Origin of the sequence: Litorivivens lipolytica (assembly GCF_014191715.1) — a bacterium.
Classification (GTDB): domain Bacteria; phylum Pseudomonadota; class Gammaproteobacteria; order Pseudomonadales; family Spongiibacteraceae; genus Litorivivens; species Litorivivens lipolytica.
Genome location: NZ_JACHWY010000001.1, coordinates 57,672 through 288,357, shown reverse-complemented (window position 1 = coordinate 288,357; position 230,686 = coordinate 57,672). Strand labels below are relative to the sequence as shown.

General features: G+C 55.2%; 211 protein-coding genes, 3 tRNA genes and 1 pseudogene (2 of these 215 only partly in view). 44 read left to right on the top strand and 171 right to left on the bottom strand.

Annotation, left to right across the window (positions count from 1 at the left end):
- A protein-coding gene (gene pyrG, locus FHR99_RS01300) for a CTP synthase (RefSeq protein WP_183408741.1) crosses the window boundary here: on the bottom strand, positions 1–1,317 show its 5' portion. The gene continues 315 nt to the left of window position 1, outside the view; 1,317 of the gene's 1,632 nt are visible here — the first part of the coding sequence; it begins with the start codon at positions 1,315–1,317; its stop codon lies off the left edge, out of view.
- A 234-nt stretch (positions 1,318–1,551) separates the two neighbouring features.
- Between pyrG and FHR99_RS01295 the strand changes: the two genes are divergently transcribed.
- On the top strand, positions 1,552–2,358 hold the full coding sequence (locus tag FHR99_RS01295) for an inositol monophosphatase family protein (protein WP_183408740.1): 807 nt from the start codon (positions 1,552–1,554) through the stop codon (positions 2,356–2,358).
- Here FHR99_RS01295 and FHR99_RS01290 read toward each other — a convergent pair.
- Positions 2,317–3,240, bottom strand: a complete 924-nt coding sequence (locus FHR99_RS01290; RefSeq protein ID WP_183408739.1) for a pyridoxal-phosphate dependent enzyme — start codon at positions 3,238–3,240, stop codon at positions 2,317–2,319. The two genes, FHR99_RS01295 and FHR99_RS01290, sit on opposite strands and share 42 nt — an antisense overlap.
- Before the next feature lie 38 nt (positions 3,241–3,278).
- Positions 3,279–4,670, bottom strand: coding sequence for a hypothetical protein (locus FHR99_RS01285; protein ID WP_183408738.1), 1,392 nt, complete (start codon positions 4,668–4,670; stop codon positions 3,279–3,281).
- A 262-nt stretch (positions 4,671–4,932) separates the two neighbouring features.
- Between FHR99_RS01285 and FHR99_RS01280 the strand changes: the two genes are divergently transcribed.
- Positions 4,933–6,387 (top strand): coniferyl aldehyde dehydrogenase, encoded by a 1,455-nt coding sequence (locus FHR99_RS01280; protein ID WP_183408737.1) that lies wholly within the window; start codon positions 4,933–4,935, stop codon positions 6,385–6,387.
- Between the two features lie 110 nt (positions 6,388–6,497).
- Here FHR99_RS01280 and FHR99_RS01275 read toward each other — a convergent pair.
- A tRNA-Asp gene (locus FHR99_RS01275) sits at positions 6,498–6,574 on the bottom strand.
- Between the two features lie 22 nt (positions 6,575–6,596).
- Positions 6,597–6,672, bottom strand: a tRNA-Val gene (locus FHR99_RS01270).
- A gap of 197 nt (positions 6,673–6,869) precedes the next feature.
- Here FHR99_RS01270 and queD point away from each other — a divergent pair.
- The 3 genes from queD (at position 6,870) to FHR99_RS01255 (ending at position 9,902) form a co-directional block, all read left to right on the top strand.
- Positions 6,870–7,223 carry a 6-carboxytetrahydropterin synthase QueD gene (gene queD / locus FHR99_RS01265; protein WP_183408736.1) on the top strand — a complete coding sequence of 118 codons (354 nt, stop codon included), beginning with the start codon at positions 6,870–6,872 and terminating at the stop codon, positions 7,221–7,223.
- Between the two features lie 575 nt (positions 7,224–7,798).
- Positions 7,799–9,013: an OprO/OprP family phosphate-selective porin gene (locus tag FHR99_RS01260; RefSeq protein ID WP_183408735.1), complete on the top strand. Its 1,215-nt coding sequence runs from the start codon at positions 7,799–7,801 to the stop codon at positions 9,011–9,013.
- Between the two features lie 100 nt (positions 9,014–9,113).
- Positions 9,114–9,902 (top strand): enoyl-CoA hydratase/isomerase family protein, encoded by a 789-nt coding sequence (locus tag FHR99_RS01255; RefSeq protein WP_183408734.1) that lies wholly within the window; start codon positions 9,114–9,116, stop codon positions 9,900–9,902.
- A gap of 53 nt (positions 9,903–9,955) precedes the next feature.
- Here the strand turns inward: FHR99_RS01255 and FHR99_RS01250 are convergent, their stop codons facing one another.
- The 4 genes from FHR99_RS01250 to tsaB are packed head-to-tail and all read right to left on the bottom strand — an operon-like array spanning position 9,956 to position 13,674.
- Complete coding sequence (locus FHR99_RS01250; protein WP_183408733.1) at positions 9,956–11,254, bottom strand: M18 family aminopeptidase; 1,299 nt, start codon at positions 11,252–11,254, stop codon at positions 9,956–9,958.
- Positions 11,254–12,159 carry an NAD(P)-dependent oxidoreductase gene (locus FHR99_RS01245; protein ID WP_183408732.1) on the bottom strand — a complete coding sequence of 302 codons (906 nt, stop codon included), beginning with the start codon at positions 12,157–12,159 and terminating at the stop codon, positions 11,254–11,256. Before FHR99_RS01245 ends, FHR99_RS01250 begins: the two co-directional genes overlap by 1 nt.
- 9 nt (positions 12,160–12,168) lie before the next feature.
- Complete coding sequence (locus FHR99_RS01240) at positions 12,169–12,972, bottom strand: undecaprenyl-diphosphate phosphatase (protein WP_183408731.1); 804 nt, start codon at positions 12,970–12,972, stop codon at positions 12,169–12,171.
- Positions 12,973–13,008: 36 nt separating this feature from the next.
- Positions 13,009–13,674 carry a tRNA (adenosine(37)-N6)-threonylcarbamoyltransferase complex dimerization subunit type 1 TsaB gene (tsaB, locus tag FHR99_RS01235; RefSeq protein WP_183408730.1) on the bottom strand — a complete coding sequence of 222 codons (666 nt, stop codon included), beginning with the start codon at positions 13,672–13,674 and terminating at the stop codon, positions 13,009–13,011.
- Positions 13,675–13,769: 95 nt separating this feature from the next.
- Between tsaB and mobA the strand changes: the two genes are divergently transcribed.
- Complete coding sequence (gene mobA, locus FHR99_RS01230; RefSeq protein WP_183408729.1) at positions 13,770–14,363, top strand: molybdenum cofactor guanylyltransferase MobA; 594 nt, start codon at positions 13,770–13,772, stop codon at positions 14,361–14,363.
- Positions 14,364–14,420: 57 nt separating this feature from the next.
- On the opposite strand, the gene FHR99_RS01225 is transcribed toward mobA, so the two are convergent.
- From FHR99_RS01225 to adk, 3 genes are all read right to left on the bottom strand, one after another.
- Positions 14,421–15,185, bottom strand: coding sequence for a hypothetical protein (locus tag FHR99_RS01225; RefSeq protein WP_183408728.1), 765 nt, complete (start codon positions 15,183–15,185; stop codon positions 14,421–14,423).
- A 171-nt stretch (positions 15,186–15,356) separates the two neighbouring features.
- Positions 15,357–16,325 carry a ferrochelatase gene (gene hemH / locus FHR99_RS01220; RefSeq protein ID WP_183408727.1) on the bottom strand — a complete coding sequence of 323 codons (969 nt, stop codon included), beginning with the start codon at positions 16,323–16,325 and terminating at the stop codon, positions 15,357–15,359.
- 104 nt (positions 16,326–16,429) lie between these two features.
- Positions 16,430–17,074 carry an adenylate kinase gene (gene adk, locus FHR99_RS01215; protein ID WP_183408726.1) on the bottom strand — a complete coding sequence of 215 codons (645 nt, stop codon included), beginning with the start codon at positions 17,072–17,074 and terminating at the stop codon, positions 16,430–16,432.
- A 247-nt stretch (positions 17,075–17,321) separates the two neighbouring features.
- Here adk and FHR99_RS01210 point away from each other — a divergent pair, with 247 nt between their 5' ends.
- Positions 17,322–17,654, top strand: a complete 333-nt coding sequence (locus tag FHR99_RS01210) for a type 1 pili tip component (protein ID WP_183408725.1) — start codon at positions 17,322–17,324, stop codon at positions 17,652–17,654.
- On the opposite strand, the gene mazG is transcribed toward FHR99_RS01210, so the two are convergent.
- The 3 genes from mazG to cysM are packed head-to-tail and all read right to left on the bottom strand — an operon-like array spanning position 17,651 to position 21,637.
- Complete coding sequence (gene mazG / locus FHR99_RS01205) at positions 17,651–18,454, bottom strand: nucleoside triphosphate pyrophosphohydrolase (protein ID WP_183408724.1); 804 nt, start codon at positions 18,452–18,454, stop codon at positions 17,651–17,653. The two genes, FHR99_RS01210 and mazG, sit on opposite strands and share 4 nt — an antisense overlap.
- On the bottom strand, positions 18,455–20,686 hold the full coding sequence (relA, locus tag FHR99_RS01200) for a GTP diphosphokinase (RefSeq protein WP_183408723.1): 2,232 nt from the start codon (positions 20,684–20,686) through the stop codon (positions 18,455–18,457).
- 39 nt (positions 20,687–20,725) lie between these two features.
- Positions 20,726–21,637 (bottom strand): cysteine synthase CysM, encoded by a 912-nt coding sequence (cysM, locus tag FHR99_RS01195; protein ID WP_183410071.1) that lies wholly within the window; start codon positions 21,635–21,637, stop codon positions 20,726–20,728.
- 129 nt (positions 21,638–21,766) lie between these two features.
- On the opposite strand from cysM, the gene FHR99_RS01190 reads away from it, so the two are divergent.
- Complete coding sequence (locus FHR99_RS01190) at positions 21,767–24,376, top strand: ATP-binding protein (RefSeq protein ID WP_183408722.1); 2,610 nt, start codon at positions 21,767–21,769, stop codon at positions 24,374–24,376.
- Positions 24,377–24,382: 6 nt separating this feature from the next.
- On the opposite strand, the gene acpS is transcribed toward FHR99_RS01190, so the two are convergent.
- The 11 genes from acpS to rpoE form a co-directional block, all read right to left on the bottom strand.
- Positions 24,383–24,760, bottom strand: a complete 378-nt coding sequence (acpS, locus tag FHR99_RS01185) for a holo-ACP synthase (RefSeq protein ID WP_183408721.1) — start codon at positions 24,758–24,760, stop codon at positions 24,383–24,385.
- Complete coding sequence (gene recO / locus FHR99_RS01180) at positions 24,757–25,482, bottom strand: DNA repair protein RecO (RefSeq protein WP_183408720.1); 726 nt, start codon at positions 25,480–25,482, stop codon at positions 24,757–24,759. Before recO ends, acpS begins: the two co-directional genes overlap by 4 nt.
- A gap of 1 nt (position 25,483) precedes the next feature.
- Positions 25,484–26,377, bottom strand: a complete 894-nt coding sequence (gene era / locus FHR99_RS01175) for a GTPase Era (RefSeq protein ID WP_183408719.1) — start codon at positions 26,375–26,377, stop codon at positions 25,484–25,486.
- The gene (gene rnc, locus FHR99_RS01170; RefSeq protein ID WP_183408718.1) at positions 26,374–27,051 is read right to left on the bottom strand and encodes a ribonuclease III; all 678 of its coding nucleotides are present in this window, start codon (positions 27,049–27,051) and stop codon (positions 26,374–26,376) included. Before rnc ends, era begins: the two co-directional genes overlap by 4 nt.
- A complete protein-coding gene (locus FHR99_RS01165; RefSeq protein ID WP_183408717.1) occupies positions 27,051–27,428 on the bottom strand; it encodes a DUF4845 domain-containing protein in 378 nt (125 codons plus the stop codon). Before FHR99_RS01165 ends, rnc begins: the two co-directional genes overlap by 1 nt.
- A 30-nt stretch (positions 27,429–27,458) precedes the next feature.
- Positions 27,459–28,514, bottom strand: a complete 1,056-nt coding sequence (gene lepB, locus FHR99_RS01160; protein WP_183408716.1) for a signal peptidase I — start codon at positions 28,512–28,514, stop codon at positions 27,459–27,461.
- A complete protein-coding gene (gene lepA, locus FHR99_RS01155) occupies positions 28,514–30,313 on the bottom strand; it encodes a translation elongation factor 4 (RefSeq protein WP_183408715.1) in 1,800 nt (599 codons plus the stop codon). The genes lepB and lepA overlap by 1 nt, the downstream gene beginning before the upstream one ends.
- A gap of 94 nt (positions 30,314–30,407) precedes the next feature.
- Positions 30,408–30,893: a SoxR reducing system RseC family protein gene (locus FHR99_RS01150; RefSeq protein ID WP_246386489.1), complete on the bottom strand. Its 486-nt coding sequence runs from the start codon at positions 30,891–30,893 to the stop codon at positions 30,408–30,410.
- A complete protein-coding gene (locus FHR99_RS01145; protein ID WP_183408713.1) occupies positions 30,893–31,801 on the bottom strand; it encodes a MucB/RseB C-terminal domain-containing protein in 909 nt (302 codons plus the stop codon). The genes FHR99_RS01150 and FHR99_RS01145 overlap by 1 nt, the downstream gene beginning before the upstream one ends.
- Positions 31,802–32,377 (bottom strand): sigma-E factor negative regulatory protein, encoded by a 576-nt coding sequence (locus FHR99_RS01140; protein WP_183408712.1) that lies wholly within the window; start codon positions 32,375–32,377, stop codon positions 31,802–31,804.
- The gene (gene rpoE / locus FHR99_RS01135; RefSeq protein ID WP_425488591.1) at positions 32,374–32,976 is read right to left on the bottom strand and encodes an RNA polymerase sigma factor RpoE; all 603 of its coding nucleotides are present in this window, start codon (positions 32,974–32,976) and stop codon (positions 32,374–32,376) included. Before rpoE ends, FHR99_RS01140 begins: the two co-directional genes overlap by 4 nt.
- 194 nt (positions 32,977–33,170) lie before the next feature.
- Between rpoE and nadB the strand changes: the two genes are divergently transcribed.
- Positions 33,171–34,748 carry an L-aspartate oxidase gene (gene nadB, locus FHR99_RS01130; RefSeq protein WP_183408711.1) on the top strand — a complete coding sequence of 526 codons (1,578 nt, stop codon included), beginning with the start codon at positions 33,171–33,173 and terminating at the stop codon, positions 34,746–34,748.
- On the opposite strand, the gene FHR99_RS01125 is transcribed toward nadB, so the two are convergent.
- Together FHR99_RS01125 and FHR99_RS01120 are read right to left on the bottom strand one after the other, a co-directional pair.
- A complete protein-coding gene (locus tag FHR99_RS01125) occupies positions 34,701–35,141 on the bottom strand; it encodes a protein YgfX (RefSeq protein ID WP_183408710.1) in 441 nt (146 codons plus the stop codon). The genes nadB and FHR99_RS01125 overlap by 48 nt on opposite strands.
- Positions 35,104–35,364 carry an FAD assembly factor SdhE gene (locus FHR99_RS01120; protein ID WP_183408709.1) on the bottom strand — a complete coding sequence of 87 codons (261 nt, stop codon included), beginning with the start codon at positions 35,362–35,364 and terminating at the stop codon, positions 35,104–35,106. The genes FHR99_RS01125 and FHR99_RS01120 overlap by 38 nt, the downstream gene beginning before the upstream one ends.
- A 139-nt stretch (positions 35,365–35,503) precedes the next feature.
- Between FHR99_RS01120 and ygfZ the strand changes: the two genes are divergently transcribed.
- Positions 35,504–36,511: a CAF17-like 4Fe-4S cluster assembly/insertion protein YgfZ gene (gene ygfZ, locus FHR99_RS01115; protein WP_183408708.1), complete on the top strand. Its 1,008-nt coding sequence runs from the start codon at positions 35,504–35,506 to the stop codon at positions 36,509–36,511.
- A 3-nt stretch (positions 36,512–36,514) separates the two neighbouring features.
- Here ygfZ and ung read toward each other — a convergent pair whose 3' ends face one another.
- The 8 genes from ung to FHR99_RS01075 all read right to left on the bottom strand — a co-directional run bounded on the left by ung (position 36,515) and on the right by FHR99_RS01075 (position 45,873).
- Positions 36,515–37,216: a uracil-DNA glycosylase gene (gene ung / locus FHR99_RS01110; RefSeq protein WP_183408707.1), complete on the bottom strand. Its 702-nt coding sequence runs from the start codon at positions 37,214–37,216 to the stop codon at positions 36,515–36,517.
- Between the two features lie 40 nt (positions 37,217–37,256).
- The gene (traF, locus tag FHR99_RS01105) at positions 37,257–38,312 is read right to left on the bottom strand and encodes a conjugal transfer protein TraF (RefSeq protein ID WP_183408706.1); all 1,056 of its coding nucleotides are present in this window, start codon (positions 38,310–38,312) and stop codon (positions 37,257–37,259) included.
- A 104-nt stretch (positions 38,313–38,416) separates the two neighbouring features.
- Positions 38,417–39,250 (bottom strand): SDR family NAD(P)-dependent oxidoreductase, encoded by an 834-nt coding sequence (locus tag FHR99_RS01100; protein ID WP_183408705.1) that lies wholly within the window; start codon positions 39,248–39,250, stop codon positions 38,417–38,419.
- A gap of 19 nt (positions 39,251–39,269) precedes the next feature.
- A complete protein-coding gene (locus FHR99_RS01095; RefSeq protein WP_183408704.1) occupies positions 39,270–40,808 on the bottom strand; it encodes a flavin-containing monooxygenase in 1,539 nt (512 codons plus the stop codon).
- On the bottom strand, positions 40,808–41,818 hold the full coding sequence (locus FHR99_RS01090; protein ID WP_183408703.1) for an alpha/beta fold hydrolase: 1,011 nt from the start codon (positions 41,816–41,818) through the stop codon (positions 40,808–40,810). The genes FHR99_RS01095 and FHR99_RS01090 overlap by 1 nt, the downstream gene beginning before the upstream one ends.
- Entirely contained in the window at positions 41,815–42,684 is an 870-nt protein-coding gene (locus FHR99_RS01085) for a metal-dependent hydrolase (RefSeq protein ID WP_183408702.1), read from the bottom strand. The genes FHR99_RS01090 and FHR99_RS01085 overlap by 4 nt, the downstream gene beginning before the upstream one ends.
- 38 nt (positions 42,685–42,722) lie before the next feature.
- Positions 42,723–43,385 (bottom strand): START domain-containing protein, encoded by a 663-nt coding sequence (locus FHR99_RS01080; protein ID WP_183408701.1) that lies wholly within the window; start codon positions 43,383–43,385, stop codon positions 42,723–42,725.
- 13 nt (positions 43,386–43,398) lie between these two features.
- On the bottom strand, positions 43,399–45,873 hold the full coding sequence (locus FHR99_RS01075; protein ID WP_183408700.1) for a TonB-dependent receptor: 2,475 nt from the start codon (positions 45,871–45,873) through the stop codon (positions 43,399–43,401).
- A 313-nt stretch (positions 45,874–46,186) separates the two neighbouring features.
- Between FHR99_RS01075 and FHR99_RS01070 the strand changes: the two genes are divergently transcribed.
- Positions 46,187–47,026, top strand: coding sequence for a MerR family transcriptional regulator (locus FHR99_RS01070; RefSeq protein ID WP_183408699.1), 840 nt, complete (start codon positions 46,187–46,189; stop codon positions 47,024–47,026).
- Positions 47,027–47,089: 63 nt separating this feature from the next.
- Here FHR99_RS01070 and FHR99_RS01065 read toward each other — a convergent pair whose 3' ends face one another.
- Complete coding sequence (locus tag FHR99_RS01065) at positions 47,090–47,866, bottom strand: SDR family oxidoreductase (RefSeq protein ID WP_183408698.1); 777 nt, start codon at positions 47,864–47,866, stop codon at positions 47,090–47,092.
- A 142-nt stretch (positions 47,867–48,008) separates the two neighbouring features.
- Here FHR99_RS01065 and FHR99_RS01060 point away from each other — a divergent pair, with 142 nt between their 5' ends.
- The 4 genes from FHR99_RS01060 (at position 48,009) to FHR99_RS16525 (ending at position 53,229) form a co-directional block, all read left to right on the top strand.
- Positions 48,009–48,722 (top strand): DUF1499 domain-containing protein, encoded by a 714-nt coding sequence (locus FHR99_RS01060; RefSeq protein ID WP_183408697.1) that lies wholly within the window; start codon positions 48,009–48,011, stop codon positions 48,720–48,722.
- 316 nt (positions 48,723–49,038) lie between these two features.
- Complete coding sequence (locus FHR99_RS01055; protein WP_183408696.1) at positions 49,039–49,272, top strand: hypothetical protein; 234 nt, start codon at positions 49,039–49,041, stop codon at positions 49,270–49,272.
- A gap of 47 nt (positions 49,273–49,319) precedes the next feature.
- Positions 49,320–50,417, top strand: coding sequence for a hypothetical protein (locus tag FHR99_RS01050; protein ID WP_183408695.1), 1,098 nt, complete (start codon positions 49,320–49,322; stop codon positions 50,415–50,417).
- 13 nt (positions 50,418–50,430) lie between these two features.
- Entirely contained in the window at positions 50,431–53,229 is a 2,799-nt protein-coding gene (locus tag FHR99_RS16525) for an EAL domain-containing protein (RefSeq protein ID WP_183408694.1), read from the top strand.
- A 2-nt stretch (positions 53,230–53,231) separates the two neighbouring features.
- Here FHR99_RS16525 and glpK read toward each other — a convergent pair whose 3' ends face one another.
- Together glpK and FHR99_RS01035 are read right to left on the bottom strand one after the other, a co-directional pair.
- Positions 53,232–54,719, bottom strand: coding sequence for a glycerol kinase GlpK (gene glpK / locus FHR99_RS01040; RefSeq protein ID WP_183408693.1), 1,488 nt, complete (start codon positions 54,717–54,719; stop codon positions 53,232–53,234).
- 197 nt (positions 54,720–54,916) lie between these two features.
- Positions 54,917–55,666 carry an SDR family NAD(P)-dependent oxidoreductase gene (locus FHR99_RS01035; protein WP_183408692.1) on the bottom strand — a complete coding sequence of 250 codons (750 nt, stop codon included), beginning with the start codon at positions 55,664–55,666 and terminating at the stop codon, positions 54,917–54,919.
- A gap of 190 nt (positions 55,667–55,856) precedes the next feature.
- On the opposite strand from FHR99_RS01035, the gene FHR99_RS01030 reads away from it, so the two are divergent.
- From FHR99_RS01030 to FHR99_RS01020, 3 genes are all read left to right on the top strand, one after another.
- Positions 55,857–56,420, top strand: a complete 564-nt coding sequence (locus FHR99_RS01030) for a hypothetical protein (protein WP_183408691.1) — start codon at positions 55,857–55,859, stop codon at positions 56,418–56,420.
- 212 nt (positions 56,421–56,632) lie between these two features.
- A complete protein-coding gene (locus FHR99_RS01025) occupies positions 56,633–57,820 on the top strand; it encodes an acyl-CoA dehydrogenase family protein (protein ID WP_183408690.1) in 1,188 nt (395 codons plus the stop codon).
- Positions 57,821–57,845: 25 nt separating this feature from the next.
- Positions 57,846–58,976 carry an acyl-CoA dehydrogenase family protein gene (locus FHR99_RS01020; RefSeq protein WP_183408689.1) on the top strand — a complete coding sequence of 377 codons (1,131 nt, stop codon included), beginning with the start codon at positions 57,846–57,848 and terminating at the stop codon, positions 58,974–58,976.
- Between the two features lie 19 nt (positions 58,977–58,995).
- On the opposite strand, the gene FHR99_RS01015 is transcribed toward FHR99_RS01020, so the two are convergent.
- The 50 genes from FHR99_RS01015 to rpsB form a co-directional block, all read right to left on the bottom strand.
- Positions 58,996–59,592 carry a SprT family zinc-dependent metalloprotease gene (locus tag FHR99_RS01015; protein WP_183408688.1) on the bottom strand — a complete coding sequence of 199 codons (597 nt, stop codon included), beginning with the start codon at positions 59,590–59,592 and terminating at the stop codon, positions 58,996–58,998.
- The gene (locus FHR99_RS01010; RefSeq protein ID WP_183408687.1) at positions 59,592–60,176 is read right to left on the bottom strand and encodes a phosphoribosyltransferase; all 585 of its coding nucleotides are present in this window, start codon (positions 60,174–60,176) and stop codon (positions 59,592–59,594) included. Before FHR99_RS01010 ends, FHR99_RS01015 begins: the two co-directional genes overlap by 1 nt.
- 1 nt (position 60,177) lies before the next feature.
- On the bottom strand, positions 60,178–60,951 hold the full coding sequence (locus tag FHR99_RS01005; protein WP_183408686.1) for an enoyl-CoA hydratase/isomerase family protein: 774 nt from the start codon (positions 60,949–60,951) through the stop codon (positions 60,178–60,180).
- Positions 60,952–60,963: 12 nt separating this feature from the next.
- Positions 60,964–61,668 carry a nitroreductase gene (locus tag FHR99_RS01000; RefSeq protein WP_183408685.1) on the bottom strand — a complete coding sequence of 235 codons (705 nt, stop codon included), beginning with the start codon at positions 61,666–61,668 and terminating at the stop codon, positions 60,964–60,966.
- Positions 61,661–62,800: a CaiB/BaiF CoA transferase family protein gene (locus tag FHR99_RS00995; protein ID WP_183408684.1), complete on the bottom strand. Its 1,140-nt coding sequence runs from the start codon at positions 62,798–62,800 to the stop codon at positions 61,661–61,663. The genes FHR99_RS01000 and FHR99_RS00995 overlap by 8 nt, the downstream gene beginning before the upstream one ends.
- Before the next feature lie 170 nt (positions 62,801–62,970).
- A complete protein-coding gene (locus FHR99_RS00990) occupies positions 62,971–63,789 on the bottom strand; it encodes a crotonase/enoyl-CoA hydratase family protein (RefSeq protein ID WP_183408683.1) in 819 nt (272 codons plus the stop codon).
- A 30-nt stretch (positions 63,790–63,819) separates the two neighbouring features.
- Positions 63,820–65,442: an acyl-CoA synthetase gene (locus tag FHR99_RS00985; protein ID WP_183408682.1), complete on the bottom strand. Its 1,623-nt coding sequence runs from the start codon at positions 65,440–65,442 to the stop codon at positions 63,820–63,822.
- Positions 65,443–65,504: 62 nt separating this feature from the next.
- Positions 65,505–66,668: a thiolase domain-containing protein gene (locus tag FHR99_RS00980; protein ID WP_183408681.1), complete on the bottom strand. Its 1,164-nt coding sequence runs from the start codon at positions 66,666–66,668 to the stop codon at positions 65,505–65,507.
- Positions 66,668–67,726: a thiolase domain-containing protein gene (locus tag FHR99_RS00975; protein WP_183408680.1), complete on the bottom strand. Its 1,059-nt coding sequence runs from the start codon at positions 67,724–67,726 to the stop codon at positions 66,668–66,670. The genes FHR99_RS00980 and FHR99_RS00975 overlap by 1 nt, the downstream gene beginning before the upstream one ends.
- Entirely contained in the window at positions 67,719–68,234 is a 516-nt protein-coding gene (locus tag FHR99_RS16255) for a Zn-ribbon domain-containing OB-fold protein (RefSeq protein WP_246386430.1), read from the bottom strand. Before FHR99_RS16255 ends, FHR99_RS00975 begins: the two co-directional genes overlap by 8 nt.
- 10 nt (positions 68,235–68,244) lie before the next feature.
- Positions 68,245–68,688, bottom strand: coding sequence for a Zn-ribbon domain-containing OB-fold protein (locus FHR99_RS16250; protein WP_246386429.1), 444 nt, complete (start codon positions 68,686–68,688; stop codon positions 68,245–68,247).
- A 261-nt stretch (positions 68,689–68,949) separates the two neighbouring features.
- Positions 68,950–69,342: a group III truncated hemoglobin gene (locus FHR99_RS00965; RefSeq protein WP_183408679.1), complete on the bottom strand. Its 393-nt coding sequence runs from the start codon at positions 69,340–69,342 to the stop codon at positions 68,950–68,952.
- Positions 69,343–69,374: 32 nt separating this feature from the next.
- A complete protein-coding gene (der, locus tag FHR99_RS00960; RefSeq protein ID WP_183410069.1) occupies positions 69,375–70,799 on the bottom strand; it encodes a ribosome biogenesis GTPase Der in 1,425 nt (474 codons plus the stop codon).
- 15 nt (positions 70,800–70,814) lie between these two features.
- The gene (bamB, locus tag FHR99_RS00955) at positions 70,815–72,002 is read right to left on the bottom strand and encodes an outer membrane protein assembly factor BamB (RefSeq protein ID WP_183408678.1); all 1,188 of its coding nucleotides are present in this window, start codon (positions 72,000–72,002) and stop codon (positions 70,815–70,817) included.
- Positions 71,999–72,673, bottom strand: a complete 675-nt coding sequence (locus FHR99_RS00950; RefSeq protein WP_183408677.1) for a tetratricopeptide repeat protein — start codon at positions 72,671–72,673, stop codon at positions 71,999–72,001. Before FHR99_RS00950 ends, bamB begins: the two co-directional genes overlap by 4 nt.
- 57 nt (positions 72,674–72,730) lie before the next feature.
- On the bottom strand, positions 72,731–74,014 hold the full coding sequence (gene hisS / locus FHR99_RS00945; protein WP_183408676.1) for a histidine--tRNA ligase: 1,284 nt from the start codon (positions 74,012–74,014) through the stop codon (positions 72,731–72,733).
- A gap of 27 nt (positions 74,015–74,041) precedes the next feature.
- A complete protein-coding gene (gene ispG / locus FHR99_RS00940; protein WP_183408674.1) occupies positions 74,042–75,157 on the bottom strand; it encodes a flavodoxin-dependent (E)-4-hydroxy-3-methylbut-2-enyl-diphosphate synthase in 1,116 nt (371 codons plus the stop codon).
- Positions 75,158–75,159: 2 nt separating this feature from the next.
- Positions 75,160–75,573, bottom strand: a complete 414-nt coding sequence (locus tag FHR99_RS00935) for a helix-turn-helix domain-containing protein (protein ID WP_183408672.1) — start codon at positions 75,571–75,573, stop codon at positions 75,160–75,162.
- Positions 75,574–75,592: 19 nt separating this feature from the next.
- A complete protein-coding gene (gene pilW, locus FHR99_RS00930) occupies positions 75,593–76,372 on the bottom strand; it encodes a type IV pilus biogenesis/stability protein PilW (protein WP_183408670.1) in 780 nt (259 codons plus the stop codon).
- Positions 76,369–77,535, bottom strand: coding sequence for a dual-specificity RNA methyltransferase RlmN (gene rlmN, locus FHR99_RS00925; protein WP_183408668.1), 1,167 nt, complete (start codon positions 77,533–77,535; stop codon positions 76,369–76,371). The genes pilW and rlmN overlap by 4 nt, the downstream gene beginning before the upstream one ends.
- 13 nt (positions 77,536–77,548) lie before the next feature.
- On the bottom strand, positions 77,549–77,977 hold the full coding sequence (gene ndk, locus FHR99_RS00920; protein ID WP_183408666.1) for a nucleoside-diphosphate kinase: 429 nt from the start codon (positions 77,975–77,977) through the stop codon (positions 77,549–77,551).
- A 149-nt stretch (positions 77,978–78,126) separates the two neighbouring features.
- Entirely contained in the window at positions 78,127–79,284 is a 1,158-nt protein-coding gene (locus FHR99_RS00915; protein WP_183408664.1) for an IscS subfamily cysteine desulfurase, read from the bottom strand.
- A 30-nt stretch (positions 79,285–79,314) separates the two neighbouring features.
- A complete protein-coding gene (iscR, locus tag FHR99_RS00910) occupies positions 79,315–79,785 on the bottom strand; it encodes a Fe-S cluster assembly transcriptional regulator IscR (RefSeq protein ID WP_183408661.1) in 471 nt (156 codons plus the stop codon).
- Between the two features lie 52 nt (positions 79,786–79,837).
- A complete protein-coding gene (trmJ, locus tag FHR99_RS00905) occupies positions 79,838–80,596 on the bottom strand; it encodes a tRNA (cytosine(32)/uridine(32)-2'-O)-methyltransferase TrmJ (protein WP_183408659.1) in 759 nt (252 codons plus the stop codon).
- On the bottom strand, positions 80,593–81,021 hold the full coding sequence (locus FHR99_RS00900; RefSeq protein ID WP_425488590.1) for a SufE family protein: 429 nt from the start codon (positions 81,019–81,021) through the stop codon (positions 80,593–80,595). The genes trmJ and FHR99_RS00900 overlap by 4 nt, the downstream gene beginning before the upstream one ends.
- Entirely contained in the window at positions 81,021–81,554 is a 534-nt protein-coding gene (gene sufT, locus FHR99_RS00895) for a putative Fe-S cluster assembly protein SufT (protein WP_183408657.1), read from the bottom strand. Before sufT ends, FHR99_RS00900 begins: the two co-directional genes overlap by 1 nt.
- A gap of 14 nt (positions 81,555–81,568) precedes the next feature.
- Positions 81,569–81,922 (bottom strand): HesB/IscA family protein, encoded by a 354-nt coding sequence (locus FHR99_RS00890; RefSeq protein WP_183408655.1) that lies wholly within the window; start codon positions 81,920–81,922, stop codon positions 81,569–81,571.
- A 23-nt stretch (positions 81,923–81,945) separates the two neighbouring features.
- Positions 81,946–83,190, bottom strand: a complete 1,245-nt coding sequence (locus FHR99_RS00885; RefSeq protein ID WP_246386427.1) for an aminotransferase class V-fold PLP-dependent enzyme — start codon at positions 83,188–83,190, stop codon at positions 81,946–81,948.
- Positions 83,187–84,494, bottom strand: coding sequence for a Fe-S cluster assembly protein SufD (gene sufD / locus FHR99_RS00880; RefSeq protein WP_183408654.1), 1,308 nt, complete (start codon positions 84,492–84,494; stop codon positions 83,187–83,189). Before sufD ends, FHR99_RS00885 begins: the two co-directional genes overlap by 4 nt.
- Entirely contained in the window at positions 84,494–85,243 is a 750-nt protein-coding gene (sufC, locus tag FHR99_RS00875; protein ID WP_183408653.1) for a Fe-S cluster assembly ATPase SufC, read from the bottom strand. Before sufC ends, sufD begins: the two co-directional genes overlap by 1 nt.
- Positions 85,244–85,303: 60 nt before the next feature.
- Entirely contained in the window at positions 85,304–86,752 is a 1,449-nt protein-coding gene (gene sufB / locus FHR99_RS00870; RefSeq protein WP_183408652.1) for a Fe-S cluster assembly protein SufB, read from the bottom strand.
- Positions 86,753–86,913: 161 nt separating this feature from the next.
- The gene (locus FHR99_RS00865) at positions 86,914–88,452 is read right to left on the bottom strand and encodes a cytochrome-c peroxidase (RefSeq protein WP_246386426.1); all 1,539 of its coding nucleotides are present in this window, start codon (positions 88,450–88,452) and stop codon (positions 86,914–86,916) included.
- Between the two features lie 192 nt (positions 88,453–88,644).
- Positions 88,645–89,907, bottom strand: a complete 1,263-nt coding sequence (gene tilS, locus FHR99_RS00860) for a tRNA lysidine(34) synthetase TilS (RefSeq protein WP_183408651.1) — start codon at positions 89,905–89,907, stop codon at positions 88,645–88,647.
- An 18-nt stretch (positions 89,908–89,925) separates the two neighbouring features.
- Positions 89,926–90,876 carry an acetyl-CoA carboxylase carboxyltransferase subunit alpha gene (locus FHR99_RS00855; protein WP_183408650.1) on the bottom strand — a complete coding sequence of 317 codons (951 nt, stop codon included), beginning with the start codon at positions 90,874–90,876 and terminating at the stop codon, positions 89,926–89,928.
- An 80-nt stretch (positions 90,877–90,956) separates the two neighbouring features.
- Positions 90,957–94,430 carry a DNA polymerase III subunit alpha gene (gene dnaE / locus FHR99_RS00850; RefSeq protein ID WP_183408649.1) on the bottom strand — a complete coding sequence of 1,158 codons (3,474 nt, stop codon included), beginning with the start codon at positions 94,428–94,430 and terminating at the stop codon, positions 90,957–90,959.
- Positions 94,427–95,029, bottom strand: a complete 603-nt coding sequence (gene rnhB / locus FHR99_RS00845) for a ribonuclease HII (RefSeq protein ID WP_183408648.1) — start codon at positions 95,027–95,029, stop codon at positions 94,427–94,429. Before rnhB ends, dnaE begins: the two co-directional genes overlap by 4 nt.
- Positions 95,022–96,185, bottom strand: a complete 1,164-nt coding sequence (gene lpxB / locus FHR99_RS00840) for a lipid-A-disaccharide synthase (RefSeq protein WP_183408647.1) — start codon at positions 96,183–96,185, stop codon at positions 95,022–95,024. The genes rnhB and lpxB overlap by 8 nt, the downstream gene beginning before the upstream one ends.
- A 90-nt stretch (positions 96,186–96,275) precedes the next feature.
- The gene (gene lpxA / locus FHR99_RS00835) at positions 96,276–97,046 is read right to left on the bottom strand and encodes an acyl-ACP--UDP-N-acetylglucosamine O-acyltransferase (RefSeq protein ID WP_183408646.1); all 771 of its coding nucleotides are present in this window, start codon (positions 97,044–97,046) and stop codon (positions 96,276–96,278) included.
- A gap of 1 nt (position 97,047) precedes the next feature.
- On the bottom strand, positions 97,048–97,485 hold the full coding sequence (fabZ, locus tag FHR99_RS00830) for a 3-hydroxyacyl-ACP dehydratase FabZ (protein WP_183410065.1): 438 nt from the start codon (positions 97,483–97,485) through the stop codon (positions 97,048–97,050).
- Between the two features lie 9 nt (positions 97,486–97,494).
- Entirely contained in the window at positions 97,495–98,535 is a 1,041-nt protein-coding gene (lpxD, locus tag FHR99_RS00825) for a UDP-3-O-(3-hydroxymyristoyl)glucosamine N-acyltransferase (RefSeq protein ID WP_183408645.1), read from the bottom strand.
- 8 nt (positions 98,536–98,543) lie between these two features.
- Positions 98,544–99,056, bottom strand: a complete 513-nt coding sequence (locus FHR99_RS00820; protein ID WP_183408644.1) for an OmpH family outer membrane protein — start codon at positions 99,054–99,056, stop codon at positions 98,544–98,546.
- A 37-nt stretch (positions 99,057–99,093) separates the two neighbouring features.
- On the bottom strand, positions 99,094–101,664 hold the full coding sequence (bamA, locus tag FHR99_RS00815) for an outer membrane protein assembly factor BamA (protein WP_425488610.1): 2,571 nt from the start codon (positions 101,662–101,664) through the stop codon (positions 99,094–99,096).
- An 80-nt stretch (positions 101,665–101,744) separates the two neighbouring features.
- Entirely contained in the window at positions 101,745–103,103 is a 1,359-nt protein-coding gene (gene rseP, locus FHR99_RS00810) for an RIP metalloprotease RseP (protein WP_183408643.1), read from the bottom strand.
- Positions 103,103–104,296 (bottom strand): 1-deoxy-D-xylulose-5-phosphate reductoisomerase, encoded by a 1,194-nt coding sequence (ispC, locus tag FHR99_RS00805; RefSeq protein ID WP_183408642.1) that lies wholly within the window; start codon positions 104,294–104,296, stop codon positions 103,103–103,105. The genes rseP and ispC overlap by 1 nt, the downstream gene beginning before the upstream one ends.
- A 27-nt stretch (positions 104,297–104,323) precedes the next feature.
- Positions 104,324–105,166 (bottom strand): phosphatidate cytidylyltransferase, encoded by an 843-nt coding sequence (locus tag FHR99_RS00800; protein WP_183408641.1) that lies wholly within the window; start codon positions 105,164–105,166, stop codon positions 104,324–104,326.
- A complete protein-coding gene (gene uppS / locus FHR99_RS00795) occupies positions 105,153–105,935 on the bottom strand; it encodes a polyprenyl diphosphate synthase (RefSeq protein ID WP_183408640.1) in 783 nt (260 codons plus the stop codon). Before uppS ends, FHR99_RS00800 begins: the two co-directional genes overlap by 14 nt.
- A gap of 8 nt (positions 105,936–105,943) precedes the next feature.
- Entirely contained in the window at positions 105,944–106,501 is a 558-nt protein-coding gene (gene frr / locus FHR99_RS00790; RefSeq protein WP_183408639.1) for a ribosome recycling factor, read from the bottom strand.
- A complete protein-coding gene (gene pyrH / locus FHR99_RS00785; RefSeq protein WP_183408638.1) occupies positions 106,498–107,244 on the bottom strand; it encodes a UMP kinase in 747 nt (248 codons plus the stop codon). Before pyrH ends, frr begins: the two co-directional genes overlap by 4 nt.
- Before the next feature lie 79 nt (positions 107,245–107,323).
- A complete protein-coding gene (gene tsf, locus FHR99_RS00780; protein ID WP_183408637.1) occupies positions 107,324–108,190 on the bottom strand; it encodes a translation elongation factor Ts in 867 nt (288 codons plus the stop codon).
- A gap of 110 nt (positions 108,191–108,300) precedes the next feature.
- Positions 108,301–109,047: a 30S ribosomal protein S2 gene (gene rpsB / locus FHR99_RS00775; protein WP_183408636.1), complete on the bottom strand. Its 747-nt coding sequence runs from the start codon at positions 109,045–109,047 to the stop codon at positions 108,301–108,303.
- A 200-nt stretch (positions 109,048–109,247) separates the two neighbouring features.
- Between rpsB and map the strand changes: the two genes are divergently transcribed.
- From map to dapD, 6 genes are all read left to right on the top strand, one after another.
- On the top strand, positions 109,248–110,147 hold the full coding sequence (gene map, locus FHR99_RS00770; protein WP_343067467.1) for a type I methionyl aminopeptidase: 900 nt from the start codon (positions 109,248–109,250) through the stop codon (positions 110,145–110,147).
- The gene (locus FHR99_RS00765; protein ID WP_343067311.1) at positions 110,147–112,810 is read left to right on the top strand and encodes a [protein-PII] uridylyltransferase; all 2,664 of its coding nucleotides are present in this window, start codon (positions 110,147–110,149) and stop codon (positions 112,808–112,810) included. The genes map and FHR99_RS00765 overlap by 1 nt, the downstream gene beginning before the upstream one ends.
- Positions 112,811–112,837: 27 nt before the next feature.
- On the top strand, positions 112,838–114,025 hold the full coding sequence (gene dapC, locus FHR99_RS00760) for a succinyldiaminopimelate transaminase (protein WP_183408635.1): 1,188 nt from the start codon (positions 112,838–112,840) through the stop codon (positions 114,023–114,025).
- Between the two features lie 12 nt (positions 114,026–114,037).
- The gene (nth, locus tag FHR99_RS00755) at positions 114,038–114,691 is read left to right on the top strand and encodes an endonuclease III (protein ID WP_183408634.1); all 654 of its coding nucleotides are present in this window, start codon (positions 114,038–114,040) and stop codon (positions 114,689–114,691) included.
- A gap of 68 nt (positions 114,692–114,759) precedes the next feature.
- Positions 114,760–115,098, top strand: coding sequence for an arsenate reductase (locus FHR99_RS00750; RefSeq protein ID WP_183408633.1), 339 nt, complete (start codon positions 114,760–114,762; stop codon positions 115,096–115,098).
- Between the two features lie 34 nt (positions 115,099–115,132).
- Positions 115,133–116,167 carry a 2,3,4,5-tetrahydropyridine-2,6-dicarboxylate N-succinyltransferase gene (gene dapD, locus FHR99_RS00745; RefSeq protein WP_183408632.1) on the top strand — a complete coding sequence of 345 codons (1,035 nt, stop codon included), beginning with the start codon at positions 115,133–115,135 and terminating at the stop codon, positions 116,165–116,167.
- A gap of 83 nt (positions 116,168–116,250) precedes the next feature.
- Here dapD and sat read toward each other — a convergent pair whose 3' ends face one another.
- Positions 116,251–117,447 (bottom strand): sulfate adenylyltransferase, encoded by a 1,197-nt coding sequence (sat, locus tag FHR99_RS00740; protein ID WP_183408631.1) that lies wholly within the window; start codon positions 117,445–117,447, stop codon positions 116,251–116,253.
- Positions 117,448–117,499: 52 nt separating this feature from the next.
- Positions 117,500–118,111, bottom strand: a complete 612-nt coding sequence (gene cysC / locus FHR99_RS00735; protein WP_183408630.1) for an adenylyl-sulfate kinase — start codon at positions 118,109–118,111, stop codon at positions 117,500–117,502.
- A gap of 238 nt (positions 118,112–118,349) precedes the next feature.
- On the opposite strand from cysC, the gene FHR99_RS00730 reads away from it, so the two are divergent.
- Complete coding sequence (locus tag FHR99_RS00730; RefSeq protein ID WP_183408629.1) at positions 118,350–119,240, top strand: LysR family transcriptional regulator; 891 nt, start codon at positions 118,350–118,352, stop codon at positions 119,238–119,240.
- An 8-nt stretch (positions 119,241–119,248) separates the two neighbouring features.
- Here FHR99_RS00730 and FHR99_RS00725 read toward each other — a convergent pair whose 3' ends face one another.
- From FHR99_RS00725 to chrA, 3 genes are all read right to left on the bottom strand, one after another.
- Positions 119,249–120,208, bottom strand: a complete 960-nt coding sequence (locus tag FHR99_RS00725; protein WP_183408628.1) for a hypothetical protein — start codon at positions 120,206–120,208, stop codon at positions 119,249–119,251.
- Positions 120,153–121,862 (bottom strand): ankyrin repeat domain-containing protein, encoded by a 1,710-nt coding sequence (locus tag FHR99_RS00720; RefSeq protein ID WP_183408627.1) that lies wholly within the window; start codon positions 121,860–121,862, stop codon positions 120,153–120,155. Before FHR99_RS00720 ends, FHR99_RS00725 begins: the two co-directional genes overlap by 56 nt.
- A gap of 117 nt (positions 121,863–121,979) precedes the next feature.
- Entirely contained in the window at positions 121,980–123,134 is a 1,155-nt protein-coding gene (gene chrA / locus FHR99_RS00715; protein ID WP_343067309.1) for a chromate efflux transporter, read from the bottom strand.
- A 160-nt stretch (positions 123,135–123,294) separates the two neighbouring features.
- On the opposite strand from chrA, the gene FHR99_RS00710 reads away from it, so the two are divergent.
- Positions 123,295–124,002 carry an SDR family NAD(P)-dependent oxidoreductase gene (locus tag FHR99_RS00710; protein WP_183408625.1) on the top strand — a complete coding sequence of 236 codons (708 nt, stop codon included), beginning with the start codon at positions 123,295–123,297 and terminating at the stop codon, positions 124,000–124,002.
- Between the two features lie 56 nt (positions 124,003–124,058).
- Here the strand turns inward: FHR99_RS00710 and FHR99_RS00705 are convergent, their stop codons facing one another.
- From FHR99_RS00705 to FHR99_RS00630, 17 genes are all read right to left on the bottom strand, one after another.
- Positions 124,059–124,487 (bottom strand): HIT family protein, encoded by a 429-nt coding sequence (locus FHR99_RS00705; RefSeq protein WP_183408624.1) that lies wholly within the window; start codon positions 124,485–124,487, stop codon positions 124,059–124,061.
- A gap of 28 nt (positions 124,488–124,515) precedes the next feature.
- Positions 124,516–124,923, bottom strand: a complete 408-nt coding sequence (locus tag FHR99_RS00700; protein WP_183408623.1) for a GFA family protein — start codon at positions 124,921–124,923, stop codon at positions 124,516–124,518.
- Between the two features lie 57 nt (positions 124,924–124,980).
- A complete protein-coding gene (locus FHR99_RS00695) occupies positions 124,981–125,385 on the bottom strand; it encodes an MAPEG family protein (RefSeq protein WP_183408622.1) in 405 nt (134 codons plus the stop codon).
- A 92-nt stretch (positions 125,386–125,477) separates the two neighbouring features.
- Positions 125,478–125,873 carry a hypothetical protein gene (locus tag FHR99_RS00690; RefSeq protein WP_183408621.1) on the bottom strand — a complete coding sequence of 132 codons (396 nt, stop codon included), beginning with the start codon at positions 125,871–125,873 and terminating at the stop codon, positions 125,478–125,480.
- Positions 125,870–126,214, bottom strand: a complete 345-nt coding sequence (locus FHR99_RS00685) for a hypothetical protein (RefSeq protein WP_183408620.1) — start codon at positions 126,212–126,214, stop codon at positions 125,870–125,872. Before FHR99_RS00685 ends, FHR99_RS00690 begins: the two co-directional genes overlap by 4 nt.
- 193 nt (positions 126,215–126,407) lie before the next feature.
- Entirely contained in the window at positions 126,408–126,962 is a 555-nt protein-coding gene (locus FHR99_RS16235; protein WP_221200375.1) for a GFA family protein, read from the bottom strand.
- Between the two features lie 147 nt (positions 126,963–127,109).
- Positions 127,110–127,826, bottom strand: a complete 717-nt coding sequence (locus tag FHR99_RS00680) for a restriction endonuclease (protein ID WP_183408619.1) — start codon at positions 127,824–127,826, stop codon at positions 127,110–127,112.
- Positions 127,827–128,010: 184 nt separating this feature from the next.
- Complete coding sequence (locus FHR99_RS00675; RefSeq protein ID WP_183408618.1) at positions 128,011–128,904, bottom strand: alpha/beta fold hydrolase; 894 nt, start codon at positions 128,902–128,904, stop codon at positions 128,011–128,013.
- A 512-nt stretch (positions 128,905–129,416) separates the two neighbouring features.
- Positions 129,417–129,800 (bottom strand): YkvA family protein, encoded by a 384-nt coding sequence (locus FHR99_RS00670; RefSeq protein ID WP_183408617.1) that lies wholly within the window; start codon positions 129,798–129,800, stop codon positions 129,417–129,419.
- 78 nt (positions 129,801–129,878) lie between these two features.
- Positions 129,879–130,454 (bottom strand): GIY-YIG nuclease family protein, encoded by a 576-nt coding sequence (locus tag FHR99_RS00665; RefSeq protein WP_183408616.1) that lies wholly within the window; start codon positions 130,452–130,454, stop codon positions 129,879–129,881.
- A 107-nt stretch (positions 130,455–130,561) separates the two neighbouring features.
- Positions 130,562–130,957, bottom strand: coding sequence for a hypothetical protein (locus FHR99_RS00660; protein ID WP_183408615.1), 396 nt, complete (start codon positions 130,955–130,957; stop codon positions 130,562–130,564).
- Between the two features lie 114 nt (positions 130,958–131,071).
- Positions 131,072–131,308, bottom strand: a complete 237-nt coding sequence (locus tag FHR99_RS00655) for a hypothetical protein (RefSeq protein ID WP_183408614.1) — start codon at positions 131,306–131,308, stop codon at positions 131,072–131,074.
- A gap of 493 nt (positions 131,309–131,801) precedes the next feature.
- The gene (locus tag FHR99_RS00650) at positions 131,802–132,164 is read right to left on the bottom strand and encodes a hypothetical protein (protein ID WP_183408613.1); all 363 of its coding nucleotides are present in this window, start codon (positions 132,162–132,164) and stop codon (positions 131,802–131,804) included.
- Between the two features lie 105 nt (positions 132,165–132,269).
- The gene (locus FHR99_RS00645) at positions 132,270–132,557 is read right to left on the bottom strand and encodes a hypothetical protein (protein WP_183408612.1); all 288 of its coding nucleotides are present in this window, start codon (positions 132,555–132,557) and stop codon (positions 132,270–132,272) included.
- A gap of 254 nt (positions 132,558–132,811) precedes the next feature.
- Complete coding sequence (locus FHR99_RS00640) at positions 132,812–133,222, bottom strand: DUF4279 domain-containing protein (RefSeq protein WP_183408611.1); 411 nt, start codon at positions 133,220–133,222, stop codon at positions 132,812–132,814.
- A gap of 108 nt (positions 133,223–133,330) precedes the next feature.
- On the bottom strand, positions 133,331–133,870 hold the full coding sequence (locus tag FHR99_RS00635) for a hypothetical protein (RefSeq protein WP_183408610.1): 540 nt from the start codon (positions 133,868–133,870) through the stop codon (positions 133,331–133,333).
- Between the two features lie 633 nt (positions 133,871–134,503).
- Positions 134,504–134,899 carry a hypothetical protein gene (locus tag FHR99_RS00630; RefSeq protein WP_183408609.1) on the bottom strand — a complete coding sequence of 132 codons (396 nt, stop codon included), beginning with the start codon at positions 134,897–134,899 and terminating at the stop codon, positions 134,504–134,506.
- A gap of 242 nt (positions 134,900–135,141) precedes the next feature.
- On the opposite strand from FHR99_RS00630, the gene FHR99_RS00625 reads away from it, so the two are divergent.
- On the top strand, positions 135,142–136,116 hold the full coding sequence (locus FHR99_RS00625; RefSeq protein WP_183408608.1) for an integron integrase: 975 nt from the start codon (positions 135,142–135,144) through the stop codon (positions 136,114–136,116).
- A 76-nt stretch (positions 136,117–136,192) separates the two neighbouring features.
- Here the strand turns inward: FHR99_RS00625 and FHR99_RS00620 are convergent, their stop codons facing one another.
- Positions 136,193–137,737, bottom strand: coding sequence for an aldehyde dehydrogenase family protein (locus FHR99_RS00620; protein WP_183408607.1), 1,545 nt, complete (start codon positions 137,735–137,737; stop codon positions 136,193–136,195).
- Between the two features lie 205 nt (positions 137,738–137,942).
- Here FHR99_RS00620 and FHR99_RS00615 point away from each other — a divergent pair, with 205 nt between their 5' ends.
- Positions 137,943–138,926, top strand: coding sequence for a hypothetical protein (locus FHR99_RS00615; protein ID WP_183408606.1), 984 nt, complete (start codon positions 137,943–137,945; stop codon positions 138,924–138,926).
- A gap of 2 nt (positions 138,927–138,928) precedes the next feature.
- Here FHR99_RS00615 and pepN read toward each other — a convergent pair whose 3' ends face one another.
- The 5 genes from pepN to FHR99_RS00590 form a co-directional block, all read right to left on the bottom strand.
- Complete coding sequence (gene pepN / locus FHR99_RS00610) at positions 138,929–141,592, bottom strand: aminopeptidase N (RefSeq protein ID WP_183408605.1); 2,664 nt, start codon at positions 141,590–141,592, stop codon at positions 138,929–138,931.
- Between the two features lie 74 nt (positions 141,593–141,666).
- Positions 141,667–142,497: a DUF2797 domain-containing protein gene (locus FHR99_RS00605; RefSeq protein WP_183408604.1), complete on the bottom strand. Its 831-nt coding sequence runs from the start codon at positions 142,495–142,497 to the stop codon at positions 141,667–141,669.
- Positions 142,497–142,763: a YeaC family protein gene (locus FHR99_RS00600; RefSeq protein ID WP_183408603.1), complete on the bottom strand. Its 267-nt coding sequence runs from the start codon at positions 142,761–142,763 to the stop codon at positions 142,497–142,499. The genes FHR99_RS00605 and FHR99_RS00600 overlap by 1 nt, the downstream gene beginning before the upstream one ends.
- A gap of 58 nt (positions 142,764–142,821) precedes the next feature.
- Complete coding sequence (locus FHR99_RS00595) at positions 142,822–143,658, bottom strand: rhomboid family intramembrane serine protease (protein ID WP_183408602.1); 837 nt, start codon at positions 143,656–143,658, stop codon at positions 142,822–142,824.
- A 9-nt stretch (positions 143,659–143,667) separates the two neighbouring features.
- The gene (locus FHR99_RS00590; RefSeq protein WP_183408601.1) at positions 143,668–144,546 is read right to left on the bottom strand and encodes an NAD(+) kinase; all 879 of its coding nucleotides are present in this window, start codon (positions 144,544–144,546) and stop codon (positions 143,668–143,670) included.
- Positions 144,547–144,583: 37 nt separating this feature from the next.
- Here FHR99_RS00590 and FHR99_RS00585 point away from each other — a divergent pair, with 37 nt between their 5' ends.
- Positions 144,584–145,465 (top strand): DUF1853 family protein, encoded by an 882-nt coding sequence (locus FHR99_RS00585; RefSeq protein WP_183408600.1) that lies wholly within the window; start codon positions 144,584–144,586, stop codon positions 145,463–145,465.
- 12 nt (positions 145,466–145,477) lie between these two features.
- Here the strand turns inward: FHR99_RS00585 and secF are convergent, their stop codons facing one another.
- The 3 genes from secF to purL form a co-directional block, all read right to left on the bottom strand.
- The gene (secF, locus tag FHR99_RS00580) at positions 145,478–146,395 is read right to left on the bottom strand and encodes a protein translocase subunit SecF (protein ID WP_183408599.1); all 918 of its coding nucleotides are present in this window, start codon (positions 146,393–146,395) and stop codon (positions 145,478–145,480) included.
- A complete protein-coding gene (secD, locus tag FHR99_RS00575; RefSeq protein WP_183408598.1) occupies positions 146,392–148,269 on the bottom strand; it encodes a protein translocase subunit SecD in 1,878 nt (625 codons plus the stop codon). The genes secF and secD overlap by 4 nt, the downstream gene beginning before the upstream one ends.
- Positions 148,270–148,426: 157 nt before the next feature.
- A complete protein-coding gene (purL, locus tag FHR99_RS00570) occupies positions 148,427–152,314 on the bottom strand; it encodes a phosphoribosylformylglycinamidine synthase (RefSeq protein WP_183408597.1) in 3,888 nt (1,295 codons plus the stop codon).
- 161 nt (positions 152,315–152,475) lie between these two features.
- Between purL and mltF the strand changes: the two genes are divergently transcribed.
- The gene (mltF, locus tag FHR99_RS00565) at positions 152,476–153,903 is read left to right on the top strand and encodes a membrane-bound lytic murein transglycosylase MltF (RefSeq protein ID WP_183408596.1); all 1,428 of its coding nucleotides are present in this window, start codon (positions 152,476–152,478) and stop codon (positions 153,901–153,903) included.
- Between the two features lie 211 nt (positions 153,904–154,114).
- Here mltF and tadA read toward each other — a convergent pair whose 3' ends face one another.
- The 5 genes from tadA to guaB all read right to left on the bottom strand — a co-directional run bounded on the left by tadA (position 154,115) and on the right by guaB (position 160,076).
- Entirely contained in the window at positions 154,115–154,570 is a 456-nt protein-coding gene (tadA, locus tag FHR99_RS00560) for a tRNA adenosine(34) deaminase TadA (protein WP_183408595.1), read from the bottom strand.
- 1 nt (position 154,571) lies between these two features.
- Positions 154,572–155,213 (bottom strand): OmpA family protein, encoded by a 642-nt coding sequence (locus FHR99_RS00555; RefSeq protein WP_183408594.1) that lies wholly within the window; start codon positions 155,211–155,213, stop codon positions 154,572–154,574.
- 118 nt (positions 155,214–155,331) lie between these two features.
- Positions 155,332–156,861, bottom strand: coding sequence for an EAL domain-containing protein (locus FHR99_RS00550; RefSeq protein ID WP_183410061.1), 1,530 nt, complete (start codon positions 156,859–156,861; stop codon positions 155,332–155,334).
- 102 nt (positions 156,862–156,963) lie between these two features.
- Entirely contained in the window at positions 156,964–158,535 is a 1,572-nt protein-coding gene (guaA, locus tag FHR99_RS00545) for a glutamine-hydrolyzing GMP synthase (RefSeq protein WP_183408593.1), read from the bottom strand.
- Between the two features lie 71 nt (positions 158,536–158,606).
- Complete coding sequence (gene guaB, locus FHR99_RS00540; protein ID WP_183408592.1) at positions 158,607–160,076, bottom strand: IMP dehydrogenase; 1,470 nt, start codon at positions 160,074–160,076, stop codon at positions 158,607–158,609.
- A gap of 142 nt (positions 160,077–160,218) precedes the next feature.
- Between guaB and xseA the strand changes: the two genes are divergently transcribed.
- Entirely contained in the window at positions 160,219–161,562 is a 1,344-nt protein-coding gene (xseA, locus tag FHR99_RS00535) for an exodeoxyribonuclease VII large subunit (protein ID WP_183408591.1), read from the top strand.
- Positions 161,563–161,672: 110 nt separating this feature from the next.
- Here xseA and FHR99_RS00530 read toward each other — a convergent pair whose 3' ends face one another.
- The 3 genes from FHR99_RS00530 to prfB all read right to left on the bottom strand — a co-directional run bounded on the left by FHR99_RS00530 (position 161,673) and on the right by prfB (position 165,039).
- On the bottom strand, positions 161,673–162,323 hold the full coding sequence (locus FHR99_RS00530; RefSeq protein ID WP_183408590.1) for a Crp/Fnr family transcriptional regulator: 651 nt from the start codon (positions 162,321–162,323) through the stop codon (positions 161,673–161,675).
- Between the two features lie 44 nt (positions 162,324–162,367).
- Entirely contained in the window at positions 162,368–163,897 is a 1,530-nt protein-coding gene (lysS, locus tag FHR99_RS00525; RefSeq protein WP_183408589.1) for a lysine--tRNA ligase, read from the bottom strand.
- A 43-nt stretch (positions 163,898–163,940) separates the two neighbouring features.
- Positions 163,941–165,039, bottom strand: a protein-coding gene (prfB, locus tag FHR99_RS00520; RefSeq protein WP_246386423.1) for a peptide chain release factor 2 whose coding sequence is annotated in 2 segments (ribosomal slippage) — positions 163,941–164,963 and positions 164,965–165,039 — 1,098 coding nt in all. Because the reading frame shifts where the segments join, the coding sequence is not laid out codon by codon here.
- A gap of 244 nt (positions 165,040–165,283) precedes the next feature.
- Between prfB and FHR99_RS00515 the strand changes: the two genes are divergently transcribed.
- Positions 165,284–166,771 (top strand): WS/DGAT/MGAT family O-acyltransferase, encoded by a 1,488-nt coding sequence (locus FHR99_RS00515; protein ID WP_183408588.1) that lies wholly within the window; start codon positions 165,284–165,286, stop codon positions 166,769–166,771.
- Here FHR99_RS00515 and recJ read toward each other — a convergent pair.
- The 12 genes from recJ to ffh all read right to left on the bottom strand — a co-directional run bounded on the left by recJ (position 166,768) and on the right by ffh (position 179,974).
- Positions 166,768–168,513, bottom strand: coding sequence for a single-stranded-DNA-specific exonuclease RecJ (gene recJ / locus FHR99_RS00510; protein WP_183408587.1), 1,746 nt, complete (start codon positions 168,511–168,513; stop codon positions 166,768–166,770). The genes FHR99_RS00515 and recJ overlap by 4 nt on opposite strands.
- The gene (gene thrC, locus FHR99_RS00505) at positions 168,513–169,910 is read right to left on the bottom strand and encodes a threonine synthase (protein ID WP_183408586.1); all 1,398 of its coding nucleotides are present in this window, start codon (positions 169,908–169,910) and stop codon (positions 168,513–168,515) included. Before thrC ends, recJ begins: the two co-directional genes overlap by 1 nt.
- A gap of 50 nt (positions 169,911–169,960) precedes the next feature.
- The gene (locus FHR99_RS00500; RefSeq protein WP_183408585.1) at positions 169,961–171,268 is read right to left on the bottom strand and encodes a homoserine dehydrogenase; all 1,308 of its coding nucleotides are present in this window, start codon (positions 171,266–171,268) and stop codon (positions 169,961–169,963) included.
- Between the two features lie 236 nt (positions 171,269–171,504).
- Positions 171,505–172,695: an alanine transaminase gene (gene alaC, locus FHR99_RS00495; RefSeq protein WP_183408584.1), complete on the bottom strand. Its 1,191-nt coding sequence runs from the start codon at positions 172,693–172,695 to the stop codon at positions 171,505–171,507.
- A 21-nt stretch (positions 172,696–172,716) separates the two neighbouring features.
- Positions 172,717–173,457 carry a DsbC family protein gene (locus FHR99_RS00490; protein WP_183408583.1) on the bottom strand — a complete coding sequence of 247 codons (741 nt, stop codon included), beginning with the start codon at positions 173,455–173,457 and terminating at the stop codon, positions 172,717–172,719.
- Between the two features lie 70 nt (positions 173,458–173,527).
- Positions 173,528–174,406 (bottom strand): site-specific tyrosine recombinase XerD, encoded by an 879-nt coding sequence (gene xerD, locus FHR99_RS00485; RefSeq protein ID WP_183408582.1) that lies wholly within the window; start codon positions 174,404–174,406, stop codon positions 173,528–173,530.
- Between the two features lie 164 nt (positions 174,407–174,570).
- Complete coding sequence (locus FHR99_RS00480; protein WP_183408581.1) at positions 174,571–176,349, bottom strand: SLC13 family permease; 1,779 nt, start codon at positions 176,347–176,349, stop codon at positions 174,571–174,573.
- A 130-nt stretch (positions 176,350–176,479) separates the two neighbouring features.
- Positions 176,480–176,839: a 50S ribosomal protein L19 gene (gene rplS, locus FHR99_RS00475; RefSeq protein ID WP_183408580.1), complete on the bottom strand. Its 360-nt coding sequence runs from the start codon at positions 176,837–176,839 to the stop codon at positions 176,480–176,482.
- 33 nt (positions 176,840–176,872) lie between these two features.
- Positions 176,873–177,613 carry a tRNA (guanosine(37)-N1)-methyltransferase TrmD gene (trmD, locus tag FHR99_RS00470; protein ID WP_183408579.1) on the bottom strand — a complete coding sequence of 247 codons (741 nt, stop codon included), beginning with the start codon at positions 177,611–177,613 and terminating at the stop codon, positions 176,873–176,875.
- Positions 177,614–177,615: 2 nt separating this feature from the next.
- Entirely contained in the window at positions 177,616–178,155 is a 540-nt protein-coding gene (gene rimM, locus FHR99_RS00465; protein ID WP_183410059.1) for a ribosome maturation factor RimM, read from the bottom strand.
- 15 nt (positions 178,156–178,170) lie between these two features.
- A complete protein-coding gene (gene rpsP / locus FHR99_RS00460; protein WP_183408578.1) occupies positions 178,171–178,425 on the bottom strand; it encodes a 30S ribosomal protein S16 in 255 nt (84 codons plus the stop codon).
- A gap of 163 nt (positions 178,426–178,588) precedes the next feature.
- A complete protein-coding gene (ffh, locus tag FHR99_RS00455) occupies positions 178,589–179,974 on the bottom strand; it encodes a signal recognition particle protein (RefSeq protein WP_183408577.1) in 1,386 nt (461 codons plus the stop codon).
- A gap of 172 nt (positions 179,975–180,146) precedes the next feature.
- Between ffh and FHR99_RS00450 the strand changes: the two genes are divergently transcribed.
- From FHR99_RS00450 to FHR99_RS00440, 3 genes are all read left to right on the top strand, one after another.
- Positions 180,147–180,941: a cytochrome C assembly family protein gene (locus tag FHR99_RS00450; RefSeq protein ID WP_183408576.1), complete on the top strand. Its 795-nt coding sequence runs from the start codon at positions 180,147–180,149 to the stop codon at positions 180,939–180,941.
- 66 nt (positions 180,942–181,007) lie between these two features.
- A complete protein-coding gene (locus FHR99_RS00445) occupies positions 181,008–182,294 on the top strand; it encodes an HlyC/CorC family transporter (protein ID WP_183408575.1) in 1,287 nt (428 codons plus the stop codon).
- Positions 182,295–182,375: 81 nt separating this feature from the next.
- Positions 182,376–182,834 carry a nitroreductase family deazaflavin-dependent oxidoreductase gene (locus tag FHR99_RS00440; protein WP_183408574.1) on the top strand — a complete coding sequence of 153 codons (459 nt, stop codon included), beginning with the start codon at positions 182,376–182,378 and terminating at the stop codon, positions 182,832–182,834.
- On the opposite strand, the gene FHR99_RS00435 is transcribed toward FHR99_RS00440, so the two are convergent.
- From FHR99_RS00435 to queA, 7 genes are read right to left on the bottom strand one after another with little or no spacing between them, the layout of a single operon-like run.
- Positions 182,831–183,553 (bottom strand): hypothetical protein, encoded by a 723-nt coding sequence (locus tag FHR99_RS00435; protein ID WP_183408573.1) that lies wholly within the window; start codon positions 183,551–183,553, stop codon positions 182,831–182,833. The two genes, FHR99_RS00440 and FHR99_RS00435, sit on opposite strands and share 4 nt — an antisense overlap.
- Positions 183,554–183,606: 53 nt before the next feature.
- Positions 183,607–183,813: a DUF1289 domain-containing protein gene (locus tag FHR99_RS00430; protein ID WP_246386422.1), complete on the bottom strand. Its 207-nt coding sequence runs from the start codon at positions 183,811–183,813 to the stop codon at positions 183,607–183,609.
- Positions 183,813–184,346, bottom strand: a complete 534-nt coding sequence (locus FHR99_RS00425) for a gamma carbonic anhydrase family protein (protein WP_183408572.1) — start codon at positions 184,344–184,346, stop codon at positions 183,813–183,815. Before FHR99_RS00425 ends, FHR99_RS00430 begins: the two co-directional genes overlap by 1 nt.
- A complete protein-coding gene (locus FHR99_RS00420) occupies positions 184,346–184,945 on the bottom strand; it encodes an NUDIX hydrolase (RefSeq protein ID WP_183408571.1) in 600 nt (199 codons plus the stop codon). Before FHR99_RS00420 ends, FHR99_RS00425 begins: the two co-directional genes overlap by 1 nt.
- Positions 184,938–185,255, bottom strand: a complete 318-nt coding sequence (gene cutA / locus FHR99_RS00415; protein WP_183408570.1) for a divalent cation tolerance protein CutA — start codon at positions 185,253–185,255, stop codon at positions 184,938–184,940. Before cutA ends, FHR99_RS00420 begins: the two co-directional genes overlap by 8 nt.
- Complete coding sequence (gene tgt, locus FHR99_RS00410; RefSeq protein WP_183410057.1) at positions 185,243–186,358, bottom strand: tRNA guanosine(34) transglycosylase Tgt; 1,116 nt, start codon at positions 186,356–186,358, stop codon at positions 185,243–185,245. The genes cutA and tgt overlap by 13 nt, the downstream gene beginning before the upstream one ends.
- A 20-nt stretch (positions 186,359–186,378) precedes the next feature.
- Positions 186,379–187,440, bottom strand: coding sequence for a tRNA preQ1(34) S-adenosylmethionine ribosyltransferase-isomerase QueA (queA, locus tag FHR99_RS00405; protein WP_183408569.1), 1,062 nt, complete (start codon positions 187,438–187,440; stop codon positions 186,379–186,381).
- Between the two features lie 122 nt (positions 187,441–187,562).
- Between queA and FHR99_RS00400 the strand changes: the two genes are divergently transcribed.
- Both FHR99_RS00400 and FHR99_RS00395 read left to right on the top strand, forming a co-directional pair.
- Positions 187,563–187,649: transfer RNA gene (locus tag FHR99_RS00400), tRNA-Leu, on the top strand.
- Between the two features lie 222 nt (positions 187,650–187,871).
- A complete protein-coding gene (locus FHR99_RS00395) occupies positions 187,872–189,911 on the top strand; it encodes a TonB-dependent receptor (protein WP_183408568.1) in 2,040 nt (679 codons plus the stop codon).
- Positions 189,912–189,969: 58 nt separating this feature from the next.
- On the opposite strand, the gene FHR99_RS00390 is transcribed toward FHR99_RS00395, so the two are convergent.
- Genes FHR99_RS00390 through FHR99_RS00380 form a run of 3 tightly spaced genes read right to left on the bottom strand, consistent with a single transcriptional unit; the run spans position 189,970 to position 194,152 of the window.
- Positions 189,970–190,983: a tryptophan--tRNA ligase gene (locus FHR99_RS00390; RefSeq protein ID WP_183408567.1), complete on the bottom strand. Its 1,014-nt coding sequence runs from the start codon at positions 190,981–190,983 to the stop codon at positions 189,970–189,972.
- 54 nt (positions 190,984–191,037) lie between these two features.
- Positions 191,038–192,150: a tRNA-queuosine alpha-mannosyltransferase domain-containing protein gene (locus FHR99_RS00385; RefSeq protein WP_183408566.1), complete on the bottom strand. Its 1,113-nt coding sequence runs from the start codon at positions 192,148–192,150 to the stop codon at positions 191,038–191,040.
- A gap of 46 nt (positions 192,151–192,196) precedes the next feature.
- The gene (locus tag FHR99_RS00380) at positions 192,197–194,152 is read right to left on the bottom strand and encodes a transglycosylase SLT domain-containing protein (protein ID WP_183408565.1); all 1,956 of its coding nucleotides are present in this window, start codon (positions 194,150–194,152) and stop codon (positions 192,197–192,199) included.
- Between the two features lie 421 nt (positions 194,153–194,573).
- Between FHR99_RS00380 and FHR99_RS16630 the strand changes: the two are divergent.
- Positions 194,574–194,963 (top strand): annotated as a pseudogene (locus tag FHR99_RS16630) (TonB-dependent receptor plug domain-containing protein); the annotation flags it as partial.
- 33 nt (positions 194,964–194,996) lie between these two features.
- Here FHR99_RS16630 and FHR99_RS00375 read toward each other — a convergent pair.
- From FHR99_RS00375 to FHR99_RS00345, 7 genes are all read right to left on the bottom strand, one after another.
- Positions 194,997–196,574 (bottom strand): flavin-containing monooxygenase, encoded by a 1,578-nt coding sequence (locus tag FHR99_RS00375; RefSeq protein WP_183408564.1) that lies wholly within the window; start codon positions 196,572–196,574, stop codon positions 194,997–194,999.
- Entirely contained in the window at positions 196,574–197,599 is a 1,026-nt protein-coding gene (locus FHR99_RS00370; RefSeq protein ID WP_183408563.1) for an alpha/beta hydrolase, read from the bottom strand. Before FHR99_RS00370 ends, FHR99_RS00375 begins: the two co-directional genes overlap by 1 nt.
- A 4-nt stretch (positions 197,600–197,603) precedes the next feature.
- Complete coding sequence (locus FHR99_RS00365) at positions 197,604–198,419, bottom strand: SDR family NAD(P)-dependent oxidoreductase (RefSeq protein ID WP_183408562.1); 816 nt, start codon at positions 198,417–198,419, stop codon at positions 197,604–197,606.
- Positions 198,420–198,432: 13 nt separating this feature from the next.
- Positions 198,433–199,977, bottom strand: a complete 1,545-nt coding sequence (locus FHR99_RS00360; protein WP_183408561.1) for an acyl-CoA synthetase — start codon at positions 199,975–199,977, stop codon at positions 198,433–198,435.
- A gap of 210 nt (positions 199,978–200,187) precedes the next feature.
- The gene (locus FHR99_RS00355; RefSeq protein ID WP_343067308.1) at positions 200,188–200,490 is read right to left on the bottom strand and encodes a cytochrome C oxidase subunit IV family protein; all 303 of its coding nucleotides are present in this window, start codon (positions 200,488–200,490) and stop codon (positions 200,188–200,190) included.
- The gene (locus FHR99_RS00350; RefSeq protein WP_183408559.1) at positions 200,490–201,101 is read right to left on the bottom strand and encodes a cytochrome c oxidase subunit 3; all 612 of its coding nucleotides are present in this window, start codon (positions 201,099–201,101) and stop codon (positions 200,490–200,492) included. Before FHR99_RS00350 ends, FHR99_RS00355 begins: the two co-directional genes overlap by 1 nt.
- A gap of 127 nt (positions 201,102–201,228) precedes the next feature.
- Positions 201,229–202,248 (bottom strand): AraC family transcriptional regulator, encoded by a 1,020-nt coding sequence (locus FHR99_RS00345; protein WP_183408558.1) that lies wholly within the window; start codon positions 202,246–202,248, stop codon positions 201,229–201,231.
- A gap of 348 nt (positions 202,249–202,596) precedes the next feature.
- Here FHR99_RS00345 and FHR99_RS00340 point away from each other — a divergent pair, with 348 nt between their 5' ends.
- Positions 202,597–204,957 (top strand): TonB-dependent receptor domain-containing protein, encoded by a 2,361-nt coding sequence (locus tag FHR99_RS00340; protein ID WP_183408557.1) that lies wholly within the window; start codon positions 202,597–202,599, stop codon positions 204,955–204,957.
- Between the two features lie 148 nt (positions 204,958–205,105).
- Here the strand turns inward: FHR99_RS00340 and FHR99_RS00335 are convergent, their stop codons facing one another.
- The 4 genes from FHR99_RS00335 to FHR99_RS00320 all read right to left on the bottom strand — a co-directional run bounded on the left by FHR99_RS00335 (position 205,106) and on the right by FHR99_RS00320 (position 209,247).
- Entirely contained in the window at positions 205,106–206,308 is a 1,203-nt protein-coding gene (locus FHR99_RS00335) for an oxygenase MpaB family protein (protein ID WP_183408556.1), read from the bottom strand.
- Between the two features lie 300 nt (positions 206,309–206,608).
- Positions 206,609–207,838, bottom strand: a complete 1,230-nt coding sequence (locus FHR99_RS00330; protein ID WP_183408555.1) for a DUF445 domain-containing protein — start codon at positions 207,836–207,838, stop codon at positions 206,609–206,611.
- A 63-nt stretch (positions 207,839–207,901) separates the two neighbouring features.
- Complete coding sequence (locus FHR99_RS00325) at positions 207,902–208,555, bottom strand: START domain-containing protein (RefSeq protein ID WP_183408554.1); 654 nt, start codon at positions 208,553–208,555, stop codon at positions 207,902–207,904.
- Positions 208,552–209,247, bottom strand: a complete 696-nt coding sequence (locus tag FHR99_RS00320; RefSeq protein WP_183408553.1) for a hypothetical protein — start codon at positions 209,245–209,247, stop codon at positions 208,552–208,554. The genes FHR99_RS00325 and FHR99_RS00320 overlap by 4 nt, the downstream gene beginning before the upstream one ends.
- 250 nt (positions 209,248–209,497) lie before the next feature.
- Here FHR99_RS00320 and FHR99_RS00315 point away from each other — a divergent pair, with 250 nt between their 5' ends.
- A complete protein-coding gene (locus tag FHR99_RS00315; protein WP_183408552.1) occupies positions 209,498–210,580 on the top strand; it encodes a helix-turn-helix domain-containing protein in 1,083 nt (360 codons plus the stop codon).
- 29 nt (positions 210,581–210,609) lie between these two features.
- Here FHR99_RS00315 and FHR99_RS00310 read toward each other — a convergent pair whose 3' ends face one another.
- Positions 210,610–212,100 (bottom strand): flavin-containing monooxygenase, encoded by a 1,491-nt coding sequence (locus tag FHR99_RS00310; protein WP_183408551.1) that lies wholly within the window; start codon positions 212,098–212,100, stop codon positions 210,610–210,612.
- Between the two features lie 208 nt (positions 212,101–212,308).
- Between FHR99_RS00310 and FHR99_RS00305 the strand changes: the two genes are divergently transcribed.
- Positions 212,309–214,102, top strand: coding sequence for a CocE/NonD family hydrolase (locus FHR99_RS00305; RefSeq protein ID WP_183408550.1), 1,794 nt, complete (start codon positions 212,309–212,311; stop codon positions 214,100–214,102).
- Here the strand turns inward: FHR99_RS00305 and FHR99_RS00300 are convergent, their stop codons facing one another.
- The 3 genes from FHR99_RS00300 to FHR99_RS00290 all read right to left on the bottom strand — a co-directional run bounded on the left by FHR99_RS00300 (position 214,103) and on the right by FHR99_RS00290 (position 219,716).
- Positions 214,103–214,906, bottom strand: coding sequence for an alpha/beta hydrolase (locus tag FHR99_RS00300; RefSeq protein WP_183408549.1), 804 nt, complete (start codon positions 214,904–214,906; stop codon positions 214,103–214,105).
- Positions 214,907–215,001: 95 nt separating this feature from the next.
- Entirely contained in the window at positions 215,002–217,380 is a 2,379-nt protein-coding gene (locus FHR99_RS00295; protein ID WP_183408548.1) for a TonB-dependent receptor, read from the bottom strand.
- A 62-nt stretch (positions 217,381–217,442) separates the two neighbouring features.
- The gene (locus FHR99_RS00290) at positions 217,443–219,716 is read right to left on the bottom strand and encodes a beta-N-acetylhexosaminidase (RefSeq protein ID WP_183408547.1); all 2,274 of its coding nucleotides are present in this window, start codon (positions 219,714–219,716) and stop codon (positions 217,443–217,445) included.
- A 213-nt stretch (positions 219,717–219,929) separates the two neighbouring features.
- Here FHR99_RS00290 and FHR99_RS00285 point away from each other — a divergent pair, with 213 nt between their 5' ends.
- Positions 219,930–220,535 (top strand): TetR/AcrR family transcriptional regulator, encoded by a 606-nt coding sequence (locus tag FHR99_RS00285; RefSeq protein WP_183408546.1) that lies wholly within the window; start codon positions 219,930–219,932, stop codon positions 220,533–220,535.
- 7 nt (positions 220,536–220,542) lie between these two features.
- On the opposite strand, the gene FHR99_RS00280 is transcribed toward FHR99_RS00285, so the two are convergent.
- From FHR99_RS00280 to FHR99_RS00265, 4 genes are read right to left on the bottom strand one after another with little or no spacing between them, the layout of a single operon-like run.
- Positions 220,543–222,249, bottom strand: coding sequence for a sugar phosphorylase (locus FHR99_RS00280; protein WP_425488609.1), 1,707 nt, complete (start codon positions 222,247–222,249; stop codon positions 220,543–220,545).
- A gap of 19 nt (positions 222,250–222,268) precedes the next feature.
- Positions 222,269–223,498 carry a glycosyltransferase family protein gene (locus FHR99_RS00275; protein ID WP_183408545.1) on the bottom strand — a complete coding sequence of 410 codons (1,230 nt, stop codon included), beginning with the start codon at positions 223,496–223,498 and terminating at the stop codon, positions 222,269–222,271.
- An 18-nt stretch (positions 223,499–223,516) separates the two neighbouring features.
- The gene (locus tag FHR99_RS00270; protein ID WP_183408544.1) at positions 223,517–224,272 is read right to left on the bottom strand and encodes an HAD-IIB family hydrolase; all 756 of its coding nucleotides are present in this window, start codon (positions 224,270–224,272) and stop codon (positions 223,517–223,519) included.
- 46 nt (positions 224,273–224,318) lie between these two features.
- Entirely contained in the window at positions 224,319–224,783 is a 465-nt protein-coding gene (locus FHR99_RS00265) for an FKBP-type peptidyl-prolyl cis-trans isomerase (RefSeq protein ID WP_183408543.1), read from the bottom strand.
- Between the two features lie 213 nt (positions 224,784–224,996).
- On the opposite strand from FHR99_RS00265, the gene FHR99_RS00260 reads away from it, so the two are divergent.
- Positions 224,997–226,229, top strand: coding sequence for an acetyl-CoA C-acetyltransferase (locus FHR99_RS00260; protein ID WP_183408542.1), 1,233 nt, complete (start codon positions 224,997–224,999; stop codon positions 226,227–226,229).
- Positions 226,230–226,288: 59 nt separating this feature from the next.
- On the opposite strand, the gene FHR99_RS00255 is transcribed toward FHR99_RS00260, so the two are convergent.
- The gene (locus FHR99_RS00255; protein ID WP_183408541.1) at positions 226,289–227,245 is read right to left on the bottom strand and encodes a LysR family transcriptional regulator; all 957 of its coding nucleotides are present in this window, start codon (positions 227,243–227,245) and stop codon (positions 226,289–226,291) included.
- A 165-nt stretch (positions 227,246–227,410) separates the two neighbouring features.
- Positions 227,411–229,591, bottom strand: coding sequence for a malate synthase G (locus tag FHR99_RS00250; protein WP_183408540.1), 2,181 nt, complete (start codon positions 229,589–229,591; stop codon positions 227,411–227,413).
- A gap of 349 nt (positions 229,592–229,940) precedes the next feature.
- Between FHR99_RS00250 and FHR99_RS00245 the strand changes: the two genes are divergently transcribed.
- Positions 229,941–230,686, top strand: partial view of an isocitrate lyase gene (locus FHR99_RS00245; RefSeq protein ID WP_183408539.1) — the start only. The gene runs 853 nt beyond the window's last position; only the first 746 of its 1,599 coding nucleotides appear in the window; its start codon is at positions 229,941–229,943; its stop codon lies beyond the right edge, outside the window.

The window sequence follows — 230,686 nt, the reverse complement described above, 5'->3', positions numbered from 1 at the left end:
GCGCATGGTGCCACCCAGGTCAGCATTCTCGTCGCGGGTTTCTTTCTTGCCGCTGGCGTCCTGCCACTCGGTAATCAGTGCCACCACCGGGTGCTCGGCGTCCTGAACAAACTCGGTGCTGTTGGCACCTTCCAGACCAGCCACATGACGGGCGTAGTCGATAACCGCTACCTGCATACCCAGGCAGATGCCCAGATAGGGAATCTTGTTTTCGCGTGCGTGTTTAACGGTCAGCACCTTGCCTTCCACACCGCGATTACCGAAACCGCCCGGCACAAGTATGCCCTGCACACCGTCGAGTACCGAAACCCCTTTGGTCTCGACTTCTTCGGAATCAATGTAGCGAATATTGACCTTGGTCTTGGAATGAATGCCCGCGTGCGAAAGGGCTTCGTTCAAGGATTTATAGGCGTCGATCAGCTCCATGTACTTGCCGACCATGGCGATGGTGATTTCCTGATCGGGATGCAGATCACCTTCGATAACCGCGTTCCATTCAGACAGGTCTGCCTCTGGGCAATCAATGCCAAAGCGCTCGACGATTATGCTGTCCAGACCATGCGACTTCAGCATGGACGGAATGCGGTACAGGGAGTCCGCGTCTGGCAGTGGAATGACCGAGCGCGGTTCGACGTTGGTGAACAGGGCAATCTTGCGACGCGAGCCCTCGTCAATTTCATGATCTGAGCGGCACAGCAGAATGTCGGGTTGCAGGCCGATAGAGCGCAGCTCTTTCACCGAGTGCTGGGTCGGTTTGGTTTTGGTCTCACCGGCGGTCGCAATATAGGGCACCAGCGTCAGGTGCATCAGCATGGCATTCTTGGCGCCCAGCTCGACTTGCATCTGACGGGCAGCTTCGAAGAACGGCAGACCCTCAATGTCACCCACGGTACCGCCAATCTCAACAATCGCGATATCCGCATCACCCGCACCGAGCATAACCCGGCGTTTGATTTCATCGGTGATATGGGGAATGACCTGAACGGTGCCACCGAGGTAGTCACCGCGGCGCTCCTTGCGCAGCACGGTCTCGTAGACCCGGCCGGTAGTGAAGTTGTTGCGCTTGCCCATTTTCGAGCGCAGGAAGCGCTCATAGTGGCCAAGATCCAGATCCGTTTCCGCGCCATCCTCGGTGACAAAAACCTCACCGTGCTGGAAGGGGCTCATGGTACCCGGGTCAACGTTAATATAGGGATCGAGCTTGAGTACCGTGACATTGAGGCCCCGAGCCTCAAGAATTGCCCCGAGTGATGCCGAGGCAATACCCTTGCCCAACGAAGAAACAACACCACCGGTCACGAAGATAAAACGCGCCATGTACTACCTTTAAAAAGAGTGTGCAGGTTTAGAGGGTTAGAGGCGCGAGAAGAAGCGTTTCCCAGCCCCCGTGAGATGGGTGGTCAGTCTATCAGGAAGCCCCCGATGAGACAATTCAGAGCACACATGTCGGGCACATAATTTAGCACTCTCATCCCCGCCATCTCTCTGTTATAATCGCGCGCCTCACGACGCATCAACGTCCAAGCTCTTTAGAACCAAGGCCCTTACTACATGCAACCGATGGTAAACATTGCGCTTCGCGCCGCGCGCAAGGCAGGGGAAATCATTGCCCGCGCCGCAGAACAGACCGAGCGACTCAAGATCGAGACCAAAGGCACTAATGACTTTGTGACCGACATTGACCGCGCTGCCGAACGCGAGATTGTGTACCACATCAAGAAGGCCTACCCGGACCACGCCATACTGGGTGAAGAATCCGGCCTGAGTGACGAAGGCAACTCCGACTATCAGTGGGTGATCGACCCTCTGGATGGCACCACCAACTTTGTTCGCGGCATTCCCCACTACTGCGTCTCCATCGCCTGCCTGCACAAAGGCGTGATCGAACACGCTGTGGTTCTGGACCCGATCCGCCGCGAAGAGTTTACCGCCAGCCGCGGTCGCGGTGCCCAACTGAATGGTCGTCGCATCCGGGTCAGCAACCTGACCTCGCTGGAAGGCGCTCTACTGGGCACTGGCATCCCCTACAAGAACCGCAATGACCATCTGATTCCCGCCTTTAGCGCCAGCCTGGCTGCCGTGGCCTCACAGAGCGCAGGCATTCGTCGCGCCGGTGCCGCCGCACTGGATCTGGCCTATGTCGCCGCAGGACGACTGGACGGTTTCTGGGAAGTGAGCCTGAACAAGTGGGATATTGCCGCCGGCATTTTGCTGATCAAGGAAGCGGGCGGTCTGGTCAGCGATTTTCAGGGCGGCAGCCAGTTTTATGAAGAAGGCAATATCGTCGCGGCCAACCCCAAAGTGCTCAAGCCCCTGCTACAGACCTTGAAACCCCATCTCGGTCAGATTGGCAAGTAAGTCCGGATAGCCTCGAAGCCCCTGCAGACCTCCGGTGTGCAGGGCAAGCACCCCCTCCCCCGCATATTTACCCAGCGCAATATCCTGAAACAAGCCCCACATCAGCTTGCCTGTGTATAACGGGTCGAGCGGGATTTTGTGGCGCAGATAAAAGTCTTCAATAAACTGCTGGAGCTCGGGCCCACAGCGCGCATAGCCGCCACCGTGATAGTCGGTGACGATTGACCAGTTATCTCTGACGCCTCCGGCCTGCTGCTGATACTCGCGAACGGCCTCCCGCAGAAAGTCGCCGGGTTTTAGCACAGCGTAGCCCACCGCCTTGGCCGCACCGCACTCAGCCAGGCCCTGTGCAATACCCGCCAATGAGCCACCCGTGCCGCAGGCCAGAGCGACTTTATCGATTTGATTCGACACAGCCAGCTTACCCAGCTCTTCCCCCAGCTCTTCCCCAAGCAATCGACAACCCGCAACTCCCTGACAATTACTTCCCCCTTCGGGCACCCAATAGGTTTCGGGGTATTGGCTGCAAAGTGACGCGAGAAACTGCGGGTCGTTGCGCCGCCGGTAGTCTGAACGGGACAGGAAAACCAGCTCCATCCCCTGCGCTCTGGCGTCGCGTAGCATAGGCGTCAAAGGCTGATCAGCATAGCCGCGAACGAACCCCACTGTAGATAAACCGAAGGCCGCACCTGCTCGCGCCAGAGCATCCAGATGATTAGACCAAACACCGCCAAAGGAAGCGACGCGGCGAATTCCCTGAGATTGAGCGTAGCGAAGATTGGGAAGAAGCTTGAACCATTTATTCCCGGTGGCCGGCCCGGCGAGAAGATCGAGACGACAAATCCACAGCCGCGTATTCCCTAGGCGCTCATCCTGCAGCACTTCTAGAGCAAGGGGAGGAACAGTCAGTGACGGGGACTTCAACGTGGCAAGGGAGTCTTGTCAGTCAAAGAGCCTTCAGCGTCATCTACCTCCATAACCTTGCGATGCAAGGGGCAGCAGTCGCTCTCTCCCGGACGGAAATAGAAAGGCTTAAGCACCTTATCGATGGGCTCGGCACAAACCTGACCACTCTCTGCTTTATGACGGCACACCGGCAAGCGATAGTGCATCAGCCACTCGCGATAGCGCTCTTCGCTCACCCCGCAGCGATCAGCAACGAAGGCCGTGGGATTGTTCAGATAAGCGGTGATTTCTGCGGGCGGCAGAACCAGATGTTCAATACCAGGATGGAACGCAACGAAGGTAATACCACTGTCGGTCATGCGCTGCAGCACCTGACCACTGTCGTTCTTCATTAGCGATCCAATTTCTTTTTTGGCTTGCGCCAACTCTTCTCGGAGTTTTGCGATCTGCTGATCGCGATAATGCAGCTCGGATTCACGCATGGCGATGCGCTCGCCCAAATCATCTGCCTGCGCATTGAGCTTCTCTTGTAGATCCGTCGCAAACTGTTCCCGAAGAACCGCAACCTCCGCCGCATATTCCGAACTGCCGCGCTTTAGAGATTCCTCGTAGCGATCCCGAATTTTATTAAACTGGGATTCATACTTGTCCAGCGCCTCTTTCATTTTCAGCTCGCGACGCCGAGATTTGGCAAGGCGCTGTTTTAGCTCCTGAACAACGCGGTCGCCTTCCGCCAATCGCCCCACATAGCCAGCCTCCAGCTTTTCACGCTGCCGCCGGGCGCGCTCGGCCTGCGCTTTCTGCTCCAATAAAAACTGTTTGCGAAGCCCCTCAAGGCGACGACGATATTTACGATTAAACCGGGGTTGCTGAAGATCCGGGCTATTATTTGAGTTCGAGGCATTAAACGCCGGTGCGGATGTGACCGGCGGCTGAGACTGACTTGATCTTCGCGCGGTGCGCTGGGCGACCAAGCCCAGCTTGTTCCGCTTGACCGCACTGACCAGCAAATCAAAGGTGGTCATGCTGCCTTGCATGTCAGGATTCCACAGCTGCTCCTTATACCAAGCAACCGGGCACACGCTTCGGCAGGCCAGACGGATTTTGCCATCCCCCAGATCCGGCCCTTCAAGACCGTGATCAGCGAGATGCTGGAGCGGGATATTCCATGTGGGATCAACCTGCCCATCTTCGGTAAAGGGCACGGTAAAAAACACCGCTGCCTGAATGGTCAGGCGCGGACTGATTTGCAGAAAGGCCGCTTTGACAACGCGGTTGGCATAGTCTGGCAGGCCGATAAAGCCGTCCAACACCGCCTCAAACTCGGGGTACAGGATTTCCTTATCCACCAAGTCGGACTTGAAAAATATGACCGCTTCGTTGGTTCCCGCCTGTATATCGAGCATATTCGCTCCGTACGTGATGCCGCTTTGGACAACTGGTCCGGCTGCAGATTATCCGGTCAATAATAACCCTGAATCAAACACTTAACAGGGAACGATATCACAGTACTGTAGCAGCAGAGTGCCCGCCGCCTCCTATTACTCTACTTTAGCGCCTTAAGGATGGCATCAGGGGACAAATCGACTGTTTATTCCAAGGCCAGATCAGCATAGCATGTGTGCACATATAACAACCAAGCCGATACTTGGCCAGAAAGGAGTTGAGATGAGCAATCTAGCCACCGCCACCACGGCGTCTGAACAGCCGTCTACCGAAAGCAAAACTTCCCGTCTTGACGACGTTTTTGCGCGTCAAAAACAGGCATCCCGTCAGGCGGCCTACCCCAGTCTGCAAGAGCGCATCGCGCACCTCGATCGACTAGCCAGCCTGCTGGAAGACAATCAGGATGCAATTGCCGAGGCGATCAGCGCCGATTTTGGTAATCGCGCGGCTCAAGAATCCAAGGTACTGGAGATTTTCGGCCTGATCAGCGGCTGCCATTACACGCGCAAACGCCTGAAGAAGTGGATCAAACCGCAGAAGCGTCACGTAGGCATGGCCTTCTTTGGCGCGAAAAATATCGTTATCCCCCAACCCAAGGGTGTGGTTGGCATTGTCACTCCGTGGAATTACCCACTGTTTCTCGCTCTTAGCCCTGCAATCAGCGCGCTGGCCGCCGGCAACCGCTGCATTATCAAGATGGCGTCCAACTCCCAGACGCTAGCGCGCCTGATGGACAAGCTGATCAGTGAAGCCTTTGACGATTCGGTGTTGTGTGTCATTCCGGGCGTATCAGCACAGGATTTTACCGATCGCCCCTGGGACCATCTGATCTTCACCGGATCACCTGCTACCGGTAAAACCGTCATGGCCACCGCAGCCAAACACCTGACGCCCGTCACCCTGGAACTCGGTGGCAAATCCCCCACCATCGTGGCCGAAGACTACCCCCTCGACACGGCTGCAGAGCGCCTCCTATTTGGCAAATACCTCAATGCCGGCCAGACCTGTGTGGCACCGGATTATGTCTTTGTGCCCCGCAGTAAAGTCGAAGCTTTTGTTGCAGCCGCCAAAAAAGTTCTGCAGCAGCGCTATCCGCGCCTCGATACACCTGATTACACCTCAATCATCGACGAGAAATCTTACCAGCGCCTGAAGCAGACACTGGACGACGCAACGGCAAAAGGTGCCAAGGCCATCAACTTGCTGGACCAGGCCGCCAATGACGACAGCCTGCGCAAAATAGCGCCGCACGTGGTGTGCGATGTAGATGGCGATATGACGATTATGCAGGAGGAAATCTTTGGCCCGCTGCTGCCGATCAAACCTTACGACTCCATTGACGAAGTGATCGAGTACATCAACAGCAATGAGCGGCCACTGGCACTCTATCTATACAGCAACAACAAAAAGCTGCAGGACAAGGTTATCTACAACACGCTTTCCGGCGGCATGTGCCTGAACGACAGCGTGGTACACGTTGCCCAGCACGACATGCCCTTTGGCGGCGTCGGCAACAGCGGCATGGGCCACTATCACGGGTATGAAGGGTTCGTGGAGTTCTCGAAAATGCGCCCCATCTTCAAACAGGGCCCGATGAGCGGACTACTGATGATGGCCCCACCCTACGGCGACTTTTTCGACAAGATGTATCGAATGATGATTAAGCTGAAGCTGTAGAGGAATTAATGGCCTGCGCCACAAACGCAGGCCTGCTCTATCAAGCCTGCAGAGGCAGGAATTACAGGCATAAAAAAACCCGCTCAATGGCGGGCTTCTTTATTTTGTGTTGGCGGACCGGACGGGACTCGAACCCGCGACCTCCGGCGTGACAGGCCGGCATTCTAACCAACTGAACTACCGGTCCGCTTCACAAAAAGCTCGTTATATGGTGGGTGGTGACGGGATCGAACCGCCGACCCTCTGCTTGTAAGGCAGATGCTCTCCCAGCTGAGCTAACCACCCCCCGAACGAGTGGTGCGCATTCTACCGGAAACCCGGTGCGTGTCAAACGCTAATCTGAAGTTTTTTAAAGTTTTTTGAAAGCTGCTTAAATGCTGCGCAATTCGACCGTTATTTGAGCATTTTCAGGGAATTAGCTGTGCCTGTACAAGCCGCAGACAGAGCATTACCATAGCCGCGAATTGGATCAGGAACCCGCCGTGGACGTTTTCAAGGAATTTACATTTGAAGCCGCACATCGACTGCCGAATGTGCCTGTCGGGCATAAATGCAGCCGACTGCACGGCCACAGTTTTCACGTGCGTCTAACCATCAGCGGCGACCTTGATCCCACGCGGGGCTGGATCATGGACTTCTCGGATATCAAAGCCGTCTTTAAACCCGTCTACGACCGCCTGGACCACCACTACCTCAATGACATTCCAGGCCTGGAAAATCCAACCAGCGAAAATCTCGCCATCTGGATCTGGAATGAGGTTAAGCCTCTGCTGCCCCAACTGAGTGCGGTCGAAATTCGCGAGACCTGCACCAGTGGGTGTGTCTACCGCGGCTGAGATGCACACCCCACTCTTCTGTGCAATAAGTGTTACCCCGTAACATCACTATTTCCCGTATTTCGCGGTATGTGCGGTAACACGTTACAAAACAGTGCACCGATGGGTAACATTTATTCACAAGCCAACGGCTTGCCGAAAAATTGTGCACCGATTCGAGGCCAGCTGCTAATAAATATCCAGAAAAATACGTATCTTATTGTTTTTAATGGATATTTAAATTGTGTCGAATTTTTATCCAATTTGCTGAAAGGCGCATTCCACCGCTGGTAGACGGAGAATTCGACATTTTACCCACTGACTTATCCACAGATTCTGTGGAAAACATAATTTAAGTTTCACAGGCTGAGCCGCTTGACAGCCCCACAAAATGACGTTTAAAAAACACGTCAATGACACCAAGGTGTCATTTAAATGAAGAAACTCACTTATTTTAATAATACTGAAACATTTCATTCACATAATGGCGCCCAAGTCTGGAGCCCACAGCCCCATTCCAAAACGTGAAACACGCATGACCTTGCTGCGTCCACAACGCTCGGGTCTATAACCAAAATGATTCTGGAGACTGTGCAATGAAACAAAAACTGCTGGCCCTGTCGATTGCCGCCCTGTCCGGCGCAGCATTTGCCGGAACGGTAACGACCGAAGGCGACGATCTGGTTATTGGCTCAAAGGGTGACCTGAGCATTGCAACCAAGGATGGCGATTTCAGCTTCGCTATTGATGGGCGCATGATGTGGGATACTGACTATTACAGTGGCGTGCACCACAACTCGTCAAGCCACTCAGACCCGGGCAGCAACGCCTTTGGCAGTGAACTCCGCCGTTCTCGCTTGGCCTTCAAGGGCACCGTTTACAGTGATTGGCACTATAAGTTTCAGTACACCTTCAATGCCAACAGTGGTGAGAAAAACCAACTTGAAGATGCCTATATTAAGTACACTGGCTGGGATTTTGCTGACATCACCGTAGGTAAATACAAGTTCCCCTTCGGCCTTGAGGAGCTGGTCAGCTCCAAACACATTTCCACAATTGAGCGCTCAGCAATGGTTGAGTTCGTCAGAGCCGGTCGTAGCGAGCAGAATATTCAGCTCAGCAACGGCGGAAAAAACTACAGCTGGGCATTCGGACTGTATGAGGGCGAACAAGACGAGAATGGTAGCGAGCTCTACAATCTCGTGGGCAGAGCCACTTTTGCTCCTATCGTCACAGACAACCAGGTTTTTCATCTGGGCGCGGCGGTATTTAAATCGGATATCGATGATGCAAACCCGGTAGAAGTTAAGTTTACTGAGCGCCTGAGTGTTCACACCGCAGATAAAATCAATCTGGCCAACACACTCAATGCCAATGACCATATTCAATACGGCCTTGAAGCCGCCTGGATGACCGGTCCCTTCTCGCTGCAGTCAGAGTACGTCAGCTCAACCTGGGAAGACGACACTAACGAAGTGGAATACAGCGGTTACTACGTGCAAGGCACCTGGACTCTGACCGGCGAATCTCGCAGCTACAAAGCCAAGAAAGGTATCTTCGACAAGATCAGCCCGAAAGGCGCCAACGGTGCCGTTGAGCTGGTTGCCAAGTTTGAGCACGGAGAAATCGACGACGACCGCACCGGTGCGGTTGAAAACGCCTTCGACAACGTGACTGTCGGTGTGAACTGGTACGTGAACAAAAATGTTCGTTTGTCTGCCAACTACATCATGACCGAGCTGGATGAAGACGATGCCAACGGCGAAGACGATGGCAATGCCTTCTCTACCCGTCTGCAACTGATCTGGTAAGCCCTTTCGATCCGGCAGGCAACTGCCGGATCTCTTGACCCCTGCCATCGGCTCCTCTAGTCTCGCCTGCTTCTATTGATACGATCGTGAGACAACGGCCATGAGCACCTACAACACGCTGACCCTTGAAGAATCCAATGGCGTCGCCACCCTGACCCTGAACCGTCCCGATGCGGCCAATGCCCTGAATGTAGAGCTGGCGCGCGAGCTGATGCAGGCCGCCATTGAAATCAGTGAATCTGCCACTATCCGCGCACTGATTCTCACCGGTAACGGTAAGCTGTTCTGCGCTGGTGGAGATATTCAAGCCTTTGCCGAGGCTGGAGATCAGGTGGGCGGCGTGATTAAAGAAATCACCGCTTATCTGCACGCTGCCATTTCACGGCTGACGCGCATGAATGCACCCGTTATCGTTGCGGTAAATGGCGCGGCGGCGGGAGCGGGCTTCAGTCTGGCCCTGATCGGCGATATTGTACTTGCCGCCGAATCAGCGAAATTCACTATGGCTTATACGGGTATCGGTGCCAGCCCCGACGGCAGTTCGACGTATTTTCTGCCCCGCCTGATTGGTCTGCGTCGCACTCAGGAACTGATGCTGACCAACCGCCGCCTGACCGCAGCGGAAGCCGAGGACTGGGGCATGGTAACGCGCGCGGTTGCCGACGACGAATTGATGGCAGAGGCCAGCAAGATGGCCGCCCAATTAGCCGCTGGACCGCGTCTGTCTCATGGCATGGTGAAAAAACTGCTGGCCTCAACCTTTAACGAGAGTCTCGAGACTCAAATGGAACTGGAGTCACAGGGTATCGCCAGCGTGATGAATACAGCTGATGGGCGTGAAGGCATTGAGGCCTTCAAGGGTAAACGCAAACCCGAATTCAAGCTCTGATAGCCTATCTGCTCATCTGAGTCCGCAGTCGCGGACTCAGATAACGCCTCCCTTCATACCTCCGGCAGGGTTTCGCAGGCCATAAAGTGCCGAGCCACCTTGGCCAGACCGTGCGCATCGCTACTTCCTGCCAACTCCCGACAGGAGTGCATGGCAAAAGTCGGCACACCAATATCCACGGTTCGCACGCCCAGCTCCGAAGACGTAATCGGGCCAATAGTGCTACCACACCCCATATCGCTGCGAATCACAAACTGCTGAACCGGCACATCGCAGGCTTTGCAGAACGCACTAAACAGCGTATTGGTCTCACTGGTGCTGGCGTAACGCTGATTCGCATTAATTTTGATAACAGGCCCCGCATTCAGCAAAGGGCCGTGATTATTGTCATGGCGATCCGCATAGTTCGGATGAACACCGTGGGCATTGTCCGCCGATACCATCAGCGAGCGATTGATCGCACGCTCAAAGTCTTCATAACTGCCCACAATGCGCTTGAGGATGGCTTTAAGCATCGGGCCCTGCGCGCCAATGGCGGACTGACTGCCAACCTCTTCATGATCATTGCAGACCAGTACGCTGTGTGTCGCGTCGCCGGCAGCGAGCAAACCAGCCAGCCCAACGTAACAGGACAGCAGGTTATCCAGTCGAGCGCTGGCAATAAATTCATTGCGCCAACCTACCTGTGCCGGCGCTTGGGTGTCGAACAGACTGAGATCAAAGTCCACCACTTCATTGGCTACTGCGTAGCCACTGCCGCGCAGATGCTCAAGCAAGAGGCTCTGCAGATCCGTATCGCCTTCGTTGTGACAGACAATCGGCGGCATATCGGTCTGCGGATTCACCGTGCGCGAGTTATTGGCTTCGCGATCCAGATGAATCGCCAGACTGGGAATAATCGCGATCGGTCGTTTTAAGTTGATGAGACAGCGTCGATGTTTGCCCTCAGACGTTTTAAAGTGCACTCGCCCCGCCAAGGAAAGATCCCGGTCAAACCACGGGTTTAACAGCGCACCGCCATACACCTGCACGCCCCACTGCCGATAGCCTTTCTTTTCCAAATCCGCATGGGGTTTGAGTTTCAGACAAGGGCTATCCGTGTGCGCCCCCCACAGCCGCCAGCCTCCGTCCAGCAGCGGCTTCTGCCCATAAACAAAGGCCACCAGGCTAGACTGGTTTCGCTGCACATAATACTTACCCCCCGGTTTCAACTGCCAGGCATCAGCCTCATTGAGCTCCGTGAAACCGGCTTCGACCAGTCGCCTACTCATTTCGGCGACCGCGTGAAAAGGGGTTGGGCTGGCCTCAAGAAAGGCCAGCATGTCTTCATTAAATGCGTTCTGTTCGATCATCAAGACGTCCGCGAAAGGTTTTCCAGGCGGGCCAGCAGACTGGAGGTATCCCAGCGCGCACCGCCCAGCGATTCAACTTCACTGTAGAACTGATCCACCAGCGCTGTGACCGGTAGATGGCTTTTATTGCGCCGGCCTTCCGCCAGCGCGTAATTGAGATCCTTGCGCATCCATTCCACCGCGAAACCGAAGTCGTACTGACCTTCAATCATCGTCTGGTAGCGGTTTTCCATTTGCCAGGATTGGGCAGCGCCCTTGGAAATCACATCGACGACTTCCGCCGGGTCAAGGCCAGCTTTTTTGGCAAACTGAATGCCTTCTGCCAAACCCTGTACCAGCCCGGCAATACAAATCTGGTTAACCATTTTGGTCAGCTGCCCGGCTCCTACCTCACCGAGTCGGCGGGCACGCTTTGCGTAGCATTCGAGTACCGGCAGCAATTCATCACAATCCTTTTCTGCTCCACCCATCATGATCGTCAGGGCGCCGTCTTCGGCCCCCTTCTGACCACCGGAAACCGGTGCATCCACAAACCGGACACCCGCTTCTGTCGCCGCTACGCCCATGCGACGGGCCAGCTCCGCTGAAGTCGTGGTGTGATCACACAACAGCGAGCCCGACTTCATGGCGTTCAACACGCCACCTTCTCCTGTCAGTATCGCTTCAACATCTTCATCGGCGCCGAGACAGCAGAACACCATATCCGCGTCTTTCACCGCCTCTGCCGGCGTTTCCGCTCGCTGCCCCGCATAATGTTCGGTCCAACGACTGGCCTTATCCGCACTGCGATTAAAAACCGTCACCTCATGGCGCGCGGCTAGGTGCCCGGCCATGGGAAAACCCATCACGCCAAGACCAATAAACGTGGTTTTCAATGAACCCGGTTGGGGATCTTTCTGAGTCATCTGTTTGCCCTAAAGTTGGCTGTAGGCAGTAGCAAAAATCGCAGCCGCCAGCAGCACTCGATACACCGCAAACGGTACCAGACCGATGCGTTCAACCCAACGCATAAACCAGCCGATGCATAAAAATGCCGTAACCCCGGACAGGGCCATGGCGCTGAGGAGTACAGCCCAGTCAATCGCATTACCCGCACCGAACAGATCCAGGGATTTAAGCAGTGCCGCACCGGAAATCACGGGAATCGACAGAAGAAAAGAAAAGCGGGAGGCTTCTACCAGACTCAAGCCGAGAAACGCCGCGGCGGTAATCGTGATCCCGGAGCGAGACGTGCCGGGCACCAGTGCCAAGGCCTGAGCAAAGCCGATAATCAGAACCATGGCTAATGTCAGATCACGACAGCGTTTGTCCGCCGCGAAGCGCTGAGCAAAGCCCAGCAGAATGCCAAAGACCAGCGTGGTCGTTCCCAGCACCCAAGCTGTTCGTAAATGGACCTCGATCAGATCATCGAGCAAAAGCCCCAGAATGACGGCCGGCAGTGTTCCCACAATGACCCACCAGGCCAGACGACTGTTATCCGTAGCTTGGCGCGAGCCCAGGCTTTTCAACCACGCCATTAGCAGCTCAACAATATCCTTGCGAAAATACAGCACCACCGCCAGCAGAGAGCCGAAATGCACTGCCACATCGAAAGCCAGGCCCTGATCCTGCCAGCCGAGCAGTGCCGCGGGCAAAACCAGATGCCCGGAACTGGAAACCGGCAGAAACTCGGTTAGCCCCTGAACAACAGCCAGAATAAGTGCCTGCAATAGATCCATCAGGGGTGATCCCTCAAAATTATGTGAAAGGTTAAATCAACGCCAGGCGACGTCGTCTCTCAGATAGCTCGGGATGGCCTGCTCCACACTGACGGCGTTTCCATCCTTCAGCGCGACGGCGCCAAGCTCGGCAACCGCGCCACCGCGAGCCAATAGTTCGGCATCCTGAACGCCACTCACGCCTGAAAGTCGATCGCCATAGCTCAGACCGGAGCCAACCACATACTGTGCCTGCTCACCCGGCAGCATCGCCTCCGGCGCGCTCAGTTGCTCAGTCTGAAACGCTTGAGCGATTCCGTTAACCACGCGGTATTGGCACCAGTAGATTTCGTCCATCCGCGCATCAACGCAACTGGTAATAACCTCGCCATCCGCCAATGACCACCGGCTTTTCGCGGTCTGCGCCAGAGCCTGCAAACTCGATACGGGAATACAGGGCAACTCACTCGCCAGCGCCAGCCCTTGCACCACCGCCGCACAAACCCGCAAGCCGGTAAACGAGCCAGGGCCACGCCCAAAGGCGATACCATCGAGTGCACTCAATCGCAGACCGCCCTCGGCCAGCAACGCATCGACCATGGGAAGAATGTGCTGGGTGTGGGACTTCGGCAAAATTTCGTGCTTCTCCAACAACTCTCCCTGCCGCAATAGCGCCAGCGAGCAGGCATCGGCCGAAGTTTCAATTGCCAGCAACGTGGCCATCCGGGAGCTCCCCACTTACAATACCAACAGATAAAACGATAATTTTTAGCGGGCGAATCATACCACAGCACCCACTTTCCGGCAGACGCAAACCCATGGCAGCAACACCATCGATGTCACCTCACCAACAGCTCGACGCGATTATTCTTGCCGGCGGCGAAGGTCGTCGAGTCGGCGGACGAGACAAGGGCTTGCTTGATTGGCAGGGTAAACCGCTTATCGCGTGGGTTATAGAGTGTATTGCGCCACAGGTGAAGCAGGTATACATCAGCGCCAATCGCAATATCGAAGCCTACGCGGCCTTTGGCTATGCCGTGCACACGGACCAGTCGAATGACTTTCGCGGCCCACTGGCCGGCATTGCCGCCTGTGCCGCGCACTGCAGCAGTGATTGGGTTCTGGTCGTTCCCTGTGACTGCCCCGCCTTGCCGAATGAACTTGCGGAGAAACTGCTGGCGACGGCAGTGAGCGAATCACTAGAAGCCAGCTACGCCGTGGATGAGGCGCGCGCCCACTTTCTCTGCGCCGTTTTTCAAAAACAAGCCTTGGAAGGCCTGAAAACCCGGCTGCAGGGGGACGATTTGAGTGTGAAAGGCTGGCTTAAAACGCTGCGGTGCAAACCGACAGCATTTGCAGGAATGAAGGACGCTTTCCTGAATCTCAATACTCTGGAAAGCAAAAGGCGGTAACTGCCGAGCAGCTACCGCCTCTGATCTTATTTCACCGTCTGTATTCCTACAGAACGATTACTTAGCCTTACGCTTCGCCGGGGCTCTTTTCTTAGCTGCGGTTTTACGCTTGGCTGGCGCCTTTCTGACGGCCTTTTTCTTAGCAGCTGCCTTCTTGGCTGGAGCTTTCTTTGCAGCTGCTTTTTTCGGAGCCGCTTTACGCTTGGCAGCAGCCTTGCGTTTTTTCGGCGCCGCTTTTTTAGCAGCTTTCTTCTCAGCAGCCTTAGCTTTGGCTTCCAGCTTCTTGGCAGCCTGCTTATGCTTGGTTGTCAGTTTACGCGTAATAGACGCCAGCTTCTTCTTGTTGGCAGCTGTGCGCTTCTTGCGCCAACGAGCCTGGAAGGCTGACAACGCTTTTTTCAGGTCAGCTTCGGTTTTATCGTCCAGCGCTTTAGCGCGCTCAGCGACTTTATCCTTAACTGCCTGCTCAGAGGCTTTAATCTTGGCTTCAACCTGAGCTTTCGACAGGCTCAGCTTGGCTTTAGCCATTGCCTCACGCGATTTACGCATTTTTTCATTGGCACGCTTCACAGCGTTGCCAGCGCGTTTTGCAGCATTCTTGTCAGTTTTCTTACCTGACTTGGCTGCTTTCGCTTTTGCCGCGGTTGCCGCGTTTTTAGCAGTCGCTACAGCTTTGCGATCTGCCTCTACGGCTTTGGTTGCTTTTGTAAGAGCGGCTTCTGCTTTCTTAACTGCCGGCGTGGTTGTTACAGCTTTCCGCGCTCGTTTCTTGGCAGGAGCCTTTCTTGTTTTTGCTTTCGCTTTTGCTTTTTTAACGGCCATTTTTTTTCTCCTCGACACGCATCAACAGAAACTGTCGAAATCAAAATAGCACATAAATTAAACAACAGCCAAGAAATCAACAGAAAAATCAGTGGATTCCAAATAAATTCTGATTACTTTGTTCACGTTTCGACTGTAAATCGAACGCGCGAGTTTGCTCGCGCATTCAATTTAATGTGACGAGAGCTTTCTTTTTATTATGTCTGTGAAAAACCCCACGTGCTTTTCGGAATCATTCAGGCAGGGAATATAAGAAAAGCTTTCGCCACCGTTTTCATAGAAAATTTCGGCCGCTTCAGTGTCGAGCTCTTCCAAGGTTTCGAGGCAATCCGCAGCAAACGACGGTGCGATAACATCGACACTTTTCACCCCGCTTTTAGCTAGCTCCGCCACGGTTTTATCGGTATAGGGCTGCAGCCATTCCGCTTTGCCCAATCTAGATTGATAGGTCATCAGCCACTGATCGCTGTTCAATCCCAGCGCCTTTGCCAGACTTTCGGCGGTTTCCTGACAGTGTTGCTGGTAAGGATCACCAAGGTCGACATTGCGCTTGGGAATACCGTGAAATGACATGAGCAGACGGTCCGACTGACCGTGCGTCTGCCAGTGAGCGCGCACGCTGTCTGCCAAAGCCTCAATATAGGCTTGCTCATCATGATAATTACGCAGCCACGACCACTGCGGTATATCGCGACGCCCCATAAAGTAACGCGCGACCGCATCCATAGCGGCTGCGGTTGTGGTGGCGGAATACTGGGGGTAAAGCGGAACAAAATAGAACTCTTTTGCGCCCTTCGCTTCCAATTCTTCGATCACTTCAACCAGACCGGGTTTGCCGTAGGTCATCGCCAGCTCTACCGCGATGTCCTGACCCAGTTTTTCCTGAATACCCGCCACCAGCCGCTGACTAAACAGGCGCAAGGGGGAATCTCCCATTGCCCATAGGGGTTGGTACTTTTTAGCCACCTTCGGTGAACGAAATGGGAGGATGATGAGGTTCAGAATGAGCCACCAGATTGGGCGCGGCACTTCAACGACCCGGCGATCCGAGAGGAAATCTTTCAGAAATGCCCTGACCCCCGCACTGTCCGGATTATCCGGTGTGCCGAGATTAATCAGTATGACGGCCTTTCCACTCATGCTTTCCCCCAATGTGATTAGCTGGATGAATTATTTGCGCCGACCATTATACCGGCAAAAAAAAAGCGCCGACCGGCGCTTTACGAGAGTTCAGTGCAAAGGGATCAACCCAGAGCACTCAACACGCGCTGTTTGATTTCATCGACGCTACCAACCCCTTCTACACGGGCGTAGCTTGGCGCATCGGCACCACTCAGCTGCTGGTAAAAATCCACCAGAGGTTTGGTCTGCTCGTGATAAACCGATAGACGCTTGCGAACCGTATCTTCCTGATCGTCCTCGCGCTGAACCAGCGCTTCACCGGTCACATCGTCAACACCCTCCTGCTTCGGCGGATTGTTGACGACGTGGTAGGTACGTCCCGAGGCCTCGTGGACGCGACGGCCACTCATGCGCGATACGATTTCTTCGTCAGCAACCGCAATTTCCAGAACCTTGTCGATGGTAACACCGGCCTGCTGCAGGGCTTCAGCCTGAGGAATCGTACGAGGGAAGCCATCAAACAGGAAACCGTTGGCGCAATCCGCTTCCTTTATACGCTCTTTCACCAGGGCAATAATGATGTCATCAGACACCAGACCACCGGAGGTCATAACTTCCTTAACCTGAAGGCCCAGCTCGGATTCTGCCTTGACGGCAGCCCGCAGCATATCGCCAGTCGAGATCTGCGGAATGGCAAAATGCTCGCAGATAAACTGTGCTTGAGTGCCTTTCCCTGCTCCTGGCGGCCCCAACAAAATAACGCGCATGGTTCGCTCCAAAGGTAGTGTAACCGGGTTGCGGGCTGGAGGGCGCCCGCAAAAAGAGGCGACAAGATACACAGCAAGCCGCCTGAGCACAACCCCGTGGCCGGCCACAACCGCCACCGCACGGGAGGTTGAGCGGCCCTCCTTATCCGGAAATCCACCTATTTTGCCCACATTTTCCTTGCGAAAAACGCGAATTGGGCTCTATGATGAAAGTGAGCGTTTTGCTTGTCTCAACTCGGAAGGTTCTATGGAAATCAAAGAGCTGCTCGATCTTTGGGAAGATACTGCAAGAGCTGAATTGACCAAAGATGTGTTCGAAGTTCGCCTGCCTCTAGAAGAGGCCTCCAAGCTTCAAGCCCTGGCGGAACTCTATCCGCTTCGTTCTGTTGAAGAAATCATCACTGACCTGTTATCCGCCTCATTGGCGGAAGTCGAACGTACATTACCCTATGTACGTGGCAGTGCTGTGGTGTCTCACGACGAACTGGGTGATCCGCTGTATGAGGATATCGGGCCGACGCCCCGCTATCGCTCGCTGCTGCAGAAGCATCTGGCGAACTACAAAACAGCCGGCCATTAGTCGGCGTTTTTAAGGGCCTTTTTGGCCTGCTCCCACAGCGACTCGAGGGTTGCGGGGGACAGCTCCCCCAAGGATTTATCAGAGAGCTGTTCCATCTGCTGAAATCGCGCCTCGAACTTGCGGTTTGCCGCGCGCAGTACGGTTTCAGCGTCCAACCCAAGGTGGCGGGCGAGATTGACGACCACAAAAATCAGGTCGCCCATTTCTTCGGCCTGATGATCCTTATCTCCGCTGGCAATCGCTTCAGCCAGCTCGGCCCGCTCTTCGTCGAGTTTATCGAACACGCCGCCAACCGCTTGCCAGTCAAAACCGATGGTAGCGGCTCGCTTTTGTAGTTTTTGCGCGCGTTTCAGAGCAGGCAGTGCCGTTGGAATGTCATCAAGCACGCCATTTTGGGCTTTGGCGGCGCGCTCTTCCGCTTTGATCTCTTCCCAACGCCGCTTGATCTCGGCTTCATCAATCGCACGCCCATTCGTTGGTTTATCGAGCTCGCCTTCCGGGAAGACATGGGGGTGGCGGCGCAGCAGTTTGCTGACAATGGCATCGGTTACCTCACTAAAGGTGAAATCACCCGCCTCTTCTGCCAGCTGGCTGTAAAACACAACCTGAAACAGCACGTCGCCCAGTTCCTGACGGATCTGTTCTGTGTCGCCGGACTCGATGGCATCGATTAACTCATAGCATTCTTCGAGGGTATGCGGCGCGATGGTCTGGTAGGTCTGTTTAAGGTCCCAGGGGCAACCGTGCTCCGGGTCGCGCAGGCAGCGCATCAGGGTTCGCAGGTCATCCAGACTATACATTTACAACTCGCTGATCCGTCTGACCGCGGCGACGTTGGGCAGCCCGTTGAGTTTGGCAAACAGGTTGGCCAGTTCTGCCAGACCCGGTACCTCAACCCGCAAGGTCATCGATGCGATATGACTCTTAACATCGGTGTCGGTCGACATGGAAATCACATTGATATGCTCGTTGCTCAGCAGGAAAGTAATATCCCGCAGTAGCCCCTGACGGTCATATGCCTCAATGGCAATATCCACCGGATAGGTTTCGGTTTTCCGCCCGGCCCAGCTAACCTCGACAATACGCTCAGGTTCTACCGCCTGCAGATGCAGCAGTTTTTTGCAGTCCTGGCGGTGAATGCTGACACCCCGGCCGACAGTAATATAGCCAACGATGGCTTCACCCGGCAGCGGTTTGCAGCACCCGGCAATGTGGGTCAACAGGTTGCCCACCCCGCTGATGCTGATATCTCCGGAACCGTCGCTGTTTGACGGCGCCACCGTCTGCAATATGGGTTGCTTGGGTGTTTCCCGCCCCAACAGCGCATGGGCGGTTTTGATCACTTGCATGGAGCTCAGGTCACCCGCGCCAACCGCCGCATACATGTCGTCGACGCTCGCACAGTTCAAGCCATTGGCGATGGTCTTGTAGTCGACGCTGGTTAAGCCGAGGCGTTTGAACTCTTTCTCCAGCAGGTAACGACCGGCCAGCACATTGTCTTCCTTGGCCTGCTGCCGGAACCAATGCTGAACCTTGGTTCGCGCGCGGGAGGTTTTCAGGTAGCCCAGATTGGACTGCAGCCAGTCTCGGCGCGGGGCGTTTTCCTTGCCCGTCAGAATTTCCACCCGCTCGCCGGTCTGCAAAGTGTAGGTCAGCGGCACAATGCGGCCGTTAACTTTCGCTCCTCGACAGCGATGCCCCACCTCAGTATGAATGTGGTAGGCAAAATCCAGCGGTGTCGATCCGTATTTCAGATTGACCACGTGTCCATCTGGCGTGAAGACGTAAACCCTGTCCTGTGCCTGCTGCAGGTGTTCGGAAATATCGAGGCTGTCGCCGCTTTCCTCGTGCCAGTCCAGCACCTGACGCAGCCACGCAATCTTTTCTTCGTAGCCGATGGTGTTCTTGCTGGAACCGTCTGCGCCCTTGTAGCGCCAGTGCGAACAGACCCCGAACTCGGCCTCTTCGTGCATGCTTTGGGTTCGAATCTGCACTTCGAGTACCTTACCCATAGGCCCGATTACCGCGGTATGCAGTGAGCGGTAGCCGTTTTCTTTCGGGTTAGCGATGTAATCGTCGAATTCGTTGGGAATATTGCGCCAGAGGCCGTGAATCACGCCCAGCACGGTGTAGCAGGATTTTATATCAGGCACCAGAATACGCACCGCACGAATATCGTATACCTGAGAAAACCCGATACCCTTGCGCTGCATTTTGCGCCAGATACTGTAGATGTGCTTGGCTCGGCCGACGATCTCCGCCTCTACACCCTCTTTCTCCAGCGCACTGGAAATCAACGCGAGCGCTTCATCGATGTAGCGCTGTCGATCCAGTCGCTTTTCATCCAGCAGCTTGGCGATTTTTTTGTAGGCCAGCGGTTGAAGGTAGCGAAAGCTGAGATCCTCAAGCTCCCACTTGATATGACCGATACCCAGTCGATGCGCCAGCGGTGCGTAGATATCGAAGACTTCGCGTGCAACCCGGTAGCGCTTTTCAGGCTTGTTTTTAACGGCGCGTATTGCGGAGGTCCGTTCCGCCAGCTTGATCAGGGCCACCCGCACATCATCTACCAGTGCGACCAACATTTTACGGATGGTTTCACTTTGTGCCTCGGACTGGCCGAGTATCTGGGAGTCGTGCTGGGAGGCGTTCATCACGGTAATGGCAGCCATGCGCTGCACACCGTCAATCAGCTTGTGAACTACCGCTCCGTAGCGCTTTTCTACCTCGGCGAGATCCAGCCGGCCCTCACGCACGGAACGGTAGAGGGCAGCGGCCACCAGCGCATCCTGATCCAGATGCAGGTCGGACAGGATCTCCACCATCTCAAGGGCGGTGAAAAAGCTCGCCATCGGCAGTGTATTGTTGTGGGATGAGCCGGTACGGCGGGCACATTCAGCGCTAAGCTCACAGGCGCTGATCAGTACGCCGATATCGACTTCCTTCTCATTGACCCCGAGCCTTTTGGCCCAGGCCTGCAGGTCAACTTCACCATCGGCCGCCAGAGGGTAGTCTTCGCGTACTTTTACCATGATGAGACCATTCGCTGTTCAGTCAGACGTCGCCGAGGCTCAGGCCCGTTGCCCTGACAGCGCCTCGTTAAAGACGCCCGTCGACAGATAACGGTCACCTCGGTCGCAGACAATGGCAACGATAATGGCGTTCTCAACCGTTTCCGACAGACGCAGCGCACCTGCTACCGCACCGCCCGACGAAACGCCGCACAATATTCCTTCTTCGGCGGCAAGACGTCGCATGGTCACTTCCGCCGTCTTCTGATCCATGTCGATAATGCGATCAACCCGCGCCGCGTCGTAAATCTTGGGCAGGTAAGCTTCAGGCCAGCGCCGAATTCCCGGAATAGACGAACAATCATCTGGCTGCAAGCCAACGATTTCGATGGCTGGATTTTTCTCTTTCAAATAGCGGGACACGCCCATGATGGTGCCTGTCGTCCCCATCGAGCTGACAAAATGGGTGATCTGGCCATCTGTCTGCTGCCAGATTTCGGGGCCGGTACCGGTGTAGTGAGCCTCAGGGTTATCCGCATTGCCGAATTGATCGAGCACCACGCCTTTGCCCTCATCCTGCATTTTCAGCGCCAGATCCCGCGCGCCTTCCATGCCCTCCTCCTGAGTCACTTCCACTAGCTCGGCGCCATAGGCGGCCATGGCCAGCTTACGCTCCAGACTCATGTGACTCGGCATAATCAGAACCATGCGATAGCCCTTGATGGCGGCCGCCATGGCCAGCGCAATACCGGTATTGCCGCTGGTAGCTTCGATCAGCGTGTCGCCCGGCTTGATATCACCGCGCTGCTCTGCGCGATTGATCATGCTCAACGCCGGCCGATCCTTGACCGAACCCGCCGGATTGTTGCCCTCGAGTTTGACCAGAATCTTGTTACTGGTATTGCCGGGCAGGCGTTGCAGGCGCACCAGCGGTGTGCCGCCGACAAAATGCTCAATGGTAGGAAATTCAATCATGTACTGCGCCAGATACCTTATTTGAGGCGGGTATTATAGGTGGATTTACGCGGAAGAGTTGGGCATATTCACACTCACTATCCGCTGCCCGCGAAGTTTACCATTAATGCAAGGCGCCCGCTTCCAATGCCCAAGCTAGCCATCCGCCAGCAGATCATGGTACTGGCAATCCTGCCCTTCCTGCTGGTTGCGGGTGGCACCGGGCTGTTTCTGCTGAAAAGCTACCTGACGGAGGTTCACCACCTCGACGAAACACTGGCGGAACGCTCGGCCCGCCTGCTGGCCCGGCATGCCGCGGCCGCGCTGCGCCAGGGTGACTCAGAAGGCCTTGACGACCTTCTTGCCAGCAGCTTCGACCGGCAGACCGTGGGTGCCGGCCTGTTGGACATGGACGGGAACTGGCTTGGACAGCGCGGTGCGCCGATCAAACCCAATCTTAGCCTGCCCTTCGAGCGCGGCAGCCCGGTCTGGCACGAGCAGCAGTTAACCGCCTATTGGCCGGTCTATCGCTACGACCATACCGATCTCTCGCCGACATCCGGCACCGAGCCTGCGCAGCTGGGTTGGGCCGTTATCACCTCCAGCCACAATCACTTTCTTCAGGCCCGCTACGGCGTTATCGCACTCAGTCTGGTATGGCTATTGTTGAGTCTTTTGCTGGTGGTTTACCTCGGCGGCCGCCTGACCCGAAATTTCGACAACTCCATCAAGCAGACCCACCAGCTACTCAGCAACCTCGATCAGCACGACTGGAGTACCCGCCTGCCCCATTCAAAGAATCGCGACTGGCAGCTTCTGTTTAGCGCAATCAATGAGCTGGCTCATCGCACCCAGCAACATCTGCGGCAGCTGAAAAACGAAGTCGAGCACAGTAATCAGGATCTGCAGCGCACACTGGAAAGCCTTGAAATCAGCAATATGGAGTTGGCACTGGCCCGGGAAGAAGCCCTGTCGGCCAGCCAGTCCAAATCGGAGTTTCTGGCCAACACCAGTCATGAGGTGAGGACGCCGCTAACGGGCATACTTGGCTTCTGCAACGTGTTGCTGCAATCAGAAACCAATCCCCGTCGCCGGGAATATATCGACACCATCAAACATTCCGCGGAGCACCTCCTGCGGGTACTGAATGACATTCTGGATCTATCCAAGATCGAGGCGGGCAAATTCTCACTCCAGTATCAGCCCTTCGATCTACTACCAGTGATTGAAGAAAGCGCCAGTCTGTTCTCCCAGCAGGCCGCCGACAAAGGCATTGAGCTCATTGTTGATGCGGAAGAACCGCTCCCACTTCGGGTCATGGGAGATTCTGCTCGTCTGAAACAACTGCTCACCAACCTGATCAGTAATGCGGTCAAATTTACCGACGCAGGGCAGGTTCTAATTCACCTGCGAGCCGAAGAGACCGAGTCAGGACTCATCAGCCTGAGCGTCATCGATACCGGGATCGGTATCAGCTCGCCGGAACAATCCAAGCTATTTCAGGCGTTCCAGCAACTGGATGGCACTGACACGCGCCAACACGGTGGGACCGGGCTTGGTCTGGCTGTAGTAAAACGGCTGACAGACCTGATGGGCGGGAGCATTCAGGTCAACAGTGAGCTCGGGCGCGGCGCACACTTTGAGGTTCGCCTGCCCTTAACACCGGAAACAACGAAAGCGCTCCCGGTAGAAGCTAAAGGCATTACCGTTCATATCTGGGAAGAAAATCCAGATGCCCGCCGTGCCCTGAGGCGCCGCCTCCGGGCGCATGCTTATGAGGTGGAAAGCCATGGTCAGTTGGAAGAGCTGTTAGCGATAACCGGAAGCGGCAATACACTAATTGCCGGCTTTGCCAGTCAGCACAGTTTTTCTGCCGCCGAAGCGCAGCTAACAGCCCACCCCGACGTCATTATTTTGCTGCCCAGTCTCGCCGGTGTGCTGGCGCGGCAAGACCACGTATTCCTGCAAAAGCCCTTGAGTGAGCGCAAATTGCTAGAGGCGCTGCAGGGGCGTGACGAACGCGCCGGACCGCAACCGGCCCCCACCAGCTCCGTGCTGGTTGTCGACGACAACGACAGTAACCGCCTGCTGCTCAGCGCGCTGCTGGAAGAACTCGGCACCAATGGCACACTGTGCGCCAGCGGTCGCGAGGCAGTCGCACTGTGCGAACATCAGTCTTACCCGCTGATCATCCTGGATCTTCAGATGCCGGATATGAACGGTACAGAAACGGCGCGCGCTATTCGCCAATGCGCCTTAAACAAGAACAGTTATCTGGTCGCCCTTTCGGCACATCTGCCGGATGAGAGCGAGTCCGCAGCGCTGGCGTTGTTCGACAGGGTACTGCTTAAGCCGATGACTCTGACAACCCTGGCACAGCTGCTGCAGGCTCACAGCGATGGCGAGGCCGTCGTCAGCCAAGCCCTCTGTATCGAACGCGCCAATCACCAACCTGAACTTGCCAAGGTCCTGTTGAAACGCTTTCTGTTCAGTCTGGAAGCAACCCGTGAAGAATGGAAAAGTGCCGTCAGTGAACGCGACAGCGAAGCGGTTCGGTCATTGACTCACCAACTGCTCGGCGCCTGCCGTTATGTGGGGGTACCGGCGCTTGAGCTGCAGATGGAAACGATTCAATCAGAGATCAATGAAGGTCTGACATCACAGGTCTGGAAGACCGCCGAGGAAAGCCTGAAGGCAATGGATGCACTATTGGCTTGGCACGCCGAAGAGACGGCCGACTCAACGAGTTTGGCCTGAGTTTAATCAGCGCTCAAGCACCACAAAGGCCTGCGCCAGATCCGATTCATCCGTCAGCGCAATATGACTGCTTGTAATACCCTGCCGTTTAATCGTCTCCGCCGCAGCCCCGTAGAATTGAAGCTCCGGTTTGCCCTGTTGGTTATTCAGCACCTCGATTTCACATAACCGGGCGTGCTCCCCAATGCCAACACCCAAGGCCTTGGCTGCGGCCTCTTTCGCTGCAAAGCGCTTGGCGAGATAACTCGGGTTACACCCCCTCGCTTCAAATTGCCGGCGCTCACCGGCAGATAACAGGCGTGCCAGAAAGCGCTCACCAAAGCGATTCCAGGTAGCCTCTACCCGTGCAATGTAAATTAGATCGGTTCCTATACCCACGATCACTGGTTTCGCCCTCTAAACAGTTCCCGACTTTTGAGAGGCTCACGCCCGATCAAGGGAACCAGCGCCTGCCGGCATACACTCTTCAACAAGCGAAGTTGTTCCGCGCGCCACTGTGGCAGGCCACTGTACTCATCCACACCCGCCGGCGAGAGCTCACGCAACTCTCGCCCCAGGAAATGGGGAGCCGATGGGGGTGCCACTTTGAACCCTCCCTCGGGATCGAGCTGGTAGGCCGTATCGTGTTCCAACTCCGGCCCAAAACTCAAACCATAGCCTAATTGTTCGAGCAGCGTCAGCTCATAAAAGCGCAGGATGGTTTCCAAGGTGCCCCGATCGCCGCTCGACCACTGCTCAAGCTGACTCAAGCTTTGAGCATAACTCTGCCACAAGCGCGGGTGCGGATCACAGCGATGAAGCGCTCTAAGGCTAAGCTCGTTCAAATACAGGGCTGCGTACAGGGCATCGCCTTTCAGGCTGCGGCGCTCGCGCACTTCTGCACTGGCCAGTGTTTTCAGGTCACCGCGACCGGTACAGCTGATGTCCAGCAACTGAAACGGCTGCAACACGCTGGCGCGCTCACGGGCCTTGGCGCTGGTACCCCGTGCACTGCGGGCAACCGCACCCAAACGCCCCTGATATTGCGTAAAGAGTTCGATGATCAGACTGGAATCCCTAAACGGGCGGTGATGAAGCAGGAAAGCAGGTTCGAAGTCCTGTTCCATCTTATTCGTCGTCGTAGCCCAGACTGCGCAGAGCGCGCTCGTCATCAGACCAACCGGATTTGATTTTGACCCACAAATTCAGCATCACTTTGCCATCAATGAGTTTCTCGATGTCCAGACGAGCCTCTCTCCCGATGGATTTCAGGCGCGAGCCACCTTTGCCTATCAGGATTTTCTTCTGGCCGTCACGCTCAACATAGATTGCAGCACTGATATGCGTCACACCGCGCTCAAGCTTGTACTGCTCAATCTCCACGGTCATTGCGTAGGGCAATTCATCGCCGAGTTGGCGAGTAATTTTTTCTCGGACAATCTCTGCCGTAAGAAAGCGCATGCTGCGGTCAGTAATTTGCTCTTCGTCGAAAAAGTGCGGACCTTCCGGCAAGTAGGCATCCAGCGTCTGCTCCAGCGCAGTCAGGTTATCTGCCCGCAGCGCCGACACCGGTACAACCTGCGCATAGTTATGCTCGCTGTTGCGCGCGGCAATGAAGGGTAGCAGCTCGGCCTTGTCTTCGAGCTTGTCGACTTTGTTGATAACCAGCAAAACGGGGCACTGGTAGTTCTTTAACTGCTCCAGCACCCAGGCATCTTCCTCGGTCCATCGCCCGGCTTCAATCACAAAGGCAATCACATCTACATCGCGCAGGCTGGTGGTAGCAGCCCGGTTCATATAGCGGTTAATGGCGCGCTTCTGACCGCGGTGCAGGCCGGGCGTATCAACATAGATCGCCTGGATCTGGTCACGGGTCTTAATCCCCAATACCCGGTGGCGGGTGGTCTGGGGCTTACGCGAGGTAATACTGATTTTCTGCCCCAGAATATGATTCAGCAGGGTAGATTTGCCCACATTGGGGCGACCGACAATCGCGATATATCCGCAACGGCTTTCTGTCATGATTTGCTCTGTAGTATGTCTAACATGGCCTGCGCTGCGGCCTGCTCTGCTTTCTTGCGAGACCCGGCACGCGCCTGCACCGGCTCCGGGTGCAGAGCGGTACGGCAACTCACTTCAAACTGCTGTTCGTGGGCCAACCCGGATTGTTCCACCAAACTATAGTCTGGCAACGCTTCTGCTCGGGCCTGCAGAAATTCCTGAAGCCGGGTTTTGGCATCTTTCAGTGCCTCCCCGGACGACAAGGATTCCATGCGCGCTTTAAACCATCGCTGCACGCAGTCGCGCGCGGTGGCGAAGCCGGCTTCGGTGTAAATCGCGCCGATTAGCGCCTCCACGACGTCAGCAAGTATGGAATCGCGGCGATGGCCACCGCTTTTAAGCTCACCACCACCAAGTAGAACGTAGTCGCCCAACTCAAATTCTCTGGCGACTTTGGCAAGGGTCGCGCCTTTTACAAGGCTGGCGCGCATTCTGCTTAATTCACCCTCTGGGGCAGAAGGAAAGTGCTGACTCAGCGCCTCGGCAATGACCAGACTCAATACCGCATCACCCAGAAACTCCAGCCGTTCATTGTTGTCTTTCCCGGCTGAACGATGGCGCAGTGCTCGCTCCAACAGGGCTGTGTCCTGAAACACATAGCCCAAGTGATTAGAGAGCTTGCGGTAGTCAGACATTAGCGACGCGGGATCTCGTAGACAAGATTGTCAAACTTAACCACCGCATCGATGTTGTAAATCAGCGGGACTCGCACTTCATAGCGTGCATCCATGATGATGACATTGCGCTCCGTCTTGAACTTGATATCTCTCAAGTCGATGGTCTCAATGCGGTTCGTAATAAACGCACCTTGCATGGACTTGCGAATCTCCGACGCGGTCATTTCCTTGGACGCTGGATCGTTCGCGGCATTTTTAACCACCTGCCGAATGGTCACATGATCCAAATAAATCGGGACCAGTCGGAACGCACACAAGCCCAGCAGGCCAGCGACCGAGATAATCACCGCCCACTGGATAATACCGAGGCCACGCTGTTTGTAAGGTAATTGCATCGTTGACTCCTTGTTATTATGCAGGTGCGATCAACGGATCGTTCCCACTCTATCAAAGCTGGGCAACTCACTAATGGAGCGCCAATGCATCCAGATGGCGAAGGCCTTACCAACAATATTGGCTTCCGGTACAGCGCCCCATACTCGGCTGTCACTACTGTTATCCCGGTTGTCGCCCATCATAAAGTAGTGACCGGGCTCGACCACCACTCTGAAATCACCACGATCCTGCCGTAACTCGGTGCGGATCAGATGCTCGCGGTCACCAAGCGACTCGCGAAGAATGTGTTCGCTGGGATTTAGCGGAGGCACTTCAGCCAATAACTGCTGCGTCATCTCCTTGCCATTCACGTAGAGCACTTTGTCACGATATACCAGCTCATCGCCGGGCAAACCCACTACGCGCTTAATGAAATAACGGCTGTCATGAGGTGGGAAAAACACCATCACATCGCCCCGCTCCGGCTCACCGACCTCGACAATTTTGGTGCCAACCACGGGCAGACGCACGCCGTAGCTGAACTTGTTAACCAGAATATAGTCCCCAACCTCGAGGCTGGGCACCATGGAAGCAGAAGGAATTTGAAAGGGTTCGGCGACAAAGGAGCGCAGCACCAATACCACCAGCAAGACCGGGAAAAATGATTTTGCGTTTTCCGCAATCGGTAGCTGGCTTGCCAAACGCTCCTTGAGGGATTCGAAATCGGCTTTAACGCTGAATTTCAGGTAGACCGCAATATTGCCTTCGGTCACCAGAAACTCACGGCGCCGGGTGAAGGCAAATTTATCCAGTAGTGCAATCAGGCCGGCTAGCGCGGTCACCACCACCAGCACCAGCGCAAAATCACCGTCTTTTACCAGCACAACGCTGGCAAACCAGGCCATCCACAGGATATTGATAAACACCGTGGTCGAGTTCCACCACCCCGGTACCACTTGCGAGAGCAGAGACTGCTCGGAATTTTCTTTTTTGTGATCCGCACACCAGGACAGTGCATCGGCAAGCTGGCGACGACCGCGAATTTCCTGCACAGTCCAAACGATAAGTGTCAGCGCACTGACCACCAGCAACAAATTGTTTACCATCAGCTATCAACCTTGAGAACTGCGAGGAACGCGGACTGGGGAATTTCCACCTTGCCCACCATCTTCATGCGTTTTTTACCCGCTTTTTGTTTTTCGAGAAGCTTGCGCTTGCGCGATACGTCGCCACCATAGCATTTTGCGGTAACATTTTTGCGCAGGGCCTTCACAGTTTGCCGTGCAATAACGTGCCCGCCAATTGCGGCCTGAATGGCCACATCAAACATCTGCCGGGGAATCAGCTCTTTCATTTTCTCAACCAACGACCGACCACGGCTGGCAGCAAAATCCCGGTGTACGATCATGGCCAGCGCATCCACCCGCTCACCATTGATCAAGACGTCGAGTTTCACCAGATTTGCCGCCTGAAAACGCTCAAAGCTGTAATCCAGTGATGCAAAGCCTTTACTCACCGATTTCAGGCGATCAAACAAGTCCAGTACGACTTCACTCATCGGAATTTCGTAGGTCAGCGAGACCTGCTGCCCCAGAAACTGCATGTCTTTCTGTACGCCGCGCTTTTCCACACACAGCGAGATAACATTACCGACAAATTCTTGGGGTACAAGAATATTGGCGCGGGCAATAGGCTCTCGCATCTCTTCCAGCTCACCGGGGTCCGGCAGCGATGACGGGTTGTCGACCTGCAGCACTTCATTGCGCTTGGTCAACACTTCATAGATAACCGTGGGGGCGGTGGTGATCAGGTCCAGATCGTACTCGCGCTCGAGACGCTCCTGAATGATCTCCATGTGCAGGGTGCCGAGAAAACCGCAGCGAAAACCGAATCCCAGGGCGTCTGAGGTTTCCGGTTCGTAGAACAGGGAGGCATCGTTCAGGGTCAGCTTGGCCAGCGCCTCACGAAAATCCTCATAGTCATCCGTCGATACGGTGAACATGCCTGCATAAACCTGCGGCTTGATCTTCTGGAAACCGGGTAAAGCAGGTACGTGTGAAGTCGCCGCATGAGTAAAGGTATCGCCAACCGGGGCACCGTGAATATCCTTGATGCCCGCAACCACGTACCCAACTTCACCTGCACGCAAGATTTTCGTAGAGGTCAGTTTAGGCGTAAAAATACCGACGTCATCAACGCCGTGGGCTTTGCCAATACTCTTGGCGATGACTTTATCACCCTTCTTGAGCGTGCCGTTCTTGACCCGCACCAGCGACACAACACCCAGGTAATTATCAAACCAGGAGTCGATAATCAGCGCCTGCAGCTCACCGTCAGGGTCACCTTGAGGTGGCGGAATCTTGGCGATCAGCTGCTCGAGAATATCCTCGATGCCCATGCCGGACTTGGCGCTCGCTGCCACCGCATCGCTGGCGTCGAGACCGATGATTTCCTCGATTTCCTTTTTGACCCGCTCCGGATCGGCCTGCGGCAGGTCCATCTTGTTCAGAACCGGGATCACTTCGAGGTTCTGCTCTATCGCCGTGTAGCAGTTGGCAACCGATTGAGCTTCAACCCCCTGAGCCGCATCCACCACCAGCAGGGCACCTTCACAGGCGGACAGGGAGCGTGACACCTCGTAGGTGAAATCGACGTGGCCGGGGGTATCAATAAAGTTGAGCTCGTAGGTCTCGCCATCGCGTGCCGTGTAGTTCAGCGTGACACTCTGGGCTTTAATCGTGATGCCGCGCTCGCGTTCGATATCCATCGAGTCGAGCACCTGTTCAGCCATCTCGCGAGCAGTGAGGCCGCCACACACCTGAATGAAACGATCTGCGATGGTGGACTTGCCGTGGTCAATATGGGCAATGATGGAAAAATTTCGGATATGTTTAAGACTGCTCACACAATCCCCAGAGGCCTGATGCGTTGACGAGTGACGGAGCCTAGAGCCCGCCGCGCTAAAAGCGGGGATTGTATCGCATTCGGCGCCCGCGCGGCTATGCGCGCGGCGCGGCGACTGACGGGGATTGGGCTACTGTTGGCGCAACCGCTGGCTCAACCACAGTGGGCTGGTAGTCCAAACGGTCGCGGATCACCCAATGGTGTACGCGAACCAGCAACATGCCACCCACAAAACCGAGCAGCGCCCCCAATGCCGCCAGCTTGTCGCTGACAAACAGGGCGTGAGCCACCCCCATGCCGGCAATCATGGCAATTAGCGGCAGCAGGTAGACCAGCATGGCGCCGCGCAGCAGCACATGTTCCGGCACACTGAACTCAACCTCTGAGTCCAGTTGGAAGCGGCTTGCCGGCACGTCACCGAGCAATACCCTGAGGTGATTGCGCTTGCCGTCACCGATCTTATTCAATAAACCCTGCCCGCAGCCTTTCTGCGCCGCACAGCTGCCGCAACTCGACTGGCGAATGGTTTCCACCCAGAGGGCGTCATCTTCAATGGCGACCACCCGGCCGGATTCGCGCATCACGGGTTCACCACCAGCGATTTGGCAACCTGCTCAGCCGTCAACAGCGGCACCTCACCAATGACGGTAGCGACCAGCTCGCGCTCCGGAATCGGGTAGGTATAGGATACGGTCGCGCCACTGCGCATGGCAGCGGCCGCAGGAGACTGACCGGCGTCACTGGCGCGCTCCATAAAGACCGAAAACATGCTGATGCCATCGGTATAACTCAGCGCTTCATTTTTTCGATCAGTAGTTTCCGCCAGCATAAAGCCGTCGGGAACCCATCCGGTATTCCAGGATAGCTTGGACAGCATCGCCTTGCGCTTCTGCTCTTCTACGACCTCGCGGTGACCAATCTCGTAAGCCTCAGCATCGTTTAACTCACCCCCAACGCCCAGCTCAAACAACATGAACTGAAAACGTTCCAGGACTTGATCGCGCTGACCAAGGGTTTCAGTCTTGAGCGGAATAGCGGTCTGCGCGTCCAGGGAGATGACATAACCGAGCCGGAAGACGTCGCGCGGTTCTATATGCAGAGTCACCACATCGCGCCCTGCTACTCGCGCACCCTCTTCGAGACGAAGGTCGTAGTAGCGGGCAAACCCACCGCTGCCGCTGATCGCTCGCAGCATGCTTTCTGCCGGATGCACGCAGTGAATACTGTGCCCGCGGCGGACAAGTTTGGTGCTGGAGGAATCTAAAGGTGTGAGCAATTCAAATTCGCGACCGTCTACTACCCGGTGCACGATGCGGTAGGATGCCAGTTGATCATCAACCTGATGGGTTACGATCCCCTGATAACTCAATTCCCGGTGGGCGTGAGACATGCGTTCCAACCACTCGGCAGGCTCCGCCGCCATTGCGGGAACCCCAATCAGCGCGGCGAGCAGCGTAGAAACGAAGGTTTGCGCCAGAACTCTGAGCACTTATTCCTCTCCGTGGCTAACCATCCGGGCATAGGTCACCATGCCCTGCCCGCTGTTAAGCGCCGCGCGCTCCGTATGCTGTCGCAGGAATCGCTCAAAACGCTCACGAGACTGCTCGTCATCTACCTGCCGATAAAGCGGCACGGTCACATTCGCCGCGCTGGCGGTGACAGCACCCGTTGCGTTCGTCGCGGGTGAAGCCAGATACACACGACCACTCTGTGCCGCAGGCGCTTCCGCCATTTGCGGTGCAGCCGGTTGCGAGCTTCCACCGCCGAGACCAAAGACCACCATCGCCGCCACGCTGGCAGCAACGGCAAATCCGGCAAGGGGTTTGCGCCAATCCCGCGCCGAAGCAACCAGTGGCGCTTCGTCAGCAATCGCGGCGCTCACCCGCGCACTGATATCCAGCCCGCTGAAGGTTGCATCGCCCTGCATGGCGCTGCGCTGTCGATGCATTCTTCCCCAAAAGGCGCTGTCATCATCTTTCGCATCGCGCAACACGCGACGCAATTCCAGCTCGGATGCCTCGCCGTCCATCAGCGCCGACAGGGATTCCCGAAGATCGTTGCTCATGCCATTACCTCACTGCCACCCATCTGGGCCTTAACTTTTTCATCAACCGCTTCCCGCGCCCGGAAGATTCGCGAACGAACCGTACCCACCGGACAATCCATCACATCAGCGATGTCCTCATAACTCAGGCCGTCGAACTCGCGCAGGGTCAAGGCCGTGCGCAAATCCTCAGGCAAAGCCTGAATCGCTGTGTCGACAACCGTCTTCAGCTCGTCACCGAACAGTACATTTTCCGGGTTGTCGGTATCGCGCAGGCCATCCGCACCGTCATAGAACTCGGCATCACCTACATCGACATCAATACTGGGGGGTCGCCGACTGCGGCTGACCAGATAGTTCTTGGCGGTGTTGATCGCAATACGATAGAGCCAGGTATAGAAGGCACTTTCACCACGGAACTTGGGGAGCGCCCGATAGGCCTTGATAAAGGCTTCCTGGGCCACGTCCTGAATTTCATCGTTGTCTTTGACATAGCGCGAGATCAGACCAAAGATCTTGTGCTGATACTTCAGCACCAGCATGTCATAGGCACGCTGATCGCCGCGTTTGACGCGCTCAACCAGCTGCTTGTCGCTTAACTCAGCACGATCCACAATCACGCTGCTCCTGACTGTAAGATCGTGTATTACCGTGATAGACCACGTGGTACCCCATTAGTTCGCATATTGTGCTGGCTTTTTTTGTTGCCCGATGGATTCCAGGCCGCAATTGGCCGGATAAGGCATTACCAGTATACTCTGCCAGCCGGCAGACCGCCGCAAATGGTATCCACGCAGTCCACCCAAGGCAATCCATGACTTCCAGTTATTCCCACGACGTGCTGGTGATCGGCAGCGGCGCAGCCGGCCTGACTCTCGCCCTGCGACTGGCCGACAAGGCCCGCATCGCTGTGATCTGCAAAGGTGAGCTCAATCAGGGCTCCACCTATTACGCTCAGGGCGGCATTGCGGCGGTACTTGACGAGCAGGATACGGTCGACGACCACGTCACTGACACCCTGGCCGCCGGCGCCGATCTCTGCCACGGCGATACCGTGCGCTTTACCGTTGCCAACAGCCGAGAAAGCATTGAATGGCTGGTATCTCAGGGCGTCGAATTCAGCCGCTACCCCAATGAGGACGGCTTTCACCTGACCCGCGAAGGCGGTCACAGCCACCGGCGCATTATTCACGCCGCCGATGCCACCGGCCGAGCCGTGTCAGAGGCCTTGACCAATCAGGCCTTGCAGCAGAGCAACATCGAGGTTTTCCAACGCCATGTGGCCGTCGACCTGGTTGTGAGACAGGGCCGGTGTGTCGGCGCCTACGTGTATGACCGCGAATCCGAGCATGTGCGCCTGTTCCGCGCCAAATTTGTGGTGCTGGCCTCAGGTGGCGCCAGCAAGGCCTACCTGTATACCAGCAACCCCGATGGCGCCTCCGGTGACGGAATTGCCATGGCATGGCGTGCCGGCTGCCGGGTCGCCAATATGGAATTCAACCAGTTTCACCCAACCTGTCTTTATCACCCGAAAGCCAAATCCTTTCTGATTACAGAAGCGATTCGGGGTGAAGGCGGCAAATTGCTGCTGCCCAACGGCCAGCGTTTTATGCACCGCTACGACGAGCGCGGTGAGCTGGCCCCTCGGGATATTGTGGCCCGCGCTATCGACCATGAAATGAAGCGCCTCGGCTCGGACTGTGTCTATCTGGATATCAGTCACCGCTCGCCCGACTTTATTCTGCACCACTTCCCGACCGTTAAGGCACGCTGTCTGGAGCTCGGCATCGACATTACCCGGGAACCCATCCCCGTGGTTCCCGCCGCCCACTACACCTGCGGCGGGGTGATGGTAGACCACAGCGGCCAGACCGATGTGGGCAACCTGTTTGCGATCGGCGAGACCTCCTTCACCGGCCTGCACGGCGCCAACCGTATGGCCAGCAACTCCCTGCTGGAGTGCATTGTCTTTGGCCGCTCAGCCGCCGACGCCATCGGCCAAAGGCTGGCGGAGCCCATGGCGGATATCGCCATAGCGGACTGGGATGAGTCACAAGTTACCGATTCCGATGAAGATGTCGTGATCTCGCACAACTGGGACGAGCTGCGCCGCTTTATGTGGGACTACGTGGGCATCGTGCGCACCAACAAACGACTCCAGCGGGCATTGCACCGGGTGGAGCTGCTGCAGCAGGAAATCCGGGAGTATTACAGTAACTACAAGGTCAGCAACGACCTTATCGAACTGCGGAACCTGGCGATGGTCTCCGAGTTGATCATTCGCTCAGCGATGGAACGACGGGAAAGCCGGGGGCTGCACTACACGCTGGATTATCCGGAAACCCTAGCGGAGGCCCGAGACACTATTCTTGAGCCCCGGCGCAAAGCGTAATTGAACCCGCAGGCGGCGAAAGCCGTCTGCACTGACAAAGGCGTCAGCCGGCAGCAACAAGCCTCGCCCCCGAAAGCGCATGCCCACCGCGTAGGGCGTTACCCAGCAACTTTTCAGCTCTACTGGCCGGCGCAGCCTGCCGATTTGCAAGCACCAGCCCTTCTCGTCGCGCAGCAAGACCTCGCAGCGCCATCGCCTGTGGTATAGCGTCATAACGTGAAATAGCAGGCTGAACGCCGTCAGCGCGAGTGCGAGCAGTTGCAGAGAAGCCGCAACCGGCGCAAGTATCAAAGCGCCGGCGGCAAGCCCATGGGCAGAAATCAGATACAGTAGCAGCCAGCGCGAGGGGCGCAGTTCAAGTCTTAGGCTGGCGGGCGAAGGCTTTGATGTCATTCACTATCCCTAGCAAATCCGGATCTTCCGGGCTTTCCGTTCCCAACAACCACTGAAAGATCTGCGTGTCTTCGCATTCCATCAGTGCGACGTAATGATGCTGCTTTTCCACCGGCAGACTGCGAAAACAATTTTCCATAAACGGCACCAGCATCAGGTCCAGTTCCAGCATGCCGCGCCGACTGGCCCAGTAAATTCGCTTGATCTCGTTTTCTGAGTACATTAAGTTCCACTGCTGCCGTTTATTGTGCGGCGCATTATAGCGACACAGGCCGGACAACGCATGGCCTTCTTGATGACATTCACACATGCAGACAGATCTCGGGCTAATTACATTCAAAGCCCGACCTGCGGAGTATACGGTGAGCACCTCCCCTTTTATCGCCCAGTTAACTGCCGATGGCGCCCGTTTCGAGGGTGAACATTGCCTGTTCGATACAGCCCCCGCTTCTGAATCAGATACGAACCTGCTGGTACCGCTAACACCCTACGGCTTTGTGGAGGCCACCGGCCCTGATGGCCAGACTTTCTTTCAAGGCCAGACGACCGCCGACTTCCGCCAAGTCAGCGCCACACAGGCCCGACCCGGAAGTTACTGCACCCCCAAGGGTAGAATGCTGGCAAGTTTTAGTGCGGCGCGCCTTGATGAAGACACGCTGCTCCTGCAAATGCGGAAGGATCTGATCGAAGACACTCTAACGGTTCTGGCTAAATACGCGGTGTTCTCCAAAGTAAAGCTGAGCGACGCCAGTGAAAGTTATACCGGGATCGGGTTGGTTGGCCCGGACGCCAAAGCGCTGCTGAGCTCGGTATGTGAAACCACGCCCGACGGCCCGCTGAAAACTTGCGCCCTCCCCGGAGGCATCGTGGTTCAATGCGACGAGGCGGGGCAGCGTTATGAACTCTGGCTCAAACCGGAACAGGCAGCCGAGGTCTGGCAGGCACTTTCCAGCAAAGCGCAAGCGGTGAGTTCGACGCACTGGGACGGCTTGCGCATTGCCGCTGGCGATGTGCCGGTAGTTGCGGCAACCCGCGACGAGTTTCTGCCCCAGTTTCTCAATTACGACCTGACCGGCGCCGTGAATTTCAAGAAAGGCTGCTACACCGGACAGGAAGTGGTCGCCCGCCTGCATTTTAAAGGCGTCCCCAAACGCCGCCTGTATTTGGCGAGGCTTGAAGGCCCGGCAAAGGCGGGGGAAGAGGTACTGGACGGCGAAAAAACCGTGGGCATGGTCGCCTTGAGCGGGCCCGATCAGCAGGTGGCTTTGGTGCTTGCCACCGCCTCTGCAGATTCAGCCAATCTCCAACTGAAAGGCGGCGCCCGCGTCGTCGAGGTCACGCCGCCACCCTACGGTTTCCCGGCGGAATAGCGTTCAGCTGACAGCGACCGGCAATTCCCAGCGTATCGGACTTTCTCCACGAGCCTTCAGGTAGTCATTGGTCTTTGAGAAATGGCGGCAACCGAGAAAGCCCCGGTGAGCACTTAGCGGCGAGGGATGAGGCGCCTTCAACACACAGTGTCGCTGGGGGTCCACCAGCTGTCCCTTTTTCTGGGCATAGCCACCCCACAAAAGGAAAACCACCCCTTCCCGCTCACGGTTAACGGCCTCGATCACGGCGTCGGTAAAACGCTCCCAACCCTTACCCTGATGGGCGCCCGCCTGCCCCTGTTCGACGGTCAACACACTGTTCAGCAGCAGCACGCCCTGTTCTGACCAACTGGTCAGACAACCGTGGGACGGAGGCTTTAAGCCAAGATCGCTGTTCAGCTCTTTATAGATATTGACCAGTGACGGCGGTGGCGGCACCGGAGGCTTCACCGAAAAACACAGGCCGTGAGCCTGATCCGGGCCGTGATAAGGATCCTGCCCGAGAATAACCACTTTCACCTGATCCAGCGGCGTGGTATCGAGTGCATTAAACCACTCGGCCGGGCGCGGAAATACGTTAGCGCCACTGGCTATGCGTTCGGCGAGAAAGGCGCGCAGCGCGACCATGTAATCCTGTTCGAACTCACCGGCCAGTGCGTTCAGCCAGGAAGGATGCAATTTGATGGTTTTTTGTTGGGCGGGCACAACCGGGCTCCATTAATCTGGGCCGCGCAAGGATAGCAAGTTAGAACGGCATCTGCAGGCGAAATGCACCACCCAGCTCACGTTCACTGGCAAGGGTTCCGGTTACACCGATATTGAAACTGTCCAGCAGATGGTAGGTCAGCGATAGACTGACCGTGTCATGATCGCGATCCCGCGCGATGTGGGTATAAGCCGCGCCTGCGACAAAACGCGATGAAATCGGCGCCGATATACCTAACACCGTTTCGCGTCGCCCCTTAATCTGACCAAACGCGGGGTGAGGCGTCAGGTCCTGCAGCAGGCTCGCCTGCCCCCAGTCAAAGCGATAATCTACCCGCAATTCACCCCGCGTTCGCAAGTGAAAGGTACTGTCACGGGGCCCGCGGTAGGTGCTTTCAAAAAGATCCCGAAGTGTCAGACCAATCTGCCAGCGGTCAATCTCAGTCAGCGTGGCAATATCTACATTTGCCCGACGGTATTCACGGGTAAAGCCGCTGAGTTCAAAAAACTCGCTCTCCCGGTAATCCTGAATCGGCACCTCCCTCTCATACAGTGACAGCCCCTGATATTTGAAGCTGAGACTGACCGTGGTGGCCGGCAAATCGATCTCATCCATCTTACGGTGGAGCGCGACCTCAGCCATGCCATAGCCCAACACCCGCGCGCGGGATTCCAAGTCAGACAGCTGAAAAAAGGCGATCACAGGTGCAAGTCGGAGCTTGGGCTCGTCGTCTTCCACAAATTCGAAAGTGCCCGCAAAACGCGTAAACGCAGTCGCACTCAAGGTGTAGCGGTCATCGAAAAACGGGCTAGCCACTACCAACCCGATGCCGCCCTGAAATGTGGTGGCCTTCCCGTCTAAGGACTTGAGTGTTTGTATCAGCGCCTCTTCGTCGCCCGGGCGGTATTCAAAACGACGGACGCTATTTTCCAGTGCCGCGGCCTCACGCCGGGCATCAAGCAGATCGTCGAGCATTTCCTCCCGATCATTGAGAAAAGTATAGCCACTGCTGTGAGCAACCAGCTCGGTCAGCGCTGGCCGATACGCCGCATTGCGCAGCACCGGTTGCAGATCGAGACGGACGCCATGCTTCACCGGATGTGCCTGAAGGCTAGTCGTTGCGCACAAAAAAAGAAAAAGGGCCAAGCACGAAGCTCGGCCAAGGGAGGGTAATCGAAAATGTCTTGGCACCACGGCAGCTACTGACTGCTCATGCGATGGCGCCCACGCAGTGATACGGGCACAGTCAAACGATCATAAAGACCGGGCAAAAATCGCTGCAGCAGATCCAGCAAGATTGCATCACGACCAATCAGTACGCGCGGCTTGCCCTTCTCGACACCGCGCAGAATGATCTCTGCCGCTCGCTGCGGGGTGGTCGAGGCGATACGCTCAAACATAGCTGCAGATTCTTCTGTATTGGTGTGGCTGCCGTCGAGGCTTTCATAGTGTTTACCGTTGGCGACAATATTCGTTTTCACACCACCGGGGTGAACGGTAACTACTTTTACCGAAGTGTCTCGCAGGTCCTGACGCATGGATTCCGAATAGCCGCGAACCGCAAATTTGGCTGCGTTATAGGCCGATTGAGACGGCACCGCCATAAGCCCAAACAAGCTGGAGATATTAACCACCACCGCCTCGGGTCGCGTCAGCAGATGAGGCAGAAAGGCTTCCACACCGTTCACCACGCCCCAAAAGTTGATGTTCATTATCCATTCCAGATCGTCCCGTTTCATGGATTGAACGCGACTCGACAGTGACACACCCGCGTTATTGATAATGACATCGCAACAACCGAAGTGGGCAACGACCTCGCGCGACCATTCAGCAAAAGCTTCGCGGTCGGACACATCCAGCACAGCTTGATGAAGCTGCTGGCGATAACGAGCTGCCAACGCGGCCAACGCATCCGGCTTGATATCAGACGCGGCGACTTTTGCACCGGCGTCGAGGGCCAGCTCGGTCAGCGCATAACCGATACCTGAACCGGCACCGGTGATGGCGATCACTTTATCCTTAAGAGAAAACATCGGTTTATCCTTTTTTTTGTCAGGCTGAGGTCGCTACACGGTCATCGATATCGGCACTGAGTTCGACAACACTGGGACGCAATCGAACACAATCATAGAGGCTAGGATCAAAATGCTTTGATTGCAGACGGTATTGCCAAGAGTACCCCGGCCACAGCGTGGTGTTCTTGCCATCTTCCGTCAGGTACCAGCTATCGCAGCCGGACACCCAGGTTGTCTTCTGCATTTTTGCCTGAATGTTCTCGTTAAACTGCTGCTGAACTGAAGGTTTAAGATCCAGCGCGGCGAGATTCCGCTGCCGCAAATGCTTCAGATAAGCCATGATATAGCGCAGCTGGGACTCAATATAGAAAATCACCGAAATATTTCCCGGCCCGGTATTTGGCCCCATGATGTAGAGCATGTTCGGGTAACCGGTGACGGTCATACCGAGGTAGGCCTCAGACCCTTTGCGCCAGTCCTCATTTAACGAGCGTCCTCCCGCTCCCTCGATGGGAAACGGCGCACCTGCGGCCGGCACCTGAAAGCCCGTCGCCAAGACAATGGCATCCAACTTTTGATGCCGCCCGTCACGGCTGACGATGCCGGTTTCATCTATCCGCTCAATGCCATCGGTCAGCACCTCAACATTGGGTTTCGTTAGCGCGGGATAATAATCGTCAGAGAGCAGCACACGCTTGCAGCCGAGCGCATAGCGCGGCGTTACTTTTTCCCGCAGGACCGGATCCTTGATCATACGGCGCAAGTAACGTCGTCCCAAGCGCTCCCCCATACGAGTCATCCAATTATTCTTGATCATCACTGGCGCCGTGGATTCAAACATCCAGTACTGGGCGATGCGATGCAGCTTTTGCAAAATCGGAAAACGGGCGTAGAGCTTGCGCCAAGCCGGTGGAATCCAGCCATCGCGTTTCGGCATAACCCAGGGCGCTGTGCGCTGGTAGAGGGTAAGCGACTCAACCGCTGGCTGAATCTCGGGGACAACCTGAATCGCACTGGCGCCGGTACCAATAACACCAACTTTTTTGCCGCTGAGATCATAGTCAGGATCCCACTCGGCGGTATGCATCACCTTGCCCTTGAAGGCGTCGAGGCCGGGGATCGAGGGATAGGCGGGAATATTTAATGCACCCACCGCAAACACCACGGTGCGTGCGCGTACAGATTCACCATCGGCGAAGTACAGCGTCCAGATACTGGCTTTCTCATCGAAGCTGGCTCGTTCGACGGTTGCCTTGAAGCGGATTTTATCCCACAGATGATACTTGTCGGCGCAGTGTTGGAGGTACTGATGTATCTCCGCCTGCCCACCAAAGGTACGACTCCAGTCCGGGTTGGGCTCAAAGGAAAACGAGTATAGGTGAGACGGCACATCACAGGCTGCACCCGGATAAATATTGTCGCGCCAGACGCCGCCGACATCCTCGGACTTTTCAAAAATACGAAAACTCGATTCACCTTCCTGTAAGAGTTTAATCGCCAGCCCAATGCCACCAAACCCGGCACCGACAATGGCGGTATCGAGCAGCCCATTTGCGCTATCACTGCGTATTGTCATCACAGATTCTCCGTGTGCACGATGCTGTGCTGCGCATTAAAAAACGCTCGCAGCACCGTTGCAGTATCTTTCGGTTTTTCGACCATCGGCAGGTGTCCGGTTTCCGGCAGCACCATGGCTTTTGCGTGGGGAATCGCCGCAAGAAAGGCATCCACACAACTCACATCCAGCACCTGATCACTGTCACCCCATAACACAAAGGTGGGCGATTTCACCTGGGGAAGGCTTGCGTTCACCGCCGACAGCGAATACACCAGATCTGAAAAAATGGCGTGATTGAGGGGTGCCCGGTGCGCCATTTCAGTTCCCATCAACAACCCAAAGACTGCGCCAAGCAGACGTTTTCGGGAATGAAAACAGATCTGAAATACCCGCTGCGCTTCAGCAGGACGATTAGCCACTAGGTAGTTGTTGCCCGCGAGCACCCCTGCTTCCAACATGCTGATTCGGGTCCCGGGAACCCCCGCAGCATTCATTAGGCAAAGTCCGTTTACCATTGCGGGATGATGCGCCGCGAGCGAGGCGGCAATAGCCCCGCCCATGGAGCTGCCGGCGATAAAGGCTGACGCCACACCGAGCTGCTTAAGCCACTCAGCCATGCGTTCGGCTTGAGTCTCTACCCGATAATCACTGTCGACACGAAAAGTGCTGTTACCAAAACCGGGAAGATCCGGCGCCAGAATCCGGAATTCTCGATGCATCAGCTCACTGAGAAAGGACCAGTTTTCCTTGCTCGATCCAAAGCCGTGAATAAGCACCAGCACCGGTTTGTCACTGGCACCACTGTCCCAGTAGTTAATCCGATGACCAGCAACCTCAGTCCAGCACAAGCGGGCACCGGCGCGACGTGCGATAAGCGGCTTCAGTCTTCCCCACAGCGAAGACTCTGGTCGCCACTGGCGCAGCCGATCGCGATCAATCGCTGCCAGCGGCGTAGCCGCGTACAGCGCTTCCAGTTCCGCAAAGGCCGGTTCGGGCTTTGTTACGTCACTCACGTCTGTACTGCTCACGCGGCAGCTCCCTGGGTGTTGATGGCCTCAGCCTTATAAGACTCAACTTCCGTTACCAGACTATCAATCTCCGCCAGATATTCTCGGTTGTCGTGATCCCAAGGGTGAAAGCCCGGCCGGAAGAAATCCAGCCAGTCAGGTAAAGCCCGCAGTAAAACACCGCGCGGCCCCCACAGGTACATAGTCACCTGCCACCAGCCTTTCAGATTAAACAGCTGGCCTTTTTCACGGGCGACCATGCCGAGATAAAACGGCGTCAGCATGATAAAGAAAATGGCTGTCGACATAATTAGAGCGAAACAGCGACGCACATAGCCCAGAAAGCGATTTTTCATTACCGTGGTATAAACATCATAGGCGACCGCCTTGTGCTCTGTTTCCTCCAGAGCGTGCCAGTGCCATATGGCGGCGTAACGGGGCTCGCAATCTTCTAGCCGACTTTTATCCACCAGAATGCGGTGTGCAAGAATCGCCGTCAGATGCTCAAGCGCAATCGTGCCGGCCAGCTGGGAGCTTTTCGGGGTAAAGCGACGAAAGAAGTTGAGTAACTTCAGCACAATGCGCTCGTAGCGATCCGCCGGCATACCTTTCGCGGTTAAGGCGTCGTTGTACTCCTCGTGTTCGCGACCGTGCATGGCTTCCTGACCGATAAACCCTTTAACCGCTTCCTGCAGTGTCGGGTCGCTTACGCGATCACGGTAGTGGCGTACGCTATCGATAAAAAAGCGTTCACCTACCGGGAAGAAAATCGACATCGCGTTCATAAAGTGGGAAATATGAACGCTGTTGTGGTTCCAGTCACTGATCCGCTCAGCGGGCAGATGAAAATTCAGGTTTCTGCGAACGGGCATTACATTGTTGGTCATAACAATCTCCTTGTGTTGGCCACTTGGCCGCCTGTTCATTAAAAGGGGCGAAAATCCGTATATTTTTCGGCCTTAACGATATCCTGCATGGCCTTAAGCGTGTTGAATGGCGTATCTACCAGCATGGCGTTTACCAGCGAGGCAGGTAGTGTGCCGTTCGGGTCGAGGTGCATCTGATATTCGACGTGGGTGCGGTTGTCTCCCAACGGTGTGAAGCGAAACAGTCCCTTCGCCTGCTCAATCAACACCACTCCCTTCTCTTCTGGCAGTTTTGAACGGTCAGAGGGCTCAAGACTTTCCGGCGCCAGCGCTTCCAGTGACACCGTGACTACGCGTTCGGGCAGCTTCTGGGTAATGGTCGCGGTCAACAGCAGCGCGCGATCTTTTGCAGGCCAGGGAAAATCATTCACCATGTAGGTATAGCGTTTCAGTGGTGTCAGCTTGCGGATCAGCACCGGCGATTTGCAGGCATGCATCCATTGCGGACAGGCGGCGGTATCATCCATCAGTGCCATCGCCCGGTTCAGCTCGACCTCCAGAACGCTTTCGCCCTTAAAGGCCTTGAACTGGGAGTTTTCTACCTCACGGGTGTAGACTTTCACCCCGTCACTATCTTTCTCGAGCTCCCAGCCATCAGCCGCACTCGCGAGTAGCGGCAAAGCCATTAGCACGCCTATCAATGCAGTTTTGAACAAAGTCATTTAATAAACTCCCTTACCAGCGATAGGTCATCTGCAGCGCAACGGAACGTGGCGCTTCAACAAACCCGGTGAATGTAGTGGCGCCGAAAATGGTATTGGCGAGCGGGGTATCTGCGGCATAAACAATCACCGCTTCATCGGTCAGGTTTTTACCCACCAGAGACACTTCCCAGGTCTGGTCAATCGCGCCGAATCCGATACGGCCATTGAATTTGGTGAATCCTTCCTGCCCAACGCGAGGGTCGACGTTGGACGAGGGGTTGTAGTCGTCGGTAAACACCACATCCAATGTCAGACCAAGACCCAATGTGTCGCTAATGGGGCGCAGATAACCGATGATGAAGGTGCCGGACCAGTCGGCCACGTATTGGTTACTTTGGCCGGTGTAATCACAGTAGAGGCCGTTATCCGACGTCGGCGTCTGTCCCTGACGGCACTGGCCGTTTTCAAAGTCGGTGAATTCAAAATCCAGCAGAGCCAGAGCACCACCCAGGCTGAGGTATTCCGTTACCTGATAGCGGGCATCCAGTTCAATCCCTTGGGTAATCGCTTCTTTTGCATTGCCCACATTAAATCCGAGGGTGCCGTCGAAGATGCTGATCTGTAGATCTTCGTAGATGGTGTAGAAAGCCGCGATATTCAGCTCGGCCGCACCATCGAGCAAACCGGTTTTCAAACCGAGTTCAAAACTGGTGGCAATCTCTTCATCGTATTCAAAGGTACCGACCAGCGACGTCCGGTTAGGCACAGCGGCGTTCGGGTTGGCCGGAGTCAACTCGGCGCTGGGCGATTGATTGGAGCGAGCATCAAAGCCGCCGGCTTTGAAACCCCGTGTCGCCGTAAAATAGGCCATACCCTCCAGCGAATAATCCCACTGCACATTCACCAGCGGCGAAAAATGCGTTTCACTGCGCTCGCCTTTCAGATCGTGGCGTTCTGCCGCGAAACTGATCGCGGCTACGGTGTCCACTTCACCGATGGGCAGGCTGTTGCCGTTAAGGTCGGCCAGATCCAGACTGCGGCTACCGGTTTTGTGTTCGTAGGTGTAACGGCCACCCAGCGTCAACCGAAAGGTTTCGGAGAGGTTAAAGGTCGCCTGCATAAAGGCCGAGGCAATATCCGAGACGCTGGTAAACTCCCGCGGCGCTGTAATATTGGCTACCGCATTGCCGGCATCACCAATGCCCGCCACCTCCTCTGGCGCTATCCCCAGAGGGTTCGGGTCATAGTCCCCGCGGGTCCCCCCATCCTGAAAGTCGGCGGCATTAATCAGCCCAACAACAACCGGCGAATCCTGAATCAGTTTGTCATTGAAGCGCAGATCGGTGCGCTGCAGGTACACCCCGCCGATGTAATCAATCGGCTCGCCTACCGGCGACATCCAGCGCAGCTCCTGACTGAACTGCCAGTACTCCTCCGCCAGCGCCAGCTTGAATAGAGGCGCGGCGGTGGAGTCACAGTCACAGAGGTCATCGTATTCGTAAGCCATAAGGCCGGTAATGGATTTGAACTCGTTACCCGCATCCGACAGCCAGGTTACATCGAGTGTGATATTGGCCGTATCGTTGTTGCTGAAATTACCGTTGGAACTGCCTTTATAGTCCTGATAGTTGTTGCGCACGGATTCATCGGTATCCACGTCTACAAACGGCGGGAAGAAGGTGCGATCAAGAATTTCCGCTTCGGTGCGACCGGCAAACAAAAAAGTAGACGATGTGGAGGGGTCATCCCGGATAACTTCGCCGTGACGCCCTAAGCTGTCAAATTTGCCCGACTCGAGTTTAAGCGAGGCGGTAGTATCGTCATCGACCTCCCAGTGCAGTTTCAAACGAAAGGTCGCCTGATCGTGCTGGGGGCCGAAGCGATCCAGCGTCAGGTTTTCGACATAGCCGCCGTAATCCCGAAGCCGAGCGGCAAAGCGGGCACCAAACTTGTCGGTAATCGGGCCTGACAGCACCAGATCAAATACCCGCTCGTCGAACTCCGGTTCGTACAAGGCGGATACAAAACCCTCGAATTCCTGCCCCGGATTGGCGGTATGCAGATTCACGGCGCCGGCGATACTGTTTTTGCCGTGCAGAATGTTCTGCGGACCGCGCAGTACCTCGGCCCGTGACAGATCCAGAAAGGGCGCCCGCGCCAGCTGGGCGCGGCCGTAGTAAATACCGTCGACATACATGCCAACTGACTGTTCAAAGCCCTGATTCATACCGGTGCCGATACCGCGAATAAAAATATCAGTGCTGATACCGCTCTCGGTGACGGTGAGATTGGGCACGTAGGCCTGCAGATCTTCCATACGGTTGATGCCCGCCTCGATCATCTTGTCGCCGCCAATCGCGCTGACCGAAACCGGCACATCCTGCAAACTTTGGGCGCGGTGCTGAGCGGTCACAATAACCTCCTCCAGAACGGCCTTGGACTGAACGGAGAGTGGAACCAGGCCCAAACCAAGGGCCGCTAGCGGAAGCAATCGGAACGCTTTCATTATTATCTTCCTGTTGAACGTGGGGCGTGTGCAGAGACACACCCAAAAATGAACCATGACCTTATGACACATCATTATATGTATCATCATTTGATGTAACATACATCTTATCATTAATTGATGTCAAGATAGGAAGAGGCAGGTAGAATGGTCATTGGCTCAACTGACCGGAACCGAGCGACTTTGAGTCAGCCCTGAATTTTCAAGGGCTTAGGGCAAAACCACTGCATGAACACCCGCGGTGCTAATGGCCAGACAGCTATTTCCTAAATAAATTTTGAGTATTTAAAGAGAGAATCCGGACCGCATTTTCATGAAGTTTCCAGAAGAAACCATCCAGAACATGGCCCAATACCGCCAACAGAACGACGCGGTCGATGAGGCGGTATCGCTGGAAGAAAAGCATGAATACACGGTGGAAGAACTGGCACTGGCAGCCAACACCTCGGTGCGCAATATCCGCGCTTACCAGGACAAAGGGCTGTTGCCTCCCCCTGCCCTGCGCGGCCGCAAAGGTATCTATAACAATCAGCACCTGTCGCGACTGCGGGTTATCGCCAACCTGTTAGATCGTGGCTATACACTCGCTAGCATTCTCGATCTGATTTCCGGCCTCGAACAGGGTATCGGCTTGCCAGAGATTCTCGGAATGGAGTCCGCAATTAACAGCCCCTGGGCCAAAGAAGCGGCGGAAGTCATTCCTATGACCCAGATGGTCAAGATGTTCGGCACTCAATTGACCCCCGCCAACATCCGGCTCGCCGGTGAACTGGGCATAGCCAAAGTGCAGGGAACCCAGGTTAGAGTGAGCAGTATGAGCACCTTAAAGGTCGCGGCAGACCTGTGCGCAATGGGCATTCCCATGGGGGACCAATTGGAAATCCTGCGCATGAGCCGAGACAATGTGGAAAAAGTCGCAAAGGAGTTTGTGCGGCTGATTTCCGACAATGTACTCAAGCCTTATCAGCAGCAGTCCCTGCCCCCGAAGGAAGAATTCCCCAAGATTATCGACCTGATCTGGCGCATGCGCCCCATGGCCGAGATTGTGGTTAAGGCCGAGCTCGGCCGCGCCATGGAAATGGCCGCCAGCAATATTCTCGCCGACCAGCTCGAAGGCATTATGAAGACCCTGGAATCCAGTCGAGACACCTAATCTTCATCCTACAAACAAAACAGGCCAGCAATGCCGGCCTGTTTTAATCACTGACAGAACTGCTTACACGCCAATCGGCGGGGTTGCCGTTGCCGCATTGTCAATCAGCATTTCAGCCGCATTGACGAACTTGGATTCATCAGAAGCCAGATAAACCACCAGTGCAGCGATATCTTCCGGCTCACACATGGGGTTGGCTTCGGTCGACAGGGATTCGATCTCCTCGCGGGTAGCAGATTCTGCTCCAGTCGCTACTTTAAACACCATCGGCGTTTTTACACCGTCAGGGTGGATAGAGTTACAGCGAATGCCGTTGCGCTTCTCACGACAATGCAGTGCGACAGATTTGGTCAGCGCCGCCACGGCACCCTTGCTGGCACTGTAGGCCGCGATAAATGACATCCCGTGCAGCGCCGCTACCGAGGACATATTAATAATGGAGCCGCCCCGTCCGGTCTTCTCCATAGCAGGAATGGCGTACTTACAGCCCAGGAATACCCCTTCGCTGTTAACCGCATTGACCTTGCGATAATCCTCAAGGGTGCAATCCACGACGGACCCCATGGTCATCATGCCGGCATTGTTGACCAGCACATCCAGCCCGCCAAAACGGGAAACCGCGGTTTCGATGACGGTTTTCCAGTCGTCTTCGCTGGTGACGTTGTGTTTAACGAAAACAGCGTTATCACCGATTTCAGCGGCTGCAGCCTGACCATCTTTCTCATTCAGGTCTGTCAGTACCACCTTGGCACCCTCAGACGCCAGCATCACGGCATCTGCACGCCCCATGCCACTGGCGGCACCCGTTACGATACAGACCTTGTCTTTAACTCGATTCATGTTCCCTTCCCAATACTGTACTTGCGTTCTTCTCGCCGGGTCTCCCACAGCGGCGCGCTAGTAAAGCATGCTGTCTGCGCGGTGAAAAGCCGTGCTATAGTTACCATTCTATAATCTTTAAATAATTCAAGAAGGTAGTTGCATGTCGCGGATTGCCCGCAGCGCCACAGTTCTAGCCTGGATCAGTCTCAGCCTCCTTCCTTTAAGCGTCATTGCTACCCGCTGGAATGTACTGCATTTCCGCTATGGCCTGCTGATGTATTTGTTGGCTGCCCTGCTCGGCCTGTTGGTCATCGTGATGGCGGCCCTGTTTACCCGCCGCCAGCAAAGTGACGCCAGTCGCAAGGCCCTTAGCCAGGCCTCGCTACTATCGCTACCGGCCATCGGTATATTCACCTTTAGTATTTTCAGCGCCGGTGACGCCCCCATGATCCACAATGTCACCACCGCGCCTGACAACCCACCCGAATTTATCAAGGCCCCGAGCCAGCGTGGTGCCGATGCCAACCCCCTGAAATACACACCCGAGCTGGCTAAAATCCAGCGGCAGGCCTACCCTGAATTACAGACTTTGACCACCGAGCTCAGTGCCCGTGAGGCACATCAGCTGGCACTAGCGGTGAGTCGCCAGATGGGCTGGGAAATCTACTACGATGATCCAGCCCAAGGACATATTGAAGCGGTGGCTACGACCCGCTGGTTTGGCTTCAAGGACGACATCGTTATACGTATAAACGCCGGTAGTGAGCCTACACAGATTGACCTGCGCTCTGTCTCACGAGTTGGTCAGGGAGATATGGGGGCCAATGCTCGGCGTATTCAGGCATTTATTGAATACTTCCGTGAGATCGAGTGAGCAGGATAATCACTAAGGGCAGGAATACGCCTTGATACAACAAAGCGATGGATCACTTCTCAACGTTTGCCGGCTTGTGTTAAAAACAGGCCGGCTTGCCCTGCTTGTCGCCCTTTTAACAGGGCCCGTGTTTGCATCAAACACCACTGATGCGCTGCCTCAGATAATCGTCAATTCATCGGTGGAGCTGCCGCGCGACATTTCGGACGCCGTATTACGCTCTATCTTTTTTGGAAGAACACAAATATGGCCTGATGGCACCCCTATCAAAGTCTTTGTGCTGCCATCTTCCCATCACTTACACCGCAAATTCTGCATGCAGTACCTCAAGACCTTTCCCTACGTACTGAATCGCCAATGGGACCAGCTGACGTTTACCGGCTCGGGGGTTGCTCCGACCGAGGTCGCTACGACCTACCGACTCTACGAAATGGTGCGCTCAACCCCCGGCAGTATTGGTTACGTCAACCGTCTGCCGGGCAATATGAACGATATCAAACTCGTCGGCCAAGACAGCACCTTCGACACAGAAAGGACGATCCGCTTTTGAACACGCTAAATCGCGCCGTAACACTGTGTGTTTGCCTGACTATGGGAATGACAGCAACCACCCAGGCCAATCAGGACAGTCTTTCCCTGCACGGCTTTTTCAGTCAGGGTTACCTGTATAGCAAAGGCAACGATTTCTTCGGTGAAAGCACCGACGGTTCCTGGGAATACTATGAGGCCGGCGCAGGCGGCCGCTATCGCGTTGCGCCTTACTTAAGTCTGGCCGGGCAGTTTTTCGCCCGTGACGCCGGCCGCGGCGATAATGGCAGTGTTCGCACCGATTATCTCTATGCCGATTTGCGGCTGGCACAAAGCAATAACGCTGGCACTTCCATTCGCGTTGGCCGGGTAAGAAACCCCTTTGGTTTTTACAACTCAACCCGAGATGTGTTTTTCACGCGCCCCTCAATACTCCTGCCCCAACAATATCTGGAAAGTTTTGGGGTGCGTGAACTACTGTTTTCCAGTGACGGCGCCCAGTTTCACAGCTACTGGGAGGGAGATAACCATCATCTGGAATTCACCAGCACCTTTGGCAAAAACGACAAGATTTCTTCGGACACTGTAACCAATATGTTCGGTGCCGGCTCCAGCCTCAACGGTGACGCCGAACTGCAGAGCCCTGTCTTTGCTCAACTCAGCGGCGGCTTGGCCGGCGATCGCTGGAAGGCGGCGCTCAGCTACTACAACACGACCCTCGCATTTTCCAACACGAGTATCGTCGCCAGCTTGGATGCAACGTTGATGGCCGCTTCACTACAATACAATGCGGAAAAGCTCAGCCTGACAGGGGAATATTCACTGCTCTCTAGCAACTCAGTCTTTGTTATACCCGCTGTCAACCTTGTTTCTACCGGCAACAGCAAAACCGAAACTGCGTATATTCAAGCAGACTACCGGCTCGACAATAAGGTCACCGCCTACACCCGATTTGATCACCGCCTCGGAAACCGTGAACGCCCCAATGAAACCGATTCCAGCATACTAACCCTTGGCGCACGCTGGGAGCCCAGGAAACAATGGCGGTTTGCCGCAGAAATTCACGGGATTCGTGGCACCGCCCCCATTCCGGCGATTGATAACCGCAACACCTCTCTTGCAGAACGATCTGAACTCATCGTTCTGATGGCAGGCTACCGATTCTGAACAGGAGCTTCGCGTGACGCGAACCAACGCGCAGGTTCACCTGAGTCTGCAGACCAAACTGTCCTTTATCGTGACCCTGATCATGGCCTTGGCGCTGGCCAGCAACATCAGTATCGATTACCTGAATTCATTGAAAACCACCGAAGAGGCAGGTTTCAAGAAACTGGACACACAGTTTGCTATTTTTGAGCAATTCACCGAACGATCAACCGAGTTGTTTGAACAGGAACTCAACCAGATTCCCGTGGAGCTTTACCTCAAAACACCCCGTAGCAGCGGTCTACCGAAAGCACTATCGGTCAACCCCAACATATCTGAATTGCGTATTCTCGATTTTAACGGCAAAGAACTTCGGGTGTGGCAATCGGCCAACTCAACGTCTGCCCCAAAAGTATTACAGCAACAGCTAATCAATAAGGTGCGGCTGGAGCCCAAGCCTGCAAGTAGAATTTTTTGTGAATCGCAGTGTTATCAAACCAGCTTCACTCCCGTCATCGCAGATAGCGGCAGACCTTATATCGTCAATGGCATTCGCGATCTCTCACCGGTGCTGCTTGCTTTTAATACGCTGACAAACAGCGATGCAGCACTCGGGAACTCGCCCTCGCGACTATTTATTGCCACGAATGCGGGGCGGACCAAATCGCTGATTAACGAGTTGGAGAAAAAAACGGCTTTCTTTCATAGCGATGCACCGGTCTATACCAATACCTCTCAGGGAACCACCGTCGCGGCGAGCCGCCCCCTGAACGACACCCTGAGTCACAGCGCCCTGCAATTGGTGCTACTGTTTGACGACCGCGATGCCCAAGCCAGCATTCAGAGCTCTCTGAAGAACAGCCTCGTATCGGCTGGCGTCGCGCTCTTGCTTACCGTTCTCATGACCTACCTCGCACTGCGCAGAGCCCTGCTTAAGCTGGTAAATTTATCCAACGCCATCCCCATGCTGTCAGACTCCAGCTATGATCGGCTTCGCGATTCCCTGGCAAAATACACCAAGCAAACCCGCTACAACGACGAAATAGACCAGCTCAACTATACCGTGCTCGATGTGGCAGATGCGCTGGAGGAAATGGAAGGCTCGGTCGCCACGCATCGGCAAGAGTTGCTGCATACCATCGCAGAACTGAAGGAAACACAGGAATTCAACAATGCGTTGGTAAATGATTCACCTCTGGTGATCGCAGCATTCAGATTGAATGGCCAAATGATTCAATTGAACGATTACGGTCGTAAACTCGCTGGCTGGGAGAAATCGGATGTTGAAAATCGATCCGTTGTCGACCTGATTCTGCCCGACCCCATTGGCCACACAATCCTCGACAACCTGAAACCTCTCATATCCGGTCGAGAAACAAGGGCTCAATCTGAGCAACTTATCCGCAACGAAAAAGGTTCTGTGAGCTATCTCACCTGGATTCACGCAAAGGTCGCCACCCGCAGCGAACCCATGATTCTGTCGGTCGGCCTGGATGTTACCGAGAGACGACGCACCGAAAACAGACTGCGATGGTTGAGCAAGCACGATGCCATCACCGATTTGCTAAACCGTGAAGCCTTCCATACGGAAGCAACCCAGCTTATCGAGCAATATCGCGACACTCACACGATCGAGTTGATGATGTTCGATATCGATAAATTCTCGTCCTACAACGACATGTATGGCTTTCAGCATGGCGACAATATGCTGCGCGAAACGGCGCGATTTATTGAGCGCCTGATTGCCTGTCACACCATCATTGGGCGCACGGGAACAAACGAATTTTCGGCGTTGCTGATTATTGATGAAGACGATACAACCACAGCCGAAAAGGACAAGGTATTCCGCGTCGACGGCCACGCGCTTAGATTTTACTCCGCACTGGAAAATGACGCTATTGAGGTCAATATCACTGCTGTTGTTGCCCGCCATCAGGAAGATGGCGAGACGGTTGATGACATGCTCAGCAATTGTGCCGCTACCCTGCGTGCGCTAAAGCCCATCGATCGCGGCAAGGTGAACTATATTTCCTCGCAGGTTGACAATCGTGCCGCACGCCAAGAAAAGGTGCAGATGCACGACAGCATCGTTAAAGCACTCGCGGAAGATCGCTTCGTGCTGTACTTTCAGCCCATCTACAATCTCGACCGAAATCGTATTACCCACTGCGAATGTCTGGTTCGCATGCAGACCGAAGACGGCCGGATACTTGCCCCGGTATCGTTTTTGGACATTGCCAAAGCCAGCGGCCTCATGCCGCGCATTGATTATTTGGTGCTGAAAATGGCGCTGATGCAATTGCGCGTCTGGGCAGACAACAACATTCACCTGAAACTGAGTGTCAATATCACAGCCGACACATTCGAGAGCGATCGTTTCATAAAACAGCTACAACAGCTGCTTACCGATACCGGTGCGAATAGCGGACAGTTGATTTTTGAAGTCGTGGAAACGGAGGCGATCAACAATCTGGAAAACGCGAAGGCCCTCTGCAAAAAGCTCGATGCCCTAGACGTTCAGATCGCCTTTGATGACTTTGGTATTGGTTTCACATCATTTGAATATCTTCGCGACCTACCGGTCGACTTTATCAAAATCGATCAGTCATTTATCCGCTACATCTACAAGCGAAAAAGCGATCAGCTGCTCGTTAAATCCATGGTGGATATGGCACAGGCGCTGGGTAAGAAAGTGATCGCCGAAGGCGTCGAAGACCAAGGCAGCGCCGAGCTACTGAGAGAGATGGGCGTTCACTACCTGCAAGGCTACTACATCTCAAAGCCTTGCAAAGCCAGCCGACTGGACCTCAATTACACCCTGCCAACAATTTGAAGTTACCCGGCTCCGCTGCGAACGCGCGCTACGGCCTTGGTCCAACCGTGATAGCGGCGTTCCCTATCCGCCTCAGACATCGAGGGCTTAAATGTGCTCTCAGCCTTCCAACGCGCAGCCACCTCGTCCAGCGATGCATAGAGGCCACTCTGTAAACCCGCTAGGCTGGCTGCCCCCAGAGCGGTAGTTTCAACCACAGCCGGTCGCTGACATTCACAGCCCACGGTATCCGCCAGCCGTTGAACCAGCCAGTCATTCACGACCATCCCCCCGTCAACACGCAGGGCTGCAAGGTCAGCGCCGTCACTGCGCATCGCATCGAGCAAATCGCGAGATTGATAACAGACCGCTTCCAGCGTCGCTCGCGCAATGTGAGCAATCTGGGTGTCGCGGGTTAACCCTAGAATGGCACCGCGCGCATCGGGATCCCAATAAGGCGCGCCCAAACCGGTAAAGGCTGGCACCATATACACGCCATTAGAACTTGGGACACTCTCGGCGAGCTCCTGCATTTCAGAGGCACTGCCAATCAGGTGCAACCCGTCGCGCAGCCACTGCACCGCAGCGCCCGCGACAAAAATACTGCCTTCCAAGGCATAGGTTACTTTGCCATTCAAGCGCCAGGCGACCGTGGTGAGCAGTCGGTTACTGGACTCAATCGCCTGATCGCCGGTGTTAAGCATGACAAAGCAACCCGTGCCGTAAGTGCTTTTCACCATGCCGGGTTCGAAACAGGCCTGCCCGACCGTTGCCGCCTGTTGGTCGCCAATCATCGCGCCAATCGGCAACTCCACGCCGAACAGTTCTTTTTGGGTATAGCCAAAATCGTCCGCTGAGTTTTTGACTTCGGGCAACAGACTGGTGGGGATATTGAACAGATTTAACAGCTCATCGTCCCAGCACTGGCGATGGATATTAAACAACAAGGTGCGAGAGGCATTGCTGGCATCCGTCGCATGCACTCGCCCCCCGGTTAGATGCCACAGCAAGAAAGTATCGATCGTGCCAAAGGCTAGCTCGCCGTTTTCTGCGCGCTGTCGAATAGCGGGGTCGGAATCCAGCATCCAAGCCAGTTTGGTCCCGGAAAAATACGGATCTAGCAGCAGGCCTGTGCGACGCGATACCATTGGCTCGACACCTTCGCGACGCAGTTTTTCGCACTGGCCGGCGGTTCGACGATCCTGCCAGACAATGGCCCGCCCAATAGGTTTGCCTGTGCTCCGATCCCACAACGCCGTGGTCTCTCGCTGGTTGGTAATGCCAATAGAGCGAATAGCAGAGGCCTCAATGCCGGCATTGGCGATCGCCTGCCGACAAACGGTTAAGGTCGATGACCAGATATCATCCAGATCGTGTTCGACCCAACCGTCCGCAGGGAAGTGCTGCTTAAATTCCTGCTGACCTATACCGCAGATACTGCCTTCAGCGGTGAACACAATAGCCCTGGAACTGGTTGTTCCCTGATCGATGGCCAGCAGGTAATCAGACATGGAGACTCCTTGTGAATGCTCAGCCGCATGGGCCGTTCACTCAGGTGTTCCTCACACTGGGAAAACAAGGCTGTAGGCAGGCCGGGGCATGGTTTGTTGTTGTAGCGGAACCTTACCATTTCCGGCCTGATCAAGGCTATTCCAGACGCCCCTCAATCAGGGCGATCAGAGCGACTATTAGGAGTTTTTAAGGCAGCTTATGAAAGGGTACCGCCATCCACCCGAATATGTTCGCCTGTGATATGAATACCATCTTCCGACGCCAGCATGGCAATAACACCGGCAACCGTTTTCGGCTCCTTCGGCCCGGACAGCGAGCTGATCCTTCCCAGCAGGCTCATATCCGCATCGGCGGGAAAGGTGACATTGGCTGCCATATTGGTCGAAATATCGCCCGGACACACGCAATTGGCGCGCACACCACGCTTGGCATATTCCACCGCGATGGTTCGCGTCATTGCCAATACCGCGCCCTTGCTTGCACCGTACGCAGTACCCCAGGGCAAACCACTAAGAGATGCTGTTGAGGCCGCATTCACAATATTGCCATTAGTTTTCAACAGCTCGGGCAAAACTGCCTTGCACAGTAAAAAAGTCCCGGTAAGGTTCACATCGATCACTCGCTGCCAGTCGGCCAGCGCCAGCTCGTGACAGTTGTCAAAGCGCAAAACCCCGGCCATATTCACCACGACATCCAGCTTGCCGAAGTGTTTTACGCAGTCTGCAACACAGGCATTTACGTCACTCTCGAAACTGATATCCAGCCGGCGAGCCTTGGCTTTCCCCCCACGCTTTTCAATATTGGCTACGGTCTGTTGCAGCGCTTCTTCATTAATATCCGTACAGAAGATGCTGCCGCCCTCTTCCGCCAGCCGATAGGCTGCGGCTTCACCAATACCTGATGCCGCACCTGTAATCAGTACTACCTTGTCAGCAAATCGCTGCATTGCACGTTCCCCGAAGCAGACTCCCTGCGGAGTCGATTGTGAATAAGTACCAAAAAAACCGCCCTAACCATGCCCGTGGCTGTGAACGCGGTCAAGCCGAGCGAGTTCAATCTCTTGTACTTTCTCTCAAGGCTTTTGCAAGCCCCCGATACCCAGTAAACCTATAACAGTGCAGCAACGGTGACACAACATGAATAATATCGCCCAGCGTCTGACAGCCACTTTTGCTTTCATCCTGCTGTCGAGTACCGCTTTCAGCTCCACAGAACTCCGATCTACCGAAGAATGCAGCTTTCACGGCGCAAGAGAAGTTTCCGCAGCGTCATTGCATATTGCCGACAGTGCCAGCTTCGACAATTATCACTACGTGTGGGTCGATCAGATTCGTTTCCATGACAAAACCCGCTCACTCAAATCCAGTGACCAGCGCCATCTCCGCAAACTGATCAAACACTCCATTGAACAACAGTGGCAGGAACGCCTCGGCTGGCGCAGTGCCGCCACGCCGGGTCAGGCAGTCGCAAGCCTCAGCGTTGACGTCGAAGCACCCGACGGTGAACTTGAAGAAGTGCGCGTACACGCCCGTTTGCGAGACAGTCTCACCGGCCGTGAATTAATGACACAATGCGGACGAGAGCTGCCCCTAATGTTGACCGATCATGCCGAACACCCGCAGCTCGCCTGGAACGCCGTACAGCAGCAAGTTAGCCATTGGGGAGCCGGTCTTGGCACCCATATCATGACCGTTTACTAAAGTCATTCCACTCTTTACACGGCGGCCAACTGACCGAAATTGTCAATAAAGCTGCCGTGATTCACCCTTGAGTTTAAGCCCCCCTCCGCTAAGCTTTTCAGCACTGAAATTGTGATGATGGCAACCGTTCGGCTCGCCCTCGCTGCTGACCTCAAGCCTTTGATTGCCTGAGCCTTTCCAAGCTGGCGTGCCGCTCTACCACAGGAGATGTTATGGACGCGCTGGAAACCTTTCGCCAGGAAGTCCGCGAGTGGCTCGAAGCCAACTGCCCCGAGTCCCAACGCAAACCCGCAAGCCGCGAAGAGCAAGTCTGGGCAGGTCGCAATCAGACCTTTCCCAGTGCCGATGCCAAACTGTGGTTTGAGCGCATGCGCGACAAGGGCTGGACCGTGCCGGACTGGCCAAAGGAATACGGCGGCGGCGGACTGAATGACGCTGAAGCCAAAATCCTGAAAGATGAAATGAAGCGTCTGGGCTGCCGCACGCCGCTGCTCGATATCGGTATCTGGATGCTCGGCCCGGCGCTGCTGGAATACGGCAACGAAGCGCAGAAGCAGGAACACATTCCCAAGATTGCCCGCGGTGAAATCCGCTGGTGCCAGGGCTACTCCGAACCTGGTGCCGGCTCTGACCTCGCCAGCCTGCAGTGCAAAGCCGAAGACAAGGGTGACCACTTTCTGGTGAATGGCACCAAGATCTGGACCACCAATGCCGATAAGTCCGACTGGATTTTCTGTCTGGTGCGCACCGACCCCAATGTCAAAAAACAGGAAGGCATCAGCTTTCTGCTGATCGACATGGAAAGTGAAGGGGTAAGCGCCTCACCGATCGAACTGATCAGCGGAGAATCCGAATTCTGCCAGACCTTTTTCGACAATGTGAAAGTGCCGAAAGAAAATCTGGTCGGCGAACTGAATAAGGGCTGGTCTGTCGCCAAAGCGCTGCTCAAGCACGAACGCAAGTTGATGTCAGAGCAGGAAACTCCCGCCGGCACACAGATCACGCCGGTACAGGCTGCGCTGGACTACGTGGGCACCGATGCCAACGGCAAAGTGGCAAACGCCGCGCTGCGCGACCAGCTGGTGCGCCATGAAATGAAATACCGGGCACTGGGCCTGACCCACTTCCGCTCCTTTGAAGAGAAAATGAGCGGCGCGGGCGAAGGCAATATCCCCATGATCATGAAGTACGTTGGAACCGAGTGCACTAAGGAGCGTGAAGAAACGCTGATCGCCATGCTTGGCACTCAGGGCTTGGGTTGGGAAGGCGAAGGCTTCAATCAGGACGAAACACTGGCAACCCGCGGCTGGCTGTTTTCCAAAGCACTCTCCATTGCCGGTGGCAGCTCGGAAGTCCAACTGAACATTATCGCCAAACGCGTTTTGGGTCTGCCCGACTGATCGCAGACTGCAGGAGTAAAGAATCATGCCTCTGGTATTGAATGAAGAACAGCGTCTTCTGAAAGACACCGCCAAAGAGTTTCTCGGCAGTAGCGCCCCCGTTGAAGCGCTGCGTAAACTGCGCGACGAAAAAAATGAGATCGGCTACGACAAAGCTCTGTGGCAACAGATGGCCGAGCTTGGTTGGGCCGGCATTGTCCTGCCGGAAGACTATGATGGTCTCGATTTTGGCTTTATGGGTCTCGGTGCCATTATCGAAGAGAGCGGACGCACCCTGACGGCCTCGCCACTGTTTTCCACTGTGGTATTGGGTGCCTCCGCTATTTTGCTGGGTGGCAGCGATGAACAGAAACAAAGCCTGCTACCAAGTGTCGCCAGCGGAGAGAAAACACTGACACTGGCGGTGGACGAATACGCCCATCACAATCCCGCCGCCATTGCCCTGTCAGCGAAGGCTCAAGGCGAAAACTTTGTGCTGACCGGCAAGAAAGTATGCGTTGTCGATGGCCACACCGCCGATCATATTGTGGTTGCGGCACGGACCTCCGGAACGACCGGCTCGACCGACGGCATCAGCCTGTTTATCGTCGACGGCGACGCCGAGGGCCTGACCCGAACGCGCCGCTGGATGGCAGACAGTCGCGCCGTTGCCGAACTCAACTTTGATAAGGTCAGCGGACAACTGCTGGGCGAATTGGACAAGGGTTGGGACATTCTTGACCCGGTTCTGGATCGCGGTCGTATCTGCTTGGCGGCGGAAATGCTGGGTGGGACTCAGGAAATTTTCAAGCGCACCGTAGACTATCTCAAGGAGCGGGAGCAGTTCGGCGTTAAAATCGGCTCGTTTCAGGCACTGAAACATCGCGCGGCCCATATGTTTACGGAAATTGAGCTGGCGAAATCTGTGGTACTGGATGCTTTCACGGCCATTGACGAAGGGCGCGCAGACCTCGGCCAGATGGCCAGCTTTGCCAAAGCCACCGTCAACGATCTGTACTATCTGGTCAGCAATGAAGCGGTTCAGATGCACGGTGGTATCGGGGTGACCGACGAGCTGGAAATCGGCTTCTTCCTGAAGCGTTCACGGATGGCCATCCAGCTGCTGGGCGACAGCGGTTTCCACCGCGATCGCTACGCCAGTCTCAGCGGTTACTAAACCGCTTTTCGAGCGGGCCTTAGCGCAAGCGGCTCGCTTTTAATTTCAAGCGTTTGGCAAAGGAGAGCTCGGCAAAGGCCTCTTCTTTTGCCAGATCCGGCCTGATCTCTTTTTCACACGCCCGACACTGATAGCGACTGCCCTTGAGAAAGTTTGCGAGTCGCTGGCTGCCGAAATCAAACTGCTGACAAGCGCAGACAAAGGGGTAGGTTTTTTGTCGGCGTGGCCGGCGCACCTCGGCGCCGGTGGTATCAAACGCTCCAGACGCTCTCGGCTGCGCCCCCAGCACTGTTGCAACCTGCTTCCAGGTTTTGTCATGCCCCCGGGACCGGTAGTGCCGAGTGGCTACAATATGCGCCATTTCATGAGCGACGGTATCGTAGACGAACTCCCAATCCGGATTATTCCGAAAAATAACCTTGTTCAATTCGATCAGATTTTTGTGCGGTGTTGCGCGCCCCGCCATACGGGCACTGCGCAAGGCAAATGACAGTGTCGGTGCAGGATCTTGGTAATCGAGTTCTTCCACAGCCAGTTGATACGCTGTTTCGAAAGCCCGGTGAATATCGGCTTCCACAGCAGGCGGCAGCGGTTCGCGATAATCACTAAGGGCCATTAGAACGTCGGTGATTTGGTGAATTCACGACGCAGACGCTGTACAACCTCTTTGACACTGCCTCCTTTTTCCGCAATTTCATCATCGGAAAGATCGCAGAGCTCGTGAGGAAATACCAGCCAGTCATCGGTTTCGTGCAGGTAGTAATCGGGGATAAGGTCTGTTTTGTTACGCGATGGTTTAAACCAGGGCATGGCGACGCGAATATCACCGTGCTGCCCCGTTCCAAGATTGTTACGGATTTCCGCGAGCAACGCCTTGATGGTCAAACCGGTATCGAATACATCGTCCACAATCAGCAGTTTGTTGTCCGTGCTGAAATTGTTGAAGATGTAATCCAGATTATGGACTTTGACCTGGCGCTGACGCTGATCCACGCCACTGTAAAGTGATGTGCGAATAGCGATGTGATCCACCGCTATGCCGCAATACTCGAACAGCTCCTGCACCGCCACGCCCACCGGCGTACCACCGCGCCAGAGTGCGATAATACAGTCCGGGTGAAAGCCGCTTTCGATAACGCGCGCGGCCAGCTCATAGGCATCATCAAGCAGATCCTGCGCGCTGATAAAATGCTTGTGCATATTATTTCCGGAATTGTTTGAAGTCCGGTTGGCGCTTCTCCAGAAACGCCATCACCGATTCAATATTTTCCGGAGAACCGGCCAAGCGCATCATCTCATCTTGCTCGCGATCGTTAGCCGAGTGCACATTCTGCAAATGTACTTGGCGCATCAAACGCTTGGTCGCGACCAGTGAAGAAATCGGCCACTGGGCAATTTCACGGGCTTTGCACAGCGCCTGATCCAGCAGACCATCGTCACTCACCTTAGCGGTGGCGATACCGACCTCAAGCGCGCGATCGGCGTTGATCCACTCCGCGGTATACATCAACTCAGCTGCACGTCGTGCACCGATGACCTGCTGAAGGGTATAGCTACTGCCCCACTCCGGCACCAGCCCCAGCTGCACAAAGGGAAAGCGCATGCGCAGACTATCGCCCACGTAAACCACATCCGCATTAAGCAGCAAGGTCGCCCCACCACCCACGGCAACGCCTTTTGCCGCGCAGATCAAAGGCTTGTCAAAATCCAGCAGCGCGCGCGCACTGGACATAAAGGGGTGCTCAGTCTCGCCATCGGCGTTCGCCATATCATTCAGATCAACACCGGAGGAAAAGTCCGCGCCGCCGCCTGTGATGACTACGCAGGCCACTTTGGGATTGTCTTTGGCGGCGTCAATGGCTTCGCGGAAAGCGGTCCATTGCTCTTTGTTAAAAGCATTCTTTTTTTCCGGACGGTTCAGGGTAATCAACAATACCCCGTCTTCATCCAGTTCCTGCAAAACAGTCTCTGACATTATCGTGTTCCTTTATTCATTAATGAACTGAACCGTGACGTCCAAAGCGGCACGGTCCGTTCGACAGGTATTCGCAGCGTGGGTGGTATCTTCGTAGCCGAAAGAAATACCAAACAGCAGCTTGTTGCTGCCGTCGATGGCGAGCTCTTCGCGAATCTGGTCAGCAAAAAAACTGAGTGCGGTCTGCGGGCAGCTTGCCAGACCATGGGCCGACAGGCTGAGCATCAGATTCTGGGCATACATCCCCAGATCGGCGGCTTCGCGAATGCCGAAACTCTCTGGTAGAAACAGAAAGGCTACGTGTGGTGCGCCGAAAAATTCAAAGTTGCGATAAAACGCTTCACCGCGAGCGGCCTTGTCTTCACGAGTGATACCGAGGGCATCGTAGAGACGTTTTGCCGCGTCGTACTGCCGCTCTTTGTAAACGCCCTCGTACTTGCCGTCGTAGGGGAAGTCCATGGTCATCTTACCTTGCAGAAAATCTCCGCTGATGCGGGCTTTCAAGCGATCTTTCGCCGGGCCGCTGACAACCGCGACTTGCCAGGGCTGGGTATTGCAATTTGAAGGGGCCTGTTGCGCTGCTTCAAAGACCGAGGTCAACAGCGAATCGCTGACCGTCTGATCCAAAAAAGCGCGAACCGAACGACGCTCATGCACGAGCGCCTTAAACTGTTCTGCAGAAAATGACGCATGGTCGGCTGTCGCCACTTTAGTCATGTCGTAACGCTCCTGACTGTCTGTAGGATTCAATACTCTCACGGCTTAGGCCAGCTTCCGCCAATATCTCATCGGCATCGGCGCCGGGTGCACAAGGTCCGCTCTTGATCTGCGAAGGCGTACGGGAAAACCTGGGAGCCGGCACCGACTGCGTCACCCCCTCAATTTCCGTGTAGTTGCCACGGGCTTGATTGTGAGGGTAGACCACCGCTTCGTTCATATCGAGAACCGGAGCAAAGCACACATCGCTGCCCTCCATTATGCCACACCACTCTTGCCGTGTTTTGGTTCGCACCCGCTCGGCAATACGCTGCTTAAGTACTGGCCATTGGTCTTTCTCAAACAGGTGGGTGTAGCCGCCCTCGCCCAAATCCAGCTCCAGTTTCTCTGCCAATAAGGCATAGAACTGGGGCTCGATGGAGCCGATGGAAATATACTTTCCGTCAGCACATTCATAGGTGTCATAGAAGTGTGAGCCGCCGTCTAGCCAGTTGTCTTCGCGTTCCAGGCTCCAGGTACCGCCAGCGATATAGGCATTGGTTGGCGTCATCATGTTGATTACGCCGTCAGTAATTGCAGCATCTACCACCTGCCCCTTTCCAGAGGATTTCGCTTCCAACAAGGCAGCTAGCATACCCATCACCAAATAGAGAGAACCGCCGCCGTAGTCACCCACCAGATTGAGCGGTGGGACCGGGCCGCCCTGCTTGCGCCCGATAGCGGCCAGTGCGCCGGTCACCGCAATGTAATTGATATCGTGCCCAGCAGCTTGCGCCAGTGGCCCGTCTTGCCCCCAGCCGGTCATACGACCGTAAACCAGCTTGGGATTACGTGCCAGACAGACCTCAGGGCCAAGTCCCAGTTTTTCCATAACACCGGGTCGAAAACCTTCAAAAACGGCGTCGGCGCTTTCAAGCAGAGTCAAAACCAGCTCTACTGCCTCCGGCTTTTTCAGATCGAGGGCGAGACTGCGTTTACCGCGGGCGGTAATGTCACTCGGCGTCGCGGCACCACTGGCACGATCAATGCGGATCACATCGGCGCCCATATCCGCCAGCAACATGCCGGCAAAAGGGCCGGGGCCGATGCCAGCCATTTCAATGATTCGGATTCCTGTGAGTGGTCCTGACATAGAAATTTCCTGTGCAGAAATAAAAAACGCCTGGTTCTTTCAAATCAGGCGTTACGGCATGGTTAAATTCAATACTCCGTCATTGCGAACGTAGAGAAGCAACCTCGTGAAGCCTCTGCCAAACCATGGAGATTGCTTCGTCGCGATACTCCTCGCAATGACGGGAGGGTTTATTCGCCCGTGAAGTTTGCTGGACGCTTCTCCTTGAACGCGCGCATACCCTCTTTGGCATCCTTGGAAGCAAACACCGGACCGGCCAGCTCGTCGGATTTCAACATGGCTTCTTCTTCGGCGATATCGGTTTGCAGCTCGCGCAGCGAACGAGTAATCGCCTTCAAGGCCAGTGGGCCAGTTTTGCAGAGTTCTTCAGCCATTTTCTTGGCTTCCGCCAAGGCCTGACCTTTCGGCACGATGCGATTAATCAGACCCCACTCCAGCGCTTCCTGAGCGGTGCAGTGACGACCCAACAGAACCATTTCGGCGGCGCGACAGTAAGGAATCTGACGCGGCAGACGAATACTGGAACCGGCCATAGGATACAGGCCGCGCGCTACTTCAGTAACACCGTAGATAGAATCCTCAGCTCCAACGCGCAGATCAGTACCCGCCAGAATTTCAGTACCACCCGCCAACGCATAGCCTTCCACCGCCAGAATCAGCGGCTTGCTGGGGCGGTTATCACGCAGCAGCGCCTGCCAGTGAACGTTGGGGACAGTACCCATCAGATTCATGAATTCTTCCGAGGCACCATTGTCGCCATCAGGGCCCGCTTTCAAATCCATGCCCGCACAGAAGGTATCACCTACCGCTGTGAGTATGGCGCACATCAGCGAGTCGTCTTCATCCAGTCGACGCCAGGCCTTGTACATGCCCAGTAGCATTTCCGGGTTGAAGGCGTTCTTCGCCTCCGGGCGGTTCAGCGTTACGATCAGGGTTTTGCCTTCCTGTTCGATAATGCAGTTCTTGGTGCTGATATCGAGTTCAGCCATCGAATTTCTCCGTTATATGTAGCTGCGGCCTCAGGCCACTTCGCCTTCGCCGCTCAGGGCGTAGGCTTTTGCTGTTTTGTAGTCAGGCTTACCACTGGGGGCACGCGGAACTTCAGCAATCACATGCACCGCACGAGGTACTTTGTAACCGGCAATATGGTTGCGACAGTGGTCCTGCACATCTTTCATCGTCAGAGTCACGCCTTCGCGCAACTGCAGTACGGCCGTTACTTTGCTGCCCCACCGATCATCCGGTGTGGCCACAACCAGCGCATCAAAAATACCATCGTGGGCCTTGAGTGCGTTTTCTACCTCTTCCGGGAAAATTTTCTCGCCGCCACTGTTGATACAGTTGGAGCCGCGACCGAAAACGGTAATCGAGGTATCTTCTTCCAGCTTGGCCGCATCGCCAGTGAGCAACCATTTTTTGCCGTCTACATCGACGAAGGTTTTCGCGGTTTTTTCCGGATCATTGTAGTAACCCACCGGAATATACCCGGAACGGGCGAAGATACCGGTTTCGCCGGGCTTGGCGTGACGGCGCGGGGTTTCATCGTCGATGATGACATCCATATATTCGGTGCGGGTCACGTTACCCAGACCGGATTCGGATTTCTTCTGGCCGTTGTCCATCCCCATCTGGCCACCTTCCGATGAACCAAAGCTGTTAGTGATAAACACGTTCGGGAAGTGTGCGCGGAAGCCGTTCTGCTTGGCTTCGGAGAAGACTGCCCCGCCAGAACCGACGTTGAAAATGGTGCCCAGATCCCAGCGACCGGGATTGGCCTCAAGCGCATCCAGCAGCGGAATCGCCATCGCATCACCAACGATCTGCACCGCGTTTACTTTCTCGCGCTCACAGACATCCCATACATGTTCGGCGTTCAGGGAATGCTGGTCATTCAGTACCAGCTTGTTACCGGCCAGCAGCTGAATACAGGCATACCACCAGGACGCGCCGTGCATCAGTGGCGCCAGTGCAATGCCACACAGCGGATTTTCCGCAACGCGAGTTTCGATATCTTCCGGCTTTTCACAGGGGCCATTGGGCGAGAAGTGTCCACCGCCGCCCATCGCTGCAAAGAAAACATTCTTGTGAGGCCACATCACGCCCTTGGGCATACCGGTCGTGCCACCGGTGTAGAGGATGAAGTAGTCATCGCCCGAGCGCGCTTCAAAGTCGCGTTGATCGCTCTGATCATTCATGGCCGATTCGTATTCCACCGCGCCAATCGCATTCAGGTCGGCACCGCTGTCGTCATCAACCGCGATAAAGGTTTTCAGGTCAGGGGCCGCACTGCGAATTTCCGCGATATGGGGCGCAAATTCACGGTGGTGAACACAAGCCACCATGTCGGCGTTGTCAAAGATGTAAAGCAGCTCGTCTTTAACGTAGCGGTAGTTAACGTTGATGGGCACCGCGCGAATTTTGAAGCAGGCCAGCATGGCCTCCATGTATTCATTGCAGTTGTACATGTAAAGACCAACGTGGTCGCCGCTTTTCACGCCCTGCGAACGCAGGTAGTGGGCCATGCGATTGGCCCGTTTTTCCAGATCGCCAAACGTGGTTCGGTGAGCCCCGCAGACCAGCGCCTCGCGCTCGGGCACTTTATCCGCCACAACCTCAAACATATCTGCCAGATTGAATTCCATCTTTCCCTTCCCTTAAAAGAGACCGGCCACAGAAGTGGCCGGCAGGTTAAGCGCTTTGTGCTTTACGCTTTTTCTGAGCCGACAACCCACATGGCGTAGAACTGTGCACCACCACCGTAGGCATGCCCCAGGGCAAGCTTGGCGCCATCAACCTGATGGTTACCGGCATCGCCGCGTACCTGGCGGGCGGCTTCCGCAAAGCGGATCATGCCCGAGGCACCAATGGGGTTACTGCATAGTACACCACCGGAACAGTTCCACGGGATGTCACCTTTGTCATCTAGGGAGGTGGCGCCTTCCAGCGTCAGCTTCCAGCCTTCGCCTTTTTCGGCAAAACCCAGATTCTCCAGCCACATAGGTTCATACCAGGAGAACGGCACGTAAACTTCTGCGCAGTCCAGATCCTTGCGCGGGTTGGAAATGCCAGCCTGCGCATAGACATCCTTGGCGCAATCGATACCGGCCTGAGGACTCACTTCTTCCCGACCGGCGTACATGGTCGGCTCGGAGCGCATTGCGGCACCACGAATCCAGGCGGGTTTCTTCGGTGACTGAGCGGCCAGCTCTTCGTTGGCAATAACCATGGCACAGGCGCCGTCAGAAGACGGGCATGACTCGAGGAAGCGCAGCGGCTCCCACAGCATGGGGCTCTCTTCGACTTCCTTCATGGTGATGTTGGGCAGTTGCAGGTGAGCCAGCGGGTTGCGGGCACCGTGCAGACGATCCTTCACCGCCACTTTGATACCGGCATCGCTCGGCGCCTTGGTACGACGCATGTATTCACGAATGATCGGCGCAAAGAAACCACCGGCACCGGCGTTCAGGTGAACCGAGAACGGCTGGGCATTGGACAGGGCCCACATGGCGTTGGACTCGGACTGCTTCTCGTAGGTTACCGTGAGAATGCGTTTGAACATGCCGCTTTGGACATAGGAGGCCGCGACGATAGCGGTGGAACCACCTACCGAACCCGCGGTATGAACCCGCAGCATCGGCTTGCCGTTACAACCCAGCGCATCGGTCAGGTAGAGCTCGGGCATGATCATGCCTTCGAACATGTCCGGTGCTTTACCGACGATCACCGCATCGATATCGTCCCAGGTCAGTTCTGCATCCTGCAGGGCCTTAAGCGCGGCATCGCGCACCAGCCCGGCAATGGATACGGTTTTATGTTTGGTCTGGTATTTGGTCTGGCCAATACCGACAACTGCAGCTAATTCAGCCATTATGCTCCCTCCAATACCGCGACCAGATTCTGTTGCAGCGCGTGACCTGAGGTCGCATGCGCTACGCCGCGTTTGATTTCACCCTTGATGATACGATTGGCGACTTCACCCACTCGCGACAGGCCGGAGGCCATCATCTGGTTGCCCGCTAGCACACCACCGGATGGGTTAATTACCGTGTCATCACCCAAGCCCAGCGCTTTCTTCAGGATGATTTCCTGATGACTGAACGGCGCATAAATTTCGGCCACTTCCACCGGACCGTCAGCCACGCCGGCAGCCTTGGCAGCTATCTCGGTGGATACGGAACGGGTCAGATCGCGAGCACCAAAGTGATGGGATTCAATGCGGTGATCGATGCCCTTCAGCACGGCGTAAGGCTTGCCCCACTCCTTGGCTTTTTCAACGGTGGCAATAATCATGGCACTGGCACCGTCTGAAATCGGGCAGCAGTCGTGCTTACGCAGCGGCGACAGGTAGGTCGGCTCGGCCAGCAATTCATCCACACTCACATCGCCTTTCAATTGGGCGTGAGGATTGGACTTGGCATTCTTGCGCGAGCGCGCTACCACTTCAGCCATGTCCGCTTCAGTCGCTTTACCGCTATCCAGCAGAGCGCGCGCCTGCAGTGCCGCACTGCTGACGGTATCCAACCACAGGGGTGACAGGTAATAGGGGTCGAGTTGCTGCGACAGTACAATCGGCAGCTCACCGGGCGAGGATTTACCGAAACCGTACAGCAGCGCAGAGTCCGCCTGTCCCATACGAATTTTCAGCACCGCCTCGTACAGTGCCCAGGCCGCATCCATCTCAACGTGAGATTCCTTGATCGGCGGTACCGCACCCAGTGCATCCACACCCAGTACGAACGCAAAGGCTGCACCCTGCAGGTAGTCACAGGAACCGGAACAGGTAAAGTCCACGTCCTGTGCGCTTTGAATGCCCACGTTATCCAGTACTTTGCGGATAACCGGCATGATCAGTTCCACTTCGTTCAGAGCCCCGGCGTCACGCACGCAGTCCGACTGAACAAAAGAGACAATAGCTATATCACGCATCTTTCAGTCTCCCAATTTCTTCCGCCGGCACGTCGGGCTCGTCGATCGGCGTAAAATATTTGATGTTTTCCATGGCGTAAGTCCACTCGCTGGCGTCCTTCCACTGGGCCTCAACACGCATACCGATGCGAACGTCTTCGTTCTTGCACTCACTGAGCAGGTGCAGGAAGGAAATGTTCGCGCCATCCGGCACCAAGTTGGCGATAACGTAAGGCGGTTTGATCGGGTTACCCGGAATGGGGATATGAACGATCGTGAAAGACTGCACCGTGGCCTTGTTGGACAGTTCCACTTCCTCGGTAGTGGCCACACCACAGGCCGCACAGGCACCGCGCGGCGGAATGTACACATTGCGGCACGAAGGACAGCGCTGACCGACCAGCTTGCCTTCCTTCACTTTGGTCAGGTAGCGAGCAGTCGCCTGACCGGCGGTAAAGTTGTAATCGAGATAAACGGGCGATTCGATACCGGTAATCGGCTCCAGCGCCTCTTTGTTTGCGTCACTCATGGCAGTCTCCTCAAGCTGGCTCAAAGCAGGCGATATCGGTGATGAAACCCTTGGTTTCGTCAGCCCAGCGCACCTTTACTTTCATACCGGTGCTCATTTTCGATTCGTCACCGGCGTCAACCATGTGAATCATGGGGATGTCGGATCCATCGATCTGGATCTGTGCCCAGGCAAAGGGCTTGTCCAGCAGGTGTTTGCCACGGGGGTGCTTGACCCAGGCCCAGGTTTTCACCACACCAGTGTCCGGCAGGTCCACGAATTCACTGAGTTCCTCGGCAGTGACGGGGTCATATTCCATCGGCGGCACAATCACCTTGCCGTCGCTTCCCTTGATCCCGACGATCTTGCGATCGCGCAGGGCTGTGAGAAAACGACCCACCACCGGTCCAGTGGTGCGGGTGTAGGTATAGCCGAGGGTAAACGCCTGCTGCAGTACTTCCGCTTGTGCGGACATAGGCCTGTCTCCTTTTGCTGGCTTACGTATTTGGTTAAGCAGTACTAGCTTAAGTAGTACTTGGTTACGTATTAGTGGCTTGAATCAACAACAATCAGAATCGCATTAGACGACTCTAATCCACTGAAAAAATTAAACTTTTTTAACAAAACCGGACTTCGCCGACTATGAGATCAGTATTCCGCAGGGAGGGAGATAACTCAATGACCGAATATGGCCTATTGGTGTGACAAATCCGATCAGGAATCGATTGAATAAGCTCTAAAGCGGCTTACCGCTGTCGCGCTCCAGCGCCTTATGCATATTGGTGGCGATCTGGCTGGCTACCCGCTTGGCCCGCTCAGCCTTTTCACCGGCAAAGTGCTCATCTACTGTTTCTAGGAAATAGGCGAGCCATTGATCAAAATCAGCACTGCGCAGTTCGCGCTTGTCGTGAAGCTGGCGGTGGATGTTCATGGTATGACGCTTGTAGTTATTTTCGCCCAGCAACAGCTTTTCCCAATAGGCCTGAATACGCGGAAAGTGCTCACGGATGTCCACATTCGCCACATCCAAAAAGATCGGCGCAAGGCGCTCATCCACCAGCAGTTTGTCGTAGAAAGCTTCGACAAATTGGCGAATGCGATCGGGGTTGTCGAGATCGGGTTTAGCCATAGAGGTATCTTCGCAAGCGAGGCCTGCAAATACTACTTGCCGCGTTTCTTCTTGGCGTCTTTCTTTTTCACAAACTTCATCAGGCGCTTCTTGCGATTAACCTGACGGGAGGTGAGTTTGTTTTTCTTGCCCTCGTAGGGGTTCTCGCTGGTGCGGAACTCGATCCGAATAGGCGTACCCACCATATCCAGATGGCGGCGGAAGGTTTTTTCCAGGTAGCGTTGATAGCTGGCCGGAACCTTATCGGTCTGGTTGCCGTGAATCACCACGATGGGCGGATTCTGTCCACCGGCGTGGGCATAGCGCAGCTTGATGCGACGACCGTTAACCATGGGCGGCGGGTGATCGAAGACCGCGCCTTCCAGAATGGTGGTCAACTGGCGCGTCGACATCTTGTCGGTCGCCGAATGATAGGCCTTGTTGACAGACTCATAGAGATGCCCTACCCCCGTACCGTGCAGGGCAGAAATGAAATGTACTTCTGCATAGTCGATAAACTGCAGGCGGCGTTCCAGCTCAAATTTCACCCGGTCTTTGTGGTCTGGTTCCAGCCCATCCCATTTGTTGACCGCCAGCACTAGCGCACGACCGGACTCGACCACCTGCCCGAGCAGGTGCAAATCCTGATCCACGATGCCTTCACGCGCGTCCATCACCAGAATGGTGACGTTGGCATCGTCGATCGCTTTCAGGGTTTTGACGATGGAGAATTTTTCCACCACTTCCTTGACGTTTTTACGGCGACGAACGCCAGCCGTATCAATCAGGGTGTAGGGCTCACCATCGCGCTCGTAATCGATATAGATACTGTCACGGGTGGTACCGGGCTGGTCATAAACCACAACGCGGTCTTCGCCCAGGAGGCGGTTTACCAAGGTGGATTTACCCACATTCGGGCGGCCGATTATGGCGATCTTGGTGCTCTTGTAGCGGTCTTCTTCCTTATCCTCTTCCGCTTCTTCAACGGGTGGGAAGGTTGCTACCAGCTCGTCCAGCAGATGACGCACGCCGCGACCGTGGGTTGCCGTAATCGGGTAAAACTGCTCGACGCCTAGCTCATAGAACTCGGCCATCGCCGTATTCGGGTCAACCCCGTCGACCTTATTAACGACGTAATAGAAGGGTTTGTTACTGGAGCGAAATTTGGTCGCGAGGGCGTGATCCGACGGAGTCAGGCCCGCCCTCGCATCCAGCAGAAAGAGCACCGCATCGGCCTCATCAATAGCCGCCAGTGATTGGCCGGCCATGGCGCTGTCGATGCCCTCTTCATCGCCGGTAATACCGCCGGTATCAATGGCAATAAAGCGGTGTTTGCCATGTTTGACCTCACCGTACTTGCGATCACGGGTCAGGCCCGGAAAGTCGGCGACCAGAGCGTCGCGGCTGCGAGTCAATCGATTAAACAGGGTGGATTTGCCCACATTTGGGCGGCCAACCAACGCAACCACGGGAATCATACTCATGCTGTTCCGTTACCGGCGCTGCTTGGGGCCAAAGTTGCGGTGGCGAGTGACCGTGGTATCACGATCAAAGCTGTAGGCCGCCAACTGACCTTCATTGCTGAAGACAAACAGTTTGTCATCCGCCGACACCATGGGGGCGCGAACACCACTGTCATCGAGCTGGACTCGCGAAACCAGATGGCCGTCAACCTGCGACACAAAATGGAGGTAGCCTTCAAAGTCACCCACAACGAGACTGCCCGACAAAATCGCCGGTGCTGACAGCTTACGACGCGCCAGTATGGTTTGCGTCCAGATAACGCCCTGCCCGTTTTGCTCGAAGGCATGGATGCTGCCATCGGCATCCGCCACATAGATATTGCCATAGCCTTCAACGGGACCACTGTAGCTGGACAGATCGCGCTGCCACAGGGCTCGACCGCTGCGCACATCAATTGCAGTCAGGGTGCCCTGATAACCAGCCGCATACAGCACACCGCCATCGAGCAACAGCTCGCCATCAACATCAGACAGGCGCTCTATTTCAGTGCTCCCTTTTGGCACTGATATCCGCTGCTCCCAGCGCAAGGCGCCGGTGCTTTTGTCCAGCGCCACGACGCGACCGTTTGCCAAGCCGGCAAATACCAGCGGACCGTCGAGCAAAGGCGTAGAGGTACCGCGCAAGGTCAGACGCGGCACTGACGCAGAAAATGCCCATAGTTTTTCACCGCTCAGTGCATCCAGCCCCACCAGCTGACCATCGTAGGTCTGAGCGACAACGATTTCCTCGTCGCTAACTGGCGGCGCCAGAACTTCACCGCTGAGTTGGGTGCGCCATAATTCCTCGCCTTTCAAATTAAAGGCAATTACGACACCCTCAGTAGTACCGAGATACAGGCGTTCATAATCGATGCCCACGCCACCGCTGACGGTTAGCTCCAACTCTTTTTCCCAGCGGATATCGCCATCGCTGGTCGCGCGCGCCTGAAGCTGTCCGTCAGCCGAAGCAACATACAGCGTGTCACCTTCAATAGCCGGACGCAGCTGATACAAGCCCTTGCCCTGACCATCGCCAACCCTGGCCGACCACAGTTTGATAAGCTCACGCTCAATCACAAAATCGGTCAGTTCAGCGGGATCGTTTTCTTCCGGAGTGCCGGCACAGGCGGCCAGCAGCGCAACGGCGAAAATCAGCAGTAACCTGTTCAGTTTGATCATTCCTCAGCGGCTCCGTCCTGCGCAGACTGCAGGTCGTTGATCTTCATTTCCAGCAAGGGGTTCTGGGACGCATTTTCCAGCGCCGCTAATTCGGTTTTCGCCTGCTCGTAGGCCGCCAGGGCACCCGCCTTGTCACCCTGCGCCATGAGAATATCGCCACGGGTTTCGGCAATCAGCGCCGCGTAGCTGCCAAGCTCTGAGCCAGCGAGAATATTTTGTGCGTCTTCGTAGCGCTTCTGGGCTAGAAGAACATGCGCCAGACGAACCTTGGCTTGCAGCAGCAGAGGATCATTTGGTTTTTGATCCAGCACCCATCGTAATTCCGCTTCAGCTTCTTCCCATTTATTGATCTGGGCCGCGTATTTGGCTTTATACATCGCGCCGAAAATCGCATAGGTCGTGCCCGGATAGTCCGCTTTCAGGGTTTCCGCTAGATGTTGTGCGGTGGTGACCTTGCTGCTGTCGGTTTCAGCCGCAGAATCTGCTTCCAGCAGGCTCTGGTAACTGGCCGAGGCTTCTGCCAGCTTGCCTTCCTGCTGTTTCTGCCATCCTTGCCAGCCAAATACGGCCGCAACCGCAACCACGATACCCAAAACGGTGGACTTGCCATTGTCCGCCCACCATTTTTTCAGGGCTTCGACCTGCTCTTCGTCGGTGCGATAGGTTTCCACGCTTATACCTCTACAAATTCTCTTGTTGTCATTAAATGAATTATCGTTATCCGCTGCTTACTGAGCAGGCGTTTCCAGCGCAGCAGCCAGTGTGGCCACTACCTCTGCGCTCGCCAGCTCTTGCTGTTCGCGCTCTTCACGCAGCCATTTCACCTGGACTACGCCCTGCTCGGCCTCACTCTCGCCAATTATCAGGGCAACCCGTGCACCCGAGCGGTCCGCTTTTTTAAACTGACTTTTGAAGCTGCCACCGCCGCAGTGGGTTACCACCCGCAAAGCGAGGCTCTCCCGCAGTGTTTCTGCCAGTTTCAAGGCCTCGACCTCGGCACGGCTGCCAGAGCTTACCAGATAGACATCGGCCTGGGCCTTTTTCTCCGGCAAATTTTCAGTTGCCTCAAGCAACAGGCACAAACGCTCCAAGCCCATCGCAAAACCCACCGCCGGCGTGGGCTTGCCGCCCAGTTGTTCAACCAGCCCATCGTAGCGGCCACCGGCGCACACCGTACCCTGGGCGCCGAGCAAGTCGGTGGTCCATTCGAAAACGGTAAGCCCATAGTAATCGAGGCCACGCACCAGCTTGGAGTTGCGTACATAGCTGATACCAAGCGCATCGAGGCGTTCGCACAACCCGGCGAAATGTGCGCGCGAATCTTCATCCAGATAGTCATCAAACACCGGAGCGTCGGCCAGCAATGCCTGAGTCTCGGCATTCTTACTGTCGAGAATTCGCAGGGGGTTGGTGTCCAGACGACGCTGACTGTCTTCGTCCAACTGCGCTTTCAACGGTGTCAGGTAGCTCACCAAGGCCTCGCGAAAGGCCTTGCGACTGTCACTGCTGCCCAGCGTATTGAGCTCCAGAGTCAAACCTTCGGTAATGCCCAGCTCTTTCCAGAAACGGGCGCTCAAGGCGATCAATTCTGCATCAATGTCGGGGCCGACCATGCCAAAAGCTTCCACGCCCACTTGATGAAACTGACGCAGGCGGCCTTTTTGCGGACGCTCGTGACGGAACATCGGGCCGGTGTACCAAAGGCGCTGCATCTGGTTGTAGAGCAGTCCGTGCTGCTCGGCAGCGCGCACGCAAGGGGCTGTTCCCTCCGGTCGCAAAGTCAGGCTGTCGCCATTGCGATCCTCAAATGTGTACATTTCCTTTTCAACGATATCCGTAACTTCACCGATGGATCGCTTGAACAGTTCAGTCTGTTCTAGAATCGGAAAGCGAATTTCACTGTAACCGTAGCGCGACAAGAGATTATGGAGCTTCCCTTCGAGGTATTGCCACAGAGGCGATTCCTCCGGCAGGAGGTCGTTCATGCCACGGATGGATTGAATCTTTGCCAACGTACTGAATCCCTGTTGCGATCGCGCTCAGGCCTGGCGCGCAATAATGTCGTTTTCTTCCGCTTGTTTCTTGGCCACGCGCTCGCGGATCAAGCCCTCAAGATGATCGATTAACTCGCCGCTCTGTACCTTGTGATCGGTTTTACCGTCGATATAAATCATGTTGCTGGGGCTGGCACCCGTGACACCGATTTCCACTTCCTTGGACTCACCGGGACCATTAACAAAACAGCCAATCACCGCCACGTTAACCGGAGTGGTGACATCTTCGAGGCGCGCTTCAAGCTCATTCATGGTGCCAATAACATCAAAGTTCTGGCGCGAACAGCTCGGGCAAGCAATAAAGTTGATGCCTTTGGAACGCAGCTTGAGGCTTTTCAGAATTTCGTAACCGACCTTGATCTCTTCAACTGGGTCCGCCGCCAGTGACACACGAATCGTGTCGCCAATGCCGTCCATCAGCAACATGCCAAGGCCCACCGAGCTCTTAACGGTACCGCCTCGCAACGCACCGGCCTCGGTAATCCCGAGATGTAACGGCTGCTCGATCAAAGTCGCCAGCTTGCGGTAGGCGCCAACCGCGAGAAACACGTCGGAGGCTTTGACGCTGACTTTAAAATCCTGAAAGTCATGCTTATCGAGAATATCAACATGACGCATGGCCGATTCCACCAGCGCATCCGAGGTGGGCTCGCCGTATTTACGCTGCAGGTCTTTCTCCAGCGACCCCGCGTTCACACCGATACGAATCGGAATATTTTTATCGCGAGCGGCATCGATCACTGCGCGCACACGATCTTCGCGACCAATATTACCGGGGTTGATGCGCAGACAGTCCACCCCGTACTCGGCAACTTTCAAGGCTATTTTGTAATCGAAGTGAATATCCGCCACCAGAGGCACATCCACCTGCTTTTTGATCTCGCGAAAGGCTTCTGCCGCTTCCATTGACGGAACGGACACCCGAACGATATCGGCGCAGACCGCTTCCAGTTGCTTGATCTGGGCAACGGTCGCAGCCACATCACAAGTGTCAGTGTTAGTCATGCTCTGAACAGAAATCGGCGCATCACCACCGACCGGGACATTGCCCACCATGATCTGTCGCGATTTGCGCCGTACTATGGGAGATTCGTGCAACATATTCAGGCCTCTTGCGCCTCACTGTGAGCGACCTGTGCCGCTTCAACTTCAGAAGACATCCAAACAACTGAGCCCGCCCACACCAAGCCGGCCAGGACCAAAGCCGCAATGACTTTATGCATTGGCTTGATCGGCGAAGCCGCACTGACACAAACCGCTTCTGCCGAACGACTCTCCGCCCGCAGTACCCGTTCAGCCGCTTCCAGTAAGGGCTCTGCATCAAGATTCAAAAACCGGGCGTAGCTGCGGATATAGCCGCGCACAAAAATATCCGCATTCAGCTGTTTGAAGGTATTACTTTCGATGGCCTGAACGTTGCTGACCAGCAGATTCAGGCTGTCCGCCACATCCTGTTGACTCAAGCCTGCCGCTTCGCGGGCTTCACGCAGACTGCAACCGGGTTCTTGCTCGCTCACTGTGTGCTCCATACCAGTGTCAGGGCTGCCGCTGTTCTATGTAGGCGCGGTACTCCAGATACTCTCTCGATTTCGGGTACAGGTTCTTCAATGCCAAGGCATAACTTGCGTGGGTATTCTTGTCGCCAAAACTGTCGGCCAGTTTAATACCCAGTAGCAAGCTGGCCGCACTCTGAGTCTTGGCGTGTTTCAGGTATTCGTCGTAGAAAGCCTGCGCCTTGGGCAGATTGCCCAGCTGATAATGCGTGCGCGCAAGTCCAAACAGGGCCGCTGTCGACTGCTTGTCCATCAAGAAGGCTCGACGGAAAGTCTTGGCCGCTTCTTCCGTTCTATCCAGTTGTTCGTAGCAGCGCGCCAGATTCACAAAGGCATTCATACGGCCTTCGTACAACACGTCTTCCGTCACCAGCTCAAATTCGTTGGCTGCTTCACTGTAGCGCTCCATCCCAAACAGAAAGGCGGCATAGTTGTTACGCACACGGGTGTTGTCCGCACCGTAGCGCAACGCTTTGCGGTAGTGTTCTTCGGCGAGCTCAAGTTCACCGGTGTTCTGAAAAACCAGCGCCAGACCTTCGTGTGCCTCAACGTTTTTGGGATCGGTATCAATGGCGTAGCGCAAATGACGCTTTGCCGACTCCCACTCTCCCCGGCTGATATAACTGCGAGCAAGCTGCGATGAAAGTTCCAACGCCCGCGCCTCGTCTTTCTTTTCCTTGTAGGGCGATTCCGTCGTTGTCACACAAGCAGCCAGCAATACAAGGGCCATCAGCCCCGTCAGTAAGCGAAAGCACGTCTTCATTTCTCATTCACCACATTTATTATTTGTGCTTCGGAAGTTTCACGACGCTGCAGGTGGCGCGCATTGCGACGGGTCCTGTCGACCACTTCGCCCGCCAGCTGCCCGCAGGCCGCGTCGATATCATCACCGCGCGTGGTTCGCACAGTAGTTACAAAATCTGCCTTGGTCAAAATTTCCCAGAAACGGCGGGTGGCATTTTTGCTCGGCCGCGAGTAATCCGAGAGTGAAAACGGATTAAAGGGAATCAGGTTGATCTTGCAGGGAAAGTCTTTCAGCAATGCCGCCAGCTCGTGGGCGTGCTCGGGCTGATCATTGACGCCGGAAATCAGCGTGTATTCCACCGTCACTACCCGGTGAATATCGGGCTGGCAATCAATGTAATGGCGACAGGCTTCCAGCAACTCTGCAATGGGGTAGCGCTTGTTGATCGGCACCAGCTCATTGCGCAATGCATCGTTAGGCGCATGCAGGGAAACGGCCAGCGAGACCTGTGACACTTTCGCGAGTTCGTAGAGCTTGGGCACCACGCCGGAGGTACTCAAGGTCACGCGACGCTTGGACAGACCGTAACCGAAGTCGTCCATCATCAGGTCGGTGGCTGCCACCACGTTGTCGAAGTTCAGCAGCGGCTCGCCCATGCCCATCATCACCACATTGGTAACGATGCGTTTTTTAGCGCCAAAACCATCATAGGATTTGATGGCCTGCCATACCTGACCAATGATCTCAGCGGCGGTCAGATCGCGCTGAAAGCCCTGTTTGCCGGTGGAACAGAAACTGCAGTCGAGGCTGCAGCCGACCTGCGACGACACACACAAGGTGGCGCGATCGCCGTCGGGGATCAACACGGTTTCCACCACGTTTCCGCCACCGACGCCGATAGCCCATTTGCGGGTACCGTCTTTGGAATCCAGTTGGCGCAGAATCTCCGGCGGGCGGATTTCTGCGACCTCTTTGAGTTTGGCGCGCAGCGCCTTGCCCATATCTGTCATCTGCTCAAAGTCATCCACACCGCGGTGATGCATCCACTTGAGCAGTTGCTGAGCGCGAAAGGGTTTCTCGCCCAGCGACACCATGAAACCTGCGAGCTGGGCACGGGTCATCCCCAGTAGGTTGACCGGTTGCGCCGCGGCGGTGCTTGTCGGGCTCACAGATTCACTCATGGGTTAATGCAGCTCAATCGCGCTCGCAGATCTCGCTTGTGGCGAAAAAGTATGCAATTTCGCGCTCGGCAGAAGCCGGAGAGTCAGAACCGTGGGCTGCGTTAGCGTCGATAGACTCAGCAAAGTCAGCGCGGATGGTGCCGGGCTCAGCTTCTTTCGGGTTGGTCGCGCCCATCAGCTCGCGGTTTTTGGCAATGGCGTTCTCGCCTTCCAGCACTTGAACGGTCACCGGGCCAGAGGTCATGAAGTCAACCAGGGCGGGGAAGAACGGACGGCCTTTGTGCTCGGCGTAGAAACCTTCGGCCTGAGTGCGGCTCAGGCGCAGCATCTTGGCAGCAACAATGCGCAGACCGGCTTTTTCAAAGCGGCTGTAAATCTCGCCAACTACATTTTTTGCTACCGCATCGGGTTTCACAATGGAAAGAGTACGTTCCACAGCCATCAGTCAATTTCTCCAATAAAAACAAAGTATTTAAAAAAACCAGCGGAAGCCGCTGGTTCGTTCACAAAATCCGCTAATTATAAGCTTATCTGAGTGAAATGAATATGCCGCGACCCCGCGAATGGCGGGAAGTCAGACGATGAATGGGGCTACCCAGCCTGCCGCTGGGCGCCGCGCAGTCGATTAACGGCTTCGACCACCTGAGTAGCAGCCTGTTCCAGCTCCTCAGCCGTGGTGTAACGACCGAAACTGAAGCGCACCGAGCTCAAGGCCAGCTTCTCTTCCACGCCGATGGCGCGCAGTACGTAACTGGGCTCCAGCGTCGCCGAAGCACAGGCTGATCCCGTTGAGACCGCCAGATTACGCAGTGACATCAACAGGGATTCACCATCTACCTCGGCAAAACTGACATTGGCGATACCGGGCCAGCCGTCGCCATTCACCGTCACACCTTCCAATGCCTGCAAGGGCGCGAGAAACTGCTGACGAAGTGCTGTCAGGCGCTGCTGCTCAGCCTCCAAGGTATCGGCCGCCAGCGCACAGGCTTCGCCCAAACCTACAACCTGGTGCGTCGGGAGGGTTCCCGAGCGCATACCCCGCTCGTGACCACCGCCGTGCATCTGAATCGCTAATTGGCACTGGCTGCGACGGCGCACATAGAGCGCACCGATGCCTTTCGGGCCGTAGCATTTGTGGGCAGAGATGGACATCAGATCCACCGAAAGCTCCGCCAGATTCAGCGGAAGCTTGCCGACACTTTGAGCCGCGTCCACATGAAAAAACGCCTGGTGATCTTTCAGTACCTCACCGATGGCCGCTAGATCATTGATGGAACCCAGCTCGTTATTCACGTGCATCAGACTGACCAGAATCGTATTGTCGCGCAGCGCAGCGGCAACGGCTTCCGGTGCAATCACGCCGCTGGCGTCGGCATCCAGATAGGTAATCTCAAAGCCTTTGCCCGCCAGATATTCGCAGGTATCCAGCACGGCCTTGTGTTCAATTCGCGAGGTGATGATATGGCGACCGCGCTCGGCATAGGCTTCAGCCACGCCTTTGATGGCGAGGTTATCGGCTTCGGTCGCGCCCGAGGTCCAGACGATTTCGCGGCTATCCGCGCCAATGAGGTCAGCGACCTGTCGACGGGCATTTTCTACCGCCTCTTCGGCCTTCCAGCCAAGCAGATGGGAGCGTGATGCCGGATTGCCAAAATTGCCTTCCAGAGTAAGGCAGGCGGCCATCTTCTCGGCGACGCGGGGGTCTACCGGCGTGGTGGCAGCGTAGTCGAGGTAAATTGGAGACTGCATAACTCAATCAAACCCTTCTTGTTTCAGCCATCAATCAACCATGGTCATGGCGATCTGATCGGCTTCGCGATGATTCTGGCGCGTCGCGATCTGCTGAATTTCGCGGCGCTCGACCAGACTGGCCAGACTGATGCCACTTAAAAAGGTATGAATCTGATCGCTCAAGTCACTCCACAGATGGTGGGTCAAACAGACCTCTCCTTCCTGACAGTTGGCCTCACCGGAACAGTTGGTGGCGTCCACGCTTTCATCTACTGCGTCGATAATGTCAGCCACAAAGGTATTTTCGGTGGGCTGATCCAGACAGTAACCACCACCGGGGCCGCGAATGCTTTTTACCAGACCGCGGCGGCGCAATTTGGCGAACAACTGCTCCAGATAAGACAGGGAAATATGCTGTCGCGAAGAAATTTCAGACAGGCTGACCGGCCCCTGACCACTGTGCAGAGCCAGATCGAGCATGGCGGTCACCGCATAGCGGCCTTTTGTGGTCAATCGCATTTCTCTATGACCTCCCCTTACGCGGGTTCTGCGCGCAAGCTGTCCGAATCCATTAGTTCCGCTCGTCCGTCGCAAGCTTCTGCTGACGGATTTGATACTGCGTGGCAGTCAAAATGCCGCGCAGAATATTCACTTCCATCTCGTCCGGTCGCGCCCGGGTATACAGACGCTGCAGACGGGTCATCAACTGCTTGGGCGCATCAGCTCGCAGAAAGCCCAACTCCGTCAGGGTTTCCTCAAGATGCACGATATAACGTGCCAAAGCGTCCGCCGTTGCTGGCGGCTGGTCCCACTCTTCCAGCGGGTTGCTGCTGAGCTGGCCATCCAGTGCCGTCATGCGCAACTCGTAACACAGCACCTGCACCGCCATCGCCAGATTCAACGAGCTGTACTCTTCGTTAGCGGGAATGTTGACGTGCAAGTTGCACAGCTGCAGTTCTTCATTGGTGAGCCCGCGATCTTCGCGGCCAAACACCAAAGCCACTTTGTGTTTTGAGGCTTCACCGTAGGCCTGCTTGGCGCAATTGCGCGGATCGAGTAGCGGCCAGGGAATGCGACGGCCACGGGCACTGGTACCAATCACCAACCCGCAGTCGGCAATCGCCTCTTCCAGAGTTTCAAACACTTTCGCACTGTCGAGCACGTCGGTGGCATTGGATGCCCGCCAGGTCGCTTCGTCGTGGGGAAACTTCTTCGGCGACACCAGCGCCAGATCACTGACACACATATTTTTCATGGCGCGCGCCACCGCCCCGATATTGCCGGGGTGAGAGGTGTTCACCAGAACGATGCGAATATTGTCGAGGCTCACGCCGGCTCTCCCGCAATCTCGCGAATACGCTGGACCATTGCGCGCAAACCGTTGCCGCGGGTCGGGCTCAAGTGGCGCAGTAAGTCGAGTTGTTCAAAATACTGTTCAATATCAAAGGCCAGAATGTCATCGGCGGCCTTGTTGTTGTAGGCCGCGAGAATCACCCCCAGCAACCCCTTAACAATAAAGGCGTCGCTGTCGGCCTGAAATTCAAAGGTCTCGCCCTGCTGTTCAGTTTCCAGCCAGACCTGACTCTGGCAACCGCGAATCAGCCGATCTTCGGTTTTCAACTCGTCCGGCATTGCCGGCAGTTCCTTGCCTAGATCGATAATGTACTTGTAGCGGTCTTCCCAGCTGTCAAAAAAACCGAGGGTATCGACAATATCTTCTGCCGAAATACTGCGACCAAAAGGGTTGGCACTCATCAGTAAAACATCCCCGTTTCGAGCTGGGCTTCTTCCGACATCATCTCCCGGCTCCAGGGTGGGTCGAATACCAATTCCACTTGCACCGTTTTCACATTCGGCACTTGCGCCACGCGGTACTCCACGTCACCCACCAGCACCGGGCCCATGCCGCAACCGGGTGCGGTCAGGGTCATTTCGATGTACACGCTTTTATCGGCTTGCTCGATCTCAACCTTGTAAATCAAACCGAGATTCACCAGATCCACCGGAATTTCCGGGTCAAATACGGTACGCAATGCGTCCCACACCTGCTCTTCGAGAATGTCATCGCCGTCGGGCTGTTCGAATTCCAGCACTTCCGGTTCCAGACCCAACGCCGCCGCATCAGTGCCATCTACCCGCACCATATTGCCGTTGTAGGTCACCGTGTAGTTGCCACCCAAGGCTTGGGTGATGGTGACAAAGTTATCCTTGGGAATCGTAATCGGCGTGCCCACCGGCACAATCCGCCCCGGACAATCGGTGACCGTTGTCACCATTCTGCGTTCCATGTGTTTTCTCTACCCTAGCCGACGTTAAAGCTTTCGCCGCAACCGCATTCATCAGACACATTCGGGTTGATGAATTTCAGGGTGCGATTCAGCCCTTCGCGGGTGTAATCAATCTGGGTGCCGCGCATCATGCCCATGGCATCGGAGGCGACGAACAGCTTGACGCCGTTATCCAGCGCAATGGCGATATCATCTGCTTCTTTCTGCTCGACAATATCGATCACGTATTTGTAGCCGGTGCAGCCGCTTTCCTTGACTGACAAACGAATAGCACCGTCAGACTTTTCCGACAGCTGCTTGCGAAAGTGCTCCTGCGCCGCTTCCGTGACGCTGAGCGCCTGCTCGGGAGAAAAGGATTCAACACTCATAACTCACTCCAACCAATTCAGACTCAGAGCAAAAAAGTTTTGGCTTTTTCGAGACCGGCAAACAGCGCATCTACATCCTCACGGGTGTTGTAGAGCGCAAACGACGCTCGCACGGTGCCGGGAATACCAAACTGTTTCATGATGGGCTGGGCGCAGTGATCACCGGTGCGAACCGCAATACCCTGCTGATCCAGCAACATGCCCACATCTGCCGGGTGTACGCCTTCCAGCAAAAAGGAAAAGGCACCGGCAATGGTTTTGGCGCAGCCGATACGCTTTAGACCCTCAAAACCTGCCGCCCGTTCATGGGCGTATTGCATCAGCGCGGTCTCGTGGGCCGCCAAGGCCGCCCGATCAATGCCCTGCAGATAATCCACCGCCGCTGCCAAGCCGACCGCACCGCCAATGTTTGGGGTGCCGGCTTCAAATTTAAAAGGCAGCTCATTAAAGGTAGTGCCGTCAAAGCTGACGGTTTTAATCATTTCACCACCACCGTGGTAAGGCGGCATTTGCTCGAGCAATGCTTCCTTGCCATACAGCACACCGGTGCCGGTGGGGCCATACATCTTGTGACCTGAGAAAGCGTAAAAATCGCAATCCAGTGCCTGCACATCCACGTCAAAGTGCGGCACGCCCTGAGCGCCATCAATCAGAATTTTGGCGCCTGCATCATGGGCAAGCTGAATCATTTCGCGGATAGGATTCACGGTGCCCAGCGCATTGGATACATGCCCGACCGCTACCAGCTTTACGCGCTCATCCAGCAAGGCTTTATACGCATCGAGTTCGACTTCACCGTTTTCCGAGACCGGAATCGCGACCACTTCCGCACCGCAGGTCTGTGCGGCCAGTTGCCAGGGCACAATATTGGAATGGTGCTCCATGGCCGACACCAGAATCCTGTCGCCCTCCTTGAGCACACTGCGCGCATAGCTACTGGCCACCAGATTGATACTCTCGGTGGTGCCGCGCGTCCACAGCACTTCCTTGCTGCTGCCGGCATTCAGAAACTGAACAACTTTCTTACGGGCATCTTCAAAGGCGACCGTGGCACGATCACTCAGCGCGTGCGCTCCGCGATGCACATTGGAATTGTCACGGCTGTAGTAATTCGACAGCGCATCAATGACCGCCTGCGGCTTCTGCGTGGTCGCCGCATTGTCGAGGTAAATCAACGGCTGGCCATTAACCTCCTGCTGCAGAGCAGGAAAGTCTGCGCGCAAGGTCTTCGCATCAAAACCGGTCATGGTAGCTGCCGCCACGCTCATGCCGACGCCCTCGCCCGATCAAATTTTTTCTCGAACAATTCGGAAACCAGCGGCGTCAGGTAATCGCGCACGGGAACGTGAGCCAACTGCTCCAGCAATTCATTGATAAAACCAAAACTGAGCATGATTTCTGCGCGCTCGCGATCCACACCGCGGCTTTGCAGGTAATACAGGGCTTTCTCTTCCAGCTGGGCAATGGTTGCACCGTGGCTGCATTTCACATCGTCGGCGTAGATTTCCAGCTCGGGTTTGGTATCCACTTCGGCATTATGGCTGGTCAGCAGGTTCTTGTTGCTGAGATCCGCCACGGTTTTCTGGGCATCCTGATGAATATGGATGCGACCGTTGAACACGGCCTTGCCGTGGTCGCCAATAATGCCGCGAAACACTTCGTGGGTGGTGCAGTTGGGCACCGCGTGTTCGATGCAGGTGTGAAAATCTACCGTGTGCTTGTGATTCGGTAGATAGATGCCGTTCAGACCACAATGCGCACCCTCGCCGCGATGATTTACTACCACATCGGTACGCTGCAGGTTGGCACCCAGGCTCATCATGAAACTGTTCAGCGTGGCGTCCCGCTCCAGATTCACGTGAACGCCGCCGATGTGCAGGGTATTCTCTTCTTCCAGATGCAGGTGGTAATGGGTCAGACGGGCATTGGCATCCAGTTGCAGCTCGGTTATGGCGTTAGTAAAGCAGTTCTGGGCTTCTTCTGTACTGCTGAAATGTTCGACCACCGTCGCTTCAGCAGAAGATTCCACATGCACCAGCAGGCGCTGGTTAACCGCAAAATTTTCCGCTTCCGGCGTGGTGATGTGGTGAATATAAATGGGCTGCTTTACGTGAGCGTTTTTTGCCACGTGCAGATAAACCCCTTCCTGCAACCAGCTATCATTCAAAGCCGCAAACAGGTGTTTCTCGCTGTCAGCAATGCTGCCCAGCTTCGCCAGAATGGCCTGCTGCTGGCTCTCATTCGCCTGTGAAAAACGCACCACTTCCACGCTTTCCGGCAAATTATTGCAGGACAGGCTTTCCGCGAACACACCATTCACGAAAATCAGGGCGCAGGCATCCAGACCTTCGATAGCATCCACCTGTTCGGACAGCTCGGCGCCTTTGGCTTGGGGCCAGCGCAAATAGCTGCCGTCGGCTAGCGCCTGCAGGCTGGTGTACTTCCAGTTTTCAGTTTTCCGGGTCGGAAATGGAGTGACCTTCCAGCGCTCGCGACCGCGCTGATTAAAGTCGGCCAGCCAGTTCAGCCCGGCTGGCGTCAGTTCCGCCGCCTGTTGGGTAAACGCTGCCATTACGCGACCTCTTTGGTGATCCAGCCGTAGCCTTTTTCTTCCAGCTCAAGGGCCAGAGAACGATCGCCGGATTTGATGATCTTGCCACCGGAAAGAACGTGGACAAAGTCAGGCTTGATATAGTCAAGTAGGCGCTGATAGTGCGTGACCAGCACGATGGCGCGATCTTCACTGCGCATCGCATTAACGCCTTCGGCAACGACCTGCAGAGCATCGATATCCAGACCGGAGTCGGTTTCATCCATGATGCACAGCTTGGGTTCGAGCAGCATCATCTGCATCAGTTCGTTACGCTTTTTCTCACCGCCAGAGAAACCTTCGTTCACACCTCGCTTGAGAAACTGATCGTCCAGATTCACGGCCTTGCACTTCTCGCGGGCCAGCTTCATAAACTGAACGGAATCGATCGGCTCCATGCCACGGTGCTCACGCACGGCATCGACGGCCGTTTTCAGAAATTCCATATTGCTGACACCGGGGATTTCGACTGGGTATTGGAACGCGAGAAACAAACCTTCACGCGAACGCTCCTCGATATCCATGTCAAGCAGGTTCTTGCCATCAAAATCGACCGAACCGGCGGTAGCCTCATAGTTTTCACGACCCGCCAGCACATGGCCCAGCGTACTTTTACCGGAACCGTTGGGGCCCATAATGGCGTGCACTTCGCCCGCCTTCACTTCCAGGCTGAGGCCCTTGAGGATTTCCTTGTCGCCGACGTTGGCGCGCAGATCTTTGATAGACAACATTGACTGATACTCTCCAGAATTTCTCTGGCCCGGATTTGTCTGCCGGACCTTTATAAACCGTTAACCTACCGAGCCTTCCAGGCTCACTTCCAGCAGCTTGCCGGCCTCAACCGCAAACTCCATGGGCAATTCCTTGAATACTTCCTTACAGAAGCCATTCACAATCAGTGATACGGCTTTTTCCGCATCCAACCCACGCTGCTGACAGAGGTAGAGCTGATCGTCGCTGACCTTGGACGTGGTTGCTTCGTGCTCTACCACCGCGCTGGGGTTACGGCTTTCGATGTAGGGGAAGGTATGGGCACCGCAGCGATCACCGATCAACAGCGAATCACACTGGGTGTAGTTCCGGGCACCTTCGGCGCGCTGACTCATACGTACCAGACCGCGGTAGGCGTTTTGACTTTGACCAGCAGAAATACCCTTGGAGATGATGGTTGAGCGGGTGTTCTTGCCCATGTGAATCATCTTGGTGCCGGTATCGGCCTGCTGGAAATTATTGGTCAGCGCGACGGAGTAAAACTCACCCACGCTGTTATCCCCACGCAGCACCACGCTGGGATACTTCCAGGTCACTGCTGAGCCGGTTTCCACTTGGGTCCAGGAAATCTTGGCGTTGTCGTGGCAAACACCGCGCTTGGTCACGAAGTTGTAGATACCGCCCTTGCCTTCCTTGTCACCCGGGTACCAGTTCTGCACGGTGGAGTATTTGATCTGCGCATCGCCCAGCGCCACCAGCTCAACCACGGCGGCGTGCAGCTGGTTCTCATCACGCATGGGCGCGGTACAGCCTTCGAGGTAGCTCACATAGCTGCCCTCGTCGGCAATGATCAGGGTGCGCTCAAACTGGCCGGTTTTGGCTTCGTTAATGCGGAAGTAGGTGGAAAGCTCCATCGGGCAACGCACGCCCTTGGGGATATACACAAAGGAGCCATCGCTGAAGACCGCGCTGTTCAGAGCCGCGTAGAAGTTGTCCTTGCGCGGTACCACCGAGCCCAGATACTTCTTCACCAACTCCGGGTATTCGTGAACCGCCTCGGAGATCGAGCAGAAAATCACGCCCGCTTCTTTCAGCTTGCTGCGGAAAGTGGTGGCAACGGAAACCGAGTCAAACACCGCATCGACCGCCACACCCGCCAGCATCTCCTGCTCGTGCAGGGGAATACCCAGCTTTTCATAAGTGCGCAGCAGCTCGGGGTCAACCTCGTCGAGGCTTTTCGGCTTGTCAGCCATGCTCTTCGGCGCGGAAAAATAGGACAGCGCCTGAAAATCGACCTTGGGATAACGCACGTGGGCCCACTCGGGCTCGGTCATTTCCTGCCAGCCGCGGTAAGCCTCCAGACGCCAGTCCAGCATCCACTCGGGCTCACCTTTCTTGCCGGAAATAAAGCGGATGACGTCTTCATCCAGCCCCGGCGGGAGGGTATCGGACTCTACCGAGGTGTAAAAACCTGCTTCATAGTCGTTCTTCAGCAGGTTATCAATTTGGGCCTGTTCGCCTTGTGACATAGTCCTGGACTCGAAATACTTTGAGAAATCAAATAACTACACCATCCAGAACACTGGGCACCGCTACGCAAAACAAGCGCGGAATGCCCCACTGGAGGGGGGCATATTGTGTCAAAACCCAGTAAATTACTCAACTATTTCGAGAGATAGATCACCGCTGTCTAAAGCGGCGCGCCCTGCGCATCCACCGCTGCCAATTGCTGGTCATCGGGCCCACCATCACGGGGAGGAATCCACTGCTGGATACAGTCAGCATCGGCAGCACAGCGATCCGTCAAGGTATTCAGAAAGGCCACCAGATCGGCGATATCCTGCTCGCTTAAATCCACCGCAGGAAACTTGCTCATAGCCCCAGAGCGTTCGCGAGCAAGCTCATCGAGCGCCAGCTCGGAGTTGGCGCGGGCATTCGGGAAGTGACTGCTGCACTGCGCATCGCCCTCAAACTGGGGGAGCGAGCACCAGCCTCCCCCATCAAAGTATCGATTAACCTCCGCCACAGGATCATTGTAGTGACGCACCACTGCTTCCAGTGTGGCGTAAGCCCCCGCATGCCCATAAGGGGCCGTGAGCGCAATATTCAACAAAGTCGGCGTGCGAAACCGGTAGCGATCTTCAGACTGTCCGGATTCTCTCATGCGACCAAAATCATCATCTCCGTGTGCCCCGTCCCCTTTACCGACACCGATTTGGGGGAAGGCAACAATATGATGACCTTCGTCGGTAAAGAAATCGCCGCTATGACAGGCCGAGCAATTGGCTCCGCCTTGGTCGCTCGATGTAAAAAAGAGTATCGCCCCGCGTTTGGCAGAGTCGCTAATGGCGGACACATCCCCGCGAACATAGTCATTCCATGGTATGTCGACAAAGGTCTGGGAGCGTTCATATTCCGCCAGGGCGAGGGCAATATTGTCGTAGGTGATAAGCTCTTCTGCCGGGGCAGAACTCTGAAATGCCGTTTGAAACTCGCCAAGCCATTCATTGCGCGCCAGCTCTCCAGCACCCGCACCGTAGTCGCCAATTCGCGCAGCCAGCAAATCACGGCAGCTGTCGTTGTTACCGTGCGGGTCAAACTCGCCTCGCATCTCCTCTTTCGAGGTGATAGGAAAACGGGCCTGAGCGACCGTCAGATTTTGTCCGGCATAGGGATCAACCACACCAAACGGACTGTCCGGTGTTCTGATTGCCGCCCCCTCACCATTGGGACCGCTGCTTTGCGGTGTTAAATTTTCTACTCGGGAATCGTGAAACAAGCTCCGATCCCACAGCGCAATGTTAAAGGTCGTCGGTGCATTCCTTGGCACCAGTGGGGCACCCTCTCGAGGTTTTCTACCCACGCCCAATACATCTGGATTCTCCGCTCCCACACCCACAGAAAGCGAAAGATTATCGCCACCACCCAGTGCGGGATGATGGCAGGTCACACACGCCGAGTCGAAATCACCACCGAGGCTTTTACTGAAGAAAAGGCGCATACCCAGTTGCGCCAAAGGATCTTCAATGCCCGGCAACCCGCGGCCGGCTGCGGGATTCCCGCTCAGGTGATTGATCAAGGGGCGCAATTGCTCATCAAGCGCGCTGTTTCCAACTGGCGCTGTAGATAAAGCACTGGGGCTATTGCTGTCATCGGCGCGACAGCCTAGTAGCATCAGTACTGCGGGCACCAGCAACAAATAGTGTTTCACACATGTTTTCGCAGCCAAGGTGAGGCTCTCCGTGCTGTTGTTTCACGCCGACGGATAATAGCGATGAAACTGACGCCGATTAACGCTGAGCGACAGCAAGATGTGCGAAAAACAAACAGAAATTCAGCGGAACTCGAAAAAATAAAAACCAGCTCTCGCCATCAACGAGAGTTGCTTCACAAGACCGCTAGAGTGAACTTGAGCTGAAGATTAGCCCTCGGGCTCCCACGCGAATCGCCAGCCCGCCAGCCTTTCCGCGAAGTCAGCGCAAATCCAGAGATCGGCGACGGCAGCTAGCTCCCCGTCGAGATAGATCAGCGGCAGCCGGTCGCGCCGCCAGGGTGGAATATGGCTTTCCTGAAGGAGCTTTTTAAGGCGCTGAGAATGAGCACGACCTGCGGGCTGACAGCGCTCACCCCCGCGACGAAAACGCACCGTGAAACGCTCGGGTTGATCACCGCCCAGAGCACTCAGCGTGCCCGCACCGGGTAGCTCCAGTGCCGCCCCGCCGTCCCAGCTTACTTCCAGCTCCGGGTCAAACGACGTCAGGCGGGTAATGTAGAGCACTTCCTGAAACCGACGTACCTGGAATGGCCCCAATTCAAAGACCGGCTCCGCATCAGGCGACGACCAGAGCATGGATTTCTGCAAGGCCTGCAGCTGCGCCAGCGACGGCGTAATACCGGCCTGCCCCAACCACTGACGCAGTGCCGCATTGCGAGAGCCCTCATCTAGGCTGCGCAATGCATCAAGATCCAGTGCCGACCAAGTGCTTTTGCGACTGTGGAAAGTCAGATTGCTGACCGCGTCATCCGGCAGGGCTGTTGCTGCCAGCCCGGCAAGGCGAGCCAGCGTGGTGCGATAACCCGGCCAGCGAGCTTCAACCTGCGGCAAAATTTTGTGGCGCAGATAGTTCCGATCAAAACCGGTGTCGCGATTACTCGGGTCCTCTATCCACGCCAGCTGATGCTGCGCCGCGTAGTCTTCCAATTCCCGTCGGGAAACGTCCAGCAAGGGTCTGACCAGAACCGCCTCGCCCAGATCGCGGGCTGCGGGCATGCCGCGCAAGCCTTCCAGGCCCGTACCGCGAAAAAATCTGAGCAGCAGTGTTTCTGCCTGATCATCCAGATGGTGAGCCTGTAACAGCACATCGCCGGGGTTCAGAAATTGCTCAAAGGCTTCATAGCGCGCCCTGCGGGCCGCCTCCTCGATACTGGCGCTGTCTTCCACCGAGACTTTAAGGGCGGAACACCCAATCCCGTGGTGGCGAGCAAAGTCCTCGCAATGGCGCTGCCAGCTATCAGCTTCGGATTGCAGGCCGTGATGAATATGCAGGGCATGGAGTTCTGGCCGCTCGGGCAAAGCATTCAGGGCGTGGAGCAGTACGGTAGAATCGAGCCCACCACTGAAGGCGACCACCCAGCGCGGGCGGTCGAGGTAGGACTTGAGAGAATCGAGCAGAACGGATTCCATACTGAATCCGGTCAATTATCAACCGTTGCCGTAGGACATCAGGCGCTCATAGCGACGCGCCAGCAACTCGTCCATGGGCTGGGATTGCAGATCCTGCAGCTGTTCCAGCAGGTGTTTCTTCAGGCGCTCGGCCATCAGATCGATATCCCGGTGGGCGCCGCCCAAGGGCTCGGGAATGGTCGCATCCACAATACCCAGCTCTTCCAGCACCTTGGAGGTAACCCCCATAGCCTCAGCCGCATCCGGCGCCTTTTCACTGGTTTTCCAGATGATATTGGCACAGCCTTCCGGCGAGATAACGAAGTAGGTGGAGTACTGCAGCATGGCAAGGTGGTCACCGACACCGATGCCAATCGCACCACCGGAGCTGCCCTCACCCACGACCACACAAATAACCTGTGTCTTCAGGCGCGACATCACCGCCAGATTCTGGGCGATGGCCTCACTGATGCCCCGCTCTTCACTATCGATGCCAGGATAGGCCCCGGGGGTGTCGATCAGGGTGATAACCGGCAGCTTGAAGCGCTCGGCCAGTTCCATCAGGCGCAGAGCCTTGCGGTAACCTTCCGGCTTCGGCATACCGAAGTTGCGTTTGACCTTCTCCTGCACGCCGCGGCCTTTTTCCTGGCCAATCACCATGACCGGCTTGCCGCCGAGACGGGCGATCCCCCCGATAATGGCCTTGTCGTCGCCAAAACGGCGATCGCCGTGCAATTCGTCGAAATCCTCAAAAATGCGGTTGATGTAATCCAGCGAGTAAGGGCGCATCGGGTGGCGCGCCACTTTTACGATGTCCCAGGAAGTCAGGGAGCTGAAAATCTTCTCGGTAAGCTTGGTGCTTTTTTCCCGCAGCTTGGTGATTTCTTCAGTAATGTTGAGATCGTTGTCGTTGCCCACCAACTGTAATTCCTGGATCTTGGTTTCCAGTTCGGCGATGGGTTGTTCAAAGTCTAGGTAGTTCGGATTCATTACTGAGCAATCTCTTCAGAGTTAACACTGAACACTTATTTTTGCTTAAAAAACAATATGTAAGAGCATTCTATTATACGTTAATCGTAATCGATGACCACGTTATTAATGCCGCAGTCGTCACGTAAACGATGAATCAGCTCGTCATTTGGCCGAACCAGCCATTCCTCGCCAAGGCGGATATCGGCGCTGCATTCCTCCCGCTGATAGGCAATGATCACCGGGCAGGAACCGCCCTTGGCATGGTGCAGGTGAGATTTCACCCGCTGAATAAATTGCTCCGCCATCTGCTCCGAAGACAGTTTCAGGCGCAAACGTTTCGCGCGCGCTTCCCGAGCCTCGTCCAGGGTCACCAGCGAGTCGGCTGACATTTTCAGACCGCCGGTAAAATCGTCGTGGGACACCTTGCCCTCGACGACCAGGATCTGATCCTTGCCCAGCTTTTCGCGGCATTGCTGAAACGTTTCTGAATACAGCGCCGCATCTATCCGCGCACTGCGATCGTCCAGCGTGACTACCGCCATGTCCCCACGCCGGGTTTTGATCACCCGCATGCCAACCACTAGGCCCGCCACCTTACTGTTCTGGTTATCGGGCTTCAGGTCGACGATCCGCTTGGGTACAAACTGGCGAATCTCGGCTTCGTAGTCATCAATTGGATGACCGGTGACATACAGCCCGAGTGTATCCTTCTCTCCCTGCAACCGTTCTCGCGTATTCCAACGGCGCACATTGCGAAAATCTTCGTACACATCGCGATCATCAGCGGCCAGTGTTTCGCCGAACATATCGAGCATGCCCGCCTCTTCATTCTTGGCAGTTTGCTCGGCCCCCTTCACGGCTTCCGGCAAACTGGCCATCAATACCGCGCGGTCTTCGCCGAGTGAATCAAAGGCACCGGCACGTATCAGGGCTTCCAGTGCACGCTTGTTTACCTTGCGCGGATCAGTGCGGGTACAGAAGTCGAACAGGTTTTTAAACGGACCGCCTTCCTTGCGCGCGGCGATCAGGTTTTCAACCGGGCCTTCCCCCAGACCTTTAATCGCGCCGAGGCCGTAGATAATTTCGCCGTCATCGTTAACCGTGAACTTGTACTCGCCCTGATTCACATCCGGCAATTTGAGCGGCAACCTCATCGCCCGACATTCTTCGATGAAGGTTACGATTTTGTCCGTGTTATCCAATTCCGAACTCATGACCGCGGCCATAAATTCCGCCGGGTAATGAGCTTTCAACCACGCCGTCTGATAGGAAACCAGCGCGTAGGCGGCAGAGTGCGATTTGTTAAAACCGTAGCCCGCAAATTTTTCCATCAGGTCGAAGATATTGGAGGCGAGATCCTTATCAAACCCTTTGCCGGTGGCGCCATCCAGAAACAATTGTCGCTGCTTAGCCATTTCCTCCGGTTTTTTCTTACCCATAGCCCGCCGCAGCAAGTCAGCGCCGCCAAGCGAGTAGCCGCCCATTTCCTGGGCGATCTGCATGACCTGCTCCTGATACAGGATGATGCCGTAAGTGGGCTCAAGAATCGGTTTCAGGCATTCGTGCTGGTATTGGGGGTGAGGATAAGACGGCTCTTCACGGCCGTGCTTCCGGTTGATAAAGTCATCAACCATCCCCGACTGCAGCGGCCCCGGACGGAACAGGGCCACCAGTGCGACGATGTCTTCAAAACGGTCCGGCAGCAGGCGCTTGATCAGATCCTTCATACCGCGGGATTCAAGCTGGAATACCGCGGTGGTTTCAGCGCGCTTCAGCAGCGTAAAGCTATCGGCGTCGTCCAGCGGAATCGCCATAATGTCGAGCACTTCTTCACCCACTTTGGCGCGCTTGCCATTGATGATTTCCAGCGCCCAATCGATGATGGTGAGGGTACGCAGACCAAGGAAGTCGAACTTGACCAGGCCCGCCTCTTCCACATCGTTTTTGTCGTATTGGGTAACCAGACCGCTGCCGGTTTCGTCGCAAAACAGCGGCGAGAAATCGGTCAGCTTGGAAGGCGCAATGACCACGCCCCCGGCGTGCTTGCCAACGCCCCGGGTAATACCCTCAAGTTTGAGGGCCATATCCCAGATTTCCTGACCCGCTTCGTCTTCCTCGAGATACTGACGCAGAGCCTCTTCCTGCTCGTAGGCTTTTTCCAGAGTCATACCCACTTCGAAGGGGATGAGTTTGGAAAGCTTGTCGCCCACCATGTAGGGCTTGCCCTGCACCCTCGCCACATCGCGCACAACAGCCTTCGCCGCCATGGTGCCGAAGGTGATGATCTGACTGACTGCATCGCGACCGTAGTGATCCGCCACATAGGAAATCACCCGGTCGCGGCCTTCCATACAGAAGTCGACATCAAAGTCGGGCATCGAGACCCGCTCGGGATTCAAAAAGCGCTCGAACAGCAGGTCGTATTCAATCGGGTCTAGGTCGGTAATCTTCAGCGCGTAAGCGACCAGTGAGCCGGCACCGGACCCCCGGCCCGGACCTACCGGAATACCGTGGTCTTTGGCCCACTGGATAAAGTCCATTACGATCAGGAAGTAGCCGGGAAAGCCCATCTGCAAAATGATATCGAGCTCAAAGTCGAGTCGGTCCCGATATTCTTTTTGCTTTTCCGGAAAGTCCGGCGCGCTGGTATCGAACAGAAAGGCCAAGCGCTCATCCAGACCTTTATGGGAAAGCTGGCGGAAAAATTCGTCCTGGGTCATGCCCTCCGGGATGGGATATTCCGGCAGGTAGTAAGTACCCAGTTCAATCTCGACATTGCAGCGCTTGGCAATTTCGACCGTGTTTTCTAACGCTTCCGGAATATCGGAAAACAGCTCCGCCATTTCTTCCGGCGAGCGCAGATACTGATCGGCGCTGTAGCGACGCGGACGGCGAGGATCATCCAACGTTCGACCATCGGCAATACACACACGGGTTTCGTGGGCTTCGAATTCTTCGGCTTTGAGAAACTGCACGTCGTTGGTAGCAACGACCGGGCAGTTCATCTCTGCTGCCAACTCTACCGCCGCGTGCAGATAGTCCTCTTCATACTCGCGGTGGGTTCGCTGCAATTCCAGATAGAAGCAATCGGGAAAATCCTGCATCCAGCCGCGCAAACACTCAACTGCAAGATCGCGCTTGCCCGATAACAGATACTGCCCAACATCACCTTCGCGGCCGCCGGAAAGTACGATCAAACCCTCTCCGTGCTCACGCAGCCACTGCCGCTGAATATAGGCCTTACCCTGCTGCTGGCCTTCCTGATAAGCGCGAGAAATCAGCACCCGCATATTGGCATAGCCGTCGTTATTGCGGGCCAGCACCACAATCTGACTGATATGTTCCGGGTCGTGTTCGTCGCGCAGGTAAAAGTCGCTACCGTAAATGGGTTTTACGCCAGCGCCATAGCAGGCCTTGTGAAATTTAATCAGCGCATAAAAATTGCAACGGTCAGTCAGTGCCACCGCCGGCATGCCCAGCTCACTGACACTTTTGATCAGCGGCTTGATACGAACGATGCCGTCTGACAGGGAATATTCGGAATGTACGCGGAGGTGAACGAAACCGGTCATGAAAGCTCCTCGACAATTTTCCGTACCGGCGCGTAGGAGCGTCGGTGAAAAGGCGTAATGCCATGTTCGCGCAAGGCGTTCAGATGAACCTTGGTAGGATAGCCTTTGTGGCTGGCGAAACCATACTCGGGGTACTGCTCGGCCAGCGCGTCCATTTCCGCATCGCGGGTGACCTTGGCCAGAATGGACGCAGCCCCGATGCAGGGATGCAGGCTGTCGCCCTTCACCACCGCCTGCGCCGGGTACTGCCATTTCGGCAGGCGATTACCGTCTACCAGAACATATTTCGGTTGAACCGGCAGCGCTTCCACCGCCCGCTTCATGGCGAGCAAGCTGGCCTGCAGAATATTCAGACTGTCGATCTCGTCGATAGAGGCACGGGCAATGCTGTAACTCAGAGCCTTTTCTCGAATTTCATCAAACAGGGCCAGTCGTTTTTTCTCGGTCAGTTTCTTGGAGTCGTTCAAACCCACAATGGGCTTGTCCGGATCGAGAATCACCGCCGCAGTTACCACATCCCCGGCCAGCGGACCGCGCCCAACTTCGTCGACGCCCGCAGTCAGCAGCGGAAACTCAAACGTATCAAACAGATCAGCCATGATTCACCTCGGCCAGTTTCAAGATGGCGTCGGCAGCACTGTCACTGGCGTTCAGTGCAATATCCTCGTGCATTTGGCGGAAGCGAGCCTTCAAGACGTCGACCGATTCACCCCCCGAAAGTCGTTCCAGCAGCAAGGGCCCAATTACATCTGGCCTCACCTCGTCCTGAATAATTTCCGGAACCAGCGCTTCGCCTGCGAGCAGATTAGGCAGTGAAATATGGGGCGTTTTCACCAGACGAGACAGGAGCTTGTAACTCAGTGATCCCAGTCGGTAAGCCACCACCATCGGCCGTTTCAACAACATGGCTTCGAGTGTGGTAGTCCCCGAAGCCATCAAAACCGCATCGGCCGCCGCCATCACCTCACGGGACTGACCATCCAACAGCGTCACACGCGTATCACGGCCTGCCAACAAGGTTTCTATCTGACTGCGCCGCTCGGCACTGGCCGCGGGAATCAAGACCTTGAGTTGAGGCAGCTGCTGGTGCAACCAATCGATGGTATCCAGAAAAGCCGGCGCAAGGTGCCCCACTTCGCCACCGCGACTGCCCGGCAAGACCGCCAGTACCAATTCACTCTCATCGATAGCGAGCGTATGACGCGCAGATTGGCGCTGGTCTTCGAGGGGAAATTCATCGGCCAGAGGATGGCCAACAAAGCGCACCGGCACCTGATTCGCCTCATAGAAAGCCGCTTCAAAAGGCAGCAGCGTCAGCATCATATCAACGGCGCGAGCGATGGTTTTGATCCGCCCCTGACGCCAGGCCCACACTGAGGGGCTGACATAGTGCGCGGTTTTGATACCGGCCTGTTTCAGGTCGGCTTCGATATTCAGGGTGAAATCCGGCGAATCAACACCGATAAAAACATCCGGGAGGGTGCGCCGAAAATGCTGTTTCAGGTGTTTGCGCATGCGCAGCAGTTCCGGCAGACGCTTGAGTGGATCAATAAAGCCCATCACAGACAGGCGATCCATCGGATAGAAGCTATGAAAGCCAGCCGCGATCATGCGGGGCCCGCCTATTCCGTCAAAGTGAAGTTCAATGTCCGCAGCGTCGGCGCGGCTTTGCAGGGCCTTCATTAAACCGGCCCCAAGAATATCGCCGGAGGCCTCCCCGACGACAATACCAATATGCAGTCTTCGTTTTGCCATGGGCTCCGGCAACTTATTATGTGTGCTGTTTCAGCTTGAGATAGAAAAATCGCTTTGCGAGCGACTTTAACGAACGCCTCTTACAAAGGCCTAGCGAACAATTCCTCGCGCGGACTGACGGATAGAATCCACCAGCAATTGCACTTCCGGTGTTTTCTGGGCCATTTCTTCAAGACGTTCCAGCGCTTCGTCGGTCGTCAGACCCTGACGGTAAATCAGCTTGTAGGCGCGTCGAATATCACTAACGGCCTCACTGCTGAAGCCTCGACGTTTCAGGCCTTCCGAGTTAACGCCCTTCGGCTCACCCGGGTTGCCGGTCACCGTGACATAGGCCGGTACGTCTTTACCGACGGCCGCGCCCATGCCGAGAAAACTGTGGGCGCCGAGTTTGCAGAACTGATGCACCAGTGCATAACCGCTGAGGATGGTCCAGTCACCGAGGATCACATGCCCCGCCAGCGCGGAATTGTTCACCATAATGCAGTGATTGCCCACCACCGAGTCATGCCCCACATGCGCGTAGGCCATCAGCAGATTGTTATTGCCGATAACCGTTTCGCCGCGATCCTGCACGGTGCCACGGTGAATGGTCACACCTTCGCGAATCACATTGTTCTCGCCGATGATGAGGCGTGTGGACTCACCCTTGTATTTCAGATCCGGTGTATCTTCACCGACAGAAGAAAACTGGTAGATCTTGTTGCCCTTGCCCATCACTGTCGGGCCTTTCAGCACCACGTGGGAGGCAATCACACAGTCATCACCAATCTCGACATCCGGACCAACAATGGTCCAGGGGCCGATCTCGACGTTCTCACCAATCTTTGCGGAAGGATCAATGATGGCGCGAGGATCAATCATTTCAGCGGGCCCGATCTGCACACAGAATAGTCGCGGAGCAGGCGAGCGTACCTTCCACGTAAGATTGGCACTCGAATTTCCAGATGCCTCGCTTGTCTGACACGTACTGGACTTTCATTTCCAGTTGATCGCCCGGCACCACCTGACGCTTGAAGCGCACATTGTCGACGCCGGCAAACATGTAAATTGAACCGTCGGAAGGTTTCTTGTTCATGGTTTTGAAACCGAGAATACCGGCTGCCTGCGCCATGGCTTCAATAATCAAAACGCCTGGGAATATAGGAATCTCGGGAAAGTGACCATTGAAGATCGGCTCATTGATCGTAATGTTCTTGATGGCCGTAATGCTTTTGCCCAGCTCGATCTCTACAACCCGATCCACTAACAGAAAGGGATAGCGGTGCGGGAGGTATTCCCGAATTTCATTTACATCCATCAACATGAAGCGTTATTTCCCAGAAGTTTCTTTAAATTGCTTTTCTAGCTCAGCGATACGTTTATTCATCGTATCGAGCTGAGCAAAACGAACCGCACTGCGCCGCCAGTCACTCGTTGGCATCATCGGGGTACCCGATGAATAGGACACACCCGGCTCGTTAATCGATTTGGTCACCAGCGTACAGGCGGTTACATGTACCCGGTCCGCAACGGTCAGATGACCTATGATACCGGCTCCACCACCCACTGTGCAGTGTTTGCCAATCGTTGTACTACCGGCTACTGCCGCGCGCCCGGCAAAGGCACAGCCATCGCCAATCACCACGTTATGGGCGATCAACACCTGACTGTCGAATATCACATCGTTCCCGATAACGGTGTCATCGAGCGCACCGCGATCTATCGTGGTGCCTGCGCCCACTTCGACCCGGTCGCCAATACGCACGCCGCCGAGCTGGAATATCTTGGTCCAGGCCCCTTGATTCGGTGCAAACCCGAATCCATCGGCACCAATTACGGCCCCGGAGTGAATACGAGCGTCACTGCCTATTGTAACCCGGTGGTAGATGCTGACGTTGGGAAAGATCACACAGCGTGGCCCCAGCGTCACATGATCGGATAACACTGCTCCCGGATGCAGGGTCGTCCCCTCCCCGATCACACAGTGCTCACCAACAACAGCATTTGCACCGATGCTAACGCCCTCACCGAGCTGCGCCGTCGAGGCCACCACCGCGCTGGGGTGAACGCCCTCGAGATACGGCGTATCGTCAAACAAGGCACTGGCGCGGGCAAAGGCAAGGTAGGGATTATCAGAGATCAGCGCCGGCAGATCGGTTTCCGATGCCAGATCGCGATGTAGAATCACCGCACTGGCCCGAGTATCTGCGAGCTGGCGGCGGTATTTGGGGTTGGCGAGAAAGGTAAGCTCCCCCTCGCCCGCGGACGCTAGCGTCGCCAGCCCGCGAATTTCGAGATTCGCGTCCCCGACACACTCCAGTTGTAGCTGTTCTGCCAGCTCACCCAGCGTAAAAGTCGAGGACGGAGTCATAACGCGCTTTACTTGGCCTGGTTAATTTTGTCGGTAACCTTGGCGGTAATATTGTAGGCGTTGGTCACGTGCAGCGTCGCCTTGGCATCAAGGATCATGCCGATGTTGTCATCCTTGATCATCTTGTTAACCACTTCCTGCAGTTTCGGCCCCAGTTCCTGAACCACTTCTTGCACCAGCTTTTGTTCGGCAGCTTTCAGCTTGCGATAAACGTGCTCGATATCAGAACGCTTTTCGCTGATTTTCTGGGTCTGGGCCTGCAGTTGCTCCTGATTCATCACTGCGCTGTCTTTTTTCAGCTTGGCAACCAGCTCGTTGTGCTCTTCCTGCAGCTTTTCAACTTCTTTCAGGTTGGCCTTGAATTCCTTTTCCTCACGCATGGCCTTCAGACGATCCTGAGCCTTGTCGCTGTTCAGGATGGCAGCCTGCACGTCAAGTACCACAATGCTTTCCGCAGCCAGTGAAGCGCTGGCAGCAACAGCCAGCAGCAGCGATAAGGCGACAGTTTTCAGTTTCAACACAATACTTCTCCCGGTTTTATCCGTGTTACATCATTATTTAGAAGGTGCGCCCCAGCGAGAACTGGAACACTTCGGTCTCGTCGATGGCCTCGTCGTTCAACGCCCGCGCCAAGCTGAAGGTCAGCGGGCCCATACCCGTAATCCAGGTCAGACCAAAACCCGCAGAATAACGCAGTTTCGACAAATCCACACTTGAACAGTTGAGCTGGGTGGAGCGGCAGCTCGAACTGAATACATTACCCGCATCAAAGAAGAAGCCGGAGCGCACGGAGCGCTGATCCTTCACAAAGGGCAGCGGCACCAGCAGTTCAATACTGGCTTCAATCAGGATATTCCCGCCGAAAGGATCGGTATCGCGCTCAAAGGGCGTCGTGATCAACTGGCCGGTCGCCGGATCGAGTACATAGGCGAGTTCCGGAGACAGCGTAGTTGCGTTCCCGCTGCCGTCAACGGCGGTTGCCGCCTGAGATACCCGGTAAATCTGCGCGGGCGTACTATGCGGGCCCAAGGTATTGCTCTTATAGCCGCGAATAGAGCCAAAGCCACCGCCATAGAAGTTCTCGAAGAAGGGCAGCTCATCCAGATCGCCATAGCCGTCGCCGTAGCCCAACTCGGTCTTGAAGCGCAGCACAAAGTCATTGATCAGGGGCACATAAGCCTGACCATTGAACATAAGCTTGTAGTACTCGGTGTCTGACCCCGGCAGTGCCACTTCCAGCGACAGAGTCTGTGAGGTACCACGGGTGGCCAACAGGCCGCGGTTCAGGGTCGAACGACGCCAGTTGGTCGATACGGTGTAGTTGTTAAACTCGTCCCCATAAAGATCAAGGAAGCCCGGATCACCTTGCGGTGTAGAACCGGCGGGCAGCGCGCTGAGCGGTTGCAGGGTTTCCGGTCCGGTGTAGGTGCCCGTAGTGCTATCAAAGTTCGACTGATAGAACTGATTGACCGTATCAAAGAAACGCGGGCTGGCCTTAATTTCCTGTACTGCACCAATACCCGCATCAATTTCGGTATTGGCAAAGCCGAGACTAAAGCCCAGACGCTGAATTTCAGACAGCGGATAGCTGAAGTTCAACGACGCACCGGCGGTATTGGTGGTGTAGCTGGCGATGTTGACCTCATCGAGATCCGCCTTGCGGTAGTACACGCTGAAACCGCGGCTCACACCATCTTCGGTGTAGTACGGCTCCATGTAGTTAAAGCTGATATTGGTCAGGAAGTCCGAACGCGACAGGCCAATACCCACCTGTTTACCGGTACCGAAGAAGTTGTTCTGCTGGATATTGGCACCCAGAATCAGACCGCTATCCTGAGAGAAACCAACGCTGGCAGCCAGTGAGCCGGAACTCTGTTCTTCGACCACGTATTCCAGATCGATCATGTCGTCCGTACCCGGCACTTCGCGGGTTTCGACCTTCGCTTCCTTAAAGAAGCCCAACCGCTCAAGGCGTACACGCGACAATTCGATGTTGGACTGGGACGCCGGTGCCGATTCCATCTGACGCATTTCGCGACGCAGTACCTCGTCAGACGTACGGTGGTTACCGGAGAAGTCCACGCGACGCACGTAGGTGCGCTTGCCCGGATCGATAAAGAATTTCAGATCAACAATTTTTTCTTCGTCATTGATTTCCGGAATACCAGACACTCGCGCGAAGTTGTAACCATCGTTACCCAGGCGCTTGGTCAACAGCTCTTCCGTAGTTGTCAGCTTGGCCTGAGAAAAGGTCTCGTCGGTCTTTGGCAGCAGGAAAGGCGTTAGCTGCTCTTCCGGCAGAACCACATCACCAGACAACTCGACTTTTCCGACTTTATAGACGTCACCCTCGGTGATATTCGCGGTAATGTAAACCGACTCTTTATCAGGGCTGATCGCTACCTGGGTCGAATCGATATTGAACTTGATATAACCGCGATCCAGATACCAGGAGCTAAGTTTCTCAAGATCACCTTTAAGCTTTTCGCGGGCGTACTTGTCGCTACTGGTAATCCAGCTAAGCCAGTTGGTGGGCTTCAGCTCAAATTCGTCGAGCAGAGTTTCGTCGTCGTAGGCATGGTTCCCGACGATATTGATGTGCTTGATCGCCGCGGTGCTACCCTCATTCACATGAATGCTGACCGCTACCCGGTTGCGCGGTTGCGCAATAACGTCAGTTTCAATCGAGGCATCGTAGCGACCCTGCGACACATACTGACGGGTCAGCTCCATCCGCATGCCTTCAAGGGTGGAGCGTTTGAAGACCTGCCCCTCTGCCAAACCAGCATTTTTCAGGCCGTCCAGCAGGGCTTCGGTTTTTATGGCCTTGTTACCATCGATATTGATTTCACTGATCGAGGGGCGTTCTGCCGCCAGAATGACCAGCACATCGCCGTCGCGACCAATCTTGATATCGTCGAAGTTACCGGTGCGGAACAGGGAACGGGCCGCATTCGCCAGAGCTTCCTCGCTCACACGGTCCCCCACATTCATGGGCAATGCGGCAAACACGGTGTCCGGGGAAATACGCTGCAGACCCTCGACACGGATATCGCTTATCACAAAGCGTTCAACCGACCACGCAGAACCTGCCGCCACGAGCAGCATACAGAGTAAAAAACGCTTCACAATCTTTGAGAACACCAACAGTCCTTGGCTACCGACAAAACGCGGCAGCAACTTACTCATTATTCTGAAAGCCCTGCGGCTTACAGACGCAATACGTCGTTATACAGGGCAAAAACCATCAGACAGACCACCATCGCCAGTCCGACCTGATTGGCCACCATCTGTACTTTTTCGGTAACCGGGCGCCCGGATACAAGCTCAATCAGGCCATAGACGATATGTCCGCCATCAAGCACAGGCACGGGCAGCAGATTGAGGACAGCCAGACTGATGCTAAGCAGCGCCAGCAGATTCAGCCAGGCTGACAGGCCGTACTCGGCCGAGGCGCCGGCCACTTTAGCAATGGTTATGGGCCCACTCAAGTTTTTTGGCGAGAGCAGCCCGGTAATCATTTTATAGATGGACTCAACGGTGAAAACGCTCATATGCACCGTCTTGTGGCTGGCCGCGATAAAGGCCTCGATCGGGCCGTAATGGTACTCGCGAAACCACTTTTCCGGCAGCGGTGGCGGCGGCACGACCGCCATACCGACAAAACCGACGCGCTTGCCATCCATATCGCGCCCGGCAGGAGTAATTTCGGTGGTTTCAACCACGCCGTTGCGCTCGTATTCCAGCGCAATCGGCGTATCGGCGCGCGCCTTGACGTAGTCCACCCAGGTCATCCAGTCATCCATAACCTGACCATCAGCCGCCAGCAGACGATCGCCGGCCTGCATGCCCGCACGCTCGGCGGCACTGTCTGCAACCACTTCCTCAATCACCGGATCGACTTTCGGGCGGTAGAGCTCCAGCCCCAAACCCGCCACGGGATCAGGCTCAGCAACGCCCTGCATCCAGCCGTCGAGGATCACGGTGGATTCGTATATCAGATCGGATTCCGGATACTTGGCGGCAATAGACAGTTCACCACTCTCTCCAACCCGCTCCAGCAGGCGGATATTCAGCTGCTCCCAGGTCGGCGTGGCCTTGCCATCGACAGAGACGATTTCCTGACCAGCAACCAGACCGGCTTTCTGGGCCAGAGAGCCCTCTTCAACCCCGCCTACCAGCGGCGCAACCCCCTGAGTGCCACCCATGAAGAACAGCCAGTACACCAGCACAGCCAGAATAAAGTTCGCCAGCGGACCGGCCGCGGCAATAGCAATGCGTTTTGAGGGAGATTGCCGGTTAAAGGCCAGATGGGCCTCTTCGGGGGCCACTTCACCCTCGCGCTCGTCCAGCATTTTGACGTAACCGCCCAGCGGAATGCCGGCGACGGCGAATTCGGTATTATGGCGATCGCGCCAGCTGATCAGCGGCTTGCCGAAGCCAATGGAAAACCGCAGCACTTTGACGCCGCAGCGGCGGGCCACCCAGAAATGGCCAAATTCATGCACCGCCACCAGAATACTGAGGGTGACGACGAAGGCGAGCAGTGTCTGTAGGGTATCCAGCATTAGTGCTTCTCTGATTGCCTGCGCTGTACTTCGCGTTCTGCGGCGGCACGGGCTTCCCGATCCGCCAGTTTGACCGCATCGAGGCTGTTCGGTTCAACCAAGGGAATAGAATTCATCACTGATTCAATCACTTCCGGTATCGCAACAAAGTCTAGACCGCCCTCGAGAAAGGCCGCAACAGCCACTTCGTTAGCCGCATTCAAGAGCACGGCAGCAGTACCACCCCGCTCTACCGCCTCGCGGGCCAGTCGCAGGCAGGGAAAGCGCACTTCATCAGGCGCCTGAAAATCCAGCCGACCTTGAGCGATCAAATCCAGGCTGCCAACACCGGAGGGCATCCGCTGGGGCCAGGCCAGCGCATGGGCAATGGGGGTGCGCATATCCGGGTTACCCATCTGAGCCAGCACCGAACCGTCGATGTACTCGACCATCGAGTGAATAATGCTCTGCGGATGAACCACCACATCGATTTTCGACGCCGGCGTATCAAACAGCCAACAGGCCTCAATCAGCTCCAGACCTTTATTCATCATGGTGGCTGAATCGACGGAAATCTTGCGCCCCATGGACCAGTTCGGGTGGGCACAGGCCTGATCCGGTGTCACGGTCGCCAATGCTTCTACCGGGGTTTCCCGGAAAGGTCCACCGGAACCAGTCAGTAGAATACGCTGCACGCCCTGAGAGGGCAGATCGCGGCGGCTGCCGTCATCCAGACACTGGAAAATCGCATTGTGCTCGCTGTCGATGGGCAGTAGCACGGCGTTGGCCGCCTCGACCGCATCCATAAAGAGTCGCCCAGCCATGACTAGCGCTTCCTTGTTGGCCAAGAGCACTTTCTTGCCCGCGTTGACCGCAGCCAGCGTGGGCTCCAGCCCCGCACCACCGACAATTGCTGCCATCACCACGTCAACGTCGTCATCCGAGGCCACCCGGCAAAGACTGTCTTCGCCGGCCAGCACCTCAGTGTCAGCATGACCGTTCTCTACCAGAGCCCGCTGCAATTCAGCGGCGGCCTGTTCGCAACGCATCACGGCAAATTGCGGATTGACCGCCTTCACCTGTTGCAGCATCTCTGCCACACCGGTGTTGGCGGTCAGTGCGAATACCCGAAAACGGTCTGGCTCACGCGCCAGCACATCCAGCGTGCTCACGCCAATCGAACCGGTCGATCCGAGTACGGTAACTTGCTCCATATTTCGCTCTAACTGCACTATTTCGAGTTACCAGCCAATGACCAGCATACCCAGAGTAAACACCGGAATCGCGGCAGTCAGACTGTCCACGCGATCCATCAAACCGCCGTGACCGGGCAGCAGGTTGCCGCTGTCTTTGATGCCGCGGTGACGCTTAACCATACTTTCCAGCAAATCCCCCAGCACCGAGGCCAGAGACGCAACACCGGACAGCAGCATAAAGGCGATCAATTCTATCGGCAGACCGCCTGGCCAGAACAGACCGGCCACCAGCGCCAAGGCCTGACTTGCCGCCAGACCGCCCCAGAAACCCGCCCAGGATTTATTGGGGCTAACATTGACTGCCAGCTTGGCACGCCCCCAGGCACGCCCGGCAAAATAGGCACCCACGTCAGCGGCCACCACAATCAACAGCACATACAAGATCAGCAGCGCGCCCTGCCCCTGCAATCGCAGGTAATACAGCGCCACCCAGGTCGGTACCAGCACCACCAATCCCATCAGGGCCCTTACGGCACGGCTGCCCCAGAGCCCGGTGCTGCCCGGGTAACCCATTACCCACAGCAGCGCGATGGCCCAGAAAATCACCGCCACATGCATGGCATCCTGTACCAGCCCGGCATCCGGCATCACATTCAACAGGTTCGCCTCGAAGGCAAATCCTGCCATACCGGCAGCCACCACCAGACAATACAGGCCGCGTAGCGCGCCACTGCCAATACCTGACATATCCGACCATTCCCAGGCCGCGCCGGCTACCACCAGGCCAAACAGCACCATCAAGGGCAGCGGTTCCAGCCAGGCCAGCGCCATTAGCAGTGGTATCACAATGGCGATGGCCGTAATTACCCGTTGCTTAAGCACGCTCATGGTCCTCGTCTGATTGATCGGTATCCAGGCGCCCGCCAAAACGGCGCTCACGGTCGGCAAAACTGCGCAATGCCAATTGCACCTGCTCGGCATCGAAATCAGGCCACAGAGCATCGCAAAAATAGTATTCGGCGTAAGCCAGTTGCCACAGCAGGAAATTACTGAGGCGATGCTCACCAGCGGTACGAATACAGAGGTCCGGGTCCGGCAGATGTGAGGTGCTCAGGCGCTCGGCCAAGGCCTCCTCGGTAACGGAATCCGGTGCTCGCTCGCCGCGGGCGACCTCTTCGGCAAGCTGGCGCGCGGCATTGGCAATATCCCACTGACCACCGTAGTCCAGCGCAATATTAAGGCTGGTGCGACGGTTGGCCCGGGTCGCCTGCTCCGCGTAATCCATCTTTTTCAGCAAGGTCTTAGACAGCCGGTCGCGTCGACCGATAAAGCGCAGCCGCACCCCATCCTGATTCAACTTGCGGATTTCACTGTCCAGGTAATTGGAAAACAGCTTCATCAGCGCCGTAACCTCGCCCGAGGGACGCTTCCAGTTTTCACTGCTGAAGGCAAACAGGGTAACGATCTCGACGCCCGCTTTCTGAAACTCGTCGAGCACACCGCGAATAGTTTCCACACCGGCTTTGTGGCCGGCGTAGTCTTTCAGGTTATGGCGTTTGGCCCAGCGGTTGTTGCCATCCATGATGATGGCAACATGACGCGGCACCGTCACTGAAACATCTCCCGCTGCCGCGGGAGGAGTGTCATCTGAACTCATGAGGCAGCTCAGATTTCCATCAGGTCTTTTTCTTTTTCTGCCAGCTCGCGATCAATTTCCGCGATGTATTTGTCGGTCAGCTTCTGGATATCATCAGAGGCCTTGCGCTCTTCATCTTCACTGATTTCCTTTTCTTTCAGGAGATCCTTAAAGTCAGAAATCGCATCGCGACGGATATTACGCACGGAAACACGCGCATTTTCGGCCTCCTGACGCGCCTGCTTGATGTAACCCTTGCGGGTTTCTTCGGTCAGCGGCGGCATCGGAATGCGGATATTGGCACCGGCGGTGCTCGGGTTCAGACCCAGATCCGATTTCATGATGGCCTTTTCGATGGCGGGCACCATGCTCTTTTCCCAGGGAACTACCGACAGCGTGCGGGCATCTTCCACGTTGATATTCGCCACCTGGCTCAGGGGCGAATCCACGCCGTAGTAGTCAACCTTGATCGAGTCCAGCAGGCTGGGGTGAGCCCGGCCAGTACGGATTTTGTTGAAGTTCTGCCCCAGCACATCGACAGATTTACTCATGCGCTCAGCAGCGTCTTCTTTTATTTCGTTGATCACTCACTTGTCTCCTGTGATTCGCTTACCAGCGTACCTTCCTTACCACCTACCACAATGCTCAGCAGTGCGCCCTTTTGCTCCATAGCAAAAACCCGCAGCGGCATATTGTGGTCACGGCACAGGCAAATGGCCGTCAGGTCCATCACTTCCAGCTTTTTATCGAGCACCTCATCATAGGTGAGATGGTCGTATTTAATGGCGTTTGGATCCTTCATAGGGTCAGCACTATACACCCCATCTACCTTGGTCGCCTTAAGCACAAGGTTGGCTTCCATCTCGATACCGCGCAGACAGGCAGCGGAATCGGTGGTAAAGAAGGGGTTACCGGTGCCAGCCGAGAATATCACGACTTCACCGCGTTCCAGCGAACGGATGGCCTTGCGGCGGTCATAGTGATCCACCACCCCACTCATGGGAATGGCCGACATCACTCGGGATTTGATATTACTGCGCTCCAACGCATCGCGTAGGGCCAGGCCGTTCATCACGGTCGCCAGCATACCCATATGGTCGCCGGTGACCCGGTCCAGGCCTGCGGCATTCAGGGCTGCGCCGCGAAACAGGTTGCCGCCGCCGACCACAAGGCCGACTTGCACCCCAATACCGACCAGCTGGCCGATTTCCAGCGCCATGCGATCCAGCACCTTCGGGTCGATCCCGAAGCCCAGCTCGCCCATCAGCGCTTCACCGCTCAATTTCAACAATATGCGTTTGTATTTCTTGTCTCGATTCTGACTGCCCATACCCAACCGGCCCTGTGAAATTTTGCGCGTATTGTAATACGAAAATGGGGCCCGAAGGCCCCATTTTTTGGAAGAGGAATCAGCCTTTTAGCTGCGCGGCCACTTCTGCCGCAAAATCCACTTCCTCTTTCTCGATGCCCTCACCCACTTCGAGGCGGACAAAGCCAAGAATGTCAGCGCCAGCGCCTTTCAGCAGCTTGCCAACGGTGGTGTCAGGGTCTTTAACGAAGGCTTGCTCAGTCAGGCTGTTTTCAGCCAGGAACTTGCGGATACGGCCTTCAATCATCTTCTCGATAATTTCAGCCGGCTTGCCGCTCTCTTGAGCTTGAGCAGTGTAGATTTCACGCTCTTTCTCAATCATTTCAGCAGGCATGTCGTCCGGCTTGGCAACCTGCGGGTTAACTGCCGCAACGTGCATGGCCACATCGCGAGCCACTTCAACGTCGCCACCCTTCAGGGCAACCAGTACGCCGATGCGGTTGTTGGAGTGAACGTAGCTGCCTACGGCACCCGCTTCAGCAGCAACCACCATCACGCGGCGAACAGAGATGTTCTCACCGATTTTTTGAACCAGTGCTTCACGCGCAGATTCCAGATCGCCAGCCATCAACGCAGCAACGTCGTCCTGCTTGGTCTCGAACGCCTTGTCTACCACCTTGCCCACGAAGGCCAGGAAGTTGTCGTCGCGAGCAACAAAATCGGTTTCGCTGTTAACTTCAACCAACACGCCGTAAGAGCCATCTTCAGCAACTTTAGTGGCAACCACACCGTCAGCCGCAGTACGACCAGCTTTCTTGGCCGCCTTCATGCCGCTGGACTTGCGCAGCTCTTCAATTGCCAGTTCGATATCGCCACCGGCGTCAACCAGTGCCTTTTTGCATTCCATCATGCCGAGCCCGGTACGCTCGCGCAGTTCCTTCACCATGCTTGCAGATACTGCAGCCATTTGAGATTCCTCCGGAAGTGGGCTCACCTGCCGCGAGCCCGTTAATCAAAGTGGTGTACGGTTCAGACCATGAAAAAAGGGGCCGCAGCCCCTTCGGCCTGCCAGCTCGATCAGGCTTGATCGGCTGCGTCGTCGGCCGCTACTTCAACAAACTCGTCTTTGGCAGACACGCCGCCATCAGCACGGGTTGAAGCAATTGCGTCAGCAACGGCAGTGGTGTACAGCTTGATGGCGCGGATCGCGTCATCGTTGCCGGGGATTACGTAGTCAACGCCAGCGGGGTCACTGTTGGTGTCAACGATGCCGATAACGGGAATACCCAGCTTGTTGGCTTCCTGAATAGCGATGCGCTCGTGGTCAACGTCGATCACGAACAGTGCATCGGGCAGGCCGCCCATATCCTTGATACCACCGATGGAGCGCTCGAGCTTGTCCATGTCGCGGCGACGCATCAGAGCTTCTTTCTTGGTCAGCTTGTCGAAGGTGCCGTCAGCCTGTTGGGCTTCTAGGTCACGCAGACGCTTGATGGACTGACGAATGGTTTTGTAGTTGGTCAGCATACCGCCCAGCCAGCGGTGGCTTACGTAGGGCATACCGGCGCGCTGCGCCTGCTCGGCTACGATCTTGCCAGCTGCACGCTTGGTGCCAACAAACAGAATCTTGTTGCGGTTACCTGCAAGCTCAACAATCTTGTCCAGCGCTTCATTGAAGGCGGGAACAGTGTGCTCGAGGTTGATGATATGAATCTTGTTACGCGCACCGAAGATATACGGTGCCATTTTGGGATTCCAGAAGCGGGTTTGGTGACCAAAGTGGACACCAGCCTGCAGCATATCGCGCATGCTTACATGTGACATCAGATTTTCCTTTTTACGGGTTCTTGCTTGCGCATCTCCCATGACCCAACCCGACATCCGAAGCGTATAACACTAAGGTTGGCGAGCACCCGGGATCATGTGTCGAGACACGGGCGGCGTTAAAGTTAACCTCCGGCTCGACTAAGGGCCGTTCCGGAGGGCGCGTTTTATACCATAATCGCCCGGCAACTGAAAGCAGAATCTGCCCGCACAAGCATCGCCTGCCGGCAGCGCATGGTTTACAATGCCAGCCTTTTGAGGACGCGGAGCCTCTGGCTCCAGACAAGGATTCCCCTGCCAGCCCTATGAATGTCAGCATAAAAACCCCGGAAGAAATCCAACAAATGCGCATTGCCGGCCGACTTGCCGCCGATGTGCTTGAAATGATTGAGGAATATATCAAGCCCGGGGTCACCACCGACGAGCTGAATACCATCTGCCACAACTATATTGTGGACGTGCAGGACGCCATCCCGGCCCCGCTGAACTACAACGGCTTTCCCAAATCCATCTGCACCTCGCCCAACGAGGTCATCTGCCACGGGATTCCCAACAACAAGCCATTGAAAAACGGCGATATTCTGAATATCGACGTCACCGTCATCAAGGACGGCTGGCACGGCGACACCAACCGCATGTACTACGTCGGCGACGTGCCCGACCACGCCAAGCGCCTGTGCCGCGTCACCCAGGAATGCCTGTATCAGGCTATCCGGCTGGTCAAACCCGGTGCTCGCCTCAGCGATATCGGCACAATCATTGCCAAGCACGCTCACGCCAATCATTACTCGGTGGTAGAAGAGTACTGCGGCCACGGCATCGGCCGGGGCTTCCATGAAGACCCTCAGGTGCTGCACTACGGCAATGGCTACAACGCCCGCAACGACCTGGTATTGAAAGAAGGCATGACCTTCACCATTGAGCCCATGATCAACGCTGGCAAGAAGCACACCAAGCTCAATATGAAAGATGGCTGGACGGTGACCACCAAGGATCGCCGCCTGTCCGCCCAATGGGAGCACACCATGGCCGTCACCGCAGATGGCGTGGAAGTCCTCACCGCCCGCAGCGACGAAAGTGAATTCCGGAGAAACTGGTAGTGAGCGCACTGGCCGCCCAGATACAAACCCTCAGCAAACCCAAAGACCGCATCGCCCTGTTTCGCGAGTATTTGCAGAAAAATCGCGAAGAGATGGATCAGCGGTTTCTTGCCGAAGACAATATCAGCGACATTATCCACGAACGCGCCAGCAAGGTTGACGATGTGCTGCGCGCCGCATGGGGCCTCTATGAATGGGGCGACGATATCGCGCTAGTGGCGGTAGGCGGTTATGGCCGCGGAGAACTCCACCCCTTTTCCGACGTTGATCTCCTGATCCTGCTGGAAAACGGCAACAGCGAAGACTACCGGGATTCCCTTGAATCCTTTATCGCCCTGCTGTGGGACCTGAATCTCGATATCGGCCACAGCGTTCGCAGCATCAAACAGTGTATTAAGGTCGCCAGCGAAGACATCACCGTGGCTACCAACATCATGGAATCGCGCACGCTGATCGGCAATGAAGCGCTGCTCAATACCCTGCTGGAAGAAACCACGCCGGCAAAAATCTGGCCCAGCCGCGACTTCTTCCGCGCCAAGTGGGATGAGCAAATCGCCCGTCACCGCAAATACGCCAACTCGGAATACAACCTCGAGCCCAACGTCAAAAGCTGCCCCGGAGGGCTGCGCGACATTCAGATGATCGGCTGGATCGCCAAGCGTCACTACGGCGTGGACTCCCTTAGCGAACTGTTGCCCCTCGGTTTTCTGCGCGAAGAGGATCTCTCGATACTGCGCCGCGGTCGCGACTACCTGTGGACGATCCGCTACGCCCTGCACATGCTCAGCGAGCGCGAAGAAGATCGCCTGCTGTTTGACCACCAGCGCACGCTGGCGGGCCGCTTTGGCTACGAAGACGACGATGCCCGGCTGGCGGTGGAGCATTTCATGCAGCGCTATTACCGCATGGCGCTGGCGCTCGGCGAACTGAACGATCTTATGATTCAGCACTTCGACGAAGCAATTTTGCGCGCCTGTGAAGCCGAGACCATTCTGGAACTCAACCCGCGCTTCCGTGTGCGTAACGGCCACATCGAAGTCACCAACAAAAATGTCTTCAAGAAAACCCCGACAGCACTAATGGAAATTTTCGTGCTGATGGCCCAGCACGACGCTATAGACGGGGTGCGCGCGTCGACCATCCGACTGATCCGCGATCACCGCGAACTGGTGGATGACAAATTCCGCGCCGATCCACGCAATCGCCGCTTCTTTATGGAAATCCTGCGCTCGCGCAGCAAGGTCGCCCTGACCCTGCGCCGCATGATGCGCTTCGGTGTGCTCGGCAAATACCTGCCGGAATTCGGCCAGATCATCGGCCAGATGCAACACGATCTCTTTCATATTTACTCGGTCGATGCGCACACCATGGAGCTGGTGAAAAACCTGCGCCGCTTTACCTACCCGGACAACGAAGAGAAATTCCCTGTTGCCTCGCGCATTGTGCGCCGCATGGACAAGCCGGAATTGCTCTATCTGGCAGGCCTCTATCACGATATCGCTAAGGGTCGCGGTGGTGATCACTCAACACTCGGTGCGGTGGATGCGCGCGAGTTCTGTGAGAACCACGGCCTGTCAAACCGCGACACCAATCTGGTGTGCTGGCTGGTGGAGAAACACCTGCTGATGTCCGCAACGGCGCAGCGCAAGGATATTTCAGACCCGGATGTGATTCGCGACTTTGCGCTGGAAGTCGGTGAGCAGGTTCGTCTCGACTATCTCTACGCGCTGACGGTTGCGGATATCAACGCCACCAACCCCACCCTATGGAATTCCTGGCGCGCTTCGCTGCTGCGCCAACTTTACGCCGAAACCAAACGCGCCCTGCGACGGGGTCTGGAAAACGTCATCGACAAACAGGACTGGATTGTCGAAACCCAACAGGAAGCGATGGGCCGACTGGAAGATCACGGCTTTGAGGAAGACGAAGTCAAAGCGATCTGGAAAGATCGCGGCGAAGACTATTTCATGCGCGAGCGCGCAGAAGACGTGGTGTGGCATACCCGCGCCATTGCTCGCCATCACGACATGAGCAAACCGCTGGTACTGGTCAAGAAAAGCAGCAATGTCGATCTTGAAGGCGCCACCCAGATTTTTGTTCACACACTCGAACACGACAACCTGTTCGCGGTAGTGGCCGGTACGCTGGAACAGCTCGACCTCAACATCGTCGATGCCCGCATCTACAGCTCCACCACCGGTTACTCGCTCGACACCTTTTATGTGCTCGACGCAGACGGCAAGCCCATTGGCGACGACGAAGCCCGCTGCAAGGCGATTGTGGATTTCCTGCGCGAACAGATCGAACACCCGGATCGCTTCCCGGAAATGATCAGCAAACGCACCCCGCGGCAAATGCGGCTGTTTTCAACACCCACCCGCACCACTATTGCCACCGACATCAACAAGGGCTGCTCGGTGCTGGAAGTCATCACTCCCGACCGTCCCGGCCTGCTGGCGCGCATCGGTCGTATTTTTTATGAATACGACATCAAGCTGATGGCGGCGAAAATTGCGACGCTGGGTGAGCGCGTAGAAGACGTATTTTTTATCACCAACAAAAAGCAGCAACCGATTAAAGATCCGGAGCTCTGCAAAGACATTCAACGCGCCATCTGTAAGGAGCTCGACGAGCAGGCCGCTGCTGAGCCCCGCTATTCGTAACCAGAACTTACGTCGAGAAATAAAGAAGTGAATCCGGATTTACAGAAACTCCAGCCCTACCCCTTTGAAAAATTGCGCGCCCTGTTTGCTGGAGTCACTCCGGCAAACCTGCCGCCGGTTGCGCTGTCGATTGGCGAACCCAAGCACGCATCACCCGCGTTTGTGATGGAGACCATCACTCGCGAGCTACCGCGATTGGCCAACTACCCAACAACCAAAGGTCTGCCCGAGCTACGTCAGAGCATTGCCCGGTGGGTATGTCAGCGATTCAAGCTTGAAACACTGGATGCAGAACAGCAGGTATTACCGGTCAACGGCACGCGCGAAGCTTTGTTTGCCTTTGCACAAGCCATTGTAGATCGCAGTCGCAACCCACTGGTGATCAGCCCCAACCCCTTCTACCAGATTTATGAAGGCGCGGCTTTTCTGGCCGGCGCCGAACCGCTGTTTCTGGCCTGCGACGCGGAAAACGGCTTCCTGCCGGATTTTTCTCAAGTCAGTGATGAGCAGTGGCAGCGTTGTCAGTTATTGTTTATCTGCACCCCGGGCAACCCCTCGGGTGCGACGCTGAGCGTCGCCCAGCTGCAGGATTTGATCCGTCTGGCTGACCAGCACGATTTTATTATCGCCAGCGACGAGTGTTACTCCGAGATCTATCCCGACGAAGCCAATCCCCCGGCCGGTTTGCTGCAAGCAGCCGCCGAGATGGGGCGCGATGGCTATGACCGCTGTGTGGTCTTTCACTCCCTATCCAAACGCTCCAACCTGCCGGGACTGCGTTCAGGTTTTGTCGCCGGTGATGCACGCGTGCTCGATGCCTTTCTGCAATACCGCACCTATCACGGCTGTGCCATGCCGGTTCAACACCAGCTGGCCAGTATCAGCGCCTGGGACGATGAAGACCACGTCATTGAAAACCGCCGTTTGTATCGCGAAAAATTTGCGGCCGTGACCGAAATACTCAATCCGGTGCTGCCAGTGACCACGCCAGATGGCGCCTTCTATCTGTGGCCAGAAACACCCATCTGCGACCAGGAATTTGCCCGCCGCCTCTACGAGCAGCAGCACGTTACCGTATTGCCCGGGAGCTTTCTGAGCCGCGAGGTAAATGGCCGCAATCCCGGTAGCCACCGCGTTCGCATGGCCTTGGTGGCCGAGCCCGCTGAATGCATTGAAGCCGCGCAGCGCATCCGCCGCTTTATTGAATCCTTATAAGCCCGATACGACATGCTAAAAAAAGAACGCGCCGCCTATATTCTCCAGCGCTTGCAGGAGCTTTACCCCGAGCCCCCGATACCGCTCGACCATAAAGACCCCTACACCCTGTTGGTAGCGGTGCTGCTGTCAGCGCAATGCACCGATGAGCGCGTGAATCAGGTAACGCCGGCGCTGTTTGAACTCGCAGACAATCCCTTTGATATGGCGACGAAAACCGCCGATGAGATTCGCGAGATTATTCGCCCTTGCGGGCTGTCACCGCAAAAATCCAAAGCTGTTCAGCGCCTGTCCGAAATACTGGTCGAAAAGTACAACGGTGAAGTCCCCGCCGATCTCGAGGCACTGGAAACCCTGCCCGGTGTCGGCCACAAAACCGCTAGCGTCGTGATGTCACAGGCCTTTGGTGTGCCGGCCTTTCCAGTCGATACCCATATTCACCGCCTCGCCCAACGCTGGGGCCTGACCTCCGGCAAGAGCGTCACCCAAACCGAGCGCGACCTGAAAAAGCTGTTCCCGAGAGAAAGCTGGAATGCCCTGCACCTGCAGATTATTTACTACGGCCGCGAATACTGCCCCGCCCGCAGCTGTCATGGTTTGACCTGCGAGATCTGCACCACCTGCTACCCCAACCGCAAAAAGCCCGTGGTGACGCTGAAGGCCTGATCTTCTGCGCCCAATCTGCTATTCTTCGCCCCCCGTAAGCAATCCCATAGAACTCAGTCGAAAAACCGATGATCAAACTCTACGGCATCAAGAACTGCGACACCGTGCGCAAGGCGCGCAAGTGGCTGGAACAGAAAGGTATCGAGCACACGTTTACCGATTACCGCGACGAACCGCTCAGCAAAAGCGAGCTGAACGGCTGGTACGACGCGGTCGGCGACAAGCTGCTGAACAAGCGCAGCACCACCTGGAAACAGCTCAGCGATGCAGAGCGCAGTGCGGACAGCAAAGATGCCATCGTCGGCCTGCTGGCCCAACACCCCACACTCATCAAGCGTCCCGTGCTGGTGAAGGCCGATACGGTGCACGTGGGATTTTCCGACAAGGATTATCAACAGTTTTTTTAATCAGTCATTTCAAATCACAGAAAAGGTAGCCCCTATGACATCCTCTCTTTTCAGTGTTGGCATTGGTGTCGGCACCCACAATAGCAAAGGCGACTGGCTGGAAGTATTCTACCCCCAGCCACTGGTTAACCCCTCTGCCGAAGTCACCGGAATTCTGGTTGACGCACTGGCCTTTACCGGCGGCAACCACGCCATCAACCTTGATCCGGCGCGAATGACTGCCCTGTCTGAAGCCCTGAAAGGTGTTGACGACGCCCTGTCAGCCACCTGTGCCAAGCTGGCCAGCAGCAAACAACCGCTGGTTGCTACGGTTCTGAGCACCGATGAAGCCCCCAGCTCTGTGCCCGAGGTTTATCTGAAACTGCACCTGCTGTCGCATCGTCTGGCCAAACCTCACACTCTTAAACTGGATGGCATGTTTGGCGTTCTGCCCAATGTCGCCTGGACCAATCAGGGCGCCGTTGCGATTGATGAATTAGCTGACAGGCAGCTTGAGGCGCGCCTGAACGGCGAATTACTGGAAGTGATGTCTGTAGATAAGTTCCCGAAAATGGCTAACTACGTGGTACCCGCCGGCGTTCGCGTCGCTCACACGGCGCGCGTGCGTCTGGGCGCCTACCTTGGCGAAGGTACCACTATCATGCACGAGGGCTTTGTGAACTTTAATGCGGGCACCGAAGGTCCAGGCATGGTCGAAGGTCGCATCTCTGCGGGCGTGGTACTGGGTTCCGGCTCTGACCTCGGCGGCGGTGCTTCTACTATGGGAACCCTGTCCGGTGGCAATAACGTCATCATCTCTGTCGGCAAAGAGTGCCTGATCGGCGCCAATGCCGGCGTGGGTATTCCGTTAGGTGATCGCTGCACCATCGAAGCAGGTCTGTATGTCACCGCTGGCTCACTGGTCACTATGCTGGATGACAAAGGTCAGGTGGTTAACACCGTGAAAGCTCGCGATCTGGCCGGCCAATCGGACCTCCTATTCCGTCGCAATTCCAAGTCCGGTGCGATTGAAGTGCTGACCAACAAATCAGCGATTGAGCTGAATGAGGCTCTGCACGCGCACAACTAAGCACTTCGAGCAAAAGCGGGCTCCAATAAAAAAGCCCCGACCTTGCGGTCGGGGCTTTTTGTTTTCAATCGAAAAAGTAAAACTTAGTTCTTCGCGTCCAGCGCCTGATAGTAATCCATCAGAATCTTTGCCACTTCCGGACGAGAAAACTCGGGCGGCGGCGCAATGCCCTGCCCCAGCATTTCACGGACTTTGGTGCCAGACAGCAGTACAAAGTCTTCTTTGTCGTGATCCGGCGCATCGCGCATCATCACGACCTTGTTGAGCTTCTTCGAGTACGCGGTGTGATCCGCCTTGAAGATCTCGATACCCAGTGCGCCAGCAGGTACCTTCTCATCAAAGATAGTCTGCGCATCGAAAGCACCGTAGTAATCACCTACACCGGCGTGGTCACGACCGACAATCAGGTGAGTACAGCCACAGTTCTGACGGAATACCGCGTGCAGTACTGCTTCACGGGGGCCAGCGTACAGCATGTCGAAACCGTAACCGGTCACCATCGCGCTGTTCGGCGGGAAGTACACTTCAACCATCTTGCGAATGGCTGCATCGCGCACGTCAGCAGGAATATCGCCGGCCTTCAGTTTGCCCAGCAGCATGTGAATCAGTACACCATCAGCATTGAGCTGTTCACGCGCCATGTGGCACAGCTCTTCGTGCGCACGGTGCATGGGGTTACGGGTCTGGAAGGCCACAACCGTTTCCCAGCCGCGCTCTGCGATTTCATTGCGAATTTCAACCGCAGTGCGGAAGGTATCGGGGAAATCTGTCTGGAAGTAAGAAAAGTTCAGCACTTCGATCGGACCAGACAGCAGCGTGTTACCCAGGCTGCGGAAGGTTTTTACACCGGGGTGTTCAGGATCGAGGGTACCGAAGATCTGCTCGGCCATGCCGTCGATCTGCTCGGCGCTCACGCTTTCAACCGCTTCAACGTCCATCACAGCCAGAATCGGGTGACCTTCAACGTTGGGGTCGCGCAGCGCGATGCGGCTGCCAGCTTCAATGCCTTCGGCAGATTCAGTCAGGTTAACCACCGGTACCGGCCAGAACAGGCCATCGGCAGTCTGCATGTTTTCGGCAACGCTCAGCGCGTCAGCCAGATTCATGTAGCCATTGAGGGGCGTGAAGTAACCAGCACCCAGCATAACGGCGTTGGCCGCCGCCGCCGAGTTCAGCAGCAGTGACGGCAGAGACTCGGCCTCTTTTTGCAGGGCGTGGTGTTTTTCGTTGTCGTAAACGAACAGCGGATTCAGTTCGTCAGCGCCATGGGGTTTGATCATGAATAACTCCGTTTAAGTTTCGGTGTTTAGTCTATCAATGTAAGTCGACGGCTCAGATAATGCCGCGCTTGCTCATTTCTTCGAGCAGCACTTCCACTTCTTTTTCCAGGCTCATTTCGTGGCTGTTCAGAACCACTTCCGGCTTCTCGGGCGCCTCGTAGGGGTCGTCGATACCGGTGAAGTTTTTGATCTCGCCGGCGCGGGCTTTCTTGTACAAGCCTTTGGGGTCACGCTCTTCGGCGACAGACAGCGGCACGTCAACAAAGATTTCCAGGAAATCCATGTCGCTCTGATCGTGCAGTTCACGCACCAGATCACGGTCAGCGCGGTAGGGGCTGACGAAGCTCGACAGCACAATCACGCCAGTATCGACAAACAACTTGGAGATTTCACCGATGCGGCGAATGTTCTCGGCGCGATCCTCGGCAGAAAAGCCCAGATTCTTATTGATACCCAGACGGACGTTGTCGCCGTCCAGACGGTAACAAAGGTGGCCTTTCTCGATCAGCGCCTTCTCCAGCGCAACCGCTACCGTGCTCTTGCCAGAACCGGACAATCCGGTAAACCATAGGGTCGCGCCCTTCTGCTTCAGCAATTTCTGCCGGTCGTCACGACTCACTTCGCCGTCGTGCCAATGCACGTTGGTTGCTTTTTGCTCTGCCATTTTGCTCTCCGGGAGAATTTCAGGACCGGCAGGTAGCCGGCTTTTTGGGAAAACCGGCATGATACGGATCACCTGGCCATTAGTAAAACGGGTTATTACAATAGTAACTATCGATTTTATAGTTAGTTAAAGTCGTCATTGCGAGCGAAGCGAAGCAATCTCGAGATGCTGGCGCCACACTTGAAAGTGTTGCTTCGCTTTGAGCGCAATGACAGCTTATTTTCTGAGGCACTCGATCATGAATTTCACCCTCCGCCAGATCGGCATCTTCCTCGCCGTCGCCCGCCACGAAAACGTCTCGCGCGCCGCGCAGGAGCTGAATCTGTCCCAGTCTGCCGCCAGCGCAGCCCTGCAGACGCTGGAGCAGAATTACGGCATGACCCTGTTCGAGCGCCACGGCAACCGCCTGACGCTCAATTCTATCGGCTCCAGCCTGCGCAAGGAGGCGGAAACCCTTTACGCCCACTGCCAGCAGTTTGACCAGATACTGCGTCAGCACGGTGACCTCGGCCACTTGAAGGTCGGTGCCAGTTTTACCATCGGTAACTATCTGGTGGTGCGCTATCTAGCGGACTACCTCGCCCACTACCCGGATGCCGACGTGGATTTCGCCACCTCCAACACACCCGATATCGTCAATCAAGTGCTGAACTACGAAGTGGATGTCGGAATGATTGAGCGCGAGGTTCACCATCAGGACCTGGAACTGATTCCGTGGATGGAAGACGAGTTGATCGTATTCTGCGCCGCCGACCACCCTCTGGCCGACAAAGGCACCCTAAGCAGCCGTGATATTCGCAACGCCCGCTGGATTCTGCGTGAACCCAACTCCGGCGCCCGCCATACCTTCGACCATGCGATGGCCGAACTGCTGCCGGAGCTGAATATCGTGCGGGAGTTTCATCACAACGAGGCCATCAAAAGCGCCGTAGAATCAGGGCTGGGCATAGGCTGTCTATCGCAGGTGGTGGTGCAGAATGATTTCCGCACCGGCAATCTGGTACCACTCAAGCTGGCCCGCCGTGACATGCGGCGCAGGTTTTATTTCGCCCTGCCCCGCAAGCGCCACCCGAAGGCGGCGGTTAACTACTGGATCGAGCTCTGCCGCAGTAGCCAGCTCAGCGAGTAAATGCCAACTCAGCGGTGTGACAGCTCGAAATCGCTTATACGCCCCTTCTTGTATAGGGTTTTCGCGGTTTCCTTGTCGAAGCACTGGGTTTCATCATCACCTTCATAACCACAGATAAAAGAATCCCAGTTGGGGCTGTCCGCAGTACCAGAGTAGGAAACCGAACCCGCACGCGGCACCACTGGGTTGATCTCCACATAACCAAACGCCTCGCGGTTCTGGATCTTTAGCCACAGTGACAGGCTCGATGGCAAACAATCCTTCGCGCCACCAGCCGGTGCCTGCCACTTGTAGTCGCCTTTCACCAAAGGCTCACCCAAAAAATGGGTAACGTCGTAGGCTACGGTCAGTGAAGCAACCTCACAACTACCAACTTTCAGGTTGCGCTTGGTGAGAGTGCCTTTGCAATCGCAGTCAGCCTTGTCCACAACATGCATACGCCCCTGACGGATGCGCCCTGTTTGTGGTTTTGGCCGCATGGCAGCCGCTGCTCGCTCGGCTGCAATACGTTTGCGCTCGGCGATTTGACGCTCGCGCTCTTCCTCCGCCAAACGATCACGCTCAGCGGCTTCTCGTGCAAGTTGCGCCCGGCGCTCCTGTTCAGCACGCTGGCGCGCCTCAGCCAACCTGCGCTGCTCATTCGCTCGAGCCTGCGCTACTTCCTGCTGACGCTGCTGATATGCCTGCTGCTGCGCGCGATACTCAGCCTGTCGCTGTGCCATTTCACGGCGCTGGGCTTGCTGTTTACGCTTCTGCTCAGCGTTGTAGGCCTGAACCTGACGCTGAATCTCGCGATTCTGTTTCTCAAGCTCCAAGCGCGTTTCTGCCAGACGTCGAAGCGAGGGGTCTTGAATCTGATAGGTTCCATCCATCACTGACTGATGCATATTGGCCAAGCGCTTACCCTTGCCATCATCTACCCAGATATCCTTGGCAGCTGCACTCATTACATCGAGCGAATTTTCCATTGGAATGTCGGCACCCGCCGCAATCGCGCCGATGGCCGCAGTTGCGAAAATTTTGCCGAACAACTCCCCCGAATTGTCCTTCTTGTAGTTGTTCGCACGACCGCCATATTGCTGGAGATAGGCGGTGGTTTTCTGGAAGCCCTTGGCCATCGCGATGGTCGAGGGCTGTGTCACCGTCTTTATCCTGAAGGTTTGGATTTGCCCCAGCTTCCAGCAACAACTGAACGATCTCGTAGTAGCCCCCGTTTGCAGCCATATGTACCGCGTAGTAGCCGTTGTTGCGAGAATTAACGTCCGCTCCGACAGCAATCAGCATTTCAACGATGGGTTTGGTTTCTACCTCAGACTTCGCAGCAAAATAAATGGCCGTGTACCCTTCTTTACTACGCTTGTTTACGTCAGCCCCCGCAGCAATCAGTTTCCTTGCAATATCAATCTGACCTTTATCTGAGGCAGCATGAAGCGGAGTCCATCCATTGGCACCATTAACCGTGTTGACATCAACACCTGAAGCCAGAAGATAGTCAAAGGCCTCGTCGTGCCCCTTGAAAGCCGCTTGATAAACAGGGGTATATCCTTTGGCTGACCCGATAGAAGCATCGGCCCCTGCCGCCAGTAAAACCTTCAATGCCGCCAATCGGTTATACTGTACTGCGTAAAAAAGAGCCGTCCATTTCTCCTTTCCGTTACGAGCATCCACATCTGCCCCATAGGAAAGCAATATCTCTGTGCGCTCAGTCGTATCCTCTTCAACACCCGTAGAAATATAGAGCGGATACATCCCATTGCCCTTCGGCATATTCGGGTCGGCCCCGGCAAGCAACAAGGTTTCGATTAACGATGGCTCAGCCGGGTTTGAAACCGCGAGCGTCAGAATCGTGTGTTCATTATCGGAACTTACCCCATTAGGATCCGCGCCGGCGCTCAACAACATATCTACAATGACTTGCTGTTGCTGCTCCATAAATTCGCGGGTACGAGGCACACCGGGAGCGTCGCGGTTTACCATGCGAGGGTACAGTGCTTCGGCGGCCTCCCAGCCTCTCAGCTCAACTGCATAGTAGAGAGCGGTGTATTGTTTTTTGGTTGTTTCGCGCTTAATTGAGACATCTGCTCCACGTGCCAGCAGCAGCCGAACCATGTCACTGTATTTGCTCTGGGCCGCGATCATTAGTGGCGTCGCATCCCCGGTCAATTCGTTGACATCCGCGCCTGCGTCAATAAGCAATCGCGCGACATCCGGCCGATCGTCACCCACCGCAATTTTTAGCGGTGAAAAACCGTAGATGTCTGCCACATTGGGGTCAGCACCAGCGCTGATCAGCAAACTCGTTAATTGCGCATTATTCTGACTGGCACGCACCGCTGCCATTAGCGGCCGATTTCCCAACTCACCTACGACGGCATTGGGGTCAGCGCCCGCATCCAGCAACTTTTGCGAAAGATAGGAATCACCCTGACTCACTGCCTGGTAAAGAGCCGTTATGCCAAAACCATCGGGCTCGTCGACATCATTGCCCTCGGCAAGATAGGTATCAATAAAGGCGTCGTTTCGATCGATGACAGCTTGCGTAAAGGCCGAGTGGCCCGCGCAGCCATAAAGAAAGATCAGGAGGAGAACCATCATCCCTGATCGCAATGCGTTGAATCCCATAATCACATCCCCAATGAAACGCATATGGGATTTTAAGGTCCTGCATTACGCATTGAAACACTGAAAACATTGAATTAGGCAAAAAGTGATTTTCTAGATGTTTTGCGTTACGGCTCTCTAACTCATTGCGAGCAGACTGGCCGCCACGCTCCAAAACACCACCCAAAGTGGTGACAGTCGCCAGCGGAACAGCAAGATAAAACCCACCAGCACAATAGCCAAATCGATGAGACGGGCAATACCCGACGTGATAATAGGCGTATACAGCGCCGCCGCTAACAGTCCGACCACTGCCGCATTCACTCCACCAACAGCGCGGCTCATCACGGTATGACGGGATAAGGAACTCCAGAACGGCAATATCCCAGCCACTAACAAAAATCCGGGCAGAAACATGAACAACAAGGCGATACCTGCACTCGACATCGACGACAACGGCGTCGAGATCACAGAACCCAGATACGCCGCAAAGGAAAACATCGGCCCCGGAATCGCCTGCGCCGCACCGTAACCCGCCAAAAATTTTTCAGGGCTCAGCCATCCCTGCCCCACCGTTGAGTTTTCGAGCAAGGGCAACACCACATGGCCGCCTCCAAAAACCAAAGCACCCGCCCGGTAAAAGGCCTCCGCTACCGTAACGGCATTCGCCTCCTGCTGACTCGCTGCCCCCAGAGACAGCGCAACAAAAATCGCAAAAAATACAGCGATTAATGCCCCGCCCAATCGGTGACCATAAGGCACGTTTATTTCAGGGCGATCACTCGCGGGCAAATCCTTCAATATAATTGTCCCAACCAGCCCCGCGACCAACACCACCCCCAGCTGCATCAGAGAGGACGCCGCCGCAATCATCACCAGCGCGGATACCAACGCCAAAAGCCGCCGGCGCCAGTCCGGGCAGAGTTTACCTCCCATGCCGATCAAGGCATCCGCCACCACGGCACAGGCCACCAGCTTCAGGCCGTGTATAACCGCTTCGCCAGCGGTGGACGACAGCAGAGGCAAGGCCACCGCAAAGGCAACCAGCACGATCGCGGATGGCAGAGTAAAACCTATAAACGCGCCTAAAGCCCCAAGCCAACCCGCGCGCTGCAGACCAATACAAAATCCCAACTGACTGCTCGCCGGCCCCGGCAGAAACTGGCAGACCGCCAACAAATGAGCAAACTGATGATCCGACAGCCAGCGGCGACGCTCGACAAACTCGGTTCTGAAGAAGCCGATATGAGCGGTAGGACCTCCAAAAGAGGTAAGGCCCAATTTTAGAAACACGAGGAAAACAGTGATTGGATTAGAAGACGCTGTTTTATGCATATCTAAACTCTAGAAGCCCATACCCCAAACAGATTGCTTCGATGCTCTCGCAATGACGGGCGCCATCTACTTGACTCACACCTGCGTATTAAACACACGTGCAAAACACAGGTGAACCATGAAAATCGTCATTGTTGGCGGCTCTGGCGGCATTGGCCTCGCCATCGTCAAACAGGCTCTACAGTATTATCCAGAGGCCTATATCATCGCTACCTGGCGCACACGCCAACCGGATTTTACCCATCAGCGCCTGCGCTGGCATCCACTGGATGCGGCTAATGAAAAAGCCGTCGCCGAGATGGCGGAACAGTTGGGCTCCGTCACGATCCTGATCAACGCCATTGGTCTGCTCCATACGCCTGACCATCGCCCAGAAAAGACCATTCGCGAATTCGACCCTGTATTTTTTCAAGAGAATATGGCCGCCAACACCTTGCCCAGCATACTACTGGCAAAATATTTCATGAAATCGCTGCGTAGCGATAATCCTAGCTGGTTTATTTCGCTCTCGGCCCGAGTGGGGAGCATCAGCGACAACCACCTTGGTGGCTGGCTCAGCTATCGGGCCAGCAAGGCCGCGCTGAATATGGCGGTAAAAACAATCGCCATTGAATGGAAGGTGAAGCTGCCTAATTGTTGTGTACTGCTGTTTCATCCCGGCACTACGGATTCCGCGCTTTCACAGCCCTTTCACCGGAATCTGCCAGAAGGTCAACTGCACTCACCCAATTACACGGCCGAAACGTTGATGGAAACAATTAAGGAGTCGCGTCCGGAAGATAGCGGGCGCTTTGTCAGCTTTGACGGCAACGATGTCGATTGGTGATCACAAACACACCTCAGGTCTCTATCGTTAGCGGTTAATGGCAACTCGCATCAGACTTACAAATCCGCCAGTTCCGCTATGATCAACTCAGCGATCTGCTGTAGTTTGTCAGTATCCTCAAACGTCACCCCATGCCCTTTCAGCCCTGATAAGGGGCCCGGCAGCACATGAAAATGAAAGTGCCCTACTGTCTGCCCTGCAGAACGGCCATTGTGCTGAAAGATGGTCGAGCCGGTAACGCCCATAGCACGCTCTACCGCCTTGCCGACCTTCTGAACAGTGAGCATACACGCCTGCGCCGCCTCGACTGACAGATCATAAATAGTGACCGCCCGCTCCTTGGGTATTACCAATACATGGCCGTCTGTCTGAGGCATGATATCCATAAACGCCAGCGTCAGATTATCCTCATACACCTTGATACACGGCGCTTCGCCTGCAAGGATTTTGGCGAATATATTATTGGTATCGTAAGTCGAATCCATCGTTTTCACCTGATGTAAGTAGGCACGGCTAGCTTGAACCCAGAAGCTCTTCGTAGGCAGTAACATCGTTAAGATCCACATCCCAAGCCGCTTTACTGCCCATAAAAATATGAGCCGTGGGCTGAACACCGGGATCGTTATCGAGACTACCGGCCGGCACCACCACAGACTGTGAATCTTCGTTCAGAAGTGGCAACGCAGACCCGCACTTTGAACAAAAGCTACGCGCATGCAGCGTATCCGCGAGCTTGAAGGTAGTAACGTACTCTTGCCCCTTTAGCCAACGAAATGCCGCATCGGCCGCGAAAAGATTCGCCCCATGCGCAGAACCGGTATCTTTACGGCAACGGCTGCAATGGCAGAGATAAAAGCCGTTAAAGTCACAATCAACTTGAAAAGCGACTTCGCCGCAGAGGCAGGAACCCTGGTGAGTCATTAGAACACTCCTGATCAAGCTCCGGGCAAGCTGTCGGTCAGAATGCAGCGTGGAACATTATAGCCACGCCGAAGACCCGATGATAAGCAGTGCAGCCAGCGCAATAAGCGATAAGCCAAACATCACTGACCGTGGCAATTGCCAGTTGGCGTAGTAGCAGGTGGCGAACAACAACCTCGCAACCACAAAGGCCCAGGCAGCATAGGCTGTGGAACTTGCCGCGGCGCCGGATAGCATGCAAAAGAACACAGCCAGTATGAATATCGCAACACTCTCATTGGTGTTAGCGACTGTGCGACTAGCCCGAAATAATAGGTTGCTGTGATCAGGCTGGACCGTTGTACCGGGAATATGCTTGGAGCGAATGCCGATTAAATCTGCCACAAGAACTTGGCAGAAGAGTAACACGGCCAAAGCGGCCATGGCCCCGATGGTAGAAGAGTAGCTTTGTACTAAATCCATAACATATGCCTAAAATTATTTGCGACGGGAAAATCTCAGCCGACATCATGGTTAGATTGAGTCACGCATGATCCAGCCTCTTGCTATGCTTTTTAAGGTATTTGAATATGCTTAACCCAAATTGGCGCTAACCAGCCTACCACAAGGCCTGCGATACTCACTGCCAGCACTAATTCGATAGAAAAACCTGCCACACTACCTGCAAGTACGCCGGCACAGAGACCCGATAAGGACTGAACAAGGCGGGGCCTAGAAAATGCCTTTGGCTCAAATTCCGGCGCCGCAACTAGACCGACAAAAGCACCAATGCATGACACTGCCATGAGACGATACCAATCGCCGAAATAAAATATGGCAGATACCAGCGCAAACAGTATTGCAAAAGCTAATGAGAACAACGACGCGATTTTAAGACTACGTAGCGTAATTTCGAAACTCATAAAGCCAAAAGCCGTCGCGGTGCTTGGCCTTGTTATAACTTTGCTCAAAACCAGGCATCATCTTTATGGACATAAACCCCATCGGCGAGATATACATAATCATCTGGGTTAGTAAGCTGATCGTTACCATCTTTTACGTCAATTAAGCGTAAGTGCTTAGCTACTTCTTCAGATGAAACTCTTTGCCAGCGTGTATCATATCCTTCGGACGTTAGCGCTCTATATCCGTATCTCTTTCCTTGTTGCTCGTTAATAATAATAACGATATCCCCAACATCTGGATTTGGACATTCTTGATACATTCTGTCACGCCAAGCTTGCAAGTCTCCTGACTTAGCTCCACTTGGATCAGGAACCCAACTCCCGTCATCTCTTACTATTTTTGTCATTTCCAATTCTCAATTTATTTCACAGGAAGCTCGATGAGTTATAACGCTTAGCTCTGGGGCGTGGCATATTTGGCGGCTTTTTTGCTAGCGAAGCTGTGCAATAAAAGGGGCCAAATATGCCACGTCCCTAGCAGCGTATGGTTATGTGATTGATGCACTTAATAATTGATGCCTTAAAACGAGTCAGACGATCTCAAGCTTCGATTTTTCCAGAGATCTCTATTGTAGGATTCTTGAATCCCATCTTGATCCACGCACCTAGAAGTTTCACATAGAATAACAAGGAGTGCGTCTTCAGATTTTGGACATCGCTTGGAAGTATCGATGCGTCGTCTAGGTCCCCTGTCATGGTCCTTAGCTTTACGACGGGTCTTGAACCATTTTTCCAAAGATGCAAATAAATGCTTAACCAGTGCGCACCTTTTAATTCTAGAAGAACTGGCGTATTGCAACATGACGCAATAACGCGGCGTGTACCTGAACGAGCCGTTAGCCTGAATTCTCTCAAGTACTTTGCACCAGATATGAATCGCACGCAATCTTTGCGATATTCAGCGCAGCCGGTTGCTCCATACGAAGTAAGAATATTCTTAGCGCCTGGCAAACTGGCCAATCTACTTGCCGCCTCGCGACAGCTATTACATAAGCACTCAGAAACTAAGATTGGGCGCCCCTGAAGTTCAATAGCTACCTGGCCACAATCGCATGCAACCAAACTGGTTTGTTCTAATTTTTGTTCTGACGGCATCTAACCCTCTCCAGCACATAACGCCCACGACAGGGGCAGACAAAGTGGAGCGGCTTTTTGTGCAAAAATGAGCGGAGCGATTGCACAAAAAGGTGCGGAGCTTTGACTGTCCCGCCGCGCTTTTCAGCGGCATACTGCTCGTGCTTGTTAGCCATTTGGTGTTTGTAGAAGCCAGCCAATAACATCATCATAATCCTTGAGCGACATGTGCCATTTTGTTGTGTTTTGGCTCTCTACGAATTTTTTGGCATCGCTTGTAAAATAGGACGTAGTTGCAATGACGGACTTATTTGCACTTTCCTGCATTTGGACGCCGTACAAGGCTCTAGCAATTTCTACTGTAACTGGATTGGTTTTGGCGTACCTCTTGCATTCGATGATGTACTTCACGGGTATGCCTAAGTCGTGCTTCAACGCAATTATATCTCGCCCCCCATCTCGGGTTTTCTTGGTCAACTCTACAGAAAAACCGTGCCGACTAAAAACATGCGCAATTAATTCTTCGAATTCACGAGGTGATATTTTGTGTATAAGATCGGGAGATGAAGATAAGCTAGCAAGAAGTGATGCCACACCTGACTCTAGGTTGGTGATTATCTTCTTGCTTTCTGGTAGATAAATTTTACTCGTTTCATCAAACGAATATATTTCTTCTTCGAAAGCGAAATCTATATCCTTAAAACCTTCAACTAACTCTCCTCCGCTTACATAATTTTCGCTGTAATTTAGTGCGCCGACTGGATATTCCCAAGCGCTGTGACGGACAAGAAGGACATTACCGCAATTAGGGCACTCACACTCCAGCTCCCCTTCATATTCGACTTCAGGACCCATTCCACGTTCCTCTGAGCTGACTGCATCCATGTAAATGTCAGATCCATCTATATCTAGATCGTGCTCACACTTCTCACACCGGACTATAGCAATTCCACTTAAATTCAATGCCACCTCCTATGGCTAACGCCTGAGCTCAGCGGCATTTGAGGCGACGCCTGATTTTGCGGCAGCAAAAGCAGGTGGCGGGTCAAATGTCCGCTGCAGCGATTTGTTAGGCATCACTACCGTCGAGGCAACGGCTTAAGAATGGCCTGACCGTAGCAGCAAACTCTGCAGGCTTCTCCAACTCGGAAAAATGGCCGCAATCTGGAAATTCAATGACCTCACCGTTGACCAAGTGTGCGCGGGTACACTCCGACGGTGTCTCCAAATGAGATCGATCCTGTCGCCCCCAAATGATCAAACCCGGAATTTCGAGGCCGGCATCCTTTGTCCCGGCAGACCAAGATTGCAGCATGGTCGCTAAAGGGTAGCCGCCACCATCCTCCAAAGATTGGGTCGTCACATCAATTATTGAACTCGGATCGAAAATCTTGGCCGTGGCGTATTTCAGCCAAAACTTTACCGTCTTCTTTGCGTTGAGCTTTAGCAGCATCTGACCGAATAATGGGACTCGAAGTAGACCTTTCGGGTCCATTCGTTCTACCCAGGCCAGCATCCCCTCCTTGTCCGGAGCTTGCATCAGAACGACACCCGCGACAGGAAGATTCCCCCGCGACGCGATTTCAGTTGCCACAAAGCCGCATATGCAGGGGCCGAATAGAACGACGGATTTCAGCTCCAAGCTGGCAAGTGCAGTCTCAACAATTTCGACGGCACCGGTGAACGATAGTTGCCGACCAGATGAGGCTCGTGAGAATCCAAACCCAGGCACCTCAGCAACAATCACCCTGAAATCGGGGCTAAATGCACTAATCAGACCGTCATATGCCTCAACGGTAATTGGCGGGTCACAGAGGAACACCAACGAATTTCCAGTGCCTCCAGTATCTCTCAGTCGTACGGATGCTGACCCGACTGAAATGATCGAAGTTTGCTCATGCTCCGGAATCTCAGACGGAATCCGCCAGAGTTGTAGGTCAAGTTTCGCTCCCAATGCCTTCATGATCCACCGCAACTTGATGTGATGCCTAACGCCGCCAACACGCGCGTATTTTTTTGTGTAGCCGTAGGCGCAACGAAAAATACGTCGCGGTGCTTGGCCTTGTTAAAGGTTTTTTACTATATGCCAAATACTTAACCCCATCACAGAAAAACAAACTACAAACGCAATTGCTCTGTCTAAACTATCATTATCGCTATTCAGGCCCGGAATTCGTGCGTACCCAAGCCTAGTCTCATACCCGAACTGGACTCGATAAAGCATTCTGAAACCCCACAGCACGCCCCAAAAATACCATAGCATTCTATTTTCTACGGCCAACTCTACTATTCGGAAGTATTGCATAAGAGCTGCACATAGAACTAATACGCAAAGAGGAAGGAAGACCTTATCGAAACTGTCAAAAAACGCTCTCAACGCCACGAAATAACCTTTAACGCCTGGCGCAACGGCGCCAAAATAAGCGCAGCGTTTTTGGCGTCCGGCACCCGGAGGGTGCGTATTGCCGCCACTTGTTAGGTGCGCGCTGCATTAATGACCCAACGGATTATAAGCCAACCTACCGCAAGCCAGACTACGACAACAAACACAGCGGCGGAGTAGCTGACTGGCCGGCTTGCGGTTTGTTGGGCCTGAGCACGCGCCGATGCCAGAACGGCTGGCGGAGTAAGACGCACGACCGCAGCCAAACCAAGAGGGATAATCACAATGTCGTCGAGGTAGCCGATAACAGGAATGAAATCCGGGATCAGGTCAATGGGACTGAGCGCGTAAGCCGCGACGAGCACAGCCAAGACACGCACGAAGAATGGCGTGCGTGGATCACGAGCTGCGAAATAGACCGTTAGTGTATGCTGCTTCAGTTGCTGAGCTCGAGCTTTCAGGGTAGAGAGATTCATAGCACCTAACGCCCGCATTTGCGGCTGGTTTGGAGCGCAGCGGAAAACCAGTCCGACAACATGCGCTTGTTAAGTGCTTTACTCGGATTTGGCAACATGTTTCTTTTTCTCATTGCGCACCATCCGACCCTCTTTCATTAAAATACCCAGAATGCTGTAGCTTAAGTAATCTTTAGAGCCGCCACCATAATCAGACTGAAGCCCAAGATATTTGGCGGCATCTGAGTTTTTAATACCTGACGGATTAGCCTTAGCAAGCTCCATTATTGCTGATTTTATAAAATCCAATCCCATCTGTGCCTTTTCGTAGCACCCCTCTGGAATATTGACTTTAACTTTTTTTGAAATGTTTTCTGGGTTTGGCCTAACTCGATTTGTAAGCAAACCACCTTGAGAACGAATGCCAAATGCCGAGATTAACTCTGCTTCAATTTTTAAAGCTTGTTCTTCGGTAAGGTTATCTGAAATCACCGTATGCAAAACTTTGAGCCCCGCATCGTGAATTTCTTGAATTACTCCACTCTTCTCTGAATCAGATACTTCGTTCAGATGCTCCCAAGCACGATTTCCGGTGCCCTTTCCGATATAGAACGGCTTGGCTGGTTTTTGCCTCGGGTCTTTAAGCGCATAAACATAAAACGGATTCTGAGCCATAACTCTCCTTAGCACTTAACGCCTGGCGCAACGGCGCCAAAATAAGCGCAGCGTTTTTGGCGTCCGGCACCCGCAGGGTGCGTATTGCCGCCACTTGTTATGAGTTTTCATAGCTTATGAAATGCCTTTAAGAACGACTTTTTAGTGTGGAGGAACTTTTGATGCCCCTCCGCGTTGAGGCGCCGCTGATTTTGAGTAAATGCGGGCATGATATAGCCCCAATTCGCATTCCGCGCGAAAACGACCACAACATCAACGCTACTATCTCGCCAGCGATTCTCAAGCTTGTGGTCCTCTCCGGCAGCTTCTACGGTTTTGACCTGTATCCTGTGGTAATTTGGGCCATCTGAAATGAGAATATCTGTCTGGTGACCATTATCCAAAATTGGAACAAACACCTGCCATCCATCTTGCATTAGCCAGCTCACTACCAAGCTTTCGAATGAGGAGTTCTTGAGAACTTGATGAGTTCCTTCCTTGGTTGCCGTCATTCTACGCGGCATATATGCATCCTCTGCGATTACTCATAACGCCTTGCTTTGGGGCCGAAGTGAAGCGCAGCGCAACGGAGGTCCCAGCCGCGTAGCGGCGACAACAGCACCTGGTTAGAAGTTATCTCAGCCACGTTTCACCAACTCTATAACTTCGCCAACTAAGCTCTCTTGATCATAGTGAACCAAGCCCCCGAAGTCAGTATCAATCATTACCCCTGAAATAAGATAGCTCCATTGCTCTCTTGGGTATTCTATTGAATATTCACCAGCATCTATATCGGCCACCACAACTCCATGGTACTTCTTTCCAATAAGAACCTGATCTCCAACCTTTGCTTGATTACCATCTGTATATTTCATGGCAACTTCTAACGCCGTAAGCAGGCGCGTGAGAACCAGAGCGAAGCGGCGGTTCTCATGTCGCTCTGCCTTACCTTGTTAATGGCATGACGGCACATTTTCACTACAACTCCTTTTGCACAAATCTGCGCTACAAAGTGACGCTTGCGGTGCCCAAGTGAGCCATGCAAGCCAGTTGCTCAGGCGGAACCTTAGGCGGTGGCCCACCCCAGAAACTGCAGGACTTCAATTTACCACCGAACCCAAACAGGAAGGAACCAACTACCGCAGCGGGCTGGCGGTTAAGAACCCACACCTAGCCCTAATCTTGCTCACAGTTTCCGAAGCGCACGGATTTTACCCAAACCGAAGTGCCGCACGCGAATTACGCGAAAACCATCATGCCCATTAACGCCGCGCGCAAGGGCGGTTTACTCGGAGCGAAGCGGAGAGTAAAGCGTCCCAGCCCGGCGGCCTTTTGCCGGGCGATTGACGCGCCTTGTTATGGCTTTTACTAAACAATTGAGCCACCGCTTTTTGCTAAGTGAGTTTTTATAGAAGCCCAGCATCTGAAGTAAAAAAATAGGCCAAATAAAAGCCAATATCCTATTAACACCGCGCCTGCCATTCCGCCGTTGGTTTGGGAAAAGGGCAGAAGAATCCCGGAGCCAAACACAAATACAGAAAAGCCAACCAGCGTGATCTTGCTGCTGACGCCGACATGGCGTAGCGAGACCTGCGCTAATACAGACAGGAATAAAGCCAATATTACGTAGGCCGCGAGGTTTCCCATACTAAGCAGACCTGGTGCTGTTGCCAAAAAGCCAAAGAAACCAACGCTATATCCTTTGCCAGCCCTAATATTCGTTTCGTCCATGTCATAACCTATCAGGAGCCATAACGCCGCCAACACGCGCGTATTTTTTGTGTAGCCGCAGGCGCAACGAAAAATACGTCGCGGTGCTTGGCCTTGTTAGATGTTTTAATTAGCTGCCGCATAATCTTCAACCGACTGCCACGCTATACATTGCCCAAACTCATTATCTTGTTCGCAATACTTCCACTCCGCACCGAATTTCATTGCCGGTGCAATACTTTCTAAGATTTTAGAGCCGCGCACCGATTTAAGTACCAATATTGCGGGGGAATACTCCGTGTAAGCCGGTGCACCTTGATAGTGATAGAAACCATAAAAGTGCTGTTCTGATGCAAAAGATGGACGACTCACGTATTTCAAAACACGGTAGTTAAGCTCATAGACGGCGCTCATACATACCTCTTCAAATCCCCGCACTTCCCTTTCCTGAAAATCGCTACATGCTCTCGGACTTTTATGGACCGCAACAGGCTCACCAATAAAAACCACTCGCTGATTCGCACATCCTGAAAGCGCTACCATTACAACAGCTATTACCAGGCTAAACTTGTGCATACATCTAACGCTCGGCTCTGCGGCTGGTAAAAGTGGAGGCGAAGCCGGAGCTTTTACCAGTCCGACAGCAGCCGCTTGTTAGCTCTTTTGCTTTAGTGCTTATATGTATCAATATCAACAAATGCACCAATTTCACCCAAAAACTCTACTGTTTCAACTTCGAAACCTATTGCAGGAGTTGAATGCTCTTCATTCATGGAAAACCATAAAACCACTTCAAATCTTGGCAAGACGTTGAATCGGTCCTTTGCCTGAAGAATAAGCTCCTTCTTGGCCTTTAGTTTGTTGACTATCTCTGTGGACATTTCAAATACATCGATGTATTCGTTAACAATATTTTCAGTTGAAAGCTCCCATGAATTCATTTTCGGAATTTTGCCGGGAACCTTTGAGCCTTTACGTCTAATTGATGTTGGTTCAATCCCCAGAAATATGGTCATTTCATCTGGATCAAAATCATCACCATCTAGAGAGAAGTAAACTCTTCCTTCATTGGTATCCACCCGATACTCCTAGAGAGCTAACGCCGTGTTTTGGGGCGCCGGAGCGTCAGCGAAGGCGTCCCAGCAGCGCGGGCTCTTTCGCGCTGCGACAACAACACTTTGTTAGGCTTATTGCACATATAAGGCAACCCTATCTCCTGAGATGCCGTTTAATATGACTTTTTCTCCTTTCGCAAGAGCAAGATAAATATCTCTTTCTTGCCTCTCTTCTGAAATTATGGGGACTCCACTAGCGACGCTGGACGTTGTTTTATTTCCAGACCTAGAAAGAGAGGACTCCAATGATTTAGAGCGACCCATCTCGGAGGAGAATGTACCTACAAGAGTTAAAAGCCCTGGTTCCGACTTAACAACTTTATATTTAATAGAGGATTTTACTACCGCATGCTTACATTCAGACTTTTGCGCATTACAAAACACAGCATAAGAAAGAGGAAAATCGACACGATAATTGGAATTGGCAGGGCTTTCCTTTGCCTGAATATTTGTTGTAAAGACTGCTTGATCGCCTGAGCGAAAAATATCATTCCTTGACCCAAAATATTCAAGAGTGACTGTGTTTTCTATTTCATGCGGCTGACGAACTTGCTCATTAGTACTGCAAGCAGACATAAAAAATACAGATACAACTAAAATCAACAATCTCATTATTTACTCCGATAGTTAAGAATGCCTAACGCCGCCAACACGCGCGTATTTTTTGTGGAGCCTCAGGCGGAACGAAAAATACGTCGCGGTGCTTGGCCTTGTTAGGCATTTTAATCTTCGGGGATTAACTGCGCGTCAATGAATCCGTCGGTCATATGCTCTGCAACGAGAGCATGACATTTGGGGCAATATGCTTGTTCTTTATCTTTGCCCCCGGGAACCCCCATTGGGCGCTCAACAATCCGGACTTTAGCGCCGCATTTTTCACAGGAAGTTTCGTAGTTCCACCCCATAGCTATGCTCCTAATAATTATTTACACACGTTAGCCGGAGAATGCCTCGTTGCAATTCTTACACAATGCCTGAACTTTACTGTCTCGATCTACTGAAGCCGAGAACTCTCCTTCAATACGATCAACGGTTCTGTCTAATCGTTTCATGAACGGATAGTCGTTTTCTGATACATGAAATATCCCTTTTTGGTGACATTTTGGGCATTCCACTCCATATGAATATCTATCCCGAGCAGCCATAACGATCTCCAGATGTTTTGATGCCTAACGCCGCCAACACGCGCGTATTTTTTGTGGAGCCGCAGGCGCAACGAAAAATACGTCGCGGTGATTGGCCTTGTTATGTGTTTTTCTTTGCAGAACCATGACCAGTATGATCCGTTAACGGCTCTTCATCAGAATGAATGATCTCTCCGCTTTCCTTATCTATTATTTTCTCTCGATAGATGTCATTTTCTTTATCAATCAAGCGTTCGAGAATACTCATTCTTCCCGTGGATACCGTTAAAGAATGCTCCCGCCTGTACTCAAGTCTTCGCTTTTTCTTGCTGGGTAGTGAATCGTTTTTCCCCACGACCCGCACAGAGTCCATTTGAGCAGCGACGCCGAAAGAAAACCCCACATCCAACTTTCCCTTAGTACCACCACAGAGCGGACAAAATATTGCGCCATTTTCTTCTGGCTGCAAGTCGCTGGTTTCGCCGCATTCAGAGCAATGAAATTGACAGTGATCCATAGTCACATCCGCAACACATAACAGCTAAATAGATGGCAAGGAGGGGCGATATAACGGGACTTCGTGCGAACTATCCCGATGGAATTGAGGCTTTGCAACACGCTATCTCCCTGACGCTATTTTATTTTTCTTTTTATTGGATTCTACCGCGATGGAGAAATAGTGCAATTGTCTTGCCATCCGTTCTAGTCTCGTGCAATCTATGACCAACTGTTCATCCATACAGCAAAAGGGAATTTGCGATGGCCTCAGCTTTTCTGGAATCAGTCCGTCAGCATATGCGTGCTCGGAACTACGCAAAGCGCACAGAGCAGACTTACCTATATTGGATCGTCTATTACATCCGTTTCCACAAAATGGAGCACCCCAAGAATCTGGACGAGACAGCGATTGTCCAGTTTCTTGAGTATCTGGCTGTTCAACGCAATGTCACCCCCTCAACACAGAAAACGGCTCTGAACGCCTTGATGTATTTGTACAAGCGGGTACTAGAACGAGAAAACCTGCAGATTCCCGACTTTTCCAGAGCTCGGAAAGAGCGAAAGCTGCCTGTGGTACTTTCCCGCGCAGAAGTTAGTAATTTACTGCGGCAGCTGGAGCACCCTCATCGACTCTGTGCAGAGTTAATGTATGGCTCAGGTTTACGCCTGATGGAGGTTTGTCGGCTGCGGATTAAGGATATCGACCTAGAGCGGCTTTCTATCACGGTGCGAGAGGCCAAGGGTGGCAAACAGCGAGTTACAACGCTAGCCGACAGCTGTGTAGCATCGCTTAAGCATCAGATCGCGCAGGCTCGATTATTCTGGGAGCAGGACAAAGCGGCCGAAGATTGGGATGGGGTTTATCTGCCCTTTGCTTTGGAGCGCAAATACCCTAGCGCGCCATACGAATTTGGGTGGCAGTATCTATTTCCAATGTCAAAACGCAGTATTGATCCGCGTTCATTTAAGGTGCGGCGACACCATATGCATGAGAAAGGTTTGCAGCGAGCCGTAAAGCGCGGCGTTCAATTGGCTGGCATTCAAAAGCCTGCGAGCTGTCATTCGCTGCGACACAGTTTCGCTACCCATCTGCTTGAGCGCGGAGCCGATATTCGAACTGTGCAGGAGCAATTGGGCCACAGTGATGTGCGCACCACAGAAATTTATACCCATGTTCTCAATCGCGGCGGTCGTGCGGTACTGAGCCCATTAAGTGATCTTACGGTATTCGATTAAAGCCATCGGCTCAGAATAAAAAAGCCCGCTGAGCGGGCTTATTCAAGGTGGTGCTAGGGGTTATGCAATTGCAGGTTTATGACAACCAATGCCCCAAACGGGTTTTGCCCCACAGGAAGTTGATAAATTTCTTCATGCCTTCCACGTTCTTCGCGGTATAGGGATAACCGCTCTGCAGTTTGCCTTTGCCCTTATCCAACAGAATGGGCTGGGCGAAACAGTAACCGCGAATGCCGGTGACGCTGTTCACCTGCCCTACCCCACTGTGCTTGCGGCCGCCGAAGGGGGCTGCAGGTACACCGTAGGTCATGGCCATGTCGTTCACGCTCACACCGCCGGTATCGATACGGCGGGCCAGGTTAAAGCCTTTATCGAGGTCAGCGGTCCAAACGTTGCCGTTCAAACCAAACTCGCTGTCATTCGCTAGACGGAGGGCTTCGTTTTCATCCCGCACTTTCTGGATGCAGATAATCGGGCCGAAGGTTTCGTCGCGCATGATGGTCATGTCGTGTGTCACGTCGGTAATGACTGTAGGCAGGTAGTACAGCCCTTTCTGCTCGCTATTGCGGCTACCACCAACCAGTATCTTGGCGCCTTTGGCTTTGGCGTCTTCCACGTGGCTTTCGATGATGGTCATCTGCTTGTCCCAGAAAACGGCACCTACATCTTCGTCGCCTCCATGCTCTGCGCCTTGTTTCAGAGCCTTAGCTTTTTCAACCACGAGAGAAACAAACTGGTCATAGACGCTTTCCACGACGTAAATACGCTCAGTACCGCAACAGTAGTGACCGGTGTTCATGCAGGAGCCGACCAGAGCGCCATCGGCAGCCCGGTCCAGATTGGCATCCGCGCAAACGATCATGGCGTCTTTACCGCCCAGTTCCAGCGTTACAGGAATCAGTTGACGGGCGCAGGATTCGGCCACCTTGCGGCCGGTATTCACGCTACCGGTGAAGGAGATTTTGTCGACCCCGGCTTCAACCAGATCAGCCCCGGTCTGACCGTCACCCATCAGCACTTGCAGCACGCCATCGGGCAGACCCGCTTCGCGGTAGATATCTTCAAGGATTTTGGTGGAATACGGCGTGACTTCTGAGCCTTTGAGCACCACCGCATTGCCTGCCATCAGCGCCTGCACGGCCGGGTTGGCGGCGAGAACGAAGGGGCCATTCCAGGGCACAATCACGCCCACAACGCCCAGCGGCTTGTAGACGATCTTCATTTTCTTGGCGAGGCCGACAATACCCGGTACTTTCCGCTTTTCGGTGGCCAGGAATTTTTTGGCGTGCTTGGCATAGTAAGTCATTGCGTCAACCACGGAGAAAATCTCCATCGCCAGTGCATCGGCGGGCGCCTTGCCGGTTTCCTTGATGACGGTATCAATGATTTCATCCTGACGTTGCAAAATGACCTGCACCGCTTTTTGGATGATTTTGGCGCGGGCAGCAAAGGGCATTTCACCCCAAGCGGTCTGGGCCTTGCGAGCCTTGGCCACCGCTTCTTTTACGTCATCAGTACTGGCACAAACCAGCTCACCAATGGGTTCCATGGTGACCGGGCTGGTCAACTGGTATACCCGGCGTGCTTCTCCGGCTTTCTCAATGGGTTGATAGATAGACATTACGCCCTCCCTTCCTGTCAGCAACTAATAGTTATTAGCCTTCGAGTATACGCCTACTCGCTGCCTGAAAAATGTCCGAAATGTTAGAATTGGGCCCTGTCGTTGCTCGACTACATGAGGACGAGTGCCTATATCGAGTTGACTTGGGCTGTGGTCAACTCCTGCCATAACAAGATCAGCCCCGAAGTTACATGGAATGTTCACAATGCCCCGATTTATCGCCCTCATACCCGCTTTAAGCCTGACGCTTTGGCTCGCGGCCTGCAATTCCACTGGTGGCTCTGATCCTGTTGCCCCGCTGGAGCCGATTCCGCTGGCCAGTGGGCCAACTGAGCCCTGCACCGACTGCTCAGCCAGTGAGGAGCGCGAATCGCCCACGCCGGCGCCCGATGAGGGTATTCGCGCGCTATGGGTCTGGGGTTCTCAAGTGGTGCTGAACACGGAGCGGCAGGATGCGCTGTTCGCCTTCGCTAAAGAGAAGTCACTGAATAGCTTGTATCTCGAGGCCTCAGAAGCCCTGCGTTATGAGCAGGCCGCGCTGGCGGCGTTTTTCCAGCGGGCGGAACAACAGGCAATTGCGGTAGAACTCCTGTTTGGCCAGCCTGATTGGGCGCTGCCGGACAATCACCACCATGTAATGAGCTGGATTGATCGGGTGGCGGATTTTGCCGAGCGCTACCCGGAACTCACTATTGCCGCCATTCATCTGGATGTGGAGCCCTACCTGCTGCCGGAATGGGACAGCGAACGCCAGACCTTGGCGAGTAGCTTTGTGAAGTTGCTGAGCGACGCCCGCGCCCGGGCCAATGGTTATGGCTATGACCTGTGGGCGGATATTCCGGTGTGGTATGACGAGCACGGCATCTTTTATGAAGGCCGCGCACGCCCCCTGCATGAACTGGTGGTGGATGCCACTGACGGCATTGTCCTGATGGACTACCGGGATGAAACCCAACGCATTATCAACGACGCCCGCAATGAACTGAGTTATGCGTCAAGCCAGAACCGGCCGATGGTGGTGGGCGTGGAAACACTCTGCATTGAGCCCACCTGGATTACCTTCTGCGAGGAAGGCAGTCAGCAGATGGAAGCCACATTGGTGGAGGTGGATGCCGCCTTGCGCGAATACCGTGCCTACAGCGGCACGGCCATTCACCACTTTGATTCCTACCTGACGCTGCAGCGCTAAGCTCAGTCAGCTAGGGATTTAGACACGACCTCGAACACATCCCGCGACAGCTTGGGTTCAGCGGCAATGCGCTCAAGTTCCGCTTTCATCAAGGCCTGTTGCTCCGGCAGGTATTTGCGCCACTTGGACAGCGGCCCCAAAAGGCGTGAGGCAATCTGCGGGTTGAGGGTATTCAACTCGATCACCCGATCCGCCAAAAAGCGATAACCGGCGCCATCGGTCTGATGGAAGTTCACCGCGTTCTGGCCACAGAAAGCACCGATCACCGCGCGCACCTTGTTCGGGTTGCGAATTTCAAAGGCCGGGTGGTTAAGCAATTCCTGCACGCGCTTGAGGGTGCCGGGCAAATGACTGGTGGCTTGAATCTGGAACCACTGGTTAATCACCAGCGGCTCATGCTGCCAATCCTGATAGAACTTCTGCAAGGCGAGCGCTTTTTGCGGCTCGTGCTCGCTGTTCACCAGCGCCACCAGCGCGGCAATGCGATCGGTCATGTTGTCTGAGGTATCGAGCTGCTCCATGCACACCTGCAGACTGTGCTCGTCGTTCAACAGCATCAGGTATTGCAGACACAGGTTTTTCAGGCTGCGCTGGGCGATCTGCTCTGCGCTGGGTTGGTAGTCGCCCTGACGGCGACTCAAGGTGCGATAGGTGTTCGTAAACTCTTCTTTAAGGGCAGTCGCCAGTTCCAAACGCGCTTGCATCCGAGCTGCGTGAATCGACAGCACATCAACCGGCTGCATCACTTCGGCCATGTAGGCCTCGGTTGGCAAGGTCAGCATCAACGCGACCATGGCCAGATCAAGACTGTCGTCATTCAACAGGTTGCGTCCAGCGGTAATCAGCCGCTCATCCAGTGCGCGCACTTCGTTGTTCTGGTGCGCAGCCACCAATTCTTTCAACGCCAGCACACCTAACTGCTGGGCAGCTTCCCAGCGGTTAAAGCCGTCATCGTCGTGCTGCATCAAGAACAGCAGTTCATCACGCGAGTAATCGAACTGCAGTTTTACCGGGGCAGAAAATCCGCGCAGCAAGCTCGGCACGGGTTTTTCGGGCACATTTTCAAACACAAACTGTTGCTCGGCCTGTTTCAGGTGGAGCACTGTGTGGGTGTTGTCGGCGGTATCCGGGTTGGGTGCTTCGCCTTTGAGCTCCAGGCGCAAAGCACCGGCATCGCCCAACAGGCCCATCGCAATGGGGATATGAAAGGGTTCTTTCTGCGGCTGGCCGGGGGTTTTCGGGCAGCTTTGCTTAAAGGTCAAGGTGTAGGTGTTGGCCTCGGCATCGTACTCGCCACGCGCGTCAACCTGCGGCGTACCGGCCTGTGAATACCACAAGCGGAATTGGCCCAGATCCATACCGCTGGCGTCTTCCATGGCTTTCACAAAGTCTTCGCAGGTAACGGCTTGACCGTCGAAACGATCAAAGTAGAGATCGCTGCCCTTGCGGAACAGTTCCGGCCCCAACAGGGTGTGGATCATCCGCACCACTTCCGCACCTTTTTCATAAATGGTGACGGTATAGAAGTTGGAGATTTCCATGTAGGAATCCGGGCGCACCGGGTGGGCCATTGGGCCCGCATCTTCGGCAAACTGGGCAGTGCGCAACAGGCCGACGTCTTCAACCCGTTTGACCACGCGCGATCCCATATCCGCGGAAAACTCGGCATCGCGGAACACAGTAAAGCCTTCTTTCAAACTGAGCTGGAACCAGTCGCGGCAAGTCACGCGGTTACCCGACCAGTTATGAAAATACTCGTGGGCGACCACCCCTTCCACGCGCTGAAAACCTGCGTCGGTGGTTGTTCCCGGGCTAGCCAGTACACAGGAGGTATTGAAGATATTGAGGCTCTTGTTTTCCATCGCCCCCATATTGAAATCATCGACCGCAACGATATTGAAAATATCCAGATCGTATTCGCGGCCATAGACCTCTTCGTCCCAGGTCATGGCGTTTTTCAGGGAGAGCATCGCGTGATCACACTTGTCGAGGTCTTTCTCCTCAACATAAATATGCAAATCCACCTTGCGACCATTCATGGTAGTAAAGGTATCGCTGACCCGCTCCAAGTCACCCGCAACTAAAGCGAACAGGTAGGCAGGTTTTTTGTGGGGGTCTTCCCACACGGCCCGGTGGCGACCGCCTTCCAGGGTTTCGGTGCTGACCAGATTGCCGTTGGACAGCAGCACCGGACAGCGCTTGCTGTCGGCATCAACGGTAACGGTGTACACCGACATGACATCCGGGCGATCTAGAAAGTAGGTGATCTTGCGAAACCCTTCGGCCTCGCACTGGGTGCAGTACATGGTGCTGGATTTGTAGAGGCCTTCCAGCGAAGTATTGTTCTGGGGGTAGATCCGCGTGGTGCAGCGCAGGGTGAAACTGTCCGGTACGGTATGGATGGTCAGGCTTTCACCAGCGCTTTCATAACCGCTCTCAGTCACGGCCTGATCGTCAATCGACAGTGCTTCCAGTTCCAGCTCACAGCCATCCAGTACCAGCGGTGCGCTGGCATTTTTCGCGGCCGGATTGCGCCGCATCGCCAGCGTGGAGTGCACCAGTGTGTGCGAATCAAAAATTTCGAAATGCAGGGCCGTGCGATCAATCAGAAAATCAGGCACCTGATAGTCTTTCAGGTAGATAGTCGTGGCCTGGGCATCGCGCATATCAGTTACTCCGAAACATGCTTTCGTTCAAACAAGCTGAAACAAACTAAAACAAACAGACCAAAAACGCGGCGCTACTCGCCGGAAATCGTCAGATGATAACCGCCGTATTTGCGAATATTGATCACGCCGGTATCGAACATCAGATACTGACCTTTAATACCCAGCAAAGTGCCTTCGGCTGTGGGCAGTTTGTCGAGATTGAAGGCCTTCACTTTAGTCGGGTAAACCTCGACCGGGAAGGTGATATGCACATCTTCTGCATTCAATAGCTCAATCGCATCATCACCAAAGCGCTCGCGCAGGTGGGCAATATCATCCGCACATTCTTCGGCAAGGCGGTCGCGCTCGGCGTGCAGATCGAGCGACTCTGGGTTGTTCTTGAGCATGGCCTGCCAACTGGTTTTGTCGGCAATATGGTTTTTGAACAGGCTTTCCACCAAGCCCGATTGCAAGCGGTTGCTGACCCGGAAAATGGGCAGGGCCTGCACCGCACCCTGATCAATCCAGCGCGTGGGTATCTGAGTATTGCGGGTGATACCCACTTTGGCGGTGGAGGTATTCGACAGATAGACAATGTGATCGATCATGCAGTGGGTTTCGCCCCACTCCGGCTCGCGGCAGGTGCCTTCAAAATAGTGGCACTTTTCCGGACTCATAATGCAGCTGTCACACTGGGCAAGGCGCTGGAAACAGGGGTAGCAGTAGCCCTGATTAAAGCTCTTCTTGGTTTTGCGGTCGCAGTGCACGCAATTGATCTGGCCTTCAAATTCAATTTTGAGGTGGCTGCCGATGCGACTATTCAGTTCAACTTCCGACTCACCCAAGGGCATCCGGTAGTGGGCGAGCCCATCCACCAATTCGGTGCGCATTTTCTGGACATTACCGCTTGCCAGTACCGCCATTACTGATCCTTCCACTTAAGAATGCTGGTCTCCGGCGGCTCGTCGTCGCACAACTCCCCTTCGGCCTTGCTGCCACGGTCAATGTAGCCCACCCGCTCTTCTTCACTGAGATTGTGCAGATCGTAGGTAATGACCGCTTCCATACACACCGCTTTTTGCTCGTCGGTGAGTGCGCGACCATCGGGCCACTTGCCGATTTCGACGGCACGTTTGAGGGCGGCGTGAACTTCCGGCGTCATCGCCTTGAGCATTGCTTCTACATTCATGGCTTTACTTCTGCGAGTCGAATTCTGAGCTGACTAAACGAGCGATTATACCAAAGGCTCAGCGGCCCGTGAGGCGCTGAACCGCAAGGCCTGAGAGGGCCAGCACCACGCCGGCAATCAGACCGCCGAGATGGGCCGCGTTGGCGATGGAGCCTAAGCCGAGCATTTCGGTAAAGCCGGCCATGCAGATAAAAAGCCAGGCCAGCATAAACACCACAATACCCTTGGGCAGGGAAAAGGCCGGGGTGGGCCGAAAGCGCTGCCAGACGACGATATAACCGAGGTAGGCGTAGATCACCCCGCTCATACCACCAAATAGCTGGCCCGGCGTGTACCAAACTTGCGCCAGATTCGAGAAAACCCCGGACACCACGGTGAATATCAGCAGCGTCATACTGCCCTGCTTGAACTCGATCCGCCGCCCCAGCTCCCAGGTCCAGAGCCCGTTAAACACCAGATGCATCAGGCCATAGTGCAGAAAGACCGGGGTAAACCAGCGCCAGTATTGATCCGGTGCACTGCTGAGCACATACCCGTCTTCTACGGCATTGATCTGGTAATAGGTCAGCAGGGCCATACCTTCTGTGCTGAAGGTTACAAGCGCGGCGCCCAGTATGCTGAGCACGAGCAACAAAAGCGTGACGGGCAAGAAGGTGGTAGCGCGCGACGGCTGACGCACCGGCGCTTCCGAGGGCTCAACCGTCAATTCGATCTCGCCGGAGGCCATGCGCTGATGCAGTGATTGCACCGCCTGAGCCGTGGTTTCGTCGGTGACCCAAACCACCTGTTCGCCCTGCAATTCACTGATCTGGTGGGGGACGCCCCTACCCGCCAGCATCATCGCCAGCGGGCGTAGGTCGTAATCCAGGGGAACGCGTAAGGCTTCGTAATTCATGCGGCGTGTTCAGTTGCCAAGTTTTCCGCCCCAACCCAATTTATCGCGGCAGCTGGCGTAAAAGCTTTGTTTGGCGGGATGAATCATCGTGAGTTTCTGGGGCTTTTTGCGCACGTAGACGACATCACCGGGGCGGGTCGGAATCACTTCCTGACCGTCACAGGTTACGGGCGCGGGCATTTTATTGTCGGCGAGGATCACAATTTTGATCTCGCTCTTGCCGTCCACCACAATCGGGCGGCTGCTGAGGGTATGGGGGAACATGGGCACCAGCACTATGGCATCCAGTTTCGGGTGCATGATGGGGCCACCGCCCGACATGGAATACGCCGTAGAGCCGGTCGGGGTCGACACAATCAAACCGTCAGAGCGTTGGCGATAGACAAACTCGCCTTCTATATAAAGGTCGAATTCCATCATATGCGCCGAGGTGCCGGAGTTGACCACCACATCGTTCAGGGCCTCGCCCTTGCCCACCGGCTCGCCCTGCCGCTTGACCTCCACATCCAGAAGGAAGCGTTTTTCCAGCGAGTATTCGCCATCGAGCACGGCGCCGATCTGGCTTTCGAGTTCATCGGGGGAAATATCGGTCAGAAAGCCGAGGCGGCCACGGTTGATACCCAGCACCGGCGCGGGCTGTTTGGACAGGGAGCGGGCGGCACCGAGAAAGCTGCCATCGCCGCCGACCACAATCACCAAATCGCAGACTTCGCCGATGGATTTGCGCGGGCAAACCCGCAAATCGTGATTCGGCAGCAAGGGCGCAATATGCTCACCTAGCACCACGGTGAGGCCGCGCGACTGCAAAAAGGTCACCAGCCGTTGCAAGGTTTCCGCAACGCCGTTACCTTCACGTCCTACAATGCCGATGTTTCGGAATGGATCCATAAATCTCGCCCTGATCAAGGCTCGCCAGTATCGCACTATGAACGCGTTTATTCATGCTCTAAAACATCCGCGCGTGCGCGAGCTTGCCTGGATCTGTTTTTCTGAACCGGTACTGAGTGATCTCAGCACACTGGCCCGCAAGGTTACCGCAGCCCGTTTTGAACTGCACGAAAACCGCCAAAATGCCCTGCTCGCGCTGGATCACGATCCTGAGCCCTTGCTGCGCCATTTAACTGAAAACTGCCGTTCCAAGCGACTTGGCCTAGTATTTGAGACCTATTGGCACTTTTTTCTGCAACACGATGCCGAAACCGAGCTGATCGCACACAACCTGCCAGTGCGCGATGACGGCAAAACCCTCGGCGAGTTCGATGTGCTCTATCACTGCCACCGCCGCAATCGTGCGGTGCATCTGGAGCTGGCACTCAAATACTTTATGGCCACTCCCGAGCCCCTGCAGGCGGGCAGCCCCATGAGCCAATGGCTGGGGCCCAACAGTCGCGACCGGCTCGATATCAAATGGCAGCGCATGCGCGATCATCAACTGGCCCTGCCCCGCAAACCGGCGGCGCAGGCGGTGCTGCAGGAGCTCGGAATTCCCCAGTTTGAACAGGAAGCCGCCGTGAAAGGCTGGCTATTCCATCACCCAAAGCGAACCCCTGAACCAGCGCCTATTAATCCCGATCACTGTCGCGGCCTTTGGCAGACCCACGCCGAATTTAGTGAACAGGAAAACGCATCCGACTGGCGCTATCTCGCCAAACCCGACTGGCTGGACAGCTTTGAAAACGCGGTAGCACTGGAAGAAAAGCATCGGGCGCTGACAGTGCAGCGCCCGATTATGGTGATTAACGAGCAGCAGGAGCGGCGCATGATCGCGCCAGATACCTGGCCCGAAACCGTATTAAATCGCCCCTGAGCAAGGCGCGGTTTACGGCATATCGTCGATAGGCTCGCCTTCTTTCTCGGGGATAATCAGGTCTTCCTGATTGATATTCAGCATCAGCATGAAGTTGGCGGCTACATATATAGATGAGTAGGTACCCACCACAATGCCCGCTGTTAACGCTTGGGCAAAACCGCGAATCATTTCGCCGCCGGTAAACAGCAGCGCCAGCAGTACCAGCAAGGTGGTCAATGAGGTCACCAAGGTACGGCCCAGCGTATCGGTCAGAGAAATATTGATGACTTCTGTCGGCGATTGTTTGCGCAGTTTCCGGAAATTCTCGCGGATACGGTCTGACACGACGATGGTGTCGTTCAACGAGTAACCGATCACCGCCAGCAAGGCGCCCAGCACGGTCAGGTCAAAATCCAGCTGCAACAGCGAGAAAATACCGAGCACGATAATCACGTCGTGGCCCAGGGCTACGACTGCGCCAAAGGCAAACTTGAGCTGAAAGCGCATGGAGATGTAGATCAGAACGACGACCAGCGCCAGCAGAATCGCCAACCCGCCCTGCTCGCGCAGTTCTTCACCTACCTGCGGGCCAACGAACTCAATCCGTCGCAATTCGACTTCACTACCGGCAGTTTCCTGCAGAATGCCGAGAATCTGATCGCCCAGATCCGGGCTCATGCCCTGCGGCAAACGCACCAGCACATCGGTATCTGCGCCGAAGTTCACCACCACAGCGTCGGGATAGCCGGCATTGGCCAGGGAACTACGCACGTTGCTCAGCGGTTCAGCTTGCTCGTAGACCACCTCGACCAACGTACCGCCGGTAAAGTCGAGGCCAAAGTTCAAGCCGCGCACCGCAAGGGAAACAATAGAGATCAGCACGAAGGCAATCGACAGGGCCGCCGCAACTCTGCGGACGCCCATAAAGTTAATCACTTTATCGTTCATGCCCCACCTCCGATCGCCAGTTTGTTCACACGGCGACCGCCGTAAATCAGGTTAATAATCGCGCGAGTACCCATAATCGCGGTAAACATGGACGTCAAAATACCGATCGACAGAGTGACCGCGAAGCCTTTCACCGGGCCGGTGCCCACTGCGTACAGGATTACCGCCACGATCAAGGTGGTGATATTGGCATCCATAATGGTGACAAAGGCGCGGTCAAAGCCCGCAGAAATGGCCTGCTGGGGTGAAGCCCGATTGGCAAGCTCTTCTCGAATACGCGAAAAGATCAGCACGTTGGCGTCTACCGCCATACCCACGGTCAGTACGATACCGGCGATACCCGGCAGGGTCAGCGTAGCCGCCAGCACCGACATCACCGAAATCAGGAGCACGATGTTGGCCGACAGCGCACACACCGCCGCGATACCAAAGACCCGGTAATACACCAGCATAAACAGTGCGACCAGCCCCAGACCAATCTGCACCGAGAGCACGCCCTGTTTGATGTTTTCCGCCCCGAGTGATGGCCCTACCGTGCGCTCCTCAACAAAGTCGATGGGCGCGGCCAGTGCACCGGCGCGCAACAAGAGGGCCAGTTCCGCGGCCTCTGCCGGACTGTCCAGACCGGTGATACGGAATTGCACACCCAGCGCATCGCGAATGGTTGCAAGGCTGATGATGTGTTTTTCGTCGTAAGGGGTTTTAACAATCTTTTCGGTGCCGTCGGCCGCTTCCACATAGGTGGTACGGGTCTTGCGCTCGATAAACAACACGCCCAGACGGCGGTTGATATTGTGGCGGGTCACCCGGTGCATCATGGTGCCGCCCTCGCTGTCGAGGGTGATGTTCACCTGAGCCTGACCGGTCTGCTGATCAAAGCCGGCTTGGGCGTTGGAAACACGCTCACCGGTGATCACGATATCTTTTTCCAGCCAGGCGCCGGAATCGCCGTAATCATTGGAACGGAAGTCAAAACGCTCGCGCTCGGACAGCGGTGCGTCGTATTTGGCTTCCAAACGGAATTCAAGGTTCGCCGTTTTACCCAGAATACGCTTCGCTTCGGCGGTGTCCTGAATACCCGGCAATTCCACTACGATGCGGTTTTTGCCCTGACGCTGTACCAGCGGCTCGGAAACACCCAGTTCGTTGACCCGGTTGCGCAAGGTGGTCAGGTTTTGCTCAACGGCGTAGCCTTCAATTTCCTTGCGTTTCTGTTCGGTCAGCACGGCGGTGAGGTAGAAGTTGCCCTCGTCTTCGGTCTTGGTGACCTGCAGTTCATTGTATTCGTCGCGAATCACTCGAGCAGCTTTATCGCGCAGCTCTTCGGTGTTGAAACGCCCCTGAATTTCGCCGTTATCCTGCAGCTGAACCAGTCCGCGAATACGCTCCTTGCGCAACACCCGCTTGATGCCGGTGTTATAAAACTCCTGACGGCTGGCAACTGCGCTGTCGGTATCCACTTCCAACAGAAAGTGCACACCGCCGCTGAGATCCAGACCCAACTTCATGGGTTGGCCACCCCAGGCGGTCAGCCATTCGGGTGTGGTCGGCGCAAGGTTCAGCGCCACGATATAGCCATCCCCCAAGGCGCGCTGAATCAGCTTTTGGGCAGTCAGCTGCTGCTCGCGATCTTTCAGGCGAATCAGCGCCGAATTGCCTTTCTCGCCGATGGTTTCGCCAAAATGCTCAATATTCTCTGCATCGAGTGACGCCAGCGCCCGATTCAGATCGGCCTGACTGATCTCGGCACCACTGCTTTCACCAGAAATCTGGATCGCGGGGTCCGGGCTGTAAAGGTTGGGGGCGGCGTAAAAAAAGCCGAACGCAACGACCAGCAAGATCAGTGCGTTCTTCCACCAGGGGTACTTATTCATTGAGCTCCACCGTTTGCGCTGCCTGTGGCAGCCTATTTTTTTAGTCTGTGCGGTTTTCCGTGCCGTTATAGGTAGATCGGGCCGCCAGCGAGAATTTCAAGGCTGGCGGCATCATAACAGGCAGCGACCGGGATTTCTGTGGCGTATGACCTCTAGCTCAGCCCAGCCACACGCGTGCGTTGCGGAACAGGCGCAACCAGGCACCATCTTCACCCCACTCGTCCGGATACCAGGAATTGCTGACCGCCCGGAATACGCGCTCCGGATGCGGCATCATAATGGTGACCCGCCCGTCTTTGCTGGTCACACCGGTAATACCCGAAGGCGACCCGTTGGGGTTAGCCGGGTAGTTTTCGGTCGGTTCCAGATGATTATCCACGTAGCGCAGTGCCAAGGTGCCATTGGTCAGGCTGCGCACCTGATGGTTTTGATTGCGGAATTCCGCACGGCCTTCGCCGTGGGCAACCGCAACTGGCATATGTGAACCTGCCATGCCGGCCAGCAGGATCGAGGGAGATTCCTCTATTTTGACCAAGGATGCCCGCGCCTCGAACTGCTCCGAGCGATTGCGCACAAAGCGCGGCCAGTCTTCGGCACCGGGAATCAGCTCACGCAGATTCGACATCATCTGACAACCGTTGCACACACCCAGCGCAAAGGTATCGTCGCGGTTGAAGTAGGCTTCGAACTCATCGCGAGCGCGGCTGTTAAACAGAATGGTCTTGGCCCAGCCTTCACCGGCGCCGAGTACATCACCGTAGGAGAAGCCACCACAGGCGGCGAGGCCTTTGAAATCTGCCAGCGAGACACGACCGCTAAGAATATCGCTCATGTGCACGTCGACCGAAGTAAAGCCGGCGCGATCAAAGGCCGCGGCCATTTCATTCTGACCGTTAACGCCCTGCTCGCGCAGAATGGCGATACGCGGGCGCACGCCAGTCTGAATAAAGGGCGCGGCGACGTCTTCGTTCACATCGTAGCTGAGCTTGGCGCTGAGGCCCGGATCGTCAGCGAGAATGGCATCGTATTCCTGCTGGGCGCACTCCGGATTGTCGCGCAGTGACTGGATTGCGTAACTGGTTTGGCTCCACAGACGCTGGCAGTAGCTGCGCGGCTCTTCAAACAAGACTTCTGCAAAGCGGCGAATACGCAGAGTATCGCTGTCTTCAGGCGCACCAATCTCACGCACACAATCGCTCAAGCCGTGCTGTTCCAGCGTGGCTTTTACCGCCGCCAGATCGGATTCGCGAACCTGCAGTACGGCGCCCGGTTCCTCGGCAAACAAGACTGCAAGGCTCGCGCCTTCAAGTTCGCTCAGGTCTACATCCAGACCGCAGCGTCCGGCAAAGGCCATTTCCGCGAGCGTAACAAACAGGCCGCCGTCGGAACGGTCGTGGTAGGCCAGCAGCGCATCGCGCTCCAACAGTTCCTGCATGGCATTGAAAAAGCCCTTGAGTTGCTGAGGCTGATCCAGATCCGCCGCTTCGTCACCAATCTGGTTGTAAACCTGGGCCAGACAGGACGCGCCGAGGCGGTTCTTGCCATTACCCAGATCGATCAGCAGCAGTTTGCTCTCTTGATCCAGTTTCAGTTGCGGCGTGACGGTTTTGCGTACATCCAGCACCGGTGAAAAGGCAGAAATGATTAGCGACATGGGGGCAGTCACCGCCTTTTCGCCATCCTCGTCCTGCCAGACGGTGCGCATGGACATGGAGTCTTTGCCAACCGGAACCGTAATACCCAGCTCCGGACACAGCTCCATCCCCACGGTGCGCACGGTGTCATACAGACGCTCGTCTTCACCGGGGTGACCGGCGGCACACATCCAGTTCGCCGATAGTTTGATATCGCTGAGTTTGCCAATGCGTGTAGCGGCAATATTGGTGATGGCTTCGGCGATCGCCATGCGGCCAGAGGCCGGCGCGTCAATCAGGGCCATCGGCGTACGCTCGCCCATCGACATGGCTTCACCGGCATAAGTGTCGTAAGCCACGGTGGTGACCGCGCAATCGGCTACCGGCACTTGCCAGGGGCCAACCATCTGATCGCGGTGTACCTGGCCAGTTACCGAGCGGTCGCCAATGGTAATCAGAAACTGCTTGCTGCCGACGGTGGGCAGACGCAGCAGACGTTCAGCGGCCTCTACCAGATCGACGCCGTCCAAATCCAGCGCTGGCTTGTCGAAGCGGCTGCGGGTAATTTCCCGATGCATTTTCGGCGGCTTGCCGAACAAAACGCTCATCGGCAGATCGACCGGATTGCTCTTAAGGTAGCTGTCGCCAACCTTGAGATGCTTGTCTTCGGTCGCTTCACCCACCACCGCATAGGGGCAGCGCTCGCGCTCACAGATGGCGGCGAAGGTTTCCATATCTTCCGGGTTAACCGCCAGAACATAGCGCTCCTGGGATTCGTTACACCAGATTTCGAGCGGTGACATGCCGGGCTCGGCATTGGGCACATTGCGAATATCAAAGGTGCCACCGGTGCCACCGTCTTTGGCGAGCTCCGGGAAGGCGTTGGACAGACCGCCTGCACCCACGTCGTGAATAAAGGCGATCGGGTTTTGCTCGCCACGCGACCAGCAACGGTCGATGACTTCCTGACAGCGACGCTCGATTTCCGGGTTCTGGCGCTGCACCGAGGCAAAATCCAGATCTTCGCTGGAACTGCCGCTGCTCATAGACGACGCAGCACCGCCACCCAGACCAATCAACATGGCCGGACCACCGAGCACCACCAGCTGGGCGCCGGGCTCGAAGGGCGGCTTATCAACGTGTTCGGCTTTAATATTGCCGTAACCACCGGCAATCATAATGGGCTTGTGATAACCGCGGCGCTCTTCGCCGTTGGGGCCGTTGACAGTTTCTTCGTAGGTGCGGAAGTAACCGCAAATATTGGGACGACCGAACTCGTTGTTGAACGCCGCACCACCAATGGGGCCTTCAACCATGATGTCGAGGGCCGAGACTATGCGATCCGGCTTGCCGTAATCCTGCTCCCAGGGCTGAACTGCACCTGGCAGTTGCAGGTTAGAGACCGTAAAACCGGTCAAACCCACTTTGGGTTTGGAACCGCGCCCCACGGCACCCTCATCGCGAATCTCACCACCACTGCCAGTGCCCGCACCGGGGAACGGCGCAATAGCCGTCGGATGGTTATGGGTTTCCACCTTCATCAGCAGATGAATGTCTTCCTGATGATAGTGGTACTCCATGGTGTCCGGCTCGGGATAGAAACGCCCGGCACGACTGCCGGTGACCACCGCCGCATTATCGGCGTAGGCGCTGAGGACGTTGTCGCCGCCCTGCTCGTAGGTGTTCTTGATCATCTTGAACAGTGACAGGGACTGTTCTTCACCGTCGATACTCCAGCTGGCGTTGAAGATCTTGTGACGGCAGTGTTCGGAGTTGGCTTGCGCAAACATCATCAGTTCGACATCGGTCGGGTCGCGCTGAAGCTTGGCAAAGGCGTCGTGGAGATAATCGATTTCGTCGTCGGCCAGTGCAAGACCGAGTGAGACATTGGCTTCGACCAGCGCATCGCGGCCGTCAGCAAGCACCGGGACCGTGGACAGAAGCGCCGGCTCTTGACTGCTGAACAGGGCAACAGCTTCCTGAGGGTCGGCAAAAACACTCTCTACCATACGATCGTGCAGCTCAGCCGCCAGTGCCTTCGCGAGTTCTGCATCCGGAGGCGTATCAAAGGCCAGATGGTAGGCAATACCGCGCTCGATACGCTTGACCTTATCAAGCCCCGCATTGCGGGCGATATCCGTTGCCTTGCTCGACCAGGGCGATATGGTGCCGATACGAGGCGTCGCGAAGATACAGAGCCCTTCCACTTCGTCCTGCTGTAAGGCAGGCCCGTAGCGCAGCAGCTGGCGCAGTACCTTCATTGAGGCTTCTTCAAGATGACCCTCGACATCCGCGAGGTGGATATAGCGCGCAGACACGGCCTGAAGGTCAGGCGCGATATCGCGCAAGGTCTGCTGAAGTTTCTCGAGACGGAAGTCTGAAAGCGCCGGAGGTCCGGGAAGAATAAGCATACTGGCCTGGTGCCCTGTATCGACAAAATTTGAGCGGCGTATTGTAATCGATTTGGCACCGAATTTTTATCCAAATCCCCGATTCCTCAGGCATTTGAAATTCTGGCGTCCGGCCCCACCCCGAGGCTAGAATGTGGCGGGTAGCTCCCGGGAACGGACCGTTGAGATTTAAACACCTATACCAGCACCTTCTACTGATCAGCGCCCTGCTGCTCGGCGCCTGCCAGGAGCAGGACAGCCTCAGCATCATTGAGAAGGAAGGAACCCTCAAAGTCACCACCCGCAATGGCCCGACTACCTACTATGAGAACCGGGGGGCCGGTACGGGCTTTGAGTTCGTGCTCGCCCAGATGTTTGCCGACTATCTGGACGTGGAACTGGAAATCATCCCGGTATACGGCATAGAAGATCTTTTTGTGCACTTGGAAAAAGGCCGCGCCCAACTGGCAGCCGCCAGCCTGACACCCTCCCCCGAACGCAGCCAGCATTTTGACTACGGCCCCACCTATATGAAGGTGAGGCAATTTGTGATCTACCGCCGCGGGATTGCCTTTGCCGCCTCCATCGAAGACCTGATCGGTCGCAAAGTTCAGGTGATGCAGGGCAGCACTCAGGAAGAAACACTGCGCGAGCTGCAGAAGGAGCACCCGGAGTTAAGCTGGGAAGCACCACCCAAGCTGGAAACCACCGACCTGCTGGAGATGCTCGAGGACGGCGAGATTGAATTTACGGTGCTGGACTCCAATGAATACCTCGCCAATAAAGGCTTCTACCCCCAGCACCGGGTCGCCTTCAGCATCGGCGAACCGAGCGCCCTGGCCTGGGCCCTGACCAACAAATACGACAACACCCGCCTGCAGAAAAAACTCGATGCCTTTTTCGAAAAAATCCGGGAAAGCGGCGAGCTGGCCAGTCTGGTAGAGCGTTTTTACGGCCACAATGAGGCCAACACCCAGATTAACTCCCAGACCTTTGTGGAAGCGGTTGAGTCCAAACTGCCGGACTACAAGGATCTGATCGAGACCGTCGCACTGGAATATGAAATCGACTGGCGCCTGCTCGCCGCCATCAGTTATCAGGAATCCTACTGGAATCCGCGCGCCGTATCGCCCACCGGGGTTAAGGGCATGATGATGCTGACCCGTCGCACCGCCAAGGAGATGGGCGTAACCCAACGCTTTGATGCCCGCCAGAGCCTACGAGGCGGAGCGCGCTACTTCAAGAAAATTCACCAGCTGCAGGATGATGACGTACCGGAGCCAGACCGAACCTGGTTTGCACTGGCCTCCTACAATATCGGCCGAGGGCATCTGGAAGATGCCAGAACCCTGACCAAACAACAGGGCGGCAACCCGAAGCTGTGGAAGGATGTGAAGGAAAGACTGCCGCTACTGCGCCAGCGCAAATACTACAGCAAAACCCGCTACGGTTTTGCCCGGGGCGATGAGGCGGTGCACTACGTGCAGAATATCCGCCACTACTACAGCCTGCTCACCTGGACCGAGATCAGCAAAGTGCGCGTGCCGCCGCCAAAAGTGGTGCAGGATTTGCTGCCGCCGGAAGTGGCGCCGTTCTACAAAGCGCTGTAAGCGCGGCACCGTCATTGCGAGCCCTTTTAGCGAAGCAATCTCCCGACAAGTGCAGCATAGTCTCGAGATTGCGTCGTCGTTTCACTCCTCGCAATGACGGGGGAATCTAAATTAGTGTCAGGACAAACCCCAAACCAACGTCATTGCGAGAGAATCGAAGCAATCTCCCGACGAGTGGCAGCATAGCCTCGCAATGATGGAGAGCTCTACTCTAACGTCGCTTGCGCGCAAAAAACTCGCTCATCACCCGCGCGCACTCCTCCGCCAGCACCCCGCCCTCAACATCCACGCGGTGGTTGTAAAACGGCTGAGAAAGCACTTGCAGCTGACTGGCTACCGCTCCGGCACGCGGTTCACTCGCGCCATAGACCAGCCGTTTGATGCGGGCGTGTATCAGTGAGCCGGCACACATGGTGCAAGGCTCAACGGTGACATACAGGGTAGTATCAGGCAGACGGTAATTGCTGACCGTCTCGGCCGCCTTGCGCAACACCACGATTTCGGCATGGGCGGTAGGATCATTCAGGGTAATGGGCTGGTTAAAGCCTTCGGCAATTAACTCACCGTCACGCACCAGTACGGCACCGACCGGCACTTCACCGAGACGCTCCGCGGCATGCGCCTGTTCGAGCGCTCGGCGCATCCACTTTTCGTCTTCGGAGGTCATCTCACTTCGCCGCAAGAGCGGCAATAGGCTTCAAGATCAGCTCGATGCGGCGGTTCTGAGCCCGCCCCTCGGCTGTGTCATTATTGGCAATGGGCTTTGCGGAACCGTAACTCATGATCGCGAGGCGTTTCTTCGCTATGCGCTGCCTATTCAGGTACTCACCCACCGCCAGCGCCCGGCGTTGAGCGAGGGCATGATTCGCCGCCTCCCCGCCACTGGCATCGGTGTGGCCGACCACCGTCACCAGTGTTTTGTCATATTCAGTCAAAATTTTCCCAATCACCGACAGGACCGAGGTCACCTCGGGATTGATTCGGTCGCTGCCCGCTTCAAAGGTAGGCGCCCCCGGCATAATCATTTGAATCTCGCGATTGCCACGAGTCAGCTCAATGCCGCTGTCACGAAGTTGATGCTGCAGAGTCGCGTACTGCACGTCCATATAATAGCCAACGTTATCCTGACTCAGTGGCGCCGCAGACGTTTGAACTAATCGCTGGAGATACTCGTCCAGCTCACTGGGGTTGGCGACCACCTTCAGACTCGCTTGCGCAGCCACTGGTTTTGCATTCGCTGACGTTTCCGGCTCCGGCTTCTCGCCATAGAAACGCTGAAAATCAATATAGGAACAGGCACTGAGGCTCAATGTTGCCCCGATCACACACGCTTTTATTGCGCCGAGCAGACGCCTATTTTGGGCTACTAAATACATAGTCCAGAACTCCATAAACCTGACTAAACGGCGATTTCAGGAGCGAGCCTCCTTATTGTTTGCCGTTATTCTTTCTGACGAAAGCCTTAAATTCTCTTGACGCCATCGGCTTGGCATAGAAATAACCCTGCCCCAGACGGACACCCTGCTTCACGAGCCAGCTAGCCTGATGTGACTCCTCGATACCCTCGGCAATAATATCCAACTCTAAGGATTTGGCGACCTCGATAACGTGCACAATAACGTTACTGGTTACCGCATGGGTATCGATGGCATCCACAAAAGCCTTATCAATCTTGAGCACATCCAGTTCAAAACTTTCTAGATAGGACAAACTGGAATAGCCGGTGCCAAAGTCATCGATAGCGATGGTATGTCCACGGCTGCGCAGGGTACTAATGCGCTTGCGTGCCTCGTCGGTATCGACCAGCGCCCGCTCTGTTATTTCCAGCTTGATGCACGCCGGTTTAAGTTTTGCCTGCTTGATGGCAGAGTCCAGCTCGATCATGAGCCGATCGCTCTCCAGATCCTGAGCCGACAAATTCAGATTGATACTGAGTTGTGGATTGCGCCGAAGCAGGTCGCCCATATCCGTGAGGATGCTGTGCAACATGGAGATGGTCAGATCGCTTATCAGCCGGTTGTCTTCTGCCAGTGGAATAAAAACATCGGGACCAACCCGCGATCCGTCTTCCGTTGTCCAGCGAGCCAGCGATTCCGCGCCAACGCATTGGCCTGTCGAGAGATCCACAACGGGCTGGTAGTAAGCCTCGATCTTGCGGTCGGCAATAGCGGCTTTCAATTCGGCCAGAAGCCCCAGTTTGCTGCGGCTGAATTTCAGCAGGATCACAATCCACAACCAGATGATACCGATCCCGATCGCACCAAAGGTGAGAATGGTTGGCAGGTAGACGCTCCAGAACTCCTGAATATGCTGCACCGCAACAACATCAATCGGGAAAATCGTGCCCAGAGAGAAGCGGGCCATCGTACGCTGGGTTTTGCTGTCTACGGTCAGCCCCTGTTCCAGCGTTTCAGGCTCGGGCAAGACCACGCCCTTAGGGGAGGTCGTCATCAACAGGCCTTCAACCCAAAGACCGACCTCATGATTTTCCAACAGGTCCGAGTTCAAGAGCAGGCGAGGATCAATGACTACGTCGTGGCGGCCAAAACGCATCAAGAACAGTTGCACGCCCCCGACTTCAGTTTCCTCGCCGGGCCACCACGCAATCATGCCAGAGTCGTAGATGCGACTGGCTTTGGGCGGCGTGAAATGCTCCGCCAGCCCTGTACCGCACTGACGCTCGGCAGCACGCCAGTAACCGATACCTCGCACGTAGGTACGGGCTATCGCGATATCCTGCATTAACTCAAGGTGTTTGGGGGAACATGGTTCGAGCGCCGCATCATTTAGCTCGACCAGAAGGGCCCTGGCATCGATGATGGCGTTTTCCGCTCGCTGGCCAATGCGCTCGGCCAACTTCTGCAGTCGCGTTTCTTCCGCTGATACCGATTGAAACCAGACATAGCCGCCAATAGCAGCAAACAGGATGAGGGCGCCAGCGATCGCTGTCGCCACCATTCCCAGATAGATTTTGTCCCGCCGCCCCAGCTTCACTGCCACCTCAACGCCCTCTGAAGGGATAAAGTATAGCAGCTGTAAAATTTGTTAAAGGCGAGAGTATCACTCCCACTCAATCGTAGCTGGCGGCTTGCTGGACACGTCATAGGTCACTCGCGACACACCGGAAATCTCGTTAATGATGCGATTGGACACGGTTTCCAGCAGCTCGTAAGGCAAATGAGCCCAACGCGCAGTCATAAAGTCGATGGTTTCCACGGCGCGCAGGGCAATCACGTACTCGTAGCGACGCTGATCGCCCACCACACCGACTGACTTGACCGGCAGGAAGACTGCAAAGGCCTGGCTGGTTTTGTGATACCAGTCCGCCTTGTGCAGCTCTTCAATAAAGATGGCATCGGCCTCACGCAAGAGATCGGCGTATTCCTTTTTCACTTCGCCCAGAATCCGCACGCCCAAGCCAGGGCCCGGGAAGGGGTGGCGGTAAACCATATCGTAGGGCAGGCCGAGTTCCAGACCGATCTTGCGCACCTCGTCCTTGAATAACTCGCGCAGCGGCTCAACCAGCTCAAAGCGCATATCTTCCGGCAGGCCACCCACATTGTGGTGAGATTTGATCACGTGGGCCTTGCCGGTTTTGGCGGCGGCCGATTCAATCACGTCCGGGTAAATGGTGCCCTGCGCCAGAAAGTCGACGTCTTTCAGTTTCTGGGCTTCTTCGTCGAAGATTTCGATAAAGGTGTTGCCGATAATCTTGCGCTTCTGTTCGGGGTCATTGACCCCCACCAGACGCGACAGGAAGGCGTCGCTTGCATCGGCGCGAATCACTTTTACGCCCATATTGTCGGCGAACATAGTCATCACCTGATCGCCTTCATTCTTGCGCAGCAGACCGTTGTCGACAAATACACAAGTCAGCTGATCGCCAATCGCGCGGTGCAGCAGGGCCGCGACCACCGAGCTGTCGACACCGCCGGACAGACCGAGCAGCACCTTGCGGTCGCCCACTTGCTCTCGGACGCGCTCAATGCCGTCGTTAATAATGTTCTCGGCGGTCCACAAGGCTTCACAGCCGCAGATATTGAGCAGGAAGTGTTCAAAAATACGCTTGCCCTGCAGGGTGTGGGTTACTTCCGGATGGAATTGCACGCCGTAGAATTTGCGTTCTTCGTTCACCATGCCGGCAATTGGGCAGGACGGGGTTTCTGCCATGACTGAGAAGCCTTCCGGCAGTTTAACGACCTTGTCGCCGTGGCTCATCCATACATCCAGCTGGGCACGGCCGCCTTCCATATGGTCGGCGATATCCGCCAACAGGCTGCCGGGCTCATTCACCGATACCCGCGCGTAACCGAATTCGCGAATCTCTGAACCTTCAACCTTGCCGCCCATCTGTTCGGCCATGGTCTGCATGCCGTAGCAGATACCCAATACCGGAATACCCAGCTCAAACACCACCTGCGGTGCTCGCGGCGATTCACCGGCAGTAACCGATTCCGGACCACCCGCCAGAATCACACCCTTGGCATTAAAGGCGCGAATATCCTCTTCCGACATATCGAAGGCGTGAATCTCACAATACACGCCGATTTCACGCACGCGGCGGGCGATCAGCTGGGTGTACTGGGAGCCGAAGTCGAGAACCAGAATTCGATGGGAGTGGATGTTTTGCATGCGTGTATCTCAGATCACTTAAAGAAAAACGGGGCGTGTCAGCCCCGTGTCAAAGTTCGTGTCGTTCCAGCTCAACCCCGAGGATAGTTCGGTGCTTCCTTGGTAATGCTGACATCGTGCACGTGACTCTCGTTCATGCCCGCCGACGTTACGCGGGTGAACTGGGGCCGGGTACGCATGGTTTCGATGTCGATGCTACCGGTGTAGCCCATCGCAGAGCGCAGACCGCCCATTAACTGATGCACAATGGCAGACAGTGAACCCTTGAAGGGCACGCGGCCTTCAATGCCTTCCGGTACCAGCTTTTCTACACCCTCTTCCGCACTCTGGAAGTAACGGTCGCTGGAGCCCTGGGTTTTGGCCATGGCGCCCATGGAACCCATACCGCGATAGGACTTGTAAGTTCGACCCTGAAACAATTCCACTTCGCCCGGTGCTTCTTCGGTACCGGCAAACATGGAGCCCATCATTACCGCGTGAGCGCCTGCCGCAACGGCCTTGGAAATATCGCCAGAATAGCGAATGCCGCCGTCGGCTATTATCGGTACGTCAGTATCCTTCAGCGCTTCAGCCACATTGGCAATCGCAGAAATCTGAGGAACGCCGATACCGGTTACGATACGGGTGGTACAGATAGAGCCTGGGCCAATGCCCACCTTCACACCATCGGCACCCGCCTCAAGCAAAGCCTGAGCGGCTTCGGCAGTCGCGATATTGCCACCGATCACGTCAACCTGCGGGTATTGCTTTTTGATCAGCTCGACACGTTTCAGTACGTTCCGAGAGTGGCCGTGGGCGGTGTCCACCACCAATACATCAACACCGGCTTCAATCAGCGCCGCAACGCGGTCGTCGGTGTCTGCGCTGGTACCAACCGATGCCCCTACGCGCAGCTGGCCGGAGGCGTCTTTGCAGGCGTGGGGATAGGTTTGGGCATTGTTCATGTCCTTGACCGTGATCATGCCGCGCAGTTGGAACTTGTCGTTGACGACCAGTACCTTCTCGATGCGATTCTTATGCAGCAACTCGCGCACCAGTGCCATCTCGGCACCTTCCTGCACGGTCACCAGCTTGTCTTTCGGCGTCATGATGGCCGACACCAGTTTGTCCGGGTCTTCCTCAAAGCGCACATCGCGGCTGGTAACAATACCAACCAGCTCGCCTTTGTCCATGACCGGCAAGCCTGAGATCTTGTTGCGGCGACGCAATTCAATCAGGTCGGCCAGTGTCGCACTGGCATCGATGGTGATCGGATCTTTGACCACACCACTTTCGTGCTTTTTCACAGCGCGAACTTCGGCGGCCTGTTGTTCGATCGTCATACTTTTGTGGATGATCCCGATACCGCCTTCCTGTGCCAGAGCAATGGCCAGACGGCTTTCGGTGACCGTATCCATGGCGGCCGAGAGCAGGGGAATATTGAGCTCGATATTGCGGGTCAGGCGTGTGCGCAGGCTGACATCCTTGGCAGTTACCTCGGAGTAGCCCGGCAAAAGGAGTACATCGTCAAATGTCAGGGCTTCTTGTGCGATTCGCAGCATAGCTTCTTCCGGTGATCGCGAATTAATCGGACAATTTTACGGGATGGGGCCTGTCAATACCAGTGCGAAACCACCGAATCCCGCTTACAAAGCTGCGACTTCGCACTGTTGCCACACCCCGCCAGACAGTACAATGCCGGCCATGCAAACACCCTCCCCCTCAGACGTTTTATCCGTTGGCCAACTTAACCGCCTGGCCAAGCAACTGCTGGAAGACTGCTTTGCCCACGTGACCGTGAGCGGCGAGATTTCCAATCTGGCTCGCCCCGGTTCCGGTCACTGGTATTTCACTCTGAAAGACGATCGCGCCCAGATCCGTTGCGCCATGTTCAAGGGCCGGAATTTTGCCGTACGCTTTCAGCCTCAAGCCGGCCAGCAGGTGCAGGTCACCGGCAAGGTCAGCCTTTATGAGGGCCGCGGCGATTACCAGCTGATTGTGGATACCATGCAGCCGGCCGGTGCCGGCGCTCTGGCTCAGGCCTTTGAACAACTCAAGCAGGAACTGAAAGCCGCCGGTCGCTTTGACCGCAAGCGCCCCCTGCCTAAACGCATCCGCCATCTCGCTGTTATCACCTCGCCCACCGGCGCCGCTATTCGCGATGTGCTGTCGGTGATTGAGCGGCGCTGGCCAGCCTTGCGTGTGACACTGATCCCCACTCAGGTTCAGGGTGATCAGGCCGCCAGCCAATTGGTCACTGCCTTGCAACAGGCCAATCGCCTGAGCGGTGAAGACCGCCCGGATGTCATTCTATTGACTCGCGGTGGCGGCTCGCTGGAAGACCTCTGGCCTTTCAATGAGCGCATTGTCGCCGATGCGGTCTTTGCCAGCGAGCTGCCGGTCGTCAGCGCCGTCGGGCACGAAGTGGACTTCAGTATCAGTGATTTTGTGGCTGATTTGCGCGCACCCACGCCGTCGGCGGCGGCAGAACTGCTGTGCCCGGATCAACAGGAAGTGGTCAATGCCATCCGCTCACTGAACAATGCCCTGCACAACCAGATGCAGCAGAGCCTGCGCCAGCAGCGCGAGCGCCAGCAGGCTTTGCACAAGCGCCTGCGCAACCCTTCGCAACTTCTGGCGGAGCGTTCGCAGCGCGTGGATGAACGAGAACTCTATCTACAGCGGCTTATAAGCCAGCACCTGCAGACCAACAAGCAACAATTAAAAGGGCTTGAGCTGCGTCTGTTATCGTTAAACCCGGCCAGACAGTTACAGCAGCAACAAACGCGATTGATCGAAAGCCGCAAACGTCTGCTCGGCGCTACCAAAGCGCAATTCCGCCAACAACAGCAGCGCCTGAATCATATGACCGACGTGATCCGAAAATTAAGCCCCGATGGCACCCTGCAACGGGGTTATGCGATTGTGTTGGATGAGAAAGGAAAAGCAGTGCGGGATGCCGCGCAATTGAAAGCGGGCGAACGGATTACCGCGCGCTTGGCGAGCGGACGAGCGGTTTCGGTGGTAGAACGCGTCGAAAAAGATTAACACCCCTCACCCCAGCCCTCTCCCCGATGGAGAGGGAGAACTTCACTCTCTGCTATGAGATACCCTCTCCCTCAGGGAGAGGGACAGGGTGAGGGGGGGGGGGAGCATTGTCAGTAGCTTTCCGGCAACTGCTTCAACAGCAGAATCTGCCGCGACTCAATGGCGATGTACTCACCAATGGTCAGGTCTTTCAGGATGCGGGCGACCATTTCACGCGAGGCACCGACCCGATCGGCAATATCCTGCTGGGTCAGCTTTTCCTGAATGCGCCCTACGCCGTCTTCATCAGTTTCCGCCAGCGTGGTCAGAACTTTGGCTACGCGACCGTAAACGTCCTGCAGCGCGAGCGCCTTCACATCGTCGGTCAATTTTCGAATACGACGGGTCAGGTTGCGGATCAGGGTGCGCGCGATGTTCGGATGGGCATCGAGCACGGTGTTGAAGTCCTGCTTGTAGATCACGCGGAAGCTGGCAGTTTCCATGGCGCGAACTGACGCAGAGCGACGGTCGTCATCCAACAGAGCAAGCTCGCCAAAGTAGTCGCCGTCTTCGAGGATATCGAGGACAAAGTCCTTGCCGTTCTTGTCACTGCAATAGACCTTCACCCTGCCCCGCTCGATGATATAAAGGGAATCGGCCAGATCCCCCTCATGTATCACCACGGAATTTTTACTGAACTCCCTGGCTACACTCGCACGACGAAGAGCTTCCAACTCTTCGGCACTCAAACCTTGAAACAGATCTACTGTATCGAGTCGCATTCAACACCCCTAAGTTTCTTATGGGCCTAGAATATCTCTAAACCCTAGTTAGCACTACCCTCCGGCCTCATATGAGGAAACAGGAGCACATCGCGTATCGAAGGCGAGTCCGTCAACAGCATGACAAGCCGGTCGATACCAATGCCCTCACCTGCGGTCGGGGGCAGCCCGTATTCCAGCGCCTTAATGTAATCTGCATCGTAATGCATGGCCTCAAGGTCGCCGCCTTCTTTTTCCGCCACCTGCTCCATAAAGCGGGCGGCCTGGTCTTCTGCATCATTCAGCTCCGAGAATCCGTTTGCCAGTTCCCGACCGCCCACAAAGAATTCAAAGCGGTCGGTGACAAAAGGATTGTCATCGCTGCGCCGCGCCAGAGGAGACACCTCGGTGGGGTACTCCGTTATGAACGTCGGCTGATCCAAAAGGTGTTCTACGGTAGATTCGAAGATTTCGATCTGCACTTTGCCCAAACCCCAGCTGTCTTTTAGCTGGATGCCCAATCCTTTGGCGATTTCACGCGCTTTGGCCTCGTCCGACAGGGCCTCAGCCGTAATATCCGCGTTGTACTTCAATACCGAATCGAACACCGACAGACGCTGGAAGGGCTTACCAAAGTCATAGACTTTCTCACTCACCACCTCACCTTCGGCATTGCGCTCGGTTTGCTTCACTTCGGTGGTGCCCAGCACCTCCAGTGCAACCGTGCGCAACATGTCTTCGGTCAGGTCCATCAGGTCGTTGTAGTCCGCGTAGGCCTGATAGAACTCCAGCATCGTGAATTCCGGATTGTGCCGAGTGGACAAGCCTTCGTTGCGAAAGTTTCGATTGATTTCAAAGACGCGTTCAAAACCGCCAACTACTAGACGTTTCAGGTACAGCTCAGGCGCGATTCTGAGATACATATCCACATCAAGGGCGTTGTGGTGGGTCTTAAAGGGGCGCGCCGTTGCGCCACCGGGAATCACCTGCATCATGGGGGTTTCGACCTCCATGAAGTTGTGATCAGACAGGTAGCGACGAATGGTGCTGATCACCTTGGTGCGGGCGCGAAATACGTCGCGCACTTCCGGATTGACGATCAGATCCACATAGCGCTGGCGATAGCGCATTTCCTGATCCTGCAGGCCGTGGAATTTGTCCGGCAATGGGCGCAAGGATTTGGTCTGCAGCTCGGCGCTTTCCAGATACACATACAGATCGCCCTTGCCCGATTTATGCACGGGGCCTTTGCCGGCAATAATGTCGCCGATATCCCAAGTCTTGATCTCTTCAACCAAGTCCGCAGGAAGCTGCTTCTTGTCGACATAGGCCTGAATGCGACCGGTGGAATCCTGCAGCACCAGAAAGGGCCCGCGCTTGGCCATAATGCGACCGGCCACCGCCGCCTTGCGATCCAGCGCTTCCAGGGATTCCTTGTCCTTGTCGCCCAGCTCCGCCTGCAGATCGGCGGCATAGTCGGTACGGCGGAAGGTGTTCGGGAAGGCATTGCGCTGCTCCCGGATCTTCGCCAGTTTGGCGCGACGCTCCGTTATCAGGCGGTTCTCGTCGGCTTGGTGTGGGGTCTGTTCGGTCATGGGCCTACCTGTCTGTATAAGGCTGTAAATGTGAGAGTCGGAATCAAAGGCCGCTTTTCAGGCTGGCTTCAATAAACTGATCGATGTCGCCATCCAGCACCTTGTCACAGTTGCTGGTCTGAACGTTGGTGCGAAGATCCTTAATGCGCTGATCGTCGAGCACGTAAGAACGGATCTGACTGCCCCAACCGATATCGGATTTGCTGTCTTCCACCGCCTGCGCAGCCTGACTGCGTTTTTGCAGCTCCAGCTCGTACAGTTTGGCTTTCAGCATCTTCCAGGATTTATCCCGGTTCTGGTGCTGGGAGCGCTCGCTCTGACACTGCACCACAATACCGGTGGGCTCGTGGGTCAGGCGCACCGCCGAGTCGGTTTTGTTGACGTGCTGACCACCGGCACCACTGGCGCGGTAGGTGTCGGTACGCACATCAGAAGGGTCGATTTCGATCTCGATATTGTCGTCGATTTCCGGCGACACCCAGACCGAGGCAAAGGAGGTATGGCGGCGATTGCCGGAATCGAACGGTGACTTGCGCACCAGGCGGTGTACGCCGTTTTCGGTACGCAGCCAGCCGTAGGCATATTCGCCACTGAATTGGATAGTAGCACTTTTGATGCCCGCCACTTCACCCGCTGAAACCTCGACCAGCTCCGGTTTGAAGCCCCGGCGCTCACCCCAGCGCAGGTACATGCGCAACAACATATTGGCCCAGTCCTGAGCCTCGGTGCCGCCGGAACCGGCCTGAATATCGAGGAAGCAGTTGCTGGCATCCATCTCGCCGGAAAACATGCGGCGGAATTCGAGGGTCTCCAGCGCGCCTTCCAGCTTTTCGACATCGCCCTCCAGCGCGGCCAGCGTATCTTCGTCGCTCTCTTCGAGGGCCATATCCAACAGCTCGCTCAGATCGACCAGACCGCCATCCAGCTCTTCAATAGTGTGAACCACGGCCTCCAGTGAGGCGCGCTCGCGGCCCAGCGCCTGGGCCTTGTCCGGGTCATCCCAGACCGAGGGTTCGCCGAGTTCCAGCTCGACTTCAGTCAGACGCTCTTTCTTGTGAGCGTAGTCAAAGATACCCCCGGAGCACATCTGTTCGCTCGGTCATATCTTTGATGGCTTGGCGGATCGCGTTTACTTCCAGCATTCGAGGGTGTCCAGCTTGGCAAAAAGAGCGGCAATTTTACAGCAAGGAATCAGGGGCTTAAAGCGACTGCGCTACGATCGTGCAGGCAATTTGCCTTCGCACCATTCCAGCGCAGCCGCTTAATAAAACTGACTGATTTGGGCGCTATTCTCCCAGTTTGCCGTGCAGGTACGGCCTTTGCATTGCTTTTAACGGCATACACACTTTTCGAGGGCAGCGCTTTTCTGCCTGGGAGAACCATAAGATGGAAAAACTCGCTTTAATCGACGACGCCTTTCTCCGCCTGGAAAATCGCCGCCAGCCACTCCACATCGGTTCACTGATGTTACTGGAGCCGCCGGCCGGCGCCGGCCCGGACTTCGCCTACCAGCTGGCCAAACGCCTGCGCCAGCACACGGTAACCGCCCCGCCCTTTAACCACCGGCTGGTGACCAAACGGGGCCTGCACTACTGGGAGGAAGACCGCCATTTCGACCTCAACCACCACTTTGTTCACCTGTCTCTGCCCAAGCCCGGCCGGGTGCGGGAGCTGCTGGCCATGGTGTCACGGGTTCACAGCGCCCATCTGGATCGCTCCTACCCCTTGTGGCGGATGTACCTGATTGAAGGCCTCGAAGACGGTCGCATTGCCATGTACCTGAAGATCCACCACGCCATGGCCGATGGTATTGCCGGCATCACCATGCTGAACAAATGCATGTCCAACGATCAGAAAGCCTCTAAAACCATGCTGCCGCCCTGGGCGATTGGCGCCCGGAAATCCCGCACTGCACAACCACCGGTGCCAACCCCGGCCGGCGGGCTGAGCGCCCTGCGCGCCATTACCCGCGAGGGCATCGGCGCGATCGCGCCGGTCATCAAGGAAGTCGGCGCCACCATCAAGGACTATCGTTCCGGCAACGAGAATCTCGCCTTGGCCGGTCAGGCGCCGCGTTGTATTTTCAACCAGAAAGTCAGCGCTTCCCGTCGCTTTGCCGCCCAGTCCTACTCCATGCCGCGCATCCGCGCCGTGGCCAAGGCCTTCGACGCCACCGGCAACGATGTGATTCTCGCCATGTGCGGAGGCGCCCTGCGGCGCTATCTGAAGGATCGCGGTGAACTGCCGAAAACCTCACTGACGGCGGGTGTACCCGTGTCAGTGCGGCGCAAGAACCGCGAAAGCAAGGCCAACAACGAAATCGCCTTTACCCTCACCAAACTCGCGACCCACCTGGACAATCCCGCCGCCCGCATGCGCGCCATCAAAAATTGTATGGATTACAACAAGGAGCGCATGAGCAAACTGTCGCCGGGGCAACTGATGGCATACGCCGCCGCGGTCATGGCGCCGGGCGCGACCACCTCTCTCTCTGGCCTGGCCTCGGACAAAGCGCTGGGCAATGTCATCATCTCCCACGTACCCGGCCCGCGCGAAACCATGTACTGGCAGGGTGCACGGCTGGACGGGCTGTATCCGGTTTCGCTGATTATCGATAGCGGCGCGCTGAATATCACGCTGGTAAGCCGTCAGGACAAGGTGGACTTTGGTCTAATTGCCTGCCGCAAATCGGTACCCAGCGTACAAAAGCTGCTGACCTATCTGGAGGAAGAACTGGCAGCGCTGGAGCAGTGTGTGGAGAAGACTAGGCCTGCGCCGCTGCGTAAGAAAACGGAGACCAAATCGCCGTCACAGAAAACCACGGCAGCACCTAAACGCAAAGCGACCAAGGCAAGCAAGAGCAACGCCGCCTAGACGGCTTCCAGTGACTGCACCATTAACTGCAGCTGTTCGTTGCCGCGAAAGCGGTTGATATCCAGCGCATAGTACAGCCGGACCCGACGCACATCCGGGTTCGGCCACTGCTCGACATCGATATTAAAGGCGATGGCATCAATCGCCTGCTGAGGATTGGATAGTGGTGCGACCACAAACTTCAGATGTTTTTCGCCGACGATGCGCTGGTTCAAGAGCAGAAACTCGCCATCAAAGCGCGGCTCGGGAAAATGCTGCCCCCAGGGGCCGGCATCCAACAGCTGGCGCGCCAGCGGTTCGTTCAGATCACCCGCGCCCAGTTCACCATCACTGACCAGACTGGCCACAAACAGCTCCGGATCAGATTGCTCATCAATCACCTGAGCGAAAGCTTCGCTGAAATCCTGCAAGCGGTCGCGCTTGAGGCTGAGCCCTGCCGCCATGGCGTGACCACCAAACTTGACGATGGCGCCGGGGCAGCGCTTGTCGACACTATCCAGCACATCGCGAATATGCACACCGGGAATAGAACGCCCGGAGCCTTTAACGATCTCATCGTCTTCTGGCGCGAAGGCAATCACCGGGCGGTGAAAGCGCTCTTTGATGCGAGACGCCACCAGCCCCACCACGCCGGGGTGCCAGGTATCGTCATGTAAGGTAATCCCCAGCGGCAGCTCGCCCGAGGCAAGCACATCGGTATTGAGCTGAAGGTTTTCCAAGTGCGACAGGGCTTCCTGCTGCATGCCCTGCTCTATTTCCCGACGCTCGCGATTAAGGCGATCGAGATCGCCCGCCAGTTCCCGGGCTTTATCAGGATCTTCTGCCAGCAGGCAGCGAATCCCCAGCGACATATCATCCAGCCTTCCGGCGGCATTCAGCCGCGGGCCGACCACAAAACCGAGGTCGGCGGCTTGCAGATGATTGGGGTCGCGTTTGCCCGCTTCCAGCAAAGCGTAGATGCCGGGGCTGGCGAGACCTGCACGAATCCGGCGAATGCCCTGATGCACCAGAATCCGGTTGTTATGATCCAGCGGCACCACATCCGCCACTGTGCCCAGCGCCACCAGATCCAGATAATCCGCCATCTTGGGCGGCGCTATGCCCTGCTTTTTAAACCAGCCTGCAGTATTGAGCGCCGCTCGCAGGGCCACCAGCAGATAAAACATCACCCCGACGCCAGCCAGCGCTTTGCTGGGAAAGGGGCATCCGGGCTGGTTCGGGTTAACAATGGCAAGGGCCTTGGGCAATTCACTGCCGGGCAGATGGTGGTCGGTAATCACCACATCCATGCCCAATGCATTGGCGGCATCCACCCCCGCCAGACTGGAAATGCCGTTATCGACAGTGACTATCAGGTCGGGTTTGGATTCAGCGGCCACGGCTACAATTTCCGGCGACAGGCCGTAGCCGTACTCAAAGCGATTCGGGACCAGAAAATCCACTTGCCGGGCGTCAAAGGCGCGCAGGACTTTCATACCCAGTGCTGAGCTGGTGGCACCATCGGCATCAAAATCACCAACGATCAGGATACGCTCGTCGTTTTCGAGGGCTTTTACCAGACGCGCCACTGCCGCCTCCAAACCCTTGCAGGTTGGAGGCAGCAGGTGGGTCAGGGAGAGATCGCAATCGCTGTCGTTGAATACGCCCCGCGCGGCATAAATACGCTGCAGCAGGGGCGGAATGGCATCACTGAAAGCCGCTTGGTCCAGCGCCGCTTGTCGTCGCTGAATATTGAGACTCATCAGGCGTTGATATGCGACGCCATAAAGGCCTGCACCGCGGCCTGATCATTGTCGAGCACTTCGTAGCGCTCGGGCAGGCTCAGCAGGTCTTTCATATGGTGTGGCAAGGCCGGGGATTCCGGGTAGCCCGCCTTCATTACCGCTTCCGGGAACTTGGCCGGATGGGCAGTTGCCAGCGTTACCATCGGTACGCTGCGATCGCGCCAGCAGGCACGGGCCGCGTGAACACCAATGGCCGAGTGCGGATCAAGCAGGTATTCGCTGGTTTCGAATACCTCTTTAATCGTGGCAACGGTTTCGTCATCGCTGACGCGACCACTGTCGAACAGATCGCGAACCTTGGCGAACACGCTGTCGGGCACGGACACATCTTCGCGGCTAAAGCGGTCCATTAGATCTGCCACTGCCGCGCCGTCACGATCGTATCCGTCAAACAGCATGCGCTCGAAGTTGCTGGAAATCACGATATCCATGCTCGGCGACAGGGTGTGTTGCAGCTCCTGCTTTTCAAAGCGGTTGCTGCTGACAAAGCGGTGCAGGATATCGTTGCAGTTGGTGGCAATCACCAGCTGGTCGATGGGCAGGCCCATCTGCTTGGCCAGATAACCGGCATAGATGTCACCGAAGTTACCGGTGGGCACGGAGAAGCTGACCTTGCGGTTCGGTGCACCCAGCGCGATCGCCGAATAAAAGTAGTACACGATTTGGGCCATGATGCGCGCCCAGTTGATCGAGTTTACCGCCACCAGCTGACGCCCTCCCGGCAGGAAGCTCTGATCGGCAAAGCTGGCTTTCACCATCGCCTGACAGTGGTCGAAGTGACCTTTCAGGGCGATGTTGTGAATGTTATCGCCTTCGACAGTGGTCATCTGGCGACGCTGCACTTCGGATACGCGCTGGTACGGGTGCAGGATAAAAATATCGAGGTTCTTACAGCGTTTGCAGCCCTGAATCGCGGCGGAACCGGTATCACCAGACGTCGCGCCCATTACCACCACTTTCTGGTTGCGGCGCTCCAATACGTAATCCAGCAGGCGGCCCAGCATCTGCAGAGCAAAATCTTTAAAGGCCAGCGTCGGGCCCTGAAACAGCTCCAGAATCCATTCGTTGTGATCGATCTGCACCAGCGGCGCAATCGCGCTGTTGCGGAAATCGCTGTAGCTGTCGTTAACGATATCGCGCAGATCGTCGTCGGGAATGGCGCCATCTACAAAGGGCTTGACGATCTCAAAAGCCAGCTCGGCGTAGGACAGCTTGGACCAGGCGGCAATCTGCTCGGGGCTGTAGGTCGGTAGCGTTTGCGGCACGTACAGACCGCCATCGGGCGCGAGGCCGGTCAGCAGAACGTCTTCAAAATTCAGGGCGGGCGCTTTGCCGCGGGTACTGATGTATTTCATGGCTTGCCTGTTGTCTGTCTGTTGTTAGACGAAGAGTGTTAACCCGCGGTCTACCCCGCGAGAGATTCCACGCGAATGCGCACCACTTCATCGTCGATGCTGTCCAGCGACTGAATCTGTTCAACCGCACTCATCAGCGCTTTCTCGCGCGTGACATTGGTCAACAGAATCACCGGCACATGATCGGCATCTTCCGGCGGCTGCTTCTGAATCAAGGCTTCAATACTGATACCGGCATCGCTCAGGATCTGGGCGATTTGCGACAGAACACCGGGCTTGTCCAGCGCTGACATGCGCAGGTAGTAGGCGGTCTGAATTTCGTCGATGGCTTTGACCGGATGATCGCTCAGGGTGTCCTGATGGAAGGCCAGATACGGTACGCGGTGCTTGGGCTCGGCGGTCAGGGTACGCGCCACATCCACAACGTCAGCCACAACGGAAGAAGCCGTGGGTTCACTGCCCGCACCGGGGCCGTAGTACAGGGTCGGGCCAACGGCATCGGCCTTGACCAGAATAGCGTTCATCACGCCGTTTACATTGGCGATCAGGCGTTTCTCGGGAATCAGGGTCGGGTGAACTCGCAGTTCAATACCCTCGTCATCACAACGGGCAATACCCAAGTGCTTGATGCGATAGCCCAGCTCTTCCGCGTAATTTACGTCTTCGGTGGAGATGCGAGTGATGCCTTCAGTGTAGACCTTGTCGAACTGCAGCGGAATACCAAAGGCGATAGAGGCCAGAATTACCAGTTTGTGGGCGGCGTCGATACCTTCCACGTCAAAGGTCGGATCGGCTTCGGCGTAACCCAGCGCCTGAGCCTCGGCCAGCACATCGGCAAAATCGCGGCCTTTCTCGCGCATTTCGGTCAGAATGAAATTGCCAGTGCCGTTGATAATGCCGGCCAGCCATTCCACCTGGTTGGCGGCCAGACCTTCGCGCAGAGCCTTGATGATGGGAATACCACCGGCTACCGCCGCTTCAAAATTAACGCTGACGCCCTGTTCTTGGGCCGCCGCAAAAATCTCGTTGCCGTACTCGGCGATCAAGGCCTTGTTGGCGGTGACCACGTGCTTGCCGTTAGCGATGGCTTCCAGCACCAGATCGCGGGCCACGGTGGTGCCACCGATAAGCTCGACCACAATGTCGATCTCGGGGTTGCGGACTACCTCGAAAATATCGCGGGCTACCGGCACATCGCCAGTATCGCAGGCAGGATTGTCACGGCGGGCGCCAATCTGGGCGACCACAATATCCGCCCCAACGCGGGCCTGAATCGACTCACGGTTACGCGCCAGAACATTAAAGGTACCGCTACCAACGGTACCCAGACCACAAATGCCTACCTTAACGGGATTCAAGCTGCCTCTCCTCACGTGCCCTGCCCGGCTGACGCCGGCTGGCGGAAAATTGAAGGCGCGTATTCTAGCTTGAATTGGAGGCTAATACACCCGCAATCCCTCACCCCAACCCTCTCCCAAAGGGAGAGGGGGGGAACAGCCTCGATAGCGGACATCCTCTCCCATGGGGAGAGGTAGGTAGCACCCGTGATCGTGGGTACCCTCTCCCTCTGGGAGAGGGACGGGGTGAGGGGAAATCAGCCGGAATTAGCGTCAGTCCGCATCATTCGCTTGATATTGCGCAGGGCCTGCCGGGTGCGTTGCTCGTTCTCGATCAACCCAAAGCGCACATAACCCTCGCCGTACTCACCAAAGCCAATGCCCGGCGACACCGCCACCTTGGCCTCAACCAGGAGCTTTTTGGCAAATTCCAGCGAACCGAGCTCGCGATAAGCATCGGGAATGGGCGCCCAGACAAACATGGTCGCCTTGGGCGGCTCTACCTTCCAACCCATTTCATTGAGGCCACTGCACAGCACATCGCGGCGTTTTTGGTAGAGCTGGCGAATTTCCTCCACACAGCTCTGATCAGCCTCCAGCGCGTGAATCGCTGCCACCTGCACCGGCGTGAACATGCCGTAGTCGAGGTAGGACTTCATCCGCGCCAGTGCGGCAATCAGCGTCGGGTTGCCACAGCAAAAGCCCACTCGCCAACCGGGCATGTTGTAGCTCTTGGAGAGGGAATAGAACTCGACAGCGATATCCTTGGCGCCCTCGACCTGCAATATGGACGGTGCCTGATAGCCGTCGTAAACAAGATCAGCGTAGGCCAGATCCTGCACCACCCATATCTCGTGCTCACGAGCCACTTTCACGATCTTTTCGAAGAATTCGAGCTCAACACAGTGGGTCGTCGGGTTCGCCGGAAAATTCAGCACCAGCATCTTGGGCTTGGGCCAGCTGTTGCGAATGGCACTTTCCAGCTCATCGAAAAAGCTGTGCTCGTCGCTCATCGGCACGTGGCGAATATCGGCGCCGGCAATTACAAAGCCGTAGGGGTGAATCGGATAGGAAGGGTTCGGTACCAGAATCGCATCGCCGGGCCCGGTAGTGGCCAGCGCCAGATGGGCCAGCCCCTCCTTGGAGCCCAAGGTGACGATGGCTTCGGTTTCCGGGTTCAGATCGACGTCATAGCGCCGCTTGTACCAGTCACAAATGGCCTTGCGCAGACGCGGAATGCCACGTGACTGGGAGTAGCGATGGGTATCACCGCGCTGTGCGGTTTCAGTCAGTTTGTCGACAATATGCTTGGGAGTAGGCTGATCCGGGTTGCCCATGCCGAAATCAATCACATCCTCACCGCGCGCCCGCGCTGCCTGTTTCAATTCACCAATGATATTGAACACATAGGGCGGCAGACGACTGATGCGATGGAATTGATCCTTCACGGGCTCTCCTGAGGTTAGGGCTTATTTCCCTTGAGTAGCGACTCGAACCAGACTCTCGGCCGGCATATACCCCGGCACCAACTCACCACGGGTAGTAATAATGGCCGGCGTGCCGGTAACGCCCATTTCGCCGCCCAACAGATATTGCTCGGCGATCGGGTTGTCACAGGTCGCCGTGGCAATATTCTGGCCATTTTTCAGTTTGGTGAGTGCCTCTTGAGAATCTTTGGCACACCAGGCAGAAACCATTTTCGGCGCGGTGCGAGACTGGGCACCACGAGGGAAATCACGTGGGTATGCCAGATAGCGAACCTCAATCCCCATTTTGTTCAACTTCGGCACCTCGTTGTGCAACTTGCGGCAATAACCGCAATCCACGTCGGTAAACACATAGAGCGCACCCTTAAAATCACCTTCAGCCGGGAAGACGATCATATCCTTCAGCTTAACCTTCGCCATGCGATCTTTCCGCATTTGCTCGCGGCCGCGCTCGGCGATATTCACAAAGCCGCCGGGTGCGAGCTCAAACAGGTCACCGGTCAAGAAGTGCTTACCGTTTTCTGTCGCGTAGACTGTGGGGCCCTCTTTCAGGCTCACCTCGTACAATCCCGGCACCTCACTGGGCTTGACGTTTTCCACCTGAATATCCGGGCGGCTTTTGTGGAAAGCCTGACGAATGGTTTCAGCAGGGCTCGCCGCCCACGCCACAGAGGTCATTAGCAAAGCGCAGACCAGGGAAATTCGGCTAATAAAATGAAACATGCAGTAAAACCTTTAACGGCTGGATGTAAGAGTTATGAAAGCGGAAGTCTGAAACAGTTCCGGAAGGGGATCAACCGCGCGGATGGTGCTGCTGATGCAATTGCTTCATTCGCTCTCTCGCCACGTGAGTGTATATCTGTGTGGTACTCAGGTCACTATGACCCAGTAACAATTGCACCACCCGTAGATCGGCGCCGTGGTTTATCAAGTGGGTAGCGAAGGCATGGCGCAGGGTATGCGGCGAGAGATTACTGCGAATCCCTGCCCGCTGGGCATAAATCTTGATCCGGTGCCAGAAGGTCTGGCGGGTCATTTCCTGACCGCGCTGACTGGGAAACAAGACATCACCGCTTTTAATTAGCTCGGCGCGCCCCAACTGCAAAAAGCGCTGCAACCAGTACAACGCCTCTTCACCCATCGGCACCAAGCGCTCCTTGCTGCCCTTACCCATGACCTTAACGACGCCCTGATGCAAATTCAGCTGATGCAGTTTCAACCCAACCAGCTCAGACACGCGCAGCCCGGTGGCATAAAGCAACTCCAGCATGGCTTTGTCGCGTAGTTCGATCGCGATACTCTCGTCTGGCTGTGCGAGCAAGGCATCCACTTCTTCTTCGGACAGAGACTTTGGGAGCGGACGACCAAGTTTCGGCGATTCAATATTCAGGGAGGGATCGACCGGAATCCGGTTTTCCCTCAAGAGATAGCGGTAAAACCCACGCAGGCAGGACAACATGCGCGCCGAGCTGCGCGTCGATTGCCCTCTTTTTGCCAGCTCTCCCAACCATTCGAGCAGATCAGCCCGCGCGGCACTCGCGGGTTCAAGGTGGCGGGATTCCAGCCATTGGGCGAACAGAGTCAGGTCGCGACGATAGGAGGCCAAGGTATTATCACTGAGGCCTTTTTCCAGCCAGATGGCGTCGAGGTACTGATCGATAAGTGCAGTCATAGCAGGAGTTTAGCGGTCCGACAAGGCGACGCAAAGTGCCTACGCTAAACAAGCACTCCAACGACGAACTCGTCATTGCGAGGAGCGCAGCGACGAAGCAATCTCTACAGGCTGGCACCAAAACCCAAAGATTGCTTCACAAAGCTCGCAATGACATGCAGACATCAACCTACAAACGGCCATACCAATGGGATCAAAATCAAGGTCACCACCGCCGCCAAAATACTCAGCGGCACGCCGAGTCGCAGGTAATCGGAAAAACGATAACCTCCGGGCCCCATGACCATCAGGTTGGTTTGATAGCCCAGCGGCGTCATGAAGCTGGCACTGGCGGCAAACATAATCGCAAACACAAAAGGCACCGGGCTCACGCCCAAATTTTCGGCAATGCCCATCGCCACGGGAAACATCAACACCGCTGCGGCGTTGTTGGTAATCACTTCGGTGAACACCGTCGTCACCAGGTACACGGCGACCAGCGCAACCCATGGACTGTTGATACCCAAAGCAAACAAGCCCTGCACTAACCAATCGGCACTGCCACTGACCTCCATCGCAGTACCCAGACCGAAGGCCGCGGCGATAACCATTAACACCTGCAGGTTAACACTCACGTTCTGGCGCGCACTTTCGACGGAGACACAACCGCTTAACAGAAGGGCTGCCACCGCCAGCGCGGCGGCCTCCATCACCGACAGCCAACCAATCAGATTGATCAATACCATCGCCAGCAGGATGCCAGCCGCCAACGGCGCGCGAGCAAAATCCGGCGGCGTGGAATCACGCAGAGGGCTGACCAGCAGAAAATCGCGTTGAAAGCGATATTGCTCGACAAAATGCTCACTGGTTTCGAGCAGCAGGGTATCGCCTACCGCCAAAACCGTTTCACCGACTTTGCCTTCCAAACGCCGGCCTTCGCGACTGATACTGAGAATGGCTGCCTGATAGCGGGTGCGGAATGCGCCCTCTTTCACGGATTTATTCAGCGCAGGAAATTCCGGGCCGATCACCACTTCCACTAAACGCCGCTGATGGTGATAGAGCGATAACTTATGGGCCTTGCCGTGTGTCGACACAAGCCCGTTAATTCGCTGCAGCTCACGGGCACACTCGGGCGCGCCGACAAAGGTCAGCACATCACCCGTTTGCAATATGCGCTCTGGCCCTACGGCGGTAAACAACTCGCCGTCGCGCTCTATGTCTGTAAGGTAGCCGTGACTCAGATTGCGCAGCCCGGCCTGCTGAATCGACTTGCCGGCCAGCGGGCTGTTATCGCGAACCGTCATTTCCACCCGGTATTCGCGGGCGTTTTCAGCCTGCGCAACTGGGCTCTCACGCTCGCGCAGCAAGCGTGGTGCAAAGATCGCCATAAACAAGGCGCCCACGAGCATCAACGGCACGCCGACCCAGGCCAGTTCGAAAATCGGAAAACCCTCAAAGCCACGCTGTTGCCAGAGGCCATCCACCACCAGATTGGTACTGGTACCGATCAGGGTGCAGGTGCCTCCGAGAATGGCCGCGAAACTCAGCGGCATCAGCAGGTGAGAAACCGACAGGCGAAAGCGCTGGGCCCAATCCTGCACCGCGGGAATCATCATCGCCACAACCGTGGTGTTGTTGAGAAAGGCACTCAGTGCAGCGGTGGGAAATATCAGCCGGCTCTGTGCACTACCTCTCGACGAGGGCTGACCGAGCAGACGGTGAGATAACCAGTAAATAGCACCGGTATCGCGCAGGGCAGCGGCGACCACATACAACAGCGCCACTGTAATCAATCCCGGGTTGGCAAAACCTGCCAGCGCTTCGGGCACACTGACAACTCCCGTCAGCAACAGGACCAACAAGGCCCCCAGCATGATGGCATCGGCGGGCAAACGGTTGTGAATCAGGGTCGTCACTACCCCGAGCAAGACCAGCAATGTAAAGGCGATATCAAAACTCATACCGAGCAACCCACCAAACCACTACCAGATTTCCGCACCCAAAAATTACGCCCCACAACGAAAAAAGGCACCTCCTCTCGGAGATGCCTTTCTCGAAAAAGCACGCTGCCAAAATGCAGCGGAAATACCCTTACGACTTGGTATCCAACTTTTCTTTGATACGTGCTGCCTTACCGCTACGCTCACGCAGGTAGTACAGTTTGGCTTGACGTACGTCGCCGCGACGCTTAACGGTGATGCTGTCAACCAGCGGGCTGTGCGTCTGGAAAGTACGCTCAACGCCTACACCGTGAGAAATTTTGCGGACTGTGAATGCAGAGTTGATGCCACGATTGCGCTTGCCCAGTACCACACCTTCAAAGGCCTGCAGACGCTCGCGGTTACCTTCCTTAACTTTCACCTGAACCACAACGGTGTCGCCAGGGCTGAACTCGGGCAGATCCTGCTTGATCTGTTCTGCATTCAGTTCCGCGATAATTTTGTTGCTCATGGCACACTCCTCAATAAAGTCATAGCTTCACAGCTATTGGCTAGTCTGCTCGCTGATATATTCGGCGAGCAGCTCCTGTTGCTCTTTGTTTAACGTGACCCGATCCAATAGATCCGGGCGACGCTCCCAGGTTCTTGCCAGCGACTGCTTCAGCCGCCAACGTCGAATTCGTTCATGATCACCACTGAGCAGTACCTCCGGCACTTGCTCGCCCCGGTAATCTTCAGGGCGGGTGTAGTGGGGGCAATCCAGCAAGCCATCCACAAAAGAGTCTTCAACCGCCGATTGCGCATGCCCCAAGACACCGGGCAGCAGACGTGCGACTCCGTCTATCATCACCATGCCAGCCAGCTCACCGCCGCTCAGCACGTAGTCACCGATCGACCATTCCTCGTCGACTTCTGCCTGTAGCAGACGTTCGTCGACGCCTTCATAGCGACCGGCGAGCAAAATCCATTCTTCTCGCGTTGCCAGTTCACTGAGCGCCGCCTGATCCAGCGGCCGCCCCTGTGGTGACAAATAAGCCACTCTGGCTTTGGGCAATGCCTGTCTTGCCGCAGCAAGGGCATCACTCAGGGGCTCGGTCTTCATGACCATGCCCGGCCCGCCTCCGTAGGGCCTGTCATCAACCGTTTGATGACGATCGTGAGTAAAGTCCCGCGGATTCCAGCTCTGAAGCGATAACAGGCCATTCTTAATGGCCCGCCCAGTAACGCCATAATCCGTTACCGCAGCCAGCATTTCCGGGAACAGGGTGATGAATCCGATTTTCACCCCTAAAACTCCGGATCCCACTCCACCTGCATGACACCGGCGGCGAGATCAATCTCTGTGATGAACTGACCCGGCAGATAGGGAATCAATCGTTCCCGCTCATCCAGACTGCCCTCACAGGGTTTTACCACCAGCACATCGTTGGCGCCGGTTTCGAGCAGGTGATCTACCCTGCCCAACAACAGGTCGTCTCCCCCTGCTGTCACTTTCACCAACAAATCTTGCAGCTGGTGCCAGTAGTATTCGTCTTCGGGCAGTGCCGGCATCGCATCGCGGCGAATCGCCAGTTCACACCCGGCCAGTTCTCTGGCCACTTCCCGATCATCCACCCCTTCCAGCGCGGCGATCAGGGTTTTGCCGTGGCGCCGTCCTTCCATAATGGTGACGGGTTGCCACTGCCCTGCTTTTTTCATGAACACCTCGCGGTATTCAAGCAGGTTGGTCATAGGGTCGGTGTAGGAATACAGCTTCACCCACCCTTTGACACCATAAACTGTCGACACTTTGCCGACAGTTACCAGGTCATCCGACGCGTTCACCAGATGCCTGACGCTGAATTAAGCAGCTTGCTGAGCTGAAGCTTCTTCAACCAGCTTGGCGACACGCTCGGACAGCTGGGCGCCTTTAGCTACCCACTCTTCGATGCGGGCGGTATCAACACGCAGACGCTCTTCCTGACCACGGGCGATCGGGTTGAAGAAACCCACGCGCTCAATGAAACGACCGTCGCGAGAGTTGCGGCTGTCGGTGACAGTCAGGTGGTAGAACGGACGCTTTTTGGAGCCGCCACGTGACAAACGAATAGTTACCATGCTTTTGAATTTCCTACGTTTTTTGGCCAACTCCCGAAAGAGCCAGCCCATCTTCAAATCAGTATCAGGCGCCGGAAGACAAACCGGACCCTGTAAAGGCGCGACATTCTACGGGAAAGCGCGCCGAAATGGAACGTTTTTTCAGTGCCTTAGGGCAGGCTGATCACATACCCGGAAAGCGGCCGCCGCCACCCATGCCGCCGGGGGGCATCATACCGCCCATGCCGCGCATCATATTGGCCATACCGCCCTTCTTGGTCATCTTCTTCATCATCTTCTGCATCTGCTTGTGCTGCTTGAGCAGACGGTTCAGATCCTGCAGCTCGGTGCCAGAGCCCAGTGTGATGCGCTTCTTGCGCGAACCATTCAACAGGTCGGGATTACGGCGCTCAGCGGGGGTCATGGAGTCGATGATGGCCTCCATACGCTTGAACATCTTGGTGTCGATCTGGCTCTGGGCCTGCTGGGCCATCTGCCCCATGCCCGGCAGCTTGTCGAGCATGCCGGTAATGCCGCCCATGTTCTGCATTTGCTGAAGCTGGTCCTTCAGGTCTTCCAGGTCAAATTTCTTGCCCTTTTTGATCTTCTTGGCGAGCTTCTCGGCTTTTTTCTTGTCGAGCTTCTGCTCGGCTTCTTCAATCAGCGACAGCACGTCACCCATGCCGAGGATGCGCGAGGCAATACGATCCGGGTAGAAGGTTTCCAGTGCGTCGGTCTTTTCACCCACACCCAGGAATTTGATGGGCTTGCCGGTGATGTGCTTGACCGAGAGGGCCGCACCGCCGCGTGAATCGGCGTCGGATTTGGTCAGCACCACACCGGTCAGCGGCAGGGCTTCACTGAAAGCCTTGGCGGTATTCGCCGCATCCTGACCGGTCATGGCATCAACCACGAACAAGGTCTCAATCGGCTTGATAGCGCCGTGCAGCTCCTTGATCTCGGCCATCATGGCCTCATCCACCGCCAGACGACCGGCGGTATCGACGATCAGTACGTCGTGGAATTTCAGCTTGGCTTCTGCCAGCGCGGCGTTGGCGATATCTACTGGCTTCTGCTCGGCGGTACTGGGGAAGAAAGTCGCACCGACATCAGCCGCCAGCGTTTCCAGCTGTTTGATGGCCGCCGGACGGTATACGTCGGCACTGACCACCATAACCTTCTTCTTTTCTTTCTCTTGCAGGTAGCGCGCCAGCTTGGCTACCGAAGTCGTCTTACCGGCACCCTGCAGACCCGCCATCAGAATGATCGCCGGTGGCTGGGTCGCAAAGTTCAGGGGCTCGGCCTGCGAACCCATGACCTTTTCGAGTTCTTCCTGAACGATTTTGACAAACTGCTGGCCGGGGCTGAGGCTCTTGCTGACTTCCTGCCCCACTGCGCGCTCGCGCACGATATCGACAAAGTCCTTGACCACCGGCAACGCGACATCAGCTTCCAGCAGGGCCTTACGCACTTCGCGCATGGTGTCCTTGATGTTGTCCTCAGTCAGGCGCGCCTGTCCGGTCACCGCGCGCAGGGTGGAGGATAAACGTTCGGTCAAATTCTCAAACATGCCAATCAGCTCTCTTGCCCGTGCCCCGCTCAGTCGACAGGGCCTTGTTAACACGCTTACAATCGTGCTCTAAAAATCGAAGGGCGGCATTATAACGAACTAATGCCCCGAGCCCCACCGGAAACAGCCGTTTTGACACGGCGCAGCGTTTAAAGGACAGCGTACCCACACCATGAATACGGCTCTCAGTTTGCTGGCTATCGCTTTCTATACGATTGCTACCGTGCTGTTGTGGCAGGAAATCCGCCAGGGCCACGCACGCTACAAGCTGGCGCTGGTGCTGGGTATCGTCGCCACATTCTGCCACGGCACGGCCAGCTTTCTGGGCATGTTTACCCCGCGAGGCATGAATATCAGCCTGACCGAAATGAGCCTGCTAATCAGCTGGTTTGTGGTCGTCATCACCCTGATCAGCGGCATGCTACGCCCCCTGCTCAACATTCTGGTGATGATCTTCCCCTTCACCGCGGTCATTCTGGTCATCACCCTGTTCACCGAGGCTGAACCTCGACTGATCGCCCAGCCCGGCGGCATGATGTTCCACATTGCCCTCTCTGTACTGAGCTACAGCGTGCTGACCATGGCTGCGCTGCAGGCAATCGTGCTGGCCATTCAGGAATATCGACTCAAACACCATCAACTGCGCGGCATCCTCAAGGCGCTGCCACCGCTGGTGACGATGGAAGCCATGCTGTTTGAGCTGGTGTTGATCGGTTTTATTCTGCTGACACTTTCCATTGGTAGCGGCTTCTTTTATGTCGACGACCTGTTTACCCAGCATCTGGTGCATAAAACCGCCTTTTCCATTATGGCCTGGGGCTGTTTCGGTATTCTGCTGATCGGCCGCCACCAGCTGGGCTGGCGCAGCCGCACCGCGATCCGCTGGACGCTGGCTGCCTTCGCTCTGCTGCTGCTCGGCTACGTGGGTTCCAAATTCGTGCTGGAAATACTGCTGAATCGCATCTGAGGTTGCGAGAAGGGGGGAAATTCTTCAAGATAGCCGCCTGAATTCGATTACGGGGTTTACGGCTTCTTGAACGAGGCACCGCTGGGTTTCCTTTTTGGCCTGATTGGCTTTCTGATTCTCCTCTCTGGTTTTTTCTCTGGCTCTGAAACTGGCATGATGGCGCTCAACCGCTATCGCCTGCGTCATTTGAGCAAGAGCGGGCACAAGGGCGCCCAAAAAGCCAGCAAACTCCTCGAAGAACCCGAGAGCCTGATCAGCACCATTCTGATCGGTAACAATCTGGTCAATAACCTCGCCGCAGCAACGGCCACCATTCTCGCCATTCGCCTCTACGGCGACAGCGCTGTGGTGATCGCCTCCATTTTGCTGACGCTGGTGTTTCTGGTCTTTGCCGAAATCATCCCCAAGACGATCGCGGCCTACAAATCCGAGGCCGTCGCCTTCAAGGTCAGCTATATTCTGCTGCCACTGAAAGCCCTGCTCCACCCACTGATCTGGATCATCAATCACTTTATCCGCGGCTTTCTGCGCCTCACCGGCTTTGAAGCCAAAAACGACGCCGAACACCTGAGCATCGACGAACTGCGCACGATTGTCGGCGAAGCCGGCCAGATGATCCCCCAGCGCCACCAGCATATGCTGATGAATATCCTCGATCTGGAACAGGTCACGGTCGACGACATCATGATTCCGCGCAACGAGGTGTACGGTATTGATCTCGAAGACAGCCACGATGTGATTCTGAAGCGCCTGCAGGAATCAGAATTCACCCGCATGCCGGTGTTCCGCGAAGACATCAACAATATTGTTGGCATTCTTCATCAGCGCGATGTGATTAGCAGCATCAATACCCGCGGCGAAGTCGATCTGGACAAGCTGATGGGCATTATCAAAGAGCCCTACTTCGTACCGGAAAGCACACCTCTGCATACCCAGCTGTTTAACTTCCAGAAACACAAACACCGTCAGGGTGTAGTGGTCGACGAATATGGCGTGGTGCAGGGCATTATCACGCTGGAAGATCTGCTGGAAGAAATCGTTGGCGAGTTCACCTCCAACCTGCTGGAAGAGATCAACAAAGATATCGTCAACCTGAAGGACGGCACTCACCGCATTGACGGCACGGCCACGATTCGCGACGTCAACAAATCACTGAAGTGGGAACTACCGACAGACGGCCCGAAAACACTGAATGGCCTGTTGCTGGAGCATCTGGAATCCTTTCCGGATGGCCCTTGCTGCGTCAACCTCAACGGCTGCCGTTTTGAAATAGAAGCGCTAAAAGACAACCGCATTGAAAGCGTACTGGCCTGGAAAAAACCGAAGAAGACCAAGAAGAAAAAAAGCGACTGACATTGTTGCGCTTTCGCACTTTGACTCCAACCCCGCTAATCCGGTTAACTCACGGCTTCACTTGGCTTTGAGGAAGACCCCATGAAAATCGATATTCCCGACGCCCTCCCCAACTGGATTCGCGAGCATATTGAACTCTACCTGCGCGACCCGGAAAAAGCTCACCTCTGGGACAGTAGCCTCGGCGGCGGCAAAGGCCTGCTACACACTCTGCTGCTGATTACCCGCGGCAAAAAAAGCGGCGAGTTGCGCCCCCTGCCGCTTATTTATGGCGAGGACAACGGCAACTACATTGTGATCGCTTCGAAAGGCGGCGCGCCTGAACATCCCGCCTGGTATACCAATCTGCAGGCCAACCCTGAGTGTGAAATTCGCGTGGGTAGCAAGCAGATGACGGCACTAGCCCGCACCGCCAGCGGTGAAGAAAGAGAACGTTTGTGGGCCAAGATGTCTGCGATCTACGCGCCCTACAATGATTACCAGAAAGCCGCAGGCGACCGGGTGATTCCAGTAGTCGTGCTGGAGCCGACTGAGGGTTAACGCAGCAGGCGTCGAAAGGTTCGTTTGAACGAATGGGAAATCGTTGTCCAATCTACTGGAAAGATAATGGGCAGCGATTGCCCCTCGCGCCAGGCCGGATTCAAGCGCTCGAAATTCTCAGTAAGTAGCTGAGCTTCCTCGCCCCGCGCCACCGACTCTGAATCCGCGATATTCTGATTCACCACCACGCCGGGCTCAGGTTTCCAATCCTCACCGAAATAATGACGGGAGAAATAATCCAGCGCGTGACGTTCCCACGCCGTGGTTTTGTCATCGTGCAGGGCCCGCACATTGCCTGTGGAGCGCGCCAGCGATACGTAACTTTGCGGGAAGGCCGTGGTAACAAAATACAGATGTCGCAAACCATAGCGCCGGAAAGCTTTGGGCAGAATCAACCACGGCGCAAGCATGGTTTTGTAGTGGCCGCGATAGTCCTTATCAAAATAAAAGTACTTGGAATAAAACAGCAAGCCCTTACGGCTTTCATGTTCTACTGGAATCTGGGCGATGGTGAAAAAACCGCCAAGGGTTCCATCCGGAGCATGAAAAGACGCCACCAGCGAATTGTCCGCTGAGATAAATTCCGAAAAGTAAGCTTTGTCGGCCTCTTCTGACTTGCTCAGGGTGATATAGCGGAGGCGCAAGGCCCAGAGTTCGTGTATCAATTCTGGCGACAGGGCCGGCCCGTCGGTCAAACGAATGGAAAGCGGTTTCGCCACAGCGTATACATCTCTTTTAAGGTTTTATTATTGTTGAATAACTGATCAATAGATCAGGCGAGATTATAGTGCTCTTTCATCCGCTGCCGCGATTCAATGACCACGGCGCGCTTTTTGTCTTCGGAGTAATCAGACCAGTCAGTGATTTCTTTCAGTGTGCGGAAACAGCCCACGCACAGATCGTCGTCATCCAACGAACACACACTGATGCAGGGGGATTTAACTGGCATAGCTTTTACAAGGTTGGCGTTATCCGTCATCAATCTGCCTGATCATCTACTTTGAGGTCACGGCGAAAACGCTGGCCATTTTCCACGTAGTGGCTTGCTGAAAGTCTCAGCGCCGCCTGCTCATCGTCCGATAACATGCGCTTCACCTTAGCGGGCGCACCCAGCACCATGGAACCATCGGGAATCTCGGTGCCTTCGGTTACCAAGGCATTGGCCCCTATCAGACAGCCCTTGCCAATTTTTGCGCCGTTCAAAACCACCGCATTAATACCAATCAAACTACCATCGCCGATCTTGCAGCCGTGCAGCATGGCCTTGTGGCCAACCGTAACGTCTTCACCGATTTCCAGCGGCAGACCGGGATCTGCGTGCAGAACCGAGCCATCCTGAATATTGGTACGCGCGCCAATGGAGATTTTTTCGGCGTCGCCGCGAACCACTACGTTAAACCAGATGCTGACTTTTTCTGCCAGCGATACATTGCCGATCACGGTGGCGTTATACGCAATGAACTGATCGTCACCCTCGCGTTGAACCTTCAGGTCACCCAGTTGAAACAGCATTATTTCTCTCCTGTACGCGTCTCGATGGGCAAGTTTGCATCGAGCAGTTCATTGAGCATGTCGGCCAAAACCATCGCCGTCACGCCCCAGATATCGTATTCCTGAAACTGGAAGCGGGCCACGCGCTTAGTGATACCCTTGTCCAGCACTTCCACCACCGAGAACAGCCTACCATCAATCAGCTCGTCGAGGGGCACGTAGAAGGCCGCATCCAGTTCGCCGTAGTTGATCTCGAAATCCAGCCCCGCCGACAGAATACCCAGATAGGGCGTCATGCGGATATTGGTGCGGGTAATGCGCTGATCCAGCGGGCCCAGGCATTCAAACTGATCGGCAGCGACGCCCACCTCTTCTTCCATCTCCCGCACGGCGGTATGCAGCAGGTCGTGATCGTCGTCATCTTCCTTGCCGCCGGGAAAGGCAATCTCACCCGCATGCAAACTCAGATTAGGCGAGCGTTGAGTTAACAGTACACCGGGGCGATCGCTGTTATTCACCGCCACCACCACCGCCGCATCCGGGTAATCTCCATCAATGGTGCGGGCCTCGTAATCGCCAATGCGATCACGCAGGGTCTGCAGTAGCGGGGAATTACTCATCAATATCCACCAGCTGGATCACTTCAAAGGCGGGTTCTTCATAGGGGTGAGCGTCGCGCAAGGCGCTGACAACTGCTTTCAGGCGCGATTCCTCACAGAGCATTTCCACCCGATATTCGGCGACGGTTTCAATTTCACCCTGCTGACCGATAAAAGGCTTGCTGCCGTCCAGCGGCCGGAACTGACCCTGCCCCAAGGTCTGCCAGGCGCAGCAGTCGTAGTCACCCTGACGCCCGGCACCGGCGGCAAAAAGCGCCGTTTTGACTTCTTCCGTATGGGTTTCGGGTATGAAGACAATCAGCTTGTACATCGCTCCTCCCGTTGCTGGCTTTCATAAAAGGCGTCGGCAAAGGCATCCAGCGCATTGTTCTCAATCGCCTTGCGAATACCCGCCATATGGTTCTGGTAAAAGCGCAGGTTGTGAATGGTATTGAGCTGGGCGCCGAGGATTTCCTTGCAGCGATCCAGATGGTGCAGGTAGCCCCTCGAGAAATTCTGGCAGGTATAGCAGTCGCAGTTTTCATCCAGCGGCGCCGTATCGTGGCGATGACGCGCATTGCGGATTTTAACCACACCGCCCGAGGTAAACAGGTGACCGTTGCGGGCGTTGCGGGTGGGCATCACGCAGTCAAACATATCCACGCCCCGGCGCACGGCTTCGAGAATATCTTCCGGCTTGCCGACGCCCATCAGGTAGCGAGGCTTATCCGCCGGCATGGTGTGGGCAAGATGATCCAGCACGTTGAGCATGTCTTCTTTCGGCTCACCTACCGATAATCCGCCAATGGCATAACCGTCAAAGCCGATCTCGGCCAAACCTTTCAGCGATTCTTCGCGCAGATTCGGGTACATGCCGCCCTGCACAATGCCAAACAGCGCAGATGGATGATCGCCGTGTGCTTCGCGGCTGCGCGCAGCCCAGCGCAAGGAGAGCTCCATGGAATCCCGCGCCTGCTTTTCAGTCGCAGGGTACGGCGTGCACTCGTCAAAGATCATGACAATGTCGGAGCCAAGATCGTGCTGCACACCGATGGAGGTTTCCGGATCGAGGTAGACCTTGCTGCCATCGACGGGTGACTGAAAGCTCACACCCTCTTCCGTAATCTTGCGCAGCTTGCCCAGACTCCACACCTGAAAACCGCCAGAGTCGGTCAGGATGGGCCCTTTCCAGCCGCTGAAATCGTGGAGGTCACCGTGGGCTTTAACCACTTCGGTGCCCGGCCGCAGCATCAGATGAAAGGTATTACCCAGAATAATTTCCGCGCCGATCTCTTCGATATCCCGCGGCAACATCCCTTTTACGGTGCCGTAGGTGCCCACCGGCATAAAGGCCGGAGTCTGCACTTTACCGCGACTGAAGGTCAGCTCGCCGCGACGGGCTTCCCCATCGCTGCCACTGATACTGAAAGACATATCGCAGTTGCGGGACACGCTTATACTCCTGACGCTTGGGTAGACGTAGAGGGAAAGACCAGCATGGCATCCCCGTAACTGAAAAATCGATAGCGCTGCTCGACGGCTTCTGCGTAGGCCGACAGCACCTGCTCGCGCCCGGCCAGCGCACTGACCAGCATAATCAGGGTGGATTCGGGCAGATGGAAATTGGTCAGCAGCATATCCACACTGTGGAAGGTATAACCGGGGTAGATAAAGATGTCACTTTCGCCGGTGTAAGGCGCAATCTCTCCAGACTGGGAGGCGGTTTCCAGACTGCGCACCGAGGTGGTTCCCACCGCCACAACCCGACCACCGCGCGCTCGGGTGGCTTTCACCGCCTCGCAGACTGCTTCGTCTACCTCGAGATATTCCGCGTGCATGTGGTGGTCCTGAATATTCTCCACCCGCACCGGCTGAAAGGTGCCCGCTCCCACATGCAGGGTCACAAAGGCTGTTTCCACGCCCTTGTCGCGGGCTTTGGCCAGAATCTCATCGGTAAAATGCAGGCCCGCTGTGGGCGCGGCCACCGCGCCGGGCTTTTCGGCGTAAACCGTCTGATAGCGCTCTTCGTCGAGGGTTTCGTCGGCACGATCTATATATGGGGGCAGCGGCATATGACCGATGGCTTGCAATACAGTGAGCACCGGCTCATCAAATTCCAGCTCGAACAACTCGCCCTGCCGGCCCAGCATGGTGCAGTGAGAGTGCACCTCGCCCTCATGCTGGCGCACCAGCGACAACCGTGCGCCGGCCTTGGGGGATTTGCTGGAGCGCACATGCGACAACACCGTGCGCTCGCCAGTTACCCGCTCAACCAGGAATTCCAGCTTGCCGCCGCTTTCCTTATGACCAAAGATTCGACCGGGAATCACGCGGGTATTGTTGAACACCAGCAGGTCGCCGGCGCGCAGAAAATCCAGAATATCCGGAAACTGGCGATGCTGAACCTCGCCTCGGGCGCCATCAAGTACCAGCAGTCGGCTCTCGTCGCGCCGGGCAGCCGGATAGCGGGCAATCAGCTCGTCGGGCAAGTCAAAATGAAAGTCGCGGGTTTTCATGGGGGTAATGATCATAAAACAGGCGCGAAGGTTACCGGAAAACGCAATTTCCCTCCAGTTGAGTGTGAAACCCTTTGACCCCATCAATCGGGTTGCTATAATCGCGCGCTCTTTCATCCTGTGCCAGAGTGGTGAAATTGGTAGACACAGGGGATTCAAAATCCCCCGGGGTAAAACCCGTGCCGGTTCGAGTCCGGCCTCTGGTACCATTTAAAAAAACCCTCCGATAATTCAGCCCATTGCGCTTCAGAACAAGTGTACCCCGGCCGGACGAGAACCGGAGAGGTTCGTCGCGCTAGCACCACATGACAATCTAGTCACCTACCTTCAAGCCTGAGGCACAAAGCCCCAGTAATGTTACACTTCCATCCCGCTGCGACAGGCCCTTATTCCCGGCAGCCCAAAAACAAAAAAGACTGACAGGAAGTAACATGCGACAGAAATCTCAACAGGCACTGCTGGCCGCCTTCTTGGCTGGCACCAGTACTGTGGTTCTCAGTGCCGAGCTGGAACAAGTCATCGTTTCCGCCAACCGTATCGAACAGACCCAACAGCCACTGAACAGCCTTTCCGTGATCGGCGAACAAGCCATCGACCGGGTTTCCCATACGCACATTAATGAACTGTTGAACCGCGCGCCGGGTGTCTGGATTTCACGCGGTAATGGTCAGGAGCATCTGACCGCAATTCGTTCTGCGGTACTGACCGGCGGCGGGTCCTGCGGTGCCTTTTATATGGCACAGGATGGCATTCCCCTGCGCGCTCCCGGCTTTTGTAACGTTAATCAGCTGTTTGACGCCAATAGCGAGCAGGCTGCACGGGTAGAAGTGATTCGCGGGCCGGGTACCGCCGTGCACGGCTCGAACGCGCTGAATGGGGTGATCAATGTGATCACCAAAGCCCCAAGCGAAGAACCCTCCACGCGAATTTCTGCTGAAGGCGGCCCTCACGATTACGGCCGGGTAAAGCTGGAGCACAGCCAGGGCAATGAAACTCATCGCTTTGGTTTTTACGGCAATGGCGCCCATGACGGCGGTTATAAAGATGACTCTGGGTTCGACCAGCAGAAGATGACCCTGCGCTATGACTACTCCGGCTCTACCTGGAGCAACCAGAATGTGCTGACCGCGACCAACCTGAATCAGGAAACCGCAGGTTTTGTACTGGGTCAGGATGCTTACAAGGTTGATGCCCTGAAAAAATCCAACCCCAACCCCGAAGCCTACCGCGATACCAGCAGCGGCCGTTTTTATAGTCGCTGGGAGCGTGAAGGCAGTCAGGACACGCACTTTGTTGTAACACCCTACCTGCGTTACACTGAAATGGCGTTTCTGCAGCACTTTCTTCCCGGCACACCGCTTGAAGAAAACGGCCAGAAAAGCGCCGGGGTGCAAACTGCTTTTTACAGCAACCAGGGTTCACACACCCGACTGCACTATGGCTTCGATCTTGATCTTACCGAAAGCTATTTAAGGGAAACGCAAGAAACGCCAACCTTTACCCGCTTCGGCACAGGCTTTCCCGGCGGCAAGCACTATGACTATGAAGTGGATGCAACAACCGCTGCATGGTTCGTCGGCGGCACTTGGCATCCCAAAGTCGAGCGCGAACTGAGCGCTGGCGTTCGCTATGAAATTCAACGCTACGACTACGATAACCTCATGCTCGACGGAAACACCGATGAAAACGGTGTGCCCTGCGCAAGCCCCTGTCGCTATACCCGTCCGGCGGACGACAAAGACAATTTCTACAACTGGTCTGGAAACCTCGGCTACCGCGAAGCCCTCAGCGACACCGTCGATGCGGTCGTTCACTTTTCTCGTGGCTTCCGCGCGCCGCAGGCAACGGAACTCTACCGCCTGCAATCCGGCCAGATAAAAGCCGATCTGGATTCTGAAGAAGTCACCAACGCCGAGATTGGTCTGCGCGGCAACTGGTCACGGGTCAGTGCGTCCATCACCGCTTACCGTCTGGAAAAAGACAACATCATTCTTCAGGACAGCAATCGCCAAAACGTGAGCGGTGGCAAAACCCTACGCCGCGGTATTGAACTGGAACTCGGCTGGAAGATTCTCGACAACCTGCGTTTTGACTTTCAGGGCAGCTACGCCAAGAGCCAGTACGACAACGACGTGTTGGGTGTAGAGGATAACGAGATCGACACAGCACCTCGTCAGATGGCTAGCGCCCAACTGCTGTGGAAGCCCTTCTCTACTACCAGTGCAGAAGTGGAATGGGTTCACGTCGGCGAGCACTACCTGAATGAAGCCAATACGGCGATGTATGACGGCCACAATCTGGTGAACCTGCGTTTGGCACAGGGCCTTACCAAGGGTCTGGAAGTTTCGCTGCGAGTCACCAACGTGACCGATGAAGATTATGCAGAGCGAGCGGATTTTGCGTTTGGTAACTATCGCTACTTTATCGGCGAGCCGCGTAGTGCTTATGTGGGGTTTACGGCGGAGTTTTAATCAACACCTCCCTCACCCCGACCCTCTCCCACAGGGAGAGGGTGCACACTGAGCAGGATTAGCTCAAAGGCGGAATCCCCACCGCCTTCTTAACCTTCGCCAACAGCTTCCCTGCTCGCGCTCTAGCCTTTTCCGCACCCTTGCGCAGTTCCGCATCCACAAAGGCTGGATCAGCCATCAGCTTTTCATATTCGTCACGCGCTGAAGACAGCTCTTCGTTAATCAAACCGCCCAGCTCTTTCTTGGCCTGTCCCCAGGCAATGCCCTCTTCGAACTGCTTGCGCATCCATGCGGTTTGATCCTTGCTGGCAAAGGCCTGCCAGATCTGAAATACCGTTGAGGTATCCGGGTCTTTCGGTTCACCGGGTTCCAGCAGATTGGTTTTGATCTTGTTGATCGACTTCTGCATTTTCTTTTCGGTGAGAAACAGCGGGATGGTGTTGCCGTAGCTTTTGCTCATCTTGCGACCATCCAGGCCGTTCAATACCGCAACGTTGTCGTCAATCTGCGCTTCCGGCAGGGTAAAGGTTTCGCCGTAAAGGTGATTAAAGCGCTGGCCGATATCGCGGGCCATTTCGATATGCTGAATCTGATCGCGACCGACCGGCACCTTATGGGCATTAAAGGCGAGAATATCGGCGGCCATCAAAATCGGGTAACTGAACAGGCCCATGGTGACACCGTAGTCCGGGTCTTGCTGCTCGTCTTCATTGGCTTGTACCGCCGCCTTATAGGCGTGGGCGCGGTTCATCAGGCCTTTGGCGGCGACGCAGGTCAGCACCCAGGTCAGTTCCGGAATTTCCGGCACGTCAGACTGGCGGTAAAAGGTGGTGTTGTCAGTATCCAAACCCAGCGCCAGCCAAGTGGCGGCAATCTCGCGGGCCGACTGTTGAACTTGCGCCGGATCGTGGCATTTGATCAGGGCGTGGTAGTCCGCCAGGAAAAAGTAAGAGTCAAAATCAGAGGATTTGCTCGCGGCAATGGCCGGGCGAATCGCGCCCACATAGTTTCCGAGGTGGGGAGTACCGGTGGTAGTGATGCCGGTCAGAACGCGAAGCTTGTCGGATGACACTGAGGGGCTCCAGAATAATCACAGGGTAAACGAAGGCGCCTATGATACTGGCTCTCAGCCGAAATTGTTACCAAGTGCCTGCCCGATAGCCTGCCGGTATGGCTTCTCCAGAGCCTCCCAACTCAGCCGGAAAATATCAGGCGCTGGCGGCAGCCCCCACTCTGCCCAGCGCGATAGCTGATCCGCCAGCGCTTCACTCTCAGCAGCAGAGTCATCCTTAAATCCGGGGTAGCGATAGGCTTCGTTAAAAAACTCCGGATAACACAGTCTGTCCGGCAGCAAGGGCACACACCCCGCCTGAACCGCCTCCATGATCGACAGCCCCTGAAAGTCGTGCAGAGAGGTTGAAAGCACCACATCCTGCTTTTGCAGCAAAGCAAGGTACTCCTCCCGATCCGCGATAAATTCCGGGCAAGTCACTGTCACACTGCCTTGGGGCAAGGCCAGCAGCGCCTCCATGGCGGGCGGTATTTTGCGGAATCGCTGTCCGAGCACGGTCAATTGCAGAGACACCTTGCGTTTATTCAGCACAGAGACCAGTGCTAACAGGCGATCGACGCCCTTGTCATACTCCCAGCGATGATTCCAGACCACACGCAAGGGCTCGCCCAACCCTCTCACCCTTGCCGGTGAATCCATGCGCACCAGCGGTACCGGCAATACCTGAGCGCGAGCACGCACATTCTTAAACCACCCCGCCGCAGGTACCTGATCCGGCAGTTTTCGGCAAAGCGCTTCGCAACCCGCCAGCAAGGTATCCAGATTAAATTGCGAGTTGAACCAGAGCGCATCAGCCGCCAGCGCTGCGTAAAGGTTGACCATCTGCGGCTCCACCCGCTGTTGCGCGGCGCCCTCCGGCGAAGGCGGATATGCAAATTGGTTCTCGTGAAAGTACGCCACCCATGGCACGTTGCGCCACGCCGGCACCAAGCCCCGCAGCGTCGCAATATCAACTGTGGAGGTGGCAATAATCAGATCAAAGCGTGCATGCAACTGAGTTTGATCGCTACTCAGCCAGCTCAGGGGATTGCCGCGAATTCGCCAATTGAAATAGCGCGGCGGCAGGGTAAGCGCGTCCCATTGATATTCCGGCAGCGCGGTCATCATGCCCTGCAGCCAATAGTCATGGCTGGCGGCGTGATAGGCAGATAAAACGAGAATTCGCATAGCTGAGGTGACGTCTTATAAAGGCGCCACCCTAGCCTATTTTACGTCAGCTGTCGCCGCCCCTATCGGGCTTCGAGGTAGGCAAGGGGTTTATGTAGGCATAACGCTCCTTACCCTTGGCATTACAGCCGGCCTGAACACTCGGCGATTTACAGTCTTTAAGTTTGAGACCGTAGACAACGCTGAAGGCCAACACATTTTTAATGTACTCCCGGGTTTCACCGTAGGGCAGGTTTTCTATCCAGATATCGGCGGGCATCGGTTCTTTCTGGCGCGCCAGCACCCGGCGAATACGCTCCGGACCGGCGTTGTAGGCGGCCGTGGCGAGTATATGATTGCCACCGAAATCCTTGAGCAGCCGCCCCAGATAATAGCTGCCCATCTCAATATTCACCGTCGGGTTGTGCAGATCCTGCACTTTCGGCGAGGGCTTACCGAGCTCGCGGGCAATGGTCTGGGCCGTGCCCGGCATCAACTGCATGACGCCGCGCGCACCGACGCGAGACTGGGCGTGCTCGGCAAAAGCACTCTCCTGCCGGGCGATGGAATAGGCCCAGTTCAGATCGATATTGCGGTCGCGGGCATTGGTTTCAAAGGTTTTGGCAAAGGCCATCGGAAAGCGCAATTCCAGATCATCCCACTCCTTCGCCCGAATAGCCGTCATCACCGCCGCATGGGGCCAGCCCCATTCCAGCGCAACTTGTGAGGCTGCCACCTGCTCTTCGCGATTCAGCTTGCGTACGGCACGACGCCATTCAGCATCTGCATTGCGCACTAAACCATGCCAGTAGAGTTCTCGCGCTCGCTGTGCCGCCGGCATGGCTTGAATGGCTGGCATCAAGTCGCGATTAACCGTGCGCTTGGCGCCCAGCTGATAATCCAGCCCCAGCATATCGGCCGCCATAAAGCTGTAGTAGCCACGCTCCTGGGCCAACTGTTTAAGGCTGGCTTTGGTTTCATCCGTCATAGTTTGCTGGATTTCGATATCCGCGCGCGCCCACCAGTACTGCCATTCGGCTTCGTTGCGAATATCACTGGGCAAAGCCTTGATAAAGTGCTGTGCGGCTTTCCAGTCCCGATCTTTCAGTGCCAGTCGGACCCGCCACTCGGTCAAATAATGATCCTCGAAGTTCGGGTCATTGGCGTTCAACCAATCCCGCGCAAAGGGCGCGCCGCCAGCAATAATCTGCCGGGCGAAGGTGTCCCGCAGGCGGTGATTTTCCTTCTGCGTAAACTGAAAACGCCGAGCCAACTGATGCCACAAGGGGTTTGTCGCTTCGTAATCACGCGAGGCCAGACGCTTGAGACTCAGCATGACCAGCTCACGATTAAAGGGTGTAACCTCCAGACTGTCTCCAAGCTGGTGAAGGCGCTCGGGCTGCCGCAGCAGTTCACGGGCGGTTTCGGTCCCCTTGACGCGCCGCAGGAGATACAGGGCCAAGCCGCTTTGCCCATTCTGTATCGCCAATTCCGCGCGGCGTTGGTGCATCTGTTCAATCTGCTCGACACTCAACCGTGACAGCCACACTGACAGAACCCTGTCGCAACTGTCTGGCAGGGAATACCCTGTGAGCCAGAGGGACTGGGTTTCGGTGTCGGCACGGACATCTTCACCGGTCGCACGAAGGGCACGGATGAAATCGCAGCGCAATCCGCGCGGTGCATTGCCGCGGATTGTTGCCAAAAAGGCATCCCACTCTTTATTACGCGCCAGCTTGGCACGCCAGGCCTGCTTCATCAGAGATCCGACAGCCGTGCCCTTGTAGCGATTGATTTCGTTATTCGCCTGTTCTGGCGTCATGTCGTACATGGTTGCCTTGAACAGTTCCAGATCCAGATACGGCAGCAAGACATAGTCCTGAAGGCTCTCGCGCAAGTGCCGGGCTTCCGGCAGGCGGTCATTGCGCGCATCCTCAATCGCCACCACAAACATCTCGCGCTGCAGCTCTAAACCGGTTTTGGGTTGACTCTGACTACCCGCACAGGCGAACAGGCTACCCATTGCCACAATTAGAATACAAAGCAACCTGCTGCCGGGACCAATGACGGGGGGGCACGCTGAAAAAACTGACATAAGCCTCGAACAAGGCATGGTATAGACACCTCGGATTCGGATCAGCCAGCGCCGGCCAGCTGCCGCTTGTGATGACTTGCTATTTATAAGATGTCGCATGGCTCGCGAGCCACACGCTTGATACACACAGATGTATCACATCGGCCGAATAGACAACAGGCACTTTTTAACACCCCTTCCGACATGGCGAGCTGTCCGGGTAGCTTCTACGCTAAAACCAAACCAATGGGGTCGAGAAGAAAGGCTCGCAGCAGAGAACAATTCGCGGTATCTGCCGCCTATCCTCTGCCACCCGGTCATGCCACGCTGCTGGCAGGGCTTTAACGATAACAAGAACAGGTGATAGAGCATGAAAAAACCGGCTGCAATAGCAAGCTGCTTGGCCATCGGCCTGGCCTCTCCCGTCCTGTCGGATACCGGGCGCCAACTGGTAGAAGTTCTGGTTACCGCCCAGAAACGTACGGAATCTCTCGGCGATGTGCCCGTTTCCGTAACCGCCGTAGGCGCCGATAAGTTAAATGAAGCCGGCATCGAGAACCTCTCCGACTTGTCGGAATACACACCCAACTTCAAACTGGTGGACAGCGGTCTGGTACCGAATGTGTATATGCGCCGCATCGGCTCGGGTTCCAATCAGGGCTTTGAACTCTCGGTGGGCATCTTTGCCGACGGTATTCATCTCGGGCGCGCCCACCAGACCCGCGCGGCCTTTATGGACGTAGAGCGCGTGGAAGTGCTGCGCGGCCCTCAATTTGGAAGCGGCGCTGAATTTCTAAACAGCGCCGACCGCAGGATTCTCTTCCTTTGTCGAACTCTCAGGCGCGACAACTTCGCTTTCTACCGCGCTAAACACGTAGCTGGCTTCGACGCTCTGAATGGCCTGCGCCCAGGTCACGTCGGGGCGTTCGGCGGAATAAATCGGGTTGTTGCCCTTGCTGTCATAGTAGTAGCTATTGGAACCCGAGCAATTACCTACTCGCTGCACCGATTCCGACAGCATCGTATCCATCGCACTCATATAACGGTCTACGGCTGCGTCAGACACTTCGATAATGGGCCGTTTCTTAGACTGTGCGGCTTTCAGGCAAGCGACAATCTGGGCGCTGATCATATCGGCGGTTTCGTACCAGCTGGTCCCACCCGCATAGGGAATTCCAAGATTCAGAAACAGATTGGGAAAGCCGCTAACGGCTGCCCCGCGAAACGCTTTGAATCCTACCTGCTCGTGCCAATAATGGCGCAAATCTCGCCCACCCCGCCCGGTAATTGAGAAAGCCGGCAAGCTGGTTGATGCCTCCCCCAGAATATTGAATCCGGTGGCGAGGACGATCACGTCAAAGGGCTCAGCGGTGGTGCCCCCCTTTGTAACAACACCGCTTGGCGTCAGCTTTTCGATCCCGCTGGTGTTTAAGGTCACATTCGACTTTTCAAAGGTACGGTAGTAGTTATTTGAAAAACTCGGACGTTTGCAGCCGAGGCTATAGTCCGGCGTAAACTGACGAATCAACTCCGGCCTTTTTAATTGCCGGCGGATATTCCAGCGGCCAGCCCATTCCAGCGCGCGGTGAAAACGCGGGTGATTGCCCGAGGACACCAGAGCAACTGCGAGAAAGTGGCCAATGCTCTTGTGCGCCAGACGATGATAGCGCTCGTGCAACCAAGGCAGTTTTTTAAAGGCCCTACGCATTACAGAGGGCACACTAAAATCCGGTTTGGGTAGCAACCAGATTGGCGTACGCTGATACACGGTAAGCTGCTGCGCGCACTCTGCTACCAAGGGCACCAATTGAATGGCGCTGGCGCCGGTACCAATAACAGCAACTCGTTTGCCGCTTAGATCCAAACCTTCCGGCCATTGGGCGGTATGGAAGATTTCGCCCTTGAAGTCTTCCAAGCCGGGAAATGACGGTATTTTGGGTGAGTTAAAAGCACCAGTGGCTTTAATCAGGTATCGGCACCGAAGGGATTCACCTTCAGATGTTGTTACCTGCCACAAGGCGTTCGATTCATCATAGACCGCTGATTGAACGGCGACGCCGTAGCGTGTTTTCTGTGGCAGACCGTATTTATCCTGAACCTCGCGTAGATACTCCAGAATCTCATCACCTTCCACATAGAGCTTGCTCCAGTCCGGGTTTTTCTCGTCACGGTACTGATACAAGATTGAAGGGATATCGCAGGCAACACCCGGATAGCGATTATCACGCCATACGCCACCGGGGCAGTCCGCCGCTTCCAGAATCATCAGATCGGTAAAACCGTTGCGGCACAACGCCAATGCACTGCTGATGCCCGACAAACCGCTGCCAACAATCAGAATCTCTACGTCGGTGAGTTGGCTCGAATCCATTATAGTGCCCCTTCCGTCGGTTGCTGTCGCGCTGCTGAATGGGAGAGTTTTTCACGGCCACCCACGCGAGCCTGAAGGCCAGCGTTTTCTTGAATGAAGACCGCGGCCTTTTCCAATGCCACCCGCGCTTCTGGCAGACCAGTGCGGTACAGCAGAGGCCAGACATGCCACATGCCTTCCCAAAGGGTCAGTTCGCAGTTGACGCCTGCCGCCCTCGCGCGCTGATGAAAACGCAGGGAATCATCCAGTAAAACCTCTTCGGTCCCCACCTGAATCAAAATCGGCGCGAGCCCTTCAAGTTCACCGAACAGGGGTGATACCAGGGCTTGATCAGGCGTTTGACCGGCACAGTAGGCCGCTGCTGCGGTTTGCAGCAGCGCGGGATTTGCCAATACCACCTCGCGAGATTGCCGCGCCACGATAGACTCGCCGCTTAGGCTCAGATCAGTCCAGGGAGAGAGGCAGCAATACGCAGCCGGTTGTCGAAGCCCCAATTGCTTCAAGCGCAGGCCCGTGGCCAGCGCCAAACCACCACCAGCGGAATCTCCGGCCAGGATGATTTGCTCCGGGCGAACGCCCTGTTTCAGCAGCCAACGCCAGCATGCAATGCTGTCTTCCAATGCTGCGGGAAAAGGCGCTTCCGGGGCCAGACGATAGTCCAATACCAGGCAGCGAGCGCCAGCGGCTTTTCCAAGCCGTCCGGCAAGGTCGCGATGGCTTAAAGGCGAACCGCTGATATAGCCGCCGCCATGGAGGTAAAGAATCACAGGGGCTTCAGCGCCAACCCGTGCTGGCACCAACCATTCAGCTTTTATTGCATTGCTCTTACCAGGAACTAGCACAGAAAAGCGCGAGAGCCCGGCGGGCATCCCACTGAGCAAGCCCATAAAGTTCAGATGCCTGCGGGATTTTCCAATATCAATCCGCTTACCGCCCAGGAGCAAAGCAAACACGCTGCGGGCAATCGGTTTAAGCAATCGACCCCAGCGACTTGACGGGCCGGCATGAACTATTCCAGGCGTCATGACGTTACAAACCCCGCACGGCATGAAACACCTTGCCGTAATTTGCCGGCAAAAGCCGCGCGATCACATCTGCCAGTTTGGCGGAATCACCGGCAAGGATACGACGCTTGCGACGTTCTACGCCTTTGATGATGGCGGCCGCAAGATCCCGCGGCTCGGTTTTCAGGTAGCGGCTGGCATTGTCGATGCACGCCTTTTCGTAGGCTCCCGCATTCACACCCAATCGCCCAGCGGCACCGATATTGGTTTTGATACCACCGGGATGCACGCAGCTTGCATACACACCACTGCCTTCCAACTCACGAGCCAAGGTTTCGGTAAATCCTCGCACTGCAAACTTAGCGGTGGAATAGGCGCTGCTCGCAGGCGTCGCAAACAAGCCCAGAATGCTGGAGATGTTAACGATGTGCCCTTCACCCTGTTCCAGCATGATCGGCAGAAAGGCTTTGGTGCCGTGCACTACACCATAAAGGTTGATGCCCATAACCCAGTCAAATTCATCCATCGTCATATTGTTCACGCTGGCATATAAGGCTACGCCAGCGTTATTGATCAAGAGATGCACCCCGCCGAAGTCACGCCTAATGTCGGCTGCGTGGGCAAACACGGATGCCCGACAAGACACGTCCAACGCGTAGCAACGAACCTCGCAATCCACACTTTCCTGGTGTATTTCCGCCTGAGTCGTCGCCAGCCCAACCTCGTCGACATCAGACAGCGCCAGTTTGGCTCCGCGTCCGGCCAACTCCAGCGCCAATGCCCGGCCTATGCCAGAACCGGCCCCGGTGATTACGGCAACTTTTTCCTTAAGTGATTTCATGCTGTTCTCGTTGTCAGGCAACTTGGGATGAGGGGGTGGTGAATCGCTCGCGCAGTTGATACTTCAGAACTTTGCCGGAGGGGTTTCGCGGCAAATCTTCAGCAATAAATAGTTTCAGCGGAATCTTGTAGCGTGCCAGCTTGCCGTCGCAGAAAGCCCGCAACTGCTCTAGATTCATTTCATATCCGCCTTTTACCACCACAACGGCGGTTACGGCTTCGCCCCACTTGTCATCTGGCAGCCCAATTACAGCAACTTCCTGAACCGCATCGTGCTGATAGATCACGGCTTCTACTTCGGCGGGATAAACGTTCTCCCCACCCGTGATCACCATGTCTTTCTTCCGGTCGCTCACATAGTAAAAGCCATTCTTGTCCTGATAGCCGATATCGCCACTGGAAAACCAGCCGTCGTCGGTCAGCACTTCAGCGGTCGCTTCGGGCTTGTTCCAATAGCCGCTCATGACATTGGGGCCGCGAATGCAGATCTCGCCCTGCTCACCGGGCTGTACCTGGTTACCTGAGCCGTCAGTTATTTTCACTTCGGTAAAGAACACCGGCTTGCCCGCTGCGGCCGGGTGAGTTTTGGTATCTCCCGCGAGATTCATCAGTGCATAGGGCGCGGTCTCGGTGAGGCCGTAGACCTGATAGAACGGCAGCCCCCGCTGCTGGTAGCGTTTGATCAGTGGTGGCGGCACCGGAGCGCCACCACTGAGCAAGGCGCGAACCGATGACAGATTGGTAGTATCAAAGTCCTCATGCTGGCTCATAAAGAGCAGCATCGCGGGCACACACAACAACGCATTAACCTTTTCTCGCTCGATCGTCCGCAGAGTTTCACCCGGATCGAACATGCGAAGAATATGCTGGTGCGCACCCCGGAAAATCGCTGCGAGCGCCGCACAGTTCAGACCGGCAATGTGGTACATCGGGCAGACCGTCAGTATCACCGCGCCGTAAATGTCTTCGACCAAGCGAAGATTCAGATCATTCCAGAAGATATTGCCATGGGTGAGCATTACACCCTTGGGCGTTCCCGTTGTCCCAGATGTATACATAATGAACGCGACATCTTGGGCAGACACGGATGTATGCTCGAGCAAGGGATGGCAATCATTCAGAGAGACTTCGTAATCCGGAATACTTGACTCCGACAGGTCAACACCCAGCAAGTGTTCGGCGCAGATCTCCGACTGAATGTCTTCTATCGTGCTCTGCATAAATTGATCGAAGATCAGTGTCTGCAAGCCGGCATCATTAACAATGTAGGTAAGTTCCGGTCCTGAAAGCCGATAGTTCATCGGTACAAAAATAGCCCCCAGACGCGCTGCCCCAAACAGAGTCTCCAGAAACGCCGGGTGATTTTGGCCAACATAACCAACGCGATCGCCCTTACGGACGCCTTGCTGTTTCAGCAATCTCGCCAATCGCCGACAACGCTCGTCAAACTCAGCGTAAGACCAGGTGCTGCCTTCAAAACTGATGGCTGGACTCTGCGCATTGCGAATGCACACGCTATTGAGAATGGAGGTGAGATCAATGGCTGCGTGACTGGACATGTGCTTCTCTCCCTTATGACGATGCGCTGCGCACCGAGAGCTTCGTTGCATTGACATTGATACTAAGTCAGTACAAACAATCGTGATTGACGCGAGACACCTAATATTTGACAGCACACGCAAAGATCCAAAATCTCTTCAACACAAAGAAAAAAGCCGGCATTTGCCGGCAAAAAAGAGACTGTCTGGATGAGTTCACAGGAACCCTCCTCAGCTAACGGGGAAGCCTGCAGCAACCAATTGGCTGCCGTAATGATAAAAAGCCAGCACTAGAAGACAGGCAACAGCGATGGCTATTTCACTGGTAAATCTCAAGATTGCAGGTGCGTGCCCAGCCTCCATAAAATGCACGACAACCAAGCGCACTTTAAAAAATGCAATCAGCAGGATCATGGACGATCCACCGATAACCACATCAACCGTCGGCAGCGTGCTCATGTACCAGGACACGGCGGTAGCAGACATCAGCAACAACCAGACAAGGCTGGTACGAGTAAGTAACAAGTCCCGCATCATCTCACCAGATAAAGTAAAGGAAAGAGAACAATCCAGAGAAGATCCACCAGATGCCAATAGGTAGCTCCGCTCTCCAAGGTGGCCAGTCGACGCTCACCAGGTTTGGAACGCTTTAACACAGACATCATAAAAGCCAATACACCAAGGCCAATCAGCAGGTGAATAAAATGAATGCCTGTGAGTACAAAATAAAACATGAAAAAGCTATTCGTCAGCGGAGTAATACCCTGCTCAAATTTCTCGCTGTACTCGATGACCTTGACCACACCAAACCCAAAACCGCTCAGCCAAGCTAACTGGAAGAGGCGCATGGCCAAACGCTGCAGTTCACGGCGCAGCGCATGAAGCGCGGTAACAACAAACCAGGAGCTCGCAAGGAGTAGAAGCGTATTTACTGCGCCTAGATGCATATTCAACTGGTTTTGAGAATCGCTATACAGCGCGAGAGCCTGACTTCGATAAGCCAGAAAACTGACAAACAGCAAAACGAAGACAAAGGCGTCTCCCAGAACTAATACCCAAACTCCAGCCTCGCCAGGAATATGCTTGTCGGTCGCCTTGGCATCAACGCTGACGGCGGTGTTATCGATTTCTTGTGCCAGTTCCATAAATCACCTATAGAGCGCAGAAAATCTGCAAACCGTCGTAATCCGTTTCGACATGACGATATGCGCTTAGATTAGCAAGTGCCGCATTCGCCTTGTTTTCATTTCCTGCGTAAAACCATTCGCCGAATTAGACAACTGCACATCGACGAACAGCGCTGGCTGGCTGGCCGTGCCAGCGACGGAAGGAACGGCTGAAGGCGCTAAGCTCGGAATAGCCCAGTATTTCCGATATCTCAGCTAGGCTGAGGTCAGAACTCTGCAGATATTTCAGAGCGAGGTCGTAACGCACCTTGTCCTTAATCTGCTTAAAGCTGGTGCCTTGCTGAGTCAGACGATTTTGAAGGGTTCGCACGCTGATACCGGTGGCATCAGAAATCTCATTCACCGTACAGGGGCTGTAAGGCAACAGAAAGCGCACGATATTTTCTATCCGTTCATTGAGCCCTGCCCGAGCAATTGATGCATCACAGCGCAACCTGGATTGCATTAGTGAATAACTGCGACTGTTTGCCGTATTCATCGGCATATTCAGCGTTTCGCGGGTGAAATAAATTGCGTTGCGGTCCTGATTGAATGATATTTCTCGACCAAATAGCTCGACGTGCAATTGAAGGGAGTCTGGCGCGCAATGCCGAAACTGTACAGCGCGCGGCCTGAAATGGGGCATTAGCCTGCGCAGCTCGTTAACACAGAGAGCGAATCCATACTCCGCGGCCTGAGCTGGGTCTTCATCTAACTGAGATACCGTATCCCAGCATAGCGCAGCGCCTTCTTCATCAAATTGCAACGACAATGCGGCGCCACGGGTGTACATGTCGTAATTGCTGGTCAGGTCCTCCAGCATTTGCTGCACAGAACGCGCGCTACGCAGCAAGATCCAGAGCGGGCCGAATACATCCAGCCCATTCCTGGCGGCCAGCATGATGCCGATGTTCCTGCAATCCAGATCTGTTGCGGCAGTATTAAAAAAGCGTAGAACACTTGCGACGTCGACCGGGATATCGCTATCAGCGAGGCTTTCGCTCGGCAGGCCAGCCCACTCCGCCATCGCCTCGGGAGCACCACCAAGTTCGCGGATCAATTCACTAGCACCGGATAATACGGCACCTGAAATATGCCTAGTTGGACGGGTTGTTGTCGTCATCATAAGCTATGGCCTCCTCCCGCGTTGTAGTCAGTAGCCTCAGCGCACTTACGACTCTTAAATTATCACGCCCAACCCCATGCCGGGGGCACCTTTCCGGCCAAAACCATTCCCTTTGCGCGAGTCAGGATTCCTAAGCCCCCCATGGCGCCTGAAGTCAACAAATGGGTATATCAAGTCAACTACCATCAGGCTCAGACAAATAAGGTCACACAGGACGAGAGGTAACCCCCGGCTGCCAACGAGATAGGAAAGTCAACTTTCCACATTGCAGCTTTAACGCATACAATGCTGGTAGACCAAGACAGTATCTGGCCGCTGGCAGCGAGAGAAAATCCGCGGAGGATGGTCGTGAGAAAACTTACAATAATTCATTCAATACTTATCGCCAGCAGCTTGACGACGGTTGGTGGCGCACAAGCCAACGAAAACGCGAGCCAGGCCCGCCCCAGCAGTCGACTGCTGGAGGAAGTGATGGTCACGGCCCAGAAACGGTCCGAAGATCCGGCCGATGTTCCCATCTCTATTCAGGCCTTTGGCGAAGAAAAGCTGGATGCGATGGGTATCACCACACAAGCTGACCTTCAGCAACTTGTACCCAGCCTCAATATCAGCACCCTGCTTGCCTTCACCACCGTATACCTACGCGGCATCGGCACCGATGCGTTCCTAACGGCCGACCCAAGCGTGGCCAACTATATCGATGGCATTTACTTCCCCTTCGCTCTGGGCCTTTCTCAAGATTTCGGGGTTCTTGAGCGGGTAGAGGTTTTGAAGGGCCCGCAGGGCACGCTGTTTGGTCGCAATACCACGGGTGGCGCAATGCACATCATCACCCGTGATCCCACGCTGGGAGAATTTCAGGCCCAACTGAATGTAACGCGTGCCACTTACCCAGACCTGCACACCAAAGCGTATGTGAATATCCCGCTGGGTGAAGACTTTGCGGTTTCGGTATCGCCGATCTACTCACGAACCGAGCACTATATTCAGAATGTTCATCCTGACCCGCAAGTGGAACAGGACGATGACGTAAGCAAGGGTGTACGCGTAAAGATGCGTTGGGCTCCAACGGATTGGGCTGATATCACGCTATCGGCACTGGATATCGAGTCCGATGCGCCTGGCACCACGATTTTCCCGGCGCGTACGGCAACAGATCTGGCCGTTAGCCTTGGCGCGGATCGCGAGCAATACCAGGAGGGCAGTGACGAAGCTCGACTGGATGGCTGTTGCGAACAGATCGCAGAAAACCGGGTTTACTACGGCTCAGCGCAATTCTTTACCCCCTGGTTTGACATTAAGCTGCTGGGGAGTGATCAGCGCGTCGATACCACGACAACAGCGGATTTTGACGGCACTGAAGAAACCATCATGGTACTGTTCAACAAGGGCTTTGACGCAGACATTCAGACGGCGGAATTGCAGTTTATATCCAACCAGGAATCCTGGGGCAGTGACTGGATGAAGTGGATATTCGGCTTGTATCATTTTGAAGGACTGACCGGCACGATTGATCCAGGAGCGCGCGCCGAAGCACTGTTTTTCAGCGACACCTTAGACTCCATCTACGATCCTTTGCAGCCGACTCTGAGTCTGGCTGACAGACTTGATACCTTCGATCTGGTTGCCAACTTGGGCGATGGGCTGCCAATTGAACGGTTGTTTGCCACTACGCTGGTAGAAACTAAATCCGATGCGGCCTTTCTGCAAACGACTTTTACCTTTAATTACTGGCTGGATCTGACCCTCGGCCTGCGATATCAGGACGAGAGTCGGGAAATGAAAGATTCCCGTTTTGGGGTACTAGTTAACGGCCAAGAGTTCACGCTGGAAGATCGCGATACAGCGCAAAAGCAGGATGGCACCGTCGTTGGCCCCTACCATTCAGAGCAGACTCTGAGCCCGAAAGTGTCATTGGAACTGCACCCCTTTGATGATGAAACGCTGATCTACCTCAGCTATCAGGAAGCTACCAAAAGCGCCACTTATAACCCCTTGGCGGTAAACGGCCCCGCGACCTTTGCCGAACCCGAGTCCGTAACTGCCTGGGAATTTGGTGCCAAGACCAGCTTCTTTCAAGGCACGTTTATGATTAACGGTGCGATCTTTGACTACGATATGGAAAACCTCCAAGTGCAGTTTGTCTCCCTATCGACTGGCGGTGCGGTTTCCTTCGAAAACGCAGAAGCGGCCCATATTCGCGGTCTGGATTTTGACTTTACCTGGCTGATTGCACCGCACCTGGTCGAGGGGCTGGTACTGGCTGGCGGCATGGGCTGGCTGGAAACCGCCGAGTATACGTCCTACCCCAATGCAAAAGGCTACGTCGATAACTCTGGTGAAACGGCGAGTAATCAGGACTTCACTGGCAACCGCATCGTGAAAACCCCGGAAATTTCAGGCAACCTGGCGCTCGCCAAATCGTGGTGGCTTGGTGATCATCAACTCGAAGTCGTCGGCACACTGTACTTCACTGATGAATTTTTCAACGAACCATCCAACCGTGAGCTGACCGAACAGCCTTCGTACAAAGTGTGGGGCGCTCGCGTCGGCTACTTCTATGAGCCCTGGAATCTGCGCGTGAGCGCATTCGGGGCCAATCTTACCGATGAGTTCTACACTCGTGGCATTCAGCCCTCAGACTTTGGTGACCAGAGCACTATTGCCGCACCGCGCACCTACGGGCTGCGGATGTCCTGGGAGTACTAAAACACTCCCATCTCCAGCCAGGTTTCAGGCATGCCCGGTCAATATGACCGGGCTTTTTTTTGCCTGATGATTACCGGGAAACGGTATTCTTCAGGCGCAAAAAAGCCGGCGTGAGCCGGCTTAAGGGGAAATCTAAGGCGTTCCCGTGTTAACGAGTCAGGTTGTCGTGGTGAGCATAGGTGATTGCGCCCTCTTCGCTAGACGGCCGCAACAAGGCTTTTACTAGTGTCATCAAAGCGCCACCGTCGGGAGTGAACTTTCCCTTATAGGGCTTCTGTCCTTTGAATCGTAGTGCGTGAACAAGCTTGTTCAGTGAGGCATGGACGGTCGGCAACCAACGCAGATAGTAGACCTTGCGCACCGCGCGCATGTCGTCGCAAAGTGTATTGCCCAACATATAGCGTGAATAGGCGTGTAGCAGATCAAACGCAAAGCGGCCTGCCAATCGCTTCCATACGCGGTCGCGGTGGTAACGCGTAAAGGCCTCTTCGAAGCCGAGAAACAGCGCTTCATACAAATCATAGGTGAATCTGGAGGGTTCTCCGAGCGTAGCCCAGCACATATCCAGCAGATAGAAGTTCTGATCCGCACTGCGCGGCACAATGTCGTTCCGCACACCCATCAGGTAGCCGATATAGGTCCACTGCATACGTAAGCCTTCCAGATCCCGCTCGGATACCGGGTGACCGAATACACGCTCACATAAACCAATCTGCAAACCGAAAAAGGGAATGCCAAACGCGGTATCCACTTGATTCATCGGATTGCCGTAAGTGGCGTAGTCGAACAGATCGCCCTCGGTCGATTTGATCATTTTGGCGCGTACCATGGCGTGCATCAGGCGCACGTTTACCGCCGCTTTAAAGCCCGGCCCGTAGCGGCGCAGGCCGTCTTTGCAGCCGGTCTGTGCGTAGAATGCGACACTTTCCAGACTGCGATTTACAATATTCTTCTGAAAGCGGCCGGTCATGCCTACCGCATTACTGATACTGTGGCTGCCAGCGGTCGCCAGCGACCCCAGGGTGACGCCAAGCATAATGCCGAGATAGCTCGCCTTATCGAGCATCATTACGCCATCATTGACCTTATCCCAATCCAACCACTCCGGGATGTGATCCAGCTGCGCGAACAGATCCCGCAATTCTTGTGGTGGATTGTCCAGACTGTCGATACCGTGATCGATGGCCTGCAAAAACATTTTTCGCCCTTGCCCACTGGGCAGTCGGTTGAACATCTCAACCACCGCATCCATCAGCGGATCACCTTCCCAGGCGGCGTCAACCAAGTGCGCTGAATAATTTTCGTCTATCGAGGGAAGATCATCATTAACGGTACGAAAATCGTCGAGCAAAAATTTTCGCAACTGTAGAGTGGAAGGCGTGTACTGATATCGGGACGGAGCCGGCCTTTCTGGCTTTGCGCCCTCTTCCCTGACGTAGTTAAAGGGATGGTCAGCTAGCAATGCTTGTGTCATATCAGACGTTGACGGAACGGTATTATAAGGGGGTACGGCATTCATTGTGCGCTCCTCGGATTATTACCGGATACACAATATCCCGCCACGCACCTGCCATGCAGTCATATCAGGTGCAATATCATTCAGATTACGACACAACGCCGAAACACCAGCTTTGACTCCACGCGAAGGTTCTCACTGACCAAAGCCGAGAAAGCTCCCACCGAATAGATAGACTAGCTGAGCCGTCCCCGCAGCGCCGCCCAGAAAACCACCAACCAGTATCACTATCCACTGCTCAGATTCGAAAATGGGCATAAGCAAGCCCTGAAACTGTTGCGGGGACAGCGCGGATAGTCGCCGTGCAATTAGATTGTTGATAGGTTCCAATAGCTTTCGAGTGACTTTGGGTTGGTCGAGGGTACGCATCAGTCGGTCTTGAACCAGACTGATGGTCATTGCATCAAATTCAGTTTTCTGCCCCGAGATGCGCATAAGTTTGTCGAAGGTGCTGCTGAAGCGGTTTTTATCCATGACCTTGCGGATTTTTCGACGGACCAGACGATGTACTTCATCGCTGTTTTCCCCTTGCCAGATATAGTCGAACAAACCTCTTACGTCGAGAAACTGGCTGGTAAAGGATTCCGCAAACTGCGCCGATACGACCTGTTGCCGCTTGATGAAAATGCCCTGCAATTTGTAGCCAAGAATATTCACCGGCTCACCAGGTTTAAAGATAATTTGCAGGGCAATCCAGTTCGTGCCTGCGCCAACCAGAACCCCGAAAAGAGGTAATACCCAGGCATTAGGAAAATAGTACCAAGTCAAGGCTTGAGCTATCCCCAAAGGGAAACCGAGGAATAGGCCACTCAAGATAATCAGCTTGAGCTCGTAACCGGCCATTTCGGTTACTAGGTTTGTGACAATTTCAGGGTTCTTCTCAGCCTCTTTGGCCGCGATTTCCTCAATGTTAATAAATCGATCGGCGTTCTGCGCTACCTCCTCGAGGATTTCGCGGGAGAGCTCAGGCAGCTGCTCCCTGACTTTCCGATAGACCATGGCCCGCATAGGTTTTGGCGACAATTCCCAGTAGAGCGTCGTGTGCTCTTCCATGATGTCGTCAACCCATTCTTCAATTTGCGGGGAAACCATATGACTGATATAGCCGATGGCATCGGCCTCATCCAATGCAGCGAGCATCTCCCGTTCGGTACAGATGACTGAAATAGAATTTTTCACCAATTGTTTGGTGAGACGAACGCGCATCCTGGGCACGATGCCCTGCCAGCCGATAAAACTCCCAATCCCTGTCCAGCGAACCGGGTACAGAATCATCTTAATCCCGATCAGATTCGTAAACCAGCCGATAAACGCCGTAATTACGGGAATCAGTATGTAAGGGATATAGTGGCTGTATGCTTCCACCTTAAGTCACCCAGATCATCAAGTGTTGCGATTAATTGTAATTGGCCCAGCAAATAAAGCCGTTTAAGGTTCGACTACGTAGGATGGTTCCGCGTCTGAGAATTCGCCCGCTTCAATAGCCGTTCGAAGCACACTGATTGATTCATGAGGCGGCCCCACAGAAAGCCAATTTACCATTTTGGCCGGCAAGGGGCCGTTTGGGTCGGTATGGGTAATCCAGGTCACGTCTACACCACCTCGATTATTTGGTGATAACGTCCACTGTTGCACTGATTCAACCACTCTGACCTTGCCATTTTTCTCTGGCAGAATGCCGGTCAATGCGCGGTCAGTCAGGGTAACCGAATGATCACTTTCATCCTGACGTATAGTGCGGTGATACAGCACGTCGCGATCCGTCACAGGCCACGGCATATCCATTTGGAAATACAACTGTGACTCAGATTCACTCAACTGCTGATGCAGTTCGGCTGAGGAGATTATCTTGTTTAATTTCGGCCAGTAGCTCATGTCCTGTAGCAACTCAACGATGCTACTTACGCGCCCTGCTATAGAAGTGGTAGCCCGAATTTCGCGATATGCCGAGCCTTCTACAGGTCGGGTTTCTATCCGGATACCATCACTGTCTTTTTCCAGCCGCCAGGCTGTTTCGTCTGCGTTCACTCCGGGCACCTGTAGTGACAATAAGAGAATGTAAATAAGAGCGGTGAACTTCATGGTATGTCCCGTGATTCGGATTTACTGATCCCGCGAATAAGCAGCGCACTTCCCATAATAAAGAAAAGTACCAGGCAGGCGTAGGTTACCCAGAAAGTAATCAGACCGTTGTAGGCGAAGGGGCCGCTTTTGAAGAAGATCATCAAACCGGCTGATAGGCTGACCATAGCGATGAAAATCAGGAAGTAGCCATACCAACGAGGGTAAAAGGATTCCTTAGCATTGGAAGACAGTACGGCGATGGCGATAACAATCACTTCCAGCGTTGCCTCCGGATAGAACCAGGTGGCGTTAAACCAGCCGAAATCGTGAAATGCCAGAGTTATTTCCGGCAGACGCTCAGGTCTAAAAGCAGCTAACCCCCAGCTCATCCACATCATCATGGTCGCAACCACACCCAGAATACCAGTAGCCAGCTGGATGTCCGCCAAAATCGGGAACCCCATACGGTGACGAATAACCCAGGAGGTGGCGATCATCCACGGAATCAGGAAAATGGTACAGGTCATGGCAAGCAACAAGCCAAAGCGTTTCATGTTGGTATCTTCACCATAAAAAGCTGCAATTTCCGTTGCAGTCGCAGCTGGATCACTCGGCGGAATCCAGTTAGCCAGGAATATCCAACCAACTGCAATGCCAACACTGGCAACAATGCCTGACCAAGCAGACAGCTTCAGATGTGCATTATTCATAGTTTGCTTGCCTCTCCCCTCGAAGTACTTGCCCCACCGCTACCGTGACCTATATCACAGCCCGGGCAGGCTCTGTGAAATGATCTTATGCCGCCGGCTACAAGCAATGTTGTCATTTCAGGAGGAAAACCATTCGCTTAGCACCTAACTATATTGAGCATGGCGGCAAGCTGGTGTTGAATGACCGTCACGCATTGATCCAAATCAGCTCTGGTTCTAGACTGATGGCACTACAGAGGTAAAGAATGCGATGAATACCAAGTCGTCAGGCTCTGGTCATAAAAAGAATAATGCCGTTGGCAACCTGCAGCTGACAGATATCTCCAGCAACCACCTCACGCTGCTATCGTGGGTTTTGCAGCGCCACGGTATGGATGCGGATACCATTTTCGCTGAGGCGAATGTTCATGCACCGGCTACTAACAGCCCCACTGATCGGGTACCGCTGGTATCGGTTATTCGAGTGTTGGAACACATCCGGGAAAAGACGGGCGACCCCTGTATCGGCTTGAAGCTCTACCGTTACATGCGCCTGACCCATCTAAACGTGCTTGGCTTTGCACTCTCCTGCAGCAGTACACTGCTGGACTTCGTGCTGCGGGCGCAGCGTTTTTTCGGCTATGTCGGCTCGGCATTCAGCCTTGAAATTGAAGAACTTGAGAACAGCTTCCTGCTCCGAATAAAAATGGACGAGTCGATTTTTCAGGAACAACTCAAAGGTATAGAGGGCATTCATCTGCTTGTCGAATCCTTTGGATACTCAGCCTTCGGTATAACTCAGGAAGTCTACGGCGACCCAGTGCCGTTATTGAAAATGTATCTCTACGGTAAGCCACACCCCGACGTGTTGGCAGAATTTGAGACTATTGGTGGTGATGCGCCGGTCGTTGCAGGAAATGATTTTCTCGGGGTCGAAGTCGATAAGTCAGTAATGAAAGCCTTGCTACCGGGCGCCAACCCGCAGCTTGCGCGAGAAAGCGACGAACTCGTTATCGAACTGATGGCGACCATCAGCCAAACCAACATTGTTCACCGCTGCGAACGCCTGATTATGGAGGGTTTGGCAACAGGTGAATCCAGCTTGAAGCAGGTAGCGAGCCAAATGGGAATGAGTGAGCGCGTCTTACAACAACATTTGCATGACGACGGCCTGAGCTTCAGCTCGCTGGTCAACCGAATCAAGAAGACGCTGGCGATACAGTACCTTCAGGAAGACAAGAAAAATATAAGCCAGATTGCTTATATGCTCGGCTTTGACAGCGCCAGCAATTTCAGCCGCGCCTTTCGAAGCTGGACAGGCTTCTCTCCCAGAGAATTCAAGAACCAGAAGTAGCGCCTGCTTACAGGCGCTTTAAAGCATCCTCATGCAACCTGACGGGTTTGTTCCTCATTTGTAGTACCTACAACGGATAAACGCATAAACTTGAGCTCAGGTACCTCAATTGCTTTCTCCAACAGATCAATGCAGTCCTTACGGTAGTCATTCAAGACCAGCCAGGGTTTACGGCTACCCTTACGCGGCAGACAATGCTGGCCACGTTTTACATAGCCGGCATTGATCACATCGATAAAGGGCGCGTCTCGAACGGTGCAGTCGTGTTCATCCACAGGGATAGCCGCACTGTAGCCTTTTTCATCCATATGATTTAACAGGCGGCAGACATACTTTGCCACCAGGTCGGCCTTCAGCGTCCAGGGGTAGCTGACATAACCAAAAATCCAGCTAAAATTCGGCAGATCCTGAATCAGGGCGCCATTGAACTGCATCAGTTCACTGACGTCTTTTGCTACACCATCGACGCTTAACGTCGCCCCGCCCAGCATTTGCAGCTCAAGCCCGGTCGCCTTGACCACGATATCGGCATCAATATGACTGCCGGACTTCAGCAAAATCCCTTTCTCCGTAAAGCGCTCGATATGGCCGGTTTCTACGGATGCATCACCCGCACGAACAGCCTTGAAAAAATCGTTGCGCGGAACCAGACACAGCCGCTGATCCCAAGGGTCGTACTTGGGATTGAAATGCATCATATTTTCCTTTCCGACCTGGCGCTCAACCAACTTCATCAGCAACTTGCGAACGGCTTTGGGGTAACGGCGGGAAGCACCCCACAGGGTTTCAAATAGGCGAATGTAAAAGCCCCGGATAAGCTCATTGCTGCGCTCTTCGGACAGAAAGATATTGAGCAGCGGAGAAACCCGGTCGTGTTCCGGAATCGAGATAATATAGGTGGGGGATCGCTGCAGCATAGTCACATTGGCAGCATCTTTCGCCATAGCCGGCACCAGAGTCACAGCCGTAGCCCCACTACCGACAACAATGACCTTTTTGTTGCTGTAATCCGTATTTTCGGGCCAGTGTTGAGGATGAATGATTTGGCCGCCAAAAGCTTCTTCTTCGGGCAACGCTGGATTATAGCCAGCGTCATGATTGTAGTAGCCGGAGCCCATCACCAGAAAACGGGCTTTATATTCCAGTGACTCACCGCTGTCTTCATCTCTGGTGGTAACCGTCCAGCAGCAGGTTTCACTCGACCAGCTGGCATGGGTGACCTGTTGCCCGAAGCGGATTGTCTCGGAAACCCTGTGTTCTTCTGCGGCTTCTTCCAGATAGGAACGAATGGCCTCGGCACTGCCCAGAATCTTGCGGTTTTTCCAGCGTTTAAAGCCGTATCCGAAGGTGAACATATCCGCATCCGAACGGATACCGGGGTATTTGAACAGATCCCAGGTTCCACCGATTCGCTGACGACGCTCCAGAATGGTGAAGGATTTTCCGGGGCAGTTCATACGCAGATGGCAGGCCATACCAATGCCTGAAATTCCTGCGCCAACAATCAGTACGTCATCCATCGCGTGCCTCTGTTCGTCTGTAGTGAGTCACGAGAAGTCTATGGCAATGATTCGGATGCGAGTCTTCATTTCACGCGGAAGAATGATCAATCAGAAGCGATATTGCCACCAAACAGGCATTCTGGTCGGTGATGTTTAAGTACGGTATTGACGGGCAATATATGTGTACCTTATGGTTCATATAGCATCTTGTTATCGGTAGGCTCATATGAAGACCTTCCACATTCTACTAACGCTGATCTTTGCGTTGTGCCTCGCGGGCTGCCGTGACAGTAGCTCATCACAAGGGCAGATCGAGTCCGGTAGCGCGACATCGCGCTATACAGAGGTTCCGCGTGATGCCTCTGGCTACAGCAACACGATTCCGGCAAGCCCTGCGGCAGCGGAAACACGCGAGGGTAAAACCTACTCGATCTACGTAGAGGGGCCGCAAACCGGTGATGTGATTGCGTTTACCGTCTTTGAACCCTCGGTTTTCACAGGCGGAGAGAAATACCCTCTCCTGCTGTATGGCCACGGCGGCGGCGATAGCCGCGCAACTGACAGAAACAACCCGGCACTGGTTTACAGCCCTTTTAATGACAATATCAAACTGTTTCTGGATAACGGCTACGGTGTAGTCAGCATGGATCAACGCGGCCATGGCGAGTCTGGCGGCACCATCCGGGTGATGGACCCGGATTATGAGGGACTTAACCTCATTGCTATTTTGAACTGGGTGGAAGCCAATCTGGACTGGTTGGCCTATGGCCCTTCAGTCGATGGCAGCGATCCCAACAACCTGCTGCTGGGCGCCATCGGTGCCTCCTATGGCGGTGGTTTCCAGCTGTTGTTGAATAATATTGATCCGCAACGTCGACTGGATGCTATCGTGCCGGAATCCACCTGGTACGACATGCGCAACAGCATCATGCCCAACGGCGTTGCCAAAAGTACGTGGGGGAGTTTTCTGCTGTTGTCGCTGACAAGGGCGGGGTCGGAGTTTGACCGTAACCACGCCGATCCCTATGTCACCGACTTGTTCGTCGACATGATGAGTGGTCGTCCATTAACAGAGGATCAGGACGATTTTCTCTACTACCACGGTAACAGTTATTTCTGCGGTGATCGGGTTATCGCGAGTAACGCAGGGCTCCCACCGCTTTTTGCTCGAGAGTCACCACCACCGGTGCACGCGCTGTTTTTTCAGGGCATGCGTGACACGCTGTTTACCTTTAATGAGGCTTTCAACAACTATCAGTGCATGCGCGATGCCGGCGGCGAGGTTTATCTGATGTCGCATCAGTCCGGTCACAACGCGACGCCAGTGGTGCTCGATGCCGGTTTGCGTCCGGTGCCGTTTAATCCAGAGCAGCCAGGCCCGCCATTAAATTCCTACAACAGTGATTGCGGTGAGAGGGATTTGCACGATACCTCTCTGGCGTTTTTCGACAGACATTTTAAAGGTGTTGGCAAAGAGCAGCCTTTTTTACCAAAACCGGTTTGCGTATCACTGGATCAGGGTGACGCGATCTGGCTCGACACAGTGGTCCATGGAGAAGCGGGGCAGCCTATCGAAATCATCTCCACCCCGGTGTTGGCCGGTGTTGGCGGTGCTCCAGTGGTAGCTGAGCCTTCGCTGGTGATCGATTCTGCCGATCAGGTTTTGGCAGGAATACCTGAACTGGATGTTACTCTGCAGGCTGCTCTGCCAGCGGATACCGGCGTGCCGATTATCTTTGCGGGCATCGGCATTATGCGGGCAAATAACCCCGGTATCTGGCAGCTGGCGGACAATCAAATCACCCCCCTACGAGGGACAGGTGAGCATCGCATTTCGATGAATGGGATTGGCGAGCGCCTGCAGGCCGGCGACCGGGTAGCACTTCTCCTTTACGGCAGCCACGACCAATACCCCTACACTGGTTCGGTAAATGGCCATGAACCGACCGTTATGCCGGTAACCGTGGTGGGCAGGCTCTGGTTGCCCGTCGTAAGAGACACCAAAACCAGCGCGCCTTGATCAGCGCATCAGCCATTCGTGAAACCGGGCTATCCATTGATCAGCGGCGATCCCCTGTTGTTTCAAACCAAAACCGTGCCCACCTTCGGGGTATCGAATCAGGGTACTTTCCCGACCTGCGGCCAACCACTGCTCATGCAACGCCTGTGACCAGCTTGCAGGCACCACTGGGTCATCATCCGCTGTGACTATAAATAGGGGCGCTGCATTGTCGGGCACCTCCCCTGCCGCCGGCACTGCGTATAGCAGCGCCACAAAATCAGCACGTTCAGCACCGCGGCCTTGCTTGGCGACACCGGAGGCAACTGCACCTCCGGCGGAAAAACCCAGCATGCCTATGGAATCAACGCGAAGATTCCATTGCTCTGCGTTCTCACGCACCCAGGCAATTGCCTTCAGGCCATCACTAATCGCCTTCGTTTGAATGGGTGAGAAGGGGCGATCGGGTAATTGGTCATCTGAACGCCAGGCATTAATAGCAGCGCCCGCAAACATCCAGATCAACCCGGCTTTAAACAACAGATCACTGCGTGGCGTGGGTTGCAGCCGGTATTTTAGGACAAAGGCATTGATGCCCCGCGCATTGAGCCACCGTGCGACCTCGGTACCTTCCTGATCAATGGCCAGAAAACGAAAGCCACCCCCCGGCGCGATAACCACCGAGATGCCGGTGTTGCCCTCGGGTGCCGCAGGAAAGGCGAGTAGGGCCGGAGACGACACATTGCGTACGATCTGCTGCTCGCCCCACGCCAAGCTCGATTCAGGCACTGGGCTAGTGGCCTGCAATTCTGCGACTGAGCTCAAAGGGATTTCTTGAGGCTCAGACGCTCGGGCACCTGCAACCAATGTAAGCAGCAGGATTAACCCGCAGGCGAGTGCTGATGGCGATTTCCGTACATTCAAAATCGGGCTTCTACAGATAGGCCAACCAGTCGCGGCGGAATATTATTGAACAAACTGAACGTAGGTTGCTCCGCGCCAATGGCCACAGGGGTAAATGCAGAAAAGAAGATATCGTCGTTGGCACTGCCTTCGAGGTTTTCAACGAAGCCCTGCACCTTCCAGTGCTGGGAAGGACTTTCCCAAGTCAGGCGGAAATCGCTGGTGCTGTGTGCCACCACATGATCATTCGGATTACCCACCCCACGCCGGTCCAGATCATCACTCCAGCTGATTTTCAGTGACGGCGTCAAGGTACCCCAGTCACCAAGGTAGATCAGATAATTTGCCAGTAGCACCGCCGAAAACTCGGGGGCTGCGGTCAAGCGCTCGCCCGAGAAATCCAGCGGGGCTTTGTCTGTACAGCCCGGCTCGGGTGAGTCAGGTGCCAGCCGTCCTTCATCGGTACCGCAGTAGTCATTGTAGGTCGCATCAGTCCAGGCTGCACTGGCTTGAATAAACAAGGACGCAGTCGGTGTCCACTGGGTTTCTATTTCAAATCCCTGAATGGTGGCGGATGCGGCATTTTCAGTAATGATGCCGCCCGGAGTAATTTGCGAAACCTGTAGGTCCTGATAGTCGTAGTAAAAGGCCGCTGCATTAAATTGCAGCGTGCGATCAAAAAAGGACGTCTTCAAGCCGGCTTCCCAGGCGTCGATAAACTCAGGGTCAACGGGATTCTGAATAATACTGCCATCCAGTTTCTCAATCGTCTGGGCCAATCCCGGTTTATACCCACGCGCATATTTCAGATACGCCATCCCTGCCTCACTGTAAAACCAGCGCGCGCCCAGCTCTCCAGTGGTTTCGTCAAACTCGGCGAACTGCAATCCATCCCGCTGCTCTGTCACAGGAAAAACTGCGCCCAGCGGGGTTTTTGCGATGATATCGTTCTGGGGAGTGCGCAGTGTGAACTCATCGCTATTGCGGCGTAACCCAACTGTCAGCTCAACGGGAGGCCCGTTAAACAATTCGGCGAGATCCATATCCAGATTCAGGAAAACGGCGGAGCTCTTATCTTCCAATTCCTCTCCGGGCGTATTGACTTCAACATCAACGATGATGGAAGTTTCTCCCGGCAAGGCCGGCGCGCCCAAATCAGAAGGTTTCACAAAGGCTCTGGCCAGCACAAAATTATCCCGATCCACAATCTGTTCAAACCAGAACAGTCCAAACAACCAGTCAAAGCCACTGTCGTTCTGCGAAGCAAAACGCAGCTCCGCCGTGCGACGCACATCATTGGGCCGCAGAGAAACACCTTCCAGAATAGGTTCTTCGGTACCGTCTACATCATAAGTTTCTGCTTGTTTACGGCGCATTTCGCCACCGACCAGCACCATTTCAACGTCACCCAGTACCGGCAGACTTTCCAACAACCAACTGATATCACCATCGATGCGGGTGAACTCAGACGAGGACAACCCAAAATTGTCACTGACACGCGAGCGAACCTTTGTCAGATCCTCTGGCAGTGATTGCGCGCCCAGCTCTTCCAGTACACCGCTGCGGCGTGTTGCTAAAGAGGGGCTACCGACAAAGGGAATCTCGCGGGGCGTGCTCTCATAGCGAATCGCCCGCAATCCGATCTGAACATTGTCTGTGGGCTCACTGGTGAGATAAAGACGTACAAACTCGTCGCGAATGTTGCCCGGATCATCACTATCCAGCGTCAACAGATTGTCGAGTGTACCTTCAGACTCGCGTTTGATCATCGCTATGCGGCCCAGCAGAAGCGGGTTATCTTCGCCAAGCAGAGGAATATTGATATAAGCCCGCGCATGACTCTCTGTAAGTGAGGAATAGCGAATATCGCCACCGATTGCCCATTCCAGTTCGGGCGCACGCCACTTTGCATTTATGGCGCCTGCGGTGGAGTTGCGGCCAAACAGGGTTCCCGACGGTCCGCGCACCACTTCAATGGCGCCGAGATCGTAAAACGGTTCACCCCGAATATCGGCGCCCTGCGATCCGATAAAGACATCGTTCACATGAAACGACACCGGCGACGGTCCATTGCGGGTTCGGCTGATCCCACGAATCGCTATCTTCTGTTCATCTTGAGCGACCACGCCGGGGATCAGCTCCACCAGACTATTAAAATCTTGAACGTTGTTGTCCTGCAGCGTTTCTCCCGACAGCGCAGAAACCGAGCCAAGTACTTTTTGCAAGGACTCAGAGCGTTTCGATACCGTGACGTAGACTTCCTCGATAACCAGCCCGGATTTAGTGGTCTCCGGTAAACCACCGTTCTCCGACGACGCCTCTTTCTCAACGGGGGCTTCCTGCGCGTTAGCGGTAAAGCACGCAAACTGCATGACCGTTGAAAACAGCATCGACATCGTAAACGCTGGTAAACGGGCTAACATCTGAAGATTATTTTTAGTCATATCTGCGCCTCTTATTATTCTGCCTGCACGTTAGCAGCTTGATTTCTCGCCGCGTAAACCAGTCGTGCGACGGCCGGCTGAATTGCGATATTGTGTTGCTGCAGGGGATCCGGTCGGAACACGCCATTGGCCATTTCACCGTAGTTGTCGAAACTGAATACGCCGTATTCAAAGTCGTCCAAGCGATTGGATAGCCGGTAATACTCAATAAACCCCAGTGGTTCACCCTTTGCCAGCGAGTCGAGCGCACGCAAGCCGATCGCGGCAATCTCACTAACGGTCTTAGTAACGAACTGCAGCTCATCGCGCCGTAAAGCATCGGATTGTTCGATCAAGGGCGCCAACCGATCATGGCTGGCTTCCCAGGTAAGCAGTTGTTCGCGCAGTTCAGGATAAACACGGTTATCTCCGCTCAACAGACGCTCAGTTTTTATCGCGAACTGCCTAGCGGCCTGGCTTTCGGCAGGCAAATGGTCGATCAGACGATCCACATCGCCCAGTGCATACGCCGGCGGCTCGACAAAAGGGAAAATAGCCGAGGCCACAAAGCGCAATAGACGTTTGCGGCTTCGCTGGTAGTAGTAACCTGCTGGTTCTAGCGCATCTACGAAGGTAGTCAATGCTTCCAAATCTCTTTCAGAAATCTCAGCCAGATAATTTTCTGTTGCTTCCTTGTGGCGCATCCCCAGTCGTACAAGCCGCTCACTGACCACATCCAGGCGCCGATAAAAGGTAACCGCGCCTTTAGATAGCTGAGATGGCTGCGACCAGAACCGTTCGGCCAACGCCGCACTGCGAGGCCAGACGGCAATATCCAGCGTATCGTGATCCACATGCTCGGACCATGCGGCAATTTCAGCCCCCAAAATGCGCGGGGCTCCCTGCTCCGCCACATCAGAAATACCTTCCACTTCAAAATCGGTAAGCTTCTGCTGATAGAGCCACCAGGCCGGCTGCTGATGATCCAGATAGTAGTTGCGACTCATCAGAATATCAGCCGAGGCAAAGGCTGGGGGATAGTCACCATCCAACCATAACTGAACCGCAAAGGGTAAGGGTTCCGCTGTATCTTCTGGATGAACAGCCTCCTCCCATGCGATGGGCAATTTTCCGTGCGCGGCAACCATTGATGCGTATCGTTGCGCGAAGTAGCTGTGCAAGGCATCAACAGAGCGAAGACCCTTGGCTTTCATGAAGTCCCGAATGGAGGAGTCTGATTTCCAGGGCGCTGTATTCACTTCGTCACTGCCAATGTGAAAGTAGTGATCCGGAAAGAGCGACGCCATCTCAGCGACCAACAGGTTGATCAGCTCATAGGATTTTTCTTTGGCGGGATTAATCGGTGGAGAAAAGAGGCTACTGCTCCATTCCCCCAATACCGGGTCTGGCAAACCGTCGACACGCAATTCAGGGTAGGCGACCTGCCAACTGAGACTATGGCCCGGCAGTCCAAATTCCGGCACGATACGAATACCTCTATCAGCCGCATACTCCACCAGTTCGGTTATTTCCGACTGAGTGTAATAATCTCCACCGCTGCCTACTTCATGTAGTTTGGGCAACACCCGGCTCTCCGCGCGAAAGCCCTGATCATCGCTGAGGTGAAGATGCAGCACGTTCAGCTTTACCATCTCCATTCCCGCAAGCAGCCGCTTTACGGTAGACACCGGCATAAAATGTCGTGCGGTATCCAGCACCATGCCGCGCCATGCCCATTGGGGTGAATCATCGATAGTTACCGTCGGCAGCTGCAGCGTGCCCTCACGCTCGGTGACTAATTGCCTCAGGGTTTGCAGACCTCGAAGTGCCCCTACGTCATTACTCGCCTTCAGCAGGATGCCGTCATCGGTAACGGTCAGCTGATAGCTTTCGTCGGCATCTAAATCCGGATAACGATTGCTTTCCTCAGCGACCACCAAGGACAGATGCGATCCTTTTGTCGCCTCCTCAGCCCAGGATACTGACAATGATGTTCCACTCTGAGTGCCGACCTGCGCAGCCCATCGATCAACGGCGCGTTGTAATCGGCCCGATCGCGTTTGCGGCGTCGATACGCGTATAGTGCCAGGCAAAATCATAGTACCAGCACTCGTGCGCATAGACCGCGGCATCGGCATCACTACCACCTCGTCCGGGGTGTGGCCTTGTCCAGTGCCTCCTCCCACAACACCTGAATAAAGCGGGGTCGAATATTTCGGTGAGCAGCACCCTGCGACCAGTAAGACGCTAATTGCCAGCGACGAAAATAGCAGCCATCGATTTTTGTCCACGGTAATAAACTGAGACATGAAGAATCTCGCTTCTACTTATAATGAACCATATGGTACATATATAATTGAATAGCGACAATACCCCCTGGATCACGGGCGGCTGCAGAGCGCGACAGGGCCAGTGCTTTACGGTTACTATTTCGGTAATTTCAATTAAATCATCAAGGTATAGCGCTCGCTTCGGCGATACCTGTACCAAAGAGCGAAAACGCGAGGGTTGGAAAGATCAGAATGGAAGAGACCGACACCGCAAAAATGGATGGACGCTCCACGCGCCATGAGGCTCGCCGACAGGAAATTCTGGAAAAGGCGACTGCCTACCTGCTGCAGCACGGCCTGACCAATCTCGCCATCAGACCGATGGCTGAGGCCTTGGGTATCAGTCATAGAACGCTGCTGCATCACTTTGGCAGCAAAGACGAAATGATCCAGACTATCCTTGGCAGCATTCAGCAGCAGGAAGTAGAGCGAGGTGAAAAACGCGCGGCGGATTTTGCCAACGACCCGCTGGGCATGCTCGACGATAGCTGGGCACAGCTATCCAGTGCGAACTACCTCGGCTTTCTGCGCATGAGTATGGAAGCATCAGGAAAAATCGCGAGCCCAGGCGGCGCACCTAATATGGCAGACGGTACAAGGCAATACCTGAAAACGCTGACTGAAGCGATAAAAAGCCAAGGCGTAGCGCCCAAGCGCGCCAGTCAGCTAGCGACACTGGCTCGAGGCACCATGAGCGGACTGACGCTGGACATGATGGTCACGGGCGACAAAGACCGTGTACGATTAGCTTATCGGGGGCTAAGGGATTGGATTGAGCAGGAGATTAACGATCCGTAGTCTGAATTTAATTACTGATCCAGCAACACTGATAAGGCGCCAGTTCAATACTTCCCTTAAGATCAGACATATCCTCGCCACTGATCAGGTCAAACCAGTCATTGGTGGCAATCAGATTTAACTGGGTGAGACTAATGTGCTGCGGCTGCCGTGAAATATTGTGCAAGGCAAAAATACTCTGGCGTCGGTCCGCACTCTGACGCCAGAATGCAAATACCTGATCATTGATATGCAGAGTGTACTGAGTCGCGTTGGGATGAAAGGCCCGCTGGGTGCGGCGCAGTTTGATCAAGAACTGCAATCGTTCAAACACCGCTTTGTGAATCCCCTCCTCTGTTAAGGCTGACTCCAGCTCGTGCCACTGCCACTGATGCCGATTGATCGAACGATTGTGACTGGTGTTTTCCAGACGCCTATAGTCGTTGCGGGTGCCGAATAGACTGTGAATGTAAAATGCCGGAATGCCTTCCAGTGCCAACATGATGCTGTGTGCGCACACAAAACGCTCGACAGCAAAGTCGTCCTCGCCATCATGAGTTCCCTTCAACGCATCGAACAGGCTGATATTTAACTCGTAGGGGCGATTCTCGCCGTTCTCCAGAGCACGCCAGGAAATCTTGCCGCCGAAGCCCTCTATCGTTTTCACCACCTGCGACAATTCCTCATCGCTCAGCAAACCTTCTGCTGGGCGCAAACCAATGCCATCGTGCGAAGCAATGAAATTCAGGTAAGTCGTTCCGTATTGCGCCGGCGGCATACTCATCAGCCAGTTTTTGAGGTAGCTGCAGTTTTCACTTAACAGCGTATGCAGCAATAGTGGTGGCAGGGAAAAGTTGTAAACCACATGCGCTTCGTTGGCGTTGCCGAAGTAACTGAGATTCTCCCGGTTTGGAATGTTGGTCTCGGTAATAATCACCGTGTCATTGCGGTAGTGCTCGGTAACCGTTCGAATCAAGCACACCACTTCGTGGGTCTGCGGCAGATTCAATGAATTTGTGCCCGCCACTTTCCAGAGAAAGGCGATGGCGTCCAAACGGAAGATGCGAACGCCTCGACCCATGTAGAGTTTGATGATGGAGAGAAACTCCATCAGTACCTTCGGATTGCGAAAATCCAGATCGACCTGATCGTGACTGAAGGTGCACCAGACATGCTTTATGCCATCGGCGGTTTCGGTTTCGCGCAGCAAGGGGCTGGTGCGTGGCCGCACCACCTGACTCAAGTCGTCGTCTGGCGACGCCACGAAAAAATAATCCGAACCGATGCCCTCGCCTTTTTTGAAGTTATCAAACCAGAGACTGCGACTGGAGCAGTGATTGATCACGCAATCGGCCATGAGACTGTAATTGCGCGCCAGCGCTTCGATGTCCTGCCAGTCACCTAGCGAAGAATTCACTTCCGCATAGTTGATAACAGAAAAACCATCATCTGAGCTGTAGGGGAAAAACGGCAACACGTGAACGCCAGATACAACGCCCTGCAAATGGCTGTCGAGAAATTGCTTCAACACCTGAAGTGGAGGGTCGGGTTCCCGCTGAATGCTGTCGCCGTAGGTGATCACCCAGACATCATTTTGATCCCAGTGATTGCTGAAGGGAGGCGGCCCTTCGGTTGACTCATTGAAGCTGAATAGCTCGACAACCTCTTTACACAAGCTGTCGGCTCGGTCCTCTCCGTAAAGAAACCCGAGCTGACTCAATAAGGTCGCCTGCAGGAGGGACAGGTCACTGCGACTATTCACGCCCGGCGAACTCCTCGCGGTCGGCCTCGACGGCTGCTTTCAGATCCTCCAGTATCGTTGGGATCGCGCTAACCACCCGATTCCAGCTAGGGATAAAGGGCGTCTCCATAGGGTTTTCAAGAAAGATATTGCCCGCTTTCACAATGTTCGCAGCAAACAGTTCGATCGCCTGCTCTTCCCGGTGAATATCCAGATTCAAACCATTCATACGCGCGTCGTTGTAGTACATCTCTACAAAATCCAGGGCGGTGCGATAGTAGGTTGCCTTGATGGAGCGGAAGGTTTCATTTGAGAACACCGCGCCATTGATGGCCAGTTTGCGGAAAACGGCCTTGGTAATATCAATCGACATTTTTGACAGACCACCGCCGTCATCGTGCTCCGACAGGTCCTGATGCTTGTGATCGTAACGATCCGCAATATCCACCTGACACAATCGGTTGCTGGAATAGTTGCGATACACCTCTGACAGCAGACCAATCTCCAGCCCCCAATCGCTGGGGATGCGCAGGTCACCGACGACATCTGCCTGCATGGAAAACTCACCGGCCAAGGGATAGCGAAAACTGTCCAGGTAATCGAGATAATCGGTGTTGGGATAGATCTTTTTCAGAGAGCGCACCAGCGGGGTAACCAGCAGTCGACTGACCCGGCCATTGATACTGGTATCCGTGACTCTCGCGTAGTAGCCCTTGCAGAATTCATAACTGAAGCCGGGATTGGCAATCGGATAAAACAGTCGCGCTGGCAGCAGGCGTTCGTAGGTGACGATATCGCAATCGTGAAGCGCGATCGCTTTGCCCCGGCCGGAGGCCAACACATAGCCAAGACAATACCAGGCATTGCGCCCCTTTCCGGGTTCCTGTGGTGCGAGCCCCTCATCCTGCAGACGCCGATCAAGCGCTTTCAGACGCGGGCCGTCGTTCCAGAGTATGCGATGGTGTTGTGGCAGTCGCCCAAAATACTTGACTGCCTCGGCAAATTCTTCCGCGTCGGCCCGATCAAGGCCAATCACAATTTCACTCAGGTAAGGCACCTTGCGAAGATGCTGAATGATGTCTTCCAGCGCCTGAGCTCTCAGCTCGGAAAAGAGACTGGGCAATACCAGCGTCATAGGACGTGACTTAGAAAACTCCACTAGATCTGCTTCCAAATCTTCCAGCGGCCGGTCAACCAGATTGTGCAGGGTTGCAACCATTCCGCCCTGATAAAAATCGCCCATGCCGTCGAGTTCCTTGTGTTATCGGTTTTTCAGTATGTCGTTCAGCGCTTCTGCCCAGCCTTCCGGACCAAAGGCCTCGGTGTGGATAATGGTGCCCCGCGTAGCAGGTGCGAGCCGCTCACCCGATGCCGGCCGTATGCAGACCGCTATATTGGCTCGCGCCAGCATGGCGGTGTCGTTATCGCTGTCGCCCAGCGCAACAACCGGTCCCTCATTCTCAGGATAGTAGGTTTTTATCAAACGCTGCATGGCCACGCCCTTATCGCAGCGCCCCATCACATGCAGAAAACGCCCGCCTTCGAGACACTGCAATCCCTGTGCCTGAATCCAATGCACAAAACTGGATCGCTGCTTTGCTGAGCCCTTCCAGATGAGCGGTTCGGTAAATTCCCGGGCAAGTGAGGCTTCAGCCGCCGCCTGATCAAGACCTGTATGTTCGATAACGCCAGCCAGCCCGAAGTCGCGGTAACTTTGGAAACTGAAGCCCTGCTCGCGAGCCTGATCGAGGGCCTTCAGCAGCACTTCTCGCGGCTTGCCGAGCACATCGCACTGCTGGCCGTCGGCGCTGTAGATTGCCGAGCCATTTTCGACGATGTAGGGCGTTGTCAGTTGTAAGTCGGAGAGTATTTGCACCAATTCGGTGCGCGTCTTACTCGTATTGAGCACAACGGGGATATTGCGATGAGCGAGTTCGGTCAGGGCTTGTTTGGCGGGCTCGAAGGAGTAGGTATGGTGGTCGAGCAGAGTGCCATCGAGGTCGGATACAACCAGCATAGAGAGGAGCAGCCGCTGCGATCAGTCACAGCGGCCTAAGGCTCGTTCAGTGAACGTGGCCGTGGGAGATTTCTTCTTCAGACGCTTCGCGCACTGAATCAATCTTCACGTCAAAGTTCAGCACCTGACCGGCCAGCGGGTGATTGCCGTCAACCAGAACCGCTTCGTCAGTCACTTCGCGCACGACAACCATCTGAACCTGACCGCCCTCGCCCTGAGCCTGGAACTGCATGCCCGGCTCAATGCTTTCTACACCCTGAAAGGCTTCACGAGGAACCTGTTGCAGCAGCTGAGGGTTGATTTCGCCGTAACCGTCAGCAGGCTGAACCACAACCTGCAGCGCGTCACCGGCTTCTTTGCCAGTCAGCTCGTTTTCCAGGCCGGGGATGATGCCATTGTGGCCGTGCAGATAGGCCAGCGGATCGCGACCTTCAGAGCTGTCCAGCGTCTGGCCGTCTTCATCCGTCAGTGTGTAGTGGAAGGAGACGACGCAGTTGTTTGCAATTTTCATATTAACCTCTTGAGTTGATTAGCCGTACAGGATGCCATTTTGTGGCCTTGAGGTCACGGAAAACGGCGGAATTGCCGCAATTCACGCCTCTGATTACCTGAGTGTAGCTCGCTTTTTGTAACAAACTGCCAGCTGAATGAGCGCAACTATCATTGAGGGGTTTTGCCGCTTAGGCACAATCGTTTGTCACCATTCTCACAGTAGGGTCATTACATGACAGAAGCATGGATTATAGATGCCTGCCGCACCCCGCGCGGCATTGGCAAGGTTGGCAAAGGCTCACTGGCCAATATCCACCCTCAGCAACTGGGTGCGACCGTGTTGAAGGCCATTGCCGAGCGCAACAATCTCAACACCGCGGATGTGGACGATGTGATCTGGGGCTGCAGCTCCCAGCGTGGCACCCAGGGCAATGATCTGGGACGCATGTCGGCGCTGGCTGCCGGCTACGATATCCGCTCCAGCGCGGTGACTCTGGATCGCTTCTGTGGCTCAGGCATAACTGCCGTCAATCTGGCAGCGGCGAATATCGCTGCCGGTTTTGAAGACTGCCTGATCGCCGGTGGCGCCGAGATGATGTCCACCTACGGCAACGGTAACGATGCCCCCATGTTTATGGATAACGGCAACTTGGTACTGCGTGAGATGCACCCCCAGCCCCAGCAAGGCGTTTGCGCCGATGCCATCGCCACACTGGAAGGCATTCCCCGGGAAGCGCTGGACGAACTGGCCGCCACCAGTCAGGCCAATGCCGCCAACGCCATTGAAAAAGGCTATTTCAACAAGAGCCTCGTGCCGGTTTATCACGACGATGGCACACTGGCGCTGGATCGCGAGGAATTTCCTCGCCCAGGCACTACCGCTGAGGTTCTGGCTGGCTTGAAGCCCGCCTTTGAAGGCTTGGCCAATCACCCGCTGGATGAGGCGGGCACCACCTACGCCAGCCTGATTCACAAGGTCTACCCGGACCTGAAAATCAATCACGTGCACCACGGCGGCAATTCCTCCGGTGTTGTCGACGGTGCTGCCGCTCTGCTGATGACCTCCCCCAGCTATGCGAAAAAACACGGCCTCAAGCCCCGCGCCAAAGTGGTTGCCATGGCCAATATGGGCGACTCTCCCACCCTGATGCTGAACGCTCCGGTGCCCGCCACCAAAAAGGTGCTGGCCAAGGCCGGTTTGACGCTGGACGATATCGATCTGTTCGAGATCAACGAGGCGTTTGCGGTGGTTGCGGAGAAATATATTCGCGACCTGAAATTGGATCGCAGCAAGGTCAACGTCAACGGCGGCTCGATTGCCTTGGGTCACCCCATCGGCGCCACCGGTTCACTGCTGATAGGGACGCTGCTGGATGAGCTGGAACGCCGTGATCTGAAGCGTGGTCTGGTGACTATGTGTGCGGCGGGCGGTATGGCACCGGCGATTATCATCGAGCGTATGTAAGCGGCTCGCATTGCAAAAGCGGGCCTTTCGGCCCGCTTTCTAATCCTTTTCCATCAAAATCAGCGATTCGGTGTGTCCTGAATAATGCGCTGCCCCAGATCAACAATCTCACGGCGCAGCCAGATATGGCCGGGGTCGTGCTGGAGCAAGGGGCTCCAGGCAATCTTCAGCTCAATCGGAATAATCATGAACGGCGGTTTGCGAATCGCCAGACGACTATCTTCTGCGTGCAGGCGAGCTACCTGCGTGGGCAATGTAGCAATAAGGTCAGGCTGACCCGCCAGCAAGGCGGCAACCTGATAGTGGCGGGTAAACAGGCGAATACGGCGTGTGTGGCCAGATTCAGCCAATGCCTCATCCACCCAACCCAAACGCTGGGGATCTTTGGTATTCATACCCCGACCCACACCCATACCGGTCTTGCTGACCCAGATATGGTTGGCCTGCAGGTAGGCGTCGAGATCGAAGTTTTCCAGCACCGGGTTATCAGCGCTCATCAAACAGGAAAAGCTGTCACGCCAGACGGTAGCCTGATGGAAGGACTGAGGCAGCTGGTCGAAGCGGTTGATCGCCATATCGATCTTGCCCTGCTCCAGATCCTGAAAGGAAACGTCTGAGGGGGTGAGAATATCGAGGGTAATTTCCGGCGCTTCGTCGCGCAGTTTATTCAGTAGCGGCGCCAGCAGGGTAGATTCCGCGTAGTCCGTCGCCATAATCCGGAACACCCGTGAACTGGATTTGGCGTCAAATTCCGCTACCGGCAGCACGGCTTTTTCGACCGACGCCAGAATGCCACGCACCTGCGGTTGCAGCTCATTGGCCCGCTCGGTGGGAGTCATACCTTCACTGGTACGTACCAGCAGGGGGTCACCAAACAGTTCCCGCAGTCGACGCAAACCATTGCTCAATGCCGGCTGGGTAATGCCGAGCTGCTCAGCAGCGCGGGTCACATTCTTTTCGCGCAGCAGTACGTCCAGATACACCAGCAAATTGAGGTCAACGCGGGATAAATTCATAAGATTAATGCCTCGATGATGCTAATAATTATGGGAAATCATTAAACCAGAAGCGTCATACAATGGAAATAATGGAAAAAGTAAAAAAAAGCCCGGCAATTAGCCGGGCAAGCCTCACACTGACAGGTATGAAGTCGGTTGAGCCGAGCGCCCTGATACTTTCGATCAGGCGCGCTTGGCTTTCAATTCTCGGCGACGGGCGTGCAGAACCGGCTCGGTGTAACCGTTCGGTTGCTCAGTGCCCTTGAACACCAGGTCACAGGCAGCCTGGAAAGCAACGTTGTCATCGAAATTCGGCGCCATGTTGACATACTCAGGATCACCCGCGTTCTGACGATCCACCACCTCGGCCATGCGCTTCAGGGTTTCCATCACCTGCTCTTCAGAGCAGACGCCGTGGCGCAGCCAGTTGGCAATGTGCTGAGATGAAATCCGCAGGGTTGCGCGATCTTCCATCAGGCCCACATCGTTGATGTCAGGCACTTTGGAACAGCCAACACCGGCATCGATCCAGCGCACAACGTAACCCAGAATGCCCTGCGCGTTGTTGTCCAGTTCGTTCTGGATTTCTTCGGCTGACCAGTTGGTGTCTTTGGCTACCGGAATCGTCAGAATATCGTCCAGTGCTGCGCGCTGACGCTCGGCCAGTTGTTGCTGAACATCAGCCACGCTCACATCGTGGTAGTGCATTACGTGCAGGGTCGCAGCGGTCGGTGACGGCACCCAGGCACAGTTGGCGCCAGCTTTCGGGTGACCAATCTTGGCGTCCATCATCTGCGCCATTTCATCGGGCATGGCCCACATGCCTTTACCGATCTGGGCTTTGCCAGACAGGCCACACTCCAGACCGATATCCACGTTCCAGTCTTCGTAAGCCTTGATCCAGGCCTGCTGCTTCATGTCGGCTTTGCGTACAAAGGCGCCCGCTTCCATGCTGGTGTGAATTTCGTCACCGGTGCGATCCAGGAAGCCGGTATTGATAAAGATCACGCGCTCTTTGGCCATCGCAATACAGGCTTTCAGGTTCACCGTGGTGCGGCGCTCTTCATCCATGATGCCGATTTTCAGGGTATTACGGGTCAGACCCAGCGCATCTTCGATGCGATCGAACAGTTCGCACGCAAAGGCGACTTCTTCAGGACCGTGCATTTTGGGCTTAACGATATACACGCTGCCTTCACGAGAGTTGCTCAGCTTGCCGGTGCGCTTGAGATCGTGCATGGAAGCCAGTGCGGTGACCATACCGTCCATAATGCCTTCCGGTACTTCATTACCGTCCGCATCCAGAATCGCTTCATTGGTCATCAGGTGACCCACGTTGCGAACCAACAGCAGGCTGCGACCATGAAGGGTCAGTTTGCTGCCGTCCTTGGCTATAAATTCGCGGTCATCTACCAGGCGTCGGGTAATGGTTTTGCCACCCTTCTCCAGCGACTCTTCCAGCGTACCCTTCATCAAACCCAGCCAATTGCCGTAAACCACGGCCTTGTCTTCGGCATCTACCGCAGCGACCGAGTCTTCGCAGTCCTGAATGGTGGTCAGGGCCGCTTCCAGCACAACATCTTTCACGTTGGCGGCATCGGTTTTGCCGATGGGGTGTTCAGCGTCGATCTGAATATCAATATGCAGACCGTTGTTGATCAGCAAAATATTGGTCGGCTTGGCGGTATCACCGGCGTAGCCCACAAACTGATCGGCATTTTTCAGGCCTTGGGTGCTGCCGTCTTTCAAGCTCACCTGCAGTGCGCCATCAACCACGGCGTAGCCGGTCGCATCGGCGTGAGAGCCGGATGCCAGCGGTGTGTGGGTATCGAGGAATTTACGGGCGTAGGCAATAACCTTGTTGCCGCGAACCGGGTTGTAGCCTTTACCTTTGTCGGCGCCGTTATCTTCGGGAATCACGTCGGTGCCGTAGAGCGCGTCGTACAGGCTGCCCCAGCGCGCGTTGGCCGCGTTCAGGGCGTAACGGGCGTTCATTACCGGTACCACCAGCTGCGGGCCTGCCAGCGTGGCAATTTCCGCATCGACATTAGATGTCGTGACTTCAACATTGGCCGGCTCGGGCAGCAGGTAACCGAGGTCTTCAAGGAAGCTGCGGTACTGACCAGCGTCGAAGTTCGGGTTTTCGCGATGCCAATTATCGATCGTCGCCTGCATTTCATCGCGGGCGGCTAACAAACGCTTGTTTTTGGGGGCCAGATCCTTGAGGATGGCCGCGAATTGCGACCAGAAGTGATCAGGCTCGATTCCGGTGCCCGGTGCAATTTCTTCGTTGACCAGGCGATACAGCACCTCTGCGATCTGCAGTCCGCTGTGTTCGACACGCTTGGTAGTAGATGAAGACATGCTTGCTCCTTAATACAGGTCTTAGATACAAATGCCCCGCTGTCCGGGAGCCGGAGTTTGCGGGCATGTTAGCGATCGCAGGATAATTTCACAAATTAATCCATATTATCCGCGCAATTCATTTGAAGAATGACCAATACTACCGTGATTGACCGCCCTGCCTTCATTTATAGTCGCCACAGCGCTGTCTACAATCCTTTTTGTTGGCAAGAATTCCCCTGAGTGATGGGGAAGATTTTATTTATCTAGAAAATACTCGATATAGAGTCTATAAATTAGATAAATCAACTGCCCAACCCTAGAATACGCGGCATCCGTCAACTCCATTCGACACAAGAAGGGATCGATCATGTCTGACTATCGTTCAACTATCGAACACATCGCCAAACTGCGTGAGCAGATGGGTGACTCCTGGCGCGACATCAAGCCCGAAGCGGCTGCGCGCATGAAGCTGCAAAACCGCTTCAACACCCACCTGGACATCGCCAAGTACAACGCCGGCATCATGCGTAAAGACATGGCCGAATACGATGCTGACACCAGCAAGTACACCCAGTCTCTGGGATGCTGGCACGGTTTCATCGGTCAGCAAAAGCTGATCTCTATCAAGAAGCACTTCGGCAAAACCGACAAGCGCTACCTCTACCTGTCTGGCTGGATGGTTGCTGCTCTGCGCTCTGAGTTTGGTCCTCTGCCCGACCAGTCTATGCACGAGAAGACGGTTGTTGCTGACCTGATCCGCGAACTGTACACCTTCCTGAAGCAGGCTGACGCCTGGGAACTGAACCACCTGTTCCGCGCTCTGGACGACGCTCGCGAAGCTGGCGACAAAGCCAAAGAAGACGAAATCATCAACAAGATCGACAACTACGAAACTCACGTTGTGCCGATCATTGCTGACATCGATGCCGGTTTCGGTAACGCAGAAGCCACTTACCTGCTGGCCAAGAAACTGATCGAAGCGGGTGCTTGCTGTATCCAGATCGAAAACCAGGTTTCTGACGAGAAGCAGTGTGGTCACCAGGACGGTAAAGTAACCGTTCCTCACGAGGACTTCCTGGCCAAGATCCGTGCCTGCCGCTACGCCTTCCTGGA

Bases quoted from the DNA above. Each gene is read 5' to 3' on its own strand.
- FHR99_RS01295 (WP_183408740.1), top strand. From the start codon at position 1,552: ATGCAACCGATGGTAAACATTGCGCTTCGCGCCGCGCGCAAGGCAGGG.
- FHR99_RS01285 (WP_183408738.1), bottom strand. From the start codon at position 4,670: ATGCTCGATATACAGGCGGGAACCAACGAAGCGGTCATATTTTTCAAG.
- FHR99_RS01280 (WP_183408737.1), top strand. From the start codon at position 4,933: ATGAGCAATCTAGCCACCGCCACCACGGCGTCTGAACAGCCGTCTACC.
- FHR99_RS01260 (WP_183408735.1), top strand. From the start codon at position 7,799: ATGAAACAAAAACTGCTGGCCCTGTCGATTGCCGCCCTGTCCGGCGCA.
- FHR99_RS01255 (WP_183408734.1), top strand. From the start codon at position 9,114: ATGAGCACCTACAACACGCTGACCCTTGAAGAATCCAATGGCGTCGCC.
- FHR99_RS01250 (WP_183408733.1), bottom strand. From the start codon at position 11,254: ATGATCGAACAGAACGCATTTAATGAAGACATGCTGGCCTTTCTTGAG.
- FHR99_RS01245 (WP_183408732.1), bottom strand. From the start codon at position 12,159: ATGACTCAGAAAGATCCCCAACCGGGTTCATTGAAAACCACGTTTATT.
- FHR99_RS01240 (WP_183408731.1), bottom strand. From the start codon at position 12,972: ATGGATCTATTGCAGGCACTTATTCTGGCTGTTGTTCAGGGGCTAACC.
- tsaB (WP_183408730.1), bottom strand. From the start codon at position 13,674: ATGGCCACGTTGCTGGCAATTGAAACTTCGGCCGATGCCTGCTCGCTG.
- mobA (WP_183408729.1), top strand. From the start codon at position 13,770: ATGGCAGCAACACCATCGATGTCACCTCACCAACAGCTCGACGCGATT.
- FHR99_RS01225 (WP_183408728.1), bottom strand. From the start codon at position 15,185: ATGGCCGTTAAAAAAGCAAAAGCGAAAGCAAAAACAAGAAAGGCTCCT.
- hemH (WP_183408727.1), bottom strand. From the start codon at position 16,325: ATGAGTGGAAAGGCCGTCATACTGATTAATCTCGGCACACCGGATAAT.
- adk (WP_183408726.1), bottom strand. From the start codon at position 17,074: ATGCGCGTTATTTTGTTGGGGCCGCCAGGAGCAGGGAAAGGCACTCAA.
- FHR99_RS01210 (WP_183408725.1), top strand. From the start codon at position 17,322: ATGGAAATCAAAGAGCTGCTCGATCTTTGGGAAGATACTGCAAGAGCT.
- mazG (WP_183408724.1), bottom strand. From the start codon at position 18,454: ATGTATAGTCTGGATGACCTGCGAACCCTGATGCGCTGCCTGCGCGAC.
- relA (WP_183408723.1), bottom strand. From the start codon at position 20,686: ATGGTAAAAGTACGCGAAGACTACCCTCTGGCGGCCGATGGTGAAGTT.
- FHR99_RS01190 (WP_183408722.1), top strand. From the start codon at position 21,767: ATGCCCAAGCTAGCCATCCGCCAGCAGATCATGGTACTGGCAATCCTG.
- recO (WP_183408720.1), bottom strand. From the start codon at position 25,482: ATGGAACAGGACTTCGAACCTGCTTTCCTGCTTCATCACCGCCCGTTT.
- era (WP_183408719.1), bottom strand. From the start codon at position 26,377: ATGACAGAAAGCCGTTGCGGATATATCGCGATTGTCGGTCGCCCCAAT.
- rnc (WP_183408718.1), bottom strand. From the start codon at position 27,051: ATGTCTGACTACCGCAAGCTCTCTAATCACTTGGGCTATGTGTTTCAG.
- FHR99_RS01165 (WP_183408717.1), bottom strand. From the start codon at position 27,428: ATGCAATTACCTTACAAACAGCGTGGCCTCGGTATTATCCAGTGGGCG.
- lepB (WP_183408716.1), bottom strand. From the start codon at position 28,514: ATGGTAAACAATTTGTTGCTGGTGGTCAGTGCGCTGACACTTATCGTT.
- FHR99_RS01150 (WP_246386489.1), bottom strand. From the start codon at position 30,893: ATGCGCGAATCCGGCCGGGTGGTCGCCATTGAAGATGACGCCCTCTGG.
- FHR99_RS01140 (WP_183408712.1), bottom strand. From the start codon at position 32,377: ATGAGCAACGATCTTCGGGAATCCCTGTCGGCGCTGATGGACGGCGAG.
- nadB (WP_183408711.1), top strand. From the start codon at position 33,171: ATGACTTCCAGTTATTCCCACGACGTGCTGGTGATCGGCAGCGGCGCA.
- FHR99_RS01125 (WP_183408710.1), bottom strand. From the start codon at position 35,141: ATGACATCAAAGCCTTCGCCCGCCAGCCTAAGACTTGAACTGCGCCCC.
- FHR99_RS01120 (WP_183408709.1), bottom strand. From the start codon at position 35,364: ATGTACTCAGAAAACGAGATCAAGCGAATTTACTGGGCCAGTCGGCGC.
- FHR99_RS01100 (WP_183408705.1), bottom strand. From the start codon at position 39,250: ATGTTTTCTCTTAAGGATAAAGTGATCGCCATCACCGGTGCCGGTTCA.
- FHR99_RS01095 (WP_183408704.1), bottom strand. From the start codon at position 40,808: ATGACAATACGCAGTGATAGCGCAAATGGGCTGCTCGATACCGCCATT.
- FHR99_RS01085 (WP_183408702.1), bottom strand. From the start codon at position 42,684: ATGACCAACAATGTAATGCCCGTTCGCAGAAACCTGAATTTTCATCTG.
- FHR99_RS01080 (WP_183408701.1), bottom strand. From the start codon at position 43,385: ATGACTTTGTTCAAAACTGCATTGATAGGCGTGCTAATGGCTTTGCCG.
- FHR99_RS01075 (WP_183408700.1), bottom strand. From the start codon at position 45,873: ATGAAAGCGTTCCGATTGCTTCCGCTAGCGGCCCTTGGTTTGGGCCTG.
- FHR99_RS01070 (WP_183408699.1), top strand. From the start codon at position 46,187: ATGAAGTTTCCAGAAGAAACCATCCAGAACATGGCCCAATACCGCCAA.
- FHR99_RS01065 (WP_183408698.1), bottom strand. From the start codon at position 47,866: ATGAATCGAGTTAAAGACAAGGTCTGTATCGTAACGGGTGCCGCCAGT.
- FHR99_RS01060 (WP_183408697.1), top strand. From the start codon at position 48,009: ATGTCGCGGATTGCCCGCAGCGCCACAGTTCTAGCCTGGATCAGTCTC.
- FHR99_RS01055 (WP_183408696.1), top strand. From the start codon at position 49,039: ATGCAGTACCTCAAGACCTTTCCCTACGTACTGAATCGCCAATGGGAC.
- FHR99_RS01050 (WP_183408695.1), top strand. From the start codon at position 49,320: ATGACAGCAACCACCCAGGCCAATCAGGACAGTCTTTCCCTGCACGGC.
- glpK (WP_183408693.1), bottom strand. From the start codon at position 54,719: ATGTCTGATTACCTGCTGGCCATCGATCAGGGAACAACCAGTTCCAGG.
- FHR99_RS01035 (WP_183408692.1), bottom strand. From the start codon at position 55,666: ATGCAGCGATTTGCTGACAAGGTAGTACTGATTACAGGTGCGGCATCA.
- FHR99_RS01030 (WP_183408691.1), top strand. From the start codon at position 55,857: ATGAATAATATCGCCCAGCGTCTGACAGCCACTTTTGCTTTCATCCTG.
- FHR99_RS01025 (WP_183408690.1), top strand. From the start codon at position 56,633: ATGGACGCGCTGGAAACCTTTCGCCAGGAAGTCCGCGAGTGGCTCGAA.
- FHR99_RS01020 (WP_183408689.1), top strand. From the start codon at position 57,846: ATGCCTCTGGTATTGAATGAAGAACAGCGTCTTCTGAAAGACACCGCC.
- FHR99_RS01015 (WP_183408688.1), bottom strand. From the start codon at position 59,592: ATGGCCCTTAGTGATTATCGCGAACCGCTGCCGCCTGCTGTGGAAGCC.
- FHR99_RS01010 (WP_183408687.1), bottom strand. From the start codon at position 60,176: ATGCACAAGCATTTTATCAGCGCGCAGGATCTGCTTGATGATGCCTAT.
- FHR99_RS01005 (WP_183408686.1), bottom strand. From the start codon at position 60,951: ATGTCAGAGACTGTTTTGCAGGAACTGGATGAAGACGGGGTATTGTTG.
- FHR99_RS01000 (WP_183408685.1), bottom strand. From the start codon at position 61,668: ATGACTAAAGTGGCGACAGCCGACCATGCGTCATTTTCTGCAGAACAG.
- FHR99_RS00995 (WP_183408684.1), bottom strand. From the start codon at position 62,800: ATGTCAGGACCACTCACAGGAATCCGAATCATTGAAATGGCTGGCATC.
- FHR99_RS00990 (WP_183408683.1), bottom strand. From the start codon at position 63,789: ATGGCTGAACTCGATATCAGCACCAAGAACTGCATTATCGAACAGGAA.
- FHR99_RS00985 (WP_183408682.1), bottom strand. From the start codon at position 65,442: ATGGAATTCAATCTGGCAGATATGTTTGAGGTTGTGGCGGATAAAGTG.
- FHR99_RS00980 (WP_183408681.1), bottom strand. From the start codon at position 66,668: ATGGCTGAATTAGCTGCAGTTGTCGGTATTGGCCAGACCAAATACCAG.
- FHR99_RS00975 (WP_183408680.1), bottom strand. From the start codon at position 67,726: ATGCGTGATATAGCTATTGTCTCTTTTGTTCAGTCGGACTGCGTGCGT.
- FHR99_RS16255 (WP_246386430.1), bottom strand. From the start codon at position 68,234: ATGAGTGACGCAAACAAAGAGGCGCTGGAGCCGATTACCGGTATCGAA.
- FHR99_RS16250 (WP_246386429.1), bottom strand. From the start codon at position 68,688: ATGTCCGCACAAGCGGAAGTACTGCAGCAGGCGTTTACCCTCGGCTAT.
- FHR99_RS00965 (WP_183408679.1), bottom strand. From the start codon at position 69,342: ATGGCTAAACCCGATCTCGACAACCCCGATCGCATTCGCCAATTTGTC.
- der (WP_183410069.1), bottom strand. From the start codon at position 70,799: ATGATTCCCGTGGTTGCGTTGGTTGGCCGCCCAAATGTGGGCAAATCC.
- bamB (WP_183408678.1), bottom strand. From the start codon at position 72,002: ATGATCAAACTGAACAGGTTACTGCTGATTTTCGCCGTTGCGCTGCTG.
- ispG (WP_183408674.1), bottom strand. From the start codon at position 75,157: ATGTTGCACGAATCTCCCATAGTACGGCGCAAATCGCGACAGATCATG.
- pilW (WP_183408670.1), bottom strand. From the start codon at position 76,372: ATGAAGACGTGCTTTCGCTTACTGACGGGGCTGATGGCCCTTGTATTG.
- rlmN (WP_183408668.1), bottom strand. From the start codon at position 77,535: ATGAGTGAATCTGTGAGCCCGACAAGCACCGCCGCGGCGCAACCGGTC.
- ndk (WP_183408666.1), bottom strand. From the start codon at position 77,977: ATGGCTGTGGAACGTACTCTTTCCATTGTGAAACCCGATGCGGTAGCA.
- FHR99_RS00915 (WP_183408664.1), bottom strand. From the start codon at position 79,284: ATGCAGTCTCCAATTTACCTCGACTACGCTGCCACCACGCCGGTAGAC.
- iscR (WP_183408661.1), bottom strand. From the start codon at position 79,785: ATGCGATTGACCACAAAAGGCCGCTATGCGGTGACCGCCATGCTCGAT.
- FHR99_RS00900 (WP_425488590.1), bottom strand. From the start codon at position 81,021: ATGAGTGCCAACCCTTTTGGTCGCAGTATTTCGGCAGAAGATATTGTC.
- sufT (WP_183408657.1), bottom strand. From the start codon at position 81,554: ATGGAACGCAGAATGGTGACAACGGTCACCGATTGTCCGGGGCGGATT.
- FHR99_RS00890 (WP_183408655.1), bottom strand. From the start codon at position 81,922: ATGAGTGTTGAATCCTTTTCTCCCGAGCAGGCGCTCAGCGTCACGGAA.
- FHR99_RS00885 (WP_246386427.1), bottom strand. From the start codon at position 83,190: ATGAGCGTGGCGGCAGCTACCATGACCGGTTTTGATGCGAAGACCTTG.
- sufD (WP_183408654.1), bottom strand. From the start codon at position 84,494: ATGGCAGCGTTTACCCAACAGGCGGCGGAACTGACGCCAGCCGGGCTG.
- sufC (WP_183408653.1), bottom strand. From the start codon at position 85,243: ATGTTGTCTATCAAAGATCTGCGCGCCAACGTCGGCGACAAGGAAATC.
- sufB (WP_183408652.1), bottom strand. From the start codon at position 86,752: ATGTCACAAGGCGAACAGGCCCAAATTGATAACCTGCTGAAGAACGAC.
- tilS (WP_183408651.1), bottom strand. From the start codon at position 89,907: ATGGAATCCGTTCTGCTCGATTCTCTCAAGTCCTACCTCGACCGCCCG.
- FHR99_RS00855 (WP_183408650.1), bottom strand. From the start codon at position 90,876: ATGAATCCGAACTACCTAGACTTTGAACAACCCATCGCCGAACTGGAA.
- dnaE (WP_183408649.1), bottom strand. From the start codon at position 94,430: ATGACCGGTTTCGTTCACCTCCGCGTACATTCCGAATATTCCCTGTCA.
- rnhB (WP_183408648.1), bottom strand. From the start codon at position 95,029: ATGGCTGATCTGTTTGATACGTTTGAGTTTCCGCTGCTGACTGCGGGC.
- lpxB (WP_183408647.1), bottom strand. From the start codon at position 96,185: ATGGCAAAACGAAGACTGCATATTGGTATTGTCGTCGGGGAGGCCTCC.
- lpxA (WP_183408646.1), bottom strand. From the start codon at position 97,046: ATGATTGATCCTCGCGCCATCATTGATCCTTCCGCAAAGATTGGTGAG.
- lpxD (WP_183408645.1), bottom strand. From the start codon at position 98,535: ATGACTCCGTCCTCGACTTTTACGCTGGGTGAGCTGGCAGAACAGCTA.
- rseP (WP_183408643.1), bottom strand. From the start codon at position 103,103: ATGCTGGATACCCTACAGACACTGCTCGCCTTCGTCGTCACCCTCAGT.
- ispC (WP_183408642.1), bottom strand. From the start codon at position 104,296: ATGGAGCAAGTTACCGTACTCGGATCGACCGGTTCGATTGGCGTGAGC.
- FHR99_RS00800 (WP_183408641.1), bottom strand. From the start codon at position 105,166: ATGAGCGTGCTTAAGCAACGGGTAATTACGGCCATCGCCATTGTGATA.
- uppS (WP_183408640.1), bottom strand. From the start codon at position 105,935: ATGAGTTCAGATGACACTCCTCCCGCGGCAGCGGGAGATGTTTCAGTG.
- pyrH (WP_183408638.1), bottom strand. From the start codon at position 107,244: ATGGGCAGTCAGAATCGAGACAAGAAATACAAACGCATATTGTTGAAA.
- tsf (WP_183408637.1), bottom strand. From the start codon at position 108,190: ATGGCTGCAGTATCTGCAAGCATGGTGAAGGAACTGCGCGAGCGTACC.
- rpsB (WP_183408636.1), bottom strand. From the start codon at position 109,047: ATGTCACATGTAAGCATGCGCGATATGCTGCAGGCTGGTGTCCACTTT.
- nth (WP_183408634.1), top strand. From the start codon at position 114,038: ATGCTAAAAAAAGAACGCGCCGCCTATATTCTCCAGCGCTTGCAGGAG.
- FHR99_RS00750 (WP_183408633.1), top strand. From the start codon at position 114,760: ATGATCAAACTCTACGGCATCAAGAACTGCGACACCGTGCGCAAGGCG.
- dapD (WP_183408632.1), top strand. From the start codon at position 115,133: ATGACATCCTCTCTTTTCAGTGTTGGCATTGGTGTCGGCACCCACAAT.
- sat (WP_183408631.1), bottom strand. From the start codon at position 117,447: ATGATCAAACCCCATGGCGCTGACGAACTGAATCCGCTGTTCGTTTAC.
- cysC (WP_183408630.1), bottom strand. From the start codon at position 118,111: ATGGCAGAGCAAAAAGCAACCAACGTGCATTGGCACGACGGCGAAGTG.
- FHR99_RS00730 (WP_183408629.1), top strand. From the start codon at position 118,350: ATGAATTTCACCCTCCGCCAGATCGGCATCTTCCTCGCCGTCGCCCGC.
- FHR99_RS00725 (WP_183408628.1), bottom strand. From the start codon at position 120,208: ATGGAAAATTCGCTCGATGTAATGAGTGCAGCTGCCAAGGATATCTGG.
- FHR99_RS00720 (WP_183408627.1), bottom strand. From the start codon at position 121,862: ATGGGATTCAACGCATTGCGATCAGGGATGATGGTTCTCCTCCTGATC.
- FHR99_RS00710 (WP_183408625.1), top strand. From the start codon at position 123,295: ATGAAAATCGTCATTGTTGGCGGCTCTGGCGGCATTGGCCTCGCCATC.
- FHR99_RS00705 (WP_183408624.1), bottom strand. From the start codon at position 124,487: ATGGATTCGACTTACGATACCAATAATATATTCGCCAAAATCCTTGCA.
- FHR99_RS00700 (WP_183408623.1), bottom strand. From the start codon at position 124,923: ATGACTCACCAGGGTTCCTGCCTCTGCGGCGAAGTCGCTTTTCAAGTT.
- FHR99_RS00695 (WP_183408622.1), bottom strand. From the start codon at position 125,385: ATGGATTTAGTACAAAGCTACTCTTCTACCATCGGGGCCATGGCCGCT.
- FHR99_RS00685 (WP_183408620.1), bottom strand. From the start codon at position 126,214: ATGACAAAAATAGTAAGAGATGACGGGAGTTGGGTTCCTGATCCAAGT.
- FHR99_RS16235 (WP_221200375.1), bottom strand. From the start codon at position 126,962: ATGCCGTCAGAACAAAAATTAGAACAAACCAGTTTGGTTGCATGCGAT.
- FHR99_RS00680 (WP_183408619.1), bottom strand. From the start codon at position 127,826: ATGGATGCAGTCAGCTCAGAGGAACGTGGAATGGGTCCTGAAGTCGAA.
- FHR99_RS00675 (WP_183408618.1), bottom strand. From the start codon at position 128,904: ATGAAGGCATTGGGAGCGAAACTTGACCTACAACTCTGGCGGATTCCG.
- FHR99_RS00670 (WP_183408617.1), bottom strand. From the start codon at position 129,800: ATGAATCTCTCTACCCTGAAAGCTCGAGCTCAGCAACTGAAGCAGCAT.
- FHR99_RS00665 (WP_183408616.1), bottom strand. From the start codon at position 130,454: ATGGCTCAGAATCCGTTTTATGTTTATGCGCTTAAAGACCCGAGGCAA.
- FHR99_RS00660 (WP_183408615.1), bottom strand. From the start codon at position 130,957: ATGCCGCGTAGAATGACGGCAACCAAGGAAGGAACTCATCAAGTTCTC.
- FHR99_RS00655 (WP_183408614.1), bottom strand. From the start codon at position 131,308: ATGAAATATACAGATGGTAATCAAGCAAAGGTTGGAGATCAGGTTCTT.
- FHR99_RS00650 (WP_183408613.1), bottom strand. From the start codon at position 132,164: ATGGACGAAACGAATATTAGGGCTGGCAAAGGATATAGCGTTGGTTTC.
- FHR99_RS00645 (WP_183408612.1), bottom strand. From the start codon at position 132,557: ATGAGCGCCGTCTATGAGCTTAACTACCGTGTTTTGAAATACGTGAGT.
- FHR99_RS00635 (WP_183408610.1), bottom strand. From the start codon at position 133,870: ATGAGATTGTTGATTTTAGTTGTATCTGTATTTTTTATGTCTGCTTGC.
- FHR99_RS00630 (WP_183408609.1), bottom strand. From the start codon at position 134,899: ATGGATCACTGTCAATTTCATTGCTCTGAATGCGGCGAAACCAGCGAC.
- FHR99_RS00625 (WP_183408608.1), top strand. From the start codon at position 135,142: ATGGCCTCAGCTTTTCTGGAATCAGTCCGTCAGCATATGCGTGCTCGG.
- FHR99_RS00620 (WP_183408607.1), bottom strand. From the start codon at position 137,737: ATGTCTATCTATCAACCCATTGAGAAAGCCGGAGAAGCACGCCGGGTA.
- FHR99_RS00615 (WP_183408606.1), top strand. From the start codon at position 137,943: ATGCCCCGATTTATCGCCCTCATACCCGCTTTAAGCCTGACGCTTTGG.
- pepN (WP_183408605.1), bottom strand. From the start codon at position 141,592: ATGCGCGATGCCCAGGCCACGACTATCTACCTGAAAGACTATCAGGTG.
- FHR99_RS00605 (WP_183408604.1), bottom strand. From the start codon at position 142,497: ATGGCGGTACTGGCAAGCGGTAATGTCCAGAAAATGCGCACCGAATTG.
- FHR99_RS00600 (WP_183408603.1), bottom strand. From the start codon at position 142,763: ATGAATGTAGAAGCAATGCTCAAGGCGATGACGCCGGAAGTTCACGCC.
- FHR99_RS00595 (WP_183408602.1), bottom strand. From the start codon at position 143,658: ATGAATTACGAAGCCTTACGCGTTCCCCTGGATTACGACCTACGCCCG.
- FHR99_RS00590 (WP_183408601.1), bottom strand. From the start codon at position 144,546: ATGGATCCATTCCGAAACATCGGCATTGTAGGACGTGAAGGTAACGGC.
- FHR99_RS00585 (WP_183408600.1), top strand. From the start codon at position 144,584: ATGAACGCGTTTATTCATGCTCTAAAACATCCGCGCGTGCGCGAGCTT.
- secF (WP_183408599.1), bottom strand. From the start codon at position 146,395: ATGAACGATAAAGTGATTAACTTTATGGGCGTCCGCAGAGTTGCGGCG.
- secD (WP_183408598.1), bottom strand. From the start codon at position 148,269: ATGAATAAGTACCCCTGGTGGAAGAACGCACTGATCTTGCTGGTCGTT.
- purL (WP_183408597.1), bottom strand. From the start codon at position 152,314: ATGCTTATTCTTCCCGGACCTCCGGCGCTTTCAGACTTCCGTCTCGAG.
- tadA (WP_183408595.1), bottom strand. From the start codon at position 154,570: ATGACCTCCGAAGACGAAAAGTGGATGCGCCGAGCGCTCGAACAGGCG.
- FHR99_RS00550 (WP_183410061.1), bottom strand. From the start codon at position 156,861: ATGGTGGCGACAGCGATCGCTGGCGCCCTCATCCTGTTTGCTGCTATT.
- guaA (WP_183408593.1), bottom strand. From the start codon at position 158,535: ATGCAAAACATCCACTCCCATCGAATTCTGGTTCTCGACTTCGGCTCC.
- guaB (WP_183408592.1), bottom strand. From the start codon at position 160,076: ATGCTGCGAATCGCACAAGAAGCCCTGACATTTGACGATGTACTCCTT.
- xseA (WP_183408591.1), top strand. From the start codon at position 160,219: ATGCAAACACCCTCCCCCTCAGACGTTTTATCCGTTGGCCAACTTAAC.
- FHR99_RS00530 (WP_183408590.1), bottom strand. From the start codon at position 162,323: ATGCGACTCGATACAGTAGATCTGTTTCAAGGTTTGAGTGCCGAAGAG.
- lysS (WP_183408589.1), bottom strand. From the start codon at position 163,897: ATGACCGAACAGACCCCACACCAAGCCGACGAGAACCGCCTGATAACG.
- FHR99_RS00515 (WP_183408588.1), top strand. From the start codon at position 165,284: ATGGAAAAACTCGCTTTAATCGACGACGCCTTTCTCCGCCTGGAAAAT.
- recJ (WP_183408587.1), bottom strand. From the start codon at position 168,513: ATGAGTCTCAATATTCAGCGACGACAAGCGGCGCTGGACCAAGCGGCT.
- thrC (WP_183408586.1), bottom strand. From the start codon at position 169,910: ATGAAATACATCAGTACCCGCGGCAAAGCGCCCGCCCTGAATTTTGAA.
- FHR99_RS00490 (WP_183408583.1), bottom strand. From the start codon at position 173,457: ATGTTTCATTTTATTAGCCGAATTTCCCTGGTCTGCGCTTTGCTAATG.
- xerD (WP_183408582.1), bottom strand. From the start codon at position 174,406: ATGACTGCACTTATCGATCAGTACCTCGACGCCATCTGGCTGGAAAAA.
- FHR99_RS00480 (WP_183408581.1), bottom strand. From the start codon at position 176,349: ATGAGTTTTGATATCGCCTTTACATTGCTGGTCTTGCTCGGGGTAGTG.
- rplS (WP_183408580.1), bottom strand. From the start codon at position 176,839: ATGAGCAACAAAATTATCGCGGAACTGAATGCAGAACAGATCAAGCAG.
- rpsP (WP_183408578.1), bottom strand. From the start codon at position 178,425: ATGGTAACTATTCGTTTGTCACGTGGCGGCTCCAAAAAGCGTCCGTTC.
- ffh (WP_183408577.1), bottom strand. From the start codon at position 179,974: ATGTTTGAGAATTTGACCGAACGTTTATCCTCCACCCTGCGCGCGGTG.
- FHR99_RS00450 (WP_183408576.1), top strand. From the start codon at position 180,147: ATGAATACGGCTCTCAGTTTGCTGGCTATCGCTTTCTATACGATTGCT.
- FHR99_RS00440 (WP_183408574.1), top strand. From the start codon at position 182,376: ATGAAAATCGATATTCCCGACGCCCTCCCCAACTGGATTCGCGAGCAT.
- FHR99_RS00430 (WP_246386422.1), bottom strand. From the start codon at position 183,813: ATGACGGATAACGCCAACCTTGTAAAAGCTATGCCAGTTAAATCCCCC.
- FHR99_RS00425 (WP_183408572.1), bottom strand. From the start codon at position 184,346: ATGCTGTTTCAACTGGGTGACCTGAAGGTTCAACGCGAGGGTGACGAT.
- FHR99_RS00420 (WP_183408571.1), bottom strand. From the start codon at position 184,945: ATGAGTAATTCCCCGCTACTGCAGACCCTGCGTGATCGCATTGGCGAT.
- cutA (WP_183408570.1), bottom strand. From the start codon at position 185,255: ATGTACAAGCTGATTGTCTTCATACCCGAAACCCATACGGAAGAAGTC.
- tgt (WP_183410057.1), bottom strand. From the start codon at position 186,358: ATGTCTTTCAGTATCAGTGGCAGCGATGGGGAAGCCCGTCGCGGCGAG.
- queA (WP_183408569.1), bottom strand. From the start codon at position 187,440: ATGAAAACCCGCGACTTTCATTTTGACTTGCCCGACGAGCTGATTGCC.
- FHR99_RS00395 (WP_183408568.1), top strand. From the start codon at position 187,872: ATGCGACAGAAATCTCAACAGGCACTGCTGGCCGCCTTCTTGGCTGGC.
- FHR99_RS00385 (WP_183408566.1), bottom strand. From the start codon at position 192,150: ATGCGAATTCTCGTTTTATCTGCCTATCACGCCGCCAGCCATGACTAT.
- FHR99_RS00380 (WP_183408565.1), bottom strand. From the start codon at position 194,152: ATGGGTAGCCTGTTCGCCTGTGCGGGTAGTCAGAGTCAACCCAAAACC.
- FHR99_RS00375 (WP_183408564.1), bottom strand. From the start codon at position 196,574: ATGGATTCGAGCCAACTCACCGACGTAGAGATTCTGATTGTTGGCAGC.
- FHR99_RS00370 (WP_183408563.1), bottom strand. From the start codon at position 197,599: ATGACGCCTGGAATAGTTCATGCCGGCCCGTCAAGTCGCTGGGGTCGA.
- FHR99_RS00365 (WP_183408562.1), bottom strand. From the start codon at position 198,419: ATGAAATCACTTAAGGAAAAAGTTGCCGTAATCACCGGGGCCGGTTCT.
- FHR99_RS00360 (WP_183408561.1), bottom strand. From the start codon at position 199,977: ATGTCCAGTCACGCAGCCATTGATCTCACCTCCATTCTCAATAGCGTG.
- FHR99_RS00355 (WP_343067308.1), bottom strand. From the start codon at position 200,490: ATGCGGGACTTGTTACTTACTCGTACCAGCCTTGTCTGGTTGTTGCTG.
- FHR99_RS00350 (WP_183408559.1), bottom strand. From the start codon at position 201,101: ATGGAACTGGCACAAGAAATCGATAACACCGCCGTCAGCGTTGATGCC.
- FHR99_RS00345 (WP_183408558.1), bottom strand. From the start codon at position 202,248: ATGATGACGACAACAACCCGTCCAACTAGGCATATTTCAGGTGCCGTA.
- FHR99_RS00325 (WP_183408554.1), bottom strand. From the start codon at position 208,555: ATGAAGTTCACCGCTCTTATTTACATTCTCTTATTGTCACTACAGGTG.
- FHR99_RS00320 (WP_183408553.1), bottom strand. From the start codon at position 209,247: ATGAATAATGCACATCTGAAGCTGTCTGCTTGGTCAGGCATTGTTGCC.
- FHR99_RS00315 (WP_183408552.1), top strand. From the start codon at position 209,498: ATGAATACCAAGTCGTCAGGCTCTGGTCATAAAAAGAATAATGCCGTT.
- FHR99_RS00310 (WP_183408551.1), bottom strand. From the start codon at position 212,100: ATGGATGACGTACTGATTGTTGGCGCAGGAATTTCAGGCATTGGTATG.
- FHR99_RS00305 (WP_183408550.1), top strand. From the start codon at position 212,309: ATGAAGACCTTCCACATTCTACTAACGCTGATCTTTGCGTTGTGCCTC.
- FHR99_RS00295 (WP_183408548.1), bottom strand. From the start codon at position 217,380: ATGTCGATGCTGTTTTCAACGGTCATGCAGTTTGCGTGCTTTACCGCT.
- FHR99_RS00290 (WP_183408547.1), bottom strand. From the start codon at position 219,716: ATGTCTCAGTTTATTACCGTGGACAAAAATCGATGGCTGCTATTTTCG.
- FHR99_RS00285 (WP_183408546.1), top strand. From the start codon at position 219,930: ATGGAAGAGACCGACACCGCAAAAATGGATGGACGCTCCACGCGCCAT.
- FHR99_RS00275 (WP_183408545.1), bottom strand. From the start codon at position 223,498: ATGGGCGATTTTTATCAGGGCGGAATGGTTGCAACCCTGCACAATCTG.
- FHR99_RS00270 (WP_183408544.1), bottom strand. From the start codon at position 224,272: ATGCTGGTTGTATCCGACCTCGATGGCACTCTGCTCGACCACCATACC.
- FHR99_RS00265 (WP_183408543.1), bottom strand. From the start codon at position 224,783: ATGAAAATTGCAAACAACTGCGTCGTCTCCTTCCACTACACACTGACG.
- FHR99_RS00260 (WP_183408542.1), top strand. From the start codon at position 224,997: ATGACAGAAGCATGGATTATAGATGCCTGCCGCACCCCGCGCGGCATT.
- FHR99_RS00255 (WP_183408541.1), bottom strand. From the start codon at position 227,245: ATGAATTTATCCCGCGTTGACCTCAATTTGCTGGTGTATCTGGACGTA.
- FHR99_RS00250 (WP_183408540.1), bottom strand. From the start codon at position 229,591: ATGTCTTCATCTACTACCAAGCGTGTCGAACACAGCGGACTGCAGATC.